General features: G+C 64.4%; 178 protein-coding genes, 2 tRNA genes, 8 other RNA genes and 6 pseudogenes (2 of these 194 cut by a window edge). 78 read left to right on the top strand and 116 right to left on the bottom strand.

All coding sequences use genetic code 11. The features are described from left to right. Positions 1 to 111, bottom strand: partial view of a protease HtpX gene (gene htpX, locus ACZZ0O_RS18200; protein WP_463591455.1) — the start only. 768 nt of this gene lie to the left of the window's left edge; 111 of the gene's 879 nt are visible here — the first part of the coding sequence; its start codon is at positions 109 to 111; its stop codon lies beyond the left edge, outside the window. Positions 112 to 208: 97 nt separating this feature from the next. Between htpX and gluQRS the strand changes: the two genes are divergently transcribed. The 3 genes from gluQRS to phaR all read left to right on the top strand — a co-directional run bounded on the left by gluQRS (position 209) and on the right by phaR (position 2669). Continuing rightward, the gene (gluQRS, locus tag ACZZ0O_RS18205) at positions 209 to 1108 is read left to right on the top strand and encodes a tRNA glutamyl-Q(34) synthetase GluQRS (protein WP_463591456.1); all 900 of its coding nucleotides are present in this window, start codon (positions 209 to 211) and stop codon (positions 1106 to 1108) included. Positions 1109 to 1193: 85 nt separating this feature from the next. Further along, complete coding sequence (gene phbB, locus ACZZ0O_RS18210; RefSeq protein ID WP_463591457.1) at positions 1194 to 1934, top strand: acetoacetyl-CoA reductase; 741 nt, start codon at positions 1194 to 1196, stop codon at positions 1932 to 1934. A gap of 159 nt (positions 1935 to 2093) precedes the next feature. Then, on the top strand, positions 2094 to 2669 hold the full coding sequence (gene phaR / locus ACZZ0O_RS18215) for a polyhydroxyalkanoate synthesis repressor PhaR (RefSeq protein ID WP_005994381.1): 576 nt from the start codon (positions 2094 to 2096) through the stop codon (positions 2667 to 2669). Between the two features lie 47 nt (positions 2670 to 2716). Here phaR and ACZZ0O_RS18220 read toward each other — a convergent pair whose 3' ends face one another. From ACZZ0O_RS18220 to ACZZ0O_RS18245, 6 genes are all read right to left on the bottom strand, one after another. Beyond that, the gene (locus ACZZ0O_RS18220; protein WP_463592488.1) at positions 2717 to 3679 is read right to left on the bottom strand and encodes a TraB/GumN family protein; all 963 of its coding nucleotides are present in this window, start codon (positions 3677 to 3679) and stop codon (positions 2717 to 2719) included. Between the two features lie 33 nt (positions 3680 to 3712). Continuing rightward, entirely contained in the window at positions 3713 to 4648 is a 936-nt protein-coding gene (locus ACZZ0O_RS18225) for a DUF1684 domain-containing protein (RefSeq protein WP_463591458.1), read from the bottom strand. After that, positions 4648 to 6519: a DNA mismatch repair endonuclease MutL gene (mutL, locus tag ACZZ0O_RS18230; RefSeq protein WP_463591459.1), complete on the bottom strand. Its 1872-nt coding sequence runs from the start codon at positions 6517 to 6519 to the stop codon at positions 4648 to 4650. Before mutL ends, ACZZ0O_RS18225 begins: the two co-directional genes overlap by 1 nt. Before the next feature lie 138 nt (positions 6520 to 6657). Further along, positions 6658 to 8328, bottom strand: a complete 1671-nt coding sequence (locus ACZZ0O_RS18235) for an N-acetylmuramoyl-L-alanine amidase (protein ID WP_463591460.1) — start codon at positions 8326 to 8328, stop codon at positions 6658 to 6660. 70 nt (positions 8329 to 8398) lie between these two features. Then, positions 8399 to 8899 (bottom strand): tRNA (adenosine(37)-N6)-threonylcarbamoyltransferase complex ATPase subunit type 1 TsaE, encoded by a 501-nt coding sequence (gene tsaE, locus ACZZ0O_RS18240; RefSeq protein WP_463591461.1) that lies wholly within the window; start codon positions 8897 to 8899, stop codon positions 8399 to 8401. Continuing rightward, entirely contained in the window at positions 8896 to 10383 is a 1488-nt protein-coding gene (locus tag ACZZ0O_RS18245) for an NAD(P)H-hydrate dehydratase (protein WP_463591462.1), read from the bottom strand. The genes tsaE and ACZZ0O_RS18245 overlap by 4 nt, the downstream gene beginning before the upstream one ends. 24 nt (positions 10384 to 10407) lie before the next feature. Between ACZZ0O_RS18245 and queG the strand changes: the two genes are divergently transcribed. Then, positions 10408 to 11475, top strand: a complete 1068-nt coding sequence (gene queG, locus ACZZ0O_RS18250) for a tRNA epoxyqueuosine(34) reductase QueG (RefSeq protein WP_463591463.1) — start codon at positions 10408 to 10410, stop codon at positions 11473 to 11475. 54 nt (positions 11476 to 11529) lie between these two features. After that, a complete protein-coding gene (gene xseA, locus ACZZ0O_RS18255; protein ID WP_463591464.1) occupies positions 11530 to 12867 on the top strand; it encodes an exodeoxyribonuclease VII large subunit in 1338 nt (445 codons plus the stop codon). A gap of 317 nt (positions 12868 to 13184) precedes the next feature. Here xseA and ACZZ0O_RS18260 read toward each other — a convergent pair whose 3' ends face one another. Next, positions 13185 to 14435, bottom strand: a complete 1251-nt coding sequence (locus tag ACZZ0O_RS18260; RefSeq protein ID WP_463591465.1) for an AcvB/VirJ family lysyl-phosphatidylglycerol hydrolase — start codon at positions 14433 to 14435, stop codon at positions 13185 to 13187. A 439-nt stretch (positions 14436 to 14874) separates the two neighbouring features. Further along, a complete protein-coding gene (locus tag ACZZ0O_RS18265) occupies positions 14875 to 16722 on the bottom strand; it encodes a formylglycine-generating enzyme family protein (protein ID WP_463591466.1) in 1848 nt (615 codons plus the stop codon). Positions 16723 to 16840: 118 nt separating this feature from the next. Here ACZZ0O_RS18265 and rnd point away from each other — a divergent pair, with 118 nt between their 5' ends. The 5 genes from rnd (at position 16841) to ACZZ0O_RS18290 (ending at position 20624) form a co-directional block, all read left to right on the top strand. Continuing rightward, entirely contained in the window at positions 16841 to 17935 is a 1095-nt protein-coding gene (gene rnd, locus ACZZ0O_RS18270; protein ID WP_463591467.1) for a ribonuclease D, read from the top strand. Between the two features lie 522 nt (positions 17936 to 18457). Further along, entirely contained in the window at positions 18458 to 18859 is a 402-nt protein-coding gene (locus ACZZ0O_RS18275) for an H-NS histone family protein (RefSeq protein WP_055851906.1), read from the top strand. A gap of 85 nt (positions 18860 to 18944) precedes the next feature. Next, positions 18945 to 19020, top strand: a tRNA-Ala gene (locus ACZZ0O_RS18280). 153 nt (positions 19021 to 19173) lie between these two features. Beyond that, a complete protein-coding gene (locus ACZZ0O_RS18285; RefSeq protein WP_162847468.1) occupies positions 19174 to 19350 on the top strand; it encodes a hypothetical protein in 177 nt (58 codons plus the stop codon). A gap of 188 nt (positions 19351 to 19538) precedes the next feature. Continuing rightward, a complete protein-coding gene (locus ACZZ0O_RS18290; protein WP_463591468.1) occupies positions 19539 to 20624 on the top strand; it encodes a GGDEF domain-containing protein in 1086 nt (361 codons plus the stop codon). Between the two features lie 338 nt (positions 20625 to 20962). Here the strand turns inward: ACZZ0O_RS18290 and ACZZ0O_RS18295 are convergent, their stop codons facing one another. Both ACZZ0O_RS18295 and ACZZ0O_RS18300 read right to left on the bottom strand, forming a co-directional pair. Beyond that, positions 20963 to 21472: a chemotaxis protein CheW gene (locus ACZZ0O_RS18295; protein WP_115527949.1), complete on the bottom strand. Its 510-nt coding sequence runs from the start codon at positions 21470 to 21472 to the stop codon at positions 20963 to 20965. A gap of 11 nt (positions 21473 to 21483) precedes the next feature. Continuing rightward, entirely contained in the window at positions 21484 to 23142 is a 1659-nt protein-coding gene (locus ACZZ0O_RS18300) for a methyl-accepting chemotaxis protein (protein WP_463591469.1), read from the bottom strand. Between the two features lie 299 nt (positions 23143 to 23441). Between ACZZ0O_RS18300 and ACZZ0O_RS18305 the strand changes: the two are divergent. After that, positions 23442 to 24060 (top strand): annotated as a pseudogene (locus ACZZ0O_RS18305) (DNA-3-methyladenine glycosylase). Here ACZZ0O_RS18305 and ACZZ0O_RS18310 read toward each other — a convergent pair. Then, positions 24000 to 28394 carry a DEAD/DEAH box helicase gene (locus tag ACZZ0O_RS18310; protein WP_463591470.1) on the bottom strand — a complete coding sequence of 1465 codons (4395 nt, stop codon included), beginning with the start codon at positions 28392 to 28394 and terminating at the stop codon, positions 24000 to 24002. The pseudogene ACZZ0O_RS18305 and the gene ACZZ0O_RS18310 sit on opposite strands and share 61 nt — an antisense overlap. Positions 28395 to 29075: 681 nt before the next feature. On the opposite strand from ACZZ0O_RS18310, the gene ACZZ0O_RS18315 reads away from it, so the two are divergent. Then, the gene (locus tag ACZZ0O_RS18315; RefSeq protein WP_055852311.1) at positions 29076 to 29456 is read left to right on the top strand and encodes a DUF3301 domain-containing protein; all 381 of its coding nucleotides are present in this window, start codon (positions 29076 to 29078) and stop codon (positions 29454 to 29456) included. 71 nt (positions 29457 to 29527) lie between these two features. Here ACZZ0O_RS18315 and ACZZ0O_RS18320 read toward each other — a convergent pair. The 9 genes from ACZZ0O_RS18320 to ACZZ0O_RS18360 all read right to left on the bottom strand — a co-directional run bounded on the left by ACZZ0O_RS18320 (position 29528) and on the right by ACZZ0O_RS18360 (position 37000). Next, positions 29528 to 29604, bottom strand: a non-coding RNA gene (locus tag ACZZ0O_RS18320) — sX9 sRNA. A 94-nt stretch (positions 29605 to 29698) separates the two neighbouring features. After that, entirely contained in the window at positions 29699 to 30073 is a 375-nt protein-coding gene (locus ACZZ0O_RS18325; protein ID WP_463591471.1) for a hypothetical protein, read from the bottom strand. A 32-nt stretch (positions 30074 to 30105) separates the two neighbouring features. Next, positions 30106 to 30546 carry a ClpXP protease specificity-enhancing factor gene (locus ACZZ0O_RS18330; protein ID WP_115513199.1) on the bottom strand — a complete coding sequence of 147 codons (441 nt, stop codon included), beginning with the start codon at positions 30544 to 30546 and terminating at the stop codon, positions 30106 to 30108. Positions 30547 to 30624: 78 nt separating this feature from the next. Then, on the bottom strand, positions 30625 to 31260 hold the full coding sequence (locus ACZZ0O_RS18335; RefSeq protein ID WP_024939278.1) for a glutathione S-transferase N-terminal domain-containing protein: 636 nt from the start codon (positions 31258 to 31260) through the stop codon (positions 30625 to 30627). A 747-nt stretch (positions 31261 to 32007) separates the two neighbouring features. Then, positions 32008 to 32766 carry a cytochrome c1 gene (locus tag ACZZ0O_RS18340; RefSeq protein ID WP_055851883.1) on the bottom strand — a complete coding sequence of 253 codons (759 nt, stop codon included), beginning with the start codon at positions 32764 to 32766 and terminating at the stop codon, positions 32008 to 32010. Then, complete coding sequence (locus ACZZ0O_RS18345) at positions 32759 to 34018, bottom strand: cytochrome b (RefSeq protein ID WP_055851880.1); 1260 nt, start codon at positions 34016 to 34018, stop codon at positions 32759 to 32761. Before ACZZ0O_RS18345 ends, ACZZ0O_RS18340 begins: the two co-directional genes overlap by 8 nt. After that, positions 34018 to 34662, bottom strand: a complete 645-nt coding sequence (gene petA, locus ACZZ0O_RS18350) for a ubiquinol-cytochrome c reductase iron-sulfur subunit (protein WP_055851876.1) — start codon at positions 34660 to 34662, stop codon at positions 34018 to 34020. Before petA ends, ACZZ0O_RS18345 begins: the two co-directional genes overlap by 1 nt. Positions 34663 to 35028: 366 nt before the next feature. Beyond that, positions 35029 to 35985, bottom strand: a complete 957-nt coding sequence (locus ACZZ0O_RS18355) for a lytic transglycosylase domain-containing protein (protein WP_463591472.1) — start codon at positions 35983 to 35985, stop codon at positions 35029 to 35031. Between the two features lie 49 nt (positions 35986 to 36034). After that, positions 36035 to 37000, bottom strand: a complete 966-nt coding sequence (locus ACZZ0O_RS18360; RefSeq protein ID WP_463591473.1) for a helix-turn-helix transcriptional regulator — start codon at positions 36998 to 37000, stop codon at positions 36035 to 36037. Positions 37001 to 37109: 109 nt separating this feature from the next. Between ACZZ0O_RS18360 and ACZZ0O_RS18365 the strand changes: the two genes are divergently transcribed. The 9 genes from ACZZ0O_RS18365 to ACZZ0O_RS18405 all read left to right on the top strand — a co-directional run bounded on the left by ACZZ0O_RS18365 (position 37110) and on the right by ACZZ0O_RS18405 (position 46295). Then, the gene (locus tag ACZZ0O_RS18365) at positions 37110 to 37730 is read left to right on the top strand and encodes a glutathione S-transferase family protein (protein ID WP_463591474.1); all 621 of its coding nucleotides are present in this window, start codon (positions 37110 to 37112) and stop codon (positions 37728 to 37730) included. A gap of 64 nt (positions 37731 to 37794) precedes the next feature. Next, on the top strand, positions 37795 to 39264 hold the full coding sequence (miaB, locus tag ACZZ0O_RS18370) for a tRNA (N6-isopentenyl adenosine(37)-C2)-methylthiotransferase MiaB (RefSeq protein ID WP_463591475.1): 1470 nt from the start codon (positions 37795 to 37797) through the stop codon (positions 39262 to 39264). Positions 39265 to 39953: 689 nt separating this feature from the next. After that, on the top strand, positions 39954 to 40940 hold the full coding sequence (locus tag ACZZ0O_RS18375; RefSeq protein WP_463592489.1) for a PhoH family protein: 987 nt from the start codon (positions 39954 to 39956) through the stop codon (positions 40938 to 40940). Positions 40941 to 41111: 171 nt separating this feature from the next. Next, positions 41112 to 41984 (top strand): hypothetical protein, encoded by an 873-nt coding sequence (locus ACZZ0O_RS18380; RefSeq protein WP_463591476.1) that lies wholly within the window; start codon positions 41112 to 41114, stop codon positions 41982 to 41984. Positions 41985 to 42039: 55 nt separating this feature from the next. Then, entirely contained in the window at positions 42040 to 42525 is a 486-nt protein-coding gene (gene ybeY, locus ACZZ0O_RS18385) for an rRNA maturation RNase YbeY (protein WP_055851860.1), read from the top strand. Further along, positions 42525 to 43043, top strand: a complete 519-nt coding sequence (locus ACZZ0O_RS18390; RefSeq protein WP_463591477.1) for a hypothetical protein — start codon at positions 42525 to 42527, stop codon at positions 43041 to 43043. The genes ybeY and ACZZ0O_RS18390 overlap by 1 nt, the downstream gene beginning before the upstream one ends. Positions 43044 to 43138: 95 nt before the next feature. Continuing rightward, positions 43139 to 44017 (top strand): HlyC/CorC family transporter, encoded by an 879-nt coding sequence (locus tag ACZZ0O_RS18395; protein WP_055852298.1) that lies wholly within the window; start codon positions 43139 to 43141, stop codon positions 44015 to 44017. Further along, positions 44014 to 45279 (top strand): lipoprotein N-acyltransferase Lnb domain-containing protein, encoded by a 1266-nt coding sequence (locus ACZZ0O_RS18400; RefSeq protein WP_463591478.1) that lies wholly within the window; start codon positions 44014 to 44016, stop codon positions 45277 to 45279. The genes ACZZ0O_RS18395 and ACZZ0O_RS18400 overlap by 4 nt, the downstream gene beginning before the upstream one ends. 14 nt (positions 45280 to 45293) lie before the next feature. Beyond that, positions 45294 to 46295 carry a magnesium and cobalt transport protein CorA gene (locus tag ACZZ0O_RS18405; protein ID WP_115527960.1) on the top strand — a complete coding sequence of 334 codons (1002 nt, stop codon included), beginning with the start codon at positions 45294 to 45296 and terminating at the stop codon, positions 46293 to 46295. A gap of 261 nt (positions 46296 to 46556) precedes the next feature. Here the strand turns inward: ACZZ0O_RS18405 and ACZZ0O_RS18410 are convergent. Beyond that, a pseudogene (locus tag ACZZ0O_RS18410) lies at positions 46557 to 47922 on the bottom strand (NAD-dependent succinate-semialdehyde dehydrogenase). Between the two features lie 402 nt (positions 47923 to 48324). On the opposite strand from ACZZ0O_RS18410, the gene ACZZ0O_RS18415 reads away from it, so the two are divergent. Next, entirely contained in the window at positions 48325 to 48600 is a 276-nt protein-coding gene (locus ACZZ0O_RS18415) for a hypothetical protein (RefSeq protein ID WP_463591479.1), read from the top strand. A gap of 144 nt (positions 48601 to 48744) precedes the next feature. Here ACZZ0O_RS18415 and ACZZ0O_RS18420 read toward each other — a convergent pair whose 3' ends face one another. The 3 genes from ACZZ0O_RS18420 to ACZZ0O_RS18430 are packed head-to-tail and all read right to left on the bottom strand — an operon-like array spanning position 48745 to position 51631. Further along, positions 48745 to 49593 carry an ABC transporter permease subunit gene (locus ACZZ0O_RS18420; RefSeq protein WP_055851842.1) on the bottom strand — a complete coding sequence of 283 codons (849 nt, stop codon included), beginning with the start codon at positions 49591 to 49593 and terminating at the stop codon, positions 48745 to 48747. Next, positions 49590 to 50504 carry an ABC transporter permease subunit gene (locus ACZZ0O_RS18425; protein ID WP_115559015.1) on the bottom strand — a complete coding sequence of 305 codons (915 nt, stop codon included), beginning with the start codon at positions 50502 to 50504 and terminating at the stop codon, positions 49590 to 49592. Before ACZZ0O_RS18425 ends, ACZZ0O_RS18420 begins: the two co-directional genes overlap by 4 nt. Further along, positions 50501 to 51631 carry an ABC transporter ATP-binding protein gene (locus ACZZ0O_RS18430; RefSeq protein WP_311238636.1) on the bottom strand — a complete coding sequence of 377 codons (1131 nt, stop codon included), beginning with the start codon at positions 51629 to 51631 and terminating at the stop codon, positions 50501 to 50503. The genes ACZZ0O_RS18425 and ACZZ0O_RS18430 overlap by 4 nt, the downstream gene beginning before the upstream one ends. Before the next feature lie 331 nt (positions 51632 to 51962). Here ACZZ0O_RS18430 and ACZZ0O_RS18435 point away from each other — a divergent pair. Beyond that, positions 51963 to 52038: non-coding RNA, sX9 sRNA (locus ACZZ0O_RS18435), on the top strand. A 324-nt stretch (positions 52039 to 52362) separates the two neighbouring features. Here the strand turns inward: ACZZ0O_RS18435 and ACZZ0O_RS18440 are convergent. The 8 genes from ACZZ0O_RS18440 to ACZZ0O_RS18475 form a co-directional block, all read right to left on the bottom strand. Next, entirely contained in the window at positions 52363 to 53853 is a 1491-nt protein-coding gene (locus ACZZ0O_RS18440) for an efflux transporter outer membrane subunit (protein WP_161961735.1), read from the bottom strand. 4 nt (positions 53854 to 53857) lie between these two features. After that, positions 53858 to 55444 (bottom strand): MDR family MFS transporter, encoded by a 1587-nt coding sequence (locus ACZZ0O_RS18445; RefSeq protein WP_463591480.1) that lies wholly within the window; start codon positions 55442 to 55444, stop codon positions 53858 to 53860. Then, positions 55441 to 56643: an HlyD family secretion protein gene (locus ACZZ0O_RS18450; protein WP_463591481.1), complete on the bottom strand. Its 1203-nt coding sequence runs from the start codon at positions 56641 to 56643 to the stop codon at positions 55441 to 55443. Before ACZZ0O_RS18450 ends, ACZZ0O_RS18445 begins: the two co-directional genes overlap by 4 nt. Positions 56644 to 56975: 332 nt before the next feature. Beyond that, positions 56976 to 58091 carry a polyamine ABC transporter substrate-binding protein gene (locus tag ACZZ0O_RS18455; protein ID WP_115527967.1) on the bottom strand — a complete coding sequence of 372 codons (1116 nt, stop codon included), beginning with the start codon at positions 58089 to 58091 and terminating at the stop codon, positions 56976 to 56978. Between the two features lie 217 nt (positions 58092 to 58308). Further along, complete coding sequence (locus ACZZ0O_RS18460) at positions 58309 to 59676, bottom strand: aspartate aminotransferase family protein (protein WP_463591482.1); 1368 nt, start codon at positions 59674 to 59676, stop codon at positions 58309 to 58311. 120 nt (positions 59677 to 59796) lie between these two features. After that, positions 59797 to 60021: an RlpA-like double-psi beta-barrel domain-containing protein gene (locus tag ACZZ0O_RS18465; RefSeq protein WP_269079391.1), complete on the bottom strand. Its 225-nt coding sequence runs from the start codon at positions 60019 to 60021 to the stop codon at positions 59797 to 59799. A gap of 575 nt (positions 60022 to 60596) precedes the next feature. Then, positions 60597 to 61982 (bottom strand): glutamine synthetase family protein, encoded by a 1386-nt coding sequence (locus tag ACZZ0O_RS18470; RefSeq protein WP_055851821.1) that lies wholly within the window; start codon positions 61980 to 61982, stop codon positions 60597 to 60599. A gap of 6 nt (positions 61983 to 61988) precedes the next feature. Then, positions 61989 to 62744: a gamma-glutamyl-gamma-aminobutyrate hydrolase family protein gene (locus ACZZ0O_RS18475; protein ID WP_463591483.1), complete on the bottom strand. Its 756-nt coding sequence runs from the start codon at positions 62742 to 62744 to the stop codon at positions 61989 to 61991. 147 nt (positions 62745 to 62891) lie between these two features. Between ACZZ0O_RS18475 and ACZZ0O_RS18480 the strand changes: the two genes are divergently transcribed. From ACZZ0O_RS18480 to ACZZ0O_RS18490, 3 genes are all read left to right on the top strand, one after another. Then, positions 62892 to 64271 (top strand): glutamine synthetase family protein, encoded by a 1380-nt coding sequence (locus ACZZ0O_RS18480; RefSeq protein WP_463602909.1) that lies wholly within the window; start codon positions 62892 to 62894, stop codon positions 64269 to 64271. Next, a complete protein-coding gene (locus ACZZ0O_RS18485; RefSeq protein WP_463591485.1) occupies positions 64271 to 65587 on the top strand; it encodes an NAD(P)/FAD-dependent oxidoreductase in 1317 nt (438 codons plus the stop codon). The genes ACZZ0O_RS18480 and ACZZ0O_RS18485 overlap by 1 nt, the downstream gene beginning before the upstream one ends. A gap of 100 nt (positions 65588 to 65687) precedes the next feature. Continuing rightward, the gene (locus tag ACZZ0O_RS18490; RefSeq protein ID WP_055851809.1) at positions 65688 to 66986 is read left to right on the top strand and encodes a diguanylate cyclase; all 1299 of its coding nucleotides are present in this window, start codon (positions 65688 to 65690) and stop codon (positions 66984 to 66986) included. Between the two features lie 161 nt (positions 66987 to 67147). Here the strand turns inward: ACZZ0O_RS18490 and ACZZ0O_RS18495 are convergent, their stop codons facing one another. Next, positions 67148 to 68428, bottom strand: coding sequence for an MFS transporter (locus ACZZ0O_RS18495; protein ID WP_463591486.1), 1281 nt, complete (start codon positions 68426 to 68428; stop codon positions 67148 to 67150). Positions 68429 to 68484: 56 nt separating this feature from the next. On the opposite strand from ACZZ0O_RS18495, the gene ACZZ0O_RS18500 reads away from it, so the two are divergent. Then, a complete protein-coding gene (locus ACZZ0O_RS18500; protein ID WP_463591487.1) occupies positions 68485 to 68721 on the top strand; it encodes a hypothetical protein in 237 nt (78 codons plus the stop codon). 502 nt (positions 68722 to 69223) lie between these two features. On the opposite strand, the gene ACZZ0O_RS18505 is transcribed toward ACZZ0O_RS18500, so the two are convergent. The 4 genes from ACZZ0O_RS18505 to ACZZ0O_RS18520 are packed head-to-tail and all read right to left on the bottom strand — an operon-like array spanning position 69224 to position 74368. Beyond that, positions 69224 to 69502, bottom strand: coding sequence for a hypothetical protein (locus tag ACZZ0O_RS18505; protein ID WP_463591488.1), 279 nt, complete (start codon positions 69500 to 69502; stop codon positions 69224 to 69226). Then, complete coding sequence (locus tag ACZZ0O_RS18510) at positions 69492 to 71840, bottom strand: FdhF/YdeP family oxidoreductase (protein WP_115560080.1); 2349 nt, start codon at positions 71838 to 71840, stop codon at positions 69492 to 69494. The genes ACZZ0O_RS18505 and ACZZ0O_RS18510 overlap by 11 nt, the downstream gene beginning before the upstream one ends. Next, a complete protein-coding gene (gene fdhD, locus ACZZ0O_RS18515; RefSeq protein WP_055851798.1) occupies positions 71837 to 72682 on the bottom strand; it encodes a formate dehydrogenase accessory sulfurtransferase FdhD in 846 nt (281 codons plus the stop codon). Before fdhD ends, ACZZ0O_RS18510 begins: the two co-directional genes overlap by 4 nt. A 6-nt stretch (positions 72683 to 72688) precedes the next feature. Next, positions 72689 to 74368 carry an OFA family MFS transporter gene (locus ACZZ0O_RS18520; RefSeq protein ID WP_463591489.1) on the bottom strand — a complete coding sequence of 560 codons (1680 nt, stop codon included), beginning with the start codon at positions 74366 to 74368 and terminating at the stop codon, positions 72689 to 72691. Positions 74369 to 74745: 377 nt separating this feature from the next. On the opposite strand from ACZZ0O_RS18520, the gene aptA reads away from it, so the two are divergent. The 5 genes from aptA (at position 74746) to ACZZ0O_RS18545 (ending at position 84522) form a co-directional block, all read left to right on the top strand. After that, entirely contained in the window at positions 74746 to 76098 is a 1353-nt protein-coding gene (gene aptA, locus ACZZ0O_RS18525; protein WP_463591490.1) for an omega-aminotransferase AptA, read from the top strand. 242 nt (positions 76099 to 76340) lie between these two features. Further along, complete coding sequence (locus ACZZ0O_RS18530; protein WP_463591491.1) at positions 76341 to 77195, top strand: ParB N-terminal domain-containing protein; 855 nt, start codon at positions 76341 to 76343, stop codon at positions 77193 to 77195. Between the two features lie 749 nt (positions 77196 to 77944). Next, a complete protein-coding gene (locus ACZZ0O_RS18535; RefSeq protein WP_463591492.1) occupies positions 77945 to 79249 on the top strand; it encodes a DUF445 domain-containing protein in 1305 nt (434 codons plus the stop codon). Positions 79250 to 79400: 151 nt separating this feature from the next. Then, the gene (locus ACZZ0O_RS18540) at positions 79401 to 83495 is read left to right on the top strand and encodes a CHASE domain-containing protein (protein ID WP_463591493.1); all 4095 of its coding nucleotides are present in this window, start codon (positions 79401 to 79403) and stop codon (positions 83493 to 83495) included. Positions 83496 to 83529: 34 nt separating this feature from the next. Further along, positions 83530 to 84522 (top strand): HD-GYP domain-containing protein, encoded by a 993-nt coding sequence (locus ACZZ0O_RS18545; RefSeq protein WP_055851781.1) that lies wholly within the window; start codon positions 83530 to 83532, stop codon positions 84520 to 84522. Between the two features lie 103 nt (positions 84523 to 84625). Here ACZZ0O_RS18545 and ACZZ0O_RS18550 read toward each other — a convergent pair whose 3' ends face one another. Beyond that, positions 84626 to 84997 (bottom strand): hypothetical protein, encoded by a 372-nt coding sequence (locus tag ACZZ0O_RS18550; protein ID WP_463591494.1) that lies wholly within the window; start codon positions 84995 to 84997, stop codon positions 84626 to 84628. A 429-nt stretch (positions 84998 to 85426) separates the two neighbouring features. On the opposite strand from ACZZ0O_RS18550, the gene ACZZ0O_RS18555 reads away from it, so the two are divergent. Further along, positions 85427 to 86863, top strand: a complete 1437-nt coding sequence (locus tag ACZZ0O_RS18555; protein ID WP_463591495.1) for a DHA2 family efflux MFS transporter permease subunit — start codon at positions 85427 to 85429, stop codon at positions 86861 to 86863. Between the two features lie 49 nt (positions 86864 to 86912). After that, positions 86913 to 87080, top strand: coding sequence for a hypothetical protein (locus ACZZ0O_RS18560; RefSeq protein ID WP_463591496.1), 168 nt, complete (start codon positions 86913 to 86915; stop codon positions 87078 to 87080). A 185-nt stretch (positions 87081 to 87265) separates the two neighbouring features. Here ACZZ0O_RS18560 and ACZZ0O_RS18565 read toward each other — a convergent pair whose 3' ends face one another. From ACZZ0O_RS18565 to acuI, 4 genes are all read right to left on the bottom strand, one after another. Further along, the gene (locus ACZZ0O_RS18565; protein WP_463602945.1) at positions 87266 to 87631 is read right to left on the bottom strand and encodes a hypothetical protein; all 366 of its coding nucleotides are present in this window, start codon (positions 87629 to 87631) and stop codon (positions 87266 to 87268) included. Next, positions 87628 to 88077: a hypothetical protein gene (locus ACZZ0O_RS18570; RefSeq protein ID WP_463602946.1), complete on the bottom strand. Its 450-nt coding sequence runs from the start codon at positions 88075 to 88077 to the stop codon at positions 87628 to 87630. The genes ACZZ0O_RS18565 and ACZZ0O_RS18570 overlap by 4 nt, the downstream gene beginning before the upstream one ends. A gap of 406 nt (positions 88078 to 88483) precedes the next feature. Further along, positions 88484 to 88906 (bottom strand): hypothetical protein, encoded by a 423-nt coding sequence (locus ACZZ0O_RS18575; protein WP_055851766.1) that lies wholly within the window; start codon positions 88904 to 88906, stop codon positions 88484 to 88486. Further along, positions 88903 to 89889, bottom strand: a complete 987-nt coding sequence (gene acuI / locus ACZZ0O_RS18580; RefSeq protein WP_463591498.1) for an acrylyl-CoA reductase (NADPH) — start codon at positions 89887 to 89889, stop codon at positions 88903 to 88905. Before acuI ends, ACZZ0O_RS18575 begins: the two co-directional genes overlap by 4 nt. A gap of 452 nt (positions 89890 to 90341) precedes the next feature. On the opposite strand from acuI, the gene ACZZ0O_RS18585 reads away from it, so the two are divergent. After that, a non-coding RNA gene (locus ACZZ0O_RS18585) (sX9 sRNA) lies at positions 90342 to 90412 on the top strand. A 65-nt stretch (positions 90413 to 90477) separates the two neighbouring features. On the opposite strand, the gene ACZZ0O_RS18590 is transcribed toward ACZZ0O_RS18585, so the two are convergent. Beyond that, on the bottom strand, positions 90478 to 91053 hold the full coding sequence (locus tag ACZZ0O_RS18590; protein ID WP_463591499.1) for a TetR/AcrR family transcriptional regulator: 576 nt from the start codon (positions 91051 to 91053) through the stop codon (positions 90478 to 90480). A gap of 292 nt (positions 91054 to 91345) precedes the next feature. Here ACZZ0O_RS18590 and ACZZ0O_RS18595 point away from each other — a divergent pair, with 292 nt between their 5' ends. Beyond that, positions 91346 to 92134 (top strand): SDR family NAD(P)-dependent oxidoreductase, encoded by a 789-nt coding sequence (locus tag ACZZ0O_RS18595; protein ID WP_463591500.1) that lies wholly within the window; start codon positions 91346 to 91348, stop codon positions 92132 to 92134. A 239-nt stretch (positions 92135 to 92373) separates the two neighbouring features. Here ACZZ0O_RS18595 and ACZZ0O_RS18600 read toward each other — a convergent pair whose 3' ends face one another. Then, positions 92374 to 97383, bottom strand: a complete 5010-nt coding sequence (locus ACZZ0O_RS18600; protein ID WP_463602850.1) for an NAD-glutamate dehydrogenase — start codon at positions 97381 to 97383, stop codon at positions 92374 to 92376. Positions 97384 to 97660: 277 nt separating this feature from the next. Between ACZZ0O_RS18600 and ACZZ0O_RS18605 the strand changes: the two genes are divergently transcribed. Genes ACZZ0O_RS18605 through ACZZ0O_RS18615 form a run of 3 tightly spaced genes read left to right on the top strand, consistent with a single transcriptional unit; the run spans position 97661 to position 102834 of the window. After that, complete coding sequence (locus ACZZ0O_RS18605) at positions 97661 to 98320, top strand: TetR/AcrR family transcriptional regulator (protein ID WP_463591501.1); 660 nt, start codon at positions 97661 to 97663, stop codon at positions 98318 to 98320. 14 nt (positions 98321 to 98334) lie between these two features. Beyond that, complete coding sequence (locus ACZZ0O_RS18610) at positions 98335 to 99651, top strand: efflux RND transporter periplasmic adaptor subunit (protein ID WP_463591502.1); 1317 nt, start codon at positions 98335 to 98337, stop codon at positions 99649 to 99651. 12 nt (positions 99652 to 99663) lie between these two features. Continuing rightward, a complete protein-coding gene (locus tag ACZZ0O_RS18615; RefSeq protein ID WP_055851747.1) occupies positions 99664 to 102834 on the top strand; it encodes a multidrug efflux RND transporter permease subunit in 3171 nt (1056 codons plus the stop codon). A gap of 470 nt (positions 102835 to 103304) precedes the next feature. On the opposite strand, the gene ACZZ0O_RS18620 is transcribed toward ACZZ0O_RS18615, so the two are convergent. Beyond that, a complete protein-coding gene (locus ACZZ0O_RS18620) occupies positions 103305 to 104303 on the bottom strand; it encodes a LacI family DNA-binding transcriptional regulator (protein WP_463591503.1) in 999 nt (332 codons plus the stop codon). A gap of 162 nt (positions 104304 to 104465) precedes the next feature. Here ACZZ0O_RS18620 and ptsP point away from each other — a divergent pair, with 162 nt between their 5' ends. From ptsP to ACZZ0O_RS18640, 4 genes are all read left to right on the top strand, one after another. Further along, entirely contained in the window at positions 104466 to 106982 is a 2517-nt protein-coding gene (gene ptsP, locus ACZZ0O_RS18625; protein ID WP_463591504.1) for a phosphoenolpyruvate--protein phosphotransferase, read from the top strand. Continuing rightward, entirely contained in the window at positions 106979 to 107935 is a 957-nt protein-coding gene (gene pfkB, locus ACZZ0O_RS18630) for a 1-phosphofructokinase (RefSeq protein WP_463591505.1), read from the top strand. The genes ptsP and pfkB overlap by 4 nt, the downstream gene beginning before the upstream one ends. Before the next feature lie 150 nt (positions 107936 to 108085). Next, positions 108086 to 109834 carry a PTS fructose transporter subunit IIC gene (locus ACZZ0O_RS18635; protein WP_463591506.1) on the top strand — a complete coding sequence of 583 codons (1749 nt, stop codon included), beginning with the start codon at positions 108086 to 108088 and terminating at the stop codon, positions 109832 to 109834. A gap of 169 nt (positions 109835 to 110003) precedes the next feature. Beyond that, a complete protein-coding gene (locus ACZZ0O_RS18640; protein ID WP_161963069.1) occupies positions 110004 to 111281 on the top strand; it encodes a carbohydrate porin in 1278 nt (425 codons plus the stop codon). 335 nt (positions 111282 to 111616) lie between these two features. Here ACZZ0O_RS18640 and ACZZ0O_RS18645 read toward each other — a convergent pair whose 3' ends face one another. The 6 genes from ACZZ0O_RS18645 to ACZZ0O_RS18670 form a co-directional block, all read right to left on the bottom strand. Continuing rightward, complete coding sequence (locus ACZZ0O_RS18645; protein WP_463591507.1) at positions 111617 to 112126, bottom strand: hypothetical protein; 510 nt, start codon at positions 112124 to 112126, stop codon at positions 111617 to 111619. Next, positions 112077 to 112493: a hypothetical protein gene (locus ACZZ0O_RS18650; RefSeq protein ID WP_463591508.1), complete on the bottom strand. Its 417-nt coding sequence runs from the start codon at positions 112491 to 112493 to the stop codon at positions 112077 to 112079. Before ACZZ0O_RS18650 ends, ACZZ0O_RS18645 begins: the two co-directional genes overlap by 50 nt. Before the next feature lie 68 nt (positions 112494 to 112561). Beyond that, entirely contained in the window at positions 112562 to 112894 is a 333-nt protein-coding gene (locus ACZZ0O_RS18655) for a hypothetical protein (protein WP_463591509.1), read from the bottom strand. 76 nt (positions 112895 to 112970) lie between these two features. After that, a complete protein-coding gene (locus ACZZ0O_RS18660; RefSeq protein ID WP_463591510.1) occupies positions 112971 to 113336 on the bottom strand; it encodes an Imm50 family immunity protein in 366 nt (121 codons plus the stop codon). A gap of 419 nt (positions 113337 to 113755) precedes the next feature. Next, positions 113756 to 114499, bottom strand: a complete 744-nt coding sequence (locus ACZZ0O_RS18665; protein ID WP_463591511.1) for an abortive infection family protein — start codon at positions 114497 to 114499, stop codon at positions 113756 to 113758. A gap of 1175 nt (positions 114500 to 115674) precedes the next feature. Then, positions 115675 to 116352, bottom strand: a complete 678-nt coding sequence (locus tag ACZZ0O_RS18670; RefSeq protein WP_463591512.1) for a hypothetical protein — start codon at positions 116350 to 116352, stop codon at positions 115675 to 115677. Positions 116353 to 116503: 151 nt separating this feature from the next. Between ACZZ0O_RS18670 and ACZZ0O_RS18675 the strand changes: the two are divergent. Further along, positions 116504 to 116758, top strand: a pseudogene (locus ACZZ0O_RS18675) (phage integrase N-terminal SAM-like domain-containing protein); the annotation flags it as partial. A 219-nt stretch (positions 116759 to 116977) separates the two neighbouring features. On the opposite strand, the gene secF reads toward ACZZ0O_RS18675, so the two are convergent. From secF to ACZZ0O_RS18705, 6 genes are all read right to left on the bottom strand, one after another. Continuing rightward, complete coding sequence (secF, locus tag ACZZ0O_RS18680) at positions 116978 to 117946, bottom strand: protein translocase subunit SecF (protein ID WP_055851716.1); 969 nt, start codon at positions 117944 to 117946, stop codon at positions 116978 to 116980. A 114-nt stretch (positions 117947 to 118060) separates the two neighbouring features. Beyond that, entirely contained in the window at positions 118061 to 119905 is a 1845-nt protein-coding gene (secD, locus tag ACZZ0O_RS18685; protein ID WP_055851713.1) for a protein translocase subunit SecD, read from the bottom strand. A 331-nt stretch (positions 119906 to 120236) separates the two neighbouring features. Then, positions 120237 to 120590, bottom strand: coding sequence for a preprotein translocase subunit YajC (yajC, locus tag ACZZ0O_RS18690; protein ID WP_055851709.1), 354 nt, complete (start codon positions 120588 to 120590; stop codon positions 120237 to 120239). A gap of 134 nt (positions 120591 to 120724) precedes the next feature. Next, positions 120725 to 121870, bottom strand: a complete 1146-nt coding sequence (gene tgt, locus ACZZ0O_RS18695; RefSeq protein WP_115513243.1) for a tRNA guanosine(34) transglycosylase Tgt — start codon at positions 121868 to 121870, stop codon at positions 120725 to 120727. Positions 121871 to 121950: 80 nt separating this feature from the next. Beyond that, positions 121951 to 123021, bottom strand: a complete 1071-nt coding sequence (queA, locus tag ACZZ0O_RS18700) for a tRNA preQ1(34) S-adenosylmethionine ribosyltransferase-isomerase QueA (protein ID WP_463591513.1) — start codon at positions 123019 to 123021, stop codon at positions 121951 to 121953. 916 nt (positions 123022 to 123937) lie between these two features. Continuing rightward, positions 123938 to 124411, bottom strand: a complete 474-nt coding sequence (locus ACZZ0O_RS18705) for an Lrp/AsnC family transcriptional regulator (protein ID WP_386261615.1) — start codon at positions 124409 to 124411, stop codon at positions 123938 to 123940. 77 nt (positions 124412 to 124488) lie between these two features. On the opposite strand from ACZZ0O_RS18705, the gene ACZZ0O_RS18710 reads away from it, so the two are divergent. After that, complete coding sequence (locus tag ACZZ0O_RS18710) at positions 124489 to 125985, top strand: aminotransferase class III-fold pyridoxal phosphate-dependent enzyme (protein ID WP_463591514.1); 1497 nt, start codon at positions 124489 to 124491, stop codon at positions 125983 to 125985. Between the two features lie 354 nt (positions 125986 to 126339). On the opposite strand, the gene ACZZ0O_RS18715 is transcribed toward ACZZ0O_RS18710, so the two are convergent. The 5 genes from ACZZ0O_RS18715 to ACZZ0O_RS18735 all read right to left on the bottom strand — a co-directional run bounded on the left by ACZZ0O_RS18715 (position 126340) and on the right by ACZZ0O_RS18735 (position 132778). Beyond that, entirely contained in the window at positions 126340 to 127047 is a 708-nt protein-coding gene (locus tag ACZZ0O_RS18715; RefSeq protein WP_055851694.1) for a glycosyltransferase family 32 protein, read from the bottom strand. Positions 127048 to 127307: 260 nt separating this feature from the next. Continuing rightward, positions 127308 to 127383, bottom strand: a non-coding RNA gene (locus ACZZ0O_RS18720) — sX9 sRNA. Between the two features lie 339 nt (positions 127384 to 127722). Beyond that, positions 127723 to 129102: a purple acid phosphatase family protein gene (locus tag ACZZ0O_RS18725; protein ID WP_463591515.1), complete on the bottom strand. Its 1380-nt coding sequence runs from the start codon at positions 129100 to 129102 to the stop codon at positions 127723 to 127725. Next, positions 129099 to 130217, bottom strand: coding sequence for a phytase (locus ACZZ0O_RS18730; protein WP_463591516.1), 1119 nt, complete (start codon positions 130215 to 130217; stop codon positions 129099 to 129101). The genes ACZZ0O_RS18725 and ACZZ0O_RS18730 overlap by 4 nt, the downstream gene beginning before the upstream one ends. Next, positions 130217 to 132778, bottom strand: coding sequence for a TonB-dependent receptor (locus ACZZ0O_RS18735; protein WP_463591517.1), 2562 nt, complete (start codon positions 132776 to 132778; stop codon positions 130217 to 130219). The genes ACZZ0O_RS18730 and ACZZ0O_RS18735 overlap by 1 nt, the downstream gene beginning before the upstream one ends. A gap of 151 nt (positions 132779 to 132929) precedes the next feature. On the opposite strand from ACZZ0O_RS18735, the gene upp reads away from it, so the two are divergent. Beyond that, entirely contained in the window at positions 132930 to 133562 is a 633-nt protein-coding gene (gene upp / locus ACZZ0O_RS18740; RefSeq protein ID WP_104616614.1) for a uracil phosphoribosyltransferase, read from the top strand. A 305-nt stretch (positions 133563 to 133867) separates the two neighbouring features. Then, positions 133868 to 133946, top strand: a non-coding RNA gene (locus ACZZ0O_RS18745) — sX9 sRNA. Positions 133947 to 134010: 64 nt separating this feature from the next. On the opposite strand, the gene ACZZ0O_RS18750 is transcribed toward ACZZ0O_RS18745, so the two are convergent. Next, positions 134011 to 135735, bottom strand: a complete 1725-nt coding sequence (locus ACZZ0O_RS18750) for a glycoside hydrolase family 9 protein (RefSeq protein ID WP_463592490.1) — start codon at positions 135733 to 135735, stop codon at positions 134011 to 134013. 455 nt (positions 135736 to 136190) lie between these two features. Between ACZZ0O_RS18750 and ACZZ0O_RS18755 the strand changes: the two genes are divergently transcribed. After that, on the top strand, positions 136191 to 136667 hold the full coding sequence (locus ACZZ0O_RS18755; RefSeq protein ID WP_463591518.1) for a hypothetical protein: 477 nt from the start codon (positions 136191 to 136193) through the stop codon (positions 136665 to 136667). Positions 136668 to 136998: 331 nt separating this feature from the next. Here ACZZ0O_RS18755 and ggt read toward each other — a convergent pair whose 3' ends face one another. From ggt to rsmD, 5 genes are all read right to left on the bottom strand, one after another. Next, positions 136999 to 138777, bottom strand: a complete 1779-nt coding sequence (ggt, locus tag ACZZ0O_RS18760) for a gamma-glutamyltransferase (protein ID WP_463591519.1) — start codon at positions 138775 to 138777, stop codon at positions 136999 to 137001. Beyond that, the gene (locus tag ACZZ0O_RS18765) at positions 138774 to 139058 is read right to left on the bottom strand and encodes a YfhL family 4Fe-4S dicluster ferredoxin (protein WP_115513252.1); all 285 of its coding nucleotides are present in this window, start codon (positions 139056 to 139058) and stop codon (positions 138774 to 138776) included. Before ACZZ0O_RS18765 ends, ggt begins: the two co-directional genes overlap by 4 nt. Before the next feature lie 198 nt (positions 139059 to 139256). Next, entirely contained in the window at positions 139257 to 139754 is a 498-nt protein-coding gene (locus ACZZ0O_RS18770) for a hypothetical protein (RefSeq protein ID WP_055851674.1), read from the bottom strand. Positions 139755 to 139800: 46 nt separating this feature from the next. After that, positions 139801 to 140307, bottom strand: a complete 507-nt coding sequence (gene coaD / locus ACZZ0O_RS18775) for a pantetheine-phosphate adenylyltransferase (RefSeq protein WP_055851671.1) — start codon at positions 140305 to 140307, stop codon at positions 139801 to 139803. After that, positions 140304 to 140927, bottom strand: a complete 624-nt coding sequence (gene rsmD, locus ACZZ0O_RS18780) for a 16S rRNA (guanine(966)-N(2))-methyltransferase RsmD (protein ID WP_463591520.1) — start codon at positions 140925 to 140927, stop codon at positions 140304 to 140306. The genes coaD and rsmD overlap by 4 nt, the downstream gene beginning before the upstream one ends. Before the next feature lie 241 nt (positions 140928 to 141168). Here rsmD and htpG point away from each other — a divergent pair, with 241 nt between their 5' ends. Continuing rightward, the gene (gene htpG / locus ACZZ0O_RS18785) at positions 141169 to 143073 is read left to right on the top strand and encodes a molecular chaperone HtpG (protein WP_463591521.1); all 1905 of its coding nucleotides are present in this window, start codon (positions 141169 to 141171) and stop codon (positions 143071 to 143073) included. Positions 143074 to 143649: 576 nt separating this feature from the next. Here the strand turns inward: htpG and ACZZ0O_RS18790 are convergent. The 10 genes and pseudogenes from ACZZ0O_RS18790 to ACZZ0O_RS18835 all read right to left on the bottom strand — a co-directional run. Then, positions 143650 to 143880, bottom strand: a pseudogene (locus tag ACZZ0O_RS18790) (transposase); the annotation flags it as partial. Between the two features lie 13 nt (positions 143881 to 143893). Next, complete coding sequence (locus tag ACZZ0O_RS18795; RefSeq protein ID WP_463591522.1) at positions 143894 to 144088, bottom strand: helix-turn-helix transcriptional regulator; 195 nt, start codon at positions 144086 to 144088, stop codon at positions 143894 to 143896. Between the two features lie 363 nt (positions 144089 to 144451). Then, entirely contained in the window at positions 144452 to 146827 is a 2376-nt protein-coding gene (locus ACZZ0O_RS18800; protein WP_463591523.1) for a beta-L-arabinofuranosidase domain-containing protein, read from the bottom strand. Between the two features lie 160 nt (positions 146828 to 146987). Next, the gene (locus ACZZ0O_RS18805; RefSeq protein WP_463591524.1) at positions 146988 to 149882 is read right to left on the bottom strand and encodes a TonB-dependent receptor domain-containing protein; all 2895 of its coding nucleotides are present in this window, start codon (positions 149880 to 149882) and stop codon (positions 146988 to 146990) included. A gap of 593 nt (positions 149883 to 150475) precedes the next feature. Continuing rightward, positions 150476 to 152230, bottom strand: a complete 1755-nt coding sequence (locus ACZZ0O_RS18810) for a DUF6055 domain-containing protein (protein ID WP_463591525.1) — start codon at positions 152228 to 152230, stop codon at positions 150476 to 150478. Between the two features lie 99 nt (positions 152231 to 152329). After that, entirely contained in the window at positions 152330 to 154768 is a 2439-nt protein-coding gene (locus ACZZ0O_RS18815) for a S9 family peptidase (protein ID WP_463591526.1), read from the bottom strand. A gap of 19 nt (positions 154769 to 154787) precedes the next feature. Further along, on the bottom strand, positions 154788 to 156380 hold the full coding sequence (locus tag ACZZ0O_RS18820; protein ID WP_463591527.1) for a family 43 glycosylhydrolase: 1593 nt from the start codon (positions 156378 to 156380) through the stop codon (positions 154788 to 154790). Further along, positions 156377 to 160777, bottom strand: a complete 4401-nt coding sequence (locus ACZZ0O_RS18825) for an Ig-like domain-containing protein (protein ID WP_463591528.1) — start codon at positions 160775 to 160777, stop codon at positions 156377 to 156379. The genes ACZZ0O_RS18820 and ACZZ0O_RS18825 overlap by 4 nt, the downstream gene beginning before the upstream one ends. Positions 160778 to 161221: 444 nt before the next feature. After that, positions 161222 to 164038: a TonB-dependent receptor plug domain-containing protein gene (locus ACZZ0O_RS18830; RefSeq protein WP_463591529.1), complete on the bottom strand. Its 2817-nt coding sequence runs from the start codon at positions 164036 to 164038 to the stop codon at positions 161222 to 161224. Positions 164039 to 164573: 535 nt separating this feature from the next. Continuing rightward, on the bottom strand, positions 164574 to 166931 hold the full coding sequence (locus ACZZ0O_RS18835; protein WP_463591530.1) for a glucosidase family protein: 2358 nt from the start codon (positions 166929 to 166931) through the stop codon (positions 164574 to 164576). 454 nt (positions 166932 to 167385) lie between these two features. Between ACZZ0O_RS18835 and ACZZ0O_RS18840 the strand changes: the two genes are divergently transcribed. Further along, a non-coding RNA gene (locus ACZZ0O_RS18840) (sX9 sRNA) lies at positions 167386 to 167462 on the top strand. Between the two features lie 254 nt (positions 167463 to 167716). Further along, complete coding sequence (locus ACZZ0O_RS18845; protein ID WP_463591531.1) at positions 167717 to 168883, top strand: DUF5694 domain-containing protein; 1167 nt, start codon at positions 167717 to 167719, stop codon at positions 168881 to 168883. A 740-nt stretch (positions 168884 to 169623) separates the two neighbouring features. Here the strand turns inward: ACZZ0O_RS18845 and ACZZ0O_RS18850 are convergent. The 13 genes from ACZZ0O_RS18850 to ACZZ0O_RS18910 form a co-directional block, all read right to left on the bottom strand. Beyond that, a complete protein-coding gene (locus tag ACZZ0O_RS18850) occupies positions 169624 to 169920 on the bottom strand; it encodes a flagellar basal body rod protein FlgC (protein ID WP_115513263.1) in 297 nt (98 codons plus the stop codon). A 92-nt stretch (positions 169921 to 170012) separates the two neighbouring features. Further along, positions 170013 to 171650: a DUF5597 domain-containing protein gene (locus tag ACZZ0O_RS18855; RefSeq protein WP_463591532.1), complete on the bottom strand. Its 1638-nt coding sequence runs from the start codon at positions 171648 to 171650 to the stop codon at positions 170013 to 170015. Continuing rightward, positions 171650 to 173998 (bottom strand): S9 family peptidase, encoded by a 2349-nt coding sequence (locus tag ACZZ0O_RS18860; protein WP_463591533.1) that lies wholly within the window; start codon positions 173996 to 173998, stop codon positions 171650 to 171652. Before ACZZ0O_RS18860 ends, ACZZ0O_RS18855 begins: the two co-directional genes overlap by 1 nt. Beyond that, a complete protein-coding gene (locus tag ACZZ0O_RS18865) occupies positions 173988 to 175574 on the bottom strand; it encodes an APC family permease (RefSeq protein WP_115554020.1) in 1587 nt (528 codons plus the stop codon). Before ACZZ0O_RS18865 ends, ACZZ0O_RS18860 begins: the two co-directional genes overlap by 11 nt. A gap of 64 nt (positions 175575 to 175638) precedes the next feature. Further along, positions 175639 to 177504, bottom strand: a complete 1866-nt coding sequence (locus ACZZ0O_RS18870; protein ID WP_463591534.1) for a DUF885 domain-containing protein — start codon at positions 177502 to 177504, stop codon at positions 175639 to 175641. Further along, a complete protein-coding gene (locus ACZZ0O_RS18875; protein WP_463591535.1) occupies positions 177501 to 179318 on the bottom strand; it encodes a DUF885 domain-containing protein in 1818 nt (605 codons plus the stop codon). Before ACZZ0O_RS18875 ends, ACZZ0O_RS18870 begins: the two co-directional genes overlap by 4 nt. A gap of 115 nt (positions 179319 to 179433) precedes the next feature. Continuing rightward, positions 179434 to 180633, bottom strand: a complete 1200-nt coding sequence (locus ACZZ0O_RS18880; protein ID WP_463591536.1) for a M24 family metallopeptidase — start codon at positions 180631 to 180633, stop codon at positions 179434 to 179436. Next, positions 180630 to 182225, bottom strand: coding sequence for an aldehyde dehydrogenase family protein (locus ACZZ0O_RS18885; protein WP_463591537.1), 1596 nt, complete (start codon positions 182223 to 182225; stop codon positions 180630 to 180632). Before ACZZ0O_RS18885 ends, ACZZ0O_RS18880 begins: the two co-directional genes overlap by 4 nt. 191 nt (positions 182226 to 182416) lie before the next feature. Continuing rightward, entirely contained in the window at positions 182417 to 183325 is a 909-nt protein-coding gene (locus ACZZ0O_RS18890; protein ID WP_463591538.1) for a dihydrodipicolinate synthase family protein, read from the bottom strand. Further along, a complete protein-coding gene (locus ACZZ0O_RS18895) occupies positions 183322 to 184635 on the bottom strand; it encodes an FAD-dependent oxidoreductase (RefSeq protein WP_463591539.1) in 1314 nt (437 codons plus the stop codon). The genes ACZZ0O_RS18890 and ACZZ0O_RS18895 overlap by 4 nt, the downstream gene beginning before the upstream one ends. Continuing rightward, a complete protein-coding gene (locus ACZZ0O_RS18900; protein WP_463591540.1) occupies positions 184628 to 184873 on the bottom strand; it encodes a 2Fe-2S iron-sulfur cluster-binding protein in 246 nt (81 codons plus the stop codon). The genes ACZZ0O_RS18895 and ACZZ0O_RS18900 overlap by 8 nt, the downstream gene beginning before the upstream one ends. Next, entirely contained in the window at positions 184870 to 186099 is a 1230-nt protein-coding gene (locus ACZZ0O_RS18905) for an NAD(P)/FAD-dependent oxidoreductase (RefSeq protein WP_463591541.1), read from the bottom strand. The genes ACZZ0O_RS18900 and ACZZ0O_RS18905 overlap by 4 nt, the downstream gene beginning before the upstream one ends. Then, on the bottom strand, positions 186099 to 187037 hold the full coding sequence (locus ACZZ0O_RS18910; protein ID WP_115513270.1) for a proline racemase family protein: 939 nt from the start codon (positions 187035 to 187037) through the stop codon (positions 186099 to 186101). The genes ACZZ0O_RS18905 and ACZZ0O_RS18910 overlap by 1 nt, the downstream gene beginning before the upstream one ends. A gap of 160 nt (positions 187038 to 187197) precedes the next feature. On the opposite strand from ACZZ0O_RS18910, the gene ACZZ0O_RS18915 reads away from it, so the two are divergent. The 11 genes from ACZZ0O_RS18915 to ACZZ0O_RS18965 all read left to right on the top strand — a co-directional run bounded on the left by ACZZ0O_RS18915 (position 187198) and on the right by ACZZ0O_RS18965 (position 193734). Next, positions 187198 to 187914, top strand: a complete 717-nt coding sequence (locus tag ACZZ0O_RS18915) for an AraC family transcriptional regulator (protein WP_082473564.1) — start codon at positions 187198 to 187200, stop codon at positions 187912 to 187914. Between the two features lie 185 nt (positions 187915 to 188099). Beyond that, on the top strand, positions 188100 to 189749 hold the full coding sequence (gene ftsY, locus ACZZ0O_RS18920) for a signal recognition particle-docking protein FtsY (RefSeq protein WP_463591542.1): 1650 nt from the start codon (positions 188100 to 188102) through the stop codon (positions 189747 to 189749). A gap of 1 nt (position 189750) precedes the next feature. After that, a complete protein-coding gene (locus tag ACZZ0O_RS18925) occupies positions 189751 to 190014 on the top strand; it encodes a hypothetical protein (protein WP_463591543.1) in 264 nt (87 codons plus the stop codon). A gap of 84 nt (positions 190015 to 190098) precedes the next feature. Next, positions 190099 to 191172: an A/G-specific adenine glycosylase gene (mutY, locus tag ACZZ0O_RS18930; protein WP_463591544.1), complete on the top strand. Its 1074-nt coding sequence runs from the start codon at positions 190099 to 190101 to the stop codon at positions 191170 to 191172. A 21-nt stretch (positions 191173 to 191193) separates the two neighbouring features. After that, entirely contained in the window at positions 191194 to 191472 is a 279-nt protein-coding gene (locus ACZZ0O_RS18935) for an oxidative damage protection protein (protein ID WP_055851591.1), read from the top strand. A 120-nt stretch (positions 191473 to 191592) separates the two neighbouring features. Then, complete coding sequence (locus tag ACZZ0O_RS18940; RefSeq protein ID WP_463591545.1) at positions 191593 to 191868, top strand: DUF3658 domain-containing protein; 276 nt, start codon at positions 191593 to 191595, stop codon at positions 191866 to 191868. Between the two features lie 112 nt (positions 191869 to 191980). Further along, positions 191981 to 192056, top strand: a non-coding RNA gene (locus ACZZ0O_RS18945) — sX9 sRNA. Positions 192057 to 192268: 212 nt separating this feature from the next. Then, positions 192269 to 192625 (top strand): ArsR/SmtB family transcription factor, encoded by a 357-nt coding sequence (locus tag ACZZ0O_RS18950; protein WP_463591546.1) that lies wholly within the window; start codon positions 192269 to 192271, stop codon positions 192623 to 192625. Position 192626: 1 nt separating this feature from the next. Next, on the top strand, positions 192627 to 193067 hold the full coding sequence (locus ACZZ0O_RS18955; protein ID WP_463591547.1) for a YeeE/YedE family protein: 441 nt from the start codon (positions 192627 to 192629) through the stop codon (positions 193065 to 193067). Further along, positions 193064 to 193498 (top strand): DUF6691 family protein, encoded by a 435-nt coding sequence (locus ACZZ0O_RS18960; protein ID WP_463591548.1) that lies wholly within the window; start codon positions 193064 to 193066, stop codon positions 193496 to 193498. The genes ACZZ0O_RS18955 and ACZZ0O_RS18960 overlap by 4 nt, the downstream gene beginning before the upstream one ends. A gap of 160 nt (positions 193499 to 193658) precedes the next feature. Continuing rightward, a non-coding RNA gene (locus ACZZ0O_RS18965) (sX9 sRNA) lies at positions 193659 to 193734 on the top strand. Positions 193735 to 193874: 140 nt separating this feature from the next. On the opposite strand, the gene ACZZ0O_RS18970 is transcribed toward ACZZ0O_RS18965, so the two are convergent. Next, positions 193875 to 195497, bottom strand: coding sequence for a hybrid sensor histidine kinase/response regulator (locus ACZZ0O_RS18970; protein ID WP_463591549.1), 1623 nt, complete (start codon positions 195495 to 195497; stop codon positions 193875 to 193877). Positions 195498 to 195822: 325 nt separating this feature from the next. Here ACZZ0O_RS18970 and ACZZ0O_RS18975 point away from each other — a divergent pair, with 325 nt between their 5' ends. Then, entirely contained in the window at positions 195823 to 196497 is a 675-nt protein-coding gene (locus ACZZ0O_RS18975; protein WP_055851577.1) for a class I SAM-dependent methyltransferase, read from the top strand. 13 nt (positions 196498 to 196510) lie between these two features. Here the strand turns inward: ACZZ0O_RS18975 and ACZZ0O_RS18980 are convergent, their stop codons facing one another. Next, entirely contained in the window at positions 196511 to 197074 is a 564-nt protein-coding gene (locus ACZZ0O_RS18980) for a hypothetical protein (RefSeq protein ID WP_463592491.1), read from the bottom strand. Positions 197075 to 197490: 416 nt separating this feature from the next. Here ACZZ0O_RS18980 and ACZZ0O_RS18985 point away from each other — a divergent pair, with 416 nt between their 5' ends. Then, entirely contained in the window at positions 197491 to 198954 is a 1464-nt protein-coding gene (locus ACZZ0O_RS18985; RefSeq protein WP_463591550.1) for a S41 family peptidase, read from the top strand. 605 nt (positions 198955 to 199559) lie between these two features. Here the strand turns inward: ACZZ0O_RS18985 and ACZZ0O_RS18990 are convergent. Further along, complete coding sequence (locus ACZZ0O_RS18990) at positions 199560 to 199859, bottom strand: hypothetical protein (RefSeq protein WP_311240427.1); 300 nt, start codon at positions 199857 to 199859, stop codon at positions 199560 to 199562. A 372-nt stretch (positions 199860 to 200231) separates the two neighbouring features. Here ACZZ0O_RS18990 and ACZZ0O_RS18995 point away from each other — a divergent pair, with 372 nt between their 5' ends. Beyond that, positions 200232 to 200696 (top strand): hypothetical protein, encoded by a 465-nt coding sequence (locus ACZZ0O_RS18995; RefSeq protein WP_463591551.1) that lies wholly within the window; start codon positions 200232 to 200234, stop codon positions 200694 to 200696. A gap of 674 nt (positions 200697 to 201370) precedes the next feature. Here the strand turns inward: ACZZ0O_RS18995 and ACZZ0O_RS19000 are convergent. Both ACZZ0O_RS19000 and ACZZ0O_RS19005 read right to left on the bottom strand, forming a co-directional pair. Continuing rightward, complete coding sequence (locus ACZZ0O_RS19000; protein WP_463591552.1) at positions 201371 to 201847, bottom strand: DUF6941 family protein; 477 nt, start codon at positions 201845 to 201847, stop codon at positions 201371 to 201373. After that, a complete protein-coding gene (locus tag ACZZ0O_RS19005) occupies positions 201844 to 202371 on the bottom strand; it encodes a helix-turn-helix transcriptional regulator (RefSeq protein WP_463591553.1) in 528 nt (175 codons plus the stop codon). The genes ACZZ0O_RS19000 and ACZZ0O_RS19005 overlap by 4 nt, the downstream gene beginning before the upstream one ends. Positions 202372 to 202513: 142 nt before the next feature. Here ACZZ0O_RS19005 and ACZZ0O_RS19010 point away from each other — a divergent pair, with 142 nt between their 5' ends. Further along, positions 202514 to 202771 carry a hypothetical protein gene (locus ACZZ0O_RS19010; RefSeq protein ID WP_463591554.1) on the top strand — a complete coding sequence of 86 codons (258 nt, stop codon included), beginning with the start codon at positions 202514 to 202516 and terminating at the stop codon, positions 202769 to 202771. 187 nt (positions 202772 to 202958) lie between these two features. On the opposite strand, the gene ACZZ0O_RS19015 is transcribed toward ACZZ0O_RS19010, so the two are convergent. From ACZZ0O_RS19015 to ACZZ0O_RS19035, 5 genes are all read right to left on the bottom strand, one after another. After that, on the bottom strand, positions 202959 to 203606 hold the full coding sequence (locus tag ACZZ0O_RS19015) for a hypothetical protein (protein WP_463591555.1): 648 nt from the start codon (positions 203604 to 203606) through the stop codon (positions 202959 to 202961). Between the two features lie 13 nt (positions 203607 to 203619). Beyond that, positions 203620 to 203889: a hypothetical protein gene (locus ACZZ0O_RS19020; RefSeq protein ID WP_463591556.1), complete on the bottom strand. Its 270-nt coding sequence runs from the start codon at positions 203887 to 203889 to the stop codon at positions 203620 to 203622. A gap of 315 nt (positions 203890 to 204204) precedes the next feature. Beyond that, positions 204205 to 204654, bottom strand: a complete 450-nt coding sequence (locus ACZZ0O_RS19025; RefSeq protein WP_463591557.1) for a hypothetical protein — start codon at positions 204652 to 204654, stop codon at positions 204205 to 204207. A 207-nt stretch (positions 204655 to 204861) separates the two neighbouring features. Next, entirely contained in the window at positions 204862 to 205530 is a 669-nt protein-coding gene (locus tag ACZZ0O_RS19030; RefSeq protein ID WP_463591558.1) for a hypothetical protein, read from the bottom strand. Between the two features lie 170 nt (positions 205531 to 205700). Beyond that, positions 205701 to 205961, bottom strand: coding sequence for a hypothetical protein (locus tag ACZZ0O_RS19035; protein WP_463591559.1), 261 nt, complete (start codon positions 205959 to 205961; stop codon positions 205701 to 205703). A gap of 47 nt (positions 205962 to 206008) precedes the next feature. Here ACZZ0O_RS19035 and ACZZ0O_RS19040 point away from each other — a divergent pair, with 47 nt between their 5' ends. Continuing rightward, complete coding sequence (locus tag ACZZ0O_RS19040; RefSeq protein ID WP_463591560.1) at positions 206009 to 206464, top strand: hypothetical protein; 456 nt, start codon at positions 206009 to 206011, stop codon at positions 206462 to 206464. Then, positions 206461 to 206709: a hypothetical protein gene (locus ACZZ0O_RS19045; RefSeq protein WP_463591561.1), complete on the top strand. Its 249-nt coding sequence runs from the start codon at positions 206461 to 206463 to the stop codon at positions 206707 to 206709. Before ACZZ0O_RS19040 ends, ACZZ0O_RS19045 begins: the two co-directional genes overlap by 4 nt. Before the next feature lie 2 nt (positions 206710 to 206711). On the opposite strand, the gene ACZZ0O_RS19050 is transcribed toward ACZZ0O_RS19045, so the two are convergent. Continuing rightward, a complete protein-coding gene (locus ACZZ0O_RS19050) occupies positions 206712 to 207059 on the bottom strand; it encodes a hypothetical protein (RefSeq protein ID WP_463591562.1) in 348 nt (115 codons plus the stop codon). A 473-nt stretch (positions 207060 to 207532) separates the two neighbouring features. Between ACZZ0O_RS19050 and ACZZ0O_RS19055 the strand changes: the two genes are divergently transcribed. Continuing rightward, positions 207533 to 207727 carry a hypothetical protein gene (locus ACZZ0O_RS19055; RefSeq protein WP_463591563.1) on the top strand — a complete coding sequence of 65 codons (195 nt, stop codon included), beginning with the start codon at positions 207533 to 207535 and terminating at the stop codon, positions 207725 to 207727. A gap of 35 nt (positions 207728 to 207762) precedes the next feature. Here the strand turns inward: ACZZ0O_RS19055 and ACZZ0O_RS19060 are convergent, their stop codons facing one another. Further along, positions 207763 to 208371, bottom strand: coding sequence for a hypothetical protein (locus ACZZ0O_RS19060; protein ID WP_463591564.1), 609 nt, complete (start codon positions 208369 to 208371; stop codon positions 207763 to 207765). A 189-nt stretch (positions 208372 to 208560) separates the two neighbouring features. Here ACZZ0O_RS19060 and ACZZ0O_RS19065 point away from each other — a divergent pair. The 4 genes and pseudogenes from ACZZ0O_RS19065 to ACZZ0O_RS19080 all read left to right on the top strand — a co-directional run bounded on the left by ACZZ0O_RS19065 (position 208561) and on the right by ACZZ0O_RS19080 (position 213210). After that, positions 208561 to 210672 (top strand): annotated as a pseudogene (locus tag ACZZ0O_RS19065) (DNA cytosine methyltransferase). 84 nt (positions 210673 to 210756) lie between these two features. Then, a complete protein-coding gene (locus tag ACZZ0O_RS19070) occupies positions 210757 to 211923 on the top strand; it encodes a hypothetical protein (protein ID WP_463591565.1) in 1167 nt (388 codons plus the stop codon). Positions 211924 to 211942: 19 nt separating this feature from the next. Continuing rightward, positions 211943 to 212074: pseudogene (locus ACZZ0O_RS19075) on the top strand (helix-turn-helix domain-containing protein); the annotation flags it as partial. A gap of 20 nt (positions 212075 to 212094) precedes the next feature. After that, entirely contained in the window at positions 212095 to 213210 is a 1116-nt protein-coding gene (locus ACZZ0O_RS19080; RefSeq protein ID WP_463591566.1) for a tyrosine-type recombinase/integrase, read from the top strand. Between the two features lie 25 nt (positions 213211 to 213235). Here ACZZ0O_RS19080 and ACZZ0O_RS19085 read toward each other — a convergent pair. Then, a tRNA-Phe gene (locus ACZZ0O_RS19085) sits at positions 213236 to 213311 on the bottom strand. Positions 213312 to 213490: 179 nt separating this feature from the next. Here ACZZ0O_RS19085 and ACZZ0O_RS19090 point away from each other — a divergent pair. The 5 genes from ACZZ0O_RS19090 (at position 213491) to dxs (ending at position 220326) form a co-directional block, all read left to right on the top strand. Continuing rightward, on the top strand, positions 213491 to 214027 hold the full coding sequence (locus tag ACZZ0O_RS19090) for a lipocalin family protein (protein WP_463591567.1): 537 nt from the start codon (positions 213491 to 213493) through the stop codon (positions 214025 to 214027). A gap of 124 nt (positions 214028 to 214151) precedes the next feature. Continuing rightward, on the top strand, positions 214152 to 214625 hold the full coding sequence (locus tag ACZZ0O_RS19095; protein ID WP_323523478.1) for an LEA/WHy family protein: 474 nt from the start codon (positions 214152 to 214154) through the stop codon (positions 214623 to 214625). A 37-nt stretch (positions 214626 to 214662) separates the two neighbouring features. Next, a complete protein-coding gene (locus ACZZ0O_RS19100; RefSeq protein WP_463591568.1) occupies positions 214663 to 216456 on the top strand; it encodes an acyl-CoA dehydrogenase C-terminal domain-containing protein in 1794 nt (597 codons plus the stop codon). Positions 216457 to 217254: 798 nt separating this feature from the next. Then, the gene (locus tag ACZZ0O_RS19105; protein ID WP_115513283.1) at positions 217255 to 217911 is read left to right on the top strand and encodes an HNH endonuclease; all 657 of its coding nucleotides are present in this window, start codon (positions 217255 to 217257) and stop codon (positions 217909 to 217911) included. A 498-nt stretch (positions 217912 to 218409) separates the two neighbouring features. Beyond that, the gene (gene dxs, locus ACZZ0O_RS19110; RefSeq protein WP_463591569.1) at positions 218410 to 220326 is read left to right on the top strand and encodes a 1-deoxy-D-xylulose-5-phosphate synthase; all 1917 of its coding nucleotides are present in this window, start codon (positions 218410 to 218412) and stop codon (positions 220324 to 220326) included. Between the two features lie 398 nt (positions 220327 to 220724). Here the strand turns inward: dxs and ACZZ0O_RS19115 are convergent, their stop codons facing one another. The 11 genes from ACZZ0O_RS19115 to ACZZ0O_RS19165 all read right to left on the bottom strand — a co-directional run. Next, on the bottom strand, positions 220725 to 222011 hold the full coding sequence (locus ACZZ0O_RS19115) for a glycosyltransferase (protein WP_463591570.1): 1287 nt from the start codon (positions 222009 to 222011) through the stop codon (positions 220725 to 220727). Further along, positions 222001 to 222669 (bottom strand): hypothetical protein, encoded by a 669-nt coding sequence (locus ACZZ0O_RS19120; protein WP_463591571.1) that lies wholly within the window; start codon positions 222667 to 222669, stop codon positions 222001 to 222003. The genes ACZZ0O_RS19115 and ACZZ0O_RS19120 overlap by 11 nt, the downstream gene beginning before the upstream one ends. Then, a complete protein-coding gene (locus ACZZ0O_RS19125; RefSeq protein ID WP_463591572.1) occupies positions 222590 to 223744 on the bottom strand; it encodes a glycosyltransferase in 1155 nt (384 codons plus the stop codon). Before ACZZ0O_RS19125 ends, ACZZ0O_RS19120 begins: the two co-directional genes overlap by 80 nt. After that, positions 223735 to 224694, bottom strand: a complete 960-nt coding sequence (locus ACZZ0O_RS19130) for an NAD-dependent epimerase/dehydratase family protein (protein WP_463591573.1) — start codon at positions 224692 to 224694, stop codon at positions 223735 to 223737. The genes ACZZ0O_RS19125 and ACZZ0O_RS19130 overlap by 10 nt, the downstream gene beginning before the upstream one ends. Further along, positions 224691 to 225539, bottom strand: a complete 849-nt coding sequence (locus ACZZ0O_RS19135; protein ID WP_463591574.1) for an MBL fold metallo-hydrolase — start codon at positions 225537 to 225539, stop codon at positions 224691 to 224693. The genes ACZZ0O_RS19130 and ACZZ0O_RS19135 overlap by 4 nt, the downstream gene beginning before the upstream one ends. Continuing rightward, complete coding sequence (locus ACZZ0O_RS19140; protein WP_055851542.1) at positions 225539 to 226570, bottom strand: 3-oxoacyl-[acyl-carrier-protein] synthase III C-terminal domain-containing protein; 1032 nt, start codon at positions 226568 to 226570, stop codon at positions 225539 to 225541. The genes ACZZ0O_RS19135 and ACZZ0O_RS19140 overlap by 1 nt, the downstream gene beginning before the upstream one ends. A gap of 219 nt (positions 226571 to 226789) precedes the next feature. Continuing rightward, a complete protein-coding gene (locus ACZZ0O_RS19145; protein WP_115513288.1) occupies positions 226790 to 227803 on the bottom strand; it encodes a TraB/GumN family protein in 1014 nt (337 codons plus the stop codon). A gap of 91 nt (positions 227804 to 227894) precedes the next feature. After that, positions 227895 to 228356 carry a cupin domain-containing protein gene (locus tag ACZZ0O_RS19150; RefSeq protein ID WP_463591575.1) on the bottom strand — a complete coding sequence of 154 codons (462 nt, stop codon included), beginning with the start codon at positions 228354 to 228356 and terminating at the stop codon, positions 227895 to 227897. Between the two features lie 35 nt (positions 228357 to 228391). After that, positions 228392 to 229186 (bottom strand): WecB/TagA/CpsF family glycosyltransferase, encoded by a 795-nt coding sequence (locus tag ACZZ0O_RS19155; RefSeq protein ID WP_463591576.1) that lies wholly within the window; start codon positions 229184 to 229186, stop codon positions 228392 to 228394. Positions 229187 to 229190: 4 nt separating this feature from the next. After that, entirely contained in the window at positions 229191 to 229985 is a 795-nt protein-coding gene (locus tag ACZZ0O_RS19160; RefSeq protein WP_463591577.1) for a polysaccharide pyruvyl transferase family protein, read from the bottom strand. A 41-nt stretch (positions 229986 to 230026) separates the two neighbouring features. Beyond that, a protein-coding gene (locus ACZZ0O_RS19165) for a GumK N-terminal domain-containing glycosyltransferase (protein WP_115528103.1) crosses the window boundary here: on the bottom strand, positions 230027 to 230686 show its 3' portion. Its footprint extends 546 nt past the window's final position; the window shows 660 of its 1206 coding nt (coding positions 547-1206); its start codon lies beyond the right edge, outside the window; its stop codon occupies positions 230027 to 230029.

The raw sequence follows: 230686 nt of genomic DNA on the forward strand, positions 1-230686 counted from the left end.
CAGCAAGCCGCTCATCTGCGCGGAATTGACGCCCAAGACCGACATCATAATGCTGGCGAGGAACAACACCGCCAGATTGGTCAGCAGGAACACGAAAATGCGGTTGAACATGACGCGCTTGCTCCACTGATGCAGGGTGAACTGTTGCGGATTTGCGGCCGTCGCGACTTGAAATCAAGCAAGCACCTGACCGACGATTCAGCTGTCTATGCCATCGCCCCTCTACCGCGGCCGCTTCGCGCCCTCTCCGACCGGCCCCCTGCACTTCGGCTCCCTGCTGGCGGCGTTCGGCAGCTGGTTGCTCGCTCGCCATGCCGGTGGGCAGTGGTGCGTGCGTATCGAGGACATCGACCCGCCACGCGCTGAAGAAGGCGCGTCCGAACGCCAGCTGCGCAGCCTGGCCGCGTTCGGGCTGATCTCGGACCTGCCAGTGATCCGGCAATCCGACCGCGATGCGCCTTACACCGGCGCCATCGCCGCGCTACTGGAGGCCGGGCTGGCGTTCGAATGCAGCTGCAGCCGTGCCGATCTGGCCGAGATGGGCGGCATCCACCACGCTTGCGTGGCGCCACTGGGCGACCGGCGCGCGGTGCGCCTGCGGGTGCCGCCACAAGCGCCGGTCGGCTTCGACGATGCCTTGCAAGGCCATGTGCAGCAGGACGTGTACGCCGACGTAGGCGATGTAGTGTTGCGCCGTGCCGATGGCTATTGGGCGTACCAGTTGGCGGTGGTGGTGGACGATGCACTGCAAGGCATCACCGATGTCGTGCGCGGCGCCGACCTGCTCGACTCCACCCCGCGCCAACTCCTGCTGCAGCGCGCCCTGAACCTGCCGCAGCCGCGCTATCTGCATCTGCCGCTGATCCTGGATGCCGATGGCCGCAAGCTGTCCAAATCGCACGGTGCGCCCGCACTGGACGACGCCGACCCGTTGCCGGCGCTGCGCGCCGCCTGGCAGGCCCTGGGCCAGGTGGCGTCCGCCCTGCCGCCGCGTGCGGATATCGACACGCTGCTGCAGCACGCCGTGCAGCATTTTTCGCCCGACCTGCTACCGCGCACCTGCACCCAGGGCAGCGATGGACGCGCATCGCAGCCCCGGCGTGACTAGAATTGCGACCCAGCATCGGCATCCGGGTGCGGCGCCTGCGCCGGCACCCTGATCGCCCCGGACTTACCTGCTTATTGGAGTCGTCATGACATCTCGCGTCGCATTGGTCACCGGCGGCACCGGCGGTATCGGTACCGCCATCTGCAAGCGCCTTGCCGACCAGGGCCACAAGGTGGCCAGCAACTTCCGCAACGAGGAAAAGGCGCGCGACTGGCAGCAGCGCATGCAGGCACAGGGCTACGCATTTTCCCTGTTCCGCGGCGATGTGGCGTCGTCCGAGCATGCGCGTGCACTGGTCGAGGAGGTGGAAGCGTCGCTGGGGCCGATCGAGGTCCTGGTCAACAACGCCGGCATCACCCGCGATACCACCTTTCACCGCATGACTGCCGAGCAGTGGCACGACGTCATCAACACCAACCTCAACTCGGTGTTCAACGTCACCCGCCCGGTGATCGAGGGCATGCGCAAGCGCGGCTGGGGCCGGGTGATCCAGATCAGTTCCATTAACGGGCTCAAGGGCCAGTACGGCCAGGCCAACTACGCAGCTGCCAAGGCCGGCATGCACGGCTTCACCATTTCGCTGGCGCGCGAAAACGCCGCGTTCGGGGTCACGGTCAACACGGTCTCGCCCGGTTACGTGGCCACCGACATGGTGATGGCGGTACCGGAAGAGGTGCGCGCCAAGATCGTGGCCGACATCCCGACCGGCCGGCTGGGACGCCCGGAAGAGATCGCCTACGCCGTGGCGTTTCTGGTGGCGGAAGAGGCCGCCTGGATTACCGGGTCCAATCTGGACATCAACGGCGGCCACCACATGGGCTGGTAACGTTTGCTGCAACTTTGCGGTGCAGCATGGATTTGGATCAAAAACCATGCTGCGCAACATTTTTAATGTGTCCGCTTAAGCAAATAAGGCCTTCTGACTGTTGCAACCGCTGCTGCGCTGCGCCATCCTGCGCGCACTATCAGTGTGAGTGAACGTTCCATGGCCGGACTTCGCATCATCAAGAAGTATCCCAATCGCCGTCTCTACGACACCGAGATTTCCAGCTATATCACCATCGAAGATGTGCGCCAGTTGATCATCGACGGCGAGGAGTTCGAAGTCCGCGATGCCAAGAGTGGCGAAGATTTAAGTCGTGCCGTCTTGTTGCAGATCATTGCCGACCGGGAACAGGACGGCGAGCCGATGCTCTCCACCCAGTTGCTGAGTCAGATCATCCGTTTCTACGGAGATTCGCTGCAGGGCTTCATGGGTAACTACCTGGAGCGCAGCATGCAGGTGTTCCTGGACCAGCAGCAGCAGTTCCGCCAGCAGATGGGCAACCTGCTCGGGCAGACCCCCTGGGCGATGATGAACCAGCTGACCGAGCGCAACCTGGAGTTGTGGCAGGAGTTTCAGCGCAACTTCGGCGCCGGTTTCGGTCGTCCGGGTGGCCCTGGCACACCGCCAACCCCGCCTGGCGCCGGCAGCATGGGCAGCGGCCCGATGGGCACCGGCACGCACGGCGCGTCCAATAGCCATACCGGTACCACCGGCAAGGCACGCAACCGCGGATGACAGCACTGCTCGCGCCTGCCAGCCCGATGGGCTGGGGGCGCGAGCAGTCAGCGGCCGGCCTGCTCCGCGCAGGCCGAGCAGATCCGCTCTACGTGGTAGCCGCGCGCACGCAGGCGCTCCACCACACCGTCAGTCCCCAAAAGATGCAGGGCGCCCACCACGACCAAGGTGGTTCCACTGCCCTTGCCCAGCTGTTTTTCCAGCCGCGGCACCCAGCGCGCATTGCGTTCGACGTTGATGTCCTGATACAGCGCCGGGTACTGGCGGCGCATGTCTTCGGCCATTTGCGTGGAGAGCGTGTGCACGTCGCCCTTGCGCCACGCCGCATGCAGGCGACGCAGCTGATCGGTGGTATCGGCCTCGTCCAGCGCTTCTTCCAGCAGCTGATGCTGCTCGGTGGGCGACATGCCATCGAGCAGGGCGATCTGTTCTTCGGCGCGCTCCAGGCCGTCGGCGGGCTTGCCCTTGGCCTGCGCCTGATCCATCAGGTAATGGTCCAGACCCGCGTTCGGGTCCATGCCTTGCCGGCTCATCTCGGCCAGGCTGATCGACAGTGCGACAAACCAGGGTTTGAGCGACTGCAGAGCATCGATCGACATGCCGTACTTGCGCGCGTAGGCACTGAGCGCCTGCCAGGTCTTTGCGTCCAGCACGTCCTGCAGGGTGCGGCCATCGGTGCGTCGTGCCACCTGCAGCATGCGGCTGGCCAGCTGCGGCGATTGCGCATCCGACGGCGGCAGCTCGAACAGCAGACGGTCGGCCTTGGCGAATGCCTGCATCACATCCGGCGACAACGGGTAATCGCTGGGCTTGAGCACGTGGAACGAGCCCAGCAGATAGAGCGTGCCGCCCTTGCCGTCGACTTTCCACAACAGTGGCACCGGCGGGCTGGCAGGTGCGTCGTTGGCACCGCGCGCCCAGGCCGGTGCGGCCGCCCCGCTCCACAGCGCCAGGCCGATCAGCGCGCCACTGCACCAGACAGCAATGCGCGCACGCAGGCGCACCGTCATCGCATCAACGTTCACCGTATCCACCTCATCACGTCAGTGCGGCACCTTGTAGGTTTTCTCGCCGGCCGAGACCGCCAGATCGATCCGATTTTCCGGCGGCGGCAACGGGCAGGTTGCGAAGGGAGTGAACGCGCACGGCGGGTTGTAGGCGCGATTGAAGTCCACCACCACATGACCGGACGCATCCGGCACGTCCACGTCCAGGAAGCGCCCGGCCGGATAGCTGCCGTGCCCACTGGTGCGGTCGGCGAACACCACGAACACCGGCCGCCCAGGTTCGCCGATCGTTTCCAGGCGATAGGTCTTGCCATCGCGCTCGAAGACGATGGCGCCGGCGTTGGGCTGCTCGCTACTGATGCCGACGATGTCCACGATCGGGATGGTCTTGCCGACATCGTTGGGCACGTAGCGTGCGGTGATGCGCCAAGAAGGATCTGCCGGCCAGTACTCCAGCCCGGCGAATTTGCTGCGCGATGGCGCGTCGGCATGCTTGACCCGCAATGCGTAGCGGTCGCCGCGATGGATCAGGCTGAGCACGCCTTTGCCATCGTCGAAATGGATGAACGTGGGCTGCGGATCGCGATCGGACTGGAAGCGGATCCTGCCGGTTAGCGGCTTGCCATCCACGCTGAGCGCAGCGCCACGTTCGGGCACGAACCACACTGCCCCGCCCTCGCTGGACACCATGCCCATCTTCGGCGGCCCGACCGCGAGCCGGATGCCGCTGTCGGCGCTACTGCCGATGTAATGCGCTTTCAGCGACAGCCAATGCAGCCCGACCAGACTGGTCCAGCCATCGGGCGCACGCAGTTCGTTGATCCGGCTTTCGCGCCAGGCGGCGTTGTCGGCCAGGAATGTCTTGTCCAACGCCACCGGCGCGGCAGGCGGCGGCGCATCGCGCCCACATCCGACCAGCGCTGCTGCCACCAACATGCCAAGCAGCCAGCCCTTCCCCGTATGCACTGCCATCAACGCCCCCTGAGAAACCAACGATCAATATCGCTCAGCGTAAACCGAGCCCAGGTGGGTCGGCCATGGTTGCATTGCCCCGAGCGCTCGGTGGCTTCCATATCGCGCAGCAGCGCGTTCATTTCAGGCACGGTGAGACGTCGATTTGCGCGCACCGCGCCGTGGCAGGCCATGGTCGACAGCAGCTCGTCGCGTGCGCTGGCGATGCGGCGGCTCTGACCGTGCTCGCGCAGGTCGCCAAGCACGTCGCGCAGCAACGCCTCCGGCTCGGCATTGGCCAGCAAGGCGGGAATGCTGCGGACGTGCAGCGATTGCGGGCCGGCGCGGGTGATCTCGAAGCCCAGGGTAGCCAGCGTCTCGGCCTCGCGCTCGGCGGTATCGGCCTCGCGCTCGCCCACTGCCAGCGTCATCGGCACCAGCAACGGCTGCGCATGCAGGCCGATGCTGTCGTGCGCGTTCTTGAGCCGCTCGTAGCCGATGCGTTCGTGCGCGGCGTGCATGTCCACCACGATCAGGCCTTCGGCGTTTTCGGCCAGGATGTAGATGCCGTGCAACTGCGCCACCGCATAGCCTAACGGCGGCACGCCGCTGTCTTCGGCCGTGACTGGCAGACCGGTTCCGGAAAACTGCGGCAGGCTGGCGGACTGCTGTGCGCTGCCAGATGGCGGCGCATACAACGCGCTATAGGCTGCACGCGCTTCGTCCACACGCAGACCCAACGGCGTCTGCGAGGGCGTCCAGTTGGCGTAGCTGCCTGAGCCACCAACATTTCCGGATGCGCCGGAATATGTTGCCGCACCGTCGCCAGCGAGACTGCCCATCTCACCAGTCGCCGCATAACCCGCGCCATCGCTGCCGATGCTATTGGGCGTGGCGCCGGCCCGCGTCTGCGCCAGCGCATCCTGCAAGGTGCGATAGACGAAGTCGTGAATCAGCCGCGCTTCGCGGAAACGCACCTCGTGCTTGGCCGGGTGTACGTTGACGTCCACGCGCGCCGGGTCCAGCTCCAGAAACAGCACATACGCCGGTTGGCGGCCATGGAACAACACATCGCCGTAGGCCATCTTGACCGCGTGCGCCACGCTGCGATCGCGTACCGAGCGGCCGTTGACGTAGAGATATTGCTGGTCGGTACTGGCCCGCGAGTAATGCGGTTGCGCGACCCAGCCATGCAGGCGCAGGCCGGCACCGCTGTGATCGACCCGCAAGGCCTGCCGTGCGAAATCCTCGCCCAAGGTTTCGCCCAGCCGCGCATCCGAATACAGATCCCCCGGCTTGTAGCGGCGCGACGGTTTGCCGTTATGCGAGACGCGCAATTCCACATCCGGGCGCGCCAACGCCAACGAGCGCAGCCACTCTTCGATGTGCCCAAGTTCGGTGCGTTCGGCACGCAGAAACTTGCGCCGCGCCGGCACGTTGAAGAACAACTCGCGCACTTCCACCGTGGTGCCGGGCGCATGCGCGTGCGGCGTTACTTCGCCAAGCCGCCCGCCTTCGATCTGCAACGCCGAGCCGTGTTCGGCATCGTGACGACGCGAAATCAGCGTAAAGCGGCTGACCGAGGCGATCGAAGGCAAGGCTTCGCCGCGGAAGCCGAGCGTGGCGACGGTTTCCAGATCGTCCAGCGAGGCGATTTTGCTGGTGGCATGCCGCGACACCGCCAACGGCAGTTCATCGGGCGGAATGCCGCCACCGTTATCGCGGATGCGGATCAGGCGCACGCCGCCCTCTTCCAAATCGATATCCACGCGGGTAGCGCCGGCATCCAGGGCGTTTTCGACCAACTCCTTGACCACCGATGCGGGCCGCTCGACGACTTCGCCGGCAGCGATCTGGTTGATCAGGATCTCGGGTAACTGACGGATCGCCATCAGCGCGCGCTTCGGCGCTGGCAGCGCAAAACAGGATGCATCGCGGGTGTAGCAGGCAAGACGAACGTCGGCACGGCAATCCGGCGGCGCGCAGGCGCCGTCACTCAAGGAATCAGTGCGGAATGATAGCCGAGCGGGTCAGCGACTGCCGCCGGCCACGGTGCCGACTGCATCGGCTTCGGCCTGCGCGCGCGCGGCAAACAAGGTACCCGGAGGCGGCTGACGGGTGAAGAAGGTATCGATGCCATCCAGCACGGCGGAGGCGATCTTGCGCTGGTAGGCCGGGTCGATCAGGCGGCGTTCTTCGTCCGGATTGGAGATGAAGGCGGTTTCCACCAGCATCGCCGGCATGTCGGACGTCCGCAGCACCGCGAAGTTGGCGCGCTCCAGCTGCGGCTTGTGATTGTTGCCGATGCGCTTGAGGCCACCCAGCACATGGCCGGCGGCATCTTCGGAGGCCTTCATGTGCCCGCTTTGTGCCAGGTCGAGCAGCACATTGGCCAGCGTGCTTTCGGTCTGTTGCAGACGCACGCCACCGACCAGGTCGGCGGCGTTTTCCTTATCGGCCAGCCAACGTGCGCGTTGCGACGAGGCGCCCTTGGTCGACAGCACATACACCGATGAGCCGGTCGCACTGCGATTTTCTGCAGCGTCGGCATGGATGGAAATGAAAATGTCGGCCTTGGCGGCACGCGCTTTTTGCGCACGCATCGGCAAGGGAATGAACACGTCCGTATCGCGGGTCAAGTACGCCTTCATGCCGGGGGTGGCGTTGATCTGGCGTGCCAGTTCGCGACCGACCGCCAGGGTCACGTCTTTTTCGCGCTTGCCGGTCGGACCCATCGCACCCGGATCCTGGCCGCCGTGGCCTGGGTCGATGGCGACGATCAGCGGCCGCATGCCCGGCGCCATCTTGACCCGCGAGGCTTCGCTGGGCAGCACCGGGCGCGGTGGCAGATCGTCGTCGGCGCTGGCGCCGGACGCAGTGCCAGACGCGACCGCACCGGTGCCGGCAGCAGCCATCGGTGTGCTGCCGCCGTTCAAGATTGCGGCAGCGGACGCACCGCCGGTCGCAGCCGCACCAGCCGCACCAGTTGTGGGGCCCGCGGCACCGCGATTAGGGATGCTGCCAGCGGGAGTCGTCTGTGCAGCCACTGCAGCCGTTGCCGGACGCGGCGTCGGCACGCCGGTGGCGACGGTGGTCGGCACCGCTGCAGGGGTGACCGTCGGCATCGCCGAGGCAGGTACGACGACCGGCGCTGGCGGTGCTGGCGGCAGCGACGACGCACGCTGCGCGGACGCAGCAAGGGCTGCGGTTGCACGCGCGGCTTCTGCTTGTGCGTTGACGGGACGCGGCGGCGGCAGTGCGGCAGGGGTGCTGGCCGCAATCGGTGTCGCAACCGCAGGCGCCGGATCGCCCGGCCATTCGATCACAAGTGTGGAGGCACTACCCAGCGTCTGCATCTGCGGCTTGAGCGCGGTGACCGGGCTTGCCAGCTCGAACACCACTCGGAAGGTGCCCGGCACCGGTTGCCCGGTGCGTACCGAGGTGACCAGGCCGCTGGCTGGCGGCAACTTCAAACCACGTGCGGCTGCCGAATCCGGGAAATCCACCACCAAACGATTGGGATTGGCCAGCGACAGCGTCTTGAAACCGCCGCTACCGGCCAGCTGAATCTCTGCACGCGTGCCAGTGGCGCCGGTGCTGACACCGACGGTCTTGATTTCGCCGGCCCACGCAGCAAAAACCGCCAGGCTGAGGCTGGCGGTCAGGGCGGAAGCGCAGAACTGTCGGATCCCCGGTGTCATGGCGCTGGATTCAATCATCCAACCGGGTGAATTGCAAGGTGATTTCCCTTAATAATCCGTAACCTGGCGTTCATTCTTCTTGTCCGCTGGCAAAAAGAGGCTGCAACTCAGCCTGTTGAGCCACCGCATGCAGCCAGTCGCGCCCGGCTGGGCTGCGGCCCAGCAACCGTACGCTGCGCCCGTCGCCCTCCACGGCCAATTCCACGTCCAGATCCACCGGCGGCAAGATGCCTGCGCCGCGCTCCGGCCATTCGACCAGCCACAGACTGGCACTGCCTTCGTCCAGGCCGAGGAAATCCAGCTCGCCGGCATTGCCGATGCGGTACAGGTCCAGATGCCAGGCTTCGTCGCCGCTGCTCAGCGGATAACGCTCGACCAGGGTGTAGGTGGGGCTGCGGATGGGGCCGGTGACGCCAAGCGCCCGCAGCAGCGCACGCGCCAGCGTGGATTTGCCAGCCCCCAGGTCGCCATGCAGTTGCACCATCGCCGTGACAGGCCGCACCGCGGCCAGGGCGCGGCCGAGTGCTTCCGTGGCTTCGGCGTCTATCAGATGTGCGTCGAGCTGATTCATGCGCCGGCTCCGGCATTGGCGAGACGACGCAGCTGCGGCAGCAGGTCGGTGGGCAACAGGCCGCGCTCGCCATCGCGTGCGGCCGCATCGCCGGCGCAGCCATGCAGCAAGGCGCCAAGGCTGGCGGCATCGAAGGCCGACCAGCCCTGCCCCAGCAAGGCGGCGATCACCCCGGTCAGCAAGTCGCCCATGCCGCCGACGGCCATGCCGGGATTACCGGCATCGACGATCCGCGGCACCGCATGCGGCGCAGCCACCACCGTACCGGCCCCCTTGAGCACGACTACTGCATCAAACCGCTGGGCCAACGCGGCAGCCGCGGCCAGGCGATCGCGCTGCACCTGCGCAGTGGGGATTCCCAGCAGCCGCCCTGCTTCGCCAGGATGCGGGGTCAATACGCGCGGGCCTCGCGGTGGCGCGGCGGTCGCCGCCAGCAGATTCAGGGCATCGGCATCGATGACGACCGCGCTGTCCGAACCCAGCACGCCTTGCCACAGCGCGCGTGCCCAGTCGTCCTGGCCCAGTCCCGGCCCAAGTGCAACGACGTCGGCGGCATCGGCCAGTGCGGCGATATCGTCGCCCGCCTGCACGGCGCGCACCATCGCTTCGGGGCAGCGCGCCAGCAGCGCGGTGACATGCTCGGCGCGGGTGGCGACCTGCACCAACCCGGCACCGCTGCGCAATGCGGCTTCGGCGGTCAGCAGGATTGCGCCGCCGCTGCCGAGATTGCCGCCCACGCACAGCACACGCCCCGATTCGCCCTTGTGCGTATTGCGCCGACGCGGCCGCAAGTGCGCGGACAGGGCGTCAATGTCCCAGCTGTGGGCGGCCGGATGCAGCCCATCGAATGCGGAGGCCGGCACGTCCAGCGCGGCGATGCCACGTTCGCCCGTGTATTCCAGTGCGTCGCCGGTATACAAGCCGAGATGCGGGACGATGAACTGCAAGGTGATCTCCGCGCGCACCGCGGTCTCGAAAGCGACACCGTGGTCGGCATCGATCCCGCTGGGCACATCCAGCGCCAGCACCGGGGTGCCGGCCGCGTTGATGGCCTCGATCAAGGCGGCGGTCTGCGCATCCGGCGCGCGGTTCAGGCCGATACCGAACAGCGCATCGACAATGACATCGGCCTGCGCCAGCGGAGTTGGAAACAGCTCGATCGCACCGCCAACCGCCAGATATTCGGTGCAGGCGCGCTGGGCCAGCGCCGAGGCCGGGCCGTGCTCGGGCAGATGCACCACGCACACCTGGCGTCCGGCGCGCTGCGCCAGTCGCGCCAGCACGTAGCCATCGCCGCCGTTGTTGCCGGTGCCGCACACCACCACGATGCGGCGCGCCTGCGGCCAGCGTTCCAGCAACCATTGCCAGGCGGCCTGCCCGGCACGTTGCATCAAGGTGTAGCCATCGCCACCCAGCAGCGTGGTGGCCTGCGCATCGAGCGTGCGCGCGGCAGCGGTGTCGTAAAGAGCGAGCGGTGCGTACATGCCGGGAATTCTATACTTGTCGCCATGTCTGCCGCCCTCGCCCACCCCGACCCCACCCATGCTGCCGCGCGCATCCGTGCGCTTGCGCGCGAAGCGGGCTTTCAACGCTGCGGCATCACCGGTATCGAGCTGGGCGAAGACGAGGCGCATCTGCGCAGCTGGCTGGAAGAAGGCCTGTACGGAACAATGCACTGGATGGCCCAGCACGGCGACAAGCGCTCGCGTCCGCAGGAGCTGGTGCCGGGCACCTTGCGGGTGTTGTCGGTGGGCATGGATTACGGCCGCAAGGACGACACCGAGGCCTGGACGACCCTGCACGATGGCACCCGTGCATACGTGGCGCGTTATGCGTTGGGCCGCGATTACCACAAGCTGATGCGCAACCGGCTGCAGAAACTGGCCGAGCGCATCCAGGGCGAGATCGGCGCTTTCGGCTACCGCGTATTCGTCGATTCCGCACCGGTGCTGGAGCGCGCGCTAGCCCGCAACGCCGGGCTGGGCTGGATCGGCAAACACACCTGCCTGATTGATCGCAACGGCGGCTCGTGGTTCTTTCTGGGCGAGATCTACCTGGATCTGCCGCTGCCGGTCGACACGCCCGCCACTGCGCATTGCGGCACCTGCACGCGCTGCATCGACATCTGCCCGACCCAGGCCATCATTGCGCCGTATCGGCTGGATGCACGCCGCTGCATCGCCTATCTCACCATCGAGCACGATGGTGCAATTCCGGAAGAAATGCGCAAGCCGATCGGCAACCGCATCTTCGGCTGCGACGACTGCCAGCTGGTCTGCCCCTGGAACAAGTTCGCCCAACGCACCGATGAGGCCGACTTCCGCGCCCGCAACGAATTGGATGTTGCGACCCTGCCGCAGCTGTTCGCCTGGGACGAAGCCGAGTTCCTGCAACGTACCGAAGGCAGCCCGATCCGCCGCAGCGGCCATCAGCGTTGGTTGCGCAATATCGCCGTCGGCCTGGGCAATGCGCCCGGCACGCCGGAGGTGTTGGCGGCGTTGGAAGCCCGTCGCCACGACGCGTCGGAGCTGGTCCGCGAACACGTGGGCTGGGCACTGGCGCAACACGGCATCTGAGTTTCCAGCCGCTGCGCTCACGCATGCGCATCGCCACTGCGGGATAATGCGGCGATGGCAGACCGCAACCAACAGATCCTCACTCCCAGCCAGCTCAACACGTTGGCGCGCGACCTGCTGGAAGGCAGCTTCCCGTTGGTCTGGGTGGAAGCCGAACTAAGCAGTGTCACCCGCCCGTCTTCCGGCCATCTGTATTTCACGCTCAAGGATGCGCGCGCGCAGATCCGCTGCGCGATGTTCAAGCCCAAGAGCACCTGGCTGAAGTTTCAGCCGCGCGAAGGCCTGCGCGTGCTCGCACGCGGGCGTTTGACCCTGTACGAAGCGCGCGGCGACTACCAGCTGGTGCTCGACCACATGGAAGAAGCCGGCGAAGGCGCGCTGCGGCGGGCCTTCGACGAGCTGCGTGCGCGGCTTGCGGCAGAAGGCCTGTTCGATGCCGAACGCAAGCAGCCATTGCCTACGCACGTGCGGCGACTGGCGGTGATCACCTCGCCCAGCGGTGCGGCGGTGCGCGACGTGCTTAGCGTGCTGGCACGGCGTTTCCCGCTGCTGGAAGTGGACCTGTTGCCGTCGCTGGTGCAAGGCGACAGTGCTGCGGCGCAAGTCACCTCGCTGCTGCAGCGCGCCGATGCCTCCGGACGCTATGACGTCATCCTGATCACCCGTGGCGGCGGCTCGCTGGAAGATCTATGGGCGTTCAACGACGAGCGCCTGGCACGCGCGATTGCCGCCGCGCAGACACCGGTGGTGTCGGCGGTGGGCCACGAGACCGACTTCAGCCTCAGCGATTTTGTCGCCGACGTGCGTGCCCCCACGCCGTCGGTGGCGGCCGAATTACTGGTGCCCGATCAACGCGAACTGGTCGCACGGGTGCGGCGCGCACGCGCGCGCATCGCCCAGCTGCAACAGCACGCATTGGGCAATGCGATGCAACGCGCCGACCGACTCGCATTGCGCTTGCGGGCGCACAGCCCGCAGGCGCGATTGCAGCTGCTACAGCGCCGCCAGGAAGAAGCCGGCCGGCAGTTGCGCGGGCGCATGACCCAGCTGCTGGAGCGTCTGCAGGCACGCGTGCAACGCGGGCAGACGCGCTTACAGGCACAGAACCCGCAACGCAATCTAGCCACCTTGCAGCAACGGTTGCGCGCATTACACCCGCAGGCGGCGATGCAACGGCGGCTACAGCACGATCAATTACGTTTGCGCGGCCTGGTGCGCTCGCTGGAAGCGGTCAGCCCGCTCGCCACCGTGGCACGCGGTTATGCCATCGTCACCCGCCCTGCCGATGGCAGCGTGGTGCGCAGCGCCGCCGACGTGGCGTCAGGCGAGCGCCTGCGTGCGCAACTGGCCGATGGCAGCATCGCGGTGCGGGTCGAGCCGAGCGACGACTGACGGCGACAACGTGCGTGCGGGTGCTTGCGCCGGATGACCGACAGCGCACTGGCAGACCGCAGGCGGTATCGTCGCGACGATGGTGTGCAGCGACTGCGCGTAGTAGCGCGGATGCGGGTACTTGTGCCGCATGACCGAAAGCGCGTTGGCGACCGCATACTGCGTGGTCGCGACAATGATGAGCAGCGGAGGCTCGCAGCAATGCCCTCGTGTGCGCCGCCACTGCGTTGCGTACTTTGCCCGCGCAGCCGCAACCGCCTGCCGATATCTCAAACCGCCACGAGGCTTTGCACGCATGGCAAGGGCATGAACACGCGCTAGCTGTGGGCGGGCATCTGCGTTGCCGCATGCTGCCAGCCCTGCATCAGCACGCCAGCCAGCGCCACCGGGTCGTGATCGAAGTGATGCCCGCCAGGCCGCATCACAACCTCCACGCCGCGCGTGCGCAGCTCCGGGCACAGCGTGTCTTTTTCTTCGCTGCCGTAAATGCATTGCAGACGATGCGCATCCAGCGACTGGATCGCAGGTTCGACATCGCGCTCGGCATCGTTATGCCAGCCCAGCCAGCCGCCGACGCGCACCTTGAAGTCGGCCTGATGACCAAGCCCGAGCAGGCTGACGAACTGCACCGAGGCGCGCTGCTGCGGCGACAGGTCCGGGTAGGCGAACGGCAGCACGTCGGCGCCGAACGAGTAACCGACCAGCGCCACGTGATGGATATGCCAACGTTGCCGATAGGCGGCGATCACCCGGTCAAGATCGGCGCCCACCTGCTGCGGCGTGCGGCTTGCCCAGAAGTAGCGCAGGCTGTTCCAGCCCACCACCGACACGCCCTGCTGCTGCAACTGTGCGGCAATGCCCTTGTCCAGCTCGCGCCAGCCGCCATCGCCGGACAGCATCACCACCAGCTTGTCGCTGCCGGGTGCGTGCATTTCGACCAACGGCAGATCGCCCAGACCCTGCGCCTGCGCTGCCTGGAAGTGGCCGCGTGTCGCTGCGGCAATCTGCATGGGGCTGGCATCGTCAACCAGATCATCGAGGAAGCCCTGATTGGCATCGGGCACATCGCGCGAACAGGCCAGGCCCGCCTGCTTGGTGCCGGCATCGGCGACCACCGCGCCGCCGAGCACGTCGGGTGCGGCAGACGCCAAGGCCTGACGCGCCAGCACCGCGCCATCGCCCTGCCCCACCAGCACCGGCGGCAGGAACGCGTCCACGTGTTCGGCGCGCAGCAACTTCTTGCCGAGTCGCTCGGCATCATCGGCCAGCGAACTGCACGCGGCATGGTGCGAGCGCACGCGTTCGCGGTAGCTGGCAGTATCGATCACTGCAACCAGCGCACCGTCGTTGCTCAGCATGTCGGCCAGTTGTTGCGCCTGCTGCGGATGGCCGCTATCGGGCAATAGCACCACCATCGCCTTGGGCGTGCCTTCCGGGCGGACCACTTCCACCGAGCGGTAATGTCCGGCGGTGTTGCCGTCCTGCATATGCCGCGCAACGGCATAGCCACTACCGCCGATCAGCAGGATTGCAACGACCCAACGAAACACTTTGATCCCCATGCCCATCGCAGCAGTCCTTCAGAAGCTCTGGCGCTTCGACCTCGGTCTGCGCCAACGGTTCCGGCCTGGTGCGGGCGGGTGTTCGCTGCGGTTAAGCCATGGGACCCAGGAACGCTGCAGATGGCGGCTGGTTAGCTCCTGGTCCTGAAGGCGGCAAAGGACGCAGTCATTACCGGCCATGTTCCCTTGCAGCGGCAGCATTGTCGGATCGACCTAACTTCATCCCGACGTCCTCCGTGCCAGCGTGCGTGTGCGATTGCCGCTGTGTCTGTTCTGGACGGTGTTGCTCGGCCGGCGAAGCGGGTCGTCCACGCGGCAAGGTGCTACCGCGGCACCGCTGGCTAGCAGCAAAGGCAGCTCCACTGGGCGAGAAGCGACTCTGCAGCGCGCCAAACCTGGGTAACCCGACCGCACCCTCGGCGCCTACTTGGCCGCAGCCGCGCGACTAGATCCCGCGTGCCAGCCGGAAACCGATGCGCGCACTGGTGCTATCGGAGTCCTGTGACTGCCGCCAGGCCGCACGCGTCTGCTGCGGCGAATTGGCCCAGCTGCCGCCGCGGATCATGCGCTGCCGGCAGCCCGGGTTGAACCACGCCGCGCCATCGGCCGGTGCACGCCGATAACTGGCGTGCCAGCAATCGGCCACCCATTCACTCAGGTTGCCGCCCATGTCGTGCAGGCCCCAGGCATTGGCGCGGAAGCTGCCCGCCGGTGCCGGCCCCCAGAATCCATCGCCGTAACCGACGAAGCCGTTATTCCAGTGCCGGCCGCTGCGCGAGACGTCGTTGCCGCCGGTGAAATTACCTGCATCGCGCGGTGGCGAGCCGGCCTTGCCCCACGGATAGCGTCCGGTGGTGCCGGCGCGCACCGCGTACTCGAACTCGGCCTCGCTGGGCACGTGGTAATGGCGGCCAGTCTGTTCCGACAGCCACGACGCATAGGCTTCGGCATCGCGGACGCTGACGTGCATCACCGGACTGTTGGGCGCGGCCTGCGCGCCGTTGTAGTCGGACTGCCAGTCCACCCCGCTGCGGCGGATGAAGTTGCCGCTGCGCTCGTCGTACACCACCGAGTGTCCGCGCCGGGTGGCACGTGGACGCGCGCCGGTGGCTTCGACGAACTGGCGGAATTCGCCGACCGTCACTTCGGTGATCGAGAGTGCGAAGCCGCGCGCGAAGCGCACGTAATGCGCCGGGCGCTCGTTGTCGGATGCCCCCGGTTCGGCGTCGCCTGCGCCCATCTGGAAGGCGCCATGCGGCACCACGATCATCTGCGGCCCACGGCCACCGATCTTGAGCCCATCGGTGAACACCTGCCCGGGGCGGAAGCTGCCGTAGTGGGTGGCCAATTCCAGGCGACGCCGCAGGTCGCCGGCCATCGGGTCGCCCGGGTCGGCGATACGCAGCACTTCCGCCAGTTTCTCGCCGGCCGCCTTGAGCCCGCGCGGCGAGGTCAGATCGTGCAGACCGGCGTCGTGTAAAGCTGCGATCTGCGCGCGCCGGGTGCGCTCGATGCGCGCGCGCGCATCGGCAATGGTCGGCGCGCGCTCGCGCACCTGCCCGGCCATCTGCAACCAGTAACGCGCGCCGATGAAATCGGCAGCGTCGGCGGCCTGTTCGGCGCGCTCCAGCAAGCCGCTTTCCACTGCCGCCAGGCCCTGGCGCGTGCGTGGGTTGTCGGGGTCCAGCTGCGCGGCATCGCGAAAATTCGCCAGCGCGCCATTGCCGTCTTCGCCCAGGCGGCCACCGCGCAGATCTTCTTCGCCGGCGCGGTTGAAACCGAGCACGCGTTGCGCGGTTTCAACATCGCTTTGCAAGGCGCGTACCTTCGGGTCCTTGGGTGCAAGCGCCAAGGCCACGATGGCGAGCTCGCGCGCCTGGTCTAGCGCATCGTCCTGCCGATCGGTCTGTGCAACCAGCGCCTGCCCGCGTTCGATCAAGCGTGCGCGTGCCTGTTCCAGGCCACGCCGGCTGGCCGCATCCTTGCCACCGGCACGTTGTTCGATCGCCAGATACAGCGGGATCGCATCGTCCGCATCGCGATACAGGCGGTCGTCCTGCAGGGCTTGGTCGGCGCGCTTGCGTGCCTGCGCCAAGGGCTCGTCGCCCAGCTCCACCGCCGGTGGCTGCCACTGCGCGACCGTCTCGGCGGATTCTTCGCCACCGATGGACACATTCGGTTTGTTCGGCTGCGCAGACGCTGCCGGCTGTCGCGCAGCCGCAGGCGCCGGTGTCGGTGCGGGGGCACGCGAACAGGCGCACATGCTGAGCGCGACCAGTGCCCACGCTGCCATCCGGTTACCGCACTTACCCACCACCTGCTCCTTCCAGTGCTCTGCCGCACGACAGGCGATCGCGACGTTAGGCTATTCTGCGCGTTCTGCGCAAACCCTTGCTGTCGACGGAAATCACGTGCCCCATTGGATCACCCACCCCTCCGAGCTGACCGAACGCCTGCAGGCGGCGCGTCCTTCGCGCATCGGCCTGGATACCGAATTCATTCGCGAACGCACCTACTGGCCGCAACTGGCATTGGTGCAGATGGCCATCGGCGAGGAGATCCTGTTGATCGACCCGCTGATTCCGGGCATGAACGAGGCGCTCAAGGCGTGGTTGACCGCCACCGACATCGTCAAGGTGATGCATAGCGCCAGCGAAGACCTGGTCACCTTCAAGTGCGCATGCGGCGTGTTGCCGCGTCCGCTGTTCGACACCCAGATCGCTGCCGCACTGGCCGGTGTGGGCGGCGGCATGGGCTACCAGAAACTGGTGCAGGAAGTCACCGGCACCTTGCTGACCAAGGGCGAGACGCGCTCGGACTGGATGCGTCGCCCGCTGTCGGCATCGCAACTGGAATACGCCGCCGACGACGTGCGTTACCTGTTCGCGATTCACGACGAGCTGACGCGTCGCCTCACCGAACAGGATCGCATGGGCTGGCTGGCCGAAGACGCCGAGCGCCTGCTTGCCACGGTCGAGCACGATGACGGCGAGCGCTGGCCGCATGTGAGCCTGCGCACCGCACAATTTCTGGAGCCGGCCGCGCAACGTCGGTTGCTGCGGCTGCTGCGCTGGCGCGATCTGCAGGCGCGTCAGAGCGACCGGCCGCGCAGCTGGATTCTGGACAACGAACTGGCCAGCCAGCTGGCGCGCTTTCCGCCCGCGGATCTGGACGCCTTGCTGCGCCAGTTCGACAAATTCCCCAAGGCCCCGCGCAAGCTCGCCAACGCAGTGTGGGACGCGCTCAACACGCCACTACCCGACGAAGACACCGCACCGCTGGCGCAGGCCGCCACCGATGGCAACAAGGCCGTGCTCAAGCGTTTGCAGGATGCGGTGGCGCAGCGCAGCCGCGAACTCGGCTTAGCGGACGGTCTGCTCGCCTCGCGTCGGCATCTGGAAACCCTGATCGAGCAGCACAGCTGGCCCGCCGCACTGGGCCAGTGGCGACGCGAGATTCTGGAAGCGCAGCTGATGCCATTGCTGGCCGACAACGCGGCACAGTGAACCCGGCGTGACGCAGACGACAGCCCGCAGCGATGCGGGCTTTCTTTTTTGCCAGATGCGCTCTGCTCGAAGCGATGCGCCCGGTCAATCCGGCGCTGCCCAACGCGCCAGAGTGTGCTGGAAACAGTCCATCCCTGCCCACGTATCTGTGCGCTGGTAGCAGCCCCAGACATCACACTTGCGCGCAGTGCGAGGGCGCTCACTCCTAGCGTCGTGGCCCGGTACTGCGGCTCATCGTCTTCATCGGCAGAATGATGCGGTCATGGTCGCGTAAGCCGGTGCTGCGCTGGTCATCGCTCATCGCCTGCTCCTACTCTCGTCATGGTCGGATTTGCTTGCCTGCGTGTAAGCTGGACAGTGCCCGCAACGACAATGCGAAAGCGGCCAGGCAGACCTTGTGAAAAGGCTGTTCACGTCGTGTACAAGCCCCCGCACACGCAGCGGTCGCCCCCGGGCCGCATGCCATAATGGCGCTCGCCCCTAGGGCGGCGTCTCCACTCTTTATTCCGAGGCCATACCTCTGTGAGCAATACCTCTTCGAAACTGGATTCCATCGCGCAAGCCAAAGCCAAGCTGCTGGACGAGCTGCAGAAGCTGGAAGAACAGGAGAAAACCGAGCGCGCGAGCGAGGCATCCTCTGCGCATGCCACCATCGTCTCGCTGCTCGAGCAGTTTGCCGGTCATTTCAATACCAAGCAGCGCAACGATATCGCGGCCTATCTGGGCACCACTTCTGCGCGCAAGGAAGTGGTCAAGAGCGGCCGTAGCGAAGTGAAGCCGAAGTACGAGCTGCCGCACACCGGCGAAACCTGGTCTGGCCGCGGCCGTACCCCGAAGGCCTTCGCTGCCTGGGAAGGCTCGGTGTCGTACAAGGAATGGAAGGCCAAGAACCCGGACCTCAAGTTCCCGTTGATTCGCGAGTAATCCGTGCGGGATTGACCGATTTGCCGCGGTCTGCTGCCGGTTGCCTTGGCGAACGGTGCGGCATGTGGTTAGAATCGAGTCACGTGGGGCGGTAGCTCAGCTGGGAGAGCGTCGCGTTCGCATCGCGAAGGTCGAGGGTTCGATCCCCTTCCGCTCCACCACCGCATCAAACGAAGAGCCCTGAACGTTCGCGTCCAGGGCTCTTTTGTTTCAGGTGTCCCACCGGCGCCAAGCACGCGGAGGGACAGGCCATGCCGCCGATATCACATCGCGCGCGCTAACGTCCGCCTCTCCATCACAGCGGACCCTTCGCCATGAGCAACCAACAGCGCCAACCCGACAGTGCCGACGACGACGCCAGCGGCGTCTCCGACAGCCAGGACTCGCGCAAGCAGGACGAAACCGCCAAGCAGCGCCCGGGCCAGGAAGATCTGAAAGTGCATGACGAGCACAGCCGCCGCCCCAAGGGGACTGCCGGCCAGGGCGAATAGCCGCACCGTTCGACAGACCGAGTACTGCAGCATCGGCGTGGGTTCGACACCGCGTCTGCGGCTCGCCGATGTGGCAAGATCCTGACATGTCAGCCGCTGGGGCGGCCGACATGTCGGCGCACCTAACGGCAGCGACCATCGCTGCAGACACTTGATCGCCTTGATGGCGCTTGTTGCAAAGGCCTTGCATGCAGCTTCCCGACGCGCCCGCGTTGCACCTGATCCACGCCACCTTGTTGCCGGGCGACATTGGCGCCTTGTTGGGTGCGCGCCCGCCGGCCAATGAAGACGACCGCTTGGCTGCACTGCAGGCCTACCAGCTTCTGGATACCGCCCCCGAGCCGCAGTACGACGCGCTCGCCGCCGATGCCGCCGCCCTGTGCCGCACGCCCATGGCGCTGGTCTCGCTGGTCGACACGCAGCGGCAGTGGTTCAAGGCCAAGATCGGCATGCAGCCGAGCGAGACGCCACGCACGCTGTCGTTCTGCGCGCACGCCATCCTTGCGCCCGACCAGCTGATGGAAGTGGCCGACACGCATCTGGATGCGCGCTTCGTCAACAACGCGCTGGTCACCGGCGAGCCGCAGATCCGCTTTTACGCCGGCGCGCCCCTGCTGACCTCCGATGGCATCGCGTTAGGCACCTTGTGCGTGCTCGATCGCACGCCGCGGCGGCTGTCGGGCGCCGAACGCGATGCGTTGCGGGTGCTGGCGAGACAGGTCGTGGACACCATCGAGTTACGGCGTGCGGCCGAGCTGGTCGAGCTCGATGGATTACGCGACGCGCTCACCGGGCTCTGGAACCGCACCGGGCTGGAGCATGGCCTGCAGCGTCTCCAAGACACGTGTGCCGCAGCGCCGGAACAGTCGCTGGGCTTTTTGCTGATCGATCTGGATGGCTTCAAGCGGCACAAACTGCAATCGGGCGTTGCCGCAGCGGAAGCGACGCTGGTGCAGGCGGCAAGACTGGTCGAGGCGCAGCTGCCGCAGACCGCGATCGTGGCGCGGCTGGACTGCGATCGGCTGTGCGTGGCGCTTCCGGTAGCGGGGGCGTCTGCTGCAGTGCACGCTGCAGAAGACATCGGTCAAGCGGTCACAACCGCGCACTGGCCCATCGGGACGTTGACCGCCAGCATCGGGCTGGTCGATGTGCCTGCCAGCGAGACGCTCGACAGCAACACCTTGCTGGCGCGCGCGCGACATGCGTTGCAGGGCGCGATCTGCGATGGACGCAACCGCGTGCAGCGGTTCAGCGGCTGGCATCTGCAAGGCTGACACTCGCTCGAGCTGAATTGCTTGCGCTGTCTTTACTGTGTGCCCTGAGTGACAGACGCTGCAGTGCCATGCACGTAGCACTGCGGGTACACGGCGCTACGCAACACGTGTTCAACATTGGTTGATGCGCGCCTGCGACGTTCTGACGCCGAACGTCTTTGCGCTACGTGATTTGCCTTGGGCAACGAGCGGCAGACAACCTACTGCCGCGCCCGCTGCCCAACCAACGCGCCCGGCTTACGAATCAGCGCGACTCACGACGCGCAGTCTTTCCACGCGCGGGCAATCGTCTGCACTCTCAATCGACCGGCATCGGCTCGCCCGAATTCCAAGCGGCCTCAGGCAGCCAGCGCGTCGGCATTGCCGGCAATCTCGTCCACCTGCAGCACCTGTTCCATCTCCAGCAGCACCACGAAGCGCTCGCCCACCTTGCCCATGCCACGCAGCAGGTCGCGACGGATATGCGTACCGAACGCCGGCGCCGCTTCGATATCGTCATCGGCCAGTTCGATCACCGCATTGACGGCGTCGACCAGCACGCCGATCACCTGCGTGCCCTGCGCCTGCTCGGTGGACAGAATCACGATGCAGCTGCGCTTGTTGATGGCGCTGTCGGCACGCCCGAGCCGTGCCTGCAGATCCACCACCGGCACCACCGCGCCGCGCAGATTGATCACACCGCGCACGCACGCCGGCATCGACGGCACTGGCGTCGGAGCGCGGTACTGGATGATTTCGCGAATCCCAAGAATGCTGGTGGCGAAGGTTTCGCCGTCCAGCTGAAAGGTGAGGTATTGGGCGGCTGCATCGGCATCGCCCGGCATGACATCGGAAGTCTGTGCGGTCATCGATCGATCTCTCAGAAGCGAGCGAACTGGCCTTCGTCCGGGCCCTCGGACATGGCATATGCCGGCGCTGCATTGCCACGCCAAGCGCGCGCACCTGCAACACGTGCCGGGCGTGCAGCGACCTGCTTGCCACGCTTGGGCGGCGTGCTCGCAGCGCCCTGCCCGCCCAGCCGGAAGAACGCCATGCTCTGTTGTAGCTGCTCGGCCTGCGCGCTCATTTCTTCGGCGGTGGCGGCCAGTTCTTCGGAGGCGCTGGCGTTCTGCTGGGTGGTCTGGCTCAGCTGCACCACCGCCGAGTTGATCTGGCTCACACCCGAGGATTGTTCTTCGGAAGCGGCGGAGATTTCCTGCACCAGATCCGAGGTGCGCTTGATGCTCGGCACGATGGTGTCGAGCAGGCGCCCGGCGCGGTCGGCCAGTTCGACGCTGGAACTGGCCACCTCGCCGATTTCCTGCGCGGCCACCTGGCTGCGTTCGGCCAGTTTGCGTACTTCGGCCGCCACCACCGCAAATCCCTTGCCATGCTCGCCGGCACGCGCCGCTTCGATGGCGGCATTGAGCGCGAGCAGATTGGTCTGATAGGCGATGTCGTCGATGATGCCGATCTTCTGCGCAATCTGCTTCATCGCCTGGGTGGTGGCCACCACCGCTTCGCCGCCTTCGATGGTTTCCTTCGCGGCCTGGGTGGCCATGCCGTCGGTGATGCGGGCGTTCTCGGTGTTCTGACTGATCGATGCCGTCATCTGCTCCAGCGAGGCGCTGGTTTCTTCCACGCCGGCCGCCTGTTCGCTGGCGGCCTGCGACAACGACTGCGCAGTGGCGCTGACTTCTTCGGACGCGCTGGCCAGGGTCTCGGCACTGGTATTCACCTCGCCCACCACCTGCGACAACTTCTGCACCATGGTGCGCATGGCTTCTAGCAACTGCGCGGTTTCGTCGCGACCGTGTACATCGATGCGCATGGTCAGATCGCCTTCCGACAGGCCATTGGCGACTGCAACCGCGCGACGGATCGGGCCGGTGACGCTGCGGCTGATCACCACCCCAAGCGCGGCGCCGAGCAACACACCGCCGCAAATGATGGCGATCAGCAATTTGGAACTGCGCGCATGGATGGCGCCGGTTTCTGCGTTGGCCGAGGCGGCGCTGCGCTCGCGCAGTCCGCTCAGATCGGTCATCAAGGTATCCACTTCATCCGAGCTGGCGCGCACCGCACGCGACAATGCAGCAAGTTCGGGATTGGCCTCGCGCATTGCTTCGCGATTGGCGGCTTCGATAAAGCGGCCGCGCTCATCCAGATAGGTCTGCCACGCACGATCGAACTGCGCCAGTTTGGTCTTGCCCTCTTCGGTCTGAAAGCTGCCGCGCGCACGGGTCATGTGATCGACCACCTTGGCGGTGTACTTGTCGATGTTCTGCACATGCGACTGGCGTTCTTCCGCGCTGCTGGCCAGCAACAGGTTGGCGCGTGCGCGGCCTGCGTAGATCAGATTGATGTTGGCTTCCTTGACGTTGGACAGGCCGAGCAACTCGCGCTCGTACAGCGAGGTCGACAGGTCGCTGATGCGTCCGGAGTTGGAATAGCCGACCCACCCGATGCACGCGCCGATCGCCGAGACGATCAGAAACGCCACGATCAGTCTGGTTCCGATTTTGAAGTTGCCTAACATTGGGGAGTTCTCTTTGAGTGCTGCGTGGGCTGCATGCGTTGCATGGGCAATCGACGGTGCTGCGCGTGCCGATCGCACGATGCGGACTCGTCTAACCAATCGTTGATAGCTATCGGCGCTGGCAAAACACGCTTGATATGCTTCGATCGGTACAGCGCCTATTCATGAAATTGGATATGCAGTTTTGTGACAGGTCTAGCGCTCCTGACCTGGCGTGTTCGGAAAAACCCTACCCCTGCTCTGCGGGCTGTCCGGGACAGTCCGCAGAGACATCACGACCGGGCGACTAGGCTGATGCCATGTCGCCCACGCCACTGCCCCGCGCGTTCTACGCACACGATTCGCGCAAGGTTGCGCCGCGCCTGCTCAACAAGGTGCTGGTCAGTGCCGATGGCCGGCGCGGCCGCATCACCGAGGTCGAGGCCTATTGCGGCAGCGACGATCCAGCCGCGCATTCGTTCCGTGGCATCACCCCGCGCACGCAGGTGATGTTCGGCGCACCCGGGCATCTGTATGTGTCTCATCTATGGCATGCACTGGGCGATCAATGCAGTCTGCGGCGGTGCCCCGGGGCACGCCGTGCTGATCCGCGCGCTGCAGCCGCTCGCCGGCGTGCAGGCCATGCAGGCGGCACGCGGCGCCGCGCCGGCCAAGGCACTGACCACTGGCCCCGGCCGTCTGGCACAGGTGTTCGGCGTCACTGCGGCCGACAACGGACTGGACCTGACCGATGCTGGCGCACGTCTGTGGATCGAAGACGATGGCACCGCGCCGCCGGCGGCTGCGCTCGCGACGCCGCGCATCGGCATCCGCAAGGCCGTCGATCAGCCATGGCGCTGGGTGGTGCCCGAAAGCGCCTATTTGTCGCGTCCGCTCCCACGCGTGACCGGCACGCGTGCGGCGCTGCCGGGCGACTGAGCCAACCATTGCTCCATCGGCGTCGGCTCGGCCGCACCTGGCCCACGTTGCAGGAGGCGCAAAGCCTGCTCGGTGTGTTCGGCGGTGAGGTCCTGCAGCGGTTGGAAGCGATCGGCCGCCCACACCGCCATCGGCAGGCCGTCGAGCGATGCGACGCGATTGCCCGGCACGCGTGCCACGCGCTCGCCAGGCAGGATACTGCCCAACAGATTGCTGGGGTCGCTTGCGCTCACGCACACCCAGCGCTGCTGCGGAGCCTGGGCGCGGACGCGGCGCAGGGCCGCGATCGCATCCGGCAAGGCGAACTGCTCGCCAGACAGACCGGCGATGAAACGGCCACCGCGGATTTCGCCGCGCGCTTCCAGGCGTTGATACATGCGCAGTAGTTCGCGCCAGGGCGGCAACCACGCCGCCTCGCGCTCAAGCAAGCGCCAGCACACCACGCCGTAACGGCGCAGCAGCGTGCGCGCGACGTGCTCAAGCATTTCTTGATGCCGCTCGCCGGCTTCGGCCAGCGGTAGCTCGGCAAGCGCGCGCACCGGCGCCCATCGCCCGGCATCGCGTATGCCCAGAGCAGTGGCACGACGCCGCTGCCGCGAGAGCGCCGACGGCCGCTTGGAGGCCGGCACCAGCAGCGCGCGCAGCCCGGCATAACTGTCGCAATGGGCACGGCCACGCATCACCAGTTCACTCAGGGCGTCTTCCAGCTCGGTGCTCATCAGGTGCGCGGCATCGGAAATCTCGTCGAAGAACAACGCACCCTGCTGCTGCAGGACCTCCACCACACGCTGCGCGCGCGACCCCAGCGGCGCATCGTCGACCGCACGTGCCAGGCCACTCCAGCGCTGCGCGTCGCGGCGCGGCAGCAGCACGATTGGAGTCGCCCGCAACGCGGCGCCGCTGCGTCCACCGCCCGGCCGCAAGCGCGCCCACACGGTGCGTCCGGCGGTGCATAAATCATCCAGCCACGCGGGTTGATAGTCGCGCACACGCGCCGGCAGCACTTCGCTTTCCCACAGCACGGCCGGCGCTTCGAAGCCTTCCAGTTGCCCGACAACCCCCGCCAATGCGTCCGGTCCGGCAACCCGGCTCTCGCTGTCCACATGCTGCCACTCGAACAGAAAGCGCGCGTAATCGCGCTGCGACACTGGCTCGATCTCGCGCCGCAAGCGCCCCAGCGTGTAGCGATGGATGCGCGCCAGCAGATGGCGTTCGCACCATTCTTCCGACGGCGCGTGCGCACTGAACTGGCCGGCCATGACATAGCCCTCGCGCTGCAATGCCAGCAATGCCAGCGCGATCTCGTCTTCGGGCAAGCGCAATGCACTGGCCAAGGCCGGCACCTGTGCCGGGCCCACTGCCGACAAGCGCCCCCGCAACAATTCGCGCACCGCCCAGTCGCGCTCCCAGTCGGTCACACCGCAGTCGGCCGGCGCTTTCAATGGCGGCTGCGCCGAGGCGTGCGGATACAACGGCATGAACCAATCGATCCGCTCGGCGCTGATCCACAACGCAGGCGCGCCGTCCATCACCAGGCAACTGGCGCGACCATCGGGAGCGAGTGCCGTCAACCACGGCTGCCACTGCGCACCGGCTGTTTCATCGACCGGCAGCACGCCCAGCCCGACCAGGGCCTCGTGCATCTCTTCGGCATCGCGGGGCTGCGGCCAGGCTTCCTCACGCACCGACGCGATGGCCTGTGGGTCCAAGCGTCCCAGGTCGTCGCTGTTCTGCGGGGTGTAACGGCGGCTTTGCACCGCCTGGGTGCGGCGTTCTTCCAGCGGCGCATCGTCCAGAAATGCGTACGGACGTGCATTCAAGGCTTCGGCCGCCAGCGGTGAAGGCGCCGCCAGATCACGCGCCACCAGCGTGATGGCACCCGATTCCAGCCCGCGCAGCACCTGCAACCAGCCTTCGCTGTCCATCGCCTGATGCAGGCAATCGTCCAGCGTTTGCGTCACCAGCGGATGATCCGGCACCTCGCGCTCGCCAACCAGATTCTCCGCACAGGCCACCTGATCCGGGAACACGGCCGCCAATAGATCTTCGGATTTCATCCGCTGCAACTGCGGCGCCACCTTGTTGCCACCGGTGAAACGCGGCAGCGCCATTGCGTTGGTCGCATTCCAGCGCCAACGCACGCCGAACAGCGGCGTATCCAGCAGCGCCTGGATCAGCACATGCTCGGCCGACGACGAATGCAGATAACGGCCAACCTCTTCCAGCGCAAAACTGTGACTGGTAGACAGCGACAACACGATCGCATCTTCTGTCGCTGCGGCCTGCAATTCAAAATTGAAGGTGCGGCAGAAGCGCTTGCGCAATGCCAGCCCCCATGCGCGATTGATGCGGCTGCCGTAAGGCGAGTGGATCACCAATTGCGTGCCGCCGCTGGCATCGAAAAACCGTTCCATCACCACACACTGCTGCGTGGGCATGGCGCCCAGCGTTGCGCAGGCATGCGCCAGATAGTCCACCAGTTGCTGGGCCGCTTCTGCAGAGCAGCCCAGCGTGCTGCATAGCCAATCACGTGCTGCCTGATGCGGTGCGTTGTCGAGTCGGGCCGCAATCTCGCCGCGCAGGCGCGACACCGCTGCTGACAGCTCGTCGCTGCGGCCAGGCGCTTCGCCCAGCCAGAACGGGATATTCGGCGGCGCGCCCTTGGCATCTTCCACCCGCACGCGCCCGGCATCCACGCGCAGGATGCGGTAGCTGGCATTGCCGAGCTGGAACACGTCGCCAGTGAGGCTTTCGATCGCAAAATCTTCGTTCACCGTGCCGATCTTTTCGGCCTGCGGCTCCAGCACCACGCTGTAATCGCCGGTTTCGGGAATGGTGCCGCCGGAAGTCAGCGCGGTCATGCGCGCACCGCGGCGCGCATGCAGCCGCCGATGCACCGCATCGCGATGCAGATACCCGGCACGCGGGCCAAGCCGGGTACTGAAGCCCTCGCACAGCATGCGCACCACGCTATCGAAGGTGGCACGGCTCAACTGGGCGAACGGCCACGCGCGCCGCATCAGCGCAAACAGCGCATCTTCGTCCCAGTCCTCGCAGGCTGCTTCGGCCACGATCTGCTGCGCAAGCACATCCACCGGCGCCAATGGGATACGCAGCACATCCAATTCGCCGCGCCGGATGCTGTCCAGCAACGCCGCGCATTCGACCAACTCGTCGCGGGTCTGTGGAAACAGCCTCGCCTTCGGCGTGCCGCCGACCTTGTGACCGGAGCGGCCGGCACGCTGCAGGAAGGTGGCGATCGAGCGCGGCGAGCCGAGCTGGCACACCAGATCCACATCACCGATATCCAGGCCCAGCTCCAGCGAGGCGGTGGCCACCAGCACGGTGAGTTCGCCCGCCTTGAGCCGCTGTTCGGCCAGCAGACGCGTCTCGCGCGACAGACTGCCGTGATGCGCGGCAACGCGTTGCTTGCCCAACAGATCGCCCAGATGCCGCGCCGCACGCTCGGCCATGCGCCGCGTGTTGACGAACACCAGCGTGGTGCGATGTTGCTGCGCAAGCATGGCCACGTCGGCATAGACCTGCAGCCATTGGTCGTTGGACATCACCACGCTCAACGGTGTGGGCGGCAGCGCCAACGCCAGATCGCGCTCCCGCGTGTAGCCGATATCGACGATCTCGCAGGGCTGTGGCACGCCGTCTTCGCCTACGCCGACCAGAAACTGCGCCACGGTGTCGATGGGTTTCTGCGTTGCCGACAACCCGACCCGCGTGATCGGCCGCTCGGCCAGTCGCTGCAGCCGCTCCAACGTCAGACTCAGATGGCTGCCACGTTTGTCCGCCGCCACCGCATGGATTTCATCGACGATCACCGTGCGCACATGCCGTAAGGCACTGCGCCCGGATGCCGAGCCCAGCAGCACGTACAGTGACTCTGGCGTGGTCACCAGGATGTGCGGCGGCACGCGTCGCGCCTGAGCCCGCTCGCGTTGTGGCGTGTCGCCAGTGCGGACCGCCGTGCGCACTGCCACGTCCGGCAGGCCTTCGGCGGCCAGGGCCGCGCGGATGCCTTGCAACGGCGCGTCCAGATTGAGATGGATGTCGTTGGAGAGCGCCTTCAGGGGCGACACATACACCACCCGCGTTTGGTCAGGCAGCGCACCGCCGTTGTCCAGGCCGTCGCGAATCAGCGCATCGATCGCCGCAAAGAACGCGGTGAGCGTCTTGCCCGACCCGGTCGGCGCCGCCACCAGCGTATGCCGCCCTGCCTGGATCGCCGGCCACGCAGCGATCTGCGCCGGCGTGGGCGCCGCAAAGGTCTTCGCGAACCACGCGGCGACCACAGGATGGAAGTGCTGCAGAACAGGATGCATGGGCGATGCCCGACACCACGACGCCAACGGGCGCCCGGCAATCGGATTCAACTCGACGAGAGTGCAATGGATGGGGGTCGGCAGCAGCCCACACAAGCCGGATGCGGCGTTGGCAGTGAACGATTTAGAGCAACTAGACAAGACTACGCCGCGACCATCAAACGGGTGCAGCCGCCAGGCGGGCACACTCGGCGCCCGAAATCCTGTGTACCACGCTTGCAGGCTGGTGCCCGTGTACCGTCCGCGTCCGCTTCGCAGTTGATCGCTACGTTGTGCTGGCCGCTCTTGGTACGAGCAAGCAAGGCTAAAGCGCGAGCATCCGACGGGCGCGGCCGGTGCCCGGACTCTTGTGTATCGCGCTTGCACTCTGGTGCCCGTATACCGTCCGCGTCCGCTTCGCGGTGGCTCGCTACGTTGTGCTGGCCGCTCTTGGTACGAGCAAGCAAGGCTAAAGCGCGAGCATCCGACGGGCGCGGCCGGTGCTCGGACTCTTGTGTATCGCGCTTGCACTCTGGTGCCCGTGTACCGTCCGTGTCCGCTTCGCAGTTGATCGCTATGTTCTGATAGCAGCTCCTGCTGCGGCATGGCTGGGGCCGGACTGCGGGGTGCGGGATTGGGAGCACCGCCGGTTGCTTGGCGATGATGGCGTCGCTGACGCAACGCTGCGGGCCGAGCGGACGATTGTCGATCGGCCGTAAGCCGTGGCACATTGGCGGCATGCCCAGCCTCATCCTCTTCATGATTGCCGGCGCCGCGCTGTTCGCGTTCTGGAACTCGTCGCGGGCCGCGGCCGAACGCGCCGATATCCTCGGCCGCAATGCCTGCCGTGCGGCGGATGTGCAGTGGCTGGACCAGAGCGTGCACTCCACCAATCTGCGCATCTGCAGGATGCCCAATGGATGGCTGGGCTTCGAGCGCACATTCCGCTTCGAGTATTCCTACGATGGCGCAGATCGCCACAGCGGCAAGCTGGTGCTGCGTGGCGATCAATTGATTGCCTTCACCGGGCCGCAGGTTGCAACGGTGCGTGCGCTGCACCCGGAGCAAGAACGGCTGGAATGAGCAGGCTGCGTTGGCACCTGCCCTGGCGCCTTCGTCTTGCAGCTATCTGATGGCTGATGCCAGCGTATAGCGGCTAACGCAACGTCGCGAGCAGTCGTCAGGTGGGTGCGGGCGGCGCGCTCAGAACCGGAGTGGACGGTTGGTCCCTGCCGTACCGAGCGCCGGCCGCGCCCGCTTGGCGATGAGCGCAGCACGTTGTTAGGCGCTATTCGTCGCGACTGTCGTCGTGCGTTGTCCTTGGCTCAGTCGATCAAGCGACGAATGGCAGACCTCCAGCCAGATCCGGCCATCGGAGCTGCCGCGCCATCCGGCACCGGCTCGTAACCGTCGCCCCTGCCGCTCAACCAGCGCAGCTGCTGCTTACCCTCGCGACGCAACTGTGCCTGTGCGAACAGGCAGAGCGGATGCTGTATGTCCGCCCGCTTCAACAGCCGCGACTTGCCATCCACCTCGATGCTGAGAAAGTGCGCTTCATCGGGCGTATCGACATAGCTGCGTGCCACAAGACAGCGCGCGCCTTGTGTGAAGCGATAGAGGTCGTACTCGTAGTGGTAATCGACCGCGCCGGACGCATCCAGCTCACTGCAATCGACATGACGCGCGCGTTCCACCAGCATGGGAACGCTGCGGTCAGCCATCTTGCGCGCGCTTACTTGACCACGCGCAGATGCGGGCGCTTGCCACCGCTTGGCGGCTCATCCGGCGCAGGCGCGCTCGGCGGCGGTGCACCGGGATCCGGCGGCTCGCTGCTGGTGCCGGGAATGTCGTCCGGCAACGCCATGCCCTGCCCGGTTTCGCGCGCGTAAACCGCCAGTACGGCGGCCATCGGCACCATCACCGGGTAGCTGACACCGCCGAAGCGCGCAGTAAAACTCACGCTCTCGTTGTCGACCTGCAGCCCGACCACGGCGCGCTCGGCGATGTTCAACACAACGCGGCCATCTTTGACAGCACTGGCCGGCACTTGCACGCCGGGCAGTCCTGCATCCACCAAAACGTGCGGCGTCATGCCGTTGTCGTTGATCCATTCGACCAAGGCCCGCAACAGGTACGGGCGATGGCTGGTCATGCGGGGGAAATCTTCGCTCATGACGTCATTTTACCCGGACATGGCCCGCAACGGCGGCGACGCGCTCGCAAGTCGGTCTGTTGGCATACAGCCGTCACATCAGCCCGGCAGATCACGCAGCTTTTTTTCCTGATCGGTGAGGCTGCGAATGAAACCGGGATTGCGGAAGATCCGGTTGCCGTAGTCCTCGATCGCCTTGCCATCCTTGGGCAGACCGATCTCCAATGCATCCAGTCGCCAGATGATCGGCGCCATCGCGCAATCGGCCAGACTCATTTCCGGATTGAGGAAGAACTTGCTGGCCTTGAACAGCGGCACCGATGCGGTGAGCAGTTCTTTCAGCCGCTTGCGGCCGGCTTCGGCCTGGGTCTTGTTGCCGAGCTGGATCGCCTGCACCTGCGGCACCCAGTCGTGTTCGATACGCAACATCGCAAGACGCAGGCGCGCGCGCGATAGCGGGTCGACCGGCATCAGCGGCGGATGCGGATAGCGCTCGTCCAGATATTCGCTGACCACCGATGCGGCATACAGCACCAGGTCGCGTTCGACCAGCGTCGGCACCGAATGATAGGGATTGAGATCGATCAGATCTTCGGGGGGATTTTGCGGGTCGACCGGCACCAGGTCGTAGGTCACCCCTTTCGCTGCCAGGACCAGACGGACCCGGTGGCACAACACGTCGTCGTTGGACGAAAACAAAGTCAAGGTATTCCGCATACGCACACTCGTCGCCATTCAAGGCTCTCCGACGACCGGAATCCGCCGGCCGCATCGGCGCGGTCGGCCCAACGCCGACCGTCACCACGGTCCTTCGAGTGTGCAATCACGTCACGCAAAAGCCAAGAGTGATAGGCCTTATTAATGCACGGGTAGCCGATGACGTTGTCGAGTTGTCAGGCATGGCCGACGATCTGCGCCGTTTTGGCGGAGATATCGCTTTGCGGCGATGCGGTTCAGGCGCCGACAACAGCCGATGCGTGGCATTGCAGTCGATGCCCCACCTGGATGCCACTTCGTGAAGCCAGCGCCCCGCAGGACATCGCGCCGCAGCGGCCAACGTTGCATTGGCAGAACCGCTGAGTTGGATGGCTTGGTGTGACCACTGGCTGACGCCGCTGCAGCATTGCGCAGGCTGCGCAGATCGCGTGGTGTATGCGGCTGCTATTGCCGGGGTGTGCTTTCGCTGTCGTGAGCGGAGCGACGCATTGCGGAATGCCTGCAGTGCGTGTTGTATCCGCGCAGATCTGCGCGAGTGATCGAGATCAACATCATCGTGCCAGCAACGATGGGGCGGTCGTGCATGCATCACTAGACAGCCTGCCCTCACCCCTCTCCCGTGGGGAGAGGGGCTTGAGCATATAGGTCAGTGTCCGCGCTTGGCGTCCGCAGCTTGATGCCTTTGCTTGGTACGTGCTTGAGGCATGCGCTTGGTGCAGGCATTAATCGGAGATTACGCCCCGATCAATGCACGTTCCTCAAGTCTCAATGCACATCCTTCCAGTATTCCGTCTTCAGCAAGTACGCGATGAAGGTGAGGAGCGCCAGGAACAGGATCACCCACACACCCATGCTCTGCCGCTTCAATGCGGCCGGTTCGCCGGCGTACTCGAGGAAGTTGGCGATATCGCGCACCGTCTGGTCGAACTCCACCGGGGTCTGACGTCCCGGCTGCCCAAGCTTCAGCGCCTCAACCGGTTTGTCGCCGGTAGCCTTGTCGGGCGGGCCGAATTGCGCTTGCTGCAGGCCTTGCAGCTCCCACAGCGGATTGGGCATGGAGGCGTTGGGGAACAATTGATTGTTCCAGCCCAGCGGGCGGGTCTGATCCAGATAAAACGACTTGAGGTAGGTGTAGACCCAGTCGGTACCGCGTACGCGCGCGATCAAGGTCAGATCCGGCGGTGCCTTGCCGAACCACTTGGTCGCCGCATCGTGCGGCATGGTGCCTTCGATATGCTCGCCGACCTTGGCCCCGGTGAAGTTGAGATTGGCCATGACCTCGGCTTCGCTCAATCCCAGGTCGCTGGCCATGCGCGAGTAGCGCAGGTACTTCAACGAGTGGCAGCCGGAGCAGTAGTTCATGAACAACTGCGCGCCGCGTTGCAGCGATGCGCGGTCGCCCAGATCGTTGCCCGCCTGCTGCACCTTGCCGCCTTCGGCCGCCATTGCGCCTGCGGCCAGGGTCAGGCCACACAGCAGTGCCGCCACGCGCGACTTCCATGACATCACGATGCGCTTAGTCATGGGTCGTCACCCGCTCCGGTACCGGCTTGGTCTTGTCCAGCCGCGTCCACACCGGCATGGTGATGAAGAAGGCGAAATACAGGAAGGTAAGTACACGCCCCACATAGGTTTCGTGCGCATCGGTGCCGGGGCCGGAGCCGATCACGCCCAACCACACGAAGCACACCACCAGCACGCCCAGCGCCACCTTCGATATCCAGCCGCGATAGCGCACCGAGCGCACCTTGGCGCGATCCAGCCACGGCACCAGGAACAGGATGGCGATCGCCGAGAACATCACCAGCACGCCGCCGAGCTTGTTCGGTATCACGCGCAACATCGCGTAGTACGGCGTGTAGTACCAGACCGGCTTGATGTGCTCCGGCGTTACCAGCCGATTGGCCTCGGTAAAGTTGTCGTGCTCCAGAAACAGGCCGCCGAACGCTGGCGCGAAGAAGATGATGAAGGCAGCAATTAGCAGCAAAAAGCCGACGCCAACCAGATCTTTCACCGTGTAATACGGGTGGAACGGGATGCCATCGGCGGGCTTGTGCGCATCCCAGCGATTGCCCTTCGGCCCCTTCTTGATATCCACGCCGTCGGGATTGTTGGAGCCCACTTCGTGCAGCGCGCCGATGTGCAGCACGATCAGCAGCAACAGCACCAGCGGCAGTGCGATCACGTGCAGCGCGAAGAAGCGGTTGAGGGTGGCATCGCCGGGCAGGTAATCGCCCATGATCCACTCCGTCAGCCCGTTGCCGATCACCGGGATGGCGCCGAACAACGAGATGATGACCTTGGCGCCCCAGAACGACATCTGGCCCCATGGCAGCACGTAGCCCATGAAGGCTTCGGCCATCAGCACCAGGTAGATCAGCATGCCCAGAATCCACACCAGCTCGCGCGGCTTCTGGTAGCTGCCGTACATCAACCCGCGGAACATGTGCAGATACACCACGATGAAGAACAGCGAGGCGCCGGTGCTGTGCATGTAGCGGATCAGCCAGCCCCACTCCACGTCGCGCATGATGTATTCGACCGACGCGAACGCTTCGGCTGCGCTGGTCTTGTAGTGCATCGTCAGGAAGATGCCAGTGACGATCTGATTCACCAGCACCACGATGGCCAGCGAGCCGAAGTAGTACCAGAGGTTGAAGTTCTTCGGCGCGTAGTACTCGCTGATGTGCTTGCGGTACGTGGGCATCAACCCGGGCGCGCGTTCGTTGACCCACTCGAACACACCGTTGGCGGTACGAACCAGGATATTGCTCATCAGGCAGCCCCCGTGCTTTTGGTCGACGGACCTGCACCATCCGGATCGACGCCGATCACCAGGGTGTTGTCGTCCACATAGTGATGCGGGGGCACCAGCAGATTGATCGGTGCGGGCACGCCGTCGAAAACGCGGCCGGACATGTCGAAACGCGATTTGTGGCAGGGGCAGAAGTAGCCACCCTTCCACTGCGGGTCGTAGGGCTCGGGCCGGATTTCGGCCACCATTTCCGGTGAGCACCCCAGATGCGTGCACAACCCGACCAGCACCGAGATATCGGACTTGATCGAGCGGTACTCGGGGTTCTTCAGCACGTACTCGGGCTGTTGGTCCTTGTTCTCGGACTTGGGGTCCTTGAGCCGGTCGTCCAACGACGGCAATGCATCGAGCATCGCCTTGGAGCGCTTGACGATCCAGATCGGCTGACCGCGCCATTCCAGGACCAGCCGTTGCCCTTCCTGCAAGGCGCTGATGTCGGCGGTCACAGGTGCACCTGCCAATTTGGCACGTGCACTGGGATTCCACGACTTCACGAATGGAACTGCAACAAATCCTGCTCCGACCGCACCGACCACGGCCGTCGTCGCGGTCAAAAACCGACGACGCCCGATATCAGCAGGTGCGTTAACCCCATCGTTGGCCATCCGGCTCTCCGATCTTAATTAGGTAGCGTGAGGCTGCCAACGGCTGGCGGGGGGTCCAGCCGCGATGAATCGACCGCAGTGTAGCGGAACGCTTAATGCACAGACAATGCAATGTACGCAGTCGGGCATGTGCGATGCAATGGCCGATGTGCGCGGTCGCCTGTCGTGGTGCCTGCGAACCGCGATAACCCATGCGATGGTTGTGACGCAGTACGCGCAGACGGCGCATCGGTGCGAGGGCGCAATGAGGCAGCGGAGGCATCGCTGCGCGTGTGCAGCACTGGCGACCATGCGAACGGCAAGGCCTCATGGAGTCACCACCTCAGCGCTGCCTGCATCTGCAAGTGCCGGGGCGCAGCGCATTGCTCAGTTGGCAGTTGCGCTCTGACCACGATAGCGGCCGGCCAGCAGGCCGACGCGTTGCACGTAGCGCTGGGTCTCGCTGTAGGGCGGCACGCCACCATAGCGATCCACGGCACCCTCGCCGGCGTTGTAACCCGCGGCTGCCAGGGTGAGGTCGCCATTGAAGCGCTTCAGCAACCACGAAAGGTATTGCACGCCACCGCGAATGTTTTGCGATGCGTCATAGGCATCGTTGACGCCGAAGCGGCGTGCGGTACCCGGCATCAATTGCATCAGTCCCTGTGCACCGGCGCGACTGAGCGCCAATGGGTTATAGGCCGACTCGGCATGGATGATGGCGCGCACGATCGCTTCTTCGACCCCGAACTCGCGCGCCGCCGACGCAATCTCCTGCTGGTAGGCCGCAGTGTTGAGCCGGATTGCGCCGAAGTTGACGCCCGGCTTGGCGCCGCAGGCGTAACAGGTCTCGATGAAGCTGTAGTGGATGGTGCGCAGCCCTTCGATGCTGGCCACCTGGCGCGGACGTGCGCTGGTGTAATGGCGCACGCCGTCCTTCATATACGAATAGACCTGCCCGCTGACCACGCGGCGCGGGTTGACCGCGGCAGCCGGCGCGGCGGCGGGCATGATCGATGTCGCACGCTCTGCCACAGCCGCGCGCCGTGGTGGCGGGCTGATGATCGTAGCGGGCGCGCCACTGTCGATACTGGCGATGGGACGGGCCAGACCGCTGGACCCTGCCGACGCCGGGTATACAGGCGAAGGCGAAGATGGCGGACGGCGGGCCGAGCGGTCGGGGGTATAGCTGCTGATGACGCTACAGGTGGCGCCGCTCTGGCGCTTGCTCAGGTAGCTGGTGATGCCGTCGCCGCTGACGCACTTGTATAGCGTGCCGGCGCTGACCGGCGCAGCCGACAACGTGACAAGCAACAGCCCCAGCAATCTTGACATCCCCTTCATGCGGCGGAGTGTCCCAGCTTGCCCCGGGCTTGCCAAGAGGCGGCAATACTCAGGCCGACGGCCGGTGCAGTCGTGTCCGCAATGCATCCAGCGCATCGACCAGCGGTTGCCGCAGGGCGTCCGGCGCAATCGCCTCGAACGGCAGCTCCAGCAACAGCAGATTGGCGGCAAGCGCCGGCATGCTCGGCGCGCCCAGCCCAAGCCAGCAATGGCCTGCCCCGTCTGCCTCCAGCGCGCCCAGCCAGGGTGGAACCTGCGCGGCCAACGCCTCCAGCGTCCCGGGCAGGCGCACCCTCACCCGACAGGGGAACGGCGCTTCGCCGATGGCGTTGCGCAGCAACTGCAGCGGCTCATCCGGCAGCGCACGTGCGCCGAACCGGGCCCCGGTAAAGACCGCCAGATCGATGCGATCTGCGCGCAGCGTGCGCCAATCCTGGCGTTCGCAATCCCAGGCCAGCAGGTACCAGCGCCGACCGTAGTTGACCAACAGCGCTGGCTCGACGCAGCGGGTGATGGCCACGCCGGAGTGACGTCGATAGTCCAACCGCAGCGTGTTGCGGTCGCGGCAGGCGCTGGCAAGCTGCGCCAGCAAGGCCGCATCTACCAGGGTGCCCGCCTCGGCAATCGGCATGCTCGCCATGGCGGCGTGTGCGGCGCTGGCACGTTGACCGCTCCGCCGTGGCAGCAGCGGGTCCAGCTTCGCCAGCACGCGAGCCGCCGCCGCATCCATGCCGGCGATGGCCGGGGCGGCCGCGCGTAGGGCGATCGCCACGGTCAGGGCCTCTTCTTCTTCGAACAGCAGCGGCAAGGCCGCCGCACCCTGCCCCAGCCGGTAACCGCCACCGGATCCCGGCGCCGCATGCACCGGATAGCCAAGCTCGCGCAGTCGCTCGATATCGCGCCGCAGGCTGCGCGGGTGCACCTCCAGGCGCTCGGCCAGTGCAGCGCCCGGCCAGCTGCGGCCACCTTGCAGCAAGGAAAGCAGTCGCAACAGACGGGCAGCGGTCGAAGCCATGGCGAGACGGTATTGCGGACAGAAACTGTCCGCAAGGCCCCCTTAGGATCGTCATATCAGCAATGACCTCTAACCCACCTCACCACCAGCTGCTCTCAAGGAACCCACCATGTCCGCCGACCGCCACATCACCCTGTTCCACAATCCCCGCTCACGCTCACGCGGTGTCCTGGTGCTGCTGGAAGAGCTGGGCGCCAGCTACACCCTGCAGATCATCGATCTGGAAAAGGAGCAGCAGCTTGCGCCGGAGTTCCTCGCGATCAACCCAATGGGCAAGATCCCGACGATCGTGCACGGCGACAGCGTGGTCACCGAACAAGGCGCCATCTATCAATACCTGGCCGAGCTCTACCCGGAAGCCGGCCTGTCGCCTGCGCCGAGCGACGCCGAACGCGGCGCCTACCTGCGCTGGTTGGCGTTCTATGGCGCGGCATTCGAACCGGCAATCGTCGACCTTGCGCTCAAGCGCTCGCCCCCACCGCGCTCGCTCTCGCCCTATGCCGACTCCGACACCGTACTGAACGTGGTCTACGCACAGCTGGCGCAAGGCGACTACCTGCTGGGCACGCGCTGCAGCGCAGCCGACGTGCTGTGGGGCGGCGCATTGGCCTGGATGGTGCAATTCGGCATGATCGACCCGCCGGCCCCGACCCGCGCCTACATCGCACGGATGGCCGAGCGCCCGGCAGTCGCGCGCGCAACCGGCGTCGACGCGCAGGCAGCAAGCTAGGAGCGCAAGCGCTGCCGTGAGCGGGTAAACTGTCCGGCTATCTCACCCGCCTGGAATAAGCGCCATGCCCGGGACATCCGTTTCCGATCTGTCCGCGGCACCCGCCGTGGACGCCCCTGCCCTGCTGCCGTTGCCGGTCGCCCGCCCTGCGGCACCCGCCGTGGTGCGTGGCAAGCTGTACATCAAGACTCACGGTTGCCAGATGAACGAGTACGACTCGGCCAAGATGGCCGACGTGCTTGCCGCGTCCGAAGGGCTGGAGCTGACCGACAACCCTGAAGACGCCGACGTGGTGCTGGTCAACACCTGCTCCATTCGCGAGAAGGCGCAGGAAAAGGTGTTCAGCCAATTGGGCCGCTGGCGCTTGCTCAAGGAAAACCGTGCCAAGGCCGGCGGCACGCCGGTGATTATCGGCGTGGGCGGTTGCGTGGCCTCGCAGGAAGGCGAAGCCATCGTCAAGCGCGCGCCGTACGTGGATCTGGTGTTCGGGCCGCAGACCTTGCATCGCCTGCCGGAACTGATCCGTGCACGGCGCCAGTCCGGCAAGTCGCAAGTGGACATCAGCTTCCCGGAAATCGAGAAGTTCGATCGCCTGCCCGAACCGCGCGCCGATGGTCCATCGGCGTTCGTATCGATCATGGAAGGCTGCTCCAAGTACTGCTCGTTCTGCGTGGTGCCTTACACGCGCGGCGAAGAAGTCAGCCGCCCGTTCGAGGACGTGCTGGTGGAAGTGGCGCAACTGGCGGCGCAAGGCGTGCGCGAGATCAACCTGCTCGGCCAGAACGTCAACGCGTATCGCGGTGCGTATGGCGCCGATGCCGGCGAGGCGGCGCAGTACGCCGATCTGGGCCTGTTGATCCGCACCATCGCGCAGATCGAGGGCATTGGCCGCATCCGCTTCACCACCTCGCATCCGCTGGAATTTTCCGACTCGCTGGTGGATGCGTATCGCGACGTGCCGCAGCTGGCCAACTATCTGCATCTGCCGGTGCAGGCAGGCAGCGACCGCATTCTGTCGGCGATGAAGCGCGGTTACACCGCGCTGGAATTCAAATCCAAGATCCGCAAGCTGCGCGCGGTGCGCCCGGACATTTCGATCAGCTCGGACTTCATCGTCGGCTTTCCCGGCGAGACCGAAGCGGATTTTGAAAAGACCATGAAGTTGATCGAGGACGTCGGCTTCGATCAGAGCTTTTCGTTCGTGTATTCGCGTCGCCCCGGCACGCCGGCTGCGGACCTGGAAGACGACACGCCCGATGCGGTCAAGCAGGCGCGTTTGGCGCGCTTGCAGGCACACATCAGCGCGCATGCGGCGACCATCTCGCAGTCCATGGTCGGCAGCGTGCAGCGGGTGCTGGTGGAAGGCCCATCGCGCCGCGATCCGAACGAGCTGACCGGCAAGAGCGAGAACATGCGACCGGTGAATTTCCCGGGAAATCCGCGTCTGATCGGGCAGTTTGTGGATGTGTTGATCACCGAGGCGATGAGCAATTCGCTACGTGGTCGCATCCAACTGGACGACAGCACCAGCTGACATACGCGCCGCAGTTGTGCGGCGCTGCGTCGAGACAGTCTTTGCAGCGAACACACATCGCGTGTGCGCTGCACGCGTGATGCCGTGTCGGCACACCACCACTGAAAGATCGATGCAAGCTGCCAGCCGCATTGCCTGCTGGCGCGTGTGCTGGATTAGGCGGCGCACGTGCTGGCGCGCGTGACTCCTGCTTCGCCTCTATGCAGTGGACTCGCTGCTTAGCGTTCTCGTGGGCGATGCGCGAGATGCATAGCCGCGTTGCCGGAGGCGATGTCGCCACCTGCTCGTGCATCCGGCGATGTGTCGCAGAGCGGCCACATCGCTGCACGCAGCATTCCACCGCATCCGCTGCAGTGGTCAAAAATTCACCACACTGCTGCAACACCTTGCAGCACAAGGCGTGGTGACACTTACCCACAGGCTTTGCCGAATTCGATCCACACCGCGTGTGGACAACCTCGCATGCACTGGTGATTTTTTCACCACACAGCTCCCAGACCTTGTGCCAGTAAGGCTGACGCAATCTATCCACAGGTTAGTGATGCGTGACTCCACAGCGCTTGTGGAAAACTGCCTGCACGCGCAGCGGCTATCGCTGACGCCACCGGGTTTGTTGGTGGGATCACATGCTGCGCGCTACCCTCATCTGCCGCCCTACCGACGCCGCACGCGCGCTGTCCGACCCCACCATGAACTCACCTGCCTACCGCGATTTCACCCTGGAACCCGACGACACCGAGCGCCTGGCCAATCTGGCCGGCCCGTTCGACGCGCACCTGCGCCAGATCGAACTCAAACTTGGCGTCGAGATCGCCAACCGCGGCAACATTTTCCGTATCACCGGCCCGGAGCCGGCAGTCACCGCCGCGCAGACATTGTTGACTGCGCTGTATGACGAAGCCGCCTCGACCACCTTCGATAACCATGCGATCCACTTGCGCTTGACCGATGCCAATGTCGAGCATGTGGCAGACCGTGCTTATCAAGCGCAGGACGTAGCGATCAAGGTCAAGCGCGGTACCGTGCGCGGCCGCGGCGCCAACCAGGCCAAGTACCTGCATGCGATCGCCACGCACGACATCAATTTCGGCATCGGCCCGGCCGGCACCGGCAAGACCTTCCTGGCAGTGGCCAGCGCGGTGGAAGCCTTGAACGAATCGCGCGTGCAGCGGCTGATCCTGGTGCGCCCAGCGGTGGAGGCCGGCGAAAAGCTCGGCTTCCTGCCAGGCGACCTCAGCCAGAAAGTGGACCCGTACCTGCGACCGCTGTACGACGCGCTGTACGAGATGCTGGGTGTGGAAAAGGTGGTCAAGCTGCTGGAAAAGAACGTCATCGAAATCGCCCCGCTGGCCTATATGCGCGGCCGCACGCTCAACGATGCCTACGTGATCCTGGACGAGGCGCAGAACACCACCATCGAACAGATGAAGATGTTCCTGACCCGCCTGGGCTTTGGCTCCACCGCCGTGGTCACCGGCGACCTGACCCAGATCGACCTGCCCAAGCACGTCAAATCCGGCCTGCGCGATGCGATCGAGGTGCTGCACGATGTGGAAGTCGCCAGCTTCACGTTCTTCGAAGCACGCGACGTGGTGCGGCATCCGTTGGTGGCGCGTATTGTCAAGGCTTATGAAAAGCGCGACCTAGTCGAAAAGCCTGCCGAACCTGCGGCATGACGGTGTAACGATGGCGCCCTGCTAAGCGGGGCTTGGTGCAAATTTAGGACAAACCAGAAACTGCGGAAATTCTCGGCGTGGTCATGATGCCGCCGTAGCGCGGATCTGCCCGCGCCAATCCGCAGCGCTACAGCGTTACACTTGGGACAACGCTCTGCACAGGAAGTGCGCATGGTCGGCTATCGCGTCTTGTTCTCTGTCTGCCTCTTGGGTCTTGCGCCGGTTGCGTTGCCAGCCGCAGCGGAGAATGCCGGTGCATCCTCCCGCGCTTACATCGAAACCAGTTATCTGGCCGCACCGAGGAATATTGGCCCATTCAGGCTCGCCCGCAGTTCCTACAACCCGGCCGCCAGGGTTTCGGGCGCCGGGTTTCATTACACGATGGCCGACCATTCGGAATTGAACATCGATGTCTTCGTGTATCCGGCCGGGCAACGTGATCAAGCCGAAGCCATCAAGCACGCCATGACCGCCTTCCGCCAGGATCTTGCCGCAGCGCGTACGCAAGGCACCTATTCACGGCTGGACGAGCTGGACCAGACCAGGTTCATCTTGACAAGCGACGATGCCCCGACTCACACCCCGGCTAACGCGGTAGATGCCCAGGTGATTGCGGCCATTGCCGATGCCGAGCGAATCGTTGGAGAAAAGTTGAGACTCAGCATGGACTTGTCGTCGTCCGGCATGCCGCTGCTTTCCACAGGCTATCTGTTCTACAAGCAGCTCTACTACGTCAAGGTACGGGTATCGGCAGCGCAGCGAGCCATCGCGCAACCCGACTTTGATGCGCTCGCCGACCAGGCCGCACGTGCGCTCGTACCGGCAGTGAAGGTGACCAACATCGGCGGATGCGCGGACCTGACCATCCACCTCGACGCCAAGGCCAAGCCCGAGCAAGGCGCCGTGGACATGACGCGCCAGCTCAAGGCGCATCTAGGCTTCAATTGCTACACGTCGACCAAGCAGGCTGGCATCGAAGATTTGGTAAAAGCAGCCGAGGTGATCGAAATCGCCTACAGCGCCGGTGACTGGAAGTCGCAGTGAGGCAGCACTCGCGCGATACTGTCACCTCTGTCTGATCTGACTTGCTGGTGTTCCCATGACCAAAGGACCCGTCCGCCTCGACGTTGCCGTCAGTTACGCGCTCCCGCGCGCCGGCCTGCCGTCGGCGGTAAGTTTTCGCAAATGGGTGGCCGCTGCGCTGAAGGGCCGCATCCGCGAGGCCGACCTGGCGGTGCGCGTGGTCGACGAGAAGGAAGGCTGCTCGCTCAACCATCATTACCGCGGCAAGGACTACGCCACCAACGTGCTGAGCTTTCCGGCCGAGCTGCCAGAAGGCCTGCCTAAGGGCATCAAGATGCCGCTGCTCGGCGATCTGGTGATCTGCGCGCCGGTGGTGGCACGCGAGGCGGCCGAACAGGGCAAATCGCTGGCGTCGCATTACGCGCATCTCACCGTGCATGGCACCTTGCATCTGCTGGGCTGGGACCACGAAGACGACAAGGAAGCCGACGCCATGGAGCAACTGGAGCGAGAAATCCTGGCCGACCTGGGCATCGACGACCCGTATGCGGGGGAGCGCTGATGCGCGCGTGGTTTGCCCTGACCTGCCTGCTGCTGAGCCCGTCAGCGGTTCTGGCACAGACCGCACCGGTGCGCCCGGACCTGCCGGCGTTGATCGAATGCCGGCAGCGCATTGGCGACTTCAACGCCCTGACGCCGGTACTGGCCGACCCGCTCAAGGCGGTCGCGCTGGGCTGGACGCCGCTGGAGCAATCCAACCTGTTCATGACCGAATACACGCTCAACACGCCAATCACTGTGTTCGGCCACAGCACTACGCATATCGCGTTTTCCGGCGCCAGCGTCATGGCGATCCTGGACCTGCCCGACCCGCGCCCGCTGGCCAAGCAGCTGGACCTGGAACTGGGCGTGGATAACGCCGAAAAGGTCATGTACGGCCGCGAGCTGGTCAGCGAAGACACCACCAGCCCGAAGACCGGCGAGGCGATGATCGAGTCGGTCGTGCTCAGCGTGACCAACGTCAAATCGCATCCGGGCAAGACCGTGGTCGGCTGCGGCTACAGCCTGGACCTGCCCTGAAACCCGGCACCCGGCAGCGCATCCACAGCGGCTTGCCGGCTTCCTGCTAGACTGCGACCTATCGCCTGGTCTGCCGGGTGCCCTTCCCCGTCATGATGTCCGAAGACGACAGTAGCCACACCTCAGAAAACCCCGAAAAACGCCGCAGCTGGCTCGAACGCCTGAGCGCGGCCTTCTCTGGCGAACCCCATACCCGCGACGAACTGGTCGCCTTGCTGCGGACCGCCGAACAAGACGGTCTCATCGCCGCAGACACCCTGCGCATGATGGAAGGCGCGATCTCCGTGTCCGAGCTCACCGTGGGCGACGTGATGATTTCGCGCTCGCAAATGGTGTCGCTGCCGGTGGAAGCGCGCTTCATCGACCTGATGAAGCAGGTGGTCGAATCCGGCCATTCGCGCTTCCCTGTGCACGGCGAAAACAAGGACGAAGTGCTCGGCATCCTGCTGGCCAAGGACCTGTTGCGCGGCGTAGTCGCCGATAACGGGCCCGGCAATGTGCGCGAGCTGTTGCGCCCGGCGGTGCTGATCCCCGAGTCCAAGAAGCTCAACGTGCTGCTCAAGGAATTCCGCCTGTCGCGCAACCACATGGCGATTGTGGTGGACGAGTACGGCGGCGTCGCTGGCGTGGTCACCATCGAAGACGTGCTGGAGCAGATCGTTGGCCAGATCGACGACGAGCACGACGATGCCGAAGAAGAAAATTCGCTGATCGCGATCCAGGCGGATGGCCGCTACGTGGTCGATGCGCTGACGCCGATCGAGGACTTCAACGAACGCTTCGGCGCCGAATTCCCAGATGACGAGTACGACACCGTGGGTGGGCTGGTCACCGATGCGATCGGGCACCTGCCGGAGACCGGCGAAGAGTTGACGTTGGGCAGGTTTGCGTTCCGCGTGGCCAAGGCCGACACGCGCCGTGTACATGCCTTCCACGTCACCATCCTGCCGCCCGACCCGCAGGACGACGCTTGAACCTCGCGCGCCGTCACGCCACGGTGCGATGCAGCCGTGGTGGCTGGCAATGGATCGCGTCCTGGGCGCTGCTCCTGCTGACGCTGCTGGTGGCGCCACTTGCGTCGGCCCAGGGTACGCAGGCTGCTGCCCCGGCTAGCACACCGCCACCGCGCGTCGGCGTGGTCACCATGCAGCCGGGCGAAGTGTTCTTCGAGCGCTTCGGGCATGACGCCATCGTGGTGGTCGACCCGCTCACTCAGCGGGCAACCTCGTACAACTTCGGCTTCTTCGATCCGAGCGAGCCGGACTTCGTGCCGCGCTTCACCCGCGGCGAAATGATGTATTACCTGGTGGCGTTGCCGCTGGAAGAAGACTTGTCGCAGTACCGCGACGTTGGCCGCGGCGTCAGTGTGCAGTGGCTGGATCTGCCGCCCGAGCAGGCGCGCGCGCTTGCCGATGGCCTGGCGGTCCGCAGCCGGCCCGAAAACGCCCGCTATCACTACGATTATTTCGAAGCCAACTGCGCCACCATGGTGCGCGACACCCTGGACCGTGCCATGGGCGGCGGTTTGAAATCGCAGCTGGCTGGCCGCTCGCGCGGCAATACCTTCCGCAGCGAAGCGGTGCGCCTGGCCTCCCCTGCCCCGTGGATGTGGCTGGGCTTCGACCTGGGGCTGGGGCCGTACGCAGACCGCTCGCTGTCGCGTTGGGAAGAAGCGTTCGTACCGATGCGGCTGGCCGACAGCCTGACCCAGGTACACAACAGCGCCGGCCGCCCCTTGGTGCAAGCCACGCAGGTACTGCTGCCGCACCGCATCGCCCCGGAACCTGCCGACCAGCAACGCCATTGGTGGCCGTGGTTGCTGGTCGGCCTGGCGCTTGCAGCCGGCGTGCTGGCACTGCGCCGCAAACCGCGCTTACTGGCCGGCCTTGCGCTGCCGTTTTGGTTGCTGTGCGCCATCGGCGGCGGCCTGCTGGTGTACCTGTGGGGCTTTACCGCGCACCAGTCCGCCTGGGCCAACCGCAATCTGCTGCTGGTCAATCCGCTGTGCGTGCTGCTGTTGATCGGCGGCATACAGTTGCTGCGTGGTCGCCGGCCCGGACGCTGGTTCGATGTGCTGCGCTGGGTGGTGGCCGCAGGGGCCTTGCTGGCCATGGTGATTCACTGGCTCTCGTTCCAGGCGCAATACAACCTGCAATGGGTAATGCTGCTGTTGCCGGTCCACGCCGCGCTCGCGATCGCTCTGCAACCGCGCGACTTGCCGCTGCGTCAGCGCTGATCCAGGATGCGCGCATGAACAACCACGGTCGCCATCCGGACAACCCGTCCTGCGTCATCACCTGCGCGTACTACGACGGTGACGGCAAGCGGCACGACATCAGCCTGGAGCAGATCAGCGACGTGCTGGAGCGCCCGGATGGCTTCGTCTGGGTCGGCTTGTACGAGCCGCAGGAATCGGTGCTGCACAAGTTGCGGGACGAGTTCGGCTTGCATGATCTGGCTATCGAGGACGCGCTCAAGGCGCACCAACGCCCCAAGGCCGAGAGCTACGGCAATTCGTTGTTTGTGGTGGTCAATACCGCGCAACTGGTCAACGAACGCATCCGCTACGGCGAGACGCATGCGTTCCTCGGCGCACGTTTTCTGCTGACCGTGCGCCACGGCGCGTCGCTGTCCTACACGCCGGTCCGCCATCGGGTGGAACGCGAGCCGGCGATGCTGCGCAAGGGCGCGTCGTTCTGTCTGTATGGCGTGCTGGACTTTGTGGTCGACAACTACCTGCCGATCATGGACGAGTTTCGCGACACGCTGGAAGGCCTAGAAAAAGACATTTTTGCCGACAATTACAAGCGCGAAACCGTGGTGCGCCTGTATGAGCTCAAGCGCGAACTCAACAAGATGCGTCTGGTGGTCGCCCCGTTACAGGACGTGCTGTCGCACCTCAAGCGCAATCCGGGCGCGTTGATCCATGACGAGGTCGGCATCTACCTGCGCGACGTGCTCGATCACGCCGTGCGCATCAACGACGCCATCGACACCTTGCGCGAGATGCTGGGCACCGCCTTGAGCGTCAACCTGTCGATGGTGACGCTGGCGCAGGGCGAAACCGTCAAGCGCCTGGGCGCCTGGGCCGCCCTGCTCGCCGCACCGACCCTGATCACCAGCTGGTACGGCATGAACTTCAGCCACATGCCAGAACTCGACAAACCCTACGCCTACCCCTTACTGGTGGGCGGTGTGGTGGCCTCGTGCCTGGTGCTATATCGCCTGTTCAAGCGCGCGCGGTGGCTGTAGGGCGGGGATTTGGGATTGGGGATTGGTTGGAGCGGGTTTGCTGGTTGCTGATCCAGCTTGAGTGATGGTTGAATTTGATCGCTGTTGCGTTTGATCGTTTGATCAAGACTGTTTGATGGCTGGTGGTTTCCGTTGGCGCACTGGCTAGCCAAACAGCACCTGATGCGTACCCTCATCCGCCCTTCGGGCACCTTCTCCCGATGGGAGAAGGAAGCGCCGTTGCTTGACGAATCCCTACTCCCGAATCCCCACTCCCGGCACTCAAGCCACATAGATCGTCTTGATATTCATGAACTCGTGGATGCCGTGATCGGCGAGTTCGCGGCCAAATCCTGAGCGCTTGATGCCACCGAATGGCAGCCGCACATCGCTCTTGACCACCGAATTGACGAAGGCTGCGCCGCACTGCAGTTGCTGCGCGACGCGCTCGCCGCGCTTGGCGTCTGCGGTCCACACACTGCCGCCCAAGCCGAAGGTGGTGTCGTTGGCCAGCACGTACCGCTTCGGCTTCGTCGGCCACACGAATGATCGAGGCCACCGGGCCGAAGAATTCTTCGTCGTACGCCGGCATGCCGGGGGCGACCTGGTCGAGGATCGTGGCCGGGTAGCCGGCATGCGAGCCCGGCACCGGTGCGCCGCCCAGCAATACCTTCGCTCCCTTCGCCACGCTGGCCTGCACCTGCTTGTGCAATTCGTCGCGCAAATCGGCGCGTGCCATCGGTGCGAGCGTGGTGCTTTCCTGTTGCGGGTCGCCGACCACGCGCTCGGCGGCGGCGGCAACAAAGCGTTCGATGAATTGGTCGGCGATGGCATCGACCACGATGAAGCGCTTGGCAGCGATGCAGGTCTGCCCGCTATTGTCGAAGCGCGACTGCACCGCCGATTGCACGGTGTGCTCAAGATCGGCGTCTTCCAGCACCACGAAGGCGTCACTGCCGCCCAACTCCATCACGCACTTCTTCAGTTGATCGCCGGCATTGGCGGCCAGCGAGCGGCCGGCACGTTCGCTGCCGGTCAGCGTCACTGCAACAATGCGGTCATCGCGCAGCACATCGGCGGCCTGGTCGTTGTCGATATGCAGCACGTCGAAAACGCCCGGCGGAATGCCGGCAGCATCGAGCACGTCTTTCATCGCATCGGCGCAGCGCGGCACATTGCTGGCGTGCTTGAGCAGCGCCACATTGCCGGCCATCAGGCCCGGCGCGAGAAAGCGAAACGCCTGCCACAGCGGGAAATTCCACGGCATCACCGCAAACACGCAGCCCAGCGGTTCATAGCGCACGTAGCTGGACTGTGCCTCGGTTGGAATCTCGCGCGGCGCCAGGTACTCGGCAGCATGGTCGGCGTAATACGCGCAGGCCTGCGCGCACTTGTCGACCTCGGCCAGCGCTTCGCGGCGCAGCTTGCCCATCTCGGCGGTCATGATGCGCTGCAGGTCGTCGCGCCGTTTGGTCAACTCTTCGCCGACCCGGCGCAGCAAGGCGCCGCGCTCGGCCAAGGGCAGTGCTGCCCACTGCGGAAACGCCTTGGCGGAAGCGGCCAAGCGCGCCTCGATGGCGGCAGCGTCCAGCGTCTGCTGCGTATGTTCGACCTGGCCGTTGGCCGGGTTGACGGTGTCGTAGGACATGACGGTCTCCAGTTGCAAGACGCCCAATGCTAGTCGCCGGGAAGTTGCAGCCGCGTCACAACCACTGCAAATTGCTGCAACGCTGTGTTTACCCGCACCGCGACGCAATGCCGCACCTTCACCGCACAGCTCTCTGATCAATGACCGCTGGGATCACGCTCCCAGACGAGGTACCGAAAGCAGCCTTGCCCTGTTCAGACGGTCCAACCGCGCATTGCTCTAGCATTGCGCGGCGGCAGATTCATCCATCCATGGAAGACCACCACGATGCGCCGGAATCTCATTGCTCTCGTTGTACTTGGCACCAGTGCGTGCCTGCCGGGATGTGCCGTCCTCCAGGACCTCTTGCGTGGCCCGCGGCCCGGACCGGCCGGGTTTGTCACCGTACGCTGCAACAGCCTGATGCCCGATCCCGCGCAACCCTGCGAGGACGAGGCACTGCATGCGTGCTCGGACACTGCCATCCGCCAACTGATCACCGCGCAGTCGTCGCCGAACATGGTCACGATCTTTCCCGATAAGCGAAAGTCCAAGGACGACAGCAAGGACAACCGCAAGGACCGCGCCGATGAACAACCTAGAGTCGAGCAACACGGCTACGACATCAGGGCCGAGTATCAGTGCTACCTGACCAAGCCGCAGCCCTGGGACAACGGGTACACGCCTCCGGCCAGGTAGCCGCCGCGGCTCCTACTGGTGTGCCCAGCGTCCGGCGGCCGTCGTATCCGTCGTATCCGTCGTACACGTCGGTGGCTTGAGCGTTCGCACCTGTCTGATGGCCGCTTGCTGCAGTTCATTGGCCACACTAACGCGGGCACCTGCTCAGGGAGCAGCTTGCAGCGCCAGTTGCTGATCGCGCAGACGGCGTTTTTCGCTGCGTGCCAGCAGCCACCACCCGATCACCGCGGCGACCGACACCGCCAGCACCATCACTGTGGCCAGTGCGTTGATCTTGGGGCTGATGCCCAGCCGCACCGATGCGAACACCTTGATCGGCAACGTGGTGGAACTCGGCCCGGCCAGGAAGCTGGCAATCACTACATCGTCCAGCGACAGGGTAAAGGCGAGCAGCCACCCCGATGCGAGTGCCGGCGCGATGATCGGCAAGGTGATCAGGAAGAACACCTTCAGCGGCGTGGCTCCCAGATCCATCGCAGCTTCTTCCAGCGAGCGGTCCAGCTCCTGCAGGCGCGAGGAAATCACCACGGTGACAAACGATACGGTGAAGGTGACATGCGCGACCCAGATCGCCACTGCCCCGCGCGGTGCGATGCCGAGCACGCCGCCCATCGAGACCAGCAACAGCAGGATGGACAAGCCGATGATCACCTCCGGCATCACCAGCGGTGCGGTGATCAGCGCACCGAATAGCGTTTTGCCGGGAAACCGCCGCATGCGCACCATCGCCATCGCGGCCATCGTGCCCAGCACCATCGACGCGCAGGCGGTCCAGAACGCAACTTCCAGACTGACCCAGGCTGCCTCCAGCAATTGCCGGTCGCGCAGCAACTCGCCATACCAACGCGTCGAAAACCCGCCCCACACCGTGGCCAGACGCGAGGCGTTGAACGAGTACACCATCAGCAAGAGGATCGGCAGATACAAAAACCCGAACCCCAGCGCGAGCACACTGCCGCCCAGCACGCGCCCACCGCGCGAGGCGCGCATCATGTCAGCCGCCCTTCCAGCTCGCGCTGCTGGTAACGGTGGAAGATCACGATCGGCACCAGCAACAACACCAGCATGACCGTGGCCACGGCAGCGGCCACCGGCCAATCGCGATTATTGAAGAACTCGCCCCACAGCACGCGACCGATCATCAAGGTGTTGGGGCCGCCCAGCATTTCCGGAATCACAAACTCGCCCACCGCCGGGATCATCACCAGCATGCAGCCGGCCACGATGCCGTTACGCGACAGCGGCAGGGTGATGCGCACAAACGCTTGCCACGGACGCGCGCCCAGATCGTAGGCTGCTTCCAGCAAGCGGTTGTCGTGCTTGACCAGATTGGCGTACAGCGGCAACACCATGAAGGGCAGATAGCAGTAGACGATGCCGATATAGGCGGCGACGGGCGTGTACAGCAACTGCAACGGCTGCTTGATCACGCCCAGCGCCAGCAGCGCCTGATTGAGCAGGCCGTTGCCGTCGAGAATGCCGATCCACGCGTATACACGAATCAAGAACGAGGTCCACGATGGCAGCACCACCAGCATCATCGCCACGTTGCGGGTAGCCGACGGCAAGCGTGCGATCACATACGCCATCGGGTAGCCGATCAACAACGCCAGTGCGGTGGAGATCGCCGCGATCTTGATCGAGCTCAGGTACGCGGCCACGTACTGGCTGTCGCGCAGCAGCGCCAGATAATTGCCCAGATGCAGCTTTACGCTGACGGCGCCATCGGCCGCAGATGCGAACAGCGGCGTGTATGGCGGCATCGCGATGGCGCGCTCGGCAAACGAAATCTTCAGCACGATCAGGAACGGGATCGCGAAGAACACCAGCAACCACAGGTACGGTGCAGCGATCACGCCCCAACGCGCACCCGGCAAGCCGCGACGGAAAAGACGCGGCCTCATGCGGTGAGCACCACGCCGTCGTCCTCGCCCCAACCCACCCACACCGCATCGCCCCAGGTCAGCGCTTCGCTGGCCCAGCGCTGGCGATTGGCAAAGTTGGCCATCAGCTTGACCCCGCTGGGCAGCCGCACGTGGTAGACCGAATGGCTGCCGAAATAGGCGATGTCTTCGATCACGCCCTGCGCCTTGTTGCAGGCCTGCGTGGGTTCGTCCTTGCCGATGGCGAGTTTTTCCGGACGCAGCGCAAACGCCACCGCTTGGCCTTCGAAGCCGGTGATGCCGTGGCCGATACGGATAGGGGCGTCGAAGGCCGGCGTCTTCAGCGTGACGTAATCGGGCGCGTCTTCGGCGATGACGGCATCGATCAGATTGACCGAGCCGATGAATTCGGCGGCGAAACGGTTGGCCGGTTGTTCGTAGATTTCATCGGGCGTGCCGACCTGCTGGATCCAGCCCTGATCCATCAGCGCGATGCGCGTGGCCATGGTCATCGCCTCCTCCTGGTCGTGGGTGACCATCACGCAGGTGACGCCGGAGGTTTCGATGATGTTGACCAGTTCCAGCTGCATCTGCGAGCGCAGCTTCTTGTCAAGCGCGCCCATCGGTTCGTCCAGCAGCAGCAGTTTGGGCCGCTTGGCCAGCGAGCGCGCCAGCGCGACACGCTGCTGCTGGCCGCCGGAGAGCTGATGCGGCTTGCGCCTGGCCAACGCGCCCAGCTGCACCAGCTCCAGCATCTCGCCGACGCGGGTGGCGATGGCGGCCTTCGACAAGCCCTCCTGCTTCAGCCCGAAAGCGATGTTCTGCTCCACGCTCATATGCGGAAACAACGCGTAGGACTGGAACATCATGTTGATCGGGCGCTCGTACGGCGGCAGCGCGTCGATCGGCTGGCCATCGAGTGTGATGCGCCCCTTGGTGGGTCGCTCGAAGCCGGCCAGACAGCGCAGCAAGGTGGATTTGCCGCTGCCCGACCCGCCCAGCAGCGCAAAGATTTCGCCCTTGCGGATCTGCAGGCTGACATCGTCGACCGCGACAAAGCCATCGAATTCCTTACGGACCTCGCTGATGGACAGGTAGCCGGCATCCGCAGGGGTGGACAGGGGCGGCAAGGCGTCGGTCAGTGACATGGTTCCTCTCGATGACGGCAAACGCAGGCGCCGGGGGTAGAGCCTGCGCGCCATGATGGCAAAAGCATGTATCGACTGTCGGGCACTTACAGGTCTGCGCGTCTGCGCGTCTGCGCGTCTGCGCGTCTGCGCGTCTGCGGCTGAGAGTGACGATCAAGCGGCATTGCGGCAAGTGCCCGTGACTGCATCAGTGGCGACTTGCTTCGATTGGAGAAGAAATCGCCGGGCAATACCAGCCAATCAAGCGGGGCCAACGCTAGACGAGCAGCTAACAAAACAACTGTGCTCAACGCCAGGCTGCCGGTGCTCCGTGCTCAGTGTTCGTTGCGGCATCTACCACTCGTACATTCCGGTTCCTCCGGGCCGTCCGCATCCACCTGACGATTGCTGGCTCCGTTTTGTTAGCCGCTCCAAGTTGGTCTGATCAACCGGATATCCGGATGCAGAACGCACGCCTTCCAAACGTGTAAGACGATGCGTAAATCGGTATGCAAGCCGTCCTCGTCGGTGCGTGTTTTGGTCCAGCAAAGTCCTGGTCTCCACACTCACTGACGGGGCTTCTGCAAATTCCATCAAGCCGATGACGTCCGTGCCACCAACACTCCCGATGCAGACCGCATGCGCAACCATCACCGACGCGCGGCAATGGCAATGGCAATGGCAATGGCAGCGCAGGCATGCATACATGCATGCCTGATTGAAGCCCATCGACCATCGACCATCGACAACAGTCAACGCGTCTCCTGCGGCGCCTCGCTCCAGCCCAGACCCAGACTCTTTTGCAGCGCGACGTAGTTGACCAATAGCTGCACCTGCGCCTGCGCAGCGGCGTCCTGTGCGGACAACTGCTGGCGTTGCACGTCGAGCAGATCGATCGACGAGGTTGCGCCGGCATCGCGGCGTTGCTGCATCAGTCCGGCCGAGCGCGTGGCCGAGGCTTCGGCCTGGCGCGCGACCACCAGCTGCTTGCGCGCCGAACCGAAGCGCGACAACGCAGAGTTGGCATCCTGCAACGCCGCCAGTACCGCGCCCTCATAAGCGGCCTCGCGCCCGGCATTGCCGGCGCGCGCCTGTTCCACCTGCGCACGGGTCTTGCCGAAATCGAAGATCGACCAGCGCAGCATCGGCACTGCCAGGGTGGTCAGCGCATCGGAGTTGAAGTCGCTGGGCGAACCGGCTACCCAGCTCAGCCCACCCAGCAGGGTCACCTGCGGGAAGTAGCCATTCAACGCCTCGCCGATCTGCGCGCTGGACGCGGCCAGCTCGCGCTCGGCCTTGCGCACATCGGGGCGACGACGGATCAACGCGCCGGCATCGTCCACGCGCACGTCGGTTGGCAGCATCGGCAGTGGCTGCACCGCCGCCAGTTGTGCATCCAACGCGCCGGGCTCGCGTCCGACCATCAAGGCGAGCTGGTCCAGCGCTTCCTGCAACTGCATTTCCAGCGGCAGACGCTGCGCTTGCTGCTGCTGCACCTGGGTGGCGATCTGCTCCACCTGCAGGTCCGAAGACGCACCGCGCTCGCGGCGCTGACGGGTCAACGCCAGCGATTGGCCGATCTTGTCCAGGTTGGCATCAGCAATGGCGAGGCGCGCTTGCAGCCCGCGATAGTTGAGATACACCTGCCCCACTTCGGCGGCGAGCTGCACCTGCGCATCGGCCAGCTCGGCTTCGGAGGCCTGCGCTTGCGCCAGCGCGCCCTCGGCGGCGCGACGGCGGCGGCCGAAAAAATCCAGCTCCCAACTGGCATCGAAACCGGCGCTGTAGATCTGGGTCTTGTCCAGATCCAGTGCCTGATCGCCTGCGGCGGGCTGTTGACCGGGCTGGCCCTCCTGCAGCCCGCCCAGCGTGTCCACGATGGTCTGCGGCGGCTCGGCATAGGCGTAGATCGCACTGGCATTGAGCTTGGGCAAGCGCTCGGCGCGACGTTGCCGGGCCAGTGCGCGGTTGGCGCGCAGACGCGCTTGCGCCGCGCGCAGGTTGGGGCTGTCGGCCAACGCCCGGGTCACCAGCTGGGTGAGCTGCGGGTCGTTCAATTGCTCCCACCAGTGGTTCAACGGCGCGGCGGCAACCACCTGCGCGCCGCTGGCGCGATGCAGCGCGGGCGCCTGCATGGCCGCATCGGCCACCGGCGGTGCCTTGGTGTAGTTGGGGCCGAGCATGCAGCCGCCCAGCAACACGGCGCTCAGCGCCGCCGCCAGTGGCATGCGCATCGGGCGCAGGGAATCAGTGCATTGCAAGGTGCGCCCCCTTGGGTAACGGTTTGAGCAAAAAAGCCAGCGGAATCGTGCAGACCACGATCACGCCGAAGATCCAGAACAGATCGCTGTAGGTCATCACCAACGCCTGCTGTTGCACCAGTCGCGCCAACTGCGCGATCGAGCGGATGGCCGCCTCGCCACCGGCGCTGCCCTGCATCTGCGCGCTCAGGCCAGCCAGAAACTCCTGCGCGCGCGTCGCATTGGCGGTGATCGCGCTGCCGATGGTTTCGGTGTGGAAGGTCATGCGGCGCTCCTGGAAGGTGGAGATCAGCGCCAACCCGACCGAGCCGCCCAGGTTGCGACCGGCATTGAACAGGCCCGATGCATCGCCGGCCAGCTCCGGCGGCACCGACGAAATGGCCGCCTGATTGAGCGACATCATCGCCAGTGCCAGCCCACAGCCTTGCAGCAACTGCCCGGCAACGAAATGCGTGCCGACGGTGTCGGCGGTCAGCGACAGGTTGACGAAACACGCCGCGGCAAAACAGATCAGCCCGGCGATCACCAGGATGCGCACGTCCACTATGTCTAGCAGCTTGGGCATCATCGGCATCAGCAGCACGGTGGGCAGGCCGGACAGCAGCAGCACGTAACCGGCCTGCTCGGTGTTGTAGCCGGAGATCACCGCCAGAAACTGCGGAATCATGTACATGACGCCGAACAGGATCATGCCCACCGCCATGATCATGATGAACACCGCGCCGAAACTGCGATGCAGCAGCAGCGACAGACGGATCACCGGCACGCGCTTGCGGAACTGGCCGACCACCAGGGCGATAAAGCCGCTCAAGGCGATCAGGCTCAGCGTGTTGATTTCGCTGGACTCGAACCAGCGTTCGCGCTGGCCTTCTTCAAGCACGACGGTGAGCCCGCCCAAGCCCGCAGTCAGGCCGTAGATGCCCAGCCAATCGGCATTGAGCAGGCCCGCCCAATCGGCCTTTTCATGCTTGAGCCCCAGCAGCAGCAACGCCACCAGGCCGACGCAGATCGGCACGTTGATAAAAAACGCGTAATGCCAGCTGACGTTTTCGGTCAGCCAGCCACCGAGCAGCGGCCCGATCACCGGGCCCATGATCACGGTCATGCCGAACAAGGCGGTGCCCATGGTCTGCTGGCTGGGCGGCAGCCGGGTCGCAACGATGGTCAGCGCGGTGGGAATCAGCGCACCGCCGGCCAGGCCCTGCCCGACCCTGCCGATGATCATCATCGTCAACGAGGTCGACAACCCGCACACCACCGAAAACGCGGTGAACATCACCGCGCAGATCAGCAGGAAGTTGCGCAGCCCCAAGGTGCGCACGAACCAGCCGGTCAGCGGGATCATGATGATCTCGGCGACCAGATACGCGGTGGAAATCCAGGTGCCTTCGGTGCCGCTGGCGCCGACCTCGCCCTGGATGGTGGGCAGCGCAGCGTTGACGATGGAGATATCCAGCGTCGCCATGAACGAGCCGATGGTGCCGGCCAGCACCGCCAGCCAGGCGCCCGGCTCGGCCTTCTCGCGAGTCGCGCTGCCGCCGGCACTCGGGCCGGTGGCTGCCGCTGCACTCACTGCGCGCGCTCCTGCTCCTGCACGCGGTCGGATTCTTTTTCGGCACGCTCCTTGGCGTCCTTGGCCGAGCGCGTGTCTACCGTCACTTCCACCGACATGCCTGGCACCAGCACCTTGCGCGCCTCTTCGCCGGCCAACACGCGGATGCGCACGGGCAAGCGCTGCACTACCTTGGTGAAGTTGCCGGTGGCGTTTTCCGGTGGCAACAGCGCGAACTGCGAGCCGGTCCCGGGCGACAGGCTTTCGACCTTGCCGTGCAGCTTCACCCCGGACAGCGCGTCGACCTCGATCTCGGCCGGCTGGCCGGGACGCATCAGGCCGACCTGGGTTTCCTTGAAGTTGGCGATCAGGTACAGCGATTCCTGCGGCACGATGGTCATGGTGCGGGTGCCGGCGGCCAGGAACTGCCCCACCTGCACGGTCTTGTCACCGACGCGGCCGTGGATCCGGCTGGTCAGGCGGGTGTCTTCCACCGCGATGCGGGCCTGATCGGCGTCGGCGCTGGCCTGCTTCACCCCGGCCTGGGCCTGCTCCAGTTGCGCCGTGCTGGCCTGAATCTGACTCTGCGCTCCTTTGGCCTGCGCCTGGGCGGCGGCGTACTGGGCGCGGGCGCGCGCCAGCTCATGCTGCAGACTTTCCTGATGCTCGTGGGTGTCGGCGCCGGACGCCGCCAGCGGCGCGAAGCGCTTCACTTCGGCCTGGGCGAAGGTGAGGCTGGCAGCGGCAGCAGTGACCTGGGTACGTGCCTGCACCAGCGCCGATTCCTGCGCAGAGACATTGGCCGTGGCCGCAGCGATATCGGCCTGGCGCGCTGCAATCGCGGCCTCGGCCTGCTGCAGGGTTGCCTGGTAAGTGCGGTCGTCGATCTGCAGCAGCGGCTGGCCGGCGTCCACGATCTGGTTGTCGCCCACCATCACCTTGGTCACATAGCCGCTGACGCGCGGCGCCACCGCCACCGAATCGGCCTGCAGATAGGCGTTATTGGTGTCCTGCATGTAGCGGCCCTTGATCAGGTAATAGGCCAGCCAGACCACCAGCAAGACCAGCACCAGCACGCCCACCAGGATCAGCGTCCACTTGACCTTGGGGTTCTTCAACGGCGAAGGCTTCTGCTCCTGGTCGTCGTGCGCGTCGGCGCCCTGCGCATCCGCGGTCTGGCTGCGGCCATCGTTGGACGGGTGGTCTGCTTGGTTGCTCAAAGGAAGCGTCCTGTAGGTCGTGGGCGATACGCGCAGCGGCATGCCGCATCAGCGGCACGGCGAAAGCGGCGGAACCATACAATTATTTGAACTCGTCAGTACAGGTTGCGTGATGAGGCCAGTCAGCTGGGGCTGAGGCTGGCCGGACGCGCGGTACCGCTCGGTTGGCGCGTGTCGGGCAGCCGCGTGCCGCACCCAAGCGTGCGCTCGCGACGCGATGCCGGTGCGCCAGCTGCACGCTGCCGCGACCAGATTTGCAGTGTCTCAGCCAATGATTGGCGTTTGATAAGGATGCGGCGGCCTGCGCCGCATCAGCGTCTGACGCCCCCGGCTCAGCGGCCGGTCTTGATCTCGGTCCACAGCCGCGTGTACAGGCGATCGACGTCCGGCGAGTTGATCGCGTAGGTGAACATCTTGGCGGTCACTTCCGGCGGCGGGTAGATGGTGGGGTCGTTGCGGATCGCCGCATCCACCAGCGGCGTGGCGGTGCGCACCGGGTTGGCGTAGTGAATGAAGTTGCTGTTGGCCGCGGCTACCTCCGGCTTCAACAGGTAATTGATGAAGGCGTAGGCGTTGTCAGGATGTTTGGCGTCCTTGGGGATGGCCAGCATGTCGAACCACTGCGGCGCGCCTTCTTTCGGAATGGCGTAGGCCACGTTGACGTTGTTGCCGGCCTCCTTGGCACGGTCGCGCGCCTGGATGATGTCGCCCGACCACCCCACTGCCAGGCAGGTATTGCCGTTGGCCAGCGAGGTGACGTACTGGCTGGAGTGGAAGTTCTGTACGTACGGGCGGATGGTCTTGATCAGCGCGGCAGCCTTCTCGATCTCGGCCGGCACGCTGCTGTGCGGATCCAGGCCCAGATAATTCAGCGCGATCGGGATCATATCCGAGGGCGTGTCCAGAATGGTGACGCCGCAGTCTTTGAGCTTGGACAGGTTCTCAGGCTTGAACACCAGATCCCAGCTGTTGGCGACATCGGTACTGCCGAAGATCGCCTTGAGCTTGTCGACGTTGTAGCCGATGCCGGTGGTGCCGATCATGTACGGCACGCCATAGGCGTTGTTCGGATCCTGCGCAGCGATGCGGCGCATGACGTCCGGATCCAGATTGACCAGATTCGGGATCTTGCTCTTGTCCAACGGCAGGAACACACCAGCCTGGATCTGCCGTCCGAAGAAATTGAGCGTGGGCACCACCACGTCGTAGTCGCTGCCACCGGCCAGCAACTTGGTTTCCACCATCTCGTCGCTGTCGAACACGTCGTAGGTGACCTTGATACCGGTGCTCTTTTCGAACGCAGGAATCGTGTCTTCAGCGATGTAGTCGGAGTAGTTGTAGACGTTCAGCACCTTGGCCTGCGCATCGGCCTTGCCCGGCGCGCCACCGCCGCCACAGCCGGACAACAGGGTGATGGACAGGGTCAGGGCGAGCAGTCGCAGCGTCATGTGGGTCTCCAGGGCAGCGCGGTGGGAGCGGCCCGGCATCGCGGCCGGTCTGCGCCCAGCCTACCCACCGCGTCCGGGTTTGCACAGCGGGAGGTGCGTGGACCGGGGTTCGCGGTTTGACGCGCTGAAGCGTCGGGATTGGCGAAGGTCGGTCGCGGCGGTGGCGCTTGCTGCGCTGTGGCTGCGCGGCTCTGCGGCCGGAAGCCTGCCGCCGCGCTTACTTGCCCAACGCCTGCGCGGTGTCGTCCAACGCCGCCCAGGTCTTCTCGAACAGCTCGTCGACCTGCTCGCAGGTGATGATCAACGGCGGCGACAGCAGCATTGCATCGTAGGTGGCGCGCAGGATCAGCCCGCGCTTTAGCGCGAAGTCGCGGCACATCGCGCCGACCCGCCCGCGCCCGGGGAAATACCGGCCGCGCTGGCGCTTGTCCGGCACCAGCTCCAGCGCGCCGACCAGGCCCGCGATCCGCGCCTCGCCGACCAGCCGATGCGCGCCCAACTCGGCCCAGCGCTGCGCCAGATACGGCGCAATCTGCGTGCGTGCAGTCTCCACGATGCCTTCGTCCTGCAGCAGGCGCAGATTCTCCAGCGCCACCGCCGCGCACACCGGATGCCCGGCATAGGTACCGCCATGCGCCAGCTCGCCGCCCTGCTGCTTGAGCACCCCGGCCACGCGATCGCTGAACATCGCCGCCGCCAGCGGGATGTAGCCGGAGGTAATGCCCTTGGCCAGCGTCATCACATCGGGCTGAAAGCCGAAGTAATCCGCCCCGAACCATTCCCCGGTACGCCCGAATCCGCAAATCACCTCGTCAGCCACCAGCAGCACGTCGTAGTGCCGGCAGATACGCTGGATTTCCGGCCAATAACTACGCGGCGGGATATAGACACCGATCGCCCCCATGATGGGTTCGCCGATGAACGCCGCTACGTTTTCCGGTCCGAGTTCGAGAATCCTCGCTTCCAGACGGCGCGCGGCAAGCAGCCCGTATTCGTCCGGCGCCATGTCCCCGCCATCGCCGAAATGATTGGGCGGCTCGATATGCACGATGCCCGGTATCGGCAACCCACCCTGCTTGTGCATGCCCTGCATGCCACCCAGGCTGGCACCGGCCATGGTGGTGCCGTGATAGCCATTGTGGCGACCGATGAAGACGTGTTTTTGCGGCTGCCCCTGCACCGCCCAGAAATGCCGCACCAGGCGCAGGATGGTGTCGTTGGCCTCCGACCCGGAATTGGCGAAGAACGCATGATTCAAATCGCCGGGCGTCAGTTCCGCCAGCTTGGCGGCCAGGTGGATGGTGGGCTCGGTGGTGCACTGAAAAAAGCTGTTGTAGTACGCCAGCTGCTCCATCTGCCGCGCCGCTGCCTGCGCCAGCTCGGTGCGTCCATAACCCACATTGACGCACCACAACCCACCGAACGCATCCAGCAGCTTGTTGCCATCGGCGTCCCACACGTACACGCCCTCACCGCGCGTCAGGATGCGCGTGCCCTTGCCCGCCAGCACCGCGTTGTCGTTGAACGGATGCAGATGATGCGCGGCATCGAGCTGCTGCAACGACCTGAGCACAGAAGGATCCACGACCTGCTCCACGCATGAGGAACCACGAGCATACCCACGCCTTGTTGCCGCACCGTGGACGGCATTGCAGATTGCCCTGCGAATCCCCTGCATGCCCGACAGACAGGTTGGTCGCGAGAACTAGCGCTGCCGCCAACACCGCACCCTCATCCGCCCTTCGGGCACCTTCTCCCGATGGGAGAAGGGAACGTAGCTGAGGTCGATCACGCGGCCATCGTGAAACGGGCCGCGGTCGTTGACGCGCACCACCACCGAATCGCCGGTGTCCTTGCTGCGTCCGCGATCTAAGCATTTCCGGCGCGGCGCCGGCCTCCTGCCCAGCACCGGCCGGCTCCCGCATGACATCGCTACACCTTGATGCGCTGACCTGTGCAGCGCTGATCTGCGCAGCGCTTTGCTTTGCTTTGCCTTGCTTCGCTTTGTTTAGCCTTGCCTTGCCTTGCCTTGCCTTGCCTTGCCTTGCCTTGCCTTGCCTTGCCTTGCCTTGCCTTGCCTTGCCTTGCTTTGCTTTGCCTTGCTTTGCCTTGCTTGCGCCCTTACGGGGCCCCATACCGCAGCGGCAAGGCCGGCAGATACAACCCGTAGGGCGGCGCGCATGGATGCGCGACGTTTTTGTAAGGGACATGGATGTCCCTTACAAAAATTTCTGCCGGACTTGCGCACCCGCAGCGCCTACGGCGCGGAGGGCGCGAGGACGGGGTGTGCTTTCTTTTTGGTTACTTTTTCTTTGCACAAGCAAAGAAAAAGTGACTCGCGCCCGAAGGGCGTGAAAGCCCTGCTCTGAATTTGAATCCGCGAACCGTGCAAGAGCACAAACCGCGCCACGCATTAACACCACCCGACACCGCACCCTCATCCGCCCTGCGGGCACCTTCTCCCGACGGGAGAAGGGAGCGCGCGGCAACACTCATCCGACCCACTCACACATTCAACAACAAAAACTCCCGCTCCCACGAACTGATCACCCGAAAGAACGTCTCATACTCCTTCCGCTTCACCGAGATATAAGCCCGCACAAACCGCCGTCCCAACATCTCCTGCAACGCCTCGCACTTCTCCAACCCATCCAGCGCCTCACCCAACGAGCGCGGCAAATCGTAGCCCTGCTCCTTGCCGTTACTGCTGATCGGCGCGGTCGGCTCCAGCTTTTCGCGGATGCCCAACAACCCGCACGCCAATGTCGCCGCCATCGCCAGATATGGATTGGCATCGGAGCCGGCAAACCGGCTTTCCACCCGCATGTTTTGTGGCGCATCGATCGGCACCCGCAACCCGCAGGTGCGGTTGTCGAAGCCCCACAACACATTGCTTGGTGACACCTCGCCGAACATCAGCCGCCGGTACGAATTGACGTTGGGAGCCAGCAGCCCCATCGCCATCGGAATGTATTTCTGCAGCCCGCCCAGATAATGCGCAAAGGTGTCGCTGAACCCGCCCTCGCGCTTGCCGCTGAACACGTTCTTGCCGGTGCCGGCATGCAACAGGCTCTGGTGGATATGCATCGCACTGCCGGGCTCGGTTTCCATCGGCTTGGCCAGAAACGTGGCATACACCCCATGCCGCAACGCCGCTTCGCGCATGGTGCGCTTGAACAGGAACACCTGGTCGGCGCGCGACAAGGCATCGGCGTGGGTGAAGTTGACTTCCAGCTGCGCGGCGCCGGATTCGTGGATCAAGGTATCCACGTCCAGCTCCATCGCATCGCAATAGTCGTACATCAGATCCAGGATCGGGTCGAACTCGTTGACCGCATCGATCGAATACGACTGCCGCGCGGTTTCCGGGCGACCGGAGCGCCCGGCCGGTGGCAGCAGCGGGAAGTCGGGATCGGTGTTCTTTTGCACCAGAAAGAACTCCAGCTCCGGCGCCACCACCGGCTGCAATTTGACCTCGGCGTAGGCCTCCAGCACGCGACGCAGCACATTGCGCGGCGCCAGTTCGTGCGGCTGGCCGTCCTTGGTGTAGCAATCATGGATGACCTGCGCGGTGGGGTCGGCGGCCCACGGCACCATGCGCACGGTGGACGCGTCCGGGCGCAAATGCATGTCCGAGTCCGACGGCGAGGTCAGTGCGTAATAGTCGTCCGGAAAGTCGCCGGTGACCGTGGTGGCGAAGATGCCTTCGGGCAACCGCGTGCCGTAATCGTGCGAAAACTTGTCGGCCGGAATGATCTTGCCGCGCGCATTGCCGGTGATGTCCGGCACCAGGCATTCGACCTCGGTAATGTGGCGGTCCTTGAGCCAGCGGCGCAATGCACTCTCCGGCTGCTTGGGCGTGGATTTACGCGAACGTGTGCGGATCGACATACAACCTCACTGACCGCGCTGAGCGGCGTAACGGCGACAGGCCTCGCCGAAGGACTGAAAGATGGCACGGTAGAACGGATGCTGTGTGACACGCCATTCCGGATGCCATTGCACGGCAAGTAAAAAGCCCGGTCCGGGACCGCGAAAGGCTTCGATCAGACCATCCGGGGCGGTCGCTTCGACCAGCAGGCCGTCGGCCAGCGTGGCGATGCCCTGCCCGTGCAATGAGTTGACCCACACCTCGACCGAGTCGCTCATGCCAGCCAGCCAACCGCCGGGCTGCAACCGCAGCGGATGCGCGGGGCCGTATTGCACGTCCAGCGGCGCGTTGCGGTCTTCGCGATGATCGGCCAGGCCGGGTACCGCATGCACGCGTTGATGCAGGCGTCCACCGAGCGCGACATTGACCTCCTGCAGGCCACGACAGATCGCCAGCACCGGCAGGCCGCGCGCAAGCGCCTGCGGGATCAACCCCAGGCTGGTGGCATCGCGCGCGGCATCGTGCGGGTTGCCCTCCCAACTCGATTCGTCGCTGTAGTGGTGCGGCTCAATATTGCTGACCGCCCCGGTGAGCAACACGCCGTCCAACCGATCCAGCCATACGCCGGCCTCCAGGCTGGGCTGCAGACTCGGCAGCAGCACCGGCATGGCACCGGCCGCGTCCACAACCGCACGGATGTATTTTTCGCCGGCCGCCAGAAACGGATGCGGCCCTTGCGCGATGCGATCGGTCGGCAATCCGACCAACGGTACGACAGCCATGCAGACATCCCGATGCGGTGCGTTGAACGGCAGATGCGCTCGAACTTACCGCGCCACCGCCGCCATTGCCACCGCTGCACCGTTGCCTGATCGCAAATGATCACGCCTGCTTTGCTAGGCTGGGCGGCGACTTCGCAGGTGGTGCCCATGGCTTCCGAGAACTCCGTCGCATCGCTGCCCGCTGCCGATGCCGCCACCCTGGCGCGTATCGCCGGCTGCCACTCCGTCGACCTGTTGTTGCCCGACACCAACGGCGTGCTGCGCGGCAAGCGCGTCACTGCCGATACGTTGCAGAAGGTCTACCGCGATGGCGTATGCCTGCCGATGTCGCTGATCGCCACCGACATCACCGGCAACACCGTGGAAGAAACTGGGCTTGGCTATGCCATCGGCGATGCCGACCGCATCTGCCGGCCGATCGAGGGCTCGCTGCGCCCGGTACCGTGGGCGCCGCAACCGATGGCGCAGCTGCTGCTGGCGATGCACACCCCGGACGGCAGCCTGTTCGAGGTCGCGCCACGCGCGGTGTTGCAGCGGGTGTTGCACGGCTTTGCCGCACTCGGGCTGACCCCGGTGGTGGCGGTGGAGCTGGAGTTCTACCTGTTCGATGCGGTGCCCGATGCGCAGGGGCGCCCGCAGACCCCGCGTGACCCGGTCACCGGCATTCGCAGCGACAGCACCCAGGTGTACGCGTTGCAGGATCTGGACGATCACCGTGGCTTTACCGATGCGGTCACCGCTGCATGCCACCAGCAAGGCATCCCGGCCGACACCGCCGTGGCCGAGTACGCACCAGGCCAGTTCGAAATCAACCTGCAACATCGCGCCGATGCGATTGCCGCCTGCGACGAGGCGATCCTGCTCAAACGCACCATCAAGGCCATCGCGCAGCAGCAGCGCATGCTGGCCAGCTTCATGGCCAAGCCGTTCCCCGGCCAGGCCGGCAGCGGCTTGCATCTGCATGTGAGCCTGCTCGATGCCGACGGGCACAACGTGCTGGCCGGCGAGGCCGAGATGCCCACCGACCGCCTGCGCCACGCCATCGCCGGGCTGCAGCGGCATGCGGACGCATCGCTGCTGTTGTTCGCGCCGCACGCCAACAGTTACCGCCGCTTCGTCAGCAATGCCTTCGTGCCGTTGAATGCCAGCTGGGGCTTCAACAACCGCACCGTGGCGCTGCGCATCCCGCATAGCGATGCCCGCAACACGCGCATTGAACATCGCATTGCCGGCGCCGATGCAAACCCTTATCTGGCCGCGGCCGCGGTGCTGGCGGCGATGCTCGACGGCCTGCAGCAGCCCGCCGAACCCACGCCCCCGATCACCGGCAATGCCTATGCGCAAGGGATCTTTCAGCCACGCACCTGGCAGGGCGCAGTCGATGCGTTTGTGTCCAGCGACTTTATTGGCGCCCAGCTAGGCACGCAGTTTCAGCATGTGTTCGGGCAACAGAAACAACGCGAGCTGCTCGACTACCAGGCGCTGGTGCCGGACGTCGATTACGCCCGGTACCTGCGGACGGTGTGATGGGCAGCCCGGCCACCGCGCTGCCGCACGCCGACACCGCGGAGGGCGGCTACCCGGACAGCTGGTACACGCGCAGCGCGCCCGCACTGCCCGCGCAACCGCGCCTGCGCGGCGCAGAACGCGCCGATGTCTGCATTCTCGGCGCCGGTTACACCGGACTGACTGCGGCGCTCGCGCTGGCCGAAGCCGGCTACCGGGTCGTCGTGCTGGAGGCCCGGCGCATCGGCTGGGGCGCATCCGGTCGCAACGGCGGCCAGGCCATCGTGGGCTACGGCTGCGAACAGGAAACGCTGGAAGCATTGGTCGGCGATAAAGATGCGCGCCTGCTGTTCGACTTCTCGCGCGACGGCATGCGCCTGCTACGCCAGCGGATCGAACGCCATGCCATCGCCTGCGACTGGCGCGATGGTCATGCCCATGTCCCGCTCAAGCCGCGCCAGGTGCGGGCGCTGCAGCATGGCATCGTGCGCATGGCGCAGCGCTACGACTACCCGCTGGAGTGGTGGGACCGCGCCCGCACCCGCCAGGTGCTGGACAGCCCGCTGTATCTGGGTGCGATGTTCGACCCCGCCAGCGGCCATCTGCATCCGCTGGCCTATGCATTCGGCCTGGCGCGAGCGGCACTGGCGGCTGGCGTACGCATCTTCGAAGACTCGGCGGTGACTCGCCTGGACCCTGGCGCGCAGGTTGCGATGCACACCGCCGATGGCAGCGTGACCGCAGACTTCGGCGTGATTGCCGGCAATGCCTTGCTGCACGGCATCGCCGCGCCGCTGGAGCAGCGCATCATGCCGGTCGGCACCTATGTCGGTGCCACCCCGCCACTGGGCGAGGCGCGCGCACGCGCGCTGATCGGCAACGACATGGCGGTGGCCGACACCAATTGGGCGCTGGATTATTACCGGCTCAGCGCCGATCACCGGCTGCTGTTCGGCGGGCGCGCCAGCTATTCGTCGCGCCCGCCGCCGGGCCTGAATCGCCTGATGACGCAGCGTATGCACACGGTGTTTCCGCAGTTGCGCGAGGTGCCGCTGGAGACCGTCTGGGGCGGCTACGTGGACATCTCCCGCAACCGCGCGCCGCACTGGGGCCGGCTCGCGCCGACTGTGTATTTCGCACAGGGCTTCTCCGGCCACGGTGTGGCAGCCACCGGTCTGGCCGGCCAGGTGATCGCCGAGGCCATCACTGGCCAGAGCCAGCGGCTGGACGTGTTCGCGCGTATTCCGCACCGCCCGTTTCCCGGCGGGCAGCGGCTGCGCACCCCGCTGCTGGTGGCGGCCATGAGCTGGTACCGGCTGCGCGACGCGCTGTGGTGACCGCGCGCCCAGGTCCATCGCGCAAGCTGCAACGCAGCGCTCAAGTTTTGGCGAGCAGAGCCGTTAGCTGATCTGACGGTTCGATCCACACGGCCAGCCGATGTCCCCAGGTACCCTACATCGCAATAGTGAAAGCGCAGTCCTGCCGCAACGCGTGTTGCTGGTGGAAAACTCGCGCACGTTCACCAGCATGCTGCGCGCAGCCATCGAGCAACGCGTGGAACTGCCGGTCACGGTCGTTTCGACCCTGGCCGAAGCGGCGCGCGTGCTCGACGAAGAAGATGGCTGGTTCCTGGTCCTGACCGGCCTGGTGCTGGTCGACGGCGACCGCGACAAGGTCGTGGAGTTCTTCCTCTCGCGCAACCTGCCGACCGTGGTGGTCAGCGGCGTGTACGACGAGGATCTGCGCCAGCGCGTGCTGCAGCAGCAGATCATCGATTACGTACTCAAAAACGCACCGGGCAGCATCGAATATCTGGCCTGGTTGGTGCAGCGTCTGGAGCGCAATCGTCGCATCGGCGCGTTGGTGGTGGACGATTCGTTGTCTGCTCGCACCTACGCCGCCGCACTGCTGTCGATGTACGGCTACCGCGTGGTGCTGGCCGCTGACGGCGCCGCCGGACTGGAAGCAATCGAACGCGACCCCGACATCCGCCTGACCATCGTCGATCAGGAAATGCCCGGCATGGAAGGCGTGGAATTCACCCGCCGGCTGCGTGCGTTGCGCTCGCGCGACAAGGTCGCGGTGATCGGCATCTCCGGCAACAGCGACTCGTCGCTGATCCCGCGCTTCTTGAAGAACGGCGCCAACGACTTCCTGCGCAAGCCCTTCTCGCGCGAAGAATTCTTCTGCCGCGTCTCGCAGAACGTGGACCAGCTGGAATTGATCGGCACGCTGCAGGATCTGGCCACACGCGATTTCCTCACCGGCCTGCCCAATCGGCGTTACTTCCTGGAACAAAGCCAGCGCGTGATCCCGCAGTTGCTGTCGCAGGACCAGACGGTGACCGCGGCCATGCTGGATATCGATCACTTCAAACACATCAACGACACCTGGGGCCACGAAGCCGGCGACCAAGCGCTCCGCGCGGTGGCCGCATCGGTCTCCGGGCATGCACGTCCGCAGGATCTGGTGGCGCGTTTCGGTGGCGAAGAATTCTGCCTGCTGGTGCCGGGGCTGGATGCAGCCAACGCCACCAGCTACTTCGAAACCCTGCGCGAACGCATCAGCGCACTACGCGTCCGCGTCGGCGACGACACGCTGAGCATGACGGTAAGCATCGGCGTGTGCATCGCGACCGAAGGCGACCAATCGTTGCATTACCTGTTGAACGAAGCAGACAAATATCTGTACCTGGCCAAGGCCGGCGGCCGCAACCAGGTACGCTTGGCGGGCTGAACGCCGCACGCTTGCACCAACACGGCGACCTGAGAGGACGCACCTCAAAGCGCGTCTTTCTCTAGCTCCCGTAGGAGCGCACCCGGGCGCGAAGGCGTCTTACCGATAGCACCTCTGCGCGCACCAGCCCGCGCCTACGGCAGGCGCGTACCCAACAGCATCTATCGACGCGATCGCCGCACCATCGTCAACGCGAGCAAGCTCAACACCGCGGCGCCGCCAAGGTAGTAACCCACCGCTTGCACCCCGTAGCGCGCCGCCAATTGCGTGGCCAGATACGGCGCCGGGGCCGCACCCAGGATACTGGCCAGATTGAACGACAGCGACGCGCCGGTATAGCGCACCTCGGTGGGATACAACTCCGCCAGCAAGGTGCCGCAAGGGCCGTAGGTCAGCCCCATGAAGAAGAAGCCCAGCCCGAGAAAAGTGAGCACCTGCAACGGGTGATCGGCCTGAAACAACGGCGCAAACGCCAGTCCGAACGCAACGATGGCGATGCTGGCCAGCATCATCGCCAACGGTGCGCCATGCCGATCGCCGAACTTGGCCGACAACGGGATGCCCAGCGCAAAGAACACGATACCGGCCATCTGCAGCAGCAGGAATTGTTCCTTGTCGTAGCCCAGCGTCTTGGTGCCATAGCCCAATGCGAACACGGTCATCAGATAGAACAACACGAAGGTGGCAAACGCACCCAGCGTGCCGATGATCAACGCCGGCCAATGCTGCGAGATCACGGTGCCCAGCGGCAGCCGTACGCGCGTCTGACGATCCAGGGTCTTTTGAAAATCCGGTGTTTCGGTAATGCTCAGGCGTACCCACAGGCCAGTGATCACCAGCAAGGCGCTGGCCAGAAACGGCACCCGCCAGCCCCACTGCATGAAGGCCGCATCGTCCAGCAATGCGCCCATGCCAAGGAAGGTGCCGGTGGACAGCAAAAAGCCCAGCGGCGCACCCAGCTGCGGAAACATGCCGTACCACACGCGCTTGCCCGGCGGTGCGTTCTCGGTTGCCAACAGCACGGCGCCGCCCCACTCGCCGCCCAAGCCCAGCCCTTGACCGAACCGGCACAGCGCCAGCAGCAATGGGGCCCACACTCCGATCTGCGCATAGCCAGGCAGCAGACCAATGGCAACCGTGGACAGACCCATCGTCAGCAATGCCGCCACCAGCGTGGCCTTGCGGCCGACCCGATCGCCGAAGTGGCCGAAGACCGCCGAGCCCACCGGTCGCGCGATGAATGCCACCGCAAAGGTCGCCAACGACTGCAGCATCGCCGCACTGCCATCGCCCGCCGGAAAGAACAAGGTCGGGAACACCAGCACCGCAGCGGTGGCGTAGATATAGAAATCGAAGAACTCGATGGTGGTGCCGATCAGGCTGGCAAACAGCACGCGCGCAGGCGAATTGACGGGCGTGGCGAGTGGCACGGCGGCAGTCATCGTGGGTCGGCATCCATCAGACAAGACGGCCGATTCTGGCAGATCGCGGCAGTGGTTTGCGCAGCCAAACCGGCCTGCAAAAAGTTACAGGCGTGACCGCCTGGCGCGTGGGCCATGCCATCCTCATCCATAAAGGGTGGCCGACAAAACGTAGTGAGCAGTCGTCAGATGAGGAAGGATGGCGTGCTAAGAATGCGTTGATTGAAAGGCGGATGATCTGCGACTTGGCTGCCGGGCCCTTACTCGCCAACGATCGCGGGAAACGCCGCAAGTACGGACTGGTCGAACAATGAAGATAGATCACTTGTAGAGCTGATGATCTTCAGCTTGGCTGCAGGGTCCTTGCCCGCCCACCATCACGGGACACGCCGCAAGTACGTCCCTGTAGGCTCTTACGCGGCATCCATGCCGCGTAAGGTCCCGCGACGGTGAGCGGGCAAGGACCAGTGAAGGTGGTCGGCGCGTTGGTGCAAGCGACAGGCGCTTTGGTGCACGCGACAGACGGCGTTCGCCCGCTGTGTTGCGTCGCCTTCGTCTCACGAGCCGCTTTCATGAAACTAGCGACCAACGTTCTGGTGCGGTGCCCTCGCCGATTGCGGGACCGTTGGCGGCATGGATGCCGCCATCGAGCCCCCAGGGACGGGTTCACGGCGTGTCCCGCGAGCGGTGAGGGCACCGCGCACTCGATTGCCTAAGCTTTCAACCTAGCAGCCAAAAGTCCCGCGATGGTGGCTGGGCAAGGAGCAGTCAGGCATATCGGCGCGCATGGTTTTCAACAAACAACCAGCAGGTTATTCAGCCGCTTTGCGGCGCTTGCGCCGTTTCGCGCTGTGCGTGCTCTGCCAACCCGGCAGACGTCAACACCGCAAATTGTCGATCGCCGCGCTCTTCCACGTGAATCCAACCCGGGCCTGGCTGGCCATCCAGGTTGGCACTGCCCAGCCACGCGAGCGTGCGCAACAACACACTCATGCGCACGCCCAGCTGCTTGCACAACCGCGAAAGCGACACGCCCTCGGGCGTGTCGGCCAGCGCCTGCAGCAGCTGCGCGGTGAGCTGCGGATCAGCGGACAAGCACCGCTCCGATATCGCGCGGCGCCGCGTCGGCGGTTTCGGCGCGATGCGGCAGCACGATCACCGGAATCGACTTGGACGTCGGCGTACGTGCTTCGTCGGCAAAACTCGACAGCGGCACCAGCGCATTGGTTTCCGGGTAATACGCCGCCAGACAGCCGCGCGGAATGTTGTAGTCCACCAGCAAGAAACGCCGCGCCTCGCGATGCACGCCGTCTTCGCACAGGCTTTCCAGATCCACCCAATCGCCGGCCTTCATGTTCAATGCGGCGATATCGGCGCCGTTGATGAACAGCACGCGGCGCTCGCCAAACACGCCACGATAGCGATCATCCAGCCCGTAAATAGTGGTGTTGTACTGATCGTGCGAGCGCGTGGTGGCGAGCGTAAACACCATCTGATCGCCCCGCGAACGCCGCGCGCGATGGATCGGGTTGTCGGTGGGCACCGCGTGCGCTTTGAACACCGCACGCTGCTCGGGCGTGACCCAGTTGCGGTCGCGCGCGGTGTTGGACAGGCGGAAGCCGCCCGGCGTGCGCACGCGCTGATTGAAGTCGGCAAAGTCCGGAAACACCTGCGCAATCAGATCGCGCACGCGGTCGTAATCGCCCACCAGCCAGCGCCAGCGGATCGCGCTGCGCGCGCCCAACGTGGCTTCGGCCATGCGCGCCACGATCGCCGGCTCGGACAGCAGATCCGGCGAGGCCGGCGGATTGATGCCGGCCGACAGGTGCACCATGCTCATCGAATCCTCCACCGTCACGCCTTGCGAGCCGGCGTCCTGGATATCGATTTCGGTACGCCCCAGGCATGGCAGGATCAACGCATCGCGCCCATGCACCAGGTGGCTGCGATTGAGCTTAGTGGTGACGTGCACGGTGAGTTCGCAGTTGCGCAGCGCGCGGTGCGTGGCATCGGTATCCGGCGTGGCGGCGGCGAAGTTGCCGCCCATCGCGAAGAACACCTTGCCGCGCCCATCCAGCATCGCCTCGATCGCACCCACGGTGTCGAAGCCGTCTTCGCGCGGCGGCGCAAACCCGAACACCGACTGCAGCTTGTCCAGAAACGCGGCCGGTGGTTTTTCGTAGATCATCATCGTGCGGTCGCCCTGCACGTTGCTATGCCCGCGCACCGGGCACACGCCTGCGCCGGGGCGGCCCAGATGGCCGCGCAGCAGCAGCAGGTTGGTGATCATGTGGATGGTGGCCACCGAGTGCTTGTGCTGGGTAATGCCCATGCCCCAGCACGCGATCACACGCTCGGCCTTCAGATAGATCTCGCCGGCCTTGCGCAACTGCGCTTCGTCCAGGCCGGATTCTTCGACAATGGTGTCCCAGGCTTCCGCATGCACATCGGCAGCGAATGCGTCGAAATTAGCGGTGTGCTCGGCAATGAACTCCAGATCCAGCAACCGCGGCGTGCCATCGCGCTGGGCCTGCGCATCGCGCTCCAGCACATGCTTGATGATGCCCTTCAACGCCGCCAGGTCGCCGCCGATCTTGAGCTGGAAATAATCCGAGGCAATTCGGGTGGAGCCGTTGTGCAGCATCTCCAGCTTGTCTTGCGGGTCGGCGAATTTTTCCAGCCCGCGCTCGCGCAGCGGATTGAACGCGGCAATCGCCGCGCCGCGCTTGGAGGCCTGACGCAACTCGCCCAGCATGCGCGGGTGATTGGTGCCCGGGTTCTGGCCGAAGATGAAGATCGCATCGGCCAGCTCGAAATCGTGCAACGACACCGTGCCCTTGCCCACCCCGATCTGCGAACGCAGCGCGGTGCCCGATGGCTCGTGGCACATGTTGGAGCAGTCCGGGAAGTTATTGGTGCCGAACTCGCGCACGAACAACTGATACAAAAACGCCGCTTCGTTGCTGGTGCGCCCTGAGGTATAGAAGATCGCCTCATCCGGAGTCGCCAGGCCATTGAGATGGCCAGCGATCTGCGCAAACGCATCGTCCCAGCTCACCGGTACATAGTGGTCGGTGGCGGCGTCGTAGCGCATCGGGTGGGTCAACCGGCCCTGCCCTTCCAGCCAGTAGTCGCTGTACTGCGATAACAGGCTGACGCTGTGCGAGGCGAACAATTCCAGCCCGGCGCGGCGCGCGGTGGATTCGGCGGCCACGGCCTTGGCGCCGTTTTCGCAGAATTCGAAGGTGGAGGTATGGTCGCGATCCGGCCAGGCGCAGCCCGGACAATCGAAGCCGTCCGGCTGGTTGGCATGCAGCAGCGTCTTGGCGCCCTGCACTGCGATGTCCTGTTCCATCAGGTGCTTGGCCACCGAGCGCAATGCGCCCCAGCCGCCCGCGGGATTGTCGTACTGCTTGATGGTTTTCTTGCTCATGCGGGCTCTCCCACGGCAACGCCCAGATCCAGGCGTTGTGGATGGCTGTAAACAACACAATCGTGATTGCGGGCAAACCCAATCAGGGTCAGTCCCGCGCTGTCGGCCAGGCTGATCGCCAGCGCGGTAGGTGCCGAAATCGCTGCCAGCAGCGGAATTCGGGCCTGCGCGGCTTTCATGGCCATTTCATAACTGGCGCGGCTGGTGACCACCGCAAACCCTTGCGATGCATCGATGCGCGCGCGCGCCAATGCACCGATCAATTTGTCCAACGCGTTATGGCGCCCGACGTCTTCGCGAACCAACTGCACCACCCCGTTCGCATCGGCCCAACCGGCAGCGTGCACCGCGCCGGTCTGCGCGGCGATCGGCTGCTGCGCATGCAACGCATCCAGCGCACGCGCCAACGCATCGGCGTCGATCTGCAGCGTCGACTGCACGCGCGGCGGCACGCGCAGCACCGCCTCGATCGATTCATTGCCGCACACGCCGCAACCGCTGCGTCCATCCAGATTGCGCCGCCGCTGGTCCAACGCGGCCGCGCGCTCGGGCGGAATCTCGATCTGCAGCGAAGCGCCTTCCAGAAAGGTCTCCACCGCGACCACGCGCAAGTCCTGCGCGTGATCGACGATGCCTTCGCTCAACGAGAACCCGAGCGCGAAATCCTCCAGGTCCTCCGGCGTCGCCATCATCACCGCGAACGGCACCTGGTTGTAGATCAGGGCAACCGGCATTTCGGCCGCCACCATGTCCTGCACCGTGGCACCGCGACCGCCGCGATGGCGGACAACCGTGCGCACCACACTACCGGGGCGCACTGTGCGGGAAGACGGACTGGTCATCTCACCTCAATGGAACAGCACAAAGGCTTTCTGCAGCGTCACCCAGATACCGAACGCCATCGGGATGCCAACCGCCAACCAAGCGAACGCGACCACTGCGGGGTTGCCGCCATGCCCGATCCGCGCCATCTGTTCCGGCGGCAGCACCGCATGCCCGCTGCGGTCGACCTTCTCGTGCGCCAGCTGCTTTTCGCGTGCCAGTTCGTCGGGCGTCATGAAGTGACGCGCAGCCACCGGGCGCACCAACAGATTGCAGATCAGGCCGAGCACGAGCATGCCGGCGAGGATGTACATGGTGGTGTTGTAGACCTGTGACGGCGGGCTGCCGTGCGCCAGCTGGTACTCGCGCATGTAACCCACCACCACCGGGCCGAGGATGCCGGCGGTGGCCCAGGCGGTCAGCAGACGGCCGTGGATGGCGCCGACCATCTGGGTACCGAACAGGTCGGCCAGATAGGCCGGAATGGTGGCGAAGCCGCCGCCGTACATCGACAGGATGATGCAGAAGATGCCCACGAACAGCGCGATGCCGCCCACGCCACCGGCCGACGGCGCCGCTGCGTACAGGCAGATGCCCAGCAGGAAGAACAGCGTGTAGGTGTTTTTGCGGCCGAGCTTGTCGGACATGCTGGCCCAGAAGAAGCGGCCACCGATGTTGAACAGGCTGAGCAGACCGGTGAAGCCTGCGGCGATCGCCGCGATGCTGGCCAGCTGAGCCGTATCCAGGCTGCCGAAGCCGATGTCCATGCCGATCAACCGGCCGCCGAACACTTCCTGCAGCATCGGCGAGGACATGCCGATCACACCGATACCGGCCGAGACGTTCAGGCACAACACGCCCCACAGCAGCCAGAACTGCGGAATGCCCCAGACCTTGCTGACGTGCACGTGGTTGGCGGTGATCATGGCGTTGGTGCTGGCCACCGGCGCGGTCCAGCCGGCCGGGGTCCAACCGCTCGGCGGCACGCGATACCCGAAGGCGCCGGCCATCATGAAGACGAAGTACAGCGCGGCCATGACCAGGAAGGTTTCCATCACGCCCACCGAGGTCGGTGTGGCGAAGTGGCGCATCAGCGCGTCGGCCAGCGGGCTGCCGATCATCGCGCCGCCGCCGAAGCCCATGATCGCCATGCCGGTCGCCATGCCGCGACGGTCCGGGAACCATTTGATCAGGGTCGACACCGGCGAGATGTAGCCCAGCCCCAGACCAATACCACCGATCACGCCCGAACCCAGCCACAGCATCCAGATCTGATGGAAGTGGATACCGGCCGCCGAGATCACCAGGCCGCCACACCAGCACAGCGCCGAAACCACACCGGCCTTGCGCGGGCCGGCACGTTCCAGCCAACCGCCCCAGATCGCCGCCGAGCAGCCCAGCAGCACGAAGAACAGGGTGTACATCCACTGCAGCTCGCTGATCTTCCAGTCGCAGGTGGTCGCCACCATGCGCGCGAACAGACCCATGTCGGCCGGGCAGGCAATCGCTTCGGTGATCCCCAGCGCCTTGGACAGCGGCAGCCAGAACACGCTGAAGCCGTAGGCCATGCCGATGCACAGATGGATCGCCAGCGCAGCCGGCGGGACCAGCCAACGATTGAACCCCGGACGCGCAATGATGCGCTCCTTGGATAGCAGACCGGCGTCTGCGCCACTGGCTGTCGCCACGGTGGACCCTTGCGTCATTCCCATTCCCCAAAAATAAAGTGCGATGAACTGCGATAAAGACGATTGACGGCTGCGATCGTTTAGCGTGTTGCGATATAAGCAGCGGCGACGACCAGGCCCAACCAGCGGTTGTCTGGCGCATCATCGGCAATCCTTGCAGCTTTGCAATGCTTGGCGACGCCTCGCAGCGTTCCAACGCATTGCCACACACACGCCACGCAAGCGTTCCTTGAGATTAGCGGCCGGCGCTGCGACTAATTGACTAGTTCTTATGCATTAGATCGATGGGCATCCGCCAGGCCTGCGCGGGCATATCGCCCATTCCTGCCCGCGGCGGGGTGACGCCCGAGGCGATGGCTGGGTACAGTCGGGCGACCCCCGTGACGGAGCCGGCCATGCACGACCCACTTCCGCGCGACGACGCGCCTGCGCTGCAGACACCGGCGCAGCTGGATGCGTTCTGGATGCCGTTCACCGCCAACCGGCAGTTCAAGACGCGCCCTCGCCTGCTCGCCTCGGCCGCCGGCATGTACTACCGCGATGTCGACGGCCGGCAGATCCTGGATGGCACCGCAGGCTTGTGGTGCTGCAATGCAGGACACGCGCGCGAACGCATCGTGGCGGCGATCCGCGCGCAGGCCGGCACGCTGGATTTCGCCCCGACCTTTCAGATGGGCTCACCGCTCCCGTTCGTGCTGGCGCAGCGCCTGGCCGCCATCGCGCCGCCCAGCCTGGGCCATGTGTTCTTCACCAACTCCGGCTCGGAAGCGGTGGATAGCGCGATGAAGATCGTCCTGGCCTACCACCGCCTGCGCGGCGAGGGCCATCGCACCCGCTTTATCGGCCGCGAGAAGGCGTATCACGGGGTCGGCTTCGGCGGCATGTCGATCGGCGGGCTGCCCAACAACCGCAAGTGGTTCGGCCCGCTGCTGGCCGGCACCGATCATCTGCGCCACACCCTGGATCTGCAGCGCAACGCCTACTCGCGCGGGCTGCCGACGCACGGCGCGGAGCTGGCCGACGACCTGGAACGGCTGATCACCCTGCACGACGCCTCCACCATCGCCGCGGTGTTCGTCGAACCGGTGTCCGGCTCGGCCGGGGTGATCCTGCCGCCGGAAGGCTACCTGCAACGGCTGCGCGCCATCTGCGACCGCCACGGCATCCTTCTGGTGTTCGACGAGGTGATCACCGGCTTCGGCCGCGTCGGCGACGCGTTCGCCGCGCAGCGCTTCGGCGTCACGCCCGACATCATCACCGCCGCCAAGGGGCTGACCAGCGGCACCGTGCCGATGGGTGCGGTGCTGGTGGCCGATGCGATCCATGACGCGTTCATGCACGGGCCGCAAAACGCCATCGAACTGTTCCATGGCTATACCTACTCCGGTCACCCGCTGGCCTGTGCGGCCGCGATTGCGACCCTGGACACCTATGCCGAGGACGGGCTGTTTTCGCGTGCGATCACGCTCGGCCCGCAGTGGGAAGACGCGCTGCACAGCCTGCGTGGGCTGCCGCACGTGATCGACATCCGCAACGTCGGCCTGATCGGTGCCATCGAACTGGCGCCGCGCGATGGCGCCCCCGGTGCACGCGGCTACGAGGTGTTCGAGCGCTGCTTCCACGACGGCGGACTGCTGGTGCGCGTCACCGGCGATGTCATCGCGCTGTCGCCACCGTTGATCGTCACCCCCGAGCAGATCGGGCAGATGGTCGAGACGCTGGCCGGCATCCTGCGCCTGGTGGACTGAGCGCGGCCGGCGGCATGGGTGCGTTGCAGGCAGAGGCACGCGGGCCCTGGCCGCGCGCTGCATGGGCTTCATCGCGTCGGCTCCCGCCGTACGCGCCGCTCGCCTGAAGAAAGCCGGTGACGGCGCGCGTGGCCGTTCCACGACGGCGCTCGCGTGTCACGGGCGCGGGTACCACGTCAAGCGCGCAAAGCCGGAGCAGGCTCTCTACAATGCCGGCCCCGCACTCCCCCCGCAGTTGCCCCATGAACATCGTTGTCAAAGAAGAACTCAAGGCCTACATCGACCCGCTGACACCCGACGAGCACGAGGCGCTGGAGCGCAGCCTGCTGGCCGAAGGCTGTCGCGATGCCTTGGTGTTGTGGGGCGATGTGCTGGTGGACGGCCACAACCGCTACGGCCTCTGCCAGAAGCACGGCCTGCCGTTCCAGACCGTGCAGAACCCGCGCTTCCAGTCGATGCAGGACGTGCACCTGTGGATGATCGAGCAGCACCTTGGCCGGCGCAGCGTGTCCGACTTCCAGCGTGGCGTGCTGGCGCTGCGCAAGCGCGAGATCCTCGCCGCCCGCCAGCGCACCCAGCGCGAGGCCGATGCCGCCGCCGAGGCGCCGGTGGTGGATGACGCACAGGCCGATACCGGCCTCGACGACAGCGCAGCCCGCGCGAGCGACGACACCGACAGCCCGCCGTGGGAGGAAACCTCCACCCCGGTGAGCCGCGCCGAGCTGGCACGCGAAGCACGCCTGAGCAGCAACCAGGTGGTGATGATCGAGCGCATCCACAAACAGGCCGCGCCGGAAGTGGTGCAGGCAGTGAAGGCCGGCGAGATCTCGATCAGCGCCGCGGCCGCCGTGGCCACGCTGTCGGAAGACGAACAACGTGCCGCCGCGCAGGCCGGCAAGGCCGAACTCAAGCAGGCCGCCAAGCGCGTGCGCGACGCCAAGCGCAAACCCAAGCCCGACGAGGCCGAAGGCGGCGAAGCCGAGCGCCGCGACGTCAAGGCCTTGCAGCGCCGCGTCACCGAACTGGAAAACGAAAACGCCGCACTGCAGTCCAAGGTGACCGCATTGCAAGCGCAGCTGGAGCGCCTGCGCGGCTGAGCGCACGCATCCACTAGCCAACAGACATCACGTAGGAGCGCACCTGGGCGCAATGGGCGTTTCCAGGAAAGCCCGTCGCGCCCGGGTGCGCTCCTACGACAGTGATCGACGCTTTTGCACAGCTTGAAGGTTGCCCAGTTGCAAGCGCAGCTGCAGCGCCTGCGCGGCAGAGAGCGCGCACCCGCTAGCCAACAGCCATCACGTAGGAGCGCACCTGGGCGCGATGGGCGTTCCCAGGAAAGCCTGTCGCGCCCGGGTGCGCTCCTACGACAGTCATCGATGCTTTGGCAGAGCTCGAGGTCGTCCTGTTGCAAGCGCAACTGCAGCACCTGCGCGGCTGAGTCCGCGCATCCACTAGCCAGCAGCCATCACGTAGGAGCGCACCTGGGCGCGATGGGCGTTCCCAGGAAAGCCTGTCGCGCCCGGGTGCGCTCCTACGACAGTGATCGACGCTTTTGCACAGCTTGAAGGTTGCCCAGTTGCAAGCGCAGCTGCAGCGCCTGCGCGGCAGAGCGCGCGCACCCGCTAGCTAACAGCCATCCCGTAGGAGCGCACCTGGGCGCGACGGGCAGTCCCGATAGAGCCCGTCGCGCCCGGGTGCGCTCCTACGACGGCAACAGACGCTTGGTCGCACCGTTGCAAGCGCAGCTGCAGCAAAGGCACCGACGTCGCGGCCACCGGCAGCCGCCCGCAACGTCGCCCACCTGCCGTGGACATGCCCTGGTCAAACGACTGGGTACACTTCGCGGATGGAACCCAGTCTCAGCGCTCCCCGCCCCATCGATCCCCGTCGTGCCCAGCTGCAGCGCATGAAGCTGTTGGCGGTGGCCTTGCTGCTGGCGATGTTTGCCGGCTTTATCGTCAGTCACCTGATGGGCGAGCAAGGCATCTGGGCGTGGGTGTCGGCCTTCTGCGAGGCGGCGACCGTGGGCGCACTGGCCGACTGGTTTGCGGTGGTGGCGCTGTTTCGCCGTCCGATGGGCTTGCCGATCCCGCACACCGCCATCCTGCCGCGCGGCAAGGAGCGGCTGGCCGATGGGCTGGCGGTATTCGTGCGCGATCAGTTCCTTTCGCCCGCTGCGTTGATGGAAAAGCTGCGCGTGTTCGACCCCGCCAGCCGCCTCGGCGAATGGCTGGCCAAACCCGAGCAGTCGCGCATGCTCGCGCAGATGGCACGCGGCTGGATGTTGCAGGCGCTTGAGCTATTAGACGAAGCCGCCGTGCGCAGCGCCATCCAGCGCTTCGTGGTGGACCGCCTGCGCAAGTGGAATGCCGCCGCGACAGTTGGCGATGTGATGGCGCTGCTCACCACCGACGGGCGCCATCAGAAATTGCTCGACGAAGTGTTGCTGCGGTTGGGCGAATGGCTGGACCAGGAACAGGTCAAGACGCGCGCGTCTGCATTGATCGTGCGGTATGCGCGCCGCGAATGGCCCAAGCTGGTCGGCACAGTGAACTGGATCAAGCCGATCGAAGAGATCGGCGACAGTCTGGCCGACCGCATGGCGCGTGCGGCCATCGAAGAACTCCAGGACATTCTCAAGACGCCCGAGCATCCAATCAGGCTCGACTATGAAGCGTGGCTGCAAGGCTACATCGCGCGCCTGCGTGACGAACCGGAAATGGCTGCGCGTGTAGAAGAACTCAAGCAACGTGCCATCCAACATCCCGCGCTGCAGGAATACGTGCAAGGCCTGTGGGGCGAGATCCGCGATGCGCTGCGCAACGATCTGGCGCGTGAAGAGTCGTCGATGGCTGCGCACATGGAGCGCTCCATGCAATCGCTCGGTCAGGCGTTGTCGCAAGATCCGTCACTGCGCGACGCACTCAACCAGCATATGCTGCAGGCAGCCGACAAACTCACTACGCGCCTGCGCGCATCGGTCACCGAGCACATTGCATCGACAGTGAAAAGTTGGGACGAACGTCACCTCGTCGAACAATTGGAATTGGGTGTCGGACGCGATCTGCAATACATTCGCTTCAACGGGACGTTGGTCGGTGGATTGATCGGCCTTGTGCTTCATGCATTATCGATTTGGCTATCGTTCTGATGCACTGAGATGACGTTGATCGCCCAACAGGCTAGCGTGCAGCAACTGGGGAGACTGCACGCAGCCGGATAATCGTCAGGCGGTACCGCGAGGCCGACGTTGCCGTCGGCCAGGACACTGGGCACGCAACAGGCAAGGCGAAGGAACGAAAATGCCGAATGGCCGCTGGGATCTGCGCAGGAAATACGGGCGCCGCGTCTTTATCAGCGCACTGCTGATCCTTACCGCAGGTTTGATTGCCGCCATCGTCACGGGTGTCTGGCTGCAGCGGCATAACGAGCTCGAGCGCGAGCAACGCTTTCAGTATGTCGTGCGCACCCTCGCCCGCAATATCAGCGAACGCATGTACACCTTCGAGCACGGCTTGCGCGGCGCGCGCGGTGCGGTGATCGGTGCCGGCAGCGAGGTCATCAGTCGAGATCGCTTCACCCTGTACAGCCGCTCGCGCGATTACGCGCGCGAGTTTCCCGGCGTGCTGGGCTACGGCTACATCCATCGGGTCGCGCCTGCTGACGAGGACGCGTTCTTGCAGACCGCGCGCGCCGACGGAGCACCGGATATCCACCGCCGCTTGCTGGCGCCGTGGGATGGCGAACGTTACATCGTGCTGTACTTCGAACCCGAGTCGTCGGGCAACCGCCCCATCGGTCTGGATATCGCGTCCGAACCGCGCCGCCGCGCTGCCGCATTGCAGGCCGCACGCAGCGGCGAGCCGATCATGACCTCGCCGGTCTCGCTGTCGGGCTATCGCGTGCCCAACGAGAGCGGCTTTCTGGTCTTGCTGCCGGTGTATCGCGAAGGCATGCCGCTGCAAACGCCACAGCAACGCATGGCTGCCACCAACGGCTGGGTGTATGCGCCTTTCAGCGTCGAGCAGATGGTGAAAAGCGCATTGGGCGAACGCGACGATGTGGCGCTGGATCTGTCCGATCGCAACGAGCCGACCCATAACTTCTACCGCAGCGGCACTCCGGCCGGCGACAGCGCGCGCTGGCGGCCGGTGGTGCAGCTGTTGCCCATCTACGGGCGCACCTGGATCGTCACCGCCCACCCCACGGCCAGCTTTGTGACCTCGCTCAATCAGACCTCGCCATGGTTGGTGGGCGGTCTGGTCATGGCGGCATCCGTACTGTTTGCGGCGTTGCTGGGGCTGTACTTCAGCAACGGGCTGCGCCGCGAAGAGGTGTTGCGCAAGCAGATGGAACTGGCCGCACTGGTCAGCCATTCCAGCGAGGCCATCGTGGCCGAAACCCCGGATGGCCGCATCACCCACTGGAACCCTGCCGCAGAAGCGATGTTCGGCTACACCGCCGAGGACGCGATCGAACAGGACCTGACGTTGCTGCTGTCGCCGCAACCGTATGCGATGCCGCAGATCGAGCACGCCGATGAAGCGTACCCGACCAATGCCTCGGCCGCACAGAGCATGCGCCACCGCGATGGTCATCACGTGCATGTGCTGGCGAGCAAGGCGCCTATCATCGAACCGGATGGCACGCTTAGCGGTCACTCGCATTTTTTCCGCGATATCTCAGAGCGGGTACGGTCGCATCAACGCATCGTCGACCTCAATGCCTCGCTCGAACATCAGGTGGCCGAGCGCACCAGCGAGCTGGTGAAGTTCTCGGTCTTGCAGCGCGCGATTCTGGCGCATGCCGGTTACGCCATCATCGCCACCGACTCCAGCGGCTTTGTCACGCTGTTCAATCGCGCCGCAGAAAAGCTGCTCGGCTATAACGCAGAGGATGTAATCGGCCGGCGCAAGGCCAGCCAGTTCGTCGAACCGGAAGAACTGCAGGACCGTGCGCATCTTCTCTCCGAGCAGACCGGGGTGCCGGTGGCGCACACGCTGGAAGCGGTGGCCGCGCTCACCAGTCTCGGCCGCAGCGATACCAGCGAGTGGACCTATGTCGGTTACGACGGCCGCCGCCTGCCGGTGCTGCTGACCCTGAGCACATTGCGCGACGACAATGACCAGGTGATCGGTTACCTCGGCGTTGCGGTGGATCTCACCGAGCAGAAACTGCACGAAAAACAGCTGCGTCTGGCAATGGATGCCGCCAAGAGCGCCAATCAGTCCAAGTCCGATTTCCTGGCCAACATGAGCCACGAAATCCGCACCCCGATGAACGCCATCCTGGGCATGTTGTATCTGCTTCAGCGCAGCGAGCTTCCTGGCGCGGCACAGGACATGGTCACCAAGATCGATCGCTCCGCACGCACCTTGCTGGAAATCATCAACGACATCCTGGACTTCTCCAAGATCGAGGCCGGGCGCATCGATCTGGAACGCGCGCCGTTCGATCTCAACCAACTGTTCGACAACATCGCCGACCTGATGCGCTCCTCGCTCAGCGCCAAACCGGTGGAGATGATTGTCGAGCCGTTGCCGCGCGACAGCCGCTGGCTATTGGGCGATGCGCTGCGCATCAACCAGGTGCTGGTCAATCTGGTCGGCAACGCGATCAAGTTCACCGAGCAGGGCGAAGTGGTGCTGTCGGTGCGGCGTTTCCCCAGCGGCGATCCGAACAAGGTCAAGCTGCTGTTCTCCGTGCGCGACACCGGCATCGGCATTTCCAAGGAAAAGCAGAGCCTGATCTTCTCGCCGTTTCTGCAGGCCGACACCTCGACCAGCCGGCGCTATGGCGGCAGCGGGCTGGGCCTGACCATCAGCCGACGGCTGATCGAACTGATGGGCGGCGAGCTGGAAGTGGAAAGCGTGCCCGGCCGCGGCAGCGAGTTCTATTTCGTGGTGACCCTGGAGAAGGCCGCGCCACCCAAGGCGCAGCAGGACCTGCCGGCGCTACCGCCGGAAGCGATGCCGCGGGTGCTGATCGCCGACGACCACGATGCAGCGCTCAGCAATCTGGTGCGGATCACCACCGACCTGGGCTGGCGCGTGGATGCAGTGGCCAGCGGCCAGGCCGCGCTGCAGGCGATCGAACAGGCCAGCGAGCCCTACGACATCTTCCTGCTCGACTGGCGCATGCCCGACATCGATGGTGTGGCGATCGCGCGCGAAATCCGCGCACGTGCCGCCCCTGGTCCGCATCCGGTGATCGTCATGGTCACTGCCTACGAGCGACGTCTGCTGGAACAGCATCCCGAGCAACAGGATCTGGACGCGGTAATGACCAAGCCGGTGACCAGCGCGGCATTGCATCGTCTGGTGGAACAGTTGGTCGACGAGCGCCCCGGTGCGCGTCCGGTCACGCCCACCTTCGTGGCACGACGGCTGGAAGGCACGCACCTGTTGCTGGTCGACGACAGCGAGATCAACTGCGAGGTGGCGCAGCGCATTCTTGAGGGCGAAGGCGCCATGGTCACCGTCGCCCACGACGGCGAGCAGGCGGTCAACACCCTCAAGCGCGCGCCGGATCTGTTCCATCTGGTGTTGATGGATGTGCAGATGCCGGTGGTGGACGGCTACGAAGCCACCCGCCGGCTGCGGCAGATCCCTGCCCTGGCCAGCCTGCCGGTGATCGCGCTGACCGCTGGCGCATTCCGCCCGCAACAGGAAAAAGCGTTGGAAGCGGGCATGAACGGTTTTATCGCCAAGCCCTTCAATGTCGAGGAACTGGTCACCGCCATTCGTCACTTCATGCATCCCGGGATGAAGCGCATTCCATCGCTGCCGCACGAAACCGAACTGGCGGCCGGCCCCGAGTGGCAGCACGACGATCCCGAACTACTGGACGCCACGCGCGCGCGCAGCCTGTGGCGCGATCGCGAGCCGTACGCGCGGTACCTGAGCAAGCTGCTGCGCGACAACCCGGACCCGGCCGAAGTCGCGGCCGAACACCTGCGCCGCAACGAACTGCCTGCCATCGGCGCAATGGCGCACAAGTTGCGTGGTGCGGCGGGCTCGCTGGCGCTGCCGGCCCTGGCCGGTGCTGCAAGCGATCTGGAAACGCGTATCGAGGATGGTCAAGACATCACCGCCTCGTTGATTGCGCTCAAGGATGTGATGCAGCGCACCGCCGAGGCGATTGGCGTCTTTTTGCAAGACGACGAAGCCACTGCGGCAGCCAACGACGACGCTGTCGCACTGGACGCCGGCAGCCTGCAGATCCTGGAGGTGGCTCTTTCCACCGACGACGCCGACAAGATCGACCACGCGCTGCTGATCTGCGCACCGCACCTGCCGCCTGCATTGCAGGAAGAACTGCAACGCGCCGTGGAGGACTTCGATTTCCGCCGCGCGCAGGCCACCCTGCACGACTGGCAAGCCACCCACCCACGCTGACGGCGTTCTCCCGCGCCGTCTGCAAGGATCCCCCATGCCGTCCCGTCCCCTGCTGTGTGTCGACGACGAGTCCAGCAACCTGGCGACCCTGCGCCAGCTGTTGCGTGAGGACTTTGCGCTGGTGTTCGCCAAAACCGGCGGCGAAGCGCTGGACGCGGTGGCGCGCCACGCGCCTGCGTTGATCCTGCTGGATGTCGAACTCCCCGACATGGATGGCTATGCGGTGGCGCGAACGCTCAAGCAGCAACCCTCCAGCAACGCCATCCCGATCCTGTTCGTGACCTCGCGCAATAGCGAGCACGACGAGCGCGCCGGGCTGGAAGCGGGCGCAGCCGATTACGTCAGCAAACCGTATTCGCCGGCCTTGCTCAAGGTACGCATCAACACCCAGCTCAGGCTGGCCGAAAGCGCGCGCCTGGCGCAGCAATACCGCGATGCGATCCATCTGCTGGGCACCGCCGGCCAAGCCCAGGACGCCGACACCGGTGCGCATATCTGGCGCATGGCAGTGTATGCCCGGGTGCTGGCCGAAACCGCCGGCTGGTCGCCGCAGCAGGCGCAGATGCTGCAGGATGCCGCGCCACTGCACGACGCCGGCAAGATCGCCGTGCCCGGCAGCATCCTGCACAAGCCCGACACGCTGGACGAGCACGAGCGCTCGGTAGTGCGGCAGCACCCGCAGGCCGGACACGACCTGCTACGGCACGGCCGCGGGCCGGTCTTCCAGATGGCCGCCGAAATCGCATTGCATCACCACGAATGCTGGGACGGCAGCGGCTATCCCACCGGCCTGGCCGGCGAGGCCATTCCGGAATCGGCACGCATCGTCGCAGTAGCCGATGTGTTCGACGCGCTGTGCGGACGGCGCGCCTACAAAGCGCCGTGGACGGTGGAAGACGCGATGCGCAAGTTGGAAAGCATGTCGGGCAAGCAACTGGAACCGCGCCTGGTGCAGCATTTCCGCGAGTCCCTGGCGCGGATCCTGCAGGTCAAGGAGGCCTGGGACAGCCCGACCGCACAGCGCTGATCCCACACTTTAGGAAGCGCTGCGGGCTGCACATTGCTTGGTGCTTGTTGCTTGTTGCTTGTTGCTTGTTGCTTGTTGCTTGGTGCTTGTTACTTAGTGCTTGTTACTTGGTGATTGGTGATTGGTGATTGGTGCCGGCCATCGCAGCATGGTCGGCATGCATATCACTTCCCTTCTCCCACCGGGAGAAGGTGGCGCGCAGCGCCGGATGAGGGTACGACGTAGCCATCGCCATCCAATGAATCTGGGCATTGCTTTGCGCGTTATGCCAGTTGCTTTGACGCTGCCTAGCAACCGCAGCGCCCCGCACGGAAACCTGCATTCCCTTCTCCCACCGGGAGAAGGTGGCGCGCAGCGCCGGATGAGGGTACGACGTAGCCATCGCCATCCAATGAATCTGGGCATTGCTTTGCGCGTTATGCCAGTTGCTTTGACGCTGCCTAGCAACCGCAGCGCCCCGCACGGAAACCTGCATTCCCTTCTCCCACCGGGAGAAGGTGGCGCGCAGCGCCGGATGAGGGTACGACGCAGCCATCACCACCACGCACCCAGCTATCGCCTCCACGCAGTGCCGTTGCTATCCCGCGCGCCACCACACGACCGGCTCGAACACTGATGCATTTTTCCGACCGAGAACGCGGCCAATCTGCGAGAGAGGAAGCGGCGCTCCGGCGCGCATCCATCCACTAAAGACGACCGCACGCGCCCTGCCCCCGCAGCAGCTCGCACCCCAGCACAGTCAACGCCGGCCACACTCCCAACCGCACGCAGCGTTGCCGCCACGCGCTTGAACCCTGCGCCACGCAGGCGGACAATGCCCATGCTGCGCCGCACAACACCGTGCGACGCGGGCCGATCCGGCGCTTCCAGGCGTCGTGGACACGGCCCGGCAACCGAGAGTCCGATGTCTTCCAGCGTGTCCGAGACCGGCGTCACGCCGCCGCGTTATCCCGACTACCGCATCATTTCGTTGATCCTGGCGTGTGCCATTTTCATGGAGCAGATGGACGCCACGGTGCTGGCGACCGCGCTGCCGACGCTGGCGCGCGACTTCGGCGTTGCCGCGCCCGCCATGAGTATCGCCATGACCAGCTATCTGCTGGCGCTGGCGGTACTGATCCCGGCCAGCGGTGCCATCGCCGACCGCTTCGGCCTGCGCCGCGTGTTCGGCGCTTCGATCTGGGTTTTCGTGGGCGGCTCGATCCTGTGTTCGCTAGCCGACAGCCTGCCCACCATGGTGGCCGCACGCGTACTGCAAGGCGCCGGCGGCGCGATGATGGCCCCGCTCGGGCGCCTGATCCTGCTGCGCACCGTGGAGCGCCGCCATCTGGTGTCGGCGATGGCCTGGACGCTTGTCCCCGCCTTCATCGGCCCGATGCTGGGCCCGCCGCTGGGCGGCTTTTTCGTGTCGTATCTGGATTGGCGCTGGATCTTCTACATCAACGTACCGATCGGCATTGCCGGCTTTTTGCTGGTGCGCCGTTTCATCCCGGAAATTCCTACCGACACCGCACCGGCACGCTTCGACCTGCGCGGCTTCGTGTTGTGCGGCATGGCGCTGGGTTGCTTGTTGTTCGGCCTGGAAATGGTCAGCCAGCAGGACGGCATCGGCATGGCCAGTTGGTTGCTGGCCACCGGCGCGGCCGCGTCGGTGGGATATCTGTGGCATGCGCGCCACCATCCGGCACCGCTACTGGATCTGACCCTGCTGCGTATCGACTCGTTCCGGCTGTCGGTGATCGGCGGTGCGCTGATGCGCATCACCCAGGGCGCGCAGCCGTTTCTGTTGCCGCTGCTGTTTCAGATCAGCTTCGGTTTCAGCGCCGCGCACAGCGGGCGGCTGATTCTGGCCACCGCACTCGGTGCGTTGCTGATGCGCACCATCACCCCGCAATTGCTGCGCCGCTTCGGCTACCGCAACAGCCTGATCGGCAACGGCGTACTGGCCAGCCTGGGCTACATGGTGTGCGCGCTGTTCCGGCCCGACTGGCCGCCGGCGCTGATGTTCGGCCTGCTGTTGTGCTGCGGCGCCTTCATGTCGTTCCAGTTCGCCGCCTACAACACCATCGCCTACGAAAACGTGCCCAGCGCGCGCATGAGCCGCGCCAGCAGCCTGTACACCACCTTGCAGCAGCTGATGCTGTCGGTGGGTGTCTGCGCCGGCGCGATGATTCTCAAACTGGCGATGCTGGCCGGCGATCACACCCAACCGGCGCAACGCGATTTTTCGCTGGCGTTCTGTGTGGTCAGCCTTATTTCGCTCAGCGCCACCTGGTGGCATGTGCGCTTCGACAAGAACGCCGGGCAGGAAATGAGCGGACATCGGGCTTCGCGCGGCTGAAACCCCTGTTGCTTAAACGGCGGGCGCGCAACGCGCCCAAGTTGGCGCTGTGGCACAAGAGATCCAGCATGTGAACGGCGAGCCCGTGAAACTGGCCTTTGTCGACCAAAGGCATTCGGGCAAAGATCCTGCTGCTGCGCTCGAAAAGGGCATCGAACTGCATGTGGTGACGTTGCAGGAAGCGAAGAAAGGTGTCGTGCTTCTGTCACGTCGCTAGGTGGTCGAGCGCAGCTTCCGCTGGGTCAACCACTTCAGGCGGTTGGCCCAGGACTAGAAGCGCTTACCTGAAACATTGGCAGGGCTCCACTTCGTGGTCTTCAGCATTCTGATGCTGGGGAATGCCGCCAGCCTGCTCCAACGTCCATAAAACGCTCTAGGCACCGCGAGAACGTCGTCAGTTCTCTAGAATTCCGCTTCCTTGCTAGCGGGTTGAAGCACTTGCTGGCCCAGATCATTGCCGATGTTGAGGAACCCGATCCCGCCCGACAGCCCTTGTGCTTGCATGGCCTGTGCTTGCATGGCCTGTGCTTGCATGGCCTGTGCTTGCATGGCCTGTGCTTGCATGGCCTGCGTTTGCACGACCGAAGAATAATCCGCAAAGAAATCGGGCGTGCGCCATTGCGCGGAAATCGATTCGCGGCTGCCACCCAGATCGTTGTTCCAGGTCACGGCTTTCTGCGAATCGGGCGAACCGAACTTGCGCTTGAGCAGCTCCATCACGCGCGGCTGCGCCTCGAACCCCGTGGTGTTGAAGCGCAAGGCGATCACACGCCCGTTCTGCAGTAAAACCAGGCCGCCCGCACCTTCCAGAGAAAAGCGTCACCTGCGCCCGCGCCGATCGACATGCCGATGGGCGCGACCCACGCCGGGAACTCAGCCGTGGCGAAGACCAGGTAAGCGTATTCGCCTGGCCCGAACTCGGTATTGCCCACGGCCATGTTTGTCGTGCCGGGCGCGACGCACAACCCTGTTGCCGGTGGAGTGGCCTTCAGCGGCTCCGGCGGCGGGGCCGTCAGCTTGTTGAACGCCCTACTCCCTAATCCTGTGCTGCTGCGGCGGGCAGCTGGAGCGGGTAAGGAGAGTTGGCAAACGGGCAGCGTTAATGGCGCCCCTAATTTGATGCCGAATATGTCAGTTTCCGCCGCAGAGACCGAGACGGTAGGCGCCATGGTCAGTAACACGACAAGCGAACTGGCGGCTGCAGTGATACGCATAGGGCTGTAATCCAAGCTGGATCATGATCGAAACGGAAGCATATCCCCTGTTGCTGCTCGGCGCTGCGCTCGGCTCCCAGCCCGTGGCTGACCCGATGGGATGAAAGGTTCACTTTCATCTTTTCCGCGTATTGCTGCATCGACAAGCCTTGCGCCTGTGTTGGGTCCACGTTGCTGGTCTGGGGCTTGTCAAAGGCGCTGAACTGCTGGATCCCCTGCACTTCACCATCAGCGCCCATGCAGTGCGGGTCACCGTCGCCTTGGTCCTGCCGGCGCTGTCCAATGTGGCTATTGAGCGCGCCATTCCGGTGGAGCACCGGGCCGAGAAAGTGTGTTGGCCCTCTTGCCGCGTGTCCAAGCCTTTCAGTTGCATGACGGCACGCAACAGGCTGCCGTCATGCATCGATCAACGCGCGCGGTTAGCGCGTCGCTGCGTCGCCTCTGCACGCGTGACCAACAGAAACGCCAGCGGAAGCCCGATTTCGATGGCGACCGCCGGGAAAATACCGGCGTTGACATGCCCGGCAGCCCATTCCGACACGCCCAACACTGCCAACGATAGGCACGCGGTGGCAAAGCCGGCAATCACCGCGCGGCGCCCCGGCGATGGCGGTGCCGCGCGTACCAGCAACAGCATCACGCCGATGGCCGCATACATCGGCGCGGCGCGGCGACCGACAACGCCTAAAGCGTTGCTGTCGAAGGCGACGCCCCAGTTGGCCAGCATGGTCGCAGGCGCCAGCAACCAGACAGCGCCCAGCGCGAAAAACAATAGGGCCGACAGCGTGGCCAGGTAGCGGAATGCCCGCGATGCAGTGGGCGCACTCATGCGTTTACATCCACGACAGTACGTCCCTGCACCTTGCCATCCAGCAGCTGGGCGGCAATCTGCGGCACCTCCGCCAGCCCGACTGTCGTCGTGGTCAATGCCAGCTTGCCCAACTCCAGATCGTGCGCCAGACGCGACCACGCCTGCAGGCGTACCGCCTGCGGCGCGTTGACCGAATCGATACCGGCCAACGTGACGTTGCGCAAAATGAAGGGCAGCACCGAGGCCGGCAATTGAACGCCCTGCGCCATGCCGAACGAGGTCACCACGCCGCGATACTGCGTCTGCGCAAGCGCGTTTGCCAGCGTGTGGCTGCCCACCCCATCCACCACGCCTGCCCAGCGCTCCTTGCTGATCGGCGCGCCGGGTTCGGACAGAGTGCTGCGGTCGATGACCTCGGCAGCGCCCAGGCTGTGCAGATACGCGGCCTGCTCCAGCCGGCCGGTGGAGGCGACCACGCGATACCCCAGACCTGCCAGCAAGGCGATGGCCACCGAGCCGGCGCCGCCATTTGCGCCGGTGACCAGGATGTCGCCGCGTTCGGGGGTCAGCGCGCCGTGCTCCAGTGCCATCACCGCCAGCATGGCGGTGTAGCCGGCCGTACCGATCGCCATTGCATCGTGCGTGGAAAATGCCGCCGGAATCTTGATCAACCAGTCGCCAGGCACCCGCGCCTTCTGCGCGTAGCCGCCATGATGGGTCTGACTCAGGCCCCAGCCATTGGCCAGCACGCGGTCTCCCACCGCAATACCGGGATCGCTGGACGCTTCGACCACACCGGCAAGATCGATGCCGGGAATCAGCGGAAAACGGCGAATGATCGGGCCGCGTCCGGTGACCGCCAACGCATCCTTGTAGTTGACGGTCGAGTAGTCGACGGCAATCGTCACCTCGCCCGGCATGAGGTCGTCTTCGTTGAACTGCACGAGTTCGGTGGTCACCGTCTCGCTGGTTTGCGTGGCGAGCAATGCATTGAAGGTCATTGTCTTCTCCTGATGGGATGGATTGAGGCCGCGGGTGAGCGCGTCCCTGATTGCAGTCAATGACGCAGTCAATGACAGCGCAGCGGCCAGTTGACGATCACGCCGCTACTGGACTGCGATGGCGGTGCGGTGCGGTGCGGGATCTCCGGTGATTCTGTGCCACCTTGCGGCACAAGACGCTTTCCGCTGCGGCAACGAAGTCGCTTGAGTCGGGCTGACGTGGACGGCGCTGATCGCCTGAAACGTTTGCTCGATGGGCCTGTCGCTTCAGCGGCTCGTCGTACAGCGGGGTGACCGGCGTCGCGCCAAGCACATGGCACTCCTGCAAGGAGTGGCCAGCGCGTGAGCTGGTGTGGCGGTAAAAGCGCATTTCGCTAAAACATTTCGCTAAAAGCAGCTAACAAAACGACTGTGCTCACCTCCAGGTGGGCGCGGCTGGTGCTCGGTACGGCATGCACCACGCGTACATTCCGGTTCTGAGCGCGCCATCCACCTGACAACTGTTCGCTACGGTTTGTTAGCCGTTCTTGGCACGCGGCGCTACCGCCAATCCCTCGACCACGCCGGCCGCAGCTGCACTTCTCTCGGTCAGTTGGAGGGTTGCAACGACGACAGAATCTGGTCACGACATACCGCAATGACTTCGTCGGCCAGTGGCGAATCGTTGGGACACGACCGCGACAGCACGATGGCACCGATGGCGTGCGCCAGCATGTTCAGCGTGTTGGCACGCTCGTCCGCTGCCTCGGCGGTACCGGGCGCGGCCCCGCTGCGGTCGAGCGCGGCCAACAGGTTTTCGACCCCGGCCGCAAACGCTTCGCGCACTTGTCCCGGCTGACGCGCGGCTTCGGCGCCCAGCGCAGCCATCGTGCAACCGGTGGCAGGGCTGTCGCGATGTCCGCGCGACAGATAGAAGTTCACGAAATCGGTCTTGTCCACGCGCTCGGACTGAGCCGCGATGTTGGCCAAGCCGCAGGCTGCCGATTCGGCCATCAAATCTGCCTTGGAGCCGAACTGCTTGTAGAAACCACCGTGGGTGAACCCTGCAGCGGCCATCAGATCGGCAATACCGATCCCTGCGTAACCGTGCTCGCGAAACAGCACCGAGGCGGTTTCGACGACATGCGCCCGGTTCGCCTGTGCCTGTGCTTTGGTCACTTTCATCGTTGCGACGCTCCGTGGGGAGAATGGGGACAGCGACAGCATACTTTGATGTTGCGCGTCATCAAAGTATTGACACCTTAGATTTTATTCGTAATCTTTGCATCCGCCGTCTTTCTGAGCACCCTCAATGCCCACGCGTCGCTGCCCGCCCCCTCTGCCCTGGGCAACCTGACGCCAACCAGTCGCATCGCGATGGTCACGGTGACGCGTCACCGTGCAGGCGTCGGCCGGCGCCCGGGGCGCTTGCGGCCACGTCGTGCGCCTTTCCACCTCTCTCACTCAAGGAATTTCCATGACCGCACTTCCCGCTGTCCTCATCACTGGCGCCTCCACCGGTATCGGTGCTGTCTACGCCGAGCGCTTCGCCCAACGCGGCCACAACCTGGTGCTGGTCGCACGCGACAAGGAACTCCTGGACGCCCTGGCCGCGCACCTGTGCGACACCCATCGCGTCAGCGTCGATGTGCTGCAGGCTGACCTGACCCAGCCAACCGACCTGAGCACTGTGGAAACCCGCCTGCGCGACGACGCGCAGATCGGCATCCTGGTCAACAACGCCGGCATGGCGCAATCGGGCGGCATCATGCAGCAAGACGCCAAGGCGATCGACCGCCTGATTGCGCTCAATGTCACCGCGTTGACGCGCCTGTCCGCCGCCGTTGCGCCGCGCTTTGCGCAGTCCGGCAGCGGTGCGATCGTCAACATTGGATCGGTCGTGGGGTTTGCGCCCGAATTCGGCATGAGCGTCTATGGCGCCACCAAGGCCTTCGTGCTGTTCCTGTCGCAGGGCCTGCACGTGGAGCTTGGCGCCAAGGGCGTGTATGTGCAGGCCGTCTTGCCGGCCGGCACGCGCACCGAGATCTGGGAACGCGCCGGTATCGACATCAACACGCTGAGCGACTTGATGGACGTTAACGAACTGGTCGATGCCGCGCTGGTCGGCTTCGATCGCCGCGAACTGGTCACCATTCCGCCGCTGCACGTGGCCGAACGCTGGGACGCACTGGATGGCGCGCGCCAGGGTTTGCTGTCGGACATCCGGCAGGCGAACGCCGCAGAGCGCTATCAGCCGACGACCTGACGAGCTGAGCTGCACTGCTGCCCGCAGGGCTCGCATGGCGATCGGTGCGGGCCTGCGGTGTTGTGTTGTGCCTGCACACGCGCTCACCGATTCACTATGTCATCAGCACGCATCCAATAACGCAGAAGGCCGCCCTGGGGCGGCCTTCTGCGTTATTCATTGGCAACACCAGCTCATCCACTGATGACAGGCGGCATGACGGCGGAGCAATCGCTCTGCCGTCATGCCGCGCACGCTAATTACAGCCCGTGCGCCGCCAACTGCCCCAATCGCTGCACGGCCACCGACACGGTCGGATAGTCCAGCGTCTTCTGCTCGGCCACATCGCTCAACATCGCCAGGGTGAAGCGCAGGCTGGAATCGTCGCGTGCCAGCCAGTTGGCCACCTTGTCCTCGGCACTGCTGCCGGGCATGGTCAGCACCTGACCCACCAACGCACGCTGATGCGCGGCCAGTTCGTCGCGCAGCACGCCACGTGCCACCGCATGCCAGCGGCCGTTGACCTCCAGCGCGTCGATCTGCTCGAACAACCACGGCAGCCGCAGCGCATCGCCCAAACGGAAATGCACCTTGGACACTTCCACCGGCTTGAGCTTGCGGGTGCGCGCGGTTTCGATGATGTCGAACGCCGGTTCCAGATAGCGCAACTCGGACAGCTGCTGTGCCAGTGCCGGCGGCAGGCCCTTGTCCTGCCATTCCTGCACGCTGGCTTCGTACAGCGGTCGCTGGGTGTCGGACAACACGCCCGAGGCCACACGGATATCGTTGAACGGGCCGTGGTAACGCTCCACCGCTGCGGTGATGCCCGGCATCTGGCCCGGACGCAGCAGCAGCCAACGCACGAACGAGCGTTGCAGGCGCCAAATCACTTCCAGTGCATCGATCTGCACCGACTCGGGCACCTTGCCGTCCAGCGCATCGATCTGCGTCCACAGCGCGCGCGCGTCCAGCGTTTCGCGGCTGATGGTATAGGCCTTGGCGACCTCGCCAATGCTGCGGCCGGTGTCTTCCTGCATGCGCATCAGGAAGGTCGCGCCCATGCGGTTGATGGTGGTGTTGGTGACCGCGGTGGCGATGATTTCGCGCTTGAGGCGATGGCGCTCCATCGCATCGGCGTACTTCTTCTGCAGCGGCTGCGGGAAGTAGCGCTGCAATTCCTTGGACAGATACGGGTCTTCCGGAATATCCGATTCCAGCAGCTGCTGGAACGCCACCAGCTTGGAGTACGACAGCAGCACCGACAGTTCCGGCCGCGACAAGCCTTGACCGCGCGCCTTGCGTGCCGACAGTTCTGCATCGGACGGCAGGAATTCGATCTGGCGATCGAGCAGACCCTGCAATTCCAGCGTGCGAATGAAGTGCTGCTTGGAGCCCAAGCGCTTGACGCTCATGCGCTCCATCAAGCTGATCGCCTGGTTCTGGCGATAGTTGTCCCACAGCACCAGGTCGGCCACTTCGTCGGTCATCGACGCCAACAGCTTGTTGCGTGCGTCGTAGGTGAGCTTCTTGGCCTGCACCATGTCGTTGAGCAGGATCTTGATGTTCACCTCGTGATCGGAGGTGTCCACGCCGGCCGAGTTGTCGATGAAGTCGGTGTTGAGCAACACGCCGGTCTGCGCCGCTTCGATGCGGCCCAGCTGGGTCAGGCCCAGATTGCCGCCCTCGCCCACCACCTTGCAGCGCAGCTCGCCGCCATTGACGCGCAGACCGTTGTTGGCGCGATCGCCCACATCGGCATGCGATTCGCTGGAGGCCTTGACGTAGGTGCCGATACCGCCGTTCCAGAACAGGTCCACCGGCGCCTTGAGGATGGCGTTCATCAGCGCGTTGGGCGAGAGCTGCTTGACGTTGGCCTCAAGCCCCAGCGCCTCACGCACCGGCGCGCTGATGTCGATCGACTTCAACGTGCGCGGATAAATACCGCCGCCGGCGCTGATCAGCTTGGCGTCGTAATCGGCCCAGCTGGAACGCGGCAGCTTGAACAGGCGCTCGCGTTCGGCGAACGAGGCAGCCGCATCCGGCGACGGGTCGAGGAAGATATGCCGGTGATCGAACGCGGCCAGCAGACGGATATGCGTTGAGAGCAGCATGCCGTTGCCGAACACGTCGCCGGACATGTCGCCGATGCCGGCAACGCTGAAATCCTGGCTCTGGCAATCGCGGCCCATCGCACGGAAGTGGCGCTTGACCGACTCCCACGCGCCACGCGCGGTGATGCCCATGCCCTTGTGGTCGTAACCGACCGAACCACCAGAGGCGAACGCATCGCCCAGCCAGAAGCCGTGATCCAGCGCCAGGCCATTGGCGATGTCGGAGAACGTCGCCGTGCCCTTGTCGGCGGCGACCACCAGATACGGGTCGTCCTGATCGTGGCGCACCACCTGCGGCGGCGGCACGATCTTGCCACCGACGATGTTGTCGGTGATGTCGAGCAGGCCCTGGATGAACAGCTTGTAGCAGGCGATGCCTTCGGCCTGGATCGCATCACGATCGCCGCCCACCGGCGAGCGCTTGACGTAGAAACCGCCCTTGGCGCCGACCGGCACGATGACGGTGTTCTTGACCATCTGCGCCTTGACCAGACCCAGCACTTCGGTGCGGAAATCCTCGCGACGGTCCGACCAGCGCAAGCCGCCACGCGCCACTGCGCCAAAGCGCAGATGCACGCCTTCCACGCGCGGGCCGTAGACGAAGATTTCGCGATACGGACGCGGCTTGGGCAGGTCCGGCACGATCGCCGAATCCAGCTTGAAGCTGATGCAATGGCCGTACTTGCCGTGCTTGTCGGTCTGGTAGTAGTTGGTGCGCAGCGTGGCATCGATCACATCGATGAAGCTGCGCAGGATGCGGTCTTCGTCCAGGCTGGACACACGGTCCATCAGCTTGAGCAAGGTGGCGCGGGTGGCCTCCTGCTGCGCAGTGCGGTCGCCGCCGCGTGCGGCGAGTACCGGTTCCAGGGCCTTGAGCGTGGCCTCGTCGCTACCTGCCAGCGCGAACAATTCTTCGCGCAGACGTTCCTGGCCGGCAAAGATCTGCGCCTTGGTTTCGCTGCCGGTGGACGGGTCGAAGCGCGCTTCGAACAGTTCCACCAACAGCCGTGCCAGCAACGGATAGCGGGTGAACGTGGCTTCGACGTAAGCCTGCGAGAACGGCACCGCGGTCTGCAGCAGATACTTGCAGTAACCACGCAGCAACGCGACCTGGCGCCAGTGCAGACCGGCGGCCAGGATCAGACGGTTGAAGCCGTCGTTTTCAGCATCGCCATTCCAGATACGCTCGAAGGCTTCGCCGAAGCCGGCATCGGCATGGGCGGCGTCGATCTTGCCCGCGGTCGATTCGACTTCGAAATCCTGGATATAGACCGGCGTCTCGCCCACCTGCAGCCGATACGGGCGCTCGGAGATCACGCGCAGGCCCATGTTTTCCATCATCGGCATCGCATCCGACAACGGGATGTCGTCGAGCTGACGGTACAACTTCAAACGCAGGCCTTCGCCGGCATCCAGCCGCACGCCGTCGTCGCGACGGATTTCCTGCAGGCTCAGATGCAGATCGTCCGGGCCATCCAGGGTTGCCAGATGTTCGACGTCGGAGACCGCCGATTCGATCGACGACTCTTCGATGTAGCCGGCCGGCAGCGCGCGGCCAAAGTTGGCCGCCATGCGCAGGCCATTGGCCTCGCCGTGACGCGCCACCAGTGCTTCGCGCAGGGCATCGCGCCAGTTGCGCAGCAGATGCGCCAGGCGCGATTCGAGTTCGGTGGTGTTGAACTCCAGCGCTTCGCCGCTCTTGGGCCGCACGATCAGATGCAGCTGCGCCAGCGGCGACTCGCCCAGAACCACCGACGAATCGATGTATTCGCCGTGCAACGCGTCTTTCAGCAGCCCTTCGATGCGCAACCGCACATCGGTGTTGAAGCGCTCGCGCGGGATGTACACCAGCGCAGAAATGAAGCGGCTGTACTTGTCGCGGCGCAGGAACATGCGGCTGCGCACGCGCTCCTGCAGGCCCAGGATGCCGATCGCGGTGCGGTACAGCTCTTCTTCGTTGGACTGGAACAACTCTTCGCGCGGCAGCGTCTCAAGGATATGCCGCAACGCCTTGCCGCTATGGCTGCTCGGGGTCAGCCCCGACTTGCTCATCACGTATTCGTGGCGCTGACGCACCAGCGGAATTTCCCACGGACGGCGGTTGTAGGCGCTGGAGGTAAACAGGCCCAGGAAGCGCTGCTCGCCGACGATACGGCCCTTGCCATCGAATTCCAGGATGCCGATGTAATCCATGTAGCCAACGCGATGCACGCGCGAACGTGCATTGGTCTTGGTCAGGATCAACGCGTCCTTGCGCTTGGACGACGCATTCAAGCCATGCGCCGCCAGCGTGGTCACCGGGCGCGCCGGCGAGGTGTCGTGGCCGCGCATCAGACCCAGGCCGGTTTCCTCCACCGGTGCCAGCACGTCCTGGCCACCCTGCTTCTCCACGCGGTATTCGCGGTAGCCGAAGAAGGTGAAATGGTCGGCAGCGGCCCAGCGCAGGAACTCCTGTGCTTCGTGGCGGCTGATGTCGTCGATCGGCAGGCGGCGGGTGGCCAGATCGTCGGCCAGCATCACCATCTTTTCGCGCATCGAGGCCCAGTCATGCACGATGGCGCGCACTTCGCCCAGCACCTTGCGCACCGCCGCTTCCACCTTGGCCATCTCATCGGCCGGCTGGCGGTCGATCTCCAGCACCATCAGCGATTCGCTCTTGCCCTCGCCCACCGCGGTCAGCTTGCCGGCCTTGTCGCGCGCGATGCGCAGCACCGGGTGGCCGAGCACATGCACGCCGATGCCCAGGTCTGACAAGGTCATGCTGACCGAGTCCACCAGGAACGGCATGTCGTCGTTGACGATCTGCAGCAGCGTATGCGGCGACTCGTAACCGTGACTCTTCAGGGCCGGGTTGAACACCCGCACATTGACCGTGCCGGCTTTGCGCACGCGCGCAAATTCCAGCATGTCGGCCGCCAGCGCTGCCCACTGCTCGGGCGGATGATTCGGAAACTCGTCCTCTTCCATGCGCCGATAGAAATCGGCCGCGAACAACTGGACCTCGGACTGTCGGGCCGCCGGGTAGCGCTTGCGCAACGCGGCAAACACCGGCTCGAGGGTGACCGCCTGCGGTTCGGTGGCAAGCACGGGGACGGCACGTTCGGCGACCGGTTTGACCGACGTCGTGGACGATTTCGAAGCGGCTTTCTTGGCTGTCATGAGAGAGCTGGGATGCTCGGTGGAAAACCTGAATTGTACCGATGCGCCGTGACAACGCCTTGCTGCATAGCGCAAATGCACGGCACGTAGCAGGCGCGGCAGTGGCGCAAAAGCCGTATGGCTCTGTAGTTTCCCCGCCCCTGGCCGGCCGCAGGGTCGCCGGATCGCCAGATCCGGCAAAGTCCGGTCGAATGCTTGGCACACAAGGCGTTGCGCAGACCAAACTGCGATCGTCAAGGCTGTTTAAAAACTAAACTGGACGGTATAGTCTACCGCCATGACTCCTCGTTCCCCCCGTGCTGCCCGGCGTTCGGACTGCGATCGCCGCATCCATGCTGCCGTGCATACGTTGCTTGCCGAGCGCGGCATGCGGCTGAGCATGGACGCGGTGGCCGAGCGCGCCGGCTGTTCCAAGCAAACGCTCTACAGCTATTACGGTTGTAAAGAGAATCTGCTGCGCGATGTCCTGCAGGACCACGTGCACCTGGCCACGGTACCGCTGGACGCGGTGTCCGGCGATCTGCGCGAAGATCTGCTGGCCTTCGCGCTGGCCCATCTTGACCGTCTGAACAGCCCGGATGTGTTACAGACCTGTCGTTTGGTGGAAGCCGAGTCGCACCGGTTCCCCGATCAATCCCAGCAGATCTTCCAGGAGGGCGTCGTCGGTATGCAGCAACGCCTGGCGCATCGCTTCGAGCAAGCGATGGCCGCCGGCCAGCTGCGCCATGACGATCCGCACTTCATGGCCGAGCTGCTGCTCAGCATGATCGTCGGGCTGGATTTCGATCGCCAACGGTTTCAGGTTCCCCATCGCGACGGCCTTGCCGCCAGGCAGCAGTGGGCGCAGTTCGCCGTCGATACCTTTTTGCGGGCGTTTGCCGCGGCCAACGCCGCGCCTGCGCTGGCCCCGCTTGCTCTTCTCACTTCAAGACCCTAACGGAGTTCCTCCTGATGATTGCCCCGCTCCGCACCTTCGGCCTGGCCTTGGCCATCACCGTGGCGCTCGCTGCCTGCAGCAAGCCCGAACAACAGCAGGCGCCGCCGCCGCCGGAAGTGTCGGTGCTGGAAATGAAGCCGCAGACGCTGCCGCTGGAGCGCGACCTGGTGGGTCGCCTGTCGGCGTTCCGCTCGGCCGACGTGCGCGCCCGCGTGGACGGCGTGCTGCTCAAGCGCTTGTACACCGAAGGCACTGACGTCAAGGAAGGCCAGCCGCTGTTCGAGATCGATCCGATGCCGCTGCGTGCCACGCTGTTGCAGGCGCAGGGCCAGCTGGCCGCCGCGCAGGCGACCTACGCCAACGCCCAGGTCGCCGCCAAGCGCGCGCGTAGCCTGGCGCCGCAGCAATACGTCTCGCGCGCCGACATCGACAACGCCGAAGCCACCGAGCGCTCCTCCGGCGCCAACGTGCAGCAGGCGCGTGGCCTGGTCGAGTCCGCTCGCATCCAGCTCAGCTTCGCCAGCGTCACCTCGCCGATCACCGGCCGTGCCGGCATTCAGCGGGTCACCGAAGGCGCACTGGTCGGCTCGGGTGAAGCCACCCTGCTGACCACGGTCGACCAGATCGACCCGCTGTACGTGAACTTTGCGATGAGCAGCGAAGAACTCGCCGCACTACGCCAGGCGCAGAGCAGCGGCAACGTGCAGCTCAGCGGCGACGGCAAGTCCACCATCAACGTGGAGCTGGGCAACGGCACCCTGTACCCGCACCCCGGCACGCTGGACGTGTCGGCAGTGACGGTGGACCCGAGCACCGGTGCGGTGTCGCTGCGCGCGACCCTGCCCAACCCGGAACTGGCGCTGCTGCCGGGCGCATTCGTCACCTTCAAGGCCAGCCTGGGTGAGCGCAAAAACGCCTACCTGCTGCCGCAGCAGGCGCTGCAGCGCGATGCGATGGGCGCCTATGCATTGGTGCTGGGCAAGGACGGCAAGGTGGTGCGCAAGAACCTCACTGTCGACGGCCAGCAAAAGGGCCAGTGGATCGTGACCGGCGGCATGACCCCGGGCGACCAGATCATTGTCGATGGCGTGCAGAAGGCCAAGGAAGGTCAGCCGGCCAAGGGCGTGCCGTGGGATCCGAACAAGCCGGCCGCCGGTGGCCAGCCGGGTCAGCCCGGTGCACCTGGCGCGGCTCCGGCCGCAGGCCAGGCTGACGATGCGAAGGCCGCACCGGCTGCAAACGCAGCCGATGCCGCGGCACCGGCAGCGCAGGAACAGCCCAAGCAGGATGCGGCCGCGCAACCGGCCGACTCCCAGTCCAAGCAGCAGTGACGGAACCCGGACATGCCTAAGTTTTTTATCGAACACCCGATCTTTGCCTGGGTGGTGGCGATCCTGATCTCGCTTGCGGGCGTGATCTCGATCCTGAATCTGGGTATCGAGTCGTACCCCACGATCGCCCCGCCGCAGGTCACCGTCACCGCCAACTTCCCCGGTGCCAGCGCCGATACCGCCGAAAAAGCGGTGACGCAGGTCATCGAGCAGCAGCTCACCGGTATCGACCACCTGCTGTACTTCAACTCCTCGTCGGCCTCCAACGGCCGCGTGACCATCACCCTGACCTTCGAAACCGGCACCGACGCGGATATCGCGCAGGTGCAGGTGCAGAACAAGGTGTCGTTGGCCACGCCGCGCCTGCCGTCCGAAGTCACCCAGCAGGGTGTGGTGGTGGCCAAGGCCAACGCCGGCTTCCTGATGGTGGCGGCACTGCGGTCGGACAATCCGTCGATCAACCGCGATGCGCTTAACGACATTGTCGGCTCGCGCGTGCTTGAGCAGATTTCGCGCGTTCCCGGCGTCGGCAGCACCAACCAGTTTGGCGCCGAGTACGCGATGAACATCTGGTTGAACCCGGAGAAGCTGCAGGGTTACAACCTGTCGGCCACCCAGGTGCTGACCGCGGTACGTAACCAGAACGTGCAGTTCGCGGCCGGTTCGGTCGGTGCCGACCCCACGCCGCAAGGCATCAGCTTCACTGCCACGGTGTCGGCGGAAGGGCGTTTCAGCTCGCCGGAAGAGTTCGAGAACATCATCCTGCGCACCGACAACAACGGTGCAACGGTGCGCCTGAAGGATGTCGCGCGGGTCACCGTGGGGCCAAGCAACTACGGCTTCGATACCCAGTACAACGGCAAGCCCACCGGTGCCTTCGGTATCCAGTTGCTGCCGGGCGCCAACGCACTGAACGTGTCCGAAGCGGTCGGTGCCAAGCTAGACGAACTGCAGCCCACCTTCCCGCAGGGCGTGACCTGGTTTGCGCCGTACGAGTCGACCACCTTTGTGCGCATCTCCATCGAGGAAGTGGTGCACACGCTGGTGGAAGCCATCGTGCTGGTGTTCCTGGTGATGCTGCTGTTCCTGCAGAACTTCCGCGCCACGGTCATCCCGACCCTGGTGATTCCGGTGGCGCTGCTGGGCACCTTCTTCGGCATGTACGCCATCGGCTTCACCATCAACCAGCTCACTCTGTTTGCGATGGTGCTGGCGATCGGCATCGTGGTGGACGATGCGATCGTGGTGATCGAGAACGTCGAACGCATCATGAGCGAGGAGCATCTGGAGCCGAAGGCGGCCACGCAGAAGGCGATGACCCAGATCACCGGCGCGGTGGTGGCCATCACCGTGGTGCTGGCGGCGGTGTTCATCCCCTCCTCGCTGCAGCCCGGCGCCTCCGGTGCGATCTACAAGCAGTTCGCGCTGACCATCGCCATGTCGATGGGTTTCTCCGCTTTCCTGGCGCTGACCTTTACGCCGGCGTTGTGCGCCAGCTTCCTCAAGCCCACCCATTCGGACAAGAAGAACTGGGTCTACCGCACCTTCGACAAGTACTACGACAAGCTGGCGCATCGCTATGTCGGCGTGGTGGGTCACACGCTGAAGCGCTCGCCGCCGTGGATGATCGTGTTCGTGGTGCTGGTGGTGCTGTGCGGCTTTCTGTTCACCCGCATGCCGGGCAGCTTCCTGCCGGAAGAAGACCAGGGCTTTGCGGTGGCTATCGTTCAGTTGCCGCCGGGCGCCACCAAGATCCGCACCAACGAAGCGTTTGCGCAAATGCGTGCGGTGCTGGAAAAGCAGCCTGCCGTGGAAGGCATGCTGCAGATTGCCGGCTTCAGCTTCCTGGGCTCAGGCGAAAACGTCGGCATGGGCTTCATCCGGCTCAAGCCGTGGGACGAGCGTGACGTCACTGCCGAGCAGTTGATCCAGCAACTCAACGGTGCCTTCTACGGCATCAAGGGCGCGCAGATCTTCGTGGTCAACCTGCCGACCGTGCAGGGCCTTGGTCAGTTCGGCGGCTTCGACATGTGGCTGCAAGATCGCTCCGGCGCAGGCCAGGAAGCCTTGACCCAGGCGCGCAATATCGTGCTGGGCAAGGCGGCGCAAAAGGCCGACACCATGGTGGGCGTGCGCCCGAACGGCCTGGAAAATTCGCCGCAGTTGCAGTTGCATGTGGACCGCGTGCAGGCGCAGTCGATGGGCCTGGAAGTCAGCGACATCTACAGCTCGATCCAGCTGATGCTGGCACCGGTGTACGTCAACGACTATTTCTCCGAAGGCCGCATCAAGCGCGTCAACATCCGTGCCGACGATCAGTTCCGTACCGGCCCCGAGTCGCTGCGCAACTTCTTCAGCCCGAGCACGACAGCGGTGGGTGCCGATGGCCAGCCCGGCATGATTCCGCTGAGCAACGTGGTCAAGGCCGAATGGACGTACGCCTCGCCGGCGCTGAATCGCTACAACGGCTATTCGGCGGTGAACATCGTCGGTAACCCTGCCCCGGGCGGTAGCTCCGGTCAGGCGATGACGGCGATGGAAGAGATCGTCAACAACGATCTGCCGCCGGGCTTCGGTTTCGACTGGAGCGGCATGTCGTACCAGGAAATCATTGCCGGTAACGCGGCGACGCTGCTGCTGGCGTTGTCGGTGGTGGTGGTGTTCCTGTGCCTGGCCGCACTCTACGAGAGCTGGTCGATTCCGGTGGCGGTGCTGATGGTGGTGCCGATCGGCGTGCTGGGTGCAATCGTGTTCTCGATGCTGCGCGGTCTGCCGAACGATCTGTACTTCAAGATCGGCATGATCACGGTGATTGGTCTGGCGGCAAAGAACGCGATCCTGATCGTGGAATTTGCGGTGGAGCAGCGCGCGGCGGGCAAGACCCTGCGCGAGGCGACCCTGGAAGCGGCGCATCTGCGTTTCCGCCCGATCCTGATGACCTCGTTCGCCTTCATCCTGGGTGTGTTGCCGCTGGCGATCTCCACCGGTGCCGGCGCCAACTCGCGTCACTCCATCGGTACCGGCGTGATCGGCGGCATGGTATTCGCCACCGTGCTCGGCGTGATCTTCATCCCGCTGTTCTTCGTGGTGGTGCGCCGCATGCTGGGCGACAAGCTGGACGAACAGTCCAAGGAGTATCTGGTCGCACAGAACGACTCCGGCACGCACCGTCCGGATCGTTGATCGATCGGTTGATTGCAAGACGAAAAGCCCCGGCAATGCCGGGGCTTTTTTGTTGTGCTGTACTCGGCATGGGGCAGCACACGGCAGGCACCCGCACTAGCAACCTGCCGCGCAGGTCGTTACCCCCACATGCAGTGCGATCCGCACTGGCATTGTTGCGATCCGCCCTGGCACTGCACTGTAGGAGCGCACCCGGGCGCGAACGCTCTACCGGTAACGCCCGTCGCGCCCAGGTGCGCTCCTACGAGATGGCGATGCTCGGAAACGCCAGCGCTCGTCATGCGCAGGTCGTTACTCCCACATGCAGTGCGATCCGCACTGGCATTGTTGCGATCAGCCCTGGCACTGCACTGTAGGAGCGCACCTGGGCGCGATGAGGCTTGATCGATCGCGATCAGGGCTGGCGGTAAGGCTCGGTCGCGCCCGGGTTCGCTCCTACGGTGGTGTATCGCTCGGTGGTGTATCGCTCGCTACGTCTGATCGGGTGTACGGGCAGCGGTCGAACCGCGCACCACGCAACGCCCGGTCATGACCATGCGGCGGATCGGCAGCTGCGGGTTGCTCAGGCGTTCCAGCAGCAACGACATCGCGGCGCGGCCCATGTCTTCGACCGGCTGTTCGACCACGGTGATGCCCGGTTCGACCAGGTCGGTCCAGCGCTCGTTGTCGAAGCCGGCCAGGGCCAGGTCCTGCGGCAGCCGCAGGCCGGCGGTACGCGCGGCTTTCAATGCGCCCATCAGCAGCAGGCTATTACTGGTGACGATGGCTTCGGGACGGCTGTCGCTTGCCAGCCACTGTTCCAATTCGACAATCGCCGCTTCGGCGGTCGGCGCCACTTCGCGGTAGTCCGGGGTCAGTCCTTGCATCCGCATCGCCGCCAGATAGCCGTCGCGCCGCTCGGCCGCGGTGGTGCTGGTGCTGCCGAACAACCCACCGATGCGTCGGTACCCCTGCGCCTGCAAGTGCCTGACCAACTCGCCCATCGCCGCGGCGTTATCCAGTACCACGCTGTCGTAGCGGCTGCCGGGGCCGGCACGGTCCACCAGCACCGTGGGGTAATCCAGGGCCAGTTCGTGCATGCGCCCCACCGTCACCCGGGTCGGGGCGAAGATCAGCCCGGTGATGCGCTCTTCCTGCATCAGCTCCAGATACAGCGCCTCGCGCTCGGGATCTTCATCGGTATTGCACAGGGTGACGCGCATACCGGCACGGTAAGCAACCTCTTCCACCGCACGGATCAGGGACGTGAAGTACGGGTTGCGGATATCGGCCACGATCACACCGAGGATGCCGGACTGCTGGGATCGCAATCGCCGCGCCATCAGATTGGGGCGGTAACCGGTCTGACGGACGGCCGCCTCAACCTTGGCACGCACCTCCTCGCTCACCGGGCCGGTGCCCAGCGCGCGCGAGACCGTGGACTTGGACACACCGGCCACCCGGGCCACGTCATTGATGCTGATACTCACTGGGACCGTTCCCGCTCCATTTGCGCACCTGACCCAGGCGCGGTGCCAGTTCCGATGCTAACCCGAAAGCACTACAAGGATTTTGTGCACTGCACATTGACCTGGATCGTGGGAACGTTCCCACTATACTTCCCAGCCTGATCCCCCCCATCGGAGCCCGCCTTGTCTTCTCCGTCGCCAGCCCCCGTCACTCCCGAGCTCATCAGCCTGCGTGCTCACGCCCGCGACAAGGACGATGCCATCGCCCAGGCTGCGCAACTGCTGGTCGCCGCCGGCTGCGTGGCACCCGGTTACGACGCCAGCATGCGACGCCGCGAAGGCCTGGCGAATACCTTCCTGGGCCATGGCCTGGCCATCCCGCACGGGGTGGGCGAAGACCGTCACCTGGTGCACCGCGACGGGATTGCGGTGCTGCAGCTGCCCGAGGGTGTGGAATGGAACCCCGGCCAGATCACCCGGCTGGTGGTGGGCATCGCCGCCCAGTCCGACACCCATATCACCCTGCTGCGCCGGCTGACCCGGTTGATCCAGGACCCGGCGCAGCTGGAAGCGCTGTTCACCACCGACGACCCCGGCGTGATCGTGGCCGCGCTCACCGGCGACCGCGCGCCCGACACCAGCGCCGCGCCGGCCACCGATCTGGACGAACGCTTCGAGTGGACCATCGCCTACCCCAGCGGCCTGCACGCGCGCCCGGCCACGCGCTGGGCCGAAACCGCGCGCGGTTTCTCTGCCCGTGCGCAGGTGCGTGCCGGCGACCAGGCCGCCGATGCCAAGAGCCTGGTCGGCCTGCTGCAGCTGGGCCTGCGTGCCGGCGACAGCATCACCGTCTCGGCCGAAGGCAACGATGCGACGGCGCTGCTCAAGCGCCTGCGCGCGGTGATGGACAGCCTGACCGCACAAGAGAAGGCCGACGCCGAACGTGCCGCGCAACGCCGCGCCGCACCGGTGGTTGGCTGGATCCCGCCGCAGGCGCAGCCGGCCATCGTCGGCATCGGCGCCAGCCCGGGCGTGGCGATCGGCATCGTGCACCGCCTGCGTGCGGCGCAGACCGAGGTGGCCGATCAGCCGGTCGGCCTGGGCGATGGCGGCGCACAGCTGCACGATGCGCTGACCCGCACCCGCCAGCAGCTGGCGGCGATCCAGGACGACACCCAGCGCCGTCTTGGCGCCTCGGACGCGGCCATCTTCAAGGCCCAGGCCGAGCTGCTCAACGACACTGACCTGATCACCCGCACCTGCCAGCTGATGGTCGAAGGCCATGGCGTGGCGTGGTCCTGGCACCAGGCAGTGGAACAGATCGCCTCCGGCCTGGCCGCGCTGGGCAACCCGGTGCTGGCCGGCCGCGCGGCCGACCTGCGCGATGTCGGCCGCCGCGTGCTGGCCCAGCTCGACCCATCTGCAGCGGGCGCCGGCCTGACTGATTTGCCCGACCAGCCCTGCATCCTGCTGGCCAGCGACCTGTCGCCGTCGGACACCGCCAACCTGGACACCGCACGTGTGTTCGGCCTGGCCACCGCGCAGGGCGGCCCGACCTCGCACACCGCGATCCTGTCGCGCACCCTGGGCCTGCCGGCGCTGGTCGCAGCCGGCGGCCAGTTGCTGGAGATCGAAGACGGCGCCACCGCCATCATCGACGGCAGCAGCGGGCGCCTGTACATCAACCCGTCCGCGCAAGATCTGGACGCGGCACGCACCCACATCGCCGAACAACAGGCCATCCGCGAGCGCGAAGCCGCGCAGCGCGCCTTGCCGGCCGAAACCACCGACGGCCACCACATCGACATCGGCGCCAACGTCAACCTGCCCGACCAGGTGGCGATGGCACTCACCCAAGGTGCCGAAGGCGTCGGCCTGATGCGCACCGAGTTCCTGTTCCTGGAAAGCGGCAGCACGCCTACCGAAGACGAGCAGTACGCGACTTATCGCGCCATGGCGCAGGCCTTGGACGGCCGCCCGTTGATCGTGCGTGCGCTGGACATCGGCGGCGACAAGCAGGTGGCGCACCTGGAATTGCCGCACGAAGAAAACCCGTTCCTGGGCGTGCGTGGCGCGCGCCTGCTGCTGCGTCGCCCCGACCTGCTGGAGCCGCAGCTGCGGGCGCTATACCGCGCAGCCAAGGACGGTGCGCGGCTGTCGATCATGTTCCCGATGATCACCTCGGTGCCGGAGCTGATCGCCTTGCGCGAAATCTGCGCACGCATCCGCGCCGAGCTGGATGCACCGGAGGTTCCGATCGGCATCATGATCGAAGTACCGGCCGCCGCCGCGCAGGCCGACGTGCTGGCGCGGCACGCGGACTTCTTCTCGATCGGCACCAACGACCTCACCCAGTACGTGCTGGCGATCGACCGCCAGAACCCGGAATTGGCCGCCGAAGCCGACAGCCTGCATCCGGCGGTGCTGCGCATGATCCGCAGCACCATCGAAGGCGCGCGCAAGCACGAGCGCTGGGTCGGCGTGTGCGGCGGCCTGGCCGGCGATGCGTTCGGCGCCAGCCTGCTGGCCGGCCTGGGCGTGCAGGAACTGTCGATGACGCCTAACGACATCCCCGCGGTGAAGGCGCGCCTGCGGGCATCTTCGCTCGACCAATTGCAGCAGCTGGCCGAGCAGGCGCTCAATTGCGAAACCGCCGAGCAAGTGCGCGCTTTGGAAGCCAAGCGCGAGGGCATGGCATGAGCTTGCAGGCCCTCACCGTCACGCTGAATCCGGCGATCGACCAGACCATCCGGCTCGACAGCCTGCAGCCCGGCGCAGTGCATCGCGCCAGCAGCGTGCGTAACGATGCCGGCGGCAAGGGCATCAACGTGGCTGCGTGCCTGGCCGATTGGGGCACCGATGTGGCCGCACTTGGCGTGCTCGGCGGCGGCAATGCCGGCGTGTTCGAAGCGCTGTTCCGCGAGCGCGGCATCGTCGACCACTGTCAGCGCGTGGCCGGCGAAACCCGCACCAATCTCAAACTGGTGGAAGCGCGCAGCAACGACACCACCGACATCAACCTGCCCGGCCTGCAACTGACCAGCGCGCATCTGCAAAGCGTTGCCGATCAACTCGCGCCGCTGCTGCGCCCCGGCCTGCCGGTGGTGTTGTCCGGCAGCCTGCCGGCCGGCTTGCCCGACGACAGCTGGGCGCAGCTGCAGGCGCAGGCCGGCGCCGCCGGTGCCCGCGTGCTGCTCGATACCAGCGGCGCACCGCTGGTGGCCGCACTGAGCGCAGCAAGCGATGCGCTGCCTTACGCAGTCAAGCCGAATCGCCACGAACTGGAAGCCTGGACCGGCCGCCCGCTCACCGATCGCGCCGCACTCAGCGCCGCTGCGCATGAACTGCTGGCACGCGGCATCCAGCTGGTGGTGATTTCGATGGGCACCGACGGTGCGTTGTTTGTGCAGCGCGACCAGCGACTGATCGCGCGTCCGCCACGCCTGGCGCACGGCAGCAGCGTTGGCGCAGGCGATGCGATGGTGGCCGGCCTGGCCGCTGCGCTGCTGGATGCGAGCACCGATCTTGAGCAGTGCGCACGGCTGGCCACGGCGTTTTCGATGTGTCGGCTGGAAAGCGGCGACGCGCGCAGGCTCAGCGCCGACGGCGTGCGCCGTGCTGCGACCGAAGTCGTGATCGAGACGCTGTCGTGAACGCTGCCTTCCACAAGGCGGCGACCGGCACGCAGGTGTCCGCGGCTTATTCCGACCGCAGTCGTCCCGGCACGCGCCACCCGCACGCGTAACGCCCCCAATTCCCCCCGCCGGCCACACCGGCGACCGCAATACAGCAGGAGTTTTGCCATGTCCTCTTCCATCGTGGTCATCGCCGCCGGCGAACGCAGTACCGAAGCCGTTCTGGCGGCCGAGGCGCTGCGCCGCGCGGCCACCGTCGCCGGGCGCAGCGTGACGATCGAAATCCGCAGCGACCAGGGCGTGCTCGGTGCGCTCCCGACTGAACTGGCCAGCGGTGCCGCGCAGGTCCTGATCGTCGGCGACGCCGATGCCGACAGCGCACGCTTCGGCGACGCACAACTGCTGCGGCTGAGCCTGGGCGCCGTGCTGGACGACCCGGCCGCCGCCGTCAGCCAGCTCGCCGTGCCCACCGCGACCACTGCATCGGCAGCGACCGACGCATCCGGCGCAGGCGGCGCAGGCGGCAAGCGCATCGTTGCGATCACCTCCTGCCCCACCGGCATCGCGCACACCTTCATGGCCGCCGAAGGCCTGCAACAGGCCGCAAAGAAGCTCGGCTATAAGATGCGCGTGGAAACGCAGGGCTCGGTCGGCGCGCAGGACGCATTGACCGACGAGGAAATCCGCGCGGCCGACGTCGTCATCATCGCCGCCGACCGCGAAGTGGACCTGGCCCGTTTCGGTGGCAAGCGGCTGTTCAAGAGCGGCACCAAGCCGGCAATCAACGATGGCCCGGCACTCATCCAGAAGGCGCTGGCCGAGGCCGGCGTGCAGGGCGGCGCAGCCCCGGTCGCAGGCGCCAGCACCACATCTGACAACAAAAGCAACGGTCGCACTGGCGCCTACAAGCACCTGATGACCGGCGTGTCGTTCATGCTGCCGTTCGTCACTGCCGGCGGCCTGTTGATCGCGCTGGCCTTCGCGCTGGGCGGCATCTATGCCGGCGACGACGCGCACCAGGGCACGCTGGCCTGGTCGCTGTTTCAGATCGGCGCCAAGGCCGGCTTCACCTTGATGGTGCCCGCGCTGGCCGGTTACATCGCCTACTCCATCGCCGATCGCCCCGGCATCGCGCCCGGCATGATCGGCGGGCTGGTCGCGGCCAATCTCAATGCCGGTTTTCTCGGCGGAATCATCGCCGGCTTCATCGCCGGCTACGGCGTGGCCGCGCTCAACCGCTACATCAAGCTGCCGCGCAACCTGGAAGGACTCAAGCCGGTATTGATCCTGCCGGTGCTGGGCACCCTGTTGGTCGGTCTGGCCATGATGTACGTGTTCGGCCAACCGGTCGCCGACCTGCTGGCCTGGCTCACTGCCTGGTTGCGTGGCATGCAAGGCAGCAGCGCGCTGCTGCTGGGCCTGTTGCTGGGCGGCATGATGGCCTTCGACATGGGCGGGCCGGTCAACAAGGCTGCCTACGCGTTTTCCACCGGCCTGATCGCCAGCCAGGTCTACACCCCGATGGCCGCGGCCATGGTAGCCGGCATGACACCGCCGCTGGGCATCGCGCTGGCCACCTGGCTGTTCCGCAACCGCTTCACCGTCGAAGAACGCGGCTCGGCCACGGCCGCCGGCGTGCTCGGGCTGGCCTTCGTCACCGAAGGCGCCATCCCGTATGCCGCGCGCGACCCGTTGCGCACCATTCCGGCACTGATGATCGGCTCGGCCGTGGCCGGTGCGATTTCGATGTCGGTCGGCGCCGAGCTCAAGGCTCCGCATGGCGGCATCTTCGTGCTGATGATTCCCAATGCCGTCACTCACCTTGCGATGTATGTGCTGGCACTGCTGGCCGGCGTGGCGGTCACCGCGATTGCGCTGCGCGTGCTCAAGAAGCCGGTCGCCGACGTCGTCGCCTGACGCCGGCACCCTGCGGCGGCCGATGGCCGCCGCATCCGACGCGCCGGATGCGCGTCATCCCTGATCGATCACCGCTGCGCCGCGCACCGATGTGCGCCGCCAGCGGCTTGCCCACCCACGTGCTGTCGCGTTCGCCACCTTGGCCACGCCCTTTGTTCGGAGTCCTGCCATGACTGCCCTGCCCTCCCGCCGCGCCCATCCCCGCCTGCTGTGCCTGTCGCTCGCGCTGGCGATCGCCCCACTCGCCCAGGCGCAGGACGCCGCCGATGCCTTCAAGCTCAAGCTGGGCTACACCGGCGAAGCCGCCTCGATGATCGACGGTGGCCGCAAGGGCGGCGATGCCTACGCCGGCCAGCTGATGGTCGGCACCGATGTCGACATGGACCGCCTGTTCGGCTGGAACGGCGCCACCATCAAGCTCTACGTCTCCAATCGTCACGGCACCAATCTGTCCAACAGCAGCATCGGCAACAGCACCTCGGTGCAGGAAATCTACGGCGGCCAGGGCACGCGTCTGGCGAATTTCACCCTGCTGCAAAAACTCTTCAACGACCGCCTGGAACTGGAAGCCGGCCGCAGCGTCGCCAACATCCATTTCCTCGGATCTGACCTGTGCCAGTACTTCCAGGGCAACTCGGCCTGCGGCAACCCCACCTTCGTATTCCGCACCAGCAACTTCACCTATTGGCCGGTCTCCAGCTGGGCCGCGCACGCCACCGCCTGGGTCACGCCCAAGGTCTATGTGCATGTCGGCGCGTATGAAGTGAACCCGGTGCAGGCGCAGGACGGCCAGCACGGCCTGAAGTGGAGCACCGACGACACCACCGGCGTGGTGGTGCCCTATGCGGTGGGCTACAAGAACAAGGGCGGCGACGGCAGCATGGCCGCGATGTACGAACTCGGCGGTTGGCAGGACAACTCCGACTACACCGATCCGCTGCGCGACCGCAACGGCAACCCGGCCGTGCTGAGTGGGCTTGGCTATGAAAACAAGCAGGGTCGCTCGGGCCTGTTCGGTCGCTTCGAGCAGCAGGTTACCAACCCCGACCCGTCCGGCACCCGCGGCCTCACCGTCTTCGGCGCGATTCTGCAAAGCACCGGCGGCCAGGCCATCGAAGATCACTTCGTGCAACTGGGCCTGGTGCAGAAAGGCACCTTCGCCAGCCGCCCGCAGGACAACATCGCGTTTGTGATAACCCAACAGAAATACAGCGACGAAGCGCTGGAAAACCTGCGTTTGGCCCGCGCCTCGGCCGGCGGCACCGGCACCCCCGCCGACAACCAGATCATGATGGAGCTCAGCTACGGCATCCAGGTCACCAAGCGCCTGCGCGTCGCGCCGAACCTGCATTACGTGATCAACCCGGACCAGTTCAACGAGCCGACACGCACCAACGATCTGAAGAACGCGCTGATTGCGGGCATGCGGATCGATTGGAATCTGTGACCCGTCGAGAAGCTACGCGCGTTGCGCGCAGCATTGGCGGGCACCACTGCCTGAAGTGAGTGGCGGGTGCGTTGCATCTGACTGCAGTGCAACGCGTTGCGTCGACTCGGTTGGCTTGGGCAATGCCGGATATGGCAGACGAGTTCGATGAGCCGCGTCGCTGCGCAATCGCACGTAATGAGGCTTTATCGGCCCACCTGCTCGTGGGCAAGCCAGTCGCTGGACACGCAAGATCACGCGACGACGGATGCCGAAGCTGTAATGACCCACCACTGCCTAACGCCTGAGTTAAGCCGCGCCGCGAAGCGGCGTCGGCTTGAATGGATGGTTAGACGTCACTCCTCGACATCCTTATCTTCGTCATCATCACACACGATATTGACGGAAGAGACGTCGACCTCTACAGAAGCCGATAGCGACGACGAACTACGATCATGCGAAGTTGGCGTTATCGAAACTTGAGCATCAATCTCGATTTCGCACTCGCTCACATGCTCGGCGTGCTCTGCATCGATATGTCTGATGGTGCACGTGCCTTTGGCATTCACGGTAAACACTCCGGGAGTGTGGGGGTCAGGCTGGATATTGCAATCATCGATATCCACCACCTCAACTGTCCCTTCGTATCGTCCACCATCTACGGAATGACCAGTTCCTACCGCAGCTTCGCCAATCTCTGTAGCGATGATCTCTTCCAATGATGTCGTGCCCATGATCTCTCCTATGACGTCTAATGCCTGAATTAAATCCAACCCGCGAAGCGGGTTCGGCTTGAATGAATTATTAGGTAACTGGCTATCGGATCTCAATGCGACCTTTGATCTTGCCAACGAAACACCCGTCATCGAGCTTCTCCAGGTCAAGACAAACCACAAACGAGGTTAGCGTCTTGGCAATCTCTCGGGGCTGAGCGTTCACGTCTTTAGCCTCCACGAAGTAGCCGAATGCCTCATACTCATGCTTAAAGACCAAATCGAGTTTTTGATCGTGGTCATTCCTTGCGGGTGAGCGATGTCCGTACTCGTTAATGCCCCAATGCGGAGCTTGGACGAGATAGCTTTTTCCCGTCTCATCCTTATGCGTCAGGTCGGTCCACAGGCTGAAATAGACCTTCCGATTTGACTCATCGACGCCGCACCAGGCCCACACAGTATTTGCCTGCTTGGCCCCAAGCCGATCCATGAGTTGCAGTCTGTTGTCAGGCCTGCCCATATCTCTCCCCCTTTTGCATAACGCCTGAATTAAGCCGACCCGCGAAGCGGTTCGGCTTGAATGAATTGTTAGGTGGCGTACTTGGCACCCACAAGCCCCGCGATTTCACACAACGCCAATCCAAGCTGCTGATTTTGATGCCGAATAATCTCTTGAGCGCACTTATTATGTGCCGCAGCGATAAGGTCAACCTGATCCTGAGATAGTCCGCATGCAGGGATGGTCATAGCGAACTGGATCTTGTCCCCAAGGTATTTCTTGAGAATTGGAGTGACCTCGACGATAGCAGCGTCTGACGCCGCCTGCGACAAGCCGGCCGTTGCATAGTGGCCGCGAATGATCTCCAAAGCATGGCTAAGTGCGTCCTTGCCTTTGGTTGGGAACAGGATGATGTTGTCCATAGCCACCTAACACCTGAATTAAGCCGACCCGCCATGGATCGACACCCAAGCCGATATTACCCAGAACGACCCGAGGTTAGGAAACCTGATGCGGGTTCGGCTTGAATGAATTGTTAGGCGCCACCCCTGTTACTTCGGCGCCAGTACAGATGAAATCGCCACTTACGCCATAGCATGCCGCTAGCTCCACTCGCATAGGCATCTCGTCTGACACGGTCAGACTATCCAACACGTTTTCTGAAAGCAGCTCACTAAGCGTCAATTCGTGCACGCCGGTAAAGCGTAGCCCCACAATTGCCGCTCTCTGCAGCTCCGCGTCAATGTATGAAAGCTCCAGGCGGACCGTTGCAGGTGTTTCATATGCGAATAGCACAATCTTCGCATCAGCGAAGTCTGGCCAGTAGCCGAAGATTTCACGCACATTGTCGGATTGCGAGATCATCTATATGGCGCCTAACGCTTGAATTAAGTCGCCGCTGCGAAGCAGCGGTCGGCTTGAATGAGTTGTTAGATTATCCCCAATGTCCCTTACGGACACGTTTGACGACCCTGAAAATCCCGTAGCCTGCGCCGGCGGCGGCTAAAGGGGCTGCAGCCACAACGGCTAGGCCCGCCGCCATCCCCCCGCCTACAAGGCTACCTACAGCAGCGAGGCCTGAGGTGATTCCGGCGGCCCCCAGACCAGCAACCGAGCCCGACGCTGCCACTGCTCCGACCGAACCCGCTGCTCCAGCAACACCACCAGCCGCCGTTGATGCAATTCCTGCTTTTTCGTTACTCATTGAATCCTCCCTTTGGGTTGGTTGAAACTAACGCCTGAATTAAGCCGCGCCGCGAAGCGGCGTCGGCTTGAATGAATTGTTAGGCGGCCGCTTCATTGCGCGCCTCCCACGTGGCGAGAAGAAATGTTGCCATGGCACCCGAGAGGTTGACCGTCAGCTCTGCATGCCTAGGAGCCGGCTTGGAACCTACCTTGCCCTTTCCATGTGCATCGCTGAGACGATTGCGGAGCGAACCGAGCCCCTCAACAACGGATGTGCAACCTCCGAGGACTTGCTTGAAGACAGCCTCCGTGTGCTGGGAGGGCGCTAATTGGAGTGCCTCTGCCGTTAGCTTGTATAGCTTCGGTAGGTCTGCGCCATCGTCGTATGCAGCGCCAGTGGCATCAAGGATGTGCTTACACACTGATTCGATGAGTGTGCGGGCTGACGTGATAGCACCCTCCGGGTCTGCTGTCCGCCTTTCCAACGCCTTTGACCAAGCGGCCTGAACATGCGACGCGTCAAATTTGTCGAGCTTTTCAGATACAAGTTGATCCGCTGGCGATAGCGGGCCCCGCTCCAGAGTCTCAAGGAGCGGGCGGAACTCTCCCCAAATGAAGTCGCGGCGCTCTGCGTAGGTCGGGTGCTTGAACTTGATGAACTGCCAGAACTGGGACAGGTTTCTGCAGGTTCGTACGAAGCGCGGAGTTAGGGGGTCTAGCGCCGGGTTGGAGAGCAGCATCTGACGCAGCCGAACAAACTCGGCATCGTCTTCGCTGCCACCAGTGGCTTGTGCGATCAAAAGGTTCTGCAGCGCTTCTGTTTGGTCGAGTAATTCGTGCACTGGGTCGGCCGCATAACGCTTGAATTAAACCGAGTTGCAAAGCAACTTCGACTTGAATGAGTTGTTAGGCAGTGAGTGGCCGCAAAGGTTGGATGGTGCAACCATGCTCCCCAGCACTGCCGCCTGGACCCAGTGTGCCACAGCTTGCGGGATGGAGCTTGCCCGGTGATGCAGCGGCGCGCGGCGCCATCGAAGCCAAGTGCAACGAGCGCAGCGCGGCAATGACGTACAAGGGTGAAGCATCGAACCTACCGCAACCCCACACCGGTGATGACTGTCGCCCGGAGCCGACTGCATGCACGCCTGCGAACTTGCCGAAGCGGCAACCGCCAACGCGTTTCCTCCACCACGGCCTAACGCCTGAATTAAGCCGAGCCGCGAATCGGGTTCGGCCTGAATGAATTGTTAGGACTCACCCGCCGCCACTCCAGAAAAAATCATTCTCCACTAGCGGAAGCAAGGAATATGCATTGCTCAAGTACCCGATGAAATCCAGAAAATTCTCCTCAGCTAGTGCTGTCGGAGATCTTGCCCCAAGAGCATAGTAGTTTGAGGGAATGTAGCCGCCACTAACGAAGGCATCAAGTACGTACTGTGAGCAGAAGGTACGAGTTTTGCTGCGAGGCCAGTTGAATGAGATTGTCCTGCAGGTTGCTCTCTGATAGAGAAGGTCCAAAATCTCGTAAGCGGGAGAGAGGCATGCACCAATGAAGTCATATTTGGTTCTTGAGCCAATGTGCGAATCGCAAAAAGTGAGGACGCGACTAGCTAGCGATGGATCTCCTTGAATCCCCGGACAGCGAGTGACGGCAATATACATATATCTGGCCACGAACTCCGACACGGAAGTTCTAAGAACGCCCTCTGTTGTTGATTCTGAAACGAAGCCATCGCCTATATAAACGGCCGCATGCACATATGGCCCTGATGAGCCGTGCGAGATTATTTGCCACGGAATGTGCGGCACACCTCCGTAGCAGAAAAGCACATCGGCAATCTGTAGGTCAGCGTGACTGACACGCTCGGGCGTTTGACGATCAATCCGAATGCCAACATAGCGCCTGTCTAGGAGGCGCTTTAGGTAATCGAGTGGTTTGAGTAGGATTGGTCTTCCCATGTGAGCCCTAACGCTTGAATTAAGGCGAGTTGCGAAGCAACTTCGGCTTGAATAATTACTATGCCCCACCTGACATTTCGCTGATGTACTTCTTTGTCAGCAAGTGATTGTCAATCCAGTTGACGGTTAGACGAACTAATAGATAAAGGTCAGAAACATCCTTGTCTGTCCACTTGCGAATGTAGTGCGTCTCGTCATTACCTAGCCATGCGGCGCGTTTTGCACATTGCAGGACGTTCTGGTCTGAAATGTACGTGTCGATGCACTTTCCGAGTTGCATATTTTCTATTTTCTCGACTGAATCTGCGTGCTCAGACTTTGCAAAATCCTTGACCAAGAACTCTAGAGCTTTACGAAGACCAATGCCTACAAGTTGGTCCAGTCCATCTGCCTTGGCATTTTCAGCTTGCCCGTAGATCTCGCAGAATGTTGGCGAAACCTCTTTGATAGATGCAGGGAACTCACTTTGAATGGTGTTCCTTGGTGCGGTAAACCTCAGAGCGAAATCAGCGCCATGCATGGATTGGCGTCTATAAGTCGCCACGAATGGCCGCAGGCATCTGCGGCTAGTACACAGAAATGTCACATACGCTTCTGATTGATCTGCCGAAAGGTGCGGAGTAAGCAACTTCGGATGCACTGATGTATGGCACTGAGGGCAGCGATCAGGGGACGCATTGATCTTGAAGTACTGCGCCTGCCCATCAAGTGACTTTGCTTGAAGATCGATACTCATGGATCTCGCCTATGGGGCCTAACTACTATTGGACCGCCGAAATGCGGTGTTGCACGGAGTATCTTCGATCGCTGGCGCCTTGTGAATGGGAGAAGTCCTAGCCGCGATCAAGGGGTAGCACGATGGAGAGCGGCCTCGACCATGCAGGCGCTTGGAGTGTTATCCAGCAAGGACGCAGGCGTATGAAATACGCCCCCAAAAACAATGGCGTAACAGCACGTCCGCCGACGCGGTTGCTCGATCAGGTGCGCGACCGCTGCGGGTACGGCACTGCAGCCTGCACACCGAGCAGGCCTATCTGAGCTGGATACGGCGCTTCACCCTGACCAGCGGCAAGCGTTGTTTGGTGCAGATGGGCCAAGTGGAGGTTGAGGCGTTCCCCACCCGCCTGGCGACCAATGCACAGGTGTCTGCGGACACACAGAACCAGGCGTTGGCGGCGCTGGTGCTTCTCTCCCGCAAAGTATCGCGTATCAATCGGCATCACGTGTCCGACGAAATCCCTGGTGTTCAAGATCTTGAGTCGTGGTGTCACAGTGCACAACCGTGCAGTCACGACGTCCAACGCCAGAAACGAAAAAACCGCGCGATGCGCGGTTTTTTCGTCAGACCATTTGCCGATCAATCAAGGACGACGCGCCAGCGCCTCCACATCCTTGGCCTTGGGCAGCAGATCCTGCTTGGTCACCGCAAACGGCCCGATGCTCAGCATCGGCACCGCCACGATCACCGAGGAGATCACCACGATCACCGCACCGATCATGTGCGTCTCGGCCAGACCTTCCATCGATTCGCCGCCGTAGATGTACAGCGCCAATGCCGACAGGAAGAACATCACCGCGGTGATGATCGTGCGCGACAGCGTCTGGTTGATCGACCGGTTCAACACTTCCAGCGGTTCCACACGCAACCCGCGGAAGTTTTCGCGCACACGGTCGAACACCACGATGATGTCGTTGATCGCAAAGCCCATCACCGACAACAGACCGGCCAGCACGGTCAGATCGAACTCGCGACCGGTCAGCGACACGAAGGCCACCGTGACCAGCAAGTCGAACAACGCCGTCACGCTGGCCACCACCGCGAACTTCCACTCGAAGCGGAAGGCGATGTAGATCAAGAAGCCCACCAGCATGAACACCGTGGCGTACACGCCGTTCAAGGCCAGGTCCTTGCCGACCTGCGGGCCGACGAACTCGCCGGGCTGCACGGTGGCCGGATTCTGCTCGGTGCTGACCGCTTTGCGCACTTCTTCGGCAACGGTGCGCGCAGCATCGTCCCGGTTGTTGTGCTGCTCGCGCGCCTGCAGACGGATCATAACCTCGTTGCCGCCGCGGGCGTTTTGCACCTGTGCGTTTTCGAAGCCGGCCTTGGACAGCTGCTCGCGCACCTGGTCCACATCCACCGTTTTCTGGAAGCTGGTTTGCACCAGCGTGCCGCCGGTGAATTCCAGCGCGTAATTGAAGCCCTTGCCGACGATGATGCCGACCGAAGCGACCGCCAGGATCAGCATCAGGATCAGCACCGGCTTGCGCGGGCGCATGAAATCGATCTTGGTGTCGTTGGGAATGAGATGGAGCGGGAACAATTTCATGGAAAAGATCTTCCGTTTAGACGTTACGCACCCTCGGGATGCGCAACGCTTGCGAAGGGATTCATCCCTCGACCGCTACAGCTTGGCTGCAGGGGTCGAGGCCGGACTCGCATCTCAAATAGCGACGGTCTTCAGCTTCTTGCGGCTGCCGTAGATCAGCACCGCCAGCGCACGCGACACGGTGATCGCGGTGAACATCGAGGCGAAAATACCGATCATCATGGTCAGCGCGAAGCCCTTCAACGGGCCGGTGCCGAACGCATACAGGGCCACCGCCACGATCAAACCGGTGAGGTTGGCGTCCAGGATGGTGCCGCCGGCCTTTTCATAACCCGCGGCAATCGCCGACTTGGCCGGCACGCCCAGCCGCAATTCTTCGCGGATACGCTCGTTGATCAGCACGTTGGCGTCCACCGACAGACCGACCGACAGGGCAAGGCCAGCAAAACCCGGCAGCGTCATGGTGGCGCCGAACAGCGACATCACCGCCACCACGATCAGCAGATTGAACAGCAGCGCCACCGAGGTGATCGCGCCGAACACGCGGTAGTAGATGGTGAAGAACACCAGCGTGAACAGGAACGAGTACACCACCGCAGTGACGCCACGCTCCACGTTTTCCGCACCCAGACTCGGGCCGATCACGTATTCCTCGACAAAATCCATCGGCGCAGCCAGCGAGCCGGACTTCAGCAACTTGGCCAGGTTCTCCGCTTCCACCTTCTCCAGACCGGTGGTCTGGAAGTTCTTGCCGAACACGCCGGCGATGCGGGTCGGCGACAAGGCTTCTTCCTTGACCCGAACGCTGCGCACTTCCTTGCCGTCGACCATGGTCACGGTGGGGATGCGCTCGATATACACCACCGACATCAGCTTGCCGACGTTGGCGCTGGTGTAGTCGAGCATGCGCTGGCCAGCGACGTTGTTGAGCGTCACCGACACGGCGGGCATGCCGTTCTGGTCGTTGCTGACGCTGGCACTGACCATCTGGTCGCCGGTCACCAGCGCGCGCTTGTTGAGCAACACCGGCGCGCCGGTATCGCGCACGCGGTAGACCTTGGCTTCGGGCGGGATGCTGCCGCTGCGCACTGCGTCTTCGGCATTGCCGTCGACCACCGCGCGGAATTCCAGCGAAGCGGTGGCGCCGATCAGGCGCTTGGCCTCCGCGGTGTCCTGCAAACCGGGCAATTCGACCACGATGCGGTCTTCGCCCTGGCGCTGGATGGTCGGCTCGGACACGCCCAGCGCGTTGACGCGATTGCGCAAGGTGGTGAGGTTTTGCTCGATCGCGCCGCTGGCGATCTGCTTGAGTTCGGCCTCCGGCACCTTCACCGCGATGTTCTGGCCGCTGACGTCGTAGGTCAGCAACGGCTGCGCCTTGGCCAGCGCGGTGCGCGCCGCATCGGCGCTGGCGCCCTCGCCCAGGCTGATCTGGATGCTGTTGTCGCCGCGACGCTCGACCGCCCGATAGGCAATGCGGCCGTCACGCAAGGTGGTGCGGATGTCTTCGGCAAAGCCTTCGATCCGTTTTTCCACTGCAGCCTTCTGATCGACCTGCATGGCGAAGTGCACGCCGCCGACCAGGTCCAGGCCCAGCACCATCGGCTTGCCGCCCAGCTTGGCCAGCCACTCCGGCACGGTGGAGGCCAGATTCAGCGCCACCGTGTAGTTCTCGCCCAGCTGCTGACGCAGCACATCGTTGGCGCGGGTCTGCGCCTGCAACGAGGACAGGCGCACCATCAGGCTGTCGCCTTCCTTGGTGACGGCCTTGGGCGTGATGCCCGCGCCCTTGAGCTCGCCGTCGATGCGGCTGCGCAATGCGTCGTCGAGCTGTGCACCGCGGCTGGCGGTGATCTGCACGGACGGGTCTTTCTGATAGATGTTGGGCAGCGCGTACAACGCGCTGACCGCCAGCACCAGCAGGATCAGGAAATACTTCCAGCGAGGAAATTCGAGCATTGCGACAGTCCCGCACAGCACCATCCCGGCGCCGCGCCTAGCAGTGAGAACGACTTCAAGCGGCCAATACAACGTCGCGAGCGGTCATCCGGTGGATACGGGCAGTGCGCGGAGCGAAAACGCCAAGTGGCGCATTCCGACTCCGTGCACCGACTGCGCCCGCCTGACGGTGCGCGCAGCGGTGGTATTGCAGGCCTTCAATTGCAGCGACGTCTTGAGCAGCCCAACGCAGGCATCGGCAGCGCGACGACAGCGGAGTGTACGAGCGGCCCCTGGCGTTTTCGAGCACCGGCCGGCAGCGCCAGACGGTGCTCGATGCCGATAGCCCGACTCAGCTGGCGGACTTCAGCGTGCCCTTCGGCAGCACATGACCCACCGCGCTCTTCTGCACGCGGATGCGGACGTTGTCGGCCACTTCCACGGTGATGAAGTTGTCGCCGATGTCGGCAATCACGCCGGCGACGCCGCCGGAGGTGATGACTTCATCGCCGCGTGCCAGCTTGTCCAGCAGCGACTTGTGCTCCTTCTGACGCTTCATCTGCGGACGAATCATCAAAAAATACATGACCGCAATCAGGATGATCGGCAGCGCGAAGGTGGACAGGCTCCCCATCGGGCCGGCGGCCGGCGCGCCACCGGTGGCTTGCGCCTGGGCGACCGGGATCAGGAAATCGAGCAAATTCATTCAGTGCATCCTAGTTTGGTGCCAGCGCGCCCCCACGGGCCCACTCGCTATTCAGGTACCGCCAGAGCGGAACAGCCGGGAATTATGCCACGCGGGTTCCACCCCGTCCGCGCCAAGGGCACGGACGGCAGGGCTCAGCTGGTTTCCCCCGGCAACGGCGGCGTGGTGGCGCCGCGTGCCGCATAGAAGGACCGCCGGAACTGCACAAAGGTTCCCGCCGCGATCGCCGCACGCATGTCTGCCATCAGTTTTTCGTAGTACCAGAGGTTGTGCATGGTGCCCAGCATCGGGGCCAGCATCTCGTTGCAGCGGTCCAGGTGACGCAGGTAGGAGCGCGTGTAGCCGCTGCTGCAGGCATGGCAACCGCAGCCCGGCTCGATGGTGTCCAGGTCGCGTTCGTATTTGGCGTTGCGGATGCGTACCGTGCCGAACGAGGTGAAATAGTGGCCGTTGCGCGCGTTGCGGGTGGGCATGACGCAGTCGAACATGTCCACGCCGCGCGCCACGCCTTCCACCAGGTCTTCTGGCCGGCCCACGCCCATCAGGTAACGCGGGCGGTCGGCCGGCAGCTGCGGATGCAGGTGTTCGAGCATGGCGTTGCGCTCGTGCTCGGGCTCGCCCACCGCCAAACCGCCGATGGCGTAGCCATCGAAGCCGATGGCGTGCAGGCCCTCCAGCGAGCGGCTGCGCAGGTCCGGGTGCACCCCGCCCTGCACGATGCCGAACAGCGCCGCGTCGTTGCCCAACCCGTCATGCGCATCGCGCGAGCGCTGCGCCCAGCGCAGGCTCAGCTCCATCGAGCGCCGCGCGACCTCTTCGGTGGCCGGGTACGGCGTGCACTCGTCGAAGATCATCACGATGTCCGAATCGAGCACCTTCTGGATCTGCATGCTCTCTTCCGGACCCAGGAACACCCGCGCGCCATCGGTGGGCGAGGAAAAGGTCACGCCCTGCTCGGTGATCTTGCGACGGTGGGCCAGCGAGAACACCTGAAACCCGCCGGAATCGGTGAGGATCGGCCCATCCCAGCGCGCAAATCCGTGCAAGCCGCCGTGGTCGCCGATCACATCCAGACCCGGGCGCAGATACAGATGGAAGGTATTGCCCAGGATGATCTCCGCCCCAAGCGCGCGGATCTGCTCGGGCAGAATGCCCTTGACCGAGCCATAGGTGCCCACCGGCATGAACGCCGGGGTTTCCACCGTGCCGCGCGGAAAGGTCAGGCGGCCACGGCGCGCGTGGCCGTCGGTGGTCTGGAGCTGGAACTGAAGTCGGGACATTGAAAGGCCGGGAATGGGGAGTCGGGAATCGGGAATGGGAAGAGCGGTTGGCAGGTGGGTGATCGTTCGGCGGACGCGCCTTACGATTCCCCAATCCCGATTCCCCATTCCCTGCCCCACAACAACATCGCATCGCCGTAAGAAAAAAAGCGATAGCGCTGTGCGATGGCGTGCGCGTAGGCGGCGAAGATGCGCTCGCGGCCGGCGAAGGCGGAGACCATCATCAGCAACGTGCTTTCGGGCAGATGGAAGTTGGTGACCATCGCATCGACACTGCGGATGCGGTAGCCGGGCAGGATGAAGATCTGGGTTTCGCCGGCGAACGGCAGCAGTTCGCCATCGGGGGCGGCATCGGTGGTGCGCCAGGCGCTTTCCAGCGAGCGCACCACCGTGGTGCCCACGGCGATGACGCGGCCGCCACGGGCACGCGTGCGGCGCACCTGCTCCACCAGCGCGGCACCGACGTTGAGCCACTCTTTATGCATCACGTGCTGGTCGAGCGCATCCACCCGCACCGGCTGAAACGTGCCGGCGCCGACATGCAGCGTGACGTGGCCGAACTCGACCCCGCGCTCGCGCAAGCGCGCCAGCAGTTGCTCGTCGAAATGCAGGCCGGCGGTGGGCGCGGCGACCGCACCGACCTCGCGCGCGAATACGGTCTGGTAGCGCTCGCGATCTTCCAGCCCCGGCTCACGGCGGATGTAGGGCGGCAGCGGCAGGCGGCCGGCCTCGGGCAGCCACTGCTCCAGCGGCAACGGAATGTCGAAGCGCAGCAGATAAAACTCGCCATCGCGCCCCAACACTTCGGCCTGGCCACCCGCGTCGAGCGCGATCAGGCTGCCGGCCTTGGGCGACTTGCTCGCGCCGATCTGCACCCGCGCCTCGCGTTCGCCCAGCAGGCGCTCGATCAGGATTTCCACCCGCCCACCGCTGGCCTTCTGCCCGAACAGCCGTGCCGGAATGACGCGGGTGTCGTTGAAGATCAGTAAATCGCCCGGCTGCAGCAGCTCGGGAAGATCGCGCACCTGGCGGTCGCTGAAGTCTGCAGGCGCTTTGGGCACCACCAGCAAGCGGCTGGCCGCACGCTCGGCCAGCGGCGCCTGGGCGATCAGCTCGTCGGGGAGCGAATAGTTGAAATCGGACTTCTTCAAGGCGTGGCGGTGCAGCGGTTTGGGGGCACTAGTTTAGCGGGACATGCTGAGGCAGGTTTGGCAGCCTTTTCCTCCAAGCAAACAAGACCCGCGGAGGTCGCGGAGGTAGCAGATCCTTCTCCCGTCGGGAGAAGGTGGCGCGCAGCGTCGGATGAGGGTGCGAGCGAAGCCTGATGCGCTCAAATAGTGCAGAGGCTTCGCTCCGCACCCTCACCCCAACCCCTCTCCCGGGGGAGAGGGGCTTGAGCGGCAGCTCGACTGCTTGTCCTTCTCCCGCCGGGCGGGAGAAGGTGGCGCGCAGCGCCGGATGAGGGTGCGAGCGAAGCCTCATGGAGTTGAAATGCCACATGGGCTTCGCCCCGTACCCTCACCCCAACCCCTCTCCCGAGGGGAGAGGGGCTTGAGCGGCAGCTCGACTGCTTGTCCTTCTCCCGCCGGGCGGGAGAAGGTGGCGCGCAGCGCCGGATGAGGGTACGAGCGAAGCCTCATGGAGTTGAAATGCCACATGGGCTTCGCCCCGCCCTCACCCCGACCCCTCTCCCGAGGGGAGAGGGGCTTGAGCGGCAGCTCGACTGCTTGTCCTTCTCCCGCTGGGCGGGAGAAGGTGGCGCGCAGCGCCGGATGAGGGTACGAGCGAAGCCTCATGGAGTTGAAATGCCACATGGGCTTCGCCCCGCCCTCACCCCAACCCCTCTCCCGGGGGGAGAGGGGCTTGCTAGCTCGCGAATCATGACTCTCAGGATTCCCGATTCCCGATTCCTCGCCCTTCACCGCTCCAACTTCATCGACAGCCTCGGCTTGGGCGGCCGGGAGTGCAGACTCCGGATTGGGGATTCATAAGAGCAGGATCCGCAGGCCGGAACGCGGACGACACAAGCCAGCCCGCTTTTGCGATTCCCGATTCCCGATTCCCCATTCACCGCTCGAACTTGGTCGACAGAATGATTGAGGTCGTGGTGCGCTCCACCCCGTCGATCGCGCCGATCGCGTCGGTAAGCACGTCCATCTCGTTGACGCCGCCGACCACACCCAGCGCAATCAGGTCGTAGGCGCCGCTGACCGAGTGCAGCAGGCGCACCTCGGCGATGTCGCGCAAGGCCTTGACCACGGCCGGCATCTTCTTGGGCAGCACGGTGATCAGGATGTGCGCGCGGATGCGGCCCTGTTCGTAGTCGTCGTGGGTGCGCACGGTGTAACCGCTGATCACGCCATCGCGTTCGAGTTTTTCGATGCGGCTTTGCACCGTGGTGCGCGACAAGCCGAGCCGGCGCGCGATCTGTGCAGTGGACGCACGCGCGTCCTCGCGTAGCAGCGACAACAGGCGTTCGTCGGACGGGGTGATCTTCACAATGCGCATCCGGTTCGGCGAATCGACGAAAATACCGTACATCACGCCTAAATTCACGCTGCCAAACGCCGATCGTCTGCCGATAATAGGAAGGACAACGTCAATGCAGGAGATGCGCCATGTCCGTCCTCGCCCCGCTCGCCCCGCTGCGTGCCCACGCCGGCCGCCGCCTGACCGATGGCCTGGACGATGCCGCCATCGTGCGTCTGGCCGCCAACCATCCGGATCTGGCCCACGCCATCGACGCCGCTGCCGCCGAATACGCGCAGGTGCGCGATGACGCTGCCGACCTGCTCGATCTGGACGAAAGCGACCAGATCGCCGCCGTGCAGGACGGCTTCATCAACTTCTACGCCGACGATGCGGTGACGCCCTACGTGGCGCTGGCTGCGCGCGGGCCGTGGGTAATCACGCTCAAGGGCGCGGTGCTCTACGACGCCGGCGGCTACGGCATGCTGGGCTTCGGCCACACCCCGGAGCCGGTGCTGGAGGCGATGGCGCGCCCGCAGGTGATGGCCAATGTGATGACCCCCAGCCTGGCACAGCGCCGGCTGGACCGCGCCCTGCGCGCGGAGATCGGTCACACCCGCGGCGGCTGCCCGTTCGCACGTTTCATGTGTCTCAACTCCGGCTCAGAAGCAGTGGGCCTGGCCGCGCGCATCGTCGATACCAACGCCAAGCTGCACACCGACCCGGGCGCGCGGCATGCCGGGGCCACCATCAAGCGCCTGGTGGTCAAGGGCAGCTTCCATGGCCGCACCGACCGACCGGGGCTGTATTCGGATTCCAGCCGCAAGACCTACAACAAGTATCTGGCCAGCTACCGCGACGAAGATTCGGTGATTGCGATCGCGCCCTATGACGTGGCCGCCCTGGAGCGCGCCTTCGACGAGGCGCTGCGCAACCACTGGTTTATCGAAGCGGTGTTCCTGGAACCGGTGATGGGCGAAGGCGACCCGGGGCGTGCCCTGCCGGCCGAGTTCTACGCCGCCGCACGCGCGCTCACCCGCTCGCACGGCAGCCTGCTGCTGGTGGATTCCATCCAGGCCGGCCTGCGTGCGCATGGCGTGCTGTCGGTGGTGGACTACCCCGGCTTCGAGCAGCTCGACCCGCCGGATCTGGAAACCTATTCCAAGGCGCTCAATGCCGCGCAGTACCCGTTGTCGGTGCTGGCGGTGACCGAGCACGCCGCGCAGGTGTATCGCAAGGGCACCTACGGCAACACCATGACCACCAACCCGCGCGCGCTCGATGTGGCCTGCGCCACGCTGGCGTTGTTCACGCCCGCAGTGCGCGACAACATCCGCACCCGCGGCGCACAGGCCATTGCCAAGCTGCAGGCGCTGCAGTCCGAACTGGGCGGCCTGATCACCAAGGTGCAAGGCACCGGGCTGCTGTTTTCCTGCGAACTGGCGCCGCAGTTCAAGTGCTATGGAGCTGGCTCCACCGAAGAGTGGCTGCGCCATCGCGGTGTCAATGTGATCCACGGCGGCGAGAACTCGCTGCGCTTCACGCCGCACTTTGCGATGGACGAAGACGAACTGGATCTGCTGGTCGGCCTGATCGCACGCGCATTGAAGGAAGGCCCGCGCCAGGTGCAGGCCGAGGCCGCCTGATCCGCGCCGGGCGATGCATCGGCTGCGCAGTTGCAGCCGGTGCATCGCCCGCTTGGCTGTTGGAGTTGCCACCTGCGCCGCGTTGTTTGCTTTGGCGTCTTGGTCGGCACCGGCGGTCGTTGCGCAAGGCATCGACCGCGTTCAAGCAGACGCCAGGCTGTTGCCAAGCCCGCCTCTCACCTCGCCCATCGCCCCTCGCACAACAACTGCAAGGCGCAATGCGAAGCCAATCTGGCGTGCAAGCTTTCGCTTGCGTGAATCGCCAGCAACGTGCTTCGCGAATCGGCTAAACACTGTCGACCTGCGCCGCCTTGGCTCAGGTCGATGGCCGTGTCGCAACAACCAAAGCACTCATCAGATCGGCACAGCGCTCAACTTGCGGCGCAGATAATTGGTCACGGCACGGTGTGGCGATTTGCCGCGCCACGACGCCCAGCACAAGTGCGAGCCAACGGCGATCTGGCCGCCACGATGGCCAAGCCCGAACCAGGTGCGATCCGGATGGAAGGCGTTGCGCGGCGGGAACACGATGCCGGCAAACTGCCCGGCATGCGCGTTGTAGAAGCGGGTGAGCCCGCGCGGGCCGGAGATCATTGGAATCTCGCGGTGGTCTTCCAGCGTTTCCGGCGCATGCACATTGAAAATGTGCTCGATGAACGCGCCCCAGAACGGATGCCCCGCTTCGGAGCCGAAGACGGCGTTACCGATCTTGAAGTCGTCGTTGTCGGGCGTGCCTTCTTCAATGGGCAGCACGCATTGCTGCGACAGCACCTCCGCACCGAGTGGACGCAGCAGCTTGTAGTCGGTGTCGAAGTAGAAACCGCCGTGCGCATGCATGTACGCACAGCGCGCGATGTCCGCTTTCATCACACCAAAACGGATGCGCTCGTAGCGCTGGGCAAACTCGGGAAACGCACGTCGCATCAATTCAGAGTTATCGGCATCGTCCCAGACGTGACAGGTCCATCCGGGCAACAAACGCTGCAAACGATCGCAAACCCGGCGCTCCTCCCACAGCAAGTGCTTGGTGGGTGCGGTCAGGTGAATCAATTGGGGAATCATGGGGGGGGCGACTCGGTGGGCTGGGGGAGCCAGAGCCGTCACCGCAGCACCGCATCGAATCGGCTACTCGGTTGGCGGCTCAGCTGCGCCAACCGTAGTCGCACTAATGATGTGATGTAATTCACATTACCTGATGATCAATCGCATTTCTCATCGATAGAATCGATGCATCCGCGAAGTTTTGAAACGACGCATAAACTTCATCGAATGCCCGATGAAACCTTCGCCGTTTTGTCATATTTAGAGCGACCAATAAGAGCAGCTAACAAAACGTAGCGAGCAGTCGTTAGGTGGGTGTGGACGGCGCGGAGGAACCGGAGTGTACGGGTGGTACATGAGGATTCCGAGCACCGGCCGCGCCCGCCTGGCGGCTGCACAGTAGTTTTGTTAGCTGCTCTAAAACGCAACGCGCAGTTATCAGATGCGCACGGATGGCGCGCTCTGATGCAGAGTATGCGCGTGGTATAGGCCACATCAAGCACCGACCGCGCCCGCCTGCGGTGAACGCGGTGGTGGTGTTAGCCGCTCGACCTCGCAGCAGTCGCGCTCAGCTGGATATGTAGAGCGCCGCTGCGCTGTGCGGGCGCTTTACGCGCTAGTGCATACGTCGCCATCTTCGAGATGGCGTCACCGCCATGGGGCACACGCTCGCTCACGCTTACGCGCCTGCTCAACTCACTCCCAGCACCGATCCGCGCGTCCCTTGAGCGTGGCGTTGCGCGGGCAATCGCGCGGTGCGATGCGCCCTTGCTCGTGCTCGACAAGCCGCTTGCCACCACTTGCGTCGCGCTGCAGTTCGAACGCGTCGTACAGCCGCCCGGTAGCAGTGCGCGATTCGTAGACCAACTGCTGGTTGTCGATGCGTAGCACCTGATACAGCTGGGTGTCTTCGCCCACCGGGCGCATGGTCTTGCGCGCCATGTCCGAGAGCCGGTACTGCTTGGGCCCGGCGACCGACACCACAAAGACCGGCGTGGCCTGCCCGGCCTGATCGCCGCGCCGGCCGTACGTGTGGTCATGTCCTTGCAGCACCAGATCCACCTTGTGCCGGCGGATCACCGGCAAGACCTGCTCGACCAGCTTTTCGTTCTCGCGATCGGCGCGCGGCGAAAAGAACGGCTGATGGATCAGCACGATCGACCACGGGTGCGGATTGTCGGCCAGCACCTTGTCCAACCATTGCGCCTGCGCCGGCCCTGTGCCCAGGTCCAGCACCGAGGTGCCATCGAGCACGGCGATGCGCACGCCCTGGTAGTCGAACCAATAGCTGGTGCGCGCAGTGGCCGACGGCCCGTTACGCGGCAGCGCGAAGGTTACCGGCCAATGGCTGCCCAGGGTGCGGGTGGCCTGCGGGGTCTCATCGCCCTCTTCGTGGTACTCGTGATTGCCCGGTGCAGGCGCCACTGCGGTGCCTTCCAGCAACCAGCGCCCGGCTTCGAACCATTCGGCCCATTCGTTGTCGTCCTGGCCGTCCTTGCCGCTGACCAGATCGCCGGCAAACAGCGCCAGCCGGGCATCCGGCGCCGAGCGCCAGGCCTGGCGGATCACCCGCGAGACCAGGCTGAGATTCTTGTTCTGGGTATCGCCGAAATACAGCAACGTCAGCGGTGTCTGCGCCGTGGCCGCGGTGCGGAAGTGATTCCACGCGCCCCAGGTGCCATGGCCCTGCACGCGGTAGGCGTACAGCGTATCGGGCTTGAGGCCGTCGATGTCGGCGCGATGATGGTGCGAGCTGCCATTTTCGCTGCTCAGCGTGGCGGTGCTGGCACGCAGACGCCGCGGTGTGCCGACGTCGGGCGAATCGCCGGCAATCACCAGCTCCAGCCACGGCTGATCGACGCTGGCATCGGTGCGCCAGGCCACCGCGAAGCCGGTCGCCGCGTCCTGTGCGGGCGTGGCGACGATGCGGTCCGGGAAGCCATCGGCCACGTAGTGGGTCGACCCGGCCGGCACCTGCGTATTCGGCTCGGCGGTGCGCTCGCCAGCCAGCGCGTGGCTGGCGGCAAGCGCGATCAACGACAGCGCTGCGTAGCACGCGGTACGCGCAGCGCTCATGGTGCGCAGTCCTTCAGGCGCAGGGTGCGTGCGATGTCCCGCCAATCGAATGCGGCCACCGCCTGGTCGTCGTGCAGCGCGTAGAACACGCCGCCTGGGAAGCGCGCATCGCCGCGTTGATCCAGCCACACGCCATCGGTATTGGCGGTCACACGACCAGCGAAGGCGCCCACATGCGCCAGCGTCTTGCGATCGAACACCTGGAACACACTGCGATCCTTGAATTGATCGGTGGCGATCCAGTAGCCGCTGCCATCGGCGCACTGCAGCAAGGTCAACCCCTCGGCCTGCGCCTTGAACAGCCCGGCGCCCACGTCGCGCCCGCGATAGCGCCCGTCCATGCCGTACTCGCGCAACTGGGTGCCCACCGCCACATCTTCTTCGGCAATCAGTAGCCGCGCATTGGCCTCATCGCCGAATACCGACTCGGCGATGCGCACCGCACCGGCTTCGGTGGTGTCGCCAAAACTCTGCGTCAGCCGTGACTGCCAGCCCTGCCCTGCCGCATTCAACTGATAACGACGGAAGCGTTGGCCCAGCTCGGCCAGAGGCGGCGGTTGGTCCTTGTTGGCCGGCGACATGTAGTTATCGCTGACCACCACCTCGTAGCCGCCGTCATGCTTGCGCACCCACAATCCGTAAGGCTCGCGCAAGTCGTCCTGGCCGAACGCGGTCAGCGGCTTGAACTCCGGCAGCGAAAACACCTGCACGCGGCGATTGTCGCGCTCGACCACGAATACCAGATCATCGACCACCGAAATCCCGTTGGGCCGATCCAGCTTGCCCAGCGCCTTGCCCTTGCCGCCGACCACGCGCAGCCGCTTGCCGCTGTCGCCATCGAATACCACCAGCGCATGCGTGGCCTTGGACGTGGCGATCACCCAGCGGCGGCCATCGGGCGCGATCCAGCTGGCCGGCGAATCCAGATTGTCGGACGGCGTCAATGCAGTGATGAAGGCTTCCGGTACCACTTCATGCGCCACCTTCGCTTCGCTGAGCATGGGATCGGTGAGCAGCGCTTCGTCGGCTTCGCGGTCGACCGGCGTGGTCGCGCAGCCTGCCAACAGCAACGCGCTCGCGAGCAGCGTGGAATGCAGCAATACGCCGGTCCGCATCACAGCGCCACCTTCAGGCCCAGCGCATAGGTGCGGCCGTACTCTTCGTTCTGCAGCGTGCGCGAGGGCACGCCCTGATACAGCTCTAATGGCTCATCCAGCAGGTTCTGCGCTTCCAGATACAGGCTGACGTGGCTGTTGAACTGATAACTCATGCTGACATCCAGCTGGGTGTGCGGGGCGACATAGATATCGTACGCGCGGCTCTGGCCGATGGTGTCCAGATATTCGCTGCGATACACCGCCGCCACACGTGCGCTGAAGCCGTATTTTTCGTAACCCAGATGGCCGCTGTAGATGCGCTTGGACGAGCGCGGCAGCATGAAATCGTCGCCGGCGCGATTGCTCAGGCCCGGGTCGAAGTCGCTGTCCAGGGCGGTGGCGCTGGCACCGACCAACACGCCGTTCCAGCCTTCGGGCAGGAAGTCCAGCGTCTGCTGCCAATTGAACTCGGCGCCGCGCACCTTGGCGGTGTCGCCATTGATCGAGCGCGTCACCTGCAGGCCAGGAAATTCGGCATCGGTGGTGCTGAGGGTCTGCACGATGTAATCGTCGATCGACTTGTTGAACACGCCCAGCGACACCAGCCCGGTGCTGCCGATGTATTTTTCGAACGACAGATCCAGGTTGGTGGAGCGATACGGGTTGAGGTCGGGGTTACCGATGCTCACTTCGTCATCGCCGCGGTTGATGCTCACGCGTGGCGACACATCGCCGAACGACGGGCGCGACAAGGTCTTGTTGGCTGCAAACCGCAACACCCAATCGTTGCCGCTGTCGTAACGCAGATGCAGGCCCGGCAACACATTGGTGTAGCTGCTGGAGGCTTGGCGCGGCGTTACCGTGGCGGTGCGGCCGTTTTCGGCAACGTCCACCTGGTTGCCGGTGGCGTTGAACTGGGTGTTCTCCACGCGGACGCCGGCAATCATGCGCAACGCGCCGATATCCCAGGTGCCCATCGCATACGTGGCGAACACGTCTTCGCTTGCGGTGTAATCGTCCTGCAGAGAGGTCTGCACATTGCCGCCCACCTCCTGCGGACGTGCGCTGTACAGACCACCCGACGCACGCCAGTAGCGGCGCATGCCGTCCGAACCGATGCTTTCGCCCAAGGTGCCGCCACGGTGCTCCGGTGCGGCGGTGGTCCAGCTGCTCAGATCGATCGCCGGGCCACGCCGCAGCTCCTGTTCGTTGACGTCCACATCGCGCTCGCGCCAGCGACCCAGCACCCCCATCTTCAGGCTGGAATGTTCGCCGTCGAAGCGCACATTGACCTGCGCGCTGTGCTCGCTGTCGTCCACCGTCTTGGGTGACAGCACGAAGCGGTCGAACACGAAGTCCTGGTTGCTCTGCCATCCGTTATCGGAAAAACCCAGCCGCGGGATGCCACTGCGCTGATCCACGGTGGCCGACAGGTCGTCGCCGTCGTAGTCGAAGCGCGCCTCCATCTCATCGTTCACCCGCTCGGTGGTCTTGGTGTAGCCCACCTTGTAGTCGAGCGTGGCGCTGCTCAGGCGGTTTTCGCCGCCGAAACTGATCGCCGTGTTGTCTTCCTTCTTGGTGCGGTAGCGCACGCGCTTGGCAATGCTGTCTGCCGGCAGATCGGCCACGTTGTAGGTGCCATCGCCGTTGGCGCTTACCTGCCCATCGGCCAGGCCAAAGATGGTGCGCTGGCGCGTTTCGGCATCGTCGAAACGGCTGTACAGCGAGCGCAGGTAGTAGCGGTTGTCGGCATCCGGGCGCCAATCCAGATTGAGGTTGGCGCCCATGCGGGTGCGCTCGATGAAGTACTTGCGGCGCTGCACTTCGCCAGCAAACAGGTCGTCGGCAGCGCCACCGGCGAAGGCGTCATACGCCACTTCGGTGTTGTCGGATTCGAACTCGCGGTCCTGATAGTTCACACCCACCGCCACACCGAAGGTGCCGTTGTAGATGTCGCTGTAATTGAACGCGCCCTTGGGGCTGGTCTTGCCCGACAGCGACTGATGGCTGCCTTCGATCGAACCGCGCAGGGTGCGCCCGTCGCGATCGAACGCAGAGGTGGATTCCACCTGGATCGCGCCGCCGATCGAATCGCCCGGCATGTCCGGCGTGGGCGACTTCACCACCTTCAAGCGCTCGGTGGAATCGGACGGAATCACGTCCAGCGGTGCCGAGCGCGTGCCGTCTTCGGGCGTGCCCATGCTCATGCCGTCGATGGTCACGCTGTTGAGCGACGAATCCAGCCCGCGGATCACCACAAAACGCCCCTCGCCCTGATCGCGGGTGACGCTGACGCCGGGCAGGCGCTGCAAGGATTCTGCAACATTCTTGTCGGGGTAACGGCCCATCGCATCGGAGGCCACCGCATCCTGGATCGCATCGGACGCGCGCTTGAGATCGACTGCGCGCTCCTGCGCTTCCAGCTGCGGGCGCACTTCCAGCCGCTCCAGATCGATGGCTGCCGCACCGCTGGCTGCACCGGAGGCAGCAGCAGCCTCTGCCGCCTGTGCCTGCGGGCCCCAGCCGGCGGTTGCCAGCGTCAGCGTGATCGCCAGGCAGAGCGGAGTCTTGTTCAACACGAGTGCTTCCCCAATCGGTTAAGAATGGGTGCACACACTATGTCTGCGACGTTTCACCGACATGACATGTGCAAGCGCGATCACACCCAATGTGTGGCAGCGCCACGCATGGCTGCGGCACACTGTGCGCCTCTCCCGTCTGTCGCTGCCCATGAAAATCGTCGAAGTCCGCCACCCTCTCGTCCAGCACAAAATCGGCCTGCTGCGCGATGCCGCTTTGAGCACCAAGGGCTTTCGTGAACTCGTGACCGAACTCGGCACCCTGCTGGCCTACGAGGCCACGGCCAATCTGGACACCGAATCGCATGTGCAGCAGGGCTGGGCCGGCCCGGTCAATGTGCAGCGCATCGCTGGCGCCAAGATCACCCTGGTGCCGATCCTGCGTGCCGGCCTTGGCATGCTGCCAGGCGTGCTGGCACTGATCCCCGCTGCGCGCGTCAGTGTGGTCGGCCTGCAACGCGATGAAGAAACCCTGCAACCGGTGCCCTACTTCGAACGCCTGACCGGCCGCCTGGAAGAACGCGACGCGCTGATCCTGGACCCCATGCTGGCCACCGGCGGCACCTTGATCGCCACCATCGACATGCTCAAGCGCGCTGGCGCCCGCCGCATCAAGGGCATCTTCCTGGTCGCCGCGCCGGAAGGTCTGAAAGCGCTGGAAGCCGTGCACCCGGACGTGGAGGTCTACACCGCCGCCATCGACGACCACCTCAATGAAAAGGGCTACATCCTGCCCGGCCTGGGCGATGCGGGCGACCGAATTTTCGGGACGCGGGTGGAGTGAGTCGCAGCGGGAGCCTCAGGATCGACCGAGTCTGAAATGGAACGACGAGTCACTCGCTCGGGTGACTGATTGGTCAAAGACCAGCTTGGCAAGCCCCTCTCCCATTGGGAGAGGGGTTGGGGTGAGGGTACGGCATGCCAGTATTCTTGCCGACGCCGTACCCTCATCCGGCGCTACGCGCCACCTTCTCCCGATGGGAGAAGGGACAGCCCCCCCCTGCGCACGCGCATGAGATAGCAACTAAGAGCAGCTAACAAAACGACTGTGCAGCCGCCAGACGGGCACGGCCGGTGCTTGGAATCGGCATGTGCCCATCTCGTACACTCCGGGTCTGAGCGCGCCGCCCGCACCCACCTGACGACTGCTCGCTACGTTTTATCAGCCGCTCTAAATACAGTGATAGAGCTGCGGCCTGATCGTGCAGCTTGCTAGAAACCTCAGGCATCCATTAGCGCGTCGAGGCCTCGATGGCCGCACTCACATACACCAGCGGCGCATTCCAGTTGATGGCGACTTCATTGCTCGCGTAACTGCAGGTGTTATCCAGATACGACAGCGCCGGCAACGTGGACGGATAAGGCACCTTGCAGTCCTTGGCGTCCTGCTGGCCCGGCTGCGGGCCGCCGGCCAACCAACCCGGCACCGGCGCGTCGATGCCGTCGGCCTCCGAGGGGCGATGATGGATATGCATCGGCGTGCGCTGGCCTACCCCGGTGACGAACGACAACCCCAGCGGATTGCGCCCCAGGATGTAATCCAGATGCGATTGCGCGGCATCCAGCGTCGTCCGTTGTTTGGTCAGGCGATAGCCCTGCAACAGCATCATCGCGCGGTTGAGTACGGCGGAATTACTGCCCCACACGAAATCCTTGTCGGTCATGGCCAGGCGCCACGGCGATGCCTGCCATTGATCGGTCAACCGCTGCGCCAGACCGGTGATCTCACCCGTGATGCGCGCACGATCCGCATGCGCGGTCAGCGTGTCGCGGTGCGCTGCCAGCGACATCCAGGCCAACCCGCCTACATTGCTCCAGCCCGGAACGCTGGCCGGCACATTGCGCGCCAGCATGGCATCGTAGAAACCATCCTCGCGGGTGGTGACATACAACTCCGCCGCCGCCCACGCGAATTCGTCGTCGACCTGCGCATCGTCATAACCTCCGGTCCGCACGTCGTCCGGCTGGCGATAGATCACATCCGGATGCTGCTGCGCCCACGCCCAGGCATCACGCGCCGCCTTCAACATGCGCGCCGACACACCCGGATACTGCTTTTCGAACGGCGCATACACACGGCTGGCCGCTGCCATCACCGCTGCAAAATCCAGCGTGGCCGCCGTAGCCTTCATCACCACGTAGCGTTGCTGCCTAGCCTGATCGGGCATTACCAGACCGTCGAACTGCTTGTCGGTGAGCTTGTGGTACACGCCACCATCGGCCGGGTCCTGCATGGCCAGCATCCATTCCAGATTCCACCAGGTTTCCTGCAGGATGCCGGGTACGCCGGGCGCGTCGTTGGGGATGGTCAGGGCCTGCGCCTTGAACAGCGCCGGGTAATGCTCGTAGGCCGCCAGCAAGGTGTAGGTACTGATACCGGAGTTGACGATGTACTTGTTGTAGTCGCCGGCGTCGTACCAACCCTTGGGTGCACTGATCACGCTATCGGCCGGACGCGTGGCCGATGCCGCCGATGGATGGATGCGCACCTGCGTGTCCGGATGCCCGGACGCACGCGCATAGCGCCCGGCGAACTGCGCCGGCAACGCGGTGCTGGCGCGATTGAAATAAAACGCCTTCAGCGAGGCATCGACCACCGGCTGATACGCATGCGCGTTGATCGGAAATGCATCCGAGGTCGGCAACCCATCGATCTTCAACCGGTAGGTTCCCGGCGCACGCACGCTGGAGAAATCCGCCAGCCGCGCCTGCTGCCCGGCCGGCGACCACAGCGCTGGCGGTTGCAACGTGCCTTTCAGCACCGTGCGGCCCTGCGCATCTTCGACCGTGAAACGGTCCGCCCCCGGCGCCGCGCCCTGCGGCAACCCGACCACCGCCAACTTGGCCGAGCCCGGCAGATAACCGAGTTGATTGACGTGGATCGAACCGCCGGTCTTTTCCGTAGCGGTCTGTGCCGAACAGGCAGTGGGGGAAAGCAGGACGGCGGCCGTGATCATCAGCAGATTGAGATTGTTCATCGCCCAATGGTGGCCGGATGTCGGTGCTGCCACAAGCCCGGGCGAGCGCGCGCGATGCGGACAGCTGCACAGATCTTGCGACGCACCGACATCGCCGGCGTGTCGTCGCTCCAGAGCACGGATCGCCAACATAGCCGGATGACAGCAATCGCGACTGCGCGCTGACACTCTCGCGATTCACCCGAATTTTCTGCTGCCTGCATCGCAGTCTGTCGGCGTTCGCACCCAGTTGGCGTAGCGGAAAAACAACTGCGCGGCGTCCCATGCGAATTTCAATAGAAACAACCGCAAGCCTCGTCATCTCCCCCAATTTTTCAGATTGCCACGCGCCTAGATTGGCGTTGCGGCAATGCCGCACCTCCCATCGCACTGCCCTGCCCGACGCTTGTGATTGCGAGTGTTACGGCATGGGCTCTCTTTGCCAAGGACCACAGATGACCAGCCACCCACCCATTTCGTCGACTCCTCGTAGCCCGAACGTGCCGGGGCCGCAGTGCTCGCAGCATCCGCAGCGATGGAAACGCCTTCCGATAGTGCTGTTGCTCGGGCTACTAGCCTCAAGCCAGACCGCTTTGGCATCCAAACAGTGGAATGCCAGCCACAATCAAGTGCAGAACAACTGGATCTCTGGCATGTACGCCGCCATCGGAGCGCCGTTGCAGTCAACATTGCGTCGATGCGAACTTGCGCAGGCAGCAGTCTGCGAGGTCATCATTTTGGCCAATGGCGGGGTGCATACCAGCCCCGCCGATGACAACCAGCATTTCACCTTGAGGTTCACTGGAGCCCAAGCACCCTACACTGCCTGTCACATCTACCCACAGGATCCAGGCAACACCACAAGCAAAGCGCTGACTGGAGCCCTGTGCTACGACCCGCAGCACAGAGGGACCTACATCAAACTCAATTGAGTTGCTCATCCGCAGGTGGGCGCTTGCAAGCCGACAACACAGGAAATGCTGTTGTCGGTTGAGCGTAGGTGCTGCGCAGGAACCGGTGCGCACGTCTGACACATGCTGTCAGGTCCCGCCTGCCTGTGCCGCGCTACTGGGCTCAAAGGTGTCGTGACCACACTTAACGCAACCACCGCACGGGGGTTGCGTTAAGCGGAAACAAAAAATACCTCGCAGACAGCCTGCCTAACGACCGCATGCCGCCAGTCCTGGTCAGGGGCACGAACAAGCGCACTCGCCACATCAGCCCAACCTACTTCATCGCAGCTTGGTCAAGGGACCTGACGGGTTATCGCGCTGCCGCATCCAACTGCACTTCCGCCTTGCCCACCGGATTACGCGGGTCGCTGCCGCCACTGAGCACATTGCTGCGCTTGTCCCATTCCACCGTCTGCAGGTTGCCCCACACGTGGCTGGAACCACGCCCGCCCTCGGCGGTGTCGCCGGGCAGTTTGAGCGCGTGACCCATCGCCTGCAGGCCCTTGGCGGTCTGCGGTGAGAACGCGTCGGTTTCGGCGTCGATGACATCCGGCAACCACTGATGGTGATAGCGCGGCAACGCGCTGACCGCCTGTGCATCCAGCCCCGCGTCGTAACCCAGGATGCCGAGCAGCACCATGGTGATGATGCGGCTGCCGCCCGGGGTACCCAGCACGATCGCCTTGTCGGCCGATTCCATGAAGGTGGGCGTCATCGAGCTGAGCATGCGCTTGCCCGGCTTGGGCGCGTTGGCCGCGTAGCCCATCACGCCAAAGGCGTTCGGCGTGCCCGGCTTGAGCGCAAAGTCGTCCATTTCGTCGTTGAGCAGCACGCCGGTGCCCTTGGGGATCAGGCCCGAGCCGTACAGCAGGTTGACAGTCTGAGTGCCACCGACGCGATTACCTTCGCCATCGATGATGGAAAAGTGCGTGGTCTCGTCGTCTTCCAGCGGCGTGGGGTTGCCCGACAACAGATCGCTGGGCGTGGCTTTTTCCGGATTGATGGTGGCGCGCAGGCCTTGCGCATAATCCTTGCTGGTCAGCACGCGCTGCGGCACGTCGACAAAGTCCGGGTCGCCCAGAAAGAACGTGCGGTCGCGGTAGGCACGGCGCATCGATTCCACCACCAGATGCGTGCGATGCACGTCATCGAGCTTGTTCAAGTCCCAGCCTTCCAGAATCTGCAGCATGGCTGCCAGCGCAATACCACCCGAGGACGGCGGCGGCGCGGTGGTGATCTTCCAGCCGCGATAATCGAACTGGATCGGCGTGCGCTCTTTCACCGTGTAACCGGCCAGCTCCGCCGCAGTCCAATGTCCGCCCGCCTGCTTGACGCCGGCGATCAGCTTCTTGGCGGTCTCGCCCTTGTAGAACCCGTCAAAGCCCTTGTCGCCGAGTAGCTTCAAGGTGTGCGCCAACTCGGGTTGCTTGAAGGTGTCGCCTTCGGCAATGGGTTTTCCGCCGCGCAAATACACCTCACGCGTCCCGGGATAGCGCTCCATTACTTCGCGCCGCGAGGCGTAGCCCTTGGCCATGCGCGCATACACCGGGAAGCCGTCGCTGGCGATGCGGATCGCCGGCGCCAGCGATTGCTTGAGCGGCAGCCGGCCGTGCTTGGACGCCAGCTCCACCAGCGCGGCGGGCAGACCGGGAATGCCGGCCGACCACGGCCCGTTGACCGAGCGGTCGCGGTCCAGTTCGCCCTGCTTATTGAGGAATTTTTCCGGCGTGGCCGATTCCGGCGCGTATTCGCGCGCGTCCAGCATCACGTCCTTGCCGGTCTTGGCATCGTGCAGCAGAAAGAATCCACCGCCGCCCAGGCCGGAGCTGATCGGCTCGACCACCGCCAGCGTGGACGACACCGCAATGGCCGCATCGAACGCGTTGCCGCCCTCGCGCAGGATCTGCAGCCCGGCATCGGTGGCCAATGCATGGCCGCTGGCCACCGCCGCACCGGGCGGATGCGTGGCGACCGCAGCGGGCGCGCCGGCGGAAGGCTTGGCACCATCCGCAGACCAGGCCGGTGGTGCCAGCACCAAGGCCAGCAACAGCAGGCCGCGTGTCGAAAAACGTTGGGAGAAAGTGCTCACGGGACGGGAGGCTCCTGTTCGTACAGTTCGGGGTGATCGCGCTGCAGCTGCATGAGCTTGGCCAGCAATTGATCATGGGTTTCCGGAATCTCCGGATCCGGGTCGATGCACTCGACCGGGCACACCACCACGCATTGCGCTTCGTCGAAATGGCCCACGCATTCGGTACAGCGTGCCGGATCGATCACGTAGATGGTTTCGCCCATCGAGATCGCCTGATTCGGGCATGCCGGTTCGCAGACGTCGCAGTTGACGCACAGCGCATTGATCTTCAGCGACATGGCAGCTCCGCAGATCGGGGCGCAGCGCGCTGCAGCAGGCAGGCGCAAACCGCGCGGGCGAGCCGGACGACAACGCCGGGGGCGTTGCCGAAAGCCGGCCCAGACAGGCCGGCTAAGAGGGAGTGCAACTTCAGCAGCATGGTGCGTTTCCACGCCGCGGCCGGGTGCGCCCTCCCGCGCATCCGGCCTGATACGGCATTACTTGGCTTCAACGAAGGTGTATTCCGCGCCCTTGGGCTGGACGATGGTCTGCACGCGCGCATTCTCGGCGGCGTCGCCGATGAACAGCACGCGCACTCCCTTCATCGAATCCGGCTGCACGTCCTTGAACGCGGCGTCGATCAGATCGGCCATCTTGGTGGAGGCGGACGAACCGAAGGCCAGCATGTTGCCCGGCTGCACGCCACGCGCCAGCGCGGTCTTGACGCTTTCGAGCTGACGCTCGTAGCTGCCGGCGAACTCGGCATCGGACTCCGGCGGCAAGTAGTACAGGAACGGGCTGTTGGTGGTGGCGCCCAGGTTCTGGCCGACCACTTCCTGCAGGTACTTCTTCCAGCCGGCGTTGTCGTCCTTGGCCGGAGCCTTCAGCGCTGCCGGAGCGGCAGCGGCGGTCGGCGCCGGCTCTTCTTTCTTGCAGGCGGTGACCGCCAGAGCGGCGATCGAAGCGAGCGCCAGAGCGCGCATGGTGTGTTTCATGAAACTCCTCCCTTTGAAAAGCGTGGTGATGGAACGACAGATGAGATCAGGCCTGCGCGCGAGACTCGCGCACTTGCCGCAAGGCTTCGACCACCGAGGCCGGCACGAAGCCGGAGACGTCGCCACCCAGCCGCGCGATCTCGCGCACCAGCGACGACGAAATGAAGCTGTATTGCTCGGCCGGAGTGAGGAACAGCGTTTCCACTTCCGGGATCAGATGACGATTCATGCTGGCCATCTGAAATTCGTATTCGAAGTCGGACACCGCGCGCAGGCCGCGCAGCAGCACACCGGCATGCATGTCGCGCACAAAGTGCGCCAGCAGCGTATCGAAGCCGCGCACTTCCACATTCTTGTGCGCCGCCAGCGCTTCCTGTGCCAGCGCGACGCGTTTCTCCAGCGGCAATGCCGGGCCTTTGGACGGGCTGTACGCCACGCCCACCACCACGCGCTCGAACAACGGCGCGGCACGGTTCACCAGGTCGATATGACCATTGGTGATCGGGTCGAAGGTACCGGGATAGACGGCGGTGCGGCTGTTGGCCACGCTCATACGGAAACTACCGGGGTCGGATCGCCGTTCAGTGTAGCAGCGGCCCGGCGATACAGCGCATAGCGCACCTGCCGGGTACCGCCCTCGCGGTGCAGGTGCCAGCCGGCAGGCAACTGCAGCGCCAGGTCGGCCGGCGCTTCCAGATACAGCCAGGCCTCGGCGGCCAGATGCGCGGGCAGGCGTTCAAACACGCTCGGCCACAGACCGGCCGCGAACGGCGGGTCGACGAAGACGATGTCGACCGGGGCCGCAGGCGCGCGCTCCAGCCAGCGCAGCGCGTCTTCCTGCAGTACCTGCACCTGATCGGCTGCCTCCAGCTTGGTCACATGCTCGCGCAGCCGCTGCGCCAGGCCGGGGTCGCGCTCGATCAGCGTGGCATGCGCCGCGCCGCGCGAGACCGACTCCAGTCCCAGCGCGCCGGAGCCGGCAAACAGATCCAGCACACGCGCCCCGCGCAGCCGAGGCATCAGCCAGTTGAACACGGTCTCGCGCACGCGGTCGCTGCTGGGGCGCAGGCCCGGCAGGTCGGGCACCGCCAACCGCGTGTTGCGCCAGCGCCCGCCCACGATGCGCACCTGGCCTTCGGCGCCACGCAGCGCCGGTCGTGCCGGGCGGCTCATCGCAACGCGCCTGTGGCAGGCGGACGACGGCGTAACACAGGTGGCGCAAGTGGCAGCATGGGTCGGAATGCAGGCGATGGCCGCCCATGATACCGCTGCCGCCGGCATACCCGCCCCGCCCGTCCGGGGCACCGACGCGCCACACCTTCGCGCAGGCACGCCTTGAAAAAAACCGCCGACGGCCTCATTCCCCAGGCCATCGGCCGCAGTGCGGCCCGGACCACCATGGAGCACGACCCCAATGACCGTTGACACCGACAAGCAGACGCTGGGCTTCCAGACCGAGGTCAAGCAGCTGCTGCAGCTGATGATCCATTCGTTGTACTCGAACAAGGAAATCTTCCTGCGCGAGCTGGTTTCCAACGCTGCCGACGCCGCCGACAAGCTGCGCTTCGAAGCCTTGGTCAAGCCCGAGCTGCTGGAGGGCGGCAGCGAGCTGCGCATCCGCGTCGACTACGACAAGGACGCGCGCACCGTCACCATCGACGACAACGGCATCGGCATGAGCCGCGAGGATGCGGTCTCGCATCTGGGCACCATCGCCAAGTCCGGCACCGCCGACTTCCTCAAGCATCTGAGCGGCGACCAGAAGAAGGACGCCAATCTGATCGGCCAGTTCGGCGTCGGTTTCTACAGCGCCTTCATCGTCGCCGACCAGGTGGACGTGTACTCGCGCCGCGCCGGCCTGCCCGCCAACGAGGGCGTGCATTGGTCCTCGCGTGGCGAAGGCGAATTCGAAATCGCCAGCATCGACAAGCCCGAGCGCGGCACCCGCATCGTGCTGCAACTGAAGGAAGGCGAAGATTCTTTCGCCGACGGCTGGACCCTGCGCAACATCCTCAAGAAGTATTCCGACCACATCGGGCTGCCGATCGAAATGCGCAAGGAGCATCACGGCGAACAGGCCGATGCGCCCGCCGAGCCGGAGTGGGAAGCGGTCAACCGCGCCAGCGCGTTGTGGACGCGCCCCAAGTCCGAGATCAAGGACGAGGAATATCAGGAGTTCTACAAGCACGTCGCACACGATGCGGGCAACCCGCTGGCGTGGAGCCATAACAAGGTCGAAGGCAAGCTGGAATACACCTCGCTGCTGTTCGTGCCCGGCCGCGCCCCGTTCGATCTGTATCACCGCGATTCGGCCAAGGGCCTGAAGCTGTACGTGCAGCGCGTTTTCATCATGGACCAGGCCGAACAGTTCCTGCCGCTGTACCTGCGTTTCATCAAGGGCGTGGTGGATTCGTCGGACCTGTCGCTCAACGTCTCGCGCGAAATCCTGCAATCCGGCCCGGTGGTGGACTCGATGAAGTCCGCGCTGACCAAGCGCTCGCTGGACATGCTGGAAAAACTCGCCAAGGACAAGCCGGACGACTACGCCACCTTCTGGCGTAACTTCGGCCAGGCATTGAAGGAAGGCCCGGCCGAAGATTATGCAAACCGCGAAAAGGTCGCCGGCCTGCTGCGTTTCTCGTCCACGCACGACACCACCGGCGCGCAGAGCGTGGGCCTGGCCGATTATGTGAGCCGCTTGGCCGAGGGCCAGGACAAGCTGTACTACCTCACCGGCGAAAGCTACGCGCAGATCAAGGACAGCCCGCACCTGGAAGTCTTCCGCAAGAAAGGCATCGAAGTGCTGCTGCTCACCGACCGCATCGACGAATGGCTGATGAGCTACCTCACCGAATTCGACGGCAAGTCGTTCGTCGACGTCGCACGCGGCGACCTGGACCTGGGCAAGCTGGATTCGGAAGAAGACAAGAAGGCGCAGGAAGAAGTCGCCAAGTCCAAGGAAGGCCTGGCCTCGCGCATCAAGGCCGCCCTCGGCGACGACGTGGCCGAAGTACGCGTCTCCCACCGCCTGACCGACTCCCCCGCCATCCTCGCCATCGGCCAGGGCGACCTGGGCCTGCAGATGCGTCAACTTCTGGAAGCCAGCGGCCAGGCCGTGCCGGAAAGCAAGCCGGTATTCGAGTTCAACCCCGCCCACCCGCTGATCGAAAAGCTGGATGCGGAACAAGACATGGACCGCTTCGGCGATTTGAGCCGCGTGTTGTTCGACCAGGCTGCGTTGGCGGCGGGCGATAGCCTCAAAGACCCGGCCGGGTATGTGAGGCGGTTGAATAAGTTGTTGTTGGAGTTGTCGACCTAACAGCTGCGATGTAGCAGCTGAAAATACAACGGCCGGAGCATACTCTGGCCGTTGTATTTAAACTGGCAAATGCTTGACCAACTTTCTTCCTCCGCACTTTTTGGCTACATGTCTTCACATAGGAGTAGCTGCAGACGAGACCGGCCATCTATTTAGATCTAGATAATGAGCCCTAGAAGATATTTACCAAGCTACTGACATAGAATATTCATCGATTCAGCCTCAACGCAGTCCGTAGCGACTACTCTCCAGCAGTCACTTTAGACCGCCATAAAGACCTCATACGACTGGCATCTAACTATGGCTCAAAATTATTGACCAGAATTCAATTCGACTTAAACAGCCTTTTTATCCTAATATAGCAGGGAGCAATAATGAAGGCACTAATAATCGACCAATTTTGCCGCAGTTGAATTCCGATAAACAAGACCAGCACATCCACACCAATCATATTTACCAACAGCACAGCCGACAGCAACTCGGGATTTAACAGGAGCAAGATCGCAGTTGCAAATAGGATACTCCCACCCCATCGGCGAACGAACCGGGTATTTAATTTATCTCGAAAGAAACCCATCATTCGACTTCGCTCTGCTCCCGTTCCAGCCAGATCCTCGCCGAACGACGGATTGCCGGATCGGCATCGTGTTCGGCCCTGTGGCACAGGCAGTCCCTCTCTGCTGGCGCGAGCAAGCTAGCGACTTCTAGTGCAGCATTGCGTACGCGCCAATGACCGCTGCCAAAGGCGAGTTGCTCGATGGAGTCATAGGCTTCCGTTGTTCCGAGCAAAGCGGCGAAGGTTAGTAACGGCGTGAAACACTCAATTTAGACTGCCTTGCACAACACCGCTCATCGCATAGAGGTGATCGAGGCTGGCCGCAAATCCATTATATTCCCATTGCCCAACGGTTATTCTATTGACGCCCAATTTTTGCGTCAGCTCGGCCTGGGACATTCCAGCCCCAATCCTGGCAGCACGGATCCTCGCCGCTAAAGAAATCGTTTCGCTGTCCAATTAGCTCCTCCACCATCTCCTACATGCATAGGTTCAGAGTCTCCTCACTTGAAGAGCCGAAGTCAAACAGTAGGAAGGGCTTTAGTTGGATAACAGCTGGCAACATTGAAGCTCCCATCATTTGCGCGGAAGCATTGCGAATTTATCAAGTCATTCCAGTAGCACTTTGGAGTCAGATGTTGCGGACTACATAACGAATCGCAGACACAACCATGACTGGGCGCAATGGCGTTGTCTCCCGTTACAGAACATGATTCATTCCGTTTTTTCAGCATCGTCGCTCTTAGGCAGAGTCACCTATCGTCAGCTGCAGCTGACGACATCGACCATAGAGTGAAGTCGTGGTCACTGCTATTTACACGCTTACGCCGACTCCAACACCCAACACCCGAACGCCGGGCCTGCCGAGTAGCCGGTTTCCGGTTCGATGCGGATTTGTAGGGTAGCGCGGCCGGCCACTGCGGTGGGCAAGGCGTAATCCACGTCGACGAAGTCCAGGCCGCGGTTGCCGTCCAGGCGTTCGTTGGCGATGAGTTCGCCGTCGGCAAGGATGCGGAAGCGGCGGCGGGTTTCATCGCCCCAGTAGCGTAGGCGCAGGATGCGGGCCTGGTCGGTGTTGCGCAGGGTGAAGGCGATGAAGCCGCCGGTGCGGGCGTCGCGGCCTGCGCGGCGGCGGTAGCTGAGGGCGTAGGAGCTGTCGCTGGTGAGGGCGTGTGCCTTTTCCGATGCCTCGTCGCCCAGGGCGAGGCGATCCAGTGCGCGCGCGTCGAGTGCGCGTTGCGTTGCGTCCGCTGCCGCTTGTTCGGCCAGGCGTTGTTGCCAGGCGGCGGTATCGCGATGCTCCAGGTAGACGGCACTGCGGCGATCGAACTGGGCGTAGAACGGGGAAAAACGCCATTGCTGGGCGCCATCGGCATAGGCGTAGTGGCCATGGGCCTGCAGCGGCTGCAGACGTTGCAGGACGTCATCGCCACCGACCAGCGTCGGCGTTTTGTTGTTCCATGGTGTTGCGGCATCGCCGAGGTCGGCGGCCAACACCAGCGGGCCGCGCATGACGGCCACCCAGGCGGGGTCGTCGGGTGTGGGTTCCAGGCGCAGCGGCATCTCCAGATTCAGGGACACGCTGTCGCCGGCCTTCCACAGCCGTTCGATGCGTAGGTAGCCCTCCACTGGCTGCACTGTTTGCAGCTGGCCGTTGACCTGCAGCGTGTGCGCGCCGGCCCAACCGGGCACGCGCAAGGCGAGCATGCGTGTGTCTGCCGGCGCGGCGTCGATGCGCAGCGTCACCTGGCCTTGCTCGGGAAGCGTGCTGCGCAAGCTCAGTGCGAAGCCCGCCGCGTCGCGCACGCTGGAGGGCACATACAGATTGACGTACACGCCCTGCCCGTCTTCCCAGTAAATCGAGTCGCCAAACTGCGCGTGCGCCTCCATGCCGCTGCCGACGCAACACCAGAAATCGTCGAATGGCTTGGACCAGCCACGCGCTTCGCCAGCCAGCAGCGGTGTCATGTAGGTGAACATGCCGGTGCGCGGGTGTTGCTGCGCCATCACGTGATTGAGCAGCGTGCGCTCGTAGTAGTCGAAATACGCCGCCTGCGGCCCCCATTGATACAGATGCCGGGTGAGCTTGAGCATGTTGTAACTGGCGCAGTGCTCGCAGGTCTGCTCGGTGAGGAACTTGGAGATGCTATCCGGCTGCTGGAAGTATTCGCGGTCGCCGTTGCCACCGATCACGTAGGTGTGGCGGTCGGTGACCGTGTGCCAGAAGAAACGCGCCGCCGCGCCGGAGGCGGCGTCGCCAGTGACCTCGTACTCGCGGGCCAGGCCGATCAGCTTGGGGATATTGGTATTGGAGTGCTGGTGGACCAGTTCATCGCGTTGGGCGACCAGCGGGTCGAGTACGGCGTGATGGTGCAGCCGCTGCGCCAGTGCCAGCCACTGCGCATCGCCGGTTTGCACATGCAACTCGACGAACGATTCGTTGAGGCCACCGAATTCGCAGGACAACACTTTCTGCAGCTGCGCATCGTTCAACGCTGCGAAGATGCCCTGCAGATAACCACCCAGCCCCACCGCCACCTGCAGCGCCTGCGCATTGCCGCAGTGCGCATGCACATCGAGCAGGCCGGCGAACAGCTTGTGCCAGGTATACAGCGGCGCCCAGCTGCCGTTGAGATAAAACGGTGCGGGGTCGATCTTGCCGCGCTTGAGCTCATCGAAGACCGCGCGCCCGCTTTCGATCTTTCCTGCCGCGTTCTTGCGGGTGAAGCCAGCCACATAGCCATCGCCTGCATGCGCCTGGCAACGCGCCAGTTCGCTCACCAGATACGCAGCACGTGTCGCGCATTGCGCATCGCCGGTTTGCGCATGCATCAACGCCAACGCGCTGAGATAGTGGCCGAGCGTATGGCCGGCAATGGTGTCCGCTTCCCAACCGCCGTAGGCTGGCGCCTTGGGGTCGAGGCCGGCGTACAGCACGAAGTTGTGCAATAGCCGGTCCGGCTGCAGCCGCATCAGATAGCGGCGATTGGTGTTGAGCGCATCCAGAAACAGCGATGGCGTCAGGCGGACCTGAGCAAGCGGCACCGCGCGCATGCTTCCCGGCTGCGCGGCGCTGGCGTCGGCGGGGAAGCGCAGGAAGCCCGCCGCCACTGCCAGGCTGCTCCAGGCCAGAAAACGCCGCCGCGACAGGGTCAACGCATGCTCGGTGGTGCGCTCGGTGTTGGATGGCTCGGTCATGAGGTCAGCTTAGCTCCTGCCGCTACTTGCAGACTGCGCGCGCGGTTACAGCCCAGGGCAGCAATCGCGATGTAGAGCATATGGGCAACATGATCTACCACTGCCCGATCGGACCGGGCAGCAGTAGTGCGATCAGACAGCGCAGTCGATAGGGCCGCACTCAAAATTTCACCGTCGCGCGCGCCCAGTAGAACCGGCCAAGCAGATCGTAGGTGGCCACATCGGTATTCGCATTGCCGACATTGTTGGAGTAATACAGCGGCGGCTGTTTGTTGGCGATATTGTCCACGCCCACTTCGAAGCGCGTATGCCAGGGCTGCACGTTATAGCCGAGCTGCAGGTTGTTGTAGACGTAGGCGCCGATGTTGCGCACCACCGTCGGCTGGCTGGAATCGGCCGACAGGCTCTGGTCCGGATCCGAGTTACCGATGGCGGTGTTGCCGACATAGCGGATGCGCCAGGTAGCGCTCCAGTCGTCCAATGCCCAACTGACCGTGCCCAGCGCGCGCCAGCGTGGGAAATTGCCGTATGCCTGGGTGTAGCGGCCCACATTATGGATGGTGACCGAGCTGGGGTCGGTGGTATCGGGCAACACATCGTAGCGGGTGAGATAGGTGCCGTTGAGGCCGGCGGTGAGGTTGCCCCACGGCGTGGATGGCAGCCGATAGGTCAGATTGAAGTCCATGCCCTTGGCCCACAGCTTGCCCAGGTTGACGGTGGGCTCGGCGATGTAATTGATGGTGCCGTTGCCATTGCGATGAATCAACGCGCAGAAGGCGCTTGCCGAGTTGGCGTAGCACTGGTTGAGCACCGTTTGCGCGGAGACAGTGGTGATGGTGTCTTCCAGATCGATACGCCACCAGTCGGCGCTGATCGACAGGCCATCGATCCACTGCGGGTCGTAGACCAGACCCACGTCGTACGACTTGCCGGTTTCCGGCTTGAGTTGATAGCCCGCCACTGCCGCACCGGACACCTTGCCCGACACCTGCCCGTCCGATTGCTGGTAGCTGCCGTCGGTGGGCACGTTGGCGCAGGCAACGGTATTGCCGCCGGTGTAGCCGTTGCAGGGGTCGTTGACGGTGGCCGCATCGCCTGCCACGCCGGCATACAGTTCGTTGATGTTGGGCGCGCGAAACACCTGCGACACGGTGCCGCGTACCAGCAGATTTTCGATCGGCCGATACTCCAACGACACCTTGCTATTGGTCTTGCTACCCACCGAGCTGTAATCGGAAAACCGCGTGCCCAGGGTGATATTGAGCGCGTTGATGCCGGGCAGATCCTTGAGTAGCGGGAACAACGCTTCGGCATAAGCTTCCTTGACGTCGAAGCTGCCGCTCAATGTGGACGAGCAGTATTCGATCACCCCGCACAACCCGTTTTCGTCGCCGGTCCACAGCGCATCGGATGCCGTCGTGGAGCGCTCCTTGCGATACGAAAGCCCGGCGGCCAGGCTGGCCGCGCCGGCCGGTAGGTCGAATAGCGTGCCGTTGGCATTGGCTTCGAATTGTTTGACCGTGTAGACGCTGGTCACGATCGGGTTGACCACCATGCCCTGCAACGTGGCCAGGTTGGAGCTGTCGTTGAGGTTGAAGAAATTCAGCGGTGTGCAGCCAGCGATCGCCGCGCCTGCACTGCCGCATTTGACTGCGCCGTCGCTGTCCAAAAAAGACGGCCCGATGGCTTGATTGAACGCGGCATAGTCCAGAAAGCCATTGTTGATCGACTTCTGCTTGACCTTGCCGTAGTTGAAGTTTGCATCCCACTGCCAGGAACTGTCGCCGAAGCGGCCACGCAAGCCGGGACTGATCTGGAAGTTGTAGGTGTTGTATTGATAACTGCGGTTGCCCAGCACCGTGGCGCGCGTATTGAGGTCGTTGTACGAGGTACCGGTGGTGCGGTCGGTACCGAAGTTGACGCCGAACGGGTTGTAGTAACTCTGCGACGACACCAGGATGTTGTCGCCGTTGGAGAAGATCGGAATCGGCGCGATGATCGAAGCCGATTCGGTTTTACTGAACCAGGTGTTGACGTACCCCTCCACGCTGTCGCTGAAGCGAAATGTGCCCAGCAGGAAGGCATTGGTGCGCTTTTGCGGGGTCTGCAACAAATTGAACGGCTGATAGTTGTAGGAATCGGCGCTGGGGTTATAGCAGTGAAAATCGCCTGGACCGGCGCGACCGCTGACGCCCCCATTGAGCGTGACCCGCGCGCAGCCATTGGCCTGCCGAAGCTGATTGGACTGATCCGAGCCATCGTTGAAGTTGACCGTGCCGGTGGGTGTGGCAGAAGACCCCTGCTTCACCGGCTCGCCATCGGTCAGTGCCAGCGCGTCCTTGGAGTAGTCGCGCGCACCGGCCGAGACCGGGTCGATGTTGTGGTACGACAGCCCGCCGATCAGGCTGCCGCGCTCCCAGGTCTTGCCGGCGGTGAGTGCGAAGTTGCGCCGGTTGCCATCGCGCTCGCTGCTGGTACCGAAGTCGCTGCTGAACTGCACACCGTCGAAGTGCGTGCGCAGGATGAAGTTGACCACACCACCGATGGCGTCGGACCCGTACACCGCAGAAGCACCATCGCTGAGCACCTCGATGCGCTCGATCATGCTGGTCGGAATGGCGTTGACGTCGTTGTACGCAAGCCGGATACCGTTGACCAACACCAAGGTGCGCTTGTCGCCCAGGCCGCGTAGCGAAATCGCCGAGGCACCGGTGCCGCCGCCGTTATTGGTGTACGGGTTGGTGGCGTTGCCGGCGATCGATGGCAGTTCCTGCAGCAGGTCGCCCACTGTGGCCTTGCCGGTTGCGGCAATCTGTTCCTGGCTCACCGTGACTACCGGGTTTGCGGTTTCGGTGTCCACACGGCGTAGCCGCGACCCGGTGACGACCACGCTGTCCAGCGTCTGCGTCGCGTCGCCGTTGCCGGCCTGTTGCGCATGTGCAGGAACCGCCGTGCCTGCGGCAAGCGCCAGCACCAACGCGGTGGCGAGCATGCTGGGCAGCGGGCGCGGCCTGGTCACGGTGCGACGAGGAATGGGCAGCGACGACATCGACATGCAAGGCTCCTGAGTTGAAAAAGTGGCTAAACGACGGGCAACACACGCCCGTACCGGTATGCGCCAGTGCGGGTCAGAACAGATGGAAGACAGGCACCGCGACGAAATCCTTCGCCATGGCCGTACCGCAGACGCAGACATCCATCAACGCGCGCGATCAGGTTCGATCGCGCAACCACGCGTGGTATCCGATGGAGGTTGGTTCGTTCATGGAGTCGCCCATGCGCTCCAGTTTCATCAGCTGGTCACAATGTGCCTGTGCGCAGGCGCTACGTCTTGTCGCATTTGTCGACCGTGCATGCGGAAAACAGCATGGTTGCCATGCGCACCGGTGTGCGTGCAGGCAGCGCTGTGCCAGGTCGGCGTGCTGGTGTCGCCTGCCGCACATCGAGAGCGACCACCACAACGCCTGCGTCCGCCAGACCAGCGCGACGATGCGCAGTGCTGCATAGCGTGCGTCCAGGGCAGCTTCGTAGTGCCGCCCGCACCCAGCTGACGCGCGCTCGCGACAGTAGCTGTGTTGGCATACGCCGACGGCAGGTCCAGAGCGTGGACCTGCTGTCGGGGACGCTTATCGCTGCAACATCAGCGCCTCATCTGCATGCCGTCTCATCAATACGATGGCCGTTGGTGTTCCAGTTCTGATCCAGCCCATCGGTTCCTGTATAGGCCGAGCAGGTGCTGGCCGAACCCGACAGCGGCGTGGCGCCGGCGATGCTGACTTCGTACGGAAACTGCACCGGCTTCTTGCCTGCCAACTGTTCGACGATGGTCGGCACGATGCTGTAGCGATACGGCGTGGCCGTGACGACCAGATAGGTCTGTTTGGCGCCCGCCGGCAGCGCCAAGCTCACTGTGCTGCTTGCCGTCGCCTCCACTGCCGCCAGTGCTGCATAGGTCGGGCGGGACTGCGCATCCACACTGACCAGTGTAAAACGCCACGCCGCCTGGTCGGCAGCGGTCTTTCCCTGCAAGCTCACGCTGATTGTTTTTGCTCCGGTCTGCGGTGTCAGCGGAATGACATGGGTGCCATAGATGTTCAACGGCCGCTCCGGTGAGGAGGCATACCGGCCGCGCGCGGCCAATGCCTTTAACGGCACATAGCGTTTGGCGGCGGCGCGGTCCTTGCTGATGTCGAGCAAGGCCTTCTGGCTGAGGAAGTCGAATGCGGCAAGCCGGGCACCGTAGCGCCCCATGAAATCGGCAAACGAACGAAAACCCTGCGGAAACATTCCCTGTTGCTGACCAAGGCGGACTACGGTCTGCATCGGCAGTTCCACGGTATCGCCAGCGGCATTACGCTGATTTTTCAGCCACATGTCCCAGACCAGCGAGCGAGTTGCATCGGTTTCGGCCAGAAACATCAACAACGGATGTGCGCCATAGCGGCTCTCCGGAAACAGCGGCCCGTTCTCAAGATTGGACTGGTAGTACGCCACCGCAGAATCGTCCATCCGCCCAGTCTGGAACGCGCTCCAGTTGGCGTGGGTTTCCCAGAACCAACCAGCGGCCTGCAGATCGCGGTAACCGCCGCTGTAGTACTGCAAGGTGTGCACGAACTCATGCGCTACCGAGTGCGAACCGTATCCAAGCGCCCACGACGAGACCCCGATCGCCTGCCCGGCACTGGCGCCGCATTCGGTGAGATCGCCGCCCTGCGCATAGGGCAGCCCGGTGCCGCACAGGTAGACATTGATGCGTTTGGGCGTCGTTACTCCGGCATAGGGCATCGGTGCGCCCAGCAGATCGGCATTCATTTGCCAGACCTTTTCGAACCAGGCAGCGCTCTGGTTGACGAAGGTCGTCCACGCGACGCCGCGCTTGGCCACATCGCGGTAACTCTCCCCAGCCGTCTTCACCCCGTACCAGAAGGCGAAGTGTTGGGTTTCGTATTTTTTCGCAGATCCATTCGCCAGCATCGCGGCGGTGATCGTGTCCGGCTCGGCGGCGGTGACATAGGTGCGCCGATCCACGCGCACCGGATGCGCCTTGGCAACGGTGGCGACGTACTGCCGGTCCGACGCCGCGAAAGACGGCAGCTGATAACGCCGTCGGCAACCATCGGGATATTCCAGTACCACCGATCGCACCGATACCGCCGAATCCTCGCCAAATGCAGTGACCAACCTGGCCTGGAACGGCGGCCCCTCGGCAGCGCCGACCGCGTTCAATACGGCCGAACCGCCGCTCGGCGTCCAGGTGCGTAACGGCTGGGCGGCGCCCCACGGCGCATCGCTGGAACGCGATTGACACCCCACTGTTTCCGCCGCCGCGGCGATGCCAGGTAGCGTTGCCGATAAGGCGGTTGCCAGGATCGCGTTGGCGATGACGCGTGTTCGATGTTGCATGACATTCTCCAACAAGCCGCGCCGGAATGGCGGGCTTTGAGGTAATAGGCGTGCTCGACGCATGCACACGATCCCGCAGACCGCGGCATGCGCGTGCAATCACGCGGGTGGCGGCGCGACGGCTGTGTCGGGCGATGTGCGATTCCACTCAGGCGTTGGTGCCTGCTGCATCCAGCGCACGAAAAAATCCAGCAGCCGACGGCGGCCGTAACTGCCACCAGCGCCATGGTCGCCACCCGGCACCACCAGCAGGTCGAAATCCTTGCCGGCCTTGATCAGGCGGTCGGCCACCTGGAAGGTGCTGGCGGGATCGACATTCATGTCCATGTCGCCGGTGACCAGCAGCAGATGTCCTTGCAGGCGCGCGGCGTTTTCCACGTTGGATGATTCGGCATACCACGGCCCTACCGGCCAGCCCATCCATTGCTCGTTCCACCAGATCTTGTCCATGCGGTTGTCGTGGCAGCCGGAATTTGCCACGCCCGCTACATAGAACTCGGGATGGAACAACAACGCGCCCAACGCGTTCTGACCACCGGCCGAGGTGCCGTACACGCCGACGCCGCCGCGGATGTCGTACCACGGGTACTGCGCGGCCGCGGCGGTGTGCCAGGCGATGCGATCCGGCAGACCGGCGTCCTTGAGATTGCGCCAGGCCACGTCGTGGAAGGCGCGCGCGCGATTATTGGTGCCCATCCCATCGACCTGCGCCACCGCAAACCCCAGCGCGGTCAGCGGCGGCACTCGGGTGGTGAAGCTTTTCGGCACGAAGGACCCTTGCGGGCCCGCATAGATGTCTTCGACCACGCGGTAACGCTGCTGCGGATCCAGCTGTTGCGGGCGATGGATCACGCCCCAGATTTCGGTCTTGCCATCGCGCCCGGTGGTATGGAACGGCAACGGCGCCTGCCAGCCGGCCGCCTGCAGACGGCTCAGATCGGTGCGCTCGATGGTGCGTGCCACGCTGCCGTCGGTGCTGCGCCGCAGCTCCAGCACCGGGCCCAGATCCACGCGCGAGTAAAGATCCAGTAACCATGTTCCATCCGGCGAATACTGCACGGCATGGTCGGCCTGCTGCGGCGTCAACGCGGTCAGCCCGCTGCCATCGATGCCGATGCGATAGGCGTGGCGGTAGTACGGATCTTCGCCGGGTTGCATGCCGGCGGCGCTGAAATATAGCTGCCCCGCTGCCTCGTCGATGTAATCGAGCTTGCGCACCACCCACTCGCCGTGGGTGAGCTGACGGATCACCGCGCCGGTGTGGCCATCGTAGAGATACAGATGCTCCCAGCCATCGCGCTCGGAGGCCCACACGATCTGCGCGCCATCGGCTAGATCGCGGCGCGCGTGCTTGCCGCCGTCTTCGTGCTCGCCGCTGAGCTCGGAGTATTCGATGAAGGTGGGCGAGGTTTCTTCGATCAGCGTGCGCGCGGCGGCACTGCGTGCATCCACCTCGATGACGCGATACAGCTGATGCCCACGTGCGTTGTACTCAAAGGTGAAACCGCGGCTGTCCTTCCACCACACCATCTCGCTCAAGGTGAAGGCGTTGGGCAGCAGCGTCATCGCCACCGGATGCGCCGCGCGCGTGGCGATGTCGAACAGCACCGGCTGCATCACCGGCAACACATCGCCCGGCTTGGGATAGATCTGCTGGTGCAGTTTGGGCTGTACGCGGTCGGCGGGTGCCGATTCGATGTAATAGACGATGCGCGGTGGCGGCGCTTTGACCCGATACGCCGCCAGATGCTGCGAATCCGGCGACCACACCAGGCTGTCCAGCGCGTAGTAATCGTCGGCACTGCCATCGCGACTGAGCACGCTGCGCTCACCGCCGCTCGCAGGCGCGATCACCACATTGGCCTGTTCGATCCAGGCGCGCCAGCGTCCATCCGGCGACAGCCTGACGTTGCGTTCGCCCTGCACGAGCGGAAGCCGCATGTCCATCGATTCCGGCGGCGCATCGCGATCGTGCAGATGCACGCAGGCATAGCGCGACAGCGTGCATTGCCAGCCGACGCCGGCGAGCTGGAAGGCCAGACGGTCCTGCTGCAGGGTGGGCGCCTGCAGCGTCAGCGCCGCTGCATCCACAGCGACCGCGCCGGCCTTGGTCAATGCCGCCGCCAGGCGTGCATGGTCGAACGCCAGCGTGTTGCGTCCGCTGGCGGCATCCACCATGCGGTATTCGATGGCCGGCGGCTGACCGGTGCGGGCAACGCCGCGTCGATACAGGAAGTGCCCGGCATCGACCCACGTCGGCATGCTGGGCTCGTGCTCGACCAGCGAGGCGTAGTGCTGCGACAGACCGAGCGCACGCGTGTAATCCGCTGCAGTGGGGGCTGCTGCGGACGCAGATGTCGGCATCGCTTTCGAGGTCGCTGAGGCCGTAGGCATCGCTGCAGATGCGGGCGTGGATGCCGCCGCCGGCATGATGGACGCGGCCGCCAACGCCAACTGCAACGGCCACATCGCAACAGACCGTAGCAGCGCGCGACAACGGAAAAACAGCCTAGGGATCATGCGCACTGCAAGCCTCATTGTGGTTGGGTCATTACGCTCACGGCGCATCGCAGCGGCTGCTATCGGCATCGCCGGCGACCGGCAGACGTTGCGGCTGCGGCGCCAGCACTTCCCACTCCTGCACGGCAAGCGCGGCGTAACTGTCCGGGCCGCCGGAGGCCTCCATCACCAGACGCACGCAACGCGTGGTGACTGCTGCAAACGACACCGCCTCGAAACGATCGGTGTGGGTGCCATAGCGGTCGCGCGTGCGCACCGGATGCCATTGCCCGCCCTGGCGGTATTCCAGATGCCAGCGCGCCGGCGGCGCCACACCGATCTGCGCGCCGGCCGGATGGTCGGCCCAGAACATCACGCGCGTACCGTCCAGCGTGACCGGCTGCGCCCAGCTGTATTGAATCCATTGCCGGGGCGGATTGTCCGGCGTCCAGCTGCCCCATAGTTGCGGCGGCAGCGGATTGGCCTTGACCACACCATCGTTGAGTGCGGCCATCCAGTACTGCAGCGGAATCTGCGGCCCATTGGACGCGGTGGCCACGGCGGACGGCGCCTGATTGCGTTGTGGCGGCAGCGCCGGCTGCGGGCGCCGGGTGGGGACGACGGTGCGGATGCTGGCCGGCTGGGTGCTGTCGTCCCACTGCAGCGGATCGATCGCCACGCTGCGACGGAAATGCCCGCCGCCCTGCGCATCGGCTGTGTGATAGACCAGATACCACTGGCCCTTGAAGGCGACGATGCCCGGATGCGAGGTGGTCGAGGACACCGGCGGCAGCACGATGCCGCGATAGGTCCACGGCCCCAGCGGCGTCGGCGCGCTCGCATAGGCGATGCACGCGTGATACAGCGTGGGCGTACATGCCGAATCGCGGCCGGCATTGTTGGCCGCATACGCCAGGTAGTAGGTGCCGTTGCGCTTGAACAGCCAGGGCGCTTCGAAGTAACCGTCGAGCGTCTCCACCGCCACCGGCGTTCCCTTGAAGGTCACCATGTCGCGCTCCAGCTCCACCCCGAACAGCGCGCCGAACGTGCCCCAGTACAGATACACGCGGCCATCGTCGTCGACCAGCACGGTGGGGTCGATGTTCTGGATGGCGTTGCGGTTGGGCACCGACTGCGACACCACCGGCCCTTGTGGATGAGCATCGGTCCACGGACCAAGCGGACTGTCGGCAACCGCCACGCCGATCGCGAACGGATCCGGATTGGGCGCGTTGCGCTGCTGGACCGGCGCATACAGGTAGTAACGGCCATCGGGCCCTTGCACGATCTGCGCGGCGTAGGCATAGCGCTTGTCGGCCCAGGCGAACACCTGTTGCGGACGTAGCAGGTCGCGGTAATGCGTCCACTGCCCGCTGGCCGGGTCGCTGCTGACGAACATCTGCCACCCAGGCATGACAAAATCGTTGCGGTTGGGTGGCGCGGTGTCGCGCCCGGCCAGGATGTACAGCTTGCCGTCGGCCACCAGCGGTGCCGGGTCGGCCGAATAGGTACTGCCGTCGGCGAGGATCGGGTTGCCCGGTGCATGCAGCTGCACGCCCTGCGGCGGCAAAGCGTCGGCGGCCAGCGCGGCAACCGTAGCAAGCGACAACACAGCGGCCAGCGCCAAGATGCGGGCGACACTACCGGTCATGGGGTCGATCCCTGGCGCTGGGCCGGCGTACTGGCCGCCTTGATCTGCACGCTGAGGGGAACCGACACCACCCCGGTCGGCGCACGCCCCTGCGCGGTGCCGGTCAGGCCGATCTGCCCAGGTTGCGCGTAACGCGCGGGCGCCAGCGCCGGCCATTGCACCGGCAAGCGCTCGCGCGAGCCGTCGTTGTATTGCACGCTCACAACGCTCGGCAGCGTGGGCGCCTGCCCCACCACGGCGCTCACCTCGGGCAAGGCCTGCACGGTGTTGATCTGCGCTGGCGGCGTGGCGCGCACCCAGACCGTGGCCTTGATCGGAAGCACGCCCTCCACCAGCCCCTGCAGCTCCACCGCACCTTCGCTGCCCAGCCGCTGCAGCGACAGATCCGGCCACTGCACCGCCACCAGCAGCACGCTGCCATCGGCAAAGAAGGCGTCGACCTGCTGCGGCAACACCGGCAGCTGGCCGGGTGCGGTGCGCAGATCGATTGCCTCCACGCGCGTGGGCAACTCTGCGTGCACCTGCCATTCGTCCACGCCGATGGGCATGCGCCCGTCGGCGCCGGACTGAGTGCTAAGCACCGCACGCACGGCGGTGGTGATGACCGGCGCAAAGCGGGCCGTGCTGGCCGCGCCAATCGCAGCGGTGGCAATCGGGTAGCCGCCGTCGGCGACGATGTCGTGCCAGCGGCCATCCTGCAGTGCCTGCAATGTCCAGCTGGCAGGTGCGGCCACCCCGCCACGGGGCTGGTCGTTCCAGAAGTAGAGCGTGCTGGATGACAGACGCACCGGCCGCGGCCACTGGTATTGCAGCCAGAGCGTGGCCGGTTGCTCGCTGCCGTAACTACCCCAGCGCCGGCTGCCCTTCGGCCTGCTGCCCACCGCGGGAATGACACCGTCGTTAAGCGCCTGCACGCGGTACTGCGCGCCGGTGAGCTGCGCGCTGACCGTGGCCAGTTCGTGCAATGGCACGCGCTGCAGCACCGGCGCGGCGGCCGCGAGCAGCTGCACATCGGCATGACCGTCCAACGCGCCGTCGTTGGCCGCCAACCGCACCGTGTAAGCACCCGGGCGCGTAAAGCGCACCGCGGTCTGCAGCGCGGCCGGATCGGCGAATACCGCATCGCCACCCTCCGGGCCTTGCAGCATCTGCCAGCGCACCTGCAACGCTGCGTTGGGCAAGCCGTCATCGCCCACCCGGCCGTTCACCATCGCCGCGCCGTCGGCACCCGCACCGGCATCGTCCAGCTGCCACGCCTGCACCTGCGGCGGCGCGTTGCCGGCAAACGCAGGCGCGGCAAGGCCGCTGTCGAACACCTGCAGTTCCTTGATGCCGGTGCGTGCGCCGCCGGCATGGGTCACCAGCACGCGCAGCGCCTGCGTACGCAGCGTCGGAAAGCGCACCCGGTTGCGGTTGCCGACGGCGATCGCCGCATCGCGCACCTGCCCGGGAACGGTCTTCCAGTTGCCGGCACCATCCTGGTACTGCACGACGTAGATCCACGGCGCGGCATAGCCGGGATAGGTGCCGGACGCAAAGCCATGCTGCTGGCCGCCAGGTGAGGAGCTGCGATAGAAATACAGCACCACCTGATCCACTTGCCGGGGCCGGCCCAGATCCAGGGCGATCCAGTCACTGGCAGACGGCGAGCCGGCAGTGCCCCAGAACGGCGTACTCGCCGTGCTGCCGTCCACCGCCGCAGCGGCGGCAAACCCTGGCGCAGCAAAACTCGCAGTGACCTGTGCGCCTTGTGCAAGGTTGTGGTTGGCAGTGGCCGGCAGCGTCACATCCACGCCGGCTTTGCTCAGCAGTTCGGCGATGCGCGCATCCGCAGCGATCGGCACCTGCGCCATCGACGCCAGCTGCGTCGGATGCGCCTCCAGCACCTGCACCATGCCGTTGCGATTGACCGCATCGGGCGCCGCACTCACCTGCCCGCTGGCCGGGTCGTAGATCACATGCGCAAGCCGGTCCACGCGAAACGCCAGCGTGCCATCCAGATACACGCTGTAGCCCTGCGGTGCCCTGCCCGCGTAATGGCGCCCATCACGGTCCCAGACGATGCTCAGATTGCGATCGCGGTAGCGCAGATTGTCGGCGGCAAAATGGTCCCACCCGATGTCGATGGGATATAGCTCGATCTTGTCGTCGTTGCGCGGACGCAGGCCCATTGCATCTTCGATCATGGTGAAATTTGTCGCACCCAGCTGGGTGTGGTGAATCCACGAGCGGTACGCGATCTTGCCGCCATTGCTGGCGCTGCCCTTGGCCCAGAATTCGTTCTGATCCGGATAGCGGTTGTCGCCGTCGATGTAGGACGCCCATGCGTTCCAGTACAGCAGCGTGCGGTAGCTCTGCGCGCTCAGAAACGGGCTGGGGTAATCGCGCAGCGCCTCGCCGAGCAAGCGGAATGCAACCGTCGCGTTGATGGTGGAAAAATTATTGCTGCCCGCATCGGCGCCACTGCTGCGCGCCTGCAGATCGACCTGATTGGCGGTGTAGAACGGAAACAGCGGGTATTGCGCTGCATCCGCAAACAAGCGCAAGGCGCGCGCATATTTGGGGTCGTGATCGGCATCGCCCTGCTTGGGCATCAGCCCCACGCTGAAGGGGTAGTAGTTGTTGGTTTCCTTCCAGTCCACCGGCAGGCACGGTCCCTTGGCCTGGCGATGTTTGAGCAGCTCGCCGTGCAGGCCCACCGAATCGGCGCTGTCGCTGTGGTCCTGCCACAACACCTCCAGCACCGCCTGGCGGATGCGTTGCGCGGTGGCCTGCATGCGTTGCGCGGTTGCGCTGTCGCCGGCCAGTTGCGCCGCCTGCGCCGCTGCCTGCGCGTTGGCATAGACGTAAGCGCTCTCGGTGCGATCCATGCGGATTTCGCCGTGCTTGGCCGCCCAGTCGAACGACACCGCATCGGCGTCGTTGCCGGTCATCGCTGCCCAGTCGTATTCGATCAGGCCGTTGTGGTTGAGATCGTAGGCAGCCAGCACGCCGTCCACATCGCCGCTGCCGTAGCGGGCCAGCTTTGCGGCCAGTGCCGGCGAGCCGCCATGCAGCTGCATCGCGCGCCATGCGGCGGCGGTGATGTATTGCGCGTACGAGTTGGACCAGTTTTCCGGCGAGCCGGGATTGTCGGTGTACTTGCCGCCGCCCGCGGTCTCGCCTGCGCTGAGCCAGCTGCCATACGCGTAGCTCGGGTCGCGCAGATATTTCAGGTCGTCCAGAAACATGCCGGTGGTCAGCACGATGGCGTTGTTGTAGCCCAGCACGCCCTCGATGGCGACCGGAAACTGGTAATCGTTGCCCGGCACGTTGGCGTCGAGAAAATTGAAGCGCAGCGTCCACCAGCGATAGAACAGGCTCTTGGTGATGTTCTCATCCGGCGTATCCAGATACGGCACGTTATCCACCCACCAGCGGTTATAGCTGGCAACGTGCTCCTGGTAGGCCTGCTGCGGCGACTGCGCAACGATGCGTGTGTACTCAGCCTGCGCCTGCGGCAACTCGTGCGTGAGCAGGCCCAGTTGCAGTTTCAGCGCTGGCGCCTCGCCGCTGGCCGGCACCGCCACTTCGCGCACCAGCTGTTTGCCATCTACCCGAAAGCCATCGCCGGACAGGCGCGGAAATACCGTGGTGATCGCGTTGTAGGCATCGAAGGCGCCGGTCAACGCATTGCCATCGGCATGCTGCGCCAACGGCGACAGCGCCTGCACCGACAACGTATGCGCTGCACCGTCCAGGCTGGACAGTACGATGCTGGCCACCGCTACATTCTGCTCGGTGATGTACTTGACCAGGCGCATCCGTACGCCCGCATTTGCATCCTCGAACACGGTACTGAAATAGCTGGGCGTCTGGCGACGCTGTTGCGAGCGCTCGCTCCACTGCACCGCGCGCTCGCCTTGCGTGGAAAGAATGCGCAACAGCGCGTCGTAATCGGTGGTATGCCAGTACGCCACCTGGCCGACGAAGCCGGGAATTTCGGGGTGATGCGTGGCCAGAAACGCCGCGCGCCCACGCGTAAACAGCCAGTCGTTCTGGTCATCGAAGCCGCCACCGGTGCCTTCGCGCACCAGCATGCGATCGATCCAGAAATCGTTGCCCGCGGCCTGCCCTGCCCCACGCGCGCGATCGGCCGCGTAAATCCGCGCCAGCTGCCCACCAGGTGCGAAGGCCACGCCGCTGTCGGGCAGCGGATGCTCCAGCCCATGAAAACGCGGATCGCCGATCGACGCATTGGCCTCGGCCACCGGTGCCTCCTGCATGTCCTTGGCGATGCCTACGGGCATGCCCACAACTGCACCCGCGCAGAACGCGGCGGCTGCACCGGACCGCAGCGCGGCGCGCAACCAGCGTCTATGCCGGCACACGAATGTCATCAAAAAGGAACGACGCATGGAGCGGCTCTCTGCAAGGTGCGGGGCATCGGAATGGTCTGTCTGCGACCAGCGGCACGCACCACACCGCTGCTGCGACCACCATGCGCTGAAAGAAGAGCGACCAACCCACCGACTGCGCTCACCGCCAGGTAAGCGCGCACGATGCTCGGTGCAGATGGAGCACTTGGACATGCAGGTTCCTCCGCACCGTGCACGCTCCGCTGAAGACCGCTCGCCACATCTCGTTCACCGCTGCACGCCTCGGCAGCGCCTCCACTGCGCGGCAGCTCTCTCGACGTGCCGGCAGCCGATCAGCATAGGCGCCCGCGACAGAGCACGTTGCGAGAATGCGAAGCGTGGCGCGGCCATACGAACCTCGCGTGATTAGTGCAGACGTGCTGCACGGCGCCCGCCATCGGCGGCGGGAATGCTCCACCGCGATACCGGCGCCGCGTGTCGCGCTCAAAATTCCACACGCAACCGGCTCCAGAAGAAGCGACCCAAGGTGTCGTAGGTGGTCGCGTCGGTATTGGCTGCGTTGGAGTAGCTGTAAAACTGCGGTGGTGTGCGATTGCCCAGATTGTCCACGCCCAAGGCGAGCGTGCTGTGCAAGGACGCCAGCTTGCGGCTCAGTGAAACGTTGTGATAAACCACCGAGCCGATCGGGAAATAGCGGCAGCTGCCATCGGCATTGGTGTCGGCGCAGAAGTTGTCGTACTGGCTGCCGTTGACGGTGCGGCCCAGGTAACGGGTGTTCCAGCTCGCATGCCATGGGCCCTTGTCCCAGGCCAGATTGGCCACCGCGCGCCAGCGCGGCATATTGCCCCAACTGGAATTTTCGCCGACGTAGTTGTGCGTTTCGCCAGCGAAGCGAAAATCGGAAAAGAAGGTCGCATCCAGACCGGCAGAAAAATTACCCCACGCGGTATCGGCCAGCGTGTAGTGGATGCCCGCATCGTAGCCGCGGATATCCACCTTGCCGCTGTTGTAGGCGAACGGTACCGACACGCGCGTAAGCTGCCCGGCTGCGTCGCGCTGGATCAGCGGGCAGAACGCTGCTTCGCTTCCATCGAAGCAATCGTTGACCACTTGCTGCTCGCCAACGCCAGACAGCATGTCGTCGAGCACCACGCGCCAGCTGTCCACGTTGAGCGACAGGCCGCGCACCTGGTCGGGGTCGTACACCACGCCGATGTTGTAGGAGCGGCCACGCTCGGGCTTGAGCTGGAAACCGAGATTGTTGGCGCCGGAGGTCACCACGTTGAACTGAGCGGTATTGGTGAAGCTGCCATCGTTGGGCACATTGGCGCAGGCCGGATTAGGCGCGGCGCCGGCATAGCCGTTGCATGGGTCCTCGAAATCGCCGGTGGTGTCGATTACCGCGTTATAGGGCGAGCCATACAGATCGCCCAGCGCGGGCGCGCGGAATACCTGCGAGCCGGTGGCACGCACCAGCACATTGGCGATCGGCCGCCATTCGAGAGCCACCTTGCTGTTGGTCGTGTTGCCCCAGGCATCGTATTTGGAATAGCGCGAACCCAGATTGAGATTCAGGCTGCTGGCAAACGGCACGTCCTTGAGCAACGGCACCAGCAACTCGGCATAGGCCTCGCGCACCGATTCGTCGCGGCCCTGCCGGAGGATGCAGCCATCGTTGTAATCGCAGTTGCCGTCGGCATCGGCGGCGGCCACCTCGCTGGTGGTGCCCTGTGCGAATTTGTTGGTGCGATAGACCAGACCCACCGCTGCCTGCACCGCACCGGCGGGGAGTTTGAACAGATCGCCGTTGGCGCTGATGTCGACAAAACGCATCTGGCTCTCGTCGATCAGATCCACCGGCCGCTGGGTGCCGCGTAGCGCCGCGATGGTCGCCGGATCGCTGGGGTTGAAGATATTGATCGGCGTACAGCCGGCAATCACCGCACCGGGCGCGCCGCACTTGATCACCCCATCGCTGTCCAGAAACGAGGCGCCGGTGGCGTTGTTCAACGCCGAGGTGATGGAGAAGCCCGTGCGTACCAACGTGTCCTTGTAGCGTGCGTAGCCTGCCGCCGCATCCCATTGCCAACTGGTGCCTTCCACGCGCCCGCGCAGGCCGGCCACGATATTGGTCTGGAACATCGTCGCGGTATAGACGCGCGTATTGGCCTGAGTGGAGCGCAGCAGATAACGGTCCAGCTGATCGCCGAACGGGTTGTAGTAATTGCTGGCCGCATCCTGCATCTCCATGCCGAACGCATCCAGCCGCGAGGTGGTCTTGCTACGCGTCCAGAACACGTCCATATACCCCTGCACGTTCGGGGTGAATTCGAAACTGCCGTGCAGCGATGCGTTGGTGCGCTCTATCGGGGTGATCAGGTATTGCGCGTCGTAAACGTTGTAGCTGTCTGTCGCAGGCTGGTAGGGACGGAAGGCAGTTGCGTCGACCGGTCCGGGCGGCACGCCGTCGGCCGGAGTCAGCCTGCGTCCATCGCTCAGGAATGCGCGCGTGTTGCCACCACGGATCTCGCTGACCTGCCCGTCGAGAAACTCCACCGCCCTGGCGGCATAGCTGCGATCGCGGTTGAACACCGGGTTCATCGAATTGCGGCTGAGCCCAAGGATCACCCCGCCGCGGTCCCAGGTCTTGCCCCACTCCAGGCCCAGCGTGCGGCTATTGGCATCGCCATGCGTGCTCTGCGCGTAATCGACCGTGGCGGCAAAGCCGTCGTACTTGTCCTTGAGGATGATGTTGACCACCCCGCCGATCGCATCGGAGCCATACACCGACGAGGCACCGTCGGTAAGCACTTCCACCCGCTCCACCATCGAGGCCGGAATGGCGTTGACGTCCACGCCCGGTGCCGACGCCACGCTGCTGGCCGGTCCGGCCATGCGGTGGCCGTTGACCAGCACCAGCGTGCGCTCGGGTCCCAGATTGCGCAGCGACACCAGCGCACGGCCATGACTGAAACCGGAGTTGAGCGCAGGGCCCGGCATGAAGCCGGACATGGCCGGGAGTTGTTGCAGCAACTGGCCGAGCGTGCTCTTGCCGCTATCTTCGATGCGCTGCCGGTCGACCACAATGACCGGGCTGGCAGTCTCGGCATCCACGCGGCGCAGATGGGTGCCGGTGACGTTGATCTGATCCAGGGTCTGGGTGACATCGTCGTCGGCGCTGCGCTGCTGTGCGAGCGCCGGCACGGCGACGATGGACAAGCCCAGGACGATCGCCTTGACCAACGGATGACGTCTGGAAACGAGGCACTGCGACAGCTTGGCGGAGCGGCTGGGCGACATCGGAATTCCTTGTGCTTTCATGGGGACAACGGCCAACCTGCGCGCACGGCGAAGCCGCACTGCAACAGCGCAAGATGAGAGATCGATCACGACAAAGACGACACCAGCGAACTGCCGTACGAAACGGCAACTGGCCAGACAGGACGGCGACGTTGCTGCTCTCCCCCTGAGAGCGCGCGACCAAGAATTGCAGGCCACGCAGAAAAAAGCTTGCGACAATGCCGCGCTGGCGTCTTGACGAATTTATCCGGCACTCGTGCGGAAATTCACATGCTTTTGCCATAATTTCGACACAAAGCACGGTGACACATGGCAAGCGGTTATCGCGTACACCTGATACATGCCGGATCGCATGCACGCGCCTGATGGCAACGCGGTCGCGGGATTGCTCGCTTCACGCCCAGCGTGATGGCAAGACCACTGCACACGCCCTCAAAAGTAACCTTGTTGCCGCTAGCGTCGTAGACGGCGATCGGTGCCGATCGCCGCGCTCAGATCGCGCCGCGTGTCGATGACGGCATTGCAGCGACGTGCGTCACACGTACCAGGCCTGTACCTGCACCGCTGCGACGCCGTGCGACACCGCCACCCGATCCGCATGCGGGCCTTGCAGACGCGCCGGTTGTCCATCGACCAGTACGCGTTGCAATCGCGTGCCGGTTGGCGCACGCAGCGTGAGCCAGGTGCGCTTGGGAGCGCGCTCGGGCAGTTGCACCTGTGCATCGATACGGCGTGCAGCGGTGTCGGTCCGCAAGGTCAACGTGACCGTGCCCCAACGTGTCGGCGCCGCAGTAACACCGACCGCCTCGCCGATGGCCAGCCATGCACGCGGCACTGCACGCGCAAGAAACAACTGCTCGCCCGCGCTGTCGTCGCTGACCAGCATCCAGCGCAACAACAACGGGATGGTCATCTGCGCCGGCATGCAGAACAACGGCATGCCGCCGGTGATGCCGCTGACTTCGCCCGCCGTCCAGCTGCCACGCGTGTGCACCTGATAGCGGTGCGCGTAGACGAACAACAGATACTCTTCAATGCGATCCAGCCGCAGCAGCTGTTGCGCATACCCGTAGGAAATAAACCCCAGCAGATCGCGGCTACCCGGCTCCGGTGGCGCGATATTCGCCACCACGCCGATGCTGGTGCCGCCGTGGCCGCGCAGGCAGTCGATCACCAGATGGGCGAGGTCGTCCGGCACCACATCGGCCTGCAGCAACTCGGCGTAGGCACGATGCGGCCACTGCTGCTCGCTGGGTTTTTCCCGCAGCAACGATTGCCGAAAGGTCAACTTGGTGCCCGGCAGCGGGCCGACATACGGCGGCGACAGATCGCGGCGCACATTGGCACGCAGGCTGGCTTCCAGCCGTGTGCGCAACTGCTTCGCGCGGCGCTGCCATTGGCTTGCCTGTGCCGCATCGCCACCGAGCGTGCTCCAGACCTGCGCGATGTCCTCCCAGCCACGAACGGTCAGCGCGCTGTTGGCGTAATACGGCTTCCACCACAGCGATGGATCGGGAAACAGGCACGCATCCGATTCGTTCCAGCCATGCAGCAGGCCGTGCCCGGACGCATTGCGCGGCAATGCCAATGCCTGATCGTGCAACGCGCACAACACCTGCGCGGTGGCCGCAATCTTGGGCAGCAATCGGCGCAAGCGCAGCGCATCGCCGGTATAGCGCAGATAGCGCGCCAGCAACGACAAGGTCAGACCGAACTGCCCCACCTCCGGCCCGCGCATGTTCGGCAGGCCATCGTCCTGCACGAACGCATCGAAATAGTTGTCGAGCACTGCAGCAGCCTGGGCAAAGCGGCCCCATTCCAGATTGGCGTAGAGCGAACTGGTAAAGGTGTCCTGAAAGCCGTCGTACTCGTTACCGTAGTAGTCGCGCTCCACCGCGCCGTACTTCGGGTAGTCGCCCCCCGGGCGCACCACCAGCTCGCGTGCGAACGCGAACTGCGCCATGTCATTCCAGCTGGCATCGGGCAGGTGCGCCTGCACCGTGCCGTCCAATGCCTGTTGCCAGTACGCCGCGAAATCGATCAGCGCCGCATAAAACTGCTCCGCGGTGGCCGGCGTGCGCAGCGTGCCGAATGCGGGATAGCTGTGCGTGTAGTGCACCGCCACGATCTGCCCGCCGCGGACCTGCATGGTGCGGTGCCAGGTTTGCACCACAAAGCGGTCGGGCGCGCGCACATCGGCGAATACCAGCACGTCGTACCACGCATCGGCCTCGCCCTCGCGGCGCATCACCTTGCGCACCGCCGGCATCCAACCACCGAGCATGCCTTCTTCGCGCCGTTTGATCAGCGCCTCCTCGCCAAGTTCGGTGAAGGCATGTTCCGGCCGCGAGGTGCGACTGCGGCCATTGGGCAAGATCGGCATGGTGTCCAGCGCTTCGCGCGTGCCAACAAACGTGGTCCACGGCCAGCGCCCACCGTTGTCCTTGGGGTCCAGCAACGACGCCGGCGGTGGCGCGACATCGCGCACCTGCGCCTCGTCCGGGTCGCCCTCACGCAGCAAGCGATCAGCAAGCAGATCGGCGTCGGCCATGGCGACCTGCGCCAGCGGCATGCCGAAGTACGGCGCCCCTGCCGCCGGGTAGGCAGCTTCGGTGCGTTTGTCCAGGCGCAACATGCCGCCGTCGGTCCACAGCGTGAGCTGGCCCTGCGAGTCGTCGAGCTGCTCGTAGACGGTCCACTGTTGCTGCAGGTGTTCAAAACTGCACAGCTTGCTGCCCACCTGCGCGGCTGAAGGCAATGCCTCCAGGCGCGGCCGTAATGCTGCAGGCGGCGCGGCCGCGCTGGTCGACACCGCGTGACCCGCCAGCGCCGCGCTGGCCCCCACGGCTGCGGTCGCTGCCATGCCTTGCCGCAGAAAGGTTCTCCGGTCCATCGTCGTGCCCTTGGGTGGTCGTAACCGCATCCTGCGCGCATGCACCCGCCACGTCTTGTGGCAGTGGTCCGACGCGGGTGCGGAAATCTGCATACAGACCGATTCACTGGCATGTGCGCGGTGGTGCCTGCCGCAGCCTTGCGGCACGCAGACAATGATGGCGCCGGTCGCAAGATCTGAGGCATGCAGTGGCGCCGGCGGACTGGCTGCGTTGCTTGGCTCCCTGGCATCTTGCATGCCGCATAGCCGATGCGTTCCGGCTGCGTTACATCGCAATCGATCATGTATGCCGACGATGGATAAACCACATCGATCACCGCAAACTGCCGGTGTCGCGGTGCGGTTCTTGCGCAGGCGATGTGCACGAAGCGCTAGCAGTCGACACGCAGCTTAGGGCAGCTAACAAAACGACTGTGCTCACCGCCAGGCGGGCGCGGCCGGTGCTCGGTGCGGCATGTACCACTCCGTACCTTCCGGTTCCTCCGCGCCGTCCACACCCACCTGACGACTGCTCGCGACGTTTTGGTAGCCACTCTCAGCGCATGTCGTCAAGACTTGCCAGACGTGACCATCGAGTTTTGCACGCGGCGTTTGAAGCGACCTGCGGTCGATGCTCCAGCATCGAGCAAGCATGACGCAGTGCATGCCCGCAGGACCCCCTGCCATTTGGCGGCGTGACTTTCCGGCCGGGTTGGATGCCTGCGGTATCGGCCACACTCGCTGCACATCTACTGCCGCAGGGTACGCTTGCGGCAGCGCGGATGCGATTACGTACAAGGACCGTCATGCAGCCACCAGTACCTTGCACCTCGAACGGCGTCGACGCAGTAGCGTCGCGTTCCGTCGCAGCACCCGTCTTGACCGCCCTGCTGCGCCCCCGCCGGCTGTGCCTCGTGTTGCTGACGCTCATCGCACCGGGCATCGCGCAGGCACACGTGGACCTATCGCAACTGGACGCGGACATGGCTGCGCCACGCACCCAGGTGCTGGTGCTTGGCAGCGTGCACTTGTCGCAGTTGCCGGAAGGCAGCGACATCAGTGCAGCACGGCTGCAACCATTGCTGGACCGGTTGGCGGCCTATAAGCCGACCATCATCACGACGGAGGATCTGTCGGGCGAAACCTGCGATCTGATGCGGCGGCATCCTACGGTGTATCTGCCGGAAGACAGTGCGGCCTATTGTCCCAAGGTCGACGACGCAGCACGTGCGACCGGCCTGGATGTGGCGGCCGCCATCGGCAAGGTGCGTGCAACGCTCAAGAGCTGGCCCAGCGCGCCGACGCCGGCGCAGCGCCGGCAGCTGGCTGCAGTGTTTCTGGCATCGGGCGATCCGTCGTCTGCCTTGGTGCAGTGGCTGCAGCTTGCGCAGGCAGAGCAACGCGCTGGCGATGGGTTGGATACAGCGCTCGTCGCGCGGCTGCGCGCTGCGGAACAGCGCCAGGACGAGAGTAGCCTGATCTCCGTGCCGCTGGCAGTACGGCTGGGCCTGCAGCGCGTCTACCCGGTCGACGATCACACCGGCGACAACGTGCAGGTGGACGACCCGGCTGCCTACGGTACTGCCGTCCAGGGGGCCTGGGAAAAAGCCGCGCCGCGCGCCAGCACCATGCTCGCGCAGAAAAAACAGCTGGCGCAGCAAGGCAAGCTGTTGGAGCTATACCGCGCGATCAACCTGCCGGCCAACCAGCAGTTGTCGATCGATGTGGACTTCCGCGCGGCGTTGAGCGAGAACTCACCGCAACATTACGGCTATCGCTACGTCTCCGGTTGGGAAATTCGCAACCTGCGCATGGTGTCCAATGTGCGCGCCAGTTTTGCCGACCAACCCGGCGCACGCGTGCTGGCGGTGGTGGGCGCCACGCACAAGCCCTGGTTCGATAATTTCCTGGGACAGCTACAGGGCGTGGAGATCGTCGATGCAGCGCAGGTGTTGGGCAATGAGGGCAAGTGAGTAAAACGACTTCAGTATGACGCTCAAAGTCAGGAGCCTAGTCAGTCGAGGGCGCGGTGTCCTCACCGCTCGCGGGACACGCCGCAAGTACCTCCATGTAAGCTCGGTGGCGGCATCCATGCCGCCACACGGTCCCGCAATCGGTGAGAACACCGCACCAGAGAGTGAATCGGTTGCTTTCTTGCAAGCAGAGTTAACAGGTTGCTTTCTTACAAACGTGGCCGTTGATCTGCTTGCGTTGGAAGGATGACAAAATGCACCGTTATCCGAACGCAGGCGTCATGCCTTGCTTGCACCATGCACACCGACACTCTTGATTGGTCCTTGCCCGCCCACCGTCGCGGGACCTTACGCGGCATGGATGCCGCGTAAGCGCCTACATGGACGTACTTGCGGCGTGTCCTGCGATGGTGGGCGGGCAAGCGCCCTGCAGCGAAGTGGCCGTTGATCTGCTTGCGTTGGAAGGATGACAAAACGCGCCGTTATCCGAACGCAGGCGTCATGCCTTGCTTGCACCATGCACACCGACACTCTTGATTGGTCCTTGCCAGCCGACCGTCGCGGGACCTTACGCGACATGGATGCCGCGTAAGCGCCTACAGGGACGTACTTGCGGCGTGTCCCGCGATGGTGGGTGGGCAAGGGCCCTGCAGCGAAGTGGCAGACAAGTCTCGCCAAGCACGGCATCAAACGGGCAGCCGTGCATTAAATCGACAACGGCCGTCGTCCACTCCGAGCTCTCAGCTCAATACGTCCAACAAGCTACCCAACATCTCGTCGGAGCGACGTAGCGCAGCGGCGTTGGCTTGGAAGTCGTTGCGTGCCGATAGCCCGTCGACCAGATCAGTGACCGGAGCCGACGGATCGGACGACGCATCGACCACGCTGGCCGACACTCCACCATTGGCTTGCGTGCTGGCCGCGACAGCCTGACGCGGGCTGCCCTCTACCGGCTGGCGGGCCACATTGCTGGCGGCCACCTGCTGACGCAGCGCGGCGACCTGCATTCCGGAACTGGCGATGCTGCTGATGCTCATGGTGGCTCCGGTGTGGCGGTAAGTGGATGCAAACAAGGCCCAACGTGTTGCAGACAGCATGCGAAGGGCGGCAACGACACGATCAGCAAGGCTCAGTAAGAACCGACGCGCACCCGCAGCACGACCGGTTCCTGGCTGGCTGGACCCCCGCGACCGAAGTTGAGCCCGTAGTCGGTCTGGTCGCCGTTGAGCTGCTTTTCCACCTGCCAGCGCCCGTCGACATACCGCCCCTGCTCTACCCGCAACAGTTGTCCATGACGGTTATCGGCCGCCTCGCGGAAAAATTCAATGCGCGCGGCCATGCCGGTGACCAAGAACTCTTCCGGCCCCAGCTGCGCCACCAGCAGCCGCCCGCCGTGGTCGTCGTTGCCCGGCAGGATCGCCGGCGCATCGCCCCACAACGGCGCGCCGAACGACACCTTGGCCTGCCAATCGCCAAAGCGCAGGGTGCGTTGCGGCATGCCGGGCTGCTCGGCAATGCCTTGCAGCCGTCCATCGAAGGCGGCCTGCGCCAGCATGCGTTGCAGCGGCGCCAACAACTTGAAATTGGCCGCATGCGCAGCGACGGCAGCGCGATTGGCGTCGCTATCCGGGTTGCCGTCCATGCCGAACACCGAAAACCCGATCCCGCCCTGCCCCAGCACATGAAACAGGTACGGCGCCGTCGCCGCTTCGAAGCCGGTCTCCGACACCCAGGCCGGATTATCCGGCCGCGCGTACTGGCCGATGACCTTGGTGTATTCGTTGTAATCGCTGGTGTAGATGTCGGTACCGATGAAGTCGATCGACGGCGTGGCCGCGCGCCACAGTGCGAACACATTCATCGTGGCACCGCCGGACGGGTAATCCATGCCCGGGTAGCGCTTGCCCTTGTAGCGCAGCCAGGTGTTGACGTAGAGCGGCAGCGGATACGCACGCTTGCCGGCCGCGGCCACCTGTTCGATGTACGCGGCGGTGGCATGCGCATTGAAGGCTTCCGCTGCATCGGCACCAAACAGTTGCTGCCAGCTGCCCTGTGGCTTGCCCAACGCCTGTGCGATTGCTGCAGGCACCGGCTGCGCAAACGCCGCCTCGCCGGCCGGGCCGTGGTCGCGCACCGTGCCGATGGCACCGGGTTCGTTTTCCACCTGCACCAGAATCACCGTATGGCGGTCGCCATCGACCTTGCGCAGATGCTGCATCAACGCAGTGAACGCACGCGCATCGGCCTGCACATTGGCATCCACGTGCGGCGACAGTACATCCACCGGCTCGCCATTGGCATCGCGCATGCGCGGATACGTTGTCTCGTCGCGCTTGATCCACTCCGGCACGTAATGCATCTGGCCGTTCTTCCAGCTGCCGAACCACAGCAGTGCCACGCGCAGGCCGCGCTTGCGTGCGCCGGCGATCAACGCATCCACATTGGTGGTATCGAAATGGCCCGGCGCAGGCTCGAACTGCTCCCAATACACCGGTGCTTCCACGGTGTTGGCATGCAGCGCGACCACGTCATCCAGTGCCTGCGGCAACACCGCCGGCCATGCGCTGGAGTTATGCAATTGCGCGGCCAACATCGTATACGGCGCACCATCGACAAAGACCGCATGACGGCCGTTCTGGCTGACAAAACGTGGCATTTCTTCAGCGCACGCTGCCGGTGTCATCGCACCTGCCAGCAACGACAGCACACACAGGCAGACAACCGCGCGGCCACGCCGGCGCATGGCGGATAGACGGGCAAACAGCATCAGCGAGCCTCCGGGGTGGATGAATTCCAGTGCGGCGTGGGCTGCCCGAGCAGGTGGCGCACGAAGAAGTCGTACTGGCGACGTTGCACATAGTCGATCGGCCCGCTGGAGCGGCCCACCGAATGCTCGCCGCCCGGCACGTTGAGCAGGTCGAAGTCCTTGCCGGCCTTGATCAAGGCATCCACCACCTGAGCGGTGGAGGCAGGATCTACATTGCTGTCCTGCTCGCCGACGATCAGCAGCAGGTCGCCCTGCAACTTGGCCGCATTGGCCACGCCCGAGGCAGCGGCATAGCTGGCATCCACCGGCCACCCCATCCACTGCTCGTTCCAGCTGATCTTGTCCATGCGGTTGTCGTAGCAACCGGCGAACGCCACGCCCACCTTGTAGAAGTCCGGGTGGCGTTCGAGCGCGCCCAAGGTGCTCTGCCCACCGGCAGAAGCGCCGTAAATACCGACGCGACTGATGTCGTAAGAAGGATCTTTGGCCGCCAGTGCACGATGCCAGGCGATGCGATCTGGGAATCCGGAATCGCCCAGATTCTTCCACGCCACATCATGAAAGGCCTTGGAGCGGTTGGCGGTGCCCATGCCGTCGATCATCACCACGATGAAGCCCAGATCCGCTTGCGCCTGCATGCCGATCTGCTTGTCGCCGCCGGAGTGATAGCCGAACGGCCAGAACGTCTTGGGCACGAAGGAGTCGTGCGGACCGGCGTAGATGTTTTCGATCACCGGGTATTTTTTGTGCGGGTCGTAATCGCGCGGCCGCACCACCATGCCCCAGATGTCGATACGACCGTCGCGGCCCTTGGCGACGAAAGTTTCCGGCGCACGCCAGCCTGCGGCAAGCAACTTGTCGATGTTGCCGTGTTCCACTTGCTGCAACAGCCGGCCATCGATGGCATGTAGCTCCATCACCGGCGGCAGATCCGGGCGCGAGTAGACATCGACGTAGTGCCGGCCATCGTCTGCAATCGCCACGTCGTGATCGGCATCGGCGGTGGTCAATCGCGTCAAGTTGCGCCCGTCGAAATCCACACTGTAGAGCTGACGGTCATACGGGTCCTTGCCGGCATCCATACCGCTGGCAGTGAACCAGATGCGGCGCTGCGTATCGTCGACCTTCAGCACATCGCGCACCACCCAGGGCCCCTGGGTGACCTGCTCGATGATGGTGCTGTTGTGGCCGTCGTACAGATACAGATGTCGCCAACCGTCGCGCTCGGAGATCCACAGAATCTGGTCGCCATGCGCATCCACCTCATGGCGAAAGCTGCGGTCGGCATAGACGAACGTGCGTGCGTCCTCGCCCACTGCCACATGCGCCTGCCCTGTGGCGGCATCGATCGCAATCACGCGCATACGCTGAAACCCGCGTTGCACGTACTCAAAGCTCACACTGCGCCCATCCGCCCGCCACTGCAGCGGCGACAACGAATACGGTGTGGGGAACAACGCGTTGTCCACCACGCGCCGTGTGCCATCCACCGCCAGCAGCACCGGCCGTTCCACATCCACCGCATCGCCCGGCTTGGGATACAGCTGGGTGTGCACCACCGGCTCAAGACGTCCGACCGGCGCGGCTTCCACACGGGTGACCCGGCGCGCAGTACCCGGCCGCACCCGATACACCGCCAGCTGCTGCGAATCGGGCGACCAGGCAATGCTTTCCGGATCGAAGTAATCCTCGGCGCGGCCATCGTCGGTACGCTGCACGAGGTGACCATCGGCCACCCGACGCACGACCAGATTCCAGCCATCGGCCAGCGCCTCCCACTGCCCGTCGGGCGAGCGGCGCGGCGTGGTATCGGCCGCTACGTCCGGGTCGCGCACCACGCCAAAGCCGCGTGGCCGCTGCTGCAACTGCGGCTGCCGGCTGGGGGCGTCGGGCGCGCACTGATACGTGGTCAAGGTGCAGCGCCACGCAGTGTCCTCAATGGCGAACACGATCGCGCCGTCTGCACGCGTGCCTTCCTGCGAGTACACAAACTGCTCGAACGGCAGCGCCAACGCTGCGTAGGCGTTGCCAGTGGCGGCCTGCAGCGCCTGCGCAACGCGCGCCTGGTCGAAGGCCGGCTGCTTTTGCAAGGTGGCAACGTCCACGCGGATGAAAGCGAACCCGCCAGGCACGGTCTTACGGTAATAGAACGTGCCGTCGTCCTGCCATTGCGCTGGCCAGGCGACGTTCTCGGTCAACGTGCTCCAGCGCGCGCGCTGGCCGAGCGAGCGTTGGTAATCGGCCACACTGGGCGCCGCCTGCGCAGTGGCCGCAAGCAACAGCATGCAGGCGGCGATGACGCGCGAGGTCCGCGTTATCCATGCATGACGCCAGGCGTCATTCGCCATCGTCTTCTTCCAATGCCAGTTCGTCACTGCGCAAGCCGCTGCGTGCGCCCCAGTGATAGATGAAGAACGCAATCACCGCCACGCTCAGCGTATCGAACGGATGCGCGATCCAGCCGTGGCCGCCAAACGTGCCGGCCCACGACACCGCCATCACCAGCACGAAAAACACGATCAACCACAGCGACGCACGCACCTGACGCAGCAAGCGCGCCCTGCCCTCGCGCGATGGCAACCGGTACAGCACGTACAGGACAAAGGCGAGCACTTGCAGGCCAAGCAGCCACGACAAGGTGGGCCAGGTGGACCAGTACACGATCAACGCCGCCACCATGAACGACACCGGCCCCAACACCGTCAAACCGCGCACATAGAACGGCCGCGGCAAGTCCGGCGCACTGCGCCGCAAGGCGGCCACCGTCACCGGCGCCACCGCATAGCTCAGCACCAAGGCCGCCGACACCACGCCGATCAGCGTCTCCCATGACGGGAACGGCAGCGTCCAGAAGATCGACAGGCCCAGGCTCAACCACAACGCCGGACGCGGAATCCCCGACGCCGGGTCGACCCGCGTCAGCACCGGCAGAAATCCACCGCTGCGTGCCCAGCCATACACCACGCGCGGCGTGGCATTCATGTAGATATTGCCGGTGCCGCTGGGCGAGACCATTGCATCGCAGATCACCAGCGCCGCCAGCCATGCCATGCCCAAGGCCAGCGCGATGTCGTGATACGGCAGCGAAAATGCCTTGTCGATGCCGCTCCAGCCCTGCGCCAGTTGTGCCGCCGGAATACTGCCCAGAAAGGCAAGTTGCAGCAGCACGTAGATCACCGTGGACAGCGCCACCGACAGGATCAAGGCAATGGGAATATTGCGCTGCGGGTCGCGCACTTCGCTGGCCACCGACACGATGGGGGTGAGCCCCAGATACGCAAAGATGATGCCGCCGGCGGAGATCGCCGCTTCCACCCCGGCCATGCCCGACGGGGCGAATCCATGCACGCTCAGGTTGTCTGCGTTGAAGTGCTTCATCAGCAGCACGATCACCAGGATCGGCACCAGAAACTTGAAGATGCTGACGATGTTGTTGGCCAGCGCAAAGGTCTTGACGCTGAAGTAGTTGAGCACGAAGAACAGCAGCAGCAAGGCCAGCTGCACCAACCAACCCCACACGCTGGGATGGCTGCTGCCTGGCTGACTCAGCCACGGAAACCACGCTGCCGCATATTGCCGCGCGGCCTCCACCTCGATCGCAATCAGGCTGGAAAATGCGATCAAGGTGATGAAGCCGGTCAACGAGCCCAGCAAGGCACCGTGCGAGTACTCCGGGTAACGCACCACCCCGCCGGCGCGCGGTAGTGCAGCACCGAGTTCGCAATACACCAGCCCCAGCAGCAACACCGCAATGCCGCCGAGAATCCACGACAGGATGCCGGCCGGCCCGGCGATCGAAGACACATGGCTTGCGGAAAACAACCACCCCGAGCCGAAGATGGAACCCAGGCCGATAAAGGTCAGGTCGGTCAGGCTCAGTCGCTTGTGGAACTTGCCTTGCGTGGTCGCACCGTGTGTTGTCATACGTCGCCCCAAAGAGTGGAAAGCGCAGTTACTGCGGCAATGCCGCACGCGTGGTGGTCATGCATTAATTATCGGCTGCCGCCGAAGCATCGCTTGCCGATGCCTCGGCTGCGCTGTCGTCCGGATACGGCGACACGCCACCGTCGGCAATGAAACGCGCGACGCGCGCTTCCAGTACCGGTAGCGGCACCGAGCCGGTCTGCAACACCGCATCGTGGAAATGGCGCAGGTCGAACTTTTCGCCCAGTGCGGCTTCTGCCTTGCGGCGCAGCTCCAGGATCTTCAGCTCGCCCAGGTAATACGACAGCGCCTGCCCGGGCCAGGCGATGTAGCGATCCACCTCGGTGGTGACTTCGTGCTCGCTCAGCGCGGTGTTGTCGCGCAGGTAGGCCTGCGCCTGTTGCCGCGTCCAGCCCTTGTGGTGGATCCCGGTGTCGATCACCAGCCGGCAGGCGCGCCACATCTGGTAGGTGAGATAGCCGAAGCGATCATAGGGCGTGTCGTACATGCCCATTTCCTGGCCCAGATACTCCGAATACAGTGCCCAGCCTTCGCCATACGCCGAGATATAGCTATAGCGGCGAAACGCCGGCAGCCCCTGCGCTTCTGCGGCCAGCGGCATCTGCAAGGCATGGCCGGGCGAGGACTCATGCAGCGTCAGTGCGGTCAGGTTGTACAACGGCCGCGATGGCAGGTTGTAGGTATTGACCAGATAGATGCCGGGGCCGCCGCGGCCACCGGTGTAGAACGGTGCCAGTTCCGGCGGTACCGGTTCGATCGCGAAGCGGCGGCGCGGCAGCCGGCCGACGTAATCGCCCACCTTGGCATCCACGCGCTTGGCGATCCATGCCGCCTGCTTGAGCAGTTCTTCCGGCGTCTTGGCATAAAACTGCGGGTCGGTGCGCAGAAAGTGCAGAAACGCCGGGAACACCGCCTGCCCGGCCGGTGGCTTGAAGCCGCTCTCGGCAATGGTGGCGTCCATCTGCTTGCGGAGCTTGGCGACTTCCTGCAAACCGATCTGATGGATCTGGTCCGGGGTCAGCACCAGCGTGGTGAACTCGCGAATCTGCGCGCGGTAGTAGGCCTGGCCATCCGGCAAGGCTTCCCCGGCCAGCGTCGTGCGCGCACGCGGCTGGTACTCGGTGCGGATGAAATCCAGCAACGTTGCATATGCGGGCACCACCTGCGCGTTGATGGTTGCCACTGCCTGCGCACGCAGCTGTGCTTGCACGTCTGCCGACAGCGTGGCCGGCATGGTTTTGAACGGTGCGTAGAACGGATTGGTCTCGCTCCTGGCCTGCACCACATCGGCGATGGACTGGTCGCGCCCGGTTAAGGTGACCTTCGGTTGACTGAAGCCCCGCGCAAGGCCGGCGCGCATATTGTCGGTGTGCTCGGCGAAATAGCGCGGGATATCGGCCAGCATCTTCAGATAGCGCTGATAGTCATCGCGCGTGCGCAGCGTGGCCTGCGCGCTGAAACCCAGGTCGCTCCAGAACGCCGAGTCGCTGTTGAACGGCATTTCCCAGGCGCGAAACCGTTGCTGGTCCAGCAGCACCTGCAGCTGCTGCCGATACACCTGGTAGCTCACCTGATCTTCAGCCGACAACTGCGCCGCCGGAATCGCATCCAGTTCCTTCACTGCCTGTTGCCAGTACGCAGTGCGCAGGGTTTGCGTGGCCGCATCGACCTTGGGCAGATGGTCGGACTGCTTGTCTTGCGTGGCCTGGTTGTCTTCATCCACCGCGCCGGACAGCTGCGCCTGGCGCCAGCGCCATTCGCGCGTGTACAGCGCTTTGAAGCGCGCTGCTGCGCTGTCTTGCGTGGTTGATGCGGGTGCTGCGGCCTGCGCCTGCAATGCGGTGCCACCCACACTGGCTGCAATCAAGATACTCAATGCGCTGGCGCGCCACACGGTGCTGGTCGTCATCGGCGTGCCTCCGGCGCTGCCTTGGCCTGCGCAATCCACTGCCGCACGCGTTGCTGCAACATCGCCAACGGCATTGCGCCACCACCGAGCACCGCATCGTGGAAGGCGCGCACATCGAAGCGGTCGCCGAGTGTTTTCTCCGCTTCGGCACGCAGCGCCAGGATCTGCAGCTGCCCGAGTTTGTAGCCCAGCGCCTGCCCCGGCCACACGATGTAGCGGTCGGTTTCGGACTGGATGCTGGGCTCGTCGTCGGACGGATGGGCGTGGAAAAAATCCACCATCTGCTGGCGATTCCAACGCTTGTAATGCACTCCGGTATCCAGCACCAGGCGATTGGCGCGCAGCAACTCGCCGGACAGGCGTCCGTAGTCGTTGTACGGGTCCTTAAAGAAACCGATCTCCTTGCCCAGGCGCTCGGCATACAGCGCCCAGCCTTCGATATAGGCGTTGTAGCCGGCCTGCTGGCGGAACGGCGGCAATGGCAGCGTCTGCGCAAGCGAAATCTGCAGGTGATGGCCGGGCACGCCTTCGTGATAGGCGGTGGTTTCGATGTTGATCAACGTGCGGCTGGCGAAGTCGCTGGTGTTGACCTTCACGATGGCCGGCTTGGTGCCTTCCGGATTGCTTTGCCAATATTCGGCGCCCGGCGCGGCGCGGCGGAAGGCTGGCATCGCCTGCACCTCCAGCGCGGTCTTGGGCAGGTGCCCAAACAACTTGGGCAGCTCCGGCTCCATCGCGGCGATGTACTGGCGGTACTGCTGCAGGATCTGCTCGCCGGAAGTGGCGAAGTGGCGCTTGTCGGTCTCCACTGCCTTGCGGAAGCTGGCCAGATCGGCAAAGCCCTGCGCCTTGGCGATCACCGCCATGTCGCCTTCGATGCGCGCCACTTCCTTCAAGCCGATCTGATGGATCTCCTCCGGGGCCATGTCGGTGGTGGTCTGGGTATGGATGGCGTAGCGATAACGGCGCTCGCCATCGGGCAGCGACCAGATGCCTTCGGAGCTGCGGCCCTGTGCGGCGTATTCGTCGCGCACGAATGCCGCCAGCTTGCCGTAGGCCGGACGCACCTGTTGATCAATCGCCGCAAGTAGTTGCGTGCGCAGCGCAGCACGCTGATCGGCCGGCACCGCAGCATCGAGCTTTTTCAGCGGCGACGCGAACGGGCTCTGCTCGCCGGTCAGTGCCGCGATCTTGTCGATCTGCTCGGGCAGGCGTTCCAACAGATATTTCGGCTGCACCAGGCCCTCTTTGGCGCCCTGCCGCGATACCGCAATGACCTGATCGATCACGGTCGGGATCGCCTGCAGCCGGGTGATGTAATCCTGGTAATCCTTGGCGTTTTCGAACGAAAACGCATCGCCATAGCCGGCCAGCGCCAGTTGGATGCCGCCGATCGGCTCCAGCGGCATCGCATAGGTCTTCAGGTCGATGCCTTCGAGCTTGTCGCGCAACTGGCCGAGCATCATCTGCAGGCTGAGCTGACGTTGCTCATCCAGCGCCTTGGCATCCACCGCTTCGAATTGCGTGAGCAGCGCGGCGGTGGCGCTGCGGTCGGCCTGTACGGCCTCCAGCGAGTAGTCGCTCCAGCGGTCGTTATAGCGTTTGTCGCCGATGATGCTGGCGAACTCGGGGCTGTGCTGCAGCTGGTATTGCCACTGCGTGTCCAGCAGCGCATCGAAGGCCTTGGCTGCCTGTTCGCCAGGTACGGCTGCCGCAGTGGCGGCCGGACGATCCGGCGTGGAAGGCGCCGGTTTGCAGGCGGTAAAGAACGCGGCTGCAAGCAGGCCGATGGCGACAGGACGCAGGTGCTTCATGCAGTAACTCCAAGATGCAGGGACGGCGGTAGGAGCGCACCCGGGCGCGACTGGCTCTCTCGGGAATGCCAATCGCGCCCGGGTGCGCTCCTACGGTTCGTTTGCCTGTGCGGGCTCAGGCAAACGGTTGATCGATGGCGATCGAGGGCGGCGTAAACCACTGCGCGCCGGCATCGGTGACGTAGAAATGGTCTTCCAGCCGCACGCCGAATTGGCCCGGCACCACAATCATCGGTTCGTTGCTGGCGCACATGCCCGGCTGCAGCGGCAGCGCATTGCCGCGCACCAGATACGGCGCCTCGTGAATGGCCAGACCGCAGCCATGGCCGGTGCGATGCGGCAACCCCGGCAGCCGGTAATCCGGTCCCAGCCCGGCCGCTTCCAGCACGGTGCGCGCAGCCTGATCCACCACCTCGCAGGCAACGCCCGGGCGGATCGCCGCAAATGCCGCCGCCTGCGCGGCCTGCTCCAGATCCCAGATGCGCCGTTGCGCATCGCCGGGCGTGCCGTAACTCCAGGTGCGGGTGATATCGGAGTGGTAGCCCTGCACGGTGCAACCGGTATCGATCAGCGCCAGTTCGCCTTCGCGCAAGTGCTGCACGCCGGGAATGCCATGCGGAAACGCCGTGGCATGCCCGAACTGCACGATGCAAAAGGTCGAGCCGTTGTCCGCACCCAGCGCGCGATGCGCCTCGTCGATGAAGCGCACCAGCTGATCGGTACCGATGCCCTCGTGCGCGATGCCGGCGGCCAGCCGCTGCACCAGCAGCGTCATGTCGCAGGCCTGCTGCATCAGCGCCAGCTCGGCGGGCGACTTGCACATGCGGCAGCCGTCGATGATGGCGCCGGCATCGCGGATGGCCGTGCCCAAATGCGCGCGCAAGCCGGTGTGCACGGCGAAGGCGATGCCCGGATCCAACGCCAGTGCGTGCGCATGGCGGTCGTCCATCGCCTGCACCGCCAGCGCGTACGGGTCTTCGTGTTCTTCCCACAGATATTTGGCGACCGGAACCTGCAGCACCGCGTCCAGCGAGCCCTCCTCGAACGCCGGACAGAGCAGCACCGGGTCTCCGTCCAGGGTCAGCAACGCGGCGACCAGCCGTTCGCTGGCGCCCCACGGCACGCCGGTGAAATAGCGCAAGGACGTGCCGGCACCAATCAACAAGGCGTCCACACCATGTGCGCGCATCAGCCCGCGTGCGCGTTCGATGCGCTGCGCGTACTCGTATGCGGCGATCGGCGCGGCACGCTTCGCCCAGGGCGCCAGTTGTGCGCGCGCCTGTTCCAGCGACAGACCGCCGATCTGCGTGCTCATGTGCCCGCTCCCAGATCGGCGGTGCTCCACTGCCCATCGACCAGACGCGCGACACCGCCCGGATTGTGCTGGCGCAGTTCCGGCGGCAGCAAGGCATCAGGCACGGCGTCGTAACTGTGCAAGGCGGCAAAGCGGCGAATCGCGCCTGGCATGCCCACCGCGGTGAAGCCCGGATGTCCGGTACTCGGGAACGGGCCGCCATGGTTTTGCGCGGCGCTGACCGCCACGCCGGTCGGCATCTTGCTGTTGATCAAGCGCCCTACCCGCGCACGCAGCACCGGTGCGATGGCTTGCCATGCCGCATCGTCGCTGCCATCGACAGCGCGGTACAGCGTGCCGGTCAGGTTGCCTTCGAATGCGGCGGCCAGTTGCGTCATCTGCGCACTGTCCTGCGCACGCACCAGCAGACTCACCGGGCCGAATGCCTCGGTCTGCAGCGCATGCGGGTTGGCGAGAAATGCCGATGCCTCCACGCTCAACAAGGTCGGCGCATAGCGATAGCCGTCCTCACCGGTATGACCGCCCGCCAGCACCGCGGCGCCGGCAGCGCGCAAGCTCGCCACCCCACGTTGCACGCCATCCACCCCTGCGGCAGAGAACAGCACCATCGGCATGGCCGCGTCGAAATGCGCCTTGGTGGCGGCAACGAATGCATCGCCCACCGCGCCGTGCGGCACCACCACCACACCGGGATTGGTGCAGAACTGGCCGCTGCCCAAGGTGCACGAGGCAAAAAACTCTTGCGCCAGCGCATCGCCGCGCTCGGCCAGCGCGCCCGGCAACAGAAACACCGGGTTGACGCTGGACAGCTCGGCATAGAACGGCACGCCGGCCGCATCGGCCGCGGCCTTCAACGCCAGCCCGCCCGCGCGGCTACCGGTAAACCCGATCGCGCCCAGGCGCGTATCGCCGGCCAAGCGCACACCGACGGTGTTGTCGAAGTGATACAGCAACTGCACCGCCGCCGCCGGCAGACCAGCACCTACCAGTGCCTGATGCGCGAGTTGCGCCATGCGCTGGCTGGTGGCCGGATGCAGCGGGTGCGCCTTGGCGATCACCGGGTTGCGCGCAGCAATGGCAGAGGCGAAATCGCTGCCGGCAATCGCATTGAACGCGAACGGGAAATTGTTGGGGCCAAACACCAGCACCGGCTTGCCCAGGGGCGCCAGATGCGAGCGCAGATCGGCGGCGCTATCGATGATGGGGTTGGTCCAGCTGTAGCTGCGCACAGCGTTTGCGGCCTGGCGCAACTGGCCGCTGGTGCGCGGCAGCTCATTGCCACGTAAACGCGTGGGCGCCGGCAAGGCGGTTTCTGCATGTGCGAGTGCGACAAGGGTGTCGGCGTCGGCATCCAGCGCAGCGGCGTATGCGTCCAGAAATGCGGCAATCCGCTCGGCCGGCGCGGCGGCCAGCTCGACGGCGACCGCTTGCGCGGCGCTCAGCGCGGTTTCGATATCGTCTGCACTGCTGACCGGAAACAGTGGCCCGATCGCCTCGCCCGTGGCGGGGTTGGCGGCGCGGAAACTGCCCGTCGCCGCGTGACTGGGCTGCCATTGGCCGGCCAGCAGGATGGGTTGGATCGTCTCGTTCATTGCGGCACCTTCAATTGCATGGAATCGACCTGTGCGCAGCGTGCGGCAGCGGCCGACCAAGGGGCCGATGCGGATGCCGTATCAAACGCGACATCCGCATCGATCAGCACACGTCGCTGCGCACACGGCGACGTGATTGCGCAACACGCTGACAGATCGGCGTGTTGCGTAGCGTCACGGTGCCCGCGTCATCAGGACAGCTTAGGTGCGGTGGCAATCGCATGATCGATCACCTTCAGCGCCGCATCGCGCTCGGCGCCGGCTACGACCAGCCGTGGCGCACGCACATGCTCGCTCCCCAGGCCGACCTTCGCCTGCACCAGTTTGATCAGCTGCACGAAGGTGGGCACGGTATCCAGGCGCAGCAGCGGCAAGAACCAGTTGTACAACTCCTTGGCAGCCGGATAACCGCCATCGCGCGCCAGCTCGAACAGGCGCACCGATTCCTTCGGATAGGCATTGACCAGGCCGGCGATCCAGCCCTTGGCGCCCATGCTCAAGCCTTCGACGATGGCATCGTCCATGCCCACCAGCAGCGCCAGGCGATCGCCCAGCAATTCCTGCAGCGCGGCAAAGCGGCGCACATCGCCGGAAGATTCCTTCACTGCCTGCAGGTTGGGGAATTCGGCAGCCAGCTCGGCGATCTGCGCCGGGCCAAAATCGGTCTTATAGGCGACCGGATTGTTGTACAGGATCACCGGCAGATCGGTCGCGCCAATCACCGCGCGCACATGCGCGCCCATCTCGCGCCAGTCGGTGGAATAGACGTAGGGCGGCAGCACCATCAAGCCACCACATCCGATCTCCTTGGCCGCCTTGGCCAGCGCCACCGCTTCGCCGGTCGCCAAGCTGGCGATGCCCGGCACCACCGGCACGCGGCCGTTCAAGGCAGTGACCAGGGTGCGCAGAACCGCCAGTTTGTCATCCACGCTCAAGGTGGCCGCTTCGCCCAACGAGCCCAGCGGCACGATCGCGGTGCAGCCGGCATCCACCAGCTGATTGGCGTGCTTGCCGAGGAAGTCGTGGTCGATCTCACCGGAAGCGGTGAACGGGGTGGTGATGGCCGGCAACACGCCGTGCCAGAACGTAGCGATGCTCATGGATGATTCCCTTGCGAGTCGGAAGTGAACGAGTCGGCCAGCGCCGCGAGGCGGACCGGGAACAACGGCGGCCGGCGGCCGGCGTCGGTGGAAAGATCGGGCGGGCAACGGCCCAGTTCGGCCAGTGCGCTGCCGCAGATGCGGCCCTGGCAGGCGCCCATGCCGCAGCGCGAGGCCAGCTTGGCGTCGCGTGCATCGTCGAAGTCGTCCAGCGCGCCCAGCGGCACGTCTTCGCAGCGGCAGACCAACGTGTCTGGTTGCGCCAGCGTGCGGATGCGCGGATGTAGTGCGAATTGCTGTTGCAACAGCTGCGCAAACGCGCGTGCGGCCCGCCGACGCGGCTGCAGCTGCAGTGCGTGATCGGGTGCGCCGGCGGCCATATGCCCGGCCATCGCACCTTCGATCAACGCGCAATCGCGTCCGCCGATGCCGCAGGCTTCGCCGGCCGCGAAGATCTGCACGACGCTGGTGCGCAGCAAGGCATCGACCTGGATCTGTCGATGCGCGCCGCAGGGTTCCAGTTGGCAACCCAGCAACTGCGCCAGCTCGGTATTGGGTACCAGGCCGTAGCCCACGGCGAGTTGGTCGCAAGCCACGCGGGTGCGACCACGCGGGCCATCGAGCTCCACTTCGCGCAACTGCGTATCGCCATACGCGGCCATCACCACGGTGCCGGCGCGATAGGCGACGCGATGCAATTGCAGCCGCAGCGCCACCGCCTGTGCGGCCTTGCCCGGCCAGCGCCATAACTGCGCGGCGAAGGTGCGCAACGCTGCAGCACTGGTCTGTTCGTGGATGCCGAGCACCTGCGCGCCATGGCGCTGCAAGGTGGCCGCACTGGCCAGTAGCAACGGCCCGCTGCCGGCCACCAGTACGCGCTTGCCGCGCACCGGCCAGCCTTGTTTGGCCAGCGCCTGCGCCGCGCCTGCGCCGGTGACGCCGGGCAAGGTCCAGCCCGGAAACGGCAACAGCAATTCGCGCGCGCCAGTGGCCAGTACCAGCGCGGCGTAATGCAGTTGCAGCGTGCCGTCCGGGCCATCGGCCAACAACCAGCCCGGTTGGGCCAGCACGATCTGCGTGCGCGTCAGCAGGCTGATTGCGGCATTGCCCTGCACCTGCCGCAACAGCGCGCGCGCATCGGCCGGCGCACCGTGGTGCACGTCGCTGCGCCACACCTGCCCGCCCGCACGCGGCTGCATGTCCACCACGCCCACGCGTGCGCCATGACCGGCGGCCGCCTGCGCGGCAGCCAGTCCGGCCGGGCCGGCACCGATCACCAGCACATCGAAATGCAGCACGCGCTCAGCCATCGGTGCGCACCTGCATGCCTTCTTGCGCATCCACCAGGCATGCGCGTTGCTGCGCAATGCCGTCGATGCGCACGCGGCATTCGAAACACACGCCCATGCCGCATAACGGTGCCCGCGGCTGGCCACTGCTGGACTGGCGAAACTGCAGCGTGGCCTGCGCCACCGCTGCCGCCACGCTGGCGCCGACCGGCACGTCCACCGGTTGCGCATCCACGTACAGGCGAACCGTGGCGCTCATGCCGCGGCGCCCTGCACTGCGCGCGCCGGTGCGTATGGCGCCGGGTCGATGGCCGGCGTGCGCCCGAGCAGGCTGTCCACGATCACCCGTGCGCTCCCCAGCGCCGTGGTGACCCCCAGCCCTTCATGCCCCGCTGCCACCCACACATCGGCCCGGCCGGGCACCGCCCCAAGATACGGGCGCCCGTCCGGGGTGGCCGGACGCAGGCCGGTCCATACGCGGATCGCCTGCAGTTCGCGCAACACCGGCAGATACGCAAACGCCCGCTGCAACATCCGCTGCAGCACCGGCATCGACAGCGCGCGGTCGTTTTCGCCGAACTGCCGCGACGAGCCGATCAGAATCTGCCCGGTCGGCCGCGGCTGCACATTGAAGGCCACGCTGATGTCATCGGCCCCATGCGCCGAATCGGCATAACCCAACTCCAGCAGTTGATGCTGGATCAAGCCGGGATGCCGGTCGGTGATAACCAGATGGCCCTTGCGCGGGCGCAGCGCCAGCTCGGGCAGCAACTGCGGCAGGGCCACACCACTGGCGACCAGCACCGGCCCGGACAGCAGCTGGCCATCGTCCAGACGCACGCCCTGCGTTTGCAGTTGGGTTACCCGACGGCCGGCAAACAGCTGCGCACCGGCCTTGCAGGCCAGGCTCACCAGATGCCGCGCCACCCGCGGCGGATACACCACCGCTTCATTGGGCACCCGCATGCCACCGGCCAGCCCGGGCACCAGCTGCGGTTCCAGGGCATACAACTGTTGCGCATCGATGGCTTCTGCGTGCAGATCGGCCGCCGCCAGCCGCGCGATCTTGGCCGGCACCGCCGCCAGTTCGCGCGCATCGCGTGCCACCCACAGCGTGCCGCAGCGACTGAACTCTGCCTCGCTCAATTGCGCGAAGCGCTCCCACAAGCGCAGCGAATACGCCGATAACGCCAGCTCGGCCGGGTCGTCGTCCATCGCCACCAGGTGCCCCATCGCCGCCGCAGTCGAACCACCGCCGATCGGCCCTGGCTCGATGATCGCCACCCGCAAGCCCTCGCCTGCCGCAGCTTCCGCACAGGCGGCACCGACGATGCCGGCACCGATCACGATCAGGTCGTAGCTACGCCGCGTGGAGGCGGCAGATGGGCTGACATCCCCATTGGCATCGCCATGCAGCAACGCTGCAGCCGAACCGCTCGACGGCGCAGCCAACGCAGCATCCGGCGCGGGCGGCGACACCTGCATCAGGCCACGATGCCCCAGGCGAACGGATCGGCCGGGTCGATGATCAACTGCGACCGCGCGGTGATGAACGCCTGCCCGCTGATGCGCGGCGCAATGCCGCGCCCGCTCAGGCGATAACTGCCCTCGAACGCGCTGCCCAGAATGCCTTGCTGCACCCAGCGCTCGCCTTCGCCCAGCTTGCCGTCTGCGGCCAGGCAGGCCAGCTTGGCGCTGGTGCCGGTACCGCAGGGCGAGCGGTCGTAGGCCAGCCCGGGGCACAGCACGAAATTGCGCGCCACGCCGCTGCCATCGGGGGCGGCGCCATTGACTTCGATATGGTCGATGTCACCACCCGCCTCACCAGTAATCCCGGCCGCTTCCAGCGCCAGCCGGATCGCTTCGGTGTAGGCGGTGAGCTCGCGCTGGTGCGCTAGATCGAGCGCGCACGGCGCCTGCTCGGTGATGAAAAACCAGTTACCGCCCCAGGCCACATCGCCGCGCACCCGGCCATGGCCCGGCACGTCCACTTCCACACCGGCGGCGGCGCGATAACTCTCTACGTTGTCCACCGACACCGTGCCGTCTTCGGCCAGTTCCACGCCCACGGTGCCCACCGGCGTTTCGATGCGGTGCTGGCCCGGCGCAATACGCCCCAGCTCGGCCAGCGTGCGTACCACCCCGATGGTGCCGTGACCGCACATGCCCAGATAACCGACGTTGTTGAAGAAGATCACCCCGGTGCAGGCGGCAGGGTCGCGCGCCGGCAACAGCAGCGCGCCCACCATGGTGTCCGAACCGCGCGGCTCGCAGGCGATCGCACTGCGCCAGTGGTCGAAGTCCTGGCGGAAGCGCTCGCGGCACTGCGCCAGGTCGCCATCGCCCAGATCGGGGAAGCCGGCCAGGACCACGCGGGTGGGCTCGCCGGCTGTATGGGAGTCGATGACGTCGATGGTGTGCATGGCTCATGCTCCCATTGCCGACCCTTGGACGACTAGCGTTCAATGCGAAGTGAAAATGCGGAAATCTGCACAATCGCCAACCTGATTCACAGCCATGCGTTTACGCTAGGATCAAGCCTGGGTTGCACCACCGTGCAGCCGTCAAATCGTGACCGCTATCATGACCCTGATGGACCTCAACCTTCCCGCGCTGGAAATGCAGACGCTGTTCGATGCACTGCCGGACGTGGTGTTCTTCATCAAGGACAGCGAGGGCCGCTACACCCATTGCAACCTCACCCTGGTGCGCCGGCTCGGGCGCAAGCTGCGCAGCGAGATCATCGGCCGTTCGCCGCTGGAAGTGTTTCCGTTGCCGCTGGGCGGCAGTTACATGATGCAGGACCGTCGCGTGCTGCTGGGCGAACTCATCGACAACCAGCTCGAAGTGCATCTGTATCCCAACCGCTTGCCCGGCTGGTGCCTGACCTTCAAACGCCCGCTGTGCGAGGCGAACGAAGTAATCGGCGTGGTGGGGATTTCGCGCGATCTGGGCCAGCCCGATAGCCGGCATTCGGCCTACGAGCGCCTGAGCCAGGTGATGGAACACATGCAGGCCAACTTCGGCGACAACCTGCGCGTGCAGGCGCTGGCCGATCTGGCCGGGCTCTCGGTGGCGCAGCTGGAGCGGCACTTCCGTCGCGTGTTCCAGGTCACCCCGCAGCAGCTGCTGACCAAGCTGCGCATCGAATCGGCCATGCGCCTGCTGTACGGCGACGACAGCATCGCCAGCATCGGCCAACGCTGCGGATTTGCCGACCAGAGCGCATTCGCCCGCCAGTTCAAGGCCACCGTCGGCATGACCCCGCGCGATTACCGCGCGCTGAAAGGCCAGTTGTAAGAGCGCCTGTTGCAGGCTGTAATCGGGTGCTGACACATAGCTGGCACAAATGCAGAATTCGGCAGGATTGAGCGCCCCGCCGCAGCGCATTTTGGCTCCCCTGAAACAGGGCGGCGCTGAAGGGCGCGTCAAGGTGAGTCGGGACCCGGATGATAGAATTCCGGGTTTCCCCTACTGCGTTGCCAATGGCCAGCTTTTTCCGCCGCAACAAGCCCACCACGCCCGACAGCTCGCGGACCTCGCGCTATAGCCTGGAAGAACTGGCAGCCGCATTCCCCACTGCGCCATCTGCCGCCGCGCCCGCATCGCCGGTCGAGGCCATGCCGCCTGCGCAGTCCGGCACAGTGCCTGCCGCCGCGCCGCCTGTCGTGCCTGCACCGATAGCCGAAACCACCACGCCAGCGACACCGACTGAGGCGCTTGCACGCGATATCGCCGCCCGCACCGGCCAGGCGCAGAGCATTGCCGCTGTGCCGAGCGCGCCCGCCGCGCCCACGCCTCCTGCGCCGTCTGCCCTGCAGGCGCTGCCAGACCCGGCACCGGCTACCGCGCCCGCTGCGCCGACCCCGGTGGTGGTGGCGCCTGTCGTTGTGCAGCCGCAGTCCGCACCAACGCCGTCTGTCGCTGCCCCGGCGCAACCTGCGACGCTGTCGCCGAGTGCAACACCATCGGTCTCAGCACCGGTTGTTGCGGCTCCTGTTGTTGCGACACCCGCTGCCGCCCCGCCCGTCGCGGCGCCGCCCGTGGTGGTGGTGCCTGCCGCAACACCCACCGCGTCCACGCCGCCTGCCGCAGCTCCTGCTGCAAGCGCCACACCGCGGGTGACTGCACCGGTCATCGTCAGCAGCCCGGCGCCAGCGACGCAGGACACCGACAGCATCGTCGGCCAGCACGACGCGCTGCCTGCCGCACCGGCCGGCAAGCCGGGTTGGCGCGAGCGGCTGCGCAACAGCACCTTCGCACGCAGCTTCGGCGGCCTGTTTTCGCGCAACCCCAAGCTCGATGACGATCTGCTCGACGAGATCGAAACCGCGCTGATCACCGCCGATGTCGGCATCGGCGCCACCACCGCCTTGATCGAAGGCCTGCGCAAGCGCATGAAGTCGCGCGAATTCGCCGATGCACAGGCCATGTTCAAGGCCCTGCGCGCCGATCTCATCGCGTTGCTGCAGCCGGTGTCCAAACCGCTGGTGATCGACCGTTCGGTCAAACCGTTCGTGGTGCTCACCGTCGGCGTCAATGGCGTTGGCAAGACCACCACCATCGGCAAGCTGGCCAAGCGCTTCAAGGACGAAGGCAACAGCCTGATGCTGGCCGCCGGCGACACCTTCCGCGCCGCCGCCGTGGCGCAGTTGCAGGCCTGGGGCGATCGCAATGGCGTGGCGGTGATCGCGCAGGGGCAAAACGCCGATGCCGCCTCGGTGGCGTTCGACGCCCTGCAGGCCGCCAAGGCACGCGGCACCGATGTCTTGATCGCCGACACCGCCGGCCGCCTGCACACCCAGACCGGCCTGATGAACGAGCTGGGCAAGATCCGCCGCGTCCTCGGCAAGATCGACGCCGCCGCGCCGCACGAAGTACTGATGGTGATCGACGGCACTACCGGCCAGAACGCCATTTCGCAGCTGCGTCAGTTCCATGCGGCAGTCGGCGTCACCGGCCTGGTGGTGACCAAGCTCGATGGCACCGCCAAGGGCGGCGTGGTGTTCGCGCTGGCGCGCGAGTTCAATATTCCGATCCGTTTTGCCGGCATCGGCGAACGCCCGGAAGATCTGCGCGTGTTCGACCCGGTCGCCTTCGTCGACGCCTTACTGCCGGAAGCGCTGGGCAACTGAGTTGGAAGACCCCTGCCCGCATCTGCAAGCACTGTGCGCACAGGCACTGCAGGCAGGTTGCACGGTGCAGCAGGTGTCGCACGGCTGGTCGCGCGCCAAACAGGTGCTGGAATTCGCCCAGCCCTTGGCTGCGACGTTACGCGCACAAGCCCGCATCGATGCACCGGTGGTTGCTTACTATGCACCGGCGGAACCGCACTGGCCTGGCGATGAATGCTTCTTCTGCGAGCAATGCCTGGTCGGACTTGCGTTTCCGCTGCAGTGATCGGGCCCCACCACAGCGTACGGTTGTCCCGGCGTCCGTCCTGACCCCATTGCCGTTCATCGCCTCCCTTTGCCAGCAGACCTCATGCCCGCAGACCTCGCCGCTTCATCCGCTGACGCTTTCGTCGCCCCGTTGTTGCACTGGTTCGACGGCCACGGGCGCCACGATCTGCCCTGGCAACATCCACGCGCGCCGTATCGCGTGTGGCTGTCGGAAATCATGTTGCAGCAGACCCAGGTTGCGGTGGTCATTCCGTACTTCCAGAAGTTCGTTGCACGTTTTCCGACCCTTGCCGATCTGGCAGCAGCCGACAACGACACGGTCATGGCGCACTGGGCCGGGCTGGGTTACTACGCACGGGCGCGCAATCTGCATGCCGCCGCCAAACAGTGCGTTACCTTGCACACTGGCGAGCTGCCGCGCGACTTCGATGCATTGCTCGCGCTGCCCGGCATCGGCCGCAGCACCGCCGGTGCGATCCTGAGTCAGGCGTGGAATGATCGTTTTCCCATCATGGATGGCAACGTCAAACGCGTCATGACGCGCTTCCATGGCATTGCCGGCTACCCCGGCCTGCCGGCCATCGAAAAGCAGCTGTGGGTGCTGGCGACAACGCATGTTGCGCAGGTCCCTGACGGCCGCCTGGCCGACTACACGCAGGCGCAGATGGATTTCGGCGCCACGCTGTGCACGCGTGCCAAACCGGCCTGCGTGTTGTGCCCGTTGCAGGATGCCTGCGTTGCCCGCCGCGAGGGTCTGGTGGAGGCGTTGCCCACGCCCAAACCGGGCAAGCTGCTGCCCGAGCGCGAAGCGACCGCCCTGCTGCTGGAAAACGCGCAGGGCGAGATCCTGCTGCAGCGCCGCCCGCCCACCGGCATCTGGGCCTCGCTGTGGACGCTGCCACAAGCCGAGACCGACAGCGGCATGCGCGCCTGGTTCGCCACGCATCTGGATGGCGACTACGAACGCGCCGACGAGATGGCGCCAATCGTGCACACCTTCAGCCATTACCGCCTGCATCTGCAGCCGTTGCGCTTGCGCAAGGTCGCACTGCGCGCAGCGGTGCGCGACAATGACGATCTGCGCTGGGTTGCCCGCGCCGATCTCGGCTCGCTGGGCTTGCCGGCGCCGATCCGCAAGTTGCTCGACACGCTTTAAGCACGCCTCAAAGGAATTCGCATGTCCCGCACCGTGTTCTGCCAGTACCAGCAATGCGACACCGACGGCCTGGATTTTGTGCCGTACCCCGGCGAACTCGGCCAGCGCATCTTCGCGCAGATCGGCAAGACCGCGTGGCAGGCGTGGCTGGCGCACCAGACCATGCTGATCAACGAAAACCGGCTCTCGCCGCGCGATCCAAAGCATCGCGCCTTTCTCGAAACCGAGCTGCAGAAGTTCCTGTTCGAGCGCAATGCCGACAAGCCCGAAGGGTATGTGGCGCCGCTTGGCGAGGAGTAGTTGGTTCCGAGATTGGGAATTTGGGATTGGCGATTGGCAGTGATGTCGGGAGTCGATCGCCGGAATGCGTGATCACGCATCCTGCGGCGATGCTCCGGACGTCTACAACGGTGATTCGCGATGACACGCACTGGCCCATCCGGCGTTGAGCTGCACGCAATCGATGCCTTTGTCACCGACGCTGTCGACACGCAGTGGCAGAAGGTCGCGATGATCATTGCCAGAGCGCTCACTGACGCGCAGTTCAAGTTGGCCGATGTCGAGGACGCGGCCGACCACGTTGCGCAACGCAGTGCCCACCTTGTTCGCAGCGGTCGGCTCGAGGCTGCGGGCGATATCACCGACTGGCGACATAGCGAGGTGCGCCTTGCCGCGCATTCGCTGCACGTACGCTGAGGCGTCCGTGTTAGGCAATGCGTCGTGCAGCGCGCTGCTTCAGGTATCCAAGAGTAGCTAGCAGCACGCCTGCGCTCACCGCCAAGCGGGTGCACCCAGTGGGCGGTGCGGCGTGTCCCACGCGTCCATCGCAGCTCCTGCGCATCGTCAACACCCACCTGACGACTGCCCGCGATGTTTTGCGAGCCGCTCCAAATCCCCAAGACCGAGGTGCCGCAAAGGTCGTTCGCCCGTTGCGCCGCGCGCGTGCCAACTGGCGGTGTAGGCGCGGCCTGCGCGCATTGCCGACCTCTGTTGGTCCGGTACCTCAGGGTTTCGGGACTCTGGAACACGGCCTGCGACGCCGTTAGACCCTCACACTCTATTGCCAGACATTCTATTTTTACGTAGATTGTCGGACATGCCGACCCACGCCACGCCCGCATTGCCACGCTTCCGCGCCGATCCCGACAGCATGCAGCGCCTGCGCGCGTCGGCCGGGCGCGCCTGCACCTTGCTCAAGGCCATGGCCAACGAAGATCGCCTGCTGTTGCTCTGCCAACTGGCCCAGGGCGAACGCAATGTCGGCGAGCTGCACGTGGCCACTGCCATCGTGCAGCCCACGCTTTCGCAACAACTGGGCGTGTTGCGCGACGAAGGCCTGGTCAGTACCCGTCGCGAGGGCAAATACATCTACTACCACCTCGCCAGCACCGACGTGCTGGCGGTAATGCAGGCCCTGTATGCCAGCGTCTGCGGCGCCGCGGAGCCAAACTGACATGGTCGTCGATTGGAGCAACTTCACCCCGTTGAGCGCATTGGCCGGCGGCGGCTTGATCGGCCTGGCTGCTGCGTGGCTGATGCTATTCGAAGGACGCATCGCCGGCGTCAGCGGCATCGTCGGCGGCCTGCTGCAACGCCAGAACCACGACGAACGCAGCTGGCGCGGCGCCTTCATGCTCGGGTTGCTGAGTGCTGTGCCGCTGTGGGCCATCGTGCGGCCGCTGCCTTCGATGCAGCCGCAGGCGGCATGGTGGCTGTTGCTCGGCGCAGGCCTGTTGGTGGGGTTCGGTGCGCGTCTTGGCGGCGGCTGTACCAGCGGGCACGGGGTATGCGGCATCGCACGTGGCGCCCGCCGCTCGCTGGTCGCCACCGCCGTGTTCATGGGCGTGGCGATCGCCACGCATGCCTTGCTCGCCACGTTGCGGGGAGTTTGGTGAATCGGGTTGTCAGCAGCGCGATCGCCGGGTTGATCTTCGGGATCGGTCTGCTGCTCTCAGGCATGGCCAATCCGGACAAGGTGCTGGGTTTTCTCGATGTCGCCGGTCGTTGGGACCCATCGCTTGCGCTGGTGATGCTCGGCGCCATCGGTGTCGCGGCACCTGCGTTCTGGTGGGCGCGTCGGCGTGGTCGAACACTGCGCGGGGCATCGCTGCAGTTACCCGCCCAGCGGCAGATCGACGCCCCACTGCTGTGGGGCAGCGCGCTGTTTGGCATCGGCTGGGGACTGGTCGGGCTCTGCCCGGCGCCCGCACTGCTCGGCGCGGCTGCATTACAGCCGTCCAGCCTGGCGTTCGTGCTGGCGATGCTGATCGGCATGCGCCTGCACCTGCTCTATCGACGGCACGCCGAGCCTGATCTGCATCGCTGATCGCACCGCTCGCCGCTGCGGCTGTATCGCCGGCCATTCGCGGTGCAAACCACTGCCCACGCTTGCGTGCATTAGCGCCCGCGATCCAAGGCACGCTTAGAGCAGCTAACAAAACTACTGTGCAGCCGCCAGGCGGGCGCGGCCGGTGCTCGGAATCCTCATGTACCACCCGTACACTCCGGTTCCTCCGCGCCGTCCACACCCACCTGACGACTGCTCGCTACGTTTTGTTAGCCGCTCTTATTGGCGTCCGCAAAGTTTCCACGGTGACGCCGCTGGAGCATCGCGGCCTTCAAGCAGCAGCCAATCGGTAATCCCAACCGCGCATCGGTGACGCTACCGCAGAACGGCAGCGCCACCCGATACGACAACGCGCTCAGCCCACGCCGGTTGGTCCATCCAGCAACATGCGGATGCGCTTAAGCAATTCCTTTTGCGTGTACGGCTTGTTGACCACGTCGAATTCTGCGCCGCCGACATCGGTGCGCTGAATGCTGGCATCGGCATAGCCGGTGGTGAGCAGCACCTTGATCTTGGGCAACATGCGGCGCGCTTCGCGTGCGAGCACCACACCGTTCATGCCACCGGGCATGATCAGGTCGGTAAACAGCGCATCCACATCCGGGTGCTGTTCCAGCAACTCGATCGCCTCGCGCCCGCTCGAGGCGGACAGAATGCGATAGCCGGCATTTTCCAGGAACATCTTGGCCACCACCGCCACGTCCTGCTTGTCTTCCACCACCAGGATGGTCTCGTTGCCGCCCTTGTCGATGGCACGGCTCTTGACTGACTGCAGGTCGTTCTCGAACTCGCTGGATGCCGGAAAATACAGCCGCACCGTGGTGCCTTCGCCGACTTCGCTGTAGATGCGCACCGTGCCGCCGGACTGTTTGACGAAGCCGTACACCGTCGACAACCCCAGCCCCGTGCCCTGCCCCTCGTCCTTGGTGGTGAAAAATGGTTCCATGACGCGGCTGGCCACGTCAGGCGGCATGCCCGCACCGGTGTCGCTGACGGCGATGCTCACATAGCGGCCTGGCGCCAACTGGTGATGCATGGCCAGATCGTGGCTGGTGACCTCCACGTTCTGGGTCTGCACGGTCACTTCTTTGCGCTCGGACTGCACCATCGCATCGCGCGCATTGATCAACACGTTCAACAAAGCCACTTCGGCCTGCGTGGTGTCGATCTGGCAATTCCACAGCCCGTCTTCGAGCGACTGCCGCAGGCTGATGCCGCCACCCAGCGCGCGCTCGGCCATATTGTTCATGCCCGACACCAGCCCGTTGAGATTGACCACGCGGCCACGCAGTTTCTGCTTGCGCGAAAACGCCAGCAATTGCTGGGTCAACATGGCTGCCTTGCTCGCTGCGGTCGCGGCATGTTCGGCACTGAAGGCGATGCGCTCGGCGTTGGCGCCCGCTTTGGATGCCATCATCTGGATCACTTCCAGATGTCCGGACATCACCTGCAGCAGGTTGTTGAAATCGTGCGCGATGCCGCCGGTCAACTGCCCCAGCGCTTCCATCTTCTGCGCCTGGCGCAAGGCGTCCTCGGCGTCGCGGCGACGGCTCACGTCCAGCTGCGAGCCGAAGAAATACACCAGGTTGCCCTTGTCGTCGAACACCGGCGAGACGAACAACGCGTTCCAGAACGACGAACCATCCTTGCGGTAATTCAGCACCTCGGTGGCGAGTTCGCGGCGGTGCTGGATGGATTCGCGCACGTCCTGCACGCTGGCCGGATCGGTCTCCGGGCCCTGCAGAAAACGGCAGTTATTGCCGATGATCTCCTCGGCCGAATACCCGGTCATTTCCAGGAACGCCCGGTTGGCGAACACGATGGGGTTGTCAGGCAAATGCGGGTCGGTGACCGTCATCGGCATCCGCGTGGTTTCCACGGCGGCAAAAAAGATATCCGAGCGATGCTTCTCTACAGGCAGGCTGCGAGATTCGCTGATATGAGGCGCCCGTAGCTCTCCGTGACGGGTATCGTTCAAGTGATGGTCTCCGCGGGGCCATTCCCGAGGGCGCAGTTTAGTTGGGCGCAGTGAGCTAATCCCTCACATCGATGAGCCTTTCCGGTACGGCTGCGCTCGTCGATGCAACCAAATGCAGTGGCCCTGCGTAGGCGGGCATCACGGGCAACGCAGCCGCTTAACGCAGCAAGCCGGTGTCGGCCAAGACGGGCACGCGCCCACGCTGTTTTGCCGTAGCATGCCCTAGCAGTTTGCAGCTCTTGCGCCGTCGTCCCGCCGTGTCGGTTGCGTCGTGCGCGCCTCCTCCCACGCCGGCGCGCACGCCTGGCGATCATGCGACGCCACCATGCCGGGCTATCAGACCCAGATTCACGAGTTGACCTTCGGGCAGCAGACTTACGTCATCCGCGCATTGGCGGACAAGCAACAATTTGCCGACCCCGACGACGCTGCCGCCGACGCCGGCATTTCTTCGGCGCAGTGGAGCCTGTTCGGCCAGGTGTGGCCGGCAGGACAGTTGCTGGCCGAAGCGATGGCCACGCGCCCGGTAGAAGGCAAGCGCATTCTGGAACTCGGCTGCGGCCTGGGCCTGGCGAGTCTGGTGTTGCGCAAACGCGGCGCAGACGTGGTGGCCAGCGATCACCACCCGCTGGCAGAAGTGTTTCTGGCGTACAACGCAGCGCTCAACGCGTTGGAATCGGTGCCCTATCGCCGGCTAGATTGGGACGCGGGCGCAGCGAACATGGGCCAGTTCGACATGATCATTGCCAGCGACGTGCTCTACGAAACCCGCCACGCCACCATGCTGGCCAAATTGATTCCGGGGCTGGCCAAGCCGTCCTGCGAGATCGTGATCAGCGACCCTGGCCGCGGCAATGCCAACGCGCTCTCGCGCATGCTGGCAGATATCGGGTTCTCGCTGATCGCCGGGGAACGCCAGGCGTCGGCGCAGGTAGCCAAGGCGCCGCGTCTGTTCGTCTATCGCCGCAATATGGACAACTGGTGGCCGGCAGACGCGTGAGGGCAGCGCACCGTCACGGCGCAGGCGTGTAGTCGGACAACCGCACCGGCTTGCGAGGATCGGCTTTGATCTCCTTGTGCTCGCTCAGGCGCAGCGCATCGGCGTCGGGCGCGTCGTCAGTATTCAATTCCCAGGCTTCGATCACGCGCTTGTGAAACAGAAATGCACGGCGTGTGCGGTCGTAGCGGAAGGTGATGTAGTCGGTCCAATGCTGCCCGCACGACACGCCGTTCTGCACGGTGAAAAATCTGCCGGTCGCCACCAACCCATCTTCCGCATCCAGGAAGGGATCGCACTGCCCGCCCTCGTCGGCCTTGAAAATCACACGCGTGTTGCGCCCGGCCTCCACAAAGCCGCTAGCGGTCGCCACCAGCACCAGCAACGTGCGCGACGGCGCGGCGCGATCGCCAGAGCGCGTTGCATCTTCGGTCGCGGCGCGTAAGGCAACCACGTAGTCCTGTTGCCCATCGCCAGTCAGATCCGCACTGGCCACAGCAATGACCGACTGCCCGGCAAGCACCAATTTGGCAGCACCTGCGGGCAGCGTGGCGGCACCAGCTGGCAGCGCTATTGCCATTGCCATTGCCGCCGTCCACCACCAGCATCGCGTTGTCATGGCCGCTCCCTGCTCTGGTCTGCATCGAGCGCGCAAGCATAGCCGGCAATCCTGGCAGCCGCGCGATGGCATGCGGTGCGAGCACACGCTGCTCGATGTCGATGCCAACCTCGATACCGCGCAGGACCGGACAGTCACGCGCACCTACCACGCCACCGACGGCCACAACTCCCGCACGCCAGCGCTCAGCCGCATTCTTGCAAGGCTTTGCTGCGTGGATGCCTCCGACATCGCGCGCCAGACGTCACAGTGCCGGATAGCACCCCTCCACCACGCATCAGCGCCTTATCATCGACGCGAGCGAAGCCGGGCGGCAGGCGCGCAAAGCGGGTTTCACCTCACCCGGCAACAGCCGCGCACCGCACTTCAGGAACTCCATGAAACGACTCATCGCCTGTCTCGCACTCTCGACATGCTTGCTTTGCACCGCAGCGTCGGCCGAAGAACTCGATGCGTATCTGCGTGCCCACTACCCGTCGTTGAAGTACGTCGAGCGCTACTGCGCCACGCATCCCGAAGATGTGCAGGGCAGCGCTGACGCATGGGCGGCAAGCGCCAGACTTGCGCCGGAAACGACAGCCAGCGATGTTTCTCGACGGCTTGTCGGCCTCGCGGATCAGCACGTCGCGCTCACCGGGACGAAGGCCGGCAAGACAGAGACCTTGGGCGTTCTGTTCAGAACCTCAAGCGATGGTCACATGATCGTATGGCGCATCCTGGATGCGCGCATCACCGGCCTTGCGCAAGGCGACAAGGTGCTGCAAATCGATGGAACACCCACGTCGACATGGCTGAAAAACGCAGCAGACCTGACGTTCGGCGGCAACGCGCGCGCGCGACAAGCGGAAGCTGCGCTGTCGCTCGCACTCGGCACGCCGGCGGCGCATCAGGTGGCCGGTGCTGGCAAGACAGTTACCCTGCGCGTGCAGAGGTCCGCGCAGGCGCCGCGCCAGGTCGCGCTGCCCTATCAGCCCATGACCCAGGAGCTTGCGCGCACGCTGGCATCCGCAGTCGACGCGCCTGATCTGCCCGAGGTTGTGCAGGTCGGAAGCACCCGGGTGGGAAGCATTCGTCTGGGTGCGTTTGCGCCGCAGTACAACGCTACGTTCACTGCGGCGGCGGAAGCCAGGGAGGCCGTAACTGCGGAGGCAAACGACCCGGACGCGCCCATGTTGGCGGGGTTTTGTGCAGTGACCCGGGAGTTGATCGGTCGCTACGATGCCATTGCAGCACGCTCGGATGTCATGCTCATCGACTTGCGCGGCAACATGGGCGGATTCGCACGCGAAGTCCGCGGATTCGCCTGGGCACTCACCGGACGCAAGCCAGTGAAGACCTACGAGATGAGCGCGTCGGGAACGCCGGGAATCGTGCGTCTTGAAGCGCTGCAGGACGATGCCAGCTGCGGCAGCGTCGCGTCGCACAAGCCGCTCCTTGTGCTGGTGGATGCAGGCACCCGATCGGCCGGCGAATTGCTGGCCACCTACCTGTGGGCCAGCGGCGCCACGATCATGGGCGAGCGCACCATCGGTGCCGGCGGCGGCCGGGATTCGCAAAGCGAGGGTGTTGCGTTGGGCGATTCCGGATATCGCGCACTTGTCAGCGAAAATTTCTACATCTTCGATCCGACGGAAACCCTGCGCGCTGGCGAGATGGACGAAGCGACGCTCGTCGATGGCGTGGCGGCAGACGGTTTTCACCCAAGCCGAACACATCCCTTCGCAACCCAGTCCATCGGCGTGGTGCCAGATGTGCCGCTTGTAATCGATGCGGCGGACTTGAGCGATGGCGGCCATGGTCTATTGCGGCGCGGCCTGGTGGCCGCCGGAGTCACCAAGTGATTTCCTGCCTCTTTCATACACGCCGGTAAGCACATAACTGCTGATAGCGATGATGCAGCGTTGAATCGATCGCGGGAGGCAGCCAGTGAAGTGGCTGCAGCAACGCAACCGCGGATGCTCCACCGGCGGCTACGATGCCCAACCACTGCCAATGCTTTGCTGTCTGCGTTCTTGACGACATCCTGGCGACACTGGGATCGCGTACAAGCAAACGGGCGTGTTGCACGGGAGACAGGCATAAGCGCACGCACCCATCAATCGGCGGCCACATAACTTGAAGCCGAATGCATGCCGTCGCCATTACGGAGAACGTCAGCGCGCGGCACTTCAGTATCTCGAACAGGCGGCGTGCGCAGCTCCCGAGACGGTTGCACTAAAGCAACATGCCGCGCACCTGGCCCAGTTTCATGTGCTGCGGCAGTGGTATTACCCGGGCAGCACCGCCTCACTGGAGGCCGCACGAACCTGTAAGGCGGCGCCCGGCGAATTTGACCACGATCGCTACCTGGTTCTGCGCAAAGGGCTGAGAACGCATATTCGTTGCGTTGCGTGGCGATGCTCTAGCTGGCAGTCACGCGACGGGGCGCTACAGGTACTGGGCAGGATCAACCCGTGCCGGTTGACGGCGCATTGGTGACCTCCATGTCGCAAGCGCGGTACTCCTTCGGATCGAGAAAATCCGCCAGACAGGACCCCACCCGCAACGCCTGCTCGCGCGCATCGCCGCGATAATCGCCCTCGCCCGCCGCTTCGATGGTGGCGATCGGTGCCGCACGGTCGCGGTGATAGACGAATGCAGTCGACCGCCACAGCGTCTCACCGGGCGCCTGACTTTCCATCGTCTCCACGCGGAATTCACCGCAATACCCATGGATCAAGGTGCGTCGAAGTGTCTTGTGCGTCATGCGTGAAGTATCGCCACACAGAGTTGAAGATGACGTGGAAAAAATTCGCCGCCAGCCGGCAAGAGAACAACGCAACACCGCTGTACTAGGCACAAAAAGACGTCAACAACCCATGTCGATATTCGCTCGCAAAGCGCCGGAGCAGTTGGCGACCGACACAGCAAGACGGCACGCGGTGCACACAGGATCACATCGAAGGAAAGGCGTTTGAGTCACCAGCAGCGCGAAGGACAACCCACTTGCGCTACGAGACTGAAGAAATGGTGGCCGAGGACGGAATCGAACCGCCGACACGGGGATTTTCAATCCGACACCTTAAATCTAAGTTGTTGAATTACCAGCATTTCTCAAGCTTACACGGGATGAGTGCTGATGAAACGAAAGCCTTTGCAGCGACGTGGCAAGCCGCCACTGGTGCAAAACTGGCTCAAACTTTTTGCCCTGCTGTGCGTTGCATCTGAGCGGCCCGCGATCGCTGCGGAGCGCATGATGCACCTCTTTACAGAGACATCGCGAGCGGGCGAGTCAATGGACGCGTTGGTACTGAGGCTGGCACCAAAGCTGAACCAACTAACCGCCGAACTACAGGCAGAGATATGCGGCACCATCCACACGGATGACGGCCGGCATTCGGTGGACGTGCGCACCTACCACGACCGCTATAGCTGCCTGGTCGAGCGCGATAGGCTGCCGTATGTCCACACCCATCCCAATCTAGGGAAGGCCGGCTGGACGTTCAGCCTAGGGGACTGGAGACGACCAGGTTATCTGGTGACAGTGATCGGCGTGCGCTATCAAGACACCAAGCGCTCACGGAAAGTCAGGGCCGACAAGTAGCACAGAGCAAGAGCGAACGCGGGCGAATCTTGGAGGCCATGCCAGGCCAGGATCTCATCGAGTCGCCGGGTGACAAATTGGGCATCGCTTTCGGTGACGGCACCCGCTTCGATCGCGTCAGCTATGCCAGCGAAGGCTTGCCAGAAATGGCAACGGTCGGGGCTGCTTTTCAGCAGCGCTGGCACCGCTGCGTCGAGGTGATCGAGATGGATTCGAGGGCGGCTCTGTCCATGCCCGCAGTATCGGCAAGGCCGCCTCAAGGTTTAAGACCGGCGGTCGTAGAATCTGCCGCTATGGACGACACTCCGCGCCCAGCCTTTTCGAACAGCTGCAGCAGCGGATGGCCTGCGCGCCTGAGCCGATGGAGGTGCTCAATCAGTTTGAAGCGGAACTGCTCTATCTGTTCCCTTCCGAGGCGACCGTGATTGTCGAGCTCGCCGCTCCATGGGTTCATCGCCTTGGCGTGCTTACACGGGAAGACCTTGATGGGTACATCTAGGGCACCGGCTGGCGCTGCTCAGGCGCTACGCAGGTTTAGCGGCCTCGTTGGCCCTGCGTCCGGTACATGCGAGATTGCGCGCGGCGGCAACCAGGCACCATCAGCCATTAACATATTGATGCGTCAGAGATTTCCGATGCCAGAATTCGCGCAGCGGTCGGAGCCCGCCAACCACTCAGAACAATCCAATGTCTCCGCCACCAGCCTTTACAGTGATCGTTGGCAGCTTGTCTGGTGCTGAAACTCGAAGCGCCAAGCCCTTAATTGTTTCATCCTGGCAGTAGGCTCTGACACGAAGGCTACATGCCTTGTCGATCGTGAGAGGCGCCATCGAAAAATCTACGGCTACTCTTATAGACCCGCTCGCATCCTCAGCTGATTTTTCGGCCAGCTCGCGCATTGAGTTCGCCATTTCACTCGACACTACTCCCTCCGCCAGTACGTCGTCGTCCTTCAGGACTGCAACCCGCAGCTCAGGAAAGGGGTTCGAACCAGGCGTGGAAATCGTGACGTGCGCGCACAACTTGTTAAGCACGACAGGAAACCCGGGGACCTGCATTTCAGGGCCATAACAGCCAACCAACGTGATCTTGCCGTCTATTTCATGGCGGATGTCATCGCAGAAAAAACCTGATAAGTAACGGCCGATCACCGTCCGTCTCCCACGCCGAAGGCTTCATCTATGCGATTCATATCCACATCAAAAACGCGAGCAAGCTTGCGCATGGTTTCCCTACCTGGATCCGCAGAACCTGCCTCGAGCCTAGCGACATGAGGTTGGCTACTCCCAATCGCCCTGGCGAGATCAGCCTGAGACAGACCAGCGGTCAATCGAAGGCCACGCAGGCCTCGACCGTTACCACGAACGCGGCCTGCTAGGCGCTTCCTTGCAGCTATAAGCTCTTCGCCAAAGCCTTCGGTGACCCACTGATCAACAAGGGACTCCACGCTGCGAGTGTTAGGAGGCAGTAGCTCAGGAACCATATAGGCTTCCATAAATCTCACAGAGTTACCACTAACACTCGCACGAGAAGGCATGAATAAGGAGTCAGTAAACAGCCCTACGCCGCGCGCAGCAGCATACGACCCACTCACAGTGACTGTTGCGCTAGCCTTATTCACATAACGACCTGTAAGCGTCGAGCACTCGCTGAGTTCGACTGTCTGCGGAGTCATAGTTAAAGTTCTGCCTCGGGAAAACGCCAAGTACAAAGTAGGTCCGCTTCAGCGGGAGGAAGGCATAGATGATCCGGTACCTGTAACCCTCATCTTCGAGCGTCAAGCACTTCAGTCGCCATAGATTCCGATCTTTGTTCCATTGTTCAACCCATCGGCGCACACTGAAGTTCAGGATCCAGTCATCCTGATCTCGGTGCTCAAAGCGATCATCGTTCAGCCTGTCCAGTACCCACTGATCACCCCCAAATTCATTGATCAGTACAAGGATATCGGCCGCGCTGGCAGCATCATGAGCACGAATCTCTTCAAGGTCTGCGACCGCGTCTGCGTGGATGACAAGCTTGTACATTATATCTTGCGCGATATAAATGCCAGCATCCAAGCAAAAGAACCGTGATGTCGATCTAACAGCACCTTCGCCCCCCCCTTGGTCAGCACTTTGGTTCATCTTCAACGGCAGATATGCCAGCGTCAAGCGAACCCAGCCGACGTTTACCGCCCCTCCTTATCGTGCGACTCGGCACATTGCCCACTCTGGACGAGCCCCCCCCCCCCCCGCCCCCGCCGCCAGTTGATGTGTCAGGCTACCGCCCGTTCGGTTCTACCAAGCTGGAGGCGATAGACCTGTCCGTCGCCGCCTTGACCATCGCCTGGAGCTTCCATCCCTGCAGCTCCTGCGTCGTGTTCGATCCGGGATAGCGGATGGTGTACGTGGGTGAGATCAGGTCAACGATTGTCGCCGCCAGCACACCCAGGGCCGTGCCGCGGTCTTCGACCTGGAACGTGACGTTGCCTGTGTCGTTGATTGGGTTCCAGATGATGATGATGTGCCGCGCGATAGGGTCCGCTTCCGGATCGGGCGCCACTACGTTTGCATCGTAGGCCACACGCGTGGCTGCCTTGATGCCGAGCAGCAGGTGCACGCCGGGTTCGGTGACAGCCTCCCCTGACACCTGTACCGCCTGCCCCGTTGCGGGGTCGATCTCACTGGTCGCTGGCGCGGTGATGTCATAGCTGCGGCCGATCAGGTCGCTGATCTGCACGGTGAGCACGCGCAGGAAGAAGCGCTCCAATGTCTGCATCCAGCCGTCCGGGTGCGGCTTTGTTGTGATCTGCTCAAGATGGAACTCGACAGGCCCATCGTTTGTGGCCGGGTCCCATCGGATTTCGATGCGGGGCGACACGATCTTGGTCTGCGTGCCGAAGATAGGGTTCTCGCTGATGATGGTCATCTTGCTCTCTGTGTCAGTAGCCGGTGACGTCGCACACAAGCACATTCGAAGGGCGGCGCTGTTCGAACGAGGAGCCGCTTTGGCCGACGATTTGAAATGGGGAGATGGTCACTTGCTCGTTGGTGACCTTGGCGCCTGGCAAGCGCACCACATAACCAGCTTGGCCGCCGCCGCTGGTCAAGCTCGATACCCACACACCGCCCGAATGCGCGACGGCATACTTGCGTCCGCCAGGGTACCCGCGCGTGGTGCCCTGCTCTCCTGGAAGCGTGAAGCTATCCACGACACGCTGCGGCTTACGCAACGCGTCAAAGATCAGCTGGTTCTGCAGGTTTCGAATCTGTTGGCCATACGAAGAAGCGTCGCTATCGCGCCACGTGCGCCCAATCCACCGTCCGACACAAGGACCGCGAACGCACCGACCTGGCCGCGCACCTCAAGGCCTTTGCCAAGCGCGGCGGCAAAGTGCAGAAGCTCGGTGCTACGCCGGTGCGCAGGAGCCTCTCGCGGCGTGAGGTCAACGATGCGCGGATCAATAAAAATGCCTAGCCAAAGCATGACAACGCAAATCCATCAGGTCTGCAGAGGACTTACGACCTCATTTTTGTTTCAGCTGCGCGCCATCCTCCGCGCGCTTCAAGTCTCGACGCTCGTTAAGAATTTCCATGCTCGTAGCCATGGTGCTGATAACGACCAGCATCATCAAAATAAAGATACCGATCGGCTTGACCCGCTTACGCTTTTCAGCTGGCACACCATGCAACACAGGCTTGAGGTAAATAAGAATTCCGCAGCCCATCGAAGCGGCTCCAGCCAACATACAGCCGAACGCACTAATTGCCCTCAGCACGTCAAGAGGCGCAGATTCTTTAACAGCTGCGCCGGCGAACACAAGCGACACTCCGAGAGCCATGCACTTTGTCAATTCAACAAATCGCTTCATGGCGTTTTCAAAAGCCTCGGCCTTGAGATTGTCTATCCGCCGCAGACGCCGTTTCTCCCATCTTTTCTGAAAATCACTGGACGTCCCGTCGCGATCTCCACTCATAAGCAACCTCGGCTTCCCTCGATGGCAAATTCTAATGCTTCGCTTGAGCCGGATATTTGTCGGAAGACGCAAATCAAGCGCGTGATCGCCCTATTACGTCGCGTTGCGCGTGCGCAACGCACTAAGGAAGCTGCGCGACCGCGAGGTCGAGATCGACCTCGCTGCCATGGGAGTCTTCGCGTGAATCGGCAAGTAGGTCATGTGGGCCTAAGTACGTGTAGAGAGCACAGGATCTTCGGCAATAACGAAGCGCTCGAAATCCGTAGCAAATGTGCTGCTAAGTTCATGCAGCCAATTCAAGTGGTAGTGCATTCGTTTGAGGTCATCTGCATCACCCGTATAACGCCAACTTGCAACTGCTGGGGTTCCCGGTTCGACACGCTCCTGGACCTTCCTTGCCAGCTCATAGAGCGTATGGGTACCTCCAATGAGGGTCGCCAAGTCAGCTCCAAGGCTATCGGGAAGATTGTGGATTCGATCTTCCACACGCTGCGCTCCAGGAAGCAGCGGCACTTTGCTCTCTTTCAGGATGCGCAGAAACTCTGCTCCATTCGAGATCCTTGGTGGATCTTCGAGAGTTACTGCACGCCCCCAGCGGCTCGACAAGGCGGACAGTCGAGCCGGAACGGCAAGCACCTCGTAGAGCAGTTGCCGCCCAAGTATCCGTGCCTGCGCCTCTCGCAGGTAGACAGCTTCCTTGTGCTGCTGCTGGGCAATGGCCTTCGCCTCATCCGCAATCTCAGTTGCGCGCTTCGTAGTGCGATTGGCGGACACAGCCACCCAGATCGCCCCACCAGCTGCTGCCAGCCCAGATACGACCGCTGCCCAGTCAGCAACGCTTCCCCAATCAGCGGCCAGCAGACATATCGACGTCATCTAACTTCCCCTACTGGACACGAGGCGATTCTGCCATGAGCCATCTTCACCCGAACGACAAGCTCGCGGAGCTCGACTGGGCTTTAAGTCGAGCGCGAGCAGCTGCACCACTCCGAGGCAATCGTCCACTACACCACCAGGTTGATCACGGAATGGCCCTCTTGCATGTCTTACCAGGGGGTGACGAACTTTCCTTCGGGGGAGATGTCCGCGTCCTGCAAAAACTGGAGCGCCGCCTCGATCGCGTCCTCGCGGCTTTGAAAAGGGTCGAGCACGTTCACGTAGGGCTGAATGTCGGTTTGATTCCCTCCTGCATCACGCGCAACCAGCACAGCCTCGAATTTCCCCGGCGGCTCGGGCAGTTGGATAGCGGTCGCTTCCACGACAAAGCCATTGATCGTACGGGTACTTTCGAGGCCATCGTTAGGCATGCAAGTGCTCCTGTATCGCCGTTATTGGGCATGCCGAGTATGCGCGCATGATCCACGTCGGCGACTGCCTCAGCATCCTGCCCACGCTGGCTGACGCCTCGGTGCACACCTGCATCACCGGCCTACCTTGCTATGGCGTGGCCGATGAAATCGGGTACCGAGAAGCGCTATGCCTCGCCCTGAAGAGTCCAACTCACTTGACCAGTCGGCTTGTAGAGGGCTCGTATCCATTTGCCTCCGCAATCCGAGCAAGCGAACGAGGTTATTTCTCGTCCAATTGGCGCACGCGGTGTTCCTTGGTCATCCATGCGCTCGTAGGAATGGTCGCGATCCGGTTGCAACCTTATCTGCTCGCAGAGATTGCACAACATGATCTTTCCCTTAGCATCAACACGGCTGCTTGCCGCACCCCGATTCTAGCAGCGGCCACGTCGACTGCTGAGACAGAAATTGATGTCGCGGTGCCGTCCAAAATCGCCTTGGCGTCTGGCGTCGCCGCATGAGCCTTCAGCACCTGGTCAGCTTCAGCGGGGGAAAGGACAGCACCGCCACTCACCTCAAGGCGATCGATTCAGGTCGGCCGTTCCGGTCGATTTTCGCCGTGCAGCACCACCTCGCCGGCATGGGCCCGGACATCACCGCTAAAGACGAGCTGGCCTCCGTCGCGAAGCAGTTGCGCTGCGCTCACAGGGAACTGCGTGATCGCGTGGACGAGATCGACCTGGCCGCAATCGAAGTTATCCCGTGAGCCTATTTTTTCTTTTTGGCATGCCCGCGCCAATCGCCGCCCAAGCGGGCGACCGAATTTCTAAGAAGAGAAAGATTCTCGGTCCTTCGATCGGTAAACGGTCGCCGCAACTCTTCCAATGCCAGCACGACAAAAGCATGCAGCACGCTGACTTTTTCCATCAGCTCCTCCGCGGAACTCAGATTTGCTCCTCGTCCTTCGGTTATCGATGGATCTTGCAGCTCCAAGAATGTTTCTACGTAAAGCCAGCTGTGCTTTTCCAGATCTTGAGCAAGGTAGACCGCATCGGCCAAAGGCTTAGCAGCAATTCCAAGCTCATGCAATCGGGTGCTGCTTATGTTCAATGCCATAGGCACTTGAAGAGGTTGCCTCGAATCAGTGCTCTCTCGGAGCGCCTCCACCACCGCGAAGTACCTTTTTTTTCGAGGCTTCTCGAAAAGCGAAACAGGTCCGATTGCCAAGTACGCATTGGCTGGATGAGCTCAAGTCTCAGCCACATGGCTCGCGCATCCTGATCTTGCTTTCTTCGCCTCGCCTCCACGATCGAGACGCCGATCGCGACGCATACAGCGAGGAGGGTCCCAACTGCGGACCACGCGTCCCAGTTAACAACGCAGTTCTTGCTCAACACCCAGCACTCGCTGGCGCCCTCCAGCATTCCCATCCGTTGATCTCCTTGAGTCAGGAAGCGATTCTGCCATGATCAATCTTCACCCGAACGACAAGCTTGCCGCACTGGATTGGGCGCTGAAGCTTGCACGCGCCGAGGCGCATTTCGACGAGCTGGTGCGGCTGACGCACGTGCCGGCCTTGCAGGAACTGCGTGACGAAGCGCAGCGGGAGGCTCGCGGTGGCAGACGGCTCGCACTCCTTCAACTTCCCCGCTCCGCAGCAATTCACTTATCCAGAACTGCGCACCCGCATCGCGCGCAAACAGCGCAAAGCACGCCGGCAACTGCGCGATCGCTTTGGCGAGATCGACTCGGCCCCGCTTTATTGCCTGGAGATCGCAGCATGAGGTGGATCCAGGTTGGTTGTCTGGGGTCCGCTCAGCTAGAGCCGGCGAGAACCGAATTTAGCCTTGTCGATCGCAGCCTCAGCCGCTTCGATAGCCTCATGAATATCGCTCGTGAGGTTGTCGGCCATTGGAGCCAAACGTGTGAGCCTCTCCCCCAGTCCGATCTTTGGCGCGAGAGGATCGCCTTCCAATGCTTTGAGCATCGCAACAAATTGCTCCCAAGCGCTGACGCGGTCCCTGAGCACGGAAATGGTGGTGAGAACATCGTCGAGCTCAGGATCCAGGTCGAACAGCGGAACATCCAACTCCAATCCAAGGAGAGCGTTGATTTGACTGACTTGTGGTTGAAATTTGCCGCTAGCGAGGGCCCCCCTGATGCTGGATATGGAGTCAAGCCGATGCGACAAGCGAACGAGATTTCGCCTGAAAGTCTTCATCTCAACATAGGCGCGATATCTCGCTCGCTTGACATCGCGGCGGTAGGGAAGCACGACAGCCAGAACGGTCGCAAATGCAGCGGCCCAGCCGCCAAGGCCACCGAACCAACCGGCCGCAGCCGCCCACGCTTCCCAATCTACTTGGCATCCCTTATCCAAGGCCGCGCAGCGATCAACGGCCCACGTCCACAACGACACATCGCTCATTCCGCACCCCTGCTCTTGGAGGCGATTCTGCCATGACAAATCTCAACACGAACGACAGGCTCGCAGCGTTGGACTGGGTTTTAAGCCGAGCGCGAGAAGCTGCGCCGCGCCGAGGCAATCGTCCCCTACACCACCAGGTTGATCACGAAGTGAGCGCATTCAACACAACTGCACGGGACGCACGCACACATGGCTGACGGCTCATTTGCTTTCAACTTCCCCGCCCCGCAGGTCTCGTGCCTGCGCCCTGGCGAGATCGTGGTCGATCTGTTCGCCGGCGGCGGCGGTGCAAGTGAGGCGCTGAAGCAGGCTCTGGGCGCCGATCCCGCGCTGGCCTACAACCACGACGAGTGGGCAATCGGGATGCATGCGGCAAACCACCCGCTGACGATCCACCACCGTGAGGACATCTGGCATGCAGATCCGCGCAAGGACGTCGCCGGCCGGCCAATCGGCTGGTTTCACTGCTCGCCGGACTGCACGCACTTCAGCCAGGCCAAGGGTGGCCAGCCGCGCAGCCACAAGACGCGGGCGCTCTCATGGGTCGCGCTGAAGTGGATCGGCCAGCTGCTAAGCGCCGACTTGCGAGACGGCACGAACACCGCGCCGCGCATCCTGTCGCTCGAAAACGTGTGGCAGATCCTGACCTGGGGTCCGCTGGTGGCCAAGCGCTGCAAGGCGACCGGCCGCGTACTAAAGATGGACGGCACCGTGGCAGCACGTGGCGAGCGTGTACCGGTGGCGAATCAGCAGTTGATGCCGGACAAGCGCCATAGCGGGCGCACCTGGCGGCAGTTCGTGGCCGCGCTGGAGTCGAAGGGCTATCGCGTTGAATGGCGCAAGCTGACCGCCAGCGACTACGGCGCCGGCACGAGCCGCGAGCGACTGTTCCTGCTGGCGCGGCGCGATGGCGAGCCGATCGTATGGCCCGCGCCGACGCACGGCATTGCGCCCGGCATGCAGCCGCGCGTGCGTGCAGCAGATTGCCTGGACTTCTCCATTCCCTGCCCTTCAATCTTCACCCGGAAGCGCCCGCTGGCCGATGCCACGCTGCGCCGCATCGCCAAGGGCGTCATGCGCCACGTGCTGCAGTCGGCCGATCCTTTCATCGTGCCGGCCACGCATCAGGGCTCGGACCGGGTCAATGACGTGCAGGCGCCGCCGCCTACGATCACGGCGGCCAACCGCGGCGAACTGATGCTGGTGGCGCCGGAGCTAGCGCCCTTCATTGCTGAGCATGCGAACAGCAGCCACACCATCGGCAGCATGCGTGCTGATGAGCCACTGCGCACGATCTGCGCCGGAGTAAAGGGAGGGCACTTCTCTGCAGTTGCACCCGTGCTGGCGAAGTTTCGCGGCGACAGCGACGGACGTCCGATCACCGAGCCGGTACCCACGATCACCGCCGGCGGCGGCGCCAAGCGTTCCGCAGGTGCCGCGCATGCGCTGGGCCTGATCGCGCCGACGCTGGTTCAGACCGGCTACGGTGAGCGCGAAGGCTAGGCGCCGCGCGCACTGGATCTGCAGAAGCCTCTCGGCACCATCGTTGCCGGCGGCGTGAAGCACGCAATCGCAGCACAGTGCCTGGTGCAGATGGGCCATGGTGAGGGAAGGAAGCCGGGCAAGCGCTTCAGCCACGGCATCAATGACATCCAGGGTCCGATCGGCACGATCGTTGCCAGCGGTGGCGGCCAAGGCCTGATGGCGGCCTTTCTCGAACAAGCCAATGGCGGCCTCTACGAAGGCGGCGGCCGCGATGCGCGCGAGCCGATGAGCACCATCACAGCGACCGGCAGCCAGCAACAGCTTGCAACCGCCCACCTGATCACCATGCGCAAGAACGCACATGGTCAGGACGCAGCCAAGCCGCTGGGCACGGTGTGCGCTGGCGCCGTGCACCACGGGATGATCGAGTGCACGCTCAGCCCCGAGCAGGAAGCAGGCGCGCTGCAGGTGGCCGCCTTCCTGGTGAAGTACTACGGCACCGGCATCGGCGTGGATCTACGCGAGCCGCTAGATACCGCGACCACGCGCGATCGCATGGCGTTGGTCACGGTCGTGATCCAGGGGACGCCCTACGTCATCGTCGATATCGGCCTGCGCATGCTCAAACCGCACGAGCTGTTCCGCGCGCAGGGCTTCCCCACCGGCTACCGGATCACGCACACCGCTGACGGCCGGGCGATCAGCACCGGCGCCGCAGTGCGCATGTGCGGCAACAGCGTCAGCCCGCCACCGTTGGTCGCGCTGGCACGGGCAAACCTCGACACGAAGCCGCTTCCTCTGCAGGTGGCCGCGTGAGCCAGTCAAAGCCCCAGTGGTTTATCGAGGCGAACGTCAGCACCGCAATCGGCTTCGTCATCTCGCGGGCGGTAACTGCCCAACTTGGCCGCCTACGGCTGTTCGGATGGCGCCGGCCAGACTTTAGAGACACCCGCCGCCTACACGGGCATCTTGAGCCTGCGCAACCACCTGGTCTGCCGCACCTTCAACCCTCAGTTTCTTGAGACCAAAGTACGTTTAATGCAGCCATTTTTCTCCCACGTGAAGCATGCTGGATCAGGGGTCAGAGGACTTTTTGTCAACGCTCATAACTTTTTTCAAACCCTGCTCCGCTATCTCAAACGCCCTCGCAGCAAGGTTGCAAACATTACGCATCCCTTCAATCGCTTTTTTTTCGAATTCAGCAGTGTCAGGGCTGTCAGGCACAAATTCCGCGAGGTGTCGAAACTGAGTTCCAAGTCCAATCCCCATGCTCAGATGTTTAGAGGTCACCGGTTCAAGAACAAACAATCGGGAAAAGTGCGCCTCAATCGTGGGCGTTCTTTCGCGTCGAAAAATGGTCAAGTACCTAGCTCTGAGTTCAGAAGACAAGTCTTCTGCAATGTCGGGGCTGCCCAGTTGATCTGCCATCGTTCTGTAACTGCGGGCGGCAGCGGCCACTTCATGGAAAAGGTAGTAGCTAAGCAGGCGCCCTTCTTCGGAGCGCAGAAACACATCACTGCGATGGGCGGCTTCCGAAGTGCGATTAGCGGCAACGCTCAATCGCCAAACCGATATGCCGACCAATATCGCCACAATGACCGCAGCCCAGTCGGCTGTATTTCCATGATCAAGCGAGAGAGGGCAAAACATTCTTTCGTCCTTTCTTTCATGAATTCCAATTTGGACTGTGCCACATCGGTTCTCGCAGCGGGAGGATCGGCAAGTAAGCGCCCCGCTGAAAATCCAGTGGTTTTCGGGGAGACCGCCTGCGGTGACGTTGCCAGGACTATTACTCCAGATCAAGCCGGCGAGCGAGGTGCAGTCGTGATGCGCAAGCTCAACGTGCCGATCGCCCTCGTTCCTCTCTACTGGCGGGAACGGGAGACCAGCTACTTCGGCTGGAACACAAGTCCCGGTAGCACGGCAGAGCTATTTGCTGACGGCTTGGTGCTGACATTGCCCGCGGCGGCGTTCGCATCCGCACAACCGGCGCTAATCCGTATCGAGGTGCGCAAGGGCTCCACCCCCAGCGGCATTCCTGCTTACGCGGAGAAGGCAGATGGTTGAAGTCGACGCGACCGAAGTTATGACGCTCCCGCAAGCGGCTGACTACCTGCAGCTCCACCCAGTCACGCTGCGCGGAATGATGAAAACCCGCAAGCATCCACCTGGCCGGAAGCTTGGCGGCCGGTGGCGGTTTCACAAAGCAGCACTCGATGCATATCTCTCTGGTGAACCATGGCAAGAAGCCCCTACTCCCTCGTTCCGCGCGGCAGCAAAAACATCCTCTACATCCGCTACTCCGACCCAAGCGGAAAGCGCGTATATCGAAGCACTGGGACTGCCGTCCGGGCGCTCGCGATCGAGTGGGCTTCAAAATTCCACGCAGAAACGTACCGCACGAGTCGCCTAGGCGATAAGCCAAAGCGCCGCTGGACAGAGGCAGTACCGCGATGGCTCACCGATAAGCAGAGCAAGCGCAGTCTGGCCAAGGACATGCACAACTTGATTTGGCTGGATCCTTACCTGCGTGACAAGACGCTTGAAGAAATCGATTCCGATCTACTTGCTGTGCTGCTAGCGGCACGCATGGCTGAGCCGCGCGTCAAACACGCGAATCGCAAGGATGAGCGGCCGACATCGCGCTCAACGGCAGAAAAGATGCTGGCGCTGGTCCGATCCATCCTGCGTACCGCGCACAGCTGGGGCTGGATCGACCGCGTGCCAGCGATTCGTCTGGAGGAAAACGGCAAGCCCAAGGAAGACTATCGGTGGCTGACACAGCGCGAAGCCGAGCGCCTGCACGATGAACTAGCCGCGCACCTTCGTCCGCTTTACCTGTTCTCGCTCGCCACCGGATGGCGCGAACAGAACGTGCTGCGCCTGGAGTGGAGCAGGATCGATCTGAAGCGGCAAGTTGCCTGGATTGCAGGAGCCCATGCAAAGGCGAAGCGTGCGATTGGCTCGCCGCTCAACCAGCAAGCGATGGCCGTGCTGCGTGATCAAAGAGGCAAGCACCCTCTATGGGTTTTCCCGAATGAAGGTGGCGAGCCTTACGAGCGCGGTAACAACAGCGGCCTCAAGGCAGCTCAACGGCGCGCACGGATTGCACCTCTTCGTTGGCACGATCTTCGCCACACCTGGGCGAGCTGGCACATCATGGCCGGCACGTCGCTGCGCTCATTGATGGAGCTCGGCGGCTGGCGCTCTTACCAGTCAGTGCTGCGATACGCCCATCTATCGCCGGAGCATCTTGCAGTGGACGCAGCGCGGCTACCCAAGCTTGCAACTGGTGCAAAAGTGGCTCAAATAAAAAACGGTGCTGGTGATTCAGAAGCAGCGAAGAAGGGCTAAAGCCTTGCGCTGTAACGCTTAGAAATGGTGGCCGAGGACGGAATCGAACCGCCGACACGGGGATTTTCAATCCCCTGCTCTACCAACTGAGCTACTCGGCCACTAACCCAACACTGCTGCCAGCGTTGCGAGGACGCGCATCATAGCGAGCAGCCGCAGTTTGGGCAAGCGTTGTAACGAACTTTGTTGCAGCGCTGCGTGGGGGCTACGTTTCTTGCGCCGGTTCACGCCGCGCGGCGGGGGCGATGGCCTAGCCTGCGCGCGTCAACCGGAGATCGTCATGCGCCTGCCCCGCCTGCTGTTGTCGTTGCTCGCCCTGCTGCCACTGACTGCGGTTGCGCAGCAACCGGTGCGTGCGGTGGCGCAGCTGGATATCTCGCGCTATGCCGGGCAATGGCATGAAATCGCGCACCTGCCGGTGTCGTTCCAGAAGAAGTGCCGCAGCGACATCACCGCCAGCTACACCTTGCGCGACGACGGCCTGATCGGCGTGCGCAATGGCTGCCGCACCGCCGATGGCAACCTGACCCAGGCCGACGGCGTAGCCAAGCCGGTCGACGGCCACGCCGGACAATTGCAGGTGCGCTTTGCGCCCGAATGGTTGAGCTGGTTGCCGCTGGTATGGGCAGACTATTGGGTGATCGCGCTCGACCCGGACTATCAATGGGCGGTGGTCGGCGAGCCGGATCGCAAATACCTGTGGATCCTGTCGCGCTCGCCACAGATGCCGCGCACGCAGTTCGAGCAGCTCAAGGTGCAGGCCACGCAGATGGGCTACGACCTGTCGCCACTGATCGTTGCCGCGCCATTGCTGTGAGCTGGCTTGCTATGAGCTGGCGCGCCGGCTGACCGGCAGCGCAGCGTCCACGCCGGCCGCAAGGCAGCGTCCGTACTGCGTAGTATTCTTGGCGCCGCCTTACACCCGCCAAGGACCCACTTACATGCGTGCCTATCGCCTTCTGATCGTGTCGCTGGCCTGCGGCCTGCTGCTAAGCGCCTGCGGTGGCGCGGTCCGCCGCGTGTCCGAGCCGGCGGCCAGCATCCAGCAGCTGACCGTGCGTGCCGACGGCTCCTGGTCGGTGGATCTGCGCCTGCAGAACTACAGCAGCATCCCGATGCAGTTCGAGCGTGTGGCGCTGGAAATTTCCGCCGGCGATCAGGTCGCCGGCAAGCTCGACCAGGCCGTGGGGATCTCGATCGGTCCGGAGACCGCCGACGTGGTGACCGTCACCCTGCAGCCCACCTCCCTGGGCCGCATCACCGTGGCCGATGTGCTCGCCGGCGGCCGCTCGCTGCCTTACTCGCTCAAGGGCACGGTGTGGGCCACCCCGCAGGACAAGAAACAACGCGAGTTCGCGGTCGAATCGCGCAACACGCTCAGCCCGGCCCCCGGCCTCAACGGCGTGCTGCGCTGACGCGCACGCCTCCCGCATCCGCTTCGAAGGATCCCGCATGAGCAGCTACAACGCCCCACTGACCGATTTCCGCTTCGCCCTGCACGACGTGCTTGGTGCCGAAGCCTTGTTCGCCCGGCTTGGCTATGCCGACGCCAGCGCCGACATCATCGACGCGGTGCTCGAAGAAGCCGGCCGCTTTACCACCCAGGTGCTGGCGCCGCTCAACAGCGTCGGCGATGAAATCGGCTGCGCGTTCGACAAGAGCACCCATGCGGTCACCACCCCGCCCGGCTTCCGCGCGGCCTACGACCAGTTCGTGGCAGGCGGCTGGAACGGCCTGACTGCCGAGCCGGAGTTCGGTGGCCAGGGCATGCCGCACACCCTGGGCGTGCCGCTGAGCGAGATGATCAACGCTGCCAATCTGGCCTGGGGCAACTTCCCGCTGCTCTCGCACGGCGCCACCGAGGCGCTGCGCCAGCATGGCGAAGCGTGGCAGCAGGAGGTGTTCCTCAAGCCGCTGATCGACGGCCGCTGGACCGGCACCATGTGCCTGACCGAGCCGCACTGCGGCACCGACCTTGGCCTGCTCAAGACCCGCGCCGAGCCCAATGCTGACGGCAGCTACGCCATCACCGGCACCAAGATCTTCATCACCGCCGGCGAGCACGACCTCACCGACAACATCGTGCATCTGGTGCTGGCCAAACTGCCCGACGCCCCGCCCGGCGCCAAGGGCATCTCGCTGTTCGTCACCCCCAAGTTCAAGGTGGACCGCGACGGCACCGTGGGCGAGCGTAATGCACTGCATTGCGGCTCGATCGAACACAAGATGGGCATCAAGGGGTCGGTGACCTGCGTGATGAACTTCGAAGGCGCGCAGGGCTATCTCGTCGGCCAGCCGCACAAGGGCCTGCAGGCCATGTTTACGATGATGAACACCGCGCGCCTGAGCGTGGGCCTGCAAGGCATCGGCCTGTCCGAGCGCGCCTATCAGAACGCCCTGCGCTACACCCGCGAGCGCCTGCAGTCACGCGCGCTCAGTGGCGCCAAATTCCCCGACAAGCCGGCCGACCCGATCATCGTGCACCCGGACGTGCGGCGCATGCTGCTGACCATCAAGTCGCTGACCGAAGGCAGCCGCCTGCTGGCGCTGCATGCGGCCAGCCTGGTCGATGTATCGCACCGCGGCGGCAGCGAACAGGAACGCGCCGATGCCGAGACCCTGGTGAGCTTCCTCACCCCGATCTCCAAGGCCTGCCAGACCGAATGGTCGATCGAAAATACGTACCACGCGCTGCAGTGCTTCGGCGGCCACGGCTATATCCGCGAATACGGCATGGAGCAGCTGGCCCGCGACGCGCGCATCACCACCATCTACGAAGGCACCACCGGCATCCAGGCGCTGGATCTGATCGGCCGCAAGACCGCCGCCAGCCAGGCCGCCGGGCTCAAGTTGTTCCTGGCCGATGTGGAAACCTTCGCCAATGCGCAGGAGGGCAATGCCGCACTGGCCGAGTTCATCAAGCCCTTGCGCGACAAGTGCAGCGAGTGGGCCATGCTGACCCGCGATGTGCTGGACCGCGCCGCACGTGATCCGGACGAACTGGGCGCCGCCAGCTACGACTATCTGTTCTATTCCGGCTACGTGGTGCTGGCGTATTGGTGGGCCCGCAGCGTTGCGGCGGCCGATGCGTCCGCAAACAGCGACGCTTTCAAGCGTGCCAAGCGCGAAACTGCGCGGTTCTACTTCGCCCGCATCCTGCCGCGCACATTGACCCATGCCGCCACCATTCGCAGCGGTGCCGCCCCGCTGATGACGCTGGAAGCAGAGTTGTTCGGCGAAGCCTGAGCCACGCCACATCGAGGGCTGCAGCCGTGGTAGGAGCGGCCCTGGCCGCGATGAGGCGGTACCGATCGACAAGACGTCGCGCCCAGGTGCGCTCCTACGAGTAAACATCACGGGATTCTGCCGCTGTCGCAGGAGCGGACCTGGCCGCGACGAGGCGATACCGACCGACAAGACGTCGCGCCCGGGTGCGCTCCTACGGGTAAACAGCGCAGGATTCTGCCGCTGTCGTAGGAGCGGACCTGGCCGCGACGAGGCGGTACCGATCGACAAGGCCTCGCGCCCGGGTGCGCTCCTACGAGTAAACATCGCGGGATTCTGCCGCTGTCGTAGGAGCGGACCTGGCCGCGATGAGGCGGTACCGATCGACAAGACGTCGCGCCCGGGCGCGCTCCTACGAGTAAACATCGCGGGATTCCGCTGCTGTCGTAGGAACGGACCTGGCCGCGATGAGGCGGTACCGATCGACAAGACGTCGCACCCGGGTGCGCTCCTACGGGTAAACAGCGCGGGATTCCGCTGCTGTCGTAGGAGCGGACCTGGCCGCGATGAGGCGGTACCGATCGACAAGGCCTCGCGCTCAGGCGCGCTCCTACGGGTAAACAGCGCGGGATTCCGCTGCTGTCGTAGGAGCAGACCTGGCCGCGACGAGGTAGTACCGATTGATTTCAGGTCGGCTCCGCCGCGAGAGAGCGTTGCAGACACGCCGGCACACCGTGAGTCATTCGTTGCAAGACACGCGCCAAGGCCGTTCGCTGCGATACACAAACTGTCAACGATCGGGTATAAGCTGTTTTCCCGATGGAGACAGACACGCACGTTCGTGATGTGATCGTCCCCGGAGGCATCCTTGCCCCGGTCGCGGGCAGCGCTGTCGCTGCGATCCAGCAACTTCCCACCTTGCGCCTGCTTTCCCTCGATGCGCACGGCCGCGTGCTGGACTGGATCAACTGGCAAGACGCGGCCTGCCTGTATGCCCGCGGTGCGGTGTCCTGGACGCTGGGCGAGCCCTGCATGCAGATCCACGGCGGTATTTCGCGGCTGACCGGCGAGCGCAGTACGCTGGAGCTGCACCCGATCATCGCTGCGCGCGGCCACGCCCGTTCGCGCGCGCTGGACCCCACCCCGACCTTGAGCAACACCGCGTTGTTCGCACGCGATTCGCAGCTGTGCATGTACTGCGGCCAGCACTTCAGCCGCCCGCATCTGACTCGCGATCACGTCATGCCGGTTTCCAAGGGCGGGCGCGACAGCTGGGAGAACGTGGTCACCGCCTGCTTCCAGTGCAACTCGCGCAAGGCCAACCGCACGCCACAGCAGGCGCACATGCCGCTGCTGGCAGTGCCGTATCGGCCGAGTTGGATCGAGCATCTGATCCTGTCCAACCGCAACATCCTGTCCGATCAGATGGCCTTCCTGCGCGCGCAATTGCCCAAGCGTTCGAAGCTGTCGCTTTAGGGCTGCTGGGTGCGAGCACCCGCGACGACGCGCTGAACGACGCCCGCAATGCCAGCCACTGCAGCTGATGGCTGCGTGATCGGGAAAGCGGCTTGCGTGCCGGTAACGACGGTAGTCCTCCAGCAACGACTCGCCTGACCCGGCTTGCTTTTCACTCCACGCTGCGTTGCCTTCGCGGATTACGGCACAGGGCTGGAGCCGCAGCTCCGACCGACAGCGCGCGCCCGCAACTGCCCACCCAAACAGCGCGCGACACACCAACAGCGGTACCCACAAAGGCCGCGATGCGCCGCCTGCTTAGTGATTGGTGCGAGGTGCGGTAAACACCACGACACCCCGCCTCCCGGGTGCGGCAGATTGCCGCAGGCGCCAGCAAGCACCGCACACACCAGTAGCGACGGCGCGCCGGACCATCACCGCCCGCTGACAGCTGAACCGGTTTGCTTGCCGGGCCTTCGCATGGGGAGGACAATATGGCTTCAGAACATTGACACGACGATGATCGATTCAACCCGCTATCCGCGCCTGTCGCGCATCCAGACCCCCGACGATCTGCGTAGCTTCGACGAGACCGAGCTCACGGCGATCGCGGAAGAACTGCGTTCCTACCTCATCGAGTCGGTGGGCAAGAGCGGCGGGCACTTCGCGGCCGGCCTGGGCGTGATCGAACTCACCGTCGCCCTGCACTACCTGTATCAGACCCCGGTCGATCAGCTGGTGTGGGACGTGGGGCATCAGACCTACCCGCACAAGATCCTCACCGGCCGTCGCGACCAGATCCATACGGTCAAGCAGAAGGACGGCGTGGCGCCGTTTCCCAAGCGCGAAGAAAGCATCTACGACACCTTCGGTGTGGGCCATTCGTCCACCTCGATCTCTGCCGCGCTCGGCATGGCGATCGCGGCGCAGCGCAATGGCGACGACCGTAAAGTCGTGGCGGTGATCGGCGATGGCGCGATGACCGCCGGCATGGTCTACGAGGCGCTCAACCACGCCGGTGGCATGAACCCGGAACCGAACCTGCTGGTGATCCTCAACGACAACCGCATGTCGATCTCCGAAGCGGTGGGCGGGCTGACCAAGATGCTGGGCCGCGCCAGCGGTAGCCGCACGCTCAACGCCATCCGCGAAGGCGGCAAGAAGATCCTCGGCGACAAGAAGAACAACCCGACTGCGCGCTTCGTGCGGCGCTGGGAAGAACACTGGAAAGGCATGTTCGTGCCGTCCACGCTGTTCGAGGAAATGGGCTTCCATTACACCGGCCCGATCGATGGCCACGACCTGCCCAGCCTGGTCGGCGCACTGAAGACCCTGAAGACGCTCAAGGGCCCGCAGCTGCTGCATGTCATCACCACCAAGGGCAAGGGCTACGAGCTGGCCGAAGGCGACCAGATCGGCTATCACGCGGTCGGCCCGTTCGATCCAAGCAAGGGGCTGGTGGCCAAGACCGGTGCCAAGAAGCCGACCTATACCGATGTCTTCAGCGACTGGGTCTGCGACATGGCCGCCGCCGAGCCGAAGCTGCTGGTGATCACCCCGGCGATGCGCGAAGGCTCGGGCCTGGTGCGTTTCAGCAAGGAATATCCGCAGCGCTACTTCGATGTCGCGATCGCCGAGCAGCACGCAGTGACGCTGGCCGCCGGCATGGCGACTCAGGGCGCCAAGCCCGTGGTGGCGATCTACTCCACCTTCCTGCAGCGCGGTTACGACCAATTGGTGCACGACGTGGCGGTCCAGCAGCTGGATGTGCTGTTCGCGATCGATCGCGGCGGCGTGGTCGGCCCCGATGGAGCCACGCATGCCGGAAACCTGGATCTGAGCTTCCTGCGCTGCGTGCCGTACATGGTGGTGATGGCACCGGCCGACGAAGCCGAGTGCCGCCAGATGCTGAGTACCGGTGTGCGTTACGAAGGCCCGGCGGCGGTGCGCTACCCGCGAGGCACCGGCCCCGGCGTGGCGCTCGACGTATCGCTGGCTACGTTGCCGATCGGCAAGGCGCAGTTGCGGCACAGCGGCACGCGCATCGCGCTGCTGGGCTTCGGCGTGACCGTGGAAGCAGCAGAAGCAGTCGGCCGCGAACTGGGGCTGACCGTGGTCAACATGCGCTTCGTCAAACCGCTCGACAAGGCGATGCTGCTGGAGCTGGCCAAGACCCACGACGGCTTCGTCACCATCGAAGACAACGTCGTCGCCGGTGGCGCCGGCTCGGGCGTGGCAGAGCTGCTCAATGCCGAAGCGATCACCATGCCGATGTTGCACCTTGGCCTGCCGGACAGCTTCCAGCACCACGCCAGCCGCGAAGACCTGCTGGCCGAAGCCTGCATCGACCAGGCCGGCATCCGCGCCGCGGTGCTCAAGCGTTGGCCGCAGCTGATGGCCAGCAGCACACCACCGCGAAACGCCGCGGCGGGTTAAGCACTGCGCTGCGCTATCCACACGACTGGGTTCGCCGGTCGTGTGGAAACGTTGCTAAATGCGATTTTAGGTGACCCGTTTGTGCGCGACTTGCTCGCGCTGATTTTGGCCGAACGACGATTGGTCGCATCAGTGTGTTAGCCACGCCAAGGCACGCGATGCGTTCTGTGTGTGCTGTGTCCAGCGTGCGATGGATGATCTCGATTCGACGCCTGCGCGACAACGGATATATCGCCCCGGTTCGCTATGCAGGCGCAAGGCCGCTTGCAGACCCTGCGCGACTCGGTCACCGGCATCAGCAGCGACAGCGCTGAGGCTTACGCATTAAAGGAAGCATCGCTTTCATCAGCAGCTGCACCACTGCGCAGTGCATCTGCAAGATCAACGCACGCGATGCATCACACCTGGGCTGCAGTGCCGTCGATGCCGTCGTCGCTCGGCACAGTTCCCGTGTGCGCGAAGGCCTCCACCAGCCGCACGATGCGCGCTTGCGCAGCGATCTGCTGCAACTCGGTCTGCAAACGCAGTACGCCCGCGAGCGGACCGGCAGCCGCCAGCGCCGCGGCCAGCACCTGCGGCAATGCACTCAGCTCGCGCAGCCACGTTGCGGCACCTGCCACCTGCAGACGCGCAGCGTGATCGAACTGGTCGTAGTCCAGCGGATACACGATCGACGGCAATCCCGCGGCCAGGCAGGCATACAGAATGCCGGCACCGCCGTGGTGTACGACCAGATCGTAGCGATGCAGATGCTGCGCGTAATCCACATACGGCAGGCGCCGATAATTGCCCTGCGCATGCTGGTGCGGCGCGGCCGTATCGCCATCACTGAAGTGAAAGATCACCTCGGGAAATTGCGGCGCCAGCGCGCGTAGCACGCCATCCATGCGCTGCTTGACCCATTGCAGATGCGTGCCCAACGTGATCAGCACATGGCGATGACCAGGGACGAATTCGGGAGCTGCCACGGTCGATGGCGGCGTGCACAACTGCGGCCCGACGAAGCGCAGCGCCGCCGGCCAGCGCTGCGCGAATTCGAACGACGGCAGCCCCAACGCCAGAATGCACTGCGGCGAATACACCGCCTCGCTGCGATCGCTGCGGTAGAGCGCCGGCAAGCCGCCGGCACGCATCTGGTGCCGATAGCAAGCATGCAAGCTGCGCTTGAATCCGCGCGTAAGCCGCCGCGCCAACCCATGCCAGACACGCTGACGCATGCTGGTTGCAGGCAGCAACCCACCAAAATAGGCGGGCGGGCCATCATGGGTTTCGATCACGCAGGGCGACGGCATGCTGGTCCACCACGCAATCCCCATGGCCTGCGCTGTCAGCCCGGCGCTGGGCAGGGTGAAATCGACGATCACCAGATCCGGCCGTCGCTCGCTCCAGCGCTGCTGCAATGCATTGCCCACACCTGCCATCAGGCCGAGCGCATCGTGCAGCTGTCGGCGTAGACGCAACGGGTGATGGCCCACGGCGTGTGGCGGGTTGGCGATCTGCATCAAGACGCGATCGGCCTGCGCGTCCAGCACGCTTGCCGCGTACACCCCGCAGGCAGCGATACGCGCCTGCGCCGCCGGCGTGCTGATGACGTGGACGTCATGCCGGGCCGCGAGCTGACGCGCAATGGCCAGAATCGGATGCAGATGGCCGCTGTACGGCGGCGCGATCAGATCAATCCGCATCTGCACCGCTCTGCACATGCTGCTCGACCTCGGCAACAAAGGCCTGGCAGCTGGCAAGCACCGCTGCATCGCGCAAATACTCCATATGACCGCAGGCCGGCGTCAGCTCAACCGCACCATCGAACAGCGCGCGCGAGATCCGATCGCCCTGCCCTTGCACTACGCGCACGTGACCGAAGGCAGCAGGCGTCCGACAGACCGGGCCGTACGCAAACACGGCCAGCCGCGCACGTAGCGCGTGCGGCAACTGCAGTGCGGTCAGCAACTGCAGCCCGCAACTTCCGGCCAGCAGCACCGTCATCGGCGTCTGCTGCAGCAGTGCACTGACCCGCGCGCGATCAGCCTCTGCAACGCGGCCGGCACGCGCCTGCAGATAGTGACGCGCATTCGACAGACTCGCACGCCATAGCGGTATGCGCCGATGTGGAGCACTGTCCGGCCAGTACGGGTAATTGCACGCGATCAGTCGTCGGCGTGCGCCCTGCAGCGCGTGCAGAAATTCGTGTTGTTCTGCACTCAAGGCGCAACGTGCCGGGTCGCTTTGCCCGGTCAGGAAGGCGATCTGCAGCAGCGCGGCGTCACTGCGCACGAAAGCACCCGTTCGACAACACACGGTATCGGCGGGTGCGCCAGCGGATGGTGTGCACCAATGCGGCATGCAGCAGATGCAGCGGTTGCAGACACTCGGCGCAGAGCGATAACAGCGGGCGATGGCGCACCGCACCGGTCGCACGCCATTGCACAGCGCAGAGCAGCACTGCGCGCAGCAATAATGTGACGACCACGCCTGCCCCCACCGGCCACGAAGGCCACACGCAGGCGCCGATCGACATGGCAACCAGCAACAACGGCGGCAAGCCCTGCAAGATGCCGATGGCGCTACGCGTGCGCAGACGTTGCTGCCGAAGCAGGATCAAGGCGAACAACATCCAGCGATGCATCTGCCGCGTGTAGCTGTGCAGATCCGGCATTGCGGTGCGCATCGCCACCGGCGCAGTGGATTGCCACAGCCGCCCACCGCGTGCGCGGACCAGCGTGGCAACCGCCAGATCGTCGGTCAGTTGCTCCAGCAACGTGGCAAAACCGCCCCAGGCACGCAGTTGCGCCGTGCGCGCGGCGTAGCACATGCCGTTGATGGTCAACGGCGCCGCGAACGGCAGCCAGCCCAGATAGGTGAGCGCGGCATTGTTGTTGACGAACTGCGACAGCAGGCGGCCGGCCAACGTCTCGCTGTCGCAGTAATACGGCAATGCGGTCACCACGTCGGCGTCGCTCAGATCCTGCAATAGCTGCACCAGTGCGGCTTCGCTCAGCTGCGCATCGTCGTCCAGGATCAAACAGATCGGCGCCTGCACCTGGGCAAGCACGTATTCGAGCTTCCACGCCTTGGGATTGATGCTAGCTGGCGCCGCAGGCACCAGCATCCGGGTAATGCGCACCTTCGGGTACTGCATGATCAGCGCATCTGCGACCGTGTTTCCGGCCGCATCGTCCGCGTCCATCAGCCAAAAAAAATGCGCGGCTGGCAGCGCCTGCAGATTGGCCGCCAGTACGCTCTGCAAATGCGCGTCACCGCCTAGAATCGGCTGCAGGATCGCCACCTCTGCCTGGGTACCGGCAAGACCGCGTGCTGGCCCTGCGTGCTCGTCACGCATGACCCACAGCGCCGCGCCCGCCTTCACCACCAGCAGGCTCAGATACAGCGCGGCCAATGCGAGCACGGCTACACCCACTGCGCCGCCTGCCAGCGCACGAAAGCCTCGATGCCCTCTTCCACGCCCACGCTGGGCGCTCCCAGATCGGCAAGCGTGCGTTGCGGATTGAAGGTCTTGGAGTAAGCAAACGCACCGACGCCGAACCGCGTGATCGGCGGCTCGCCGCGCAACCGCAGCACGCGATAAAGACCTTCCACCACGCTGGCCATGCGCAGCGCGGTGCCGATGCGCACTTCGCGTTGCGGCAGCGGCAGTTGCAGGCGCGCCAGCACATCCAGCACCGTTTGCTGCAGATCCACCGGCTGCGCGTTGGTGAGGTTGTAGGCGCGCTGCAGCTGCGGTGCCGTGGCCGCGCGGTAGAGGTAATCGCAGAGCGTGTCGATATAGATCAGATCGCCGATCACCGGTTGGGTCTGGCCGACAAAGCGCGGCAACGCACCTTTGCGCGCAGCGGCGATCACACGCGGGAACAACACCGTGTCGCCCGGTCCGAATACCGCGCGCGGGCGCAACACCGATGCCTGCCCCGGATAGCGCTCCAGCAAGGTTTCGCCGAGGTATTTGGTGTGGGCGTACGTGTTGACGAAGTGCGGGCCGATGGGGCTGTTTTCATCCAGATCGTATTGATGCGCCTCGCGGTAAAACACCGAGCTGGAGGACACGTACAGCAAGCGTGGACAGCCGTTGCGCATGCAGAAATCGATGACATTGGCGGTGGCCTGCACGTTGTGCAGTTGGAACTGCGCGCGACTCCCCCACGGGGATGCCAGTGCCGCCGCGTGGATCACCACGTCCGGCTGCCAGTCCAGCGAAAACGGTTGGCTCAGATCGATGCGGTGATAGTTGGGTAATTCGCTGGTACGACGCCCGATGCCGTGAATCTCCACACCGGGTTGTCCCTGGAAACGGCGCATGAAGGAGCCGCCGACAAAACCGGATGCGCCGGTCACGAGAATACGCAGGCTCATCGCCACTCCGGTTGGTAACGGTCAAGACTGGGTTGGCAGTGCGAGGGCAGGATCGCCAACTCCGGATGCGCCTGCGACAACCCATGCAAGTGCTGCACGGTGCGCTGGAAAGCGCTCCAGTCGTGCATCAGCAAACGCGTGGGCCACGCCGGCCACTGCAATGTTGCCCAGGTGGCCGACGACCACACCGCATCTGCGCAGAGCAATACCTCGCGATCATGCTGGTCGCGTAGCCACAGGCCCATTTGCCCGGGTACGTGGCCGGGCAGCGGCACGGCAAGCACGCTGCCGTCTTCGAACAGATCGTATGCGGTGCCCAGGCCCTTCCAGGCGCCGCTCAGTTTGCGCTGCGGCGCCTGCTCGGCAAACTGCAAGCGTTGATCGAAATCCTCCGGCAGTAGCTGCGGCAGCAAGGCACGGCGCAATCCCCCCAGGCGCGAGCAACTGCGCAGTTGCTGGTAGTCCGCACGCAGACAGAGGAAGCGTGCGTTTGGCAGGTCGCGTAGGCCGCTCACGTGGTCGGCATGAAAATGCGAAATCAGGCACCAGGCAATATCGTCCAGCTGCACGTCGCGACGTGCCAGCTGCGCGCGCAGGGTTTCGTGCGTGGGCAAGGTCACCGGGGTGGTCCAACGATACAGGCGCTCTGGCCAGGGATCGGTGGCCTGGAAAAAATGCGTGGCGTAGCCCGTGTCGTAGAGCATCGCCCCGCGCTGCGGGTGCCGGATCAACACACTCAACGCGGGAAATTCCACCGCATGCCAATGGCCGTCTGCACGCACCATGCGCTCGCAATGCCGGCAGTGGCCGACGCGCAAGAGTTCGAGAGAAACGCGCACGTGCATCAGTAGCGCAACACCATGCCGCCGATCGCCAGACCGGCGCCGGTGCCGAGTAGCGCGAACACGTCGCCGCGCTGCAGTTGCCCATCGACGCAGGCGTGATGCAAGGCATGCGGAAGCGAAGCGGCCACCTGGTTGCCGGTGGCGTGCAGGATGCGCACGACCTGATCGCTGCGTAGCCCCAGCGCGCGCACCACATGATCCAGGCCGCCACCGGAGGCCTGATGCGGCACCAGATAGCGCAGCTGCGCCGCGGTGATGCCGGCATCGTGCAACAACTGTTCCCAGAACGCCGGCAGATGGCGCGCCGCAAAGCGGTAGGCGCTGCGCCCATCCATCCAGAACGCGCGCGACGTATCCGGCGCGCTGTCTTGGTCATGCGGTGCGCGGGTACCGCCCCCGCGAATGCGGCACACATCTGCGCCGCTGCCGTAACTGGACAGGCGACTGGACAGCAAGGCCGAGCCATCGTCAGCGCTACTACGCCCGACCACCACGGCCGCAGCGCCATCGCCGAACAGGCCTGCGGTGGCCGGTACTGCCTCGTCCAGACCGGCCGATGCCACTTCGCTGGAGACGATCAGCACGCGTTGGTAACGGCCCAGCGCCAGCGCATTGGCGGCCATGTCCAGCGCAACCACAAAGCTCAGGCAGGTTGCATTGACGTCGAAGGCAGGGATGCCGGAATCGCCCAGCCCCAGTGCGCGCTGGATCAACACCGCCTGGCAGGGGATGGGCTGCTCCATCACGCTGCAGGCAGAGATCAGGCAATCGATCTGGCTGCTGTCGATGCCCGCGTTGGCCAATGCCTGCTGCGCGGCGGCGGCCCCCATCGACGATGCGGTCTCGCCCTCGCCGACGTAATGGCGCGTGGCAACTCCCAGGCGCGCAAAGGTGGTGCCGGCCGGCAACTGCCAGCGCGCGTCCAGCGCGTGCGAAGTGACTTCCCTGGCCGGGAGGTGGCGCCCGGTACCGAGGATGCGCAGCGGCAGTGCGTTCAACGCGGAGCTCTCAGTGAACAAGGCGCGCAGCATACCGTGGCTGGCTGGGCTGGCCTAACCCGAGGTGACAGCGATGAAGCAGCGCTGCGCACGAACAAACGATGACCGAAACAGCGGTCGCTCGACTGCGGCCCAGCGGCGGCTGACGAGCCGGTGCACTGCGACCAGCGCCGCACGTCGCACGTCGCAATCCTGATTGCCCCCTCGCCCCGCCGACAGCTCTACGACGAGCTCATGCGCGATGGCGGTCGCTCAAGGCGCTTCTACCTCGTACCCCAGCGCCTGCAATCGCGCCAGATAACCATCCGGCGTGGTCATGCGGCTGATCGGCAGTACCGCGAAGGTGCTGCGATTGCGTTGCAGCGCGGTGGTGGCGATGCCGAGCCAATGTTCGCGCATGCGCCGCTCCAGATCGTCGATGCCGCGTTTTCTGGCGGCGCCGGAGCTGGCCATCGCGCTCATGCAGGCCGCTTGCGGATCTTCGCGCGGCAATTGACGCAAGGCCTCGATATCGCCCACCGACCAGGCGTTGGCACGCTCGACCATGGTCGGCAGATCGCGCTCCACCGTCACCAGGATGCTGCGAAAGCAGGCGGTGTCGTCCATGCCGCCGGCACGGAACTCCTTGAGCGCCTGACGCGGGTCCTTGATCTTGTAGTCCAGCGCGGTTGGCGTGGGCTTGATGCCTGCGCGCTTGGCGGCGCGTTCCACCACCGACCAGATCACCGGCGAACGGGCCAGGCCGGAGCGCTTGATCGCCGCCTGATACAACTCACCGGCCGCTAGCATCGGGCGTTTGCGCTCCACCCCACGATCGCTTCCGATGTAGCGCGCCTTGGCCACAGTCCAGCGCGCATAGAGATCGGCAGGCAACACATCGCGCAGTTCGCGGTCGTCTTCGTTCTTCATCGCCTTCATCGCCGATGGCAGCAAGGTCAGCTTGCCGAAGAAGCCCATGTCTGCATCGACCTGCACGGTTGGCGCCATCAGTACCTGCTGGGACTGGCCGATGATGGTTTCCACCTCGGCCGACTGCCATTGCAGCCGTTTCGGCAATGGCGACAAGGTGCCGAGGATCCACAACACGTGGTCGCCCTTGCTGACTTTCCACAAGCCCGGGCCGGGCTGCACGCCGCGCACCACCATCGCCTCCAGGTCGACCACCGGCGGTGGCGCGGCCGCTGTTTGCGCCGCGGTCTCGCTGGCCGTCGCCAGCATCGATGCCAGTATCACGCCGGCGCCCCATAACGTTGCCCTGTATCGCATCACATGTCGCCCCTGTTTGAGGCGGACAGTACGCCAAGCCCGCACGCGCCGCGTTAGGGAAGCGTTCGGCCGCACGCGGCGCCGCGATCGATCAGCGTGGAGTGAGTGTTGCCAGGTGGGTGGCCAATGGCGAGGTGGCGTCGAGCAGCGCAAATCCCTCCCACACGAATCCCGGCGACACCGTGCAACCCACCAGGGTGAAGTCGCCCAGCGAACGTGCCGCCTGCCAATGCCCTGCGGGAACCACCTGCATCGGTTCGCCACGGTCGGCGGCGTCCAGAATCAAGCGCTGCAGCTGCCCGCTGGCTTCGTCGTAAATCAGCAATTCCAGCGCATCGCCTTGTTGCCAATGCCAGCTTTCCTCGGCATCGACACGGTGCCAGGCACTGCATTCGCCGGCAGCGAGCAAAAAACGGATCGCGGTCAGCGCAGGGCGGAGCCGGCCGTTATCGCTGACCTGACGCTCGGACGCATACACGCGGCGAAAGTGCCCGCCTTCCGGATGCGGCGACAGGTCGAGCGAGCGGATCAGGGCGGCGGCAGTCGGATGCATGCGTGCATGCTAAGCCCAGACGCAGCCGCCATGCATCAGGGCAGGTGCTTGCCCGCGCGCAGACAGGTGCGGAAGAACACCAGCAGGTCCCAGCTATAGCGCTTGAGCAAACGGCGCGGCTCGTGGAGCAACCGGTACATCCACTCCAGATGCAGACGCTGCACCCAATCGGGCGCACGCTTGGCGGTGCCGGATAAAAAGTCGAGCAGCGCACCGACGCCGAACACCAGCGGCACATGCAGCGCCTGGCTGTGATCCAGAATCCAGCGCTCCTGCAGCGGATTTCCGAACGCGACCAGCAGCACATCGGCGCCGGAACGGTTGATGCGCTCGGCCAGACCTTCGCCCGCCGCGGCAAATTCGCCGTAGCCATCGCACATGCCGACCACCTGCTGACCCAACCTATCGGTCAAGGTCGCCGCCGCAGTCTTGCCCACGCCAGGGCGTCCACCCAACAGGAAAAACTTGAGCGGTTGCGCAGCCTCGCGGCACAGATACGGAATCAGATCGGTGCCATTGAGGTTGCCGGCAAAGCGGCGGCCATGAATCAGCCGCGCCGCCAGATCCATCCCGATGCCGTCGTTGACGATCCGCACGCTGGGCTCACGCATGCGCATCCGTAGCGCCTGGCACTGCACCACAAAATTGGTGTTGGCGAAGAACACACGGCGTGGCTGTTGCGCGGCCACTGCATGGAACAGATCCAGCGCGAATGCCTCCTGCGTGGTGGACAAGACCGGAAACCCGCCCAGTGGAATCACCACGCCTGGCGGCGTGGCGACGGCGGCAACGGTCGTTGTGTCACTGTCCACACGCTGGCCCTGCATCATCGAATCACCAAAGGTCGTAGGGGAATGCAGCCAGCAAACCGGCCTGCAGTTTTTCCAGATCGAACGCGCCGTTGCCGCCCAGTTTCAGACACTCTTCGACGTTGTTGCCCGAGTGCCACTGCGTGCGTCCGGTGCCGTAGTAGTAATCGTCGTACTTGAAGCGGTCTTCGCCATTGCCCCAATCCAGATACACCGCTGGAATGCCATAGGCCTCAGCAAGAATCAGGCCGTGCAGCGAACTGCTGACCACCAGCTCGGCACCCAGCAGCTGGCTCATGAACGTTGCCGGCTTGACGTTGGGGAACACCAGGTGGTCTGCGTACGCGCTGTACTTTTCGACCGGCTCGTTGAAATGCGGAACGATCGCGAACGGACGCTTTTCCACCGCGCCCAATGCCTCGGCCGGGAAGAACATCGGCGTCAGCAAACCCGGGTCGCCATAGACCTCCGGCACCGCGATGCCACGATCCAGCAGGAATTGACGGGTCTTGGGCCCGCGCACCGCACGCACGTCGAGCGTGCTGAAGTTATTGCGCTCGGCTGGAATCTTGCCATTGATGCCGCTGCCCCAGACGGTATCGCCGTCCTTTGCAAAATGCAGCACCGAGCCGATCGCGATGAGCTTCTTGCTGAGATCGCGCTTCTCGATCAGGGTCTTGTCTTGCAAGGAGAGCGCGCAGGACACGATCACCTTGGACAGGTGATCTCCCATGTTGACGCCAGCGTTTTTCGGCTGCCACCAGAACAATGCGCGACGTTCTGCGTGTTCTATCCACTTCTGCAGCAAAGCGTTGGCCATAAAGAGAGGTCTCCTGTCTCAAACGGGTGAGGTGCGCTGCATCAATGCGAGAGCGCGGCCTCCGAGGAAGCACGCGCGGCGGCGCCGGTGTGCTGCGGATACAAACGGGTTTCCGGATACGCGGCTGGATCCAGCACACGGTCGGTGGTGTCGGACCAGTTCAAACATTGGCGGTAACGTACATGCGGCGCGTCCAGCGCCTGCCCGATCGCAGCGACGATCGAATCGGCGTTGCCGGGCGTGTAACCAAAGCGCGACTGCTGATATGGCCCGACAACTGCATTCGGACACACCGCAGGCAAGCCGAAAAAGTCGTACTGCAACAGCTTCATCGAGCTATCGGCCAGATACACCGGCACCTGCTCCGACGCATACGGCGCGATGCCGAACCGCGCGTGCTTGATGTAGCCGATCGTCTCGACGTGCTTCATTTCACCATAAACGACGACGTTATCGCCATAGCCCGGGTGGCGGCCCATGCCCGACCCGATCACATGAAACGTGACCTGCGGAAACGCCTTGCTGGCAACGACGAAGAATTCCGGGTCGAACAACATCGACCCTACCGCCACCGCGTGGATTCCTTCGCCATACGGCGACGGGTCGCCCAGCTGATCCAGGTTGTGATCCACGCCATGCCCGACGTGATAGACGTTATCGCGGCTTGCGATCTCTTCGGCCATGGCCGGCGACACCAGCGC

It is taken from the genome of Xanthomonas sp. AC360, from assembly GCF_979258225.1.

Bases quoted from the DNA above. Each gene is read 5' to 3' on its own strand.
- gluQRS (WP_463591456.1), top strand. From the start codon at position 209: ATGCCATCGCCCCTCTACCGCGGCCGCTTCGCGCCCTCTCCGACCGGC.
- phbB (WP_463591457.1), top strand. From the start codon at position 1,194: ATGACATCTCGCGTCGCATTGGTCACCGGCGGCACCGGCGGTATCGGT.
- phaR (WP_005994381.1), top strand. From the start codon at position 2,094: ATGGCCGGACTTCGCATCATCAAGAAGTATCCCAATCGCCGTCTCTAC.
- ACZZ0O_RS18220 (WP_463592488.1), bottom strand. From the start codon at position 3,679: ATGACGGTGCGCCTGCGTGCGCGCATTGCTGTCTGGTGCAGTGGCGCG.
- ACZZ0O_RS18225 (WP_463591458.1), bottom strand. From the start codon at position 4,648: ATGGCAGTGCATACGGGGAAGGGCTGGCTGCTTGGCATGTTGGTGGCA.
- mutL (WP_463591459.1), bottom strand. From the start codon at position 6,519: ATGGCGATCCGTCAGTTACCCGAGATCCTGATCAACCAGATCGCTGCC.
- ACZZ0O_RS18235 (WP_463591460.1), bottom strand. From the start codon at position 8,328: ATGACACCGGGGATCCGACAGTTCTGCGCTTCCGCCCTGACCGCCAGC.
- tsaE (WP_463591461.1), bottom strand. From the start codon at position 8,899: ATGAATCAGCTCGACGCACATCTGATAGACGCCGAAGCCACGGAAGCA.
- ACZZ0O_RS18245 (WP_463591462.1), bottom strand. From the start codon at position 10,383: ATGTACGCACCGCTCGCTCTTTACGACACCGCTGCCGCGCGCACGCTC.
- queG (WP_463591463.1), top strand. From the start codon at position 10,408: ATGTCTGCCGCCCTCGCCCACCCCGACCCCACCCATGCTGCCGCGCGC.
- xseA (WP_463591464.1), top strand. From the start codon at position 11,530: ATGGCAGACCGCAACCAACAGATCCTCACTCCCAGCCAGCTCAACACG.
- ACZZ0O_RS18260 (WP_463591465.1), bottom strand. From the start codon at position 14,435: ATGGGCATGGGGATCAAAGTGTTTCGTTGGGTCGTTGCAATCCTGCTG.
- ACZZ0O_RS18265 (WP_463591466.1), bottom strand. From the start codon at position 16,722: ATGGCAGCGTGGGCACTGGTCGCGCTCAGCATGTGCGCCTGTTCGCGT.
- ACZZ0O_RS18285 (WP_162847468.1), top strand. From the start codon at position 19,174: ATGAGCAACCAACAGCGCCAACCCGACAGTGCCGACGACGACGCCAGC.
- ACZZ0O_RS18290 (WP_463591468.1), top strand. From the start codon at position 19,539: ATGCAGCTTCCCGACGCGCCCGCGTTGCACCTGATCCACGCCACCTTG.
- ACZZ0O_RS18295 (WP_115527949.1), bottom strand. From the start codon at position 21,472: ATGACCGCACAGACTTCCGATGTCATGCCGGGCGATGCCGATGCAGCC.
- ACZZ0O_RS18300 (WP_463591469.1), bottom strand. From the start codon at position 23,142: ATGTTAGGCAACTTCAAAATCGGAACCAGACTGATCGTGGCGTTTCTG.
- ACZZ0O_RS18310 (WP_463591470.1), bottom strand. From the start codon at position 28,394: ATGCATCCTGTTCTGCAGCACTTCCATCCTGTGGTCGCCGCGTGGTTC.
- ACZZ0O_RS18325 (WP_463591471.1), bottom strand. From the start codon at position 30,073: ATGCTGGTGGAACGCGCGCGTCATGTCGATTGCAGTGAGCTGGATGCG.
- ACZZ0O_RS18330 (WP_115513199.1), bottom strand. From the start codon at position 30,546: ATGAGCGAAGATTTCCCCCGCATGACCAGCCATCGCCCGTACCTGTTG.
- ACZZ0O_RS18335 (WP_024939278.1), bottom strand. From the start codon at position 31,260: ATGGCGACGAGTGTGCGTATGCGGAATACCTTGACTTTGTTTTCGTCC.
- ACZZ0O_RS18340 (WP_055851883.1), bottom strand. From the start codon at position 32,766: ATGACTAAGCGCATCGTGATGTCATGGAAGTCGCGCGTGGCGGCACTG.
- ACZZ0O_RS18345 (WP_055851880.1), bottom strand. From the start codon at position 34,018: ATGAGCAATATCCTGGTTCGTACCGCCAACGGTGTGTTCGAGTGGGTC.
- petA (WP_055851876.1), bottom strand. From the start codon at position 34,662: ATGGCCAACGATGGGGTTAACGCACCTGCTGATATCGGGCGTCGTCGG.
- ACZZ0O_RS18355 (WP_463591472.1), bottom strand. From the start codon at position 35,985: ATGAAGGGGATGTCAAGATTGCTGGGGCTGTTGCTTGTCACGTTGTCG.
- ACZZ0O_RS18360 (WP_463591473.1), bottom strand. From the start codon at position 37,000: ATGGCTTCGACCGCTGCCCGTCTGTTGCGACTGCTTTCCTTGCTGCAA.
- ACZZ0O_RS18365 (WP_463591474.1), top strand. From the start codon at position 37,110: ATGTCCGCCGACCGCCACATCACCCTGTTCCACAATCCCCGCTCACGC.
- miaB (WP_463591475.1), top strand. From the start codon at position 37,795: ATGCCCGGGACATCCGTTTCCGATCTGTCCGCGGCACCCGCCGTGGAC.
- ACZZ0O_RS18375 (WP_463592489.1), top strand. From the start codon at position 39,954: ATGAACTCACCTGCCTACCGCGATTTCACCCTGGAACCCGACGACACC.
- ACZZ0O_RS18380 (WP_463591476.1), top strand. From the start codon at position 41,112: ATGGTCGGCTATCGCGTCTTGTTCTCTGTCTGCCTCTTGGGTCTTGCG.
- ybeY (WP_055851860.1), top strand. From the start codon at position 42,040: ATGACCAAAGGACCCGTCCGCCTCGACGTTGCCGTCAGTTACGCGCTC.
- ACZZ0O_RS18390 (WP_463591477.1), top strand. From the start codon at position 42,525: ATGCGCGCGTGGTTTGCCCTGACCTGCCTGCTGCTGAGCCCGTCAGCG.
- ACZZ0O_RS18395 (WP_055852298.1), top strand. From the start codon at position 43,139: ATGTCCGAAGACGACAGTAGCCACACCTCAGAAAACCCCGAAAAACGC.
- ACZZ0O_RS18405 (WP_115527960.1), top strand. From the start codon at position 45,294: ATGAACAACCACGGTCGCCATCCGGACAACCCGTCCTGCGTCATCACC.
- ACZZ0O_RS18415 (WP_463591479.1), top strand. From the start codon at position 48,325: ATGCCCGATCCCGCGCAACCCTGCGAGGACGAGGCACTGCATGCGTGC.
- ACZZ0O_RS18420 (WP_055851842.1), bottom strand. From the start codon at position 49,593: ATGATGCGCGCCTCGCGCGGTGGGCGCGTGCTGGGCGGCAGTGTGCTC.
- ACZZ0O_RS18425 (WP_115559015.1), bottom strand. From the start codon at position 50,504: ATGAGGCCGCGTCTTTTCCGTCGCGGCTTGCCGGGTGCGCGTTGGGGC.
- ACZZ0O_RS18430 (WP_311238636.1), bottom strand. From the start codon at position 51,631: ATGTCACTGACCGACGCCTTGCCGCCCCTGTCCACCCCTGCGGATGCC.
- ACZZ0O_RS18455 (WP_115527967.1), bottom strand. From the start codon at position 58,091: ATGACGCTGCGACTGCTCGCCCTGACCCTGTCCATCACCCTGTTGTCC.
- ACZZ0O_RS18465 (WP_269079391.1), bottom strand. From the start codon at position 60,021: ATGTCATGCGGGAGCCGGCCGGTGCTGGGCAGGAGGCCGGCGCCGCGC.
- ACZZ0O_RS18470 (WP_055851821.1), bottom strand. From the start codon at position 61,982: ATGTCGATCCGCACACGTTCGCGTAAATCCACGCCCAAGCAGCCGGAG.
- ACZZ0O_RS18475 (WP_463591483.1), bottom strand. From the start codon at position 62,744: ATGGCTGTCGTACCGTTGGTCGGATTGCCGACCGATCGCATCGCGCAA.
- ACZZ0O_RS18480 (WP_463602909.1), top strand. From the start codon at position 62,892: ATGGCTTCCGAGAACTCCGTCGCATCGCTGCCCGCTGCCGATGCCGCC.
- ACZZ0O_RS18485 (WP_463591485.1), top strand. From the start codon at position 64,271: ATGGGCAGCCCGGCCACCGCGCTGCCGCACGCCGACACCGCGGAGGGC.
- ACZZ0O_RS18490 (WP_055851809.1), top strand. From the start codon at position 65,688: ATGTCCCCAGGTACCCTACATCGCAATAGTGAAAGCGCAGTCCTGCCG.
- ACZZ0O_RS18495 (WP_463591486.1), bottom strand. From the start codon at position 68,428: ATGACTGCCGCCGTGCCACTCGCCACGCCCGTCAATTCGCCTGCGCGC.
- ACZZ0O_RS18510 (WP_115560080.1), bottom strand. From the start codon at position 71,840: ATGAGCAAGAAAACCATCAAGCAGTACGACAATCCCGCGGGCGGCTGG.
- fdhD (WP_055851798.1), bottom strand. From the start codon at position 72,682: ATGACCAGTCCGTCTTCCCGCACAGTGCGCCCCGGTAGTGTGGTGCGC.
- ACZZ0O_RS18520 (WP_463591489.1), bottom strand. From the start codon at position 74,368: ATGACGCAAGGGTCCACCGTGGCGACAGCCAGTGGCGCAGACGCCGGT.
- aptA (WP_463591490.1), top strand. From the start codon at position 74,746: ATGCACGACCCACTTCCGCGCGACGACGCGCCTGCGCTGCAGACACCG.
- ACZZ0O_RS18530 (WP_463591491.1), top strand. From the start codon at position 76,341: ATGAACATCGTTGTCAAAGAAGAACTCAAGGCCTACATCGACCCGCTG.
- ACZZ0O_RS18535 (WP_463591492.1), top strand. From the start codon at position 77,945: ATGGAACCCAGTCTCAGCGCTCCCCGCCCCATCGATCCCCGTCGTGCC.
- ACZZ0O_RS18540 (WP_463591493.1), top strand. From the start codon at position 79,401: ATGCCGAATGGCCGCTGGGATCTGCGCAGGAAATACGGGCGCCGCGTC.
- ACZZ0O_RS18545 (WP_055851781.1), top strand. From the start codon at position 83,530: ATGCCGTCCCGTCCCCTGCTGTGTGTCGACGACGAGTCCAGCAACCTG.
- ACZZ0O_RS18550 (WP_463591494.1), bottom strand. From the start codon at position 84,997: ATGCAGGTTTCCGTGCGGGGCGCTGCGGTTGCTAGGCAGCGTCAAAGC.
- ACZZ0O_RS18555 (WP_463591495.1), top strand. From the start codon at position 85,427: ATGTCTTCCAGCGTGTCCGAGACCGGCGTCACGCCGCCGCGTTATCCC.
- ACZZ0O_RS18570 (WP_463602946.1), bottom strand. From the start codon at position 88,077: ATGCGTATCACTGCAGCCGCCAGTTCGCTTGTCGTGTTACTGACCATG.
- ACZZ0O_RS18575 (WP_055851766.1), bottom strand. From the start codon at position 88,906: ATGAGTGCGCCCACTGCATCGCGGGCATTCCGCTACCTGGCCACGCTG.
- acuI (WP_463591498.1), bottom strand. From the start codon at position 89,889: ATGACCTTCAATGCATTGCTCGCCACGCAAACCAGCGAGACGGTGACC.
- ACZZ0O_RS18590 (WP_463591499.1), bottom strand. From the start codon at position 91,053: ATGAAAGTGACCAAAGCACAGGCACAGGCGAACCGGGCGCATGTCGTC.
- ACZZ0O_RS18595 (WP_463591500.1), top strand. From the start codon at position 91,346: ATGACCGCACTTCCCGCTGTCCTCATCACTGGCGCCTCCACCGGTATC.
- ACZZ0O_RS18600 (WP_463602850.1), bottom strand. From the start codon at position 97,383: ATGACAGCCAAGAAAGCCGCTTCGAAATCGTCCACGACGTCGGTCAAA.
- ACZZ0O_RS18605 (WP_463591501.1), top strand. From the start codon at position 97,661: ATGACTCCTCGTTCCCCCCGTGCTGCCCGGCGTTCGGACTGCGATCGC.
- ACZZ0O_RS18610 (WP_463591502.1), top strand. From the start codon at position 98,335: ATGATTGCCCCGCTCCGCACCTTCGGCCTGGCCTTGGCCATCACCGTG.
- ACZZ0O_RS18615 (WP_055851747.1), top strand. From the start codon at position 99,664: ATGCCTAAGTTTTTTATCGAACACCCGATCTTTGCCTGGGTGGTGGCG.
- pfkB (WP_463591505.1), top strand. From the start codon at position 106,979: ATGAGCTTGCAGGCCCTCACCGTCACGCTGAATCCGGCGATCGACCAG.
- ACZZ0O_RS18635 (WP_463591506.1), top strand. From the start codon at position 108,086: ATGTCCTCTTCCATCGTGGTCATCGCCGCCGGCGAACGCAGTACCGAA.
- ACZZ0O_RS18640 (WP_161963069.1), top strand. From the start codon at position 110,004: ATGACTGCCCTGCCCTCCCGCCGCGCCCATCCCCGCCTGCTGTGCCTG.
- ACZZ0O_RS18645 (WP_463591507.1), bottom strand. From the start codon at position 112,126: ATGACGGGTGTTTCGTTGGCAAGATCAAAGGTCGCATTGAGATCCGAT.
- ACZZ0O_RS18650 (WP_463591508.1), bottom strand. From the start codon at position 112,493: ATGGGCAGGCCTGACAACAGACTGCAACTCATGGATCGGCTTGGGGCC.
- ACZZ0O_RS18655 (WP_463591509.1), bottom strand. From the start codon at position 112,894: ATGGACAACATCATCCTGTTCCCAACCAAAGGCAAGGACGCACTTAGC.
- ACZZ0O_RS18660 (WP_463591510.1), bottom strand. From the start codon at position 113,336: ATGATCTCGCAATCCGACAATGTGCGTGAAATCTTCGGCTACTGGCCA.
- ACZZ0O_RS18670 (WP_463591512.1), bottom strand. From the start codon at position 116,352: ATGAGTATCGATCTTCAAGCAAAGTCACTTGATGGGCAGGCGCAGTAC.
- secF (WP_055851716.1), bottom strand. From the start codon at position 117,946: ATGAAATTGTTCCCGCTCCATCTCATTCCCAACGACACCAAGATCGAT.
- secD (WP_055851713.1), bottom strand. From the start codon at position 119,905: ATGCTCGAATTTCCTCGCTGGAAGTATTTCCTGATCCTGCTGGTGCTG.
- yajC (WP_055851709.1), bottom strand. From the start codon at position 120,590: ATGAATTTGCTCGATTTCCTGATCCCGGTCGCCCAGGCGCAAGCCACC.
- tgt (WP_115513243.1), bottom strand. From the start codon at position 121,870: ATGTCCCGACTTCAGTTCCAGCTCCAGACCACCGACGGCCACGCGCGC.
- ACZZ0O_RS18705 (WP_386261615.1), bottom strand. From the start codon at position 124,411: ATGTACGGTATTTTCGTCGATTCGCCGAACCGGATGCGCATTGTGAAG.
- ACZZ0O_RS18710 (WP_463591514.1), top strand. From the start codon at position 124,489: ATGTCCGTCCTCGCCCCGCTCGCCCCGCTGCGTGCCCACGCCGGCCGC.
- ACZZ0O_RS18715 (WP_055851694.1), bottom strand. From the start codon at position 127,047: ATGATTCCCCAATTGATTCACCTGACCGCACCCACCAAGCACTTGCTG.
- ACZZ0O_RS18725 (WP_463591515.1), bottom strand. From the start codon at position 129,102: ATGAGCGCTGCGCGTACCGCGTGCTACGCAGCGCTGTCGTTGATCGCG.
- ACZZ0O_RS18730 (WP_463591516.1), bottom strand. From the start codon at position 130,217: ATGCGGACCGGCGTATTGCTGCATTCCACGCTGCTCGCGAGCGCGTTG.
- upp (WP_104616614.1), top strand. From the start codon at position 132,930: ATGAAAATCGTCGAAGTCCGCCACCCTCTCGTCCAGCACAAAATCGGC.
- ACZZ0O_RS18750 (WP_463592490.1), bottom strand. From the start codon at position 135,735: ATGATCACGGCCGCCGTCCTGCTTTCCCCCACTGCCTGTTCGGCACAG.
- ACZZ0O_RS18755 (WP_463591518.1), top strand. From the start codon at position 136,191: ATGACCAGCCACCCACCCATTTCGTCGACTCCTCGTAGCCCGAACGTG.
- ACZZ0O_RS18765 (WP_115513252.1), bottom strand. From the start codon at position 139,058: ATGTCGCTGAAGATCAATGCGCTGTGCGTCAACTGCGACGTCTGCGAA.
- ACZZ0O_RS18770 (WP_055851674.1), bottom strand. From the start codon at position 139,754: ATGAAACACACCATGCGCGCTCTGGCGCTCGCTTCGATCGCCGCTCTG.
- coaD (WP_055851671.1), bottom strand. From the start codon at position 140,307: ATGAGCGTGGCCAACAGCCGCACCGCCGTCTATCCCGGTACCTTCGAC.
- rsmD (WP_463591520.1), bottom strand. From the start codon at position 140,927: ATGAGCCGCCCGGCACGACCGGCGCTGCGTGGCGCCGAAGGCCAGGTG.
- htpG (WP_463591521.1), top strand. From the start codon at position 141,169: ATGACCGTTGACACCGACAAGCAGACGCTGGGCTTCCAGACCGAGGTC.
- ACZZ0O_RS18800 (WP_463591523.1), bottom strand. From the start codon at position 146,827: ATGACCGAGCCATCCAACACCGAGCGCACCACCGAGCATGCGTTGACC.
- ACZZ0O_RS18805 (WP_463591524.1), bottom strand. From the start codon at position 149,882: ATGTCGATGTCGTCGCTGCCCATTCCTCGTCGCACCGTGACCAGGCCG.
- ACZZ0O_RS18810 (WP_463591525.1), bottom strand. From the start codon at position 152,230: ATGCAACATCGAACACGCGTCATCGCCAACGCGATCCTGGCAACCGCC.
- ACZZ0O_RS18815 (WP_463591526.1), bottom strand. From the start codon at position 154,768: ATGAGGCTTGCAGTGCGCATGATCCCTAGGCTGTTTTTCCGTTGTCGC.
- ACZZ0O_RS18820 (WP_463591527.1), bottom strand. From the start codon at position 156,380: ATGACCGGTAGTGTCGCCCGCATCTTGGCGCTGGCCGCTGTGTTGTCG.
- ACZZ0O_RS18825 (WP_463591528.1), bottom strand. From the start codon at position 160,777: ATGCGTCGTTCCTTTTTGATGACATTCGTGTGCCGGCATAGACGCTGG.
- ACZZ0O_RS18830 (WP_463591529.1), bottom strand. From the start codon at position 164,038: ATGTCGCCCAGCCGCTCCGCCAAGCTGTCGCAGTGCCTCGTTTCCAGA.
- ACZZ0O_RS18835 (WP_463591530.1), bottom strand. From the start codon at position 166,931: ATGGACCGGAGAACCTTTCTGCGGCAAGGCATGGCAGCGACCGCAGCC.
- ACZZ0O_RS18845 (WP_463591531.1), top strand. From the start codon at position 167,717: ATGCAGCCACCAGTACCTTGCACCTCGAACGGCGTCGACGCAGTAGCG.
- ACZZ0O_RS18850 (WP_115513263.1), bottom strand. From the start codon at position 169,920: ATGAGCATCAGCAGCATCGCCAGTTCCGGAATGCAGGTCGCCGCGCTG.
- ACZZ0O_RS18855 (WP_463591532.1), bottom strand. From the start codon at position 171,650: ATGCTGTTTGCCCGTCTATCCGCCATGCGCCGGCGTGGCCGCGCGGTT.
- ACZZ0O_RS18860 (WP_463591533.1), bottom strand. From the start codon at position 173,998: ATGGCGAATGACGCCTGGCGTCATGCATGGATAACGCGGACCTCGCGC.
- ACZZ0O_RS18865 (WP_115554020.1), bottom strand. From the start codon at position 175,574: ATGACAACACACGGTGCGACCACGCAAGGCAAGTTCCACAAGCGACTG.
- ACZZ0O_RS18870 (WP_463591534.1), bottom strand. From the start codon at position 177,504: ATGACGACCAGCACCGTGTGGCGCGCCAGCGCATTGAGTATCTTGATT.
- ACZZ0O_RS18875 (WP_463591535.1), bottom strand. From the start codon at position 179,318: ATGAAGCACCTGCGTCCTGTCGCCATCGGCCTGCTTGCAGCCGCGTTC.
- ACZZ0O_RS18880 (WP_463591536.1), bottom strand. From the start codon at position 180,633: ATGAGCACGCAGATCGGCGGTCTGTCGCTGGAACAGGCGCGCGCACAA.
- ACZZ0O_RS18885 (WP_463591537.1), bottom strand. From the start codon at position 182,225: ATGAACGAGACGATCCAACCCATCCTGCTGGCCGGCCAATGGCAGCCC.
- ACZZ0O_RS18890 (WP_463591538.1), bottom strand. From the start codon at position 183,325: ATGAGCATCGCTACGTTCTGGCACGGCGTGTTGCCGGCCATCACCACC.
- ACZZ0O_RS18895 (WP_463591539.1), bottom strand. From the start codon at position 184,635: ATGGCTGAGCGCGTGCTGCATTTCGATGTGCTGGTGATCGGTGCCGGC.
- ACZZ0O_RS18900 (WP_463591540.1), bottom strand. From the start codon at position 184,873: ATGAGCGCCACGGTTCGCCTGTACGTGGATGCGCAACCGGTGGACGTG.
- ACZZ0O_RS18905 (WP_463591541.1), bottom strand. From the start codon at position 186,099: ATGCAGGTGTCGCCGCCCGCGCCGGATGCTGCGTTGGCTGCGCCGTCG.
- ACZZ0O_RS18910 (WP_115513270.1), bottom strand. From the start codon at position 187,037: ATGCACACCATCGACGTCATCGACTCCCATACAGCCGGCGAGCCCACC.
- ACZZ0O_RS18915 (WP_082473564.1), top strand. From the start codon at position 187,198: ATGACCCTGATGGACCTCAACCTTCCCGCGCTGGAAATGCAGACGCTG.
- ftsY (WP_463591542.1), top strand. From the start codon at position 188,100: ATGGCCAGCTTTTTCCGCCGCAACAAGCCCACCACGCCCGACAGCTCG.
- mutY (WP_463591544.1), top strand. From the start codon at position 190,099: ATGCCCGCAGACCTCGCCGCTTCATCCGCTGACGCTTTCGTCGCCCCG.
- ACZZ0O_RS18935 (WP_055851591.1), top strand. From the start codon at position 191,194: ATGTCCCGCACCGTGTTCTGCCAGTACCAGCAATGCGACACCGACGGC.
- ACZZ0O_RS18940 (WP_463591545.1), top strand. From the start codon at position 191,593: ATGACACGCACTGGCCCATCCGGCGTTGAGCTGCACGCAATCGATGCC.
- ACZZ0O_RS18950 (WP_463591546.1), top strand. From the start codon at position 192,269: ATGCCGACCCACGCCACGCCCGCATTGCCACGCTTCCGCGCCGATCCC.
- ACZZ0O_RS18955 (WP_463591547.1), top strand. From the start codon at position 192,627: ATGGTCGTCGATTGGAGCAACTTCACCCCGTTGAGCGCATTGGCCGGC.
- ACZZ0O_RS18975 (WP_055851577.1), top strand. From the start codon at position 195,823: ATGCCGGGCTATCAGACCCAGATTCACGAGTTGACCTTCGGGCAGCAG.
- ACZZ0O_RS18980 (WP_463592491.1), bottom strand. From the start codon at position 197,074: ATGGCAATAGCGCTGCCAGCTGGTGCCGCCACGCTGCCCGCAGGTGCT.
- ACZZ0O_RS18985 (WP_463591550.1), top strand. From the start codon at position 197,491: ATGAAACGACTCATCGCCTGTCTCGCACTCTCGACATGCTTGCTTTGC.
- ACZZ0O_RS18990 (WP_311240427.1), bottom strand. From the start codon at position 199,859: ATGACGCACAAGACACTTCGACGCACCTTGATCCATGGGTATTGCGGT.
- ACZZ0O_RS18995 (WP_463591551.1), top strand. From the start codon at position 200,232: ATGAAACGAAAGCCTTTGCAGCGACGTGGCAAGCCGCCACTGGTGCAA.
- ACZZ0O_RS19005 (WP_463591553.1), bottom strand. From the start codon at position 202,371: ATGACTCCGCAGACAGTCGAACTCAGCGAGTGCTCGACGCTTACAGGT.
- ACZZ0O_RS19015 (WP_463591555.1), bottom strand. From the start codon at position 203,606: ATGACCATCATCAGCGAGAACCCTATCTTCGGCACGCAGACCAAGATC.
- ACZZ0O_RS19025 (WP_463591557.1), bottom strand. From the start codon at position 204,654: ATGAGTGGAGATCGCGACGGGACGTCCAGTGATTTTCAGAAAAGATGG.
- ACZZ0O_RS19030 (WP_463591558.1), bottom strand. From the start codon at position 205,530: ATGACGTCGATATGTCTGCTGGCCGCTGATTGGGGAAGCGTTGCTGAC.
- ACZZ0O_RS19035 (WP_463591559.1), bottom strand. From the start codon at position 205,961: ATGCCTAACGATGGCCTCGAAAGTACCCGTACGATCAATGGCTTTGTC.
- ACZZ0O_RS19040 (WP_463591560.1), top strand. From the start codon at position 206,009: ATGATCCACGTCGGCGACTGCCTCAGCATCCTGCCCACGCTGGCTGAC.
- ACZZ0O_RS19045 (WP_463591561.1), top strand. From the start codon at position 206,461: ATGAGCCTTCAGCACCTGGTCAGCTTCAGCGGGGGAAAGGACAGCACC.
- ACZZ0O_RS19050 (WP_463591562.1), bottom strand. From the start codon at position 207,059: ATGGCATTGAACATAAGCAGCACCCGATTGCATGAGCTTGGAATTGCT.
- ACZZ0O_RS19060 (WP_463591564.1), bottom strand. From the start codon at position 208,371: ATGAGCGATGTGTCGTTGTGGACGTGGGCCGTTGATCGCTGCGCGGCC.
- ACZZ0O_RS19080 (WP_463591566.1), top strand. From the start codon at position 212,095: ATGGCAAGAAGCCCCTACTCCCTCGTTCCGCGCGGCAGCAAAAACATC.
- ACZZ0O_RS19090 (WP_463591567.1), top strand. From the start codon at position 213,491: ATGCGCCTGCCCCGCCTGCTGTTGTCGTTGCTCGCCCTGCTGCCACTG.
- ACZZ0O_RS19095 (WP_323523478.1), top strand. From the start codon at position 214,152: ATGCGTGCCTATCGCCTTCTGATCGTGTCGCTGGCCTGCGGCCTGCTG.
- ACZZ0O_RS19100 (WP_463591568.1), top strand. From the start codon at position 214,663: ATGAGCAGCTACAACGCCCCACTGACCGATTTCCGCTTCGCCCTGCAC.
- ACZZ0O_RS19105 (WP_115513283.1), top strand. From the start codon at position 217,255: ATGGAGACAGACACGCACGTTCGTGATGTGATCGTCCCCGGAGGCATC.
- dxs (WP_463591569.1), top strand. From the start codon at position 218,410: ATGATCGATTCAACCCGCTATCCGCGCCTGTCGCGCATCCAGACCCCC.
- ACZZ0O_RS19115 (WP_463591570.1), bottom strand. From the start codon at position 222,011: ATGCGGATTGATCTGATCGCGCCGCCGTACAGCGGCCATCTGCATCCG.
- ACZZ0O_RS19120 (WP_463591571.1), bottom strand. From the start codon at position 222,669: ATGCCGCATTGGTGCACACCATCCGCTGGCGCACCCGCCGATACCGTG.
- ACZZ0O_RS19130 (WP_463591573.1), bottom strand. From the start codon at position 224,694: ATGAGCCTGCGTATTCTCGTGACCGGCGCATCCGGTTTTGTCGGCGGC.
- ACZZ0O_RS19135 (WP_463591574.1), bottom strand. From the start codon at position 225,539: ATGCACGTGCGCGTTTCTCTCGAACTCTTGCGCGTCGGCCACTGCCGG.
- ACZZ0O_RS19140 (WP_055851542.1), bottom strand. From the start codon at position 226,570: ATGCTGCGCGCCTTGTTCACTGAGAGCTCCGCGTTGAACGCACTGCCG.
- ACZZ0O_RS19145 (WP_115513288.1), bottom strand. From the start codon at position 227,803: ATGCGATACAGGGCAACGTTATGGGGCGCCGGCGTGATACTGGCATCG.
- ACZZ0O_RS19150 (WP_463591575.1), bottom strand. From the start codon at position 228,356: ATGCATCCGACTGCCGCCGCCCTGATCCGCTCGCTCGACCTGTCGCCG.
- ACZZ0O_RS19155 (WP_463591576.1), bottom strand. From the start codon at position 229,186: ATGATGCAGGGCCAGCGTGTGGACAGTGACACAACGACCGTTGCCGCC.
- ACZZ0O_RS19160 (WP_463591577.1), bottom strand. From the start codon at position 229,985: ATGGCCAACGCTTTGCTGCAGAAGTGGATAGAACACGCAGAACGTCGC.